The sequence below is a fragment of the Citrobacter amalonaticus genome (genome assembly GCF_018323885.1).
Lineage (GTDB): Bacteria > Pseudomonadota > Gammaproteobacteria > Enterobacterales > Enterobacteriaceae > Citrobacter_A > Citrobacter_A amalonaticus.
The window spans coordinates 1,728,172-1,958,857 of sequence record NZ_AP024585.1; the positions used below are offsets into that span (position 1 = coordinate 1,728,172).

At 53.5% G+C, this 230,686-nt stretch carries 214 protein-coding genes, 3 tRNA genes, 1 other RNA gene and 2 pseudogenes (2 of these 220 running past the window's edge); 123 read left to right on the forward strand and 97 right to left on the reverse strand.

Features of this window, described 5'->3' with window-relative positions; all coding sequences use genetic code 11:
• Both KI228_RS08060 and KI228_RS08065 read left to right on the forward strand, forming a co-directional pair.
• On the forward strand, nucleotides 1-135 hold the end of the coding sequence (locus KI228_RS08060) for a heavy metal-binding domain-containing protein (RefSeq protein WP_042320310.1). It extends 189 nt beyond the left edge of the window; the window shows 135 of its 324 coding nt (coding positions 190-324); the start codon falls outside the window, past its left edge; the stop codon is at nucleotides 133-135.
• Nucleotides 132-962 carry an N-acetylmuramoyl-L-alanine amidase gene (locus KI228_RS08065; RefSeq protein ID WP_044256372.1) on the forward strand — a complete coding sequence of 277 codons (831 nt, stop codon included), beginning with the start codon at nucleotides 132-134 and terminating at the stop codon, nucleotides 960-962. Before KI228_RS08060 ends, KI228_RS08065 begins: the two co-directional genes overlap by 4 nt.
• On the opposite strand, the gene KI228_RS08070 is transcribed toward KI228_RS08065, so the two are convergent.
• The 4 genes from KI228_RS08070 to poxB form a co-directional block, all read right to left on the reverse strand.
• Nucleotides 959-1,972, reverse strand: a complete 1,014-nt coding sequence (locus tag KI228_RS08070) for an NAD-dependent epimerase/dehydratase family protein (protein WP_061070331.1) — start codon at nucleotides 1,970-1,972, stop codon at nucleotides 959-961. The two genes, KI228_RS08065 and KI228_RS08070, sit on opposite strands and share 4 nt — an antisense overlap.
• A 92-nt stretch (nucleotides 1,973-2,064) precedes the next feature.
• Nucleotides 2,065-3,501 carry an SDR family oxidoreductase gene (locus tag KI228_RS08075; protein WP_044256370.1) on the reverse strand — a complete coding sequence of 479 codons (1,437 nt, stop codon included), beginning with the start codon at nucleotides 3,499-3,501 and terminating at the stop codon, nucleotides 2,065-2,067.
• A 10-nt stretch (nucleotides 3,502-3,511) separates the two neighbouring features.
• Nucleotides 3,512-4,513 (reverse strand): low-specificity L-threonine aldolase, encoded by a 1,002-nt coding sequence (ltaE, locus tag KI228_RS08080; protein ID WP_104010324.1) that lies wholly within the window; start codon nucleotides 4,511-4,513, stop codon nucleotides 3,512-3,514.
• Nucleotides 4,514-4,551: 38 nt separating this feature from the next.
• On the reverse strand, nucleotides 4,552-6,270 hold the full coding sequence (poxB, locus tag KI228_RS08085; protein WP_044256366.1) for a ubiquinone-dependent pyruvate dehydrogenase: 1,719 nt from the start codon (nucleotides 6,268-6,270) through the stop codon (nucleotides 4,552-4,554).
• Nucleotides 6,271-6,421: 151 nt separating this feature from the next.
• Here poxB and KI228_RS08090 point away from each other — a divergent pair, with 151 nt between their 5' ends.
• The gene (locus tag KI228_RS08090; protein ID WP_061070330.1) at nucleotides 6,422-6,856 is read left to right on the forward strand and encodes a DoxX family protein; all 435 of its coding nucleotides are present in this window, start codon (nucleotides 6,422-6,424) and stop codon (nucleotides 6,854-6,856) included.
• Nucleotides 6,857-6,888: 32 nt separating this feature from the next.
• On the opposite strand, the gene hcr is transcribed toward KI228_RS08090, so the two are convergent.
• The 4 genes from hcr to aqpZ all read right to left on the reverse strand — a co-directional run bounded on the left by hcr (nucleotide 6,889) and on the right by aqpZ (nucleotide 11,406).
• Nucleotides 6,889-7,857, reverse strand: a complete 969-nt coding sequence (hcr, locus tag KI228_RS08095) for an NADH oxidoreductase (RefSeq protein WP_044264207.1) — start codon at nucleotides 7,855-7,857, stop codon at nucleotides 6,889-6,891.
• 11 nt (nucleotides 7,858-7,868) lie between these two features.
• The gene (gene hcp, locus KI228_RS08100; RefSeq protein WP_044327097.1) at nucleotides 7,869-9,521 is read right to left on the reverse strand and encodes a hydroxylamine reductase; all 1,653 of its coding nucleotides are present in this window, start codon (nucleotides 9,519-9,521) and stop codon (nucleotides 7,869-7,871) included.
• Between the two features lie 143 nt (nucleotides 9,522-9,664).
• Nucleotides 9,665-10,564 (reverse strand): LysO family transporter, encoded by a 900-nt coding sequence (locus tag KI228_RS08105; RefSeq protein ID WP_061070329.1) that lies wholly within the window; start codon nucleotides 10,562-10,564, stop codon nucleotides 9,665-9,667.
• Between the two features lie 146 nt (nucleotides 10,565-10,710).
• The gene (aqpZ, locus tag KI228_RS08110) at nucleotides 10,711-11,406 is read right to left on the reverse strand and encodes an aquaporin Z (protein ID WP_141227488.1); all 696 of its coding nucleotides are present in this window, start codon (nucleotides 11,404-11,406) and stop codon (nucleotides 10,711-10,713) included.
• Between the two features lie 413 nt (nucleotides 11,407-11,819).
• Between aqpZ and KI228_RS08115 the strand changes: the two genes are divergently transcribed.
• Nucleotides 11,820-13,478: an ATP-dependent endonuclease gene (locus KI228_RS08115; RefSeq protein ID WP_043001216.1), complete on the forward strand. Its 1,659-nt coding sequence runs from the start codon at nucleotides 11,820-11,822 to the stop codon at nucleotides 13,476-13,478.
• Here the strand turns inward: KI228_RS08115 and KI228_RS08120 are convergent.
• Complete coding sequence (locus KI228_RS08120; RefSeq protein ID WP_043001215.1) at nucleotides 13,475-14,425, reverse strand: VirK/YbjX family protein; 951 nt, start codon at nucleotides 14,423-14,425, stop codon at nucleotides 13,475-13,477. The two genes, KI228_RS08115 and KI228_RS08120, sit on opposite strands and share 4 nt — an antisense overlap.
• Before the next feature lie 145 nt (nucleotides 14,426-14,570).
• Here KI228_RS08120 and macA point away from each other — a divergent pair, with 145 nt between their 5' ends.
• On the forward strand, nucleotides 14,571-15,689 hold the full coding sequence (gene macA / locus KI228_RS08125; RefSeq protein ID WP_043001214.1) for a macrolide transporter subunit MacA: 1,119 nt from the start codon (nucleotides 14,571-14,573) through the stop codon (nucleotides 15,687-15,689).
• Nucleotides 15,686-17,632, forward strand: coding sequence for a macrolide ABC transporter ATP-binding protein/permease MacB (gene macB / locus KI228_RS08130; protein ID WP_043001213.1), 1,947 nt, complete (start codon nucleotides 15,686-15,688; stop codon nucleotides 17,630-17,632). The genes macA and macB overlap by 4 nt, the downstream gene beginning before the upstream one ends.
• Nucleotides 17,633-17,707: 75 nt before the next feature.
• Here the strand turns inward: macB and cspD are convergent, their stop codons facing one another.
• Nucleotides 17,708-17,929 (reverse strand): cold shock-like protein CspD, encoded by a 222-nt coding sequence (gene cspD / locus KI228_RS08135; protein ID WP_042284847.1) that lies wholly within the window; start codon nucleotides 17,927-17,929, stop codon nucleotides 17,708-17,710.
• Between the two features lie 150 nt (nucleotides 17,930-18,079).
• On the opposite strand from cspD, the gene KI228_RS08140 reads away from it, so the two are divergent.
• From KI228_RS08140 to clpA, 3 genes are all read left to right on the forward strand, one after another.
• Nucleotides 18,080-18,154, forward strand: coding sequence for a hypothetical protein (locus KI228_RS08140; RefSeq protein ID WP_212807582.1), 75 nt, complete (start codon nucleotides 18,080-18,082; stop codon nucleotides 18,152-18,154).
• Nucleotides 18,155-18,252: 98 nt separating this feature from the next.
• Nucleotides 18,253-18,573 carry an ATP-dependent Clp protease adapter ClpS gene (clpS, locus tag KI228_RS08145; RefSeq protein ID WP_042320277.1) on the forward strand — a complete coding sequence of 107 codons (321 nt, stop codon included), beginning with the start codon at nucleotides 18,253-18,255 and terminating at the stop codon, nucleotides 18,571-18,573.
• Between the two features lie 31 nt (nucleotides 18,574-18,604).
• Complete coding sequence (gene clpA / locus KI228_RS08150; RefSeq protein WP_043001212.1) at nucleotides 18,605-20,881, forward strand: ATP-dependent Clp protease ATP-binding subunit ClpA; 2,277 nt, start codon at nucleotides 18,605-18,607, stop codon at nucleotides 20,879-20,881.
• Between the two features lie 96 nt (nucleotides 20,882-20,977).
• Here clpA and KI228_RS08155 read toward each other — a convergent pair.
• The 3 genes from KI228_RS08155 to KI228_RS08165 form a co-directional block, all read right to left on the reverse strand.
• A non-coding RNA gene (locus KI228_RS08155) (RtT sRNA) lies at nucleotides 20,978-21,109 on the reverse strand.
• Between the two features lie 220 nt (nucleotides 21,110-21,329).
• A tRNA-Ser gene (locus tag KI228_RS08160) sits at nucleotides 21,330-21,417 on the reverse strand.
• A 195-nt stretch (nucleotides 21,418-21,612) separates the two neighbouring features.
• Nucleotides 21,613-22,473: a pirin family protein gene (locus KI228_RS08165; RefSeq protein WP_212807584.1), complete on the reverse strand. Its 861-nt coding sequence runs from the start codon at nucleotides 22,471-22,473 to the stop codon at nucleotides 21,613-21,615.
• Nucleotides 22,474-22,579: 106 nt separating this feature from the next.
• On the opposite strand from KI228_RS08165, the gene KI228_RS08170 reads away from it, so the two are divergent.
• Nucleotides 22,580-23,491: a LysR family transcriptional regulator gene (locus tag KI228_RS08170; protein WP_061070327.1), complete on the forward strand. Its 912-nt coding sequence runs from the start codon at nucleotides 22,580-22,582 to the stop codon at nucleotides 23,489-23,491.
• A 75-nt stretch (nucleotides 23,492-23,566) separates the two neighbouring features.
• On the opposite strand, the gene infA is transcribed toward KI228_RS08170, so the two are convergent.
• The 5 genes from infA to trxB all read right to left on the reverse strand — a co-directional run bounded on the left by infA (nucleotide 23,567) and on the right by trxB (nucleotide 29,400).
• Nucleotides 23,567-23,785 carry a translation initiation factor IF-1 gene (gene infA, locus KI228_RS08175; RefSeq protein WP_001040187.1) on the reverse strand — a complete coding sequence of 73 codons (219 nt, stop codon included), beginning with the start codon at nucleotides 23,783-23,785 and terminating at the stop codon, nucleotides 23,567-23,569.
• A gap of 295 nt (nucleotides 23,786-24,080) precedes the next feature.
• Nucleotides 24,081-24,785, reverse strand: a complete 705-nt coding sequence (gene aat / locus KI228_RS08185) for a leucyl/phenylalanyl-tRNA--protein transferase (RefSeq protein ID WP_044256350.1) — start codon at nucleotides 24,783-24,785, stop codon at nucleotides 24,081-24,083.
• Nucleotides 24,786-24,829: 44 nt separating this feature from the next.
• Nucleotides 24,830-26,551: a heme ABC transporter ATP-binding protein/permease CydC gene (gene cydC, locus KI228_RS08190; RefSeq protein ID WP_061070326.1), complete on the reverse strand. Its 1,722-nt coding sequence runs from the start codon at nucleotides 26,549-26,551 to the stop codon at nucleotides 24,830-24,832.
• Complete coding sequence (cydD, locus tag KI228_RS08195; protein WP_061070325.1) at nucleotides 26,551-28,317, reverse strand: heme ABC transporter permease/ATP-binding protein CydD; 1,767 nt, start codon at nucleotides 28,315-28,317, stop codon at nucleotides 26,551-26,553. The genes cydC and cydD overlap by 1 nt, the downstream gene beginning before the upstream one ends.
• Nucleotides 28,318-28,431: 114 nt before the next feature.
• The gene (trxB, locus tag KI228_RS08200) at nucleotides 28,432-29,400 is read right to left on the reverse strand and encodes a thioredoxin-disulfide reductase (protein ID WP_054177103.1); all 969 of its coding nucleotides are present in this window, start codon (nucleotides 29,398-29,400) and stop codon (nucleotides 28,432-28,434) included.
• 546 nt (nucleotides 29,401-29,946) lie between these two features.
• Here trxB and lrp point away from each other — a divergent pair.
• The 8 genes from lrp (at nucleotide 29,947) to KI228_RS08240 (ending at nucleotide 42,189) form a co-directional block, all read left to right on the forward strand.
• A complete protein-coding gene (gene lrp, locus KI228_RS08205) occupies nucleotides 29,947-30,441 on the forward strand; it encodes a leucine-responsive transcriptional regulator Lrp (RefSeq protein ID WP_000228469.1) in 495 nt (164 codons plus the stop codon).
• A gap of 134 nt (nucleotides 30,442-30,575) precedes the next feature.
• Nucleotides 30,576-34,559, forward strand: coding sequence for a DNA translocase FtsK (gene ftsK, locus KI228_RS08210; RefSeq protein WP_212807562.1), 3,984 nt, complete (start codon nucleotides 30,576-30,578; stop codon nucleotides 34,557-34,559).
• Between the two features lie 111 nt (nucleotides 34,560-34,670).
• Complete coding sequence (gene lolA, locus KI228_RS08215) at nucleotides 34,671-35,282, forward strand: outer membrane lipoprotein periplasmic chaperone LolA (RefSeq protein ID WP_044256345.1); 612 nt, start codon at nucleotides 34,671-34,673, stop codon at nucleotides 35,280-35,282.
• An 8-nt stretch (nucleotides 35,283-35,290) separates the two neighbouring features.
• A complete protein-coding gene (gene rarA / locus KI228_RS08220) occupies nucleotides 35,291-36,634 on the forward strand; it encodes a replication-associated recombination protein RarA (RefSeq protein WP_043001204.1) in 1,344 nt (447 codons plus the stop codon).
• 92 nt (nucleotides 36,635-36,726) lie between these two features.
• Entirely contained in the window at nucleotides 36,727-38,019 is a 1,293-nt protein-coding gene (gene serS / locus KI228_RS08225; RefSeq protein ID WP_043001203.1) for a serine--tRNA ligase, read from the forward strand.
• 232 nt (nucleotides 38,020-38,251) lie between these two features.
• Nucleotides 38,252-40,696 carry a dimethylsulfoxide reductase subunit A gene (gene dmsA / locus KI228_RS08230; RefSeq protein ID WP_099433414.1) on the forward strand — a complete coding sequence of 815 codons (2,445 nt, stop codon included), beginning with the start codon at nucleotides 38,252-38,254 and terminating at the stop codon, nucleotides 40,694-40,696.
• Between the two features lie 10 nt (nucleotides 40,697-40,706).
• Entirely contained in the window at nucleotides 40,707-41,324 is a 618-nt protein-coding gene (dmsB, locus tag KI228_RS08235) for a dimethylsulfoxide reductase iron-sulfur subunit DmsB (RefSeq protein ID WP_043000749.1), read from the forward strand.
• 1 nt (nucleotide 41,325) lies between these two features.
• Nucleotides 41,326-42,189 carry a dimethyl sulfoxide reductase anchor subunit family protein gene (locus tag KI228_RS08240; RefSeq protein ID WP_043001202.1) on the forward strand — a complete coding sequence of 288 codons (864 nt, stop codon included), beginning with the start codon at nucleotides 41,326-41,328 and terminating at the stop codon, nucleotides 42,187-42,189.
• Nucleotides 42,190-42,381: 192 nt separating this feature from the next.
• On the opposite strand, the gene ycaC is transcribed toward KI228_RS08240, so the two are convergent.
• Nucleotides 42,382-43,008, reverse strand: a complete 627-nt coding sequence (gene ycaC, locus KI228_RS08245) for an isochorismate family cysteine hydrolase YcaC (protein ID WP_043001201.1) — start codon at nucleotides 43,006-43,008, stop codon at nucleotides 42,382-42,384.
• Between the two features lie 313 nt (nucleotides 43,009-43,321).
• On the opposite strand from ycaC, the gene KI228_RS08250 reads away from it, so the two are divergent.
• Nucleotides 43,322-44,470, forward strand: a complete 1,149-nt coding sequence (locus tag KI228_RS08250; protein ID WP_043001200.1) for an MFS transporter — start codon at nucleotides 43,322-43,324, stop codon at nucleotides 44,468-44,470.
• 115 nt (nucleotides 44,471-44,585) lie between these two features.
• Here the strand turns inward: KI228_RS08250 and pflA are convergent, their stop codons facing one another.
• From pflA to ycaO, 4 genes are all read right to left on the reverse strand, one after another.
• Nucleotides 44,586-45,326 carry a pyruvate formate lyase 1-activating protein gene (gene pflA / locus KI228_RS08255; protein ID WP_043001199.1) on the reverse strand — a complete coding sequence of 247 codons (741 nt, stop codon included), beginning with the start codon at nucleotides 45,324-45,326 and terminating at the stop codon, nucleotides 44,586-44,588.
• A 204-nt stretch (nucleotides 45,327-45,530) separates the two neighbouring features.
• The gene (gene pflB / locus KI228_RS08260; protein WP_043001198.1) at nucleotides 45,531-47,813 is read right to left on the reverse strand and encodes a formate C-acetyltransferase; all 2,283 of its coding nucleotides are present in this window, start codon (nucleotides 47,811-47,813) and stop codon (nucleotides 45,531-45,533) included.
• Nucleotides 47,814-47,869: 56 nt separating this feature from the next.
• On the reverse strand, nucleotides 47,870-48,727 hold the full coding sequence (focA, locus tag KI228_RS08265) for a formate transporter FocA (RefSeq protein WP_043001197.1): 858 nt from the start codon (nucleotides 48,725-48,727) through the stop codon (nucleotides 47,870-47,872).
• A 405-nt stretch (nucleotides 48,728-49,132) separates the two neighbouring features.
• On the reverse strand, nucleotides 49,133-50,893 hold the full coding sequence (gene ycaO, locus KI228_RS08270; protein ID WP_043001976.1) for a 30S ribosomal protein S12 methylthiotransferase accessory factor YcaO: 1,761 nt from the start codon (nucleotides 50,891-50,893) through the stop codon (nucleotides 49,133-49,135).
• A gap of 136 nt (nucleotides 50,894-51,029) precedes the next feature.
• Here ycaO and KI228_RS08275 point away from each other — a divergent pair, with 136 nt between their 5' ends.
• From KI228_RS08275 to KI228_RS08340, 14 genes are all read left to right on the forward strand, one after another.
• The gene (locus tag KI228_RS08275; RefSeq protein ID WP_043001196.1) at nucleotides 51,030-51,722 is read left to right on the forward strand and encodes a DUF421 domain-containing protein; all 693 of its coding nucleotides are present in this window, start codon (nucleotides 51,030-51,032) and stop codon (nucleotides 51,720-51,722) included.
• Nucleotides 51,723-51,925: 203 nt separating this feature from the next.
• Nucleotides 51,926-53,014 carry a 3-phosphoserine/phosphohydroxythreonine transaminase gene (gene serC / locus KI228_RS08280; RefSeq protein ID WP_043001195.1) on the forward strand — a complete coding sequence of 363 codons (1,089 nt, stop codon included), beginning with the start codon at nucleotides 51,926-51,928 and terminating at the stop codon, nucleotides 53,012-53,014.
• Between the two features lie 72 nt (nucleotides 53,015-53,086).
• Entirely contained in the window at nucleotides 53,087-54,370 is a 1,284-nt protein-coding gene (aroA, locus tag KI228_RS08285; RefSeq protein WP_044256343.1) for a 3-phosphoshikimate 1-carboxyvinyltransferase, read from the forward strand.
• Between the two features lie 143 nt (nucleotides 54,371-54,513).
• Nucleotides 54,514-55,275, forward strand: coding sequence for a metalloprotease LoiP (gene loiP, locus KI228_RS08290; protein ID WP_061070321.1), 762 nt, complete (start codon nucleotides 54,514-54,516; stop codon nucleotides 55,273-55,275).
• Nucleotides 55,276-55,447: 172 nt separating this feature from the next.
• Entirely contained in the window at nucleotides 55,448-56,131 is a 684-nt protein-coding gene (gene cmk, locus KI228_RS08295) for a (d)CMP kinase (RefSeq protein WP_042320210.1), read from the forward strand.
• A gap of 113 nt (nucleotides 56,132-56,244) precedes the next feature.
• Nucleotides 56,245-57,918: a 30S ribosomal protein S1 gene (gene rpsA / locus KI228_RS08300; RefSeq protein ID WP_042320207.1), complete on the forward strand. Its 1,674-nt coding sequence runs from the start codon at nucleotides 56,245-56,247 to the stop codon at nucleotides 57,916-57,918.
• A gap of 147 nt (nucleotides 57,919-58,065) precedes the next feature.
• Nucleotides 58,066-58,350, forward strand: a complete 285-nt coding sequence (ihfB, locus tag KI228_RS08305) for an integration host factor subunit beta (RefSeq protein WP_002463068.1) — start codon at nucleotides 58,066-58,068, stop codon at nucleotides 58,348-58,350.
• Between the two features lie 204 nt (nucleotides 58,351-58,554).
• A complete protein-coding gene (locus KI228_RS08310) occupies nucleotides 58,555-60,819 on the forward strand; it encodes a ComEC family protein (RefSeq protein ID WP_061070320.1) in 2,265 nt (754 codons plus the stop codon).
• Between the two features lie 36 nt (nucleotides 60,820-60,855).
• Entirely contained in the window at nucleotides 60,856-62,604 is a 1,749-nt protein-coding gene (msbA, locus tag KI228_RS08315; RefSeq protein WP_043001191.1) for a lipid A ABC transporter ATP-binding protein/permease MsbA, read from the forward strand.
• Complete coding sequence (gene lpxK / locus KI228_RS08320; RefSeq protein ID WP_061070319.1) at nucleotides 62,601-63,578, forward strand: tetraacyldisaccharide 4'-kinase; 978 nt, start codon at nucleotides 62,601-62,603, stop codon at nucleotides 63,576-63,578. Before msbA ends, lpxK begins: the two co-directional genes overlap by 4 nt.
• A gap of 41 nt (nucleotides 63,579-63,619) precedes the next feature.
• On the forward strand, nucleotides 63,620-64,852 hold the full coding sequence (locus tag KI228_RS08325) for a winged helix-turn-helix domain-containing protein (RefSeq protein WP_044265759.1): 1,233 nt from the start codon (nucleotides 63,620-63,622) through the stop codon (nucleotides 64,850-64,852).
• Nucleotides 64,853-64,903: 51 nt separating this feature from the next.
• Nucleotides 64,904-65,086 (forward strand): protein YcaR, encoded by a 183-nt coding sequence (gene ycaR, locus KI228_RS08330; RefSeq protein WP_042320194.1) that lies wholly within the window; start codon nucleotides 64,904-64,906, stop codon nucleotides 65,084-65,086.
• Complete coding sequence (gene kdsB, locus KI228_RS08335; protein WP_043001188.1) at nucleotides 65,083-65,829, forward strand: 3-deoxy-manno-octulosonate cytidylyltransferase; 747 nt, start codon at nucleotides 65,083-65,085, stop codon at nucleotides 65,827-65,829. The genes ycaR and kdsB overlap by 4 nt, the downstream gene beginning before the upstream one ends.
• 152 nt (nucleotides 65,830-65,981) lie before the next feature.
• Complete coding sequence (locus KI228_RS08340) at nucleotides 65,982-66,875, forward strand: YcbJ family phosphotransferase (protein WP_044256333.1); 894 nt, start codon at nucleotides 65,982-65,984, stop codon at nucleotides 66,873-66,875.
• On the opposite strand, the gene elyC is transcribed toward KI228_RS08340, so the two are convergent.
• A complete protein-coding gene (gene elyC, locus KI228_RS08345; protein ID WP_044256330.1) occupies nucleotides 66,852-67,631 on the reverse strand; it encodes an envelope biogenesis factor ElyC in 780 nt (259 codons plus the stop codon). The genes KI228_RS08340 and elyC overlap by 24 nt on opposite strands.
• 135 nt (nucleotides 67,632-67,766) lie before the next feature.
• Here elyC and cmoM point away from each other — a divergent pair, with 135 nt between their 5' ends.
• The 7 genes from cmoM (at nucleotide 67,767) to KI228_RS08380 (ending at nucleotide 78,432) form a co-directional block, all read left to right on the forward strand.
• A complete protein-coding gene (gene cmoM / locus KI228_RS08350; protein WP_054177197.1) occupies nucleotides 67,767-68,546 on the forward strand; it encodes a tRNA uridine 5-oxyacetic acid(34) methyltransferase CmoM in 780 nt (259 codons plus the stop codon).
• A gap of 3 nt (nucleotides 68,547-68,549) precedes the next feature.
• On the forward strand, nucleotides 68,550-69,872 hold the full coding sequence (gene mukF / locus KI228_RS08355) for a chromosome partition protein MukF (protein WP_042320184.1): 1,323 nt from the start codon (nucleotides 68,550-68,552) through the stop codon (nucleotides 69,870-69,872).
• Complete coding sequence (gene mukE, locus KI228_RS08360) at nucleotides 69,853-70,557, forward strand: chromosome partition protein MukE (RefSeq protein ID WP_043001183.1); 705 nt, start codon at nucleotides 69,853-69,855, stop codon at nucleotides 70,555-70,557. Before mukF ends, mukE begins: the two co-directional genes overlap by 20 nt.
• Nucleotides 70,557-75,017 (forward strand): chromosome partition protein MukB, encoded by a 4,461-nt coding sequence (gene mukB / locus KI228_RS08365; RefSeq protein ID WP_099433421.1) that lies wholly within the window; start codon nucleotides 70,557-70,559, stop codon nucleotides 75,015-75,017. The genes mukE and mukB overlap by 1 nt, the downstream gene beginning before the upstream one ends.
• A 172-nt stretch (nucleotides 75,018-75,189) precedes the next feature.
• Entirely contained in the window at nucleotides 75,190-77,040 is a 1,851-nt protein-coding gene (gene ldtD / locus KI228_RS08370) for a L,D-transpeptidase (RefSeq protein WP_141227492.1), read from the forward strand.
• 176 nt (nucleotides 77,041-77,216) lie between these two features.
• The gene (mepK, locus tag KI228_RS08375; protein WP_043001180.1) at nucleotides 77,217-77,765 is read left to right on the forward strand and encodes a peptidoglycan L,D-endopeptidase MepK; all 549 of its coding nucleotides are present in this window, start codon (nucleotides 77,217-77,219) and stop codon (nucleotides 77,763-77,765) included.
• Between the two features lie 19 nt (nucleotides 77,766-77,784).
• A complete protein-coding gene (locus KI228_RS08380; RefSeq protein ID WP_061070318.1) occupies nucleotides 77,785-78,432 on the forward strand; it encodes an MBL fold metallo-hydrolase in 648 nt (215 codons plus the stop codon).
• Nucleotides 78,433-78,481: 49 nt separating this feature from the next.
• Here the strand turns inward: KI228_RS08380 and aspC are convergent, their stop codons facing one another.
• From aspC to pncB, 4 genes are all read right to left on the reverse strand, one after another.
• Nucleotides 78,482-79,672 carry an aspartate transaminase gene (aspC, locus tag KI228_RS08385; RefSeq protein WP_061070317.1) on the reverse strand — a complete coding sequence of 397 codons (1,191 nt, stop codon included), beginning with the start codon at nucleotides 79,670-79,672 and terminating at the stop codon, nucleotides 78,482-78,484.
• A gap of 183 nt (nucleotides 79,673-79,855) precedes the next feature.
• On the reverse strand, nucleotides 79,856-80,965 hold the full coding sequence (gene ompF / locus KI228_RS08390) for a porin OmpF (RefSeq protein ID WP_044256321.1): 1,110 nt from the start codon (nucleotides 80,963-80,965) through the stop codon (nucleotides 79,856-79,858).
• A 601-nt stretch (nucleotides 80,966-81,566) separates the two neighbouring features.
• Complete coding sequence (gene asnS / locus KI228_RS08395; RefSeq protein ID WP_044256319.1) at nucleotides 81,567-82,976, reverse strand: asparagine--tRNA ligase; 1,410 nt, start codon at nucleotides 82,974-82,976, stop codon at nucleotides 81,567-81,569.
• A 162-nt stretch (nucleotides 82,977-83,138) separates the two neighbouring features.
• Nucleotides 83,139-84,341 (reverse strand): nicotinate phosphoribosyltransferase, encoded by a 1,203-nt coding sequence (gene pncB / locus KI228_RS08400; protein ID WP_141227493.1) that lies wholly within the window; start codon nucleotides 84,339-84,341, stop codon nucleotides 83,139-83,141.
• Nucleotides 84,342-84,607: 266 nt separating this feature from the next.
• Here pncB and pepN point away from each other — a divergent pair, with 266 nt between their 5' ends.
• On the forward strand, nucleotides 84,608-87,220 hold the full coding sequence (gene pepN / locus KI228_RS08405; RefSeq protein WP_061070315.1) for an aminopeptidase N: 2,613 nt from the start codon (nucleotides 84,608-84,610) through the stop codon (nucleotides 87,218-87,220).
• A gap of 105 nt (nucleotides 87,221-87,325) precedes the next feature.
• Here the strand turns inward: pepN and ssuB are convergent, their stop codons facing one another.
• Genes ssuB through ssuE form a run of 5 tightly spaced genes read right to left on the reverse strand, consistent with a single transcriptional unit; the run spans nucleotide 87,326 to nucleotide 91,577 of the window.
• Complete coding sequence (ssuB, locus tag KI228_RS08410; protein ID WP_061070314.1) at nucleotides 87,326-88,093, reverse strand: aliphatic sulfonates ABC transporter ATP-binding protein; 768 nt, start codon at nucleotides 88,091-88,093, stop codon at nucleotides 87,326-87,328.
• Nucleotides 88,090-88,881 (reverse strand): aliphatic sulfonate ABC transporter permease SsuC, encoded by a 792-nt coding sequence (gene ssuC / locus KI228_RS08415; protein WP_058587871.1) that lies wholly within the window; start codon nucleotides 88,879-88,881, stop codon nucleotides 88,090-88,092. Before ssuC ends, ssuB begins: the two co-directional genes overlap by 4 nt.
• A gap of 11 nt (nucleotides 88,882-88,892) precedes the next feature.
• Nucleotides 88,893-90,038 (reverse strand): FMNH2-dependent alkanesulfonate monooxygenase, encoded by a 1,146-nt coding sequence (ssuD, locus tag KI228_RS08420; protein WP_061070313.1) that lies wholly within the window; start codon nucleotides 90,036-90,038, stop codon nucleotides 88,893-88,895.
• Complete coding sequence (locus KI228_RS08425; RefSeq protein ID WP_061070312.1) at nucleotides 90,035-91,009, reverse strand: sulfonate ABC transporter substrate-binding protein; 975 nt, start codon at nucleotides 91,007-91,009, stop codon at nucleotides 90,035-90,037. Before KI228_RS08425 ends, ssuD begins: the two co-directional genes overlap by 4 nt.
• A complete protein-coding gene (gene ssuE, locus KI228_RS08430) occupies nucleotides 91,002-91,577 on the reverse strand; it encodes an NADPH-dependent FMN reductase (RefSeq protein ID WP_043001169.1) in 576 nt (191 codons plus the stop codon). Before ssuE ends, KI228_RS08425 begins: the two co-directional genes overlap by 8 nt.
• A gap of 243 nt (nucleotides 91,578-91,820) precedes the next feature.
• Between ssuE and pyrD the strand changes: the two genes are divergently transcribed.
• Nucleotides 91,821-92,831: a quinone-dependent dihydroorotate dehydrogenase gene (gene pyrD / locus KI228_RS08435; RefSeq protein ID WP_043001168.1), complete on the forward strand. Its 1,011-nt coding sequence runs from the start codon at nucleotides 91,821-91,823 to the stop codon at nucleotides 92,829-92,831.
• Between the two features lie 179 nt (nucleotides 92,832-93,010).
• Nucleotides 93,011-93,553 carry a cell division protein ZapC gene (gene zapC / locus KI228_RS08440; protein ID WP_043001167.1) on the forward strand — a complete coding sequence of 181 codons (543 nt, stop codon included), beginning with the start codon at nucleotides 93,011-93,013 and terminating at the stop codon, nucleotides 93,551-93,553.
• Here the strand turns inward: zapC and KI228_RS08445 are convergent.
• Nucleotides 93,550-94,659, reverse strand: coding sequence for a YcbX family protein (locus KI228_RS08445; RefSeq protein WP_054177190.1), 1,110 nt, complete (start codon nucleotides 94,657-94,659; stop codon nucleotides 93,550-93,552). The two genes, zapC and KI228_RS08445, sit on opposite strands and share 4 nt — an antisense overlap.
• 97 nt (nucleotides 94,660-94,756) lie before the next feature.
• On the opposite strand from KI228_RS08445, the gene rlmKL reads away from it, so the two are divergent.
• From rlmKL to rmf, 6 genes are all read left to right on the forward strand, one after another.
• A complete protein-coding gene (gene rlmKL / locus KI228_RS08450; RefSeq protein ID WP_061070311.1) occupies nucleotides 94,757-96,865 on the forward strand; it encodes a bifunctional 23S rRNA (guanine(2069)-N(7))-methyltransferase RlmK/23S rRNA (guanine(2445)-N(2))-methyltransferase RlmL in 2,109 nt (702 codons plus the stop codon).
• 12 nt (nucleotides 96,866-96,877) lie between these two features.
• Nucleotides 96,878-98,785, forward strand: a complete 1,908-nt coding sequence (locus tag KI228_RS08455) for an ABC transporter ATP-binding protein (protein WP_054177188.1) — start codon at nucleotides 96,878-96,880, stop codon at nucleotides 98,783-98,785.
• 14 nt (nucleotides 98,786-98,799) lie between these two features.
• Nucleotides 98,800-100,053 carry a membrane integrity-associated transporter subunit PqiA gene (gene pqiA, locus KI228_RS08460; protein WP_061070310.1) on the forward strand — a complete coding sequence of 418 codons (1,254 nt, stop codon included), beginning with the start codon at nucleotides 98,800-98,802 and terminating at the stop codon, nucleotides 100,051-100,053.
• Between the two features lie 4 nt (nucleotides 100,054-100,057).
• Complete coding sequence (pqiB, locus tag KI228_RS08465) at nucleotides 100,058-101,698, forward strand: intermembrane transport protein PqiB (protein WP_044256306.1); 1,641 nt, start codon at nucleotides 100,058-100,060, stop codon at nucleotides 101,696-101,698.
• Nucleotides 101,695-102,258, forward strand: coding sequence for a membrane integrity-associated transporter subunit PqiC (gene pqiC, locus KI228_RS08470; RefSeq protein ID WP_044256303.1), 564 nt, complete (start codon nucleotides 101,695-101,697; stop codon nucleotides 102,256-102,258). Before pqiB ends, pqiC begins: the two co-directional genes overlap by 4 nt.
• 257 nt (nucleotides 102,259-102,515) lie before the next feature.
• Complete coding sequence (gene rmf, locus KI228_RS08475; RefSeq protein ID WP_042320000.1) at nucleotides 102,516-102,683, forward strand: ribosome modulation factor; 168 nt, start codon at nucleotides 102,516-102,518, stop codon at nucleotides 102,681-102,683.
• A 95-nt stretch (nucleotides 102,684-102,778) separates the two neighbouring features.
• On the opposite strand, the gene fabA is transcribed toward rmf, so the two are convergent.
• Complete coding sequence (gene fabA, locus KI228_RS08480) at nucleotides 102,779-103,297, reverse strand: bifunctional 3-hydroxydecanoyl-ACP dehydratase/trans-2-decenoyl-ACP isomerase (RefSeq protein ID WP_013097260.1); 519 nt, start codon at nucleotides 103,295-103,297, stop codon at nucleotides 102,779-102,781.
• A 68-nt stretch (nucleotides 103,298-103,365) separates the two neighbouring features.
• On the reverse strand, nucleotides 103,366-105,126 hold the full coding sequence (locus KI228_RS08485; RefSeq protein WP_043001160.1) for an AAA family ATPase: 1,761 nt from the start codon (nucleotides 105,124-105,126) through the stop codon (nucleotides 103,366-103,368).
• Between the two features lie 185 nt (nucleotides 105,127-105,311).
• Between KI228_RS08485 and matP the strand changes: the two genes are divergently transcribed.
• Nucleotides 105,312-105,764, forward strand: a complete 453-nt coding sequence (gene matP / locus KI228_RS08490) for a macrodomain Ter protein MatP (protein ID WP_043001159.1) — start codon at nucleotides 105,312-105,314, stop codon at nucleotides 105,762-105,764.
• 76 nt (nucleotides 105,765-105,840) lie between these two features.
• On the opposite strand, the gene ompA is transcribed toward matP, so the two are convergent.
• Both ompA and sulA read right to left on the reverse strand, forming a co-directional pair.
• A complete protein-coding gene (gene ompA / locus KI228_RS08495) occupies nucleotides 105,841-106,896 on the reverse strand; it encodes a porin OmpA (protein WP_043001975.1) in 1,056 nt (351 codons plus the stop codon).
• A gap of 355 nt (nucleotides 106,897-107,251) precedes the next feature.
• Nucleotides 107,252-107,761, reverse strand: coding sequence for an SOS-induced cell division inhibitor SulA (gene sulA, locus KI228_RS08500; RefSeq protein ID WP_043001158.1), 510 nt, complete (start codon nucleotides 107,759-107,761; stop codon nucleotides 107,252-107,254).
• A 217-nt stretch (nucleotides 107,762-107,978) separates the two neighbouring features.
• Between sulA and KI228_RS08505 the strand changes: the two genes are divergently transcribed.
• Nucleotides 107,979-108,608: a TfoX/Sxy family DNA transformation protein gene (locus tag KI228_RS08505; protein WP_043001157.1), complete on the forward strand. Its 630-nt coding sequence runs from the start codon at nucleotides 107,979-107,981 to the stop codon at nucleotides 108,606-108,608.
• On the opposite strand, the gene yccS is transcribed toward KI228_RS08505, so the two are convergent.
• Together yccS and KI228_RS08515 are read right to left on the reverse strand one after the other, a co-directional pair.
• Nucleotides 108,562-110,724, reverse strand: a complete 2,163-nt coding sequence (gene yccS / locus KI228_RS08510; RefSeq protein ID WP_043001156.1) for a YccS family putative transporter — start codon at nucleotides 110,722-110,724, stop codon at nucleotides 108,562-108,564. The genes KI228_RS08505 and yccS overlap by 47 nt on opposite strands.
• Nucleotides 110,725-110,730: 6 nt before the next feature.
• Entirely contained in the window at nucleotides 110,731-111,189 is a 459-nt protein-coding gene (locus KI228_RS08515; RefSeq protein ID WP_043001155.1) for a YccF domain-containing protein, read from the reverse strand.
• A 123-nt stretch (nucleotides 111,190-111,312) separates the two neighbouring features.
• On the opposite strand from KI228_RS08515, the gene helD reads away from it, so the two are divergent.
• Nucleotides 111,313-113,367 (forward strand): DNA helicase IV, encoded by a 2,055-nt coding sequence (gene helD, locus KI228_RS08520; RefSeq protein ID WP_061070309.1) that lies wholly within the window; start codon nucleotides 111,313-111,315, stop codon nucleotides 113,365-113,367.
• A 31-nt stretch (nucleotides 113,368-113,398) separates the two neighbouring features.
• Here the strand turns inward: helD and mgsA are convergent, their stop codons facing one another.
• Nucleotides 113,399-113,857: a methylglyoxal synthase gene (gene mgsA, locus KI228_RS08525; protein WP_044256300.1), complete on the reverse strand. Its 459-nt coding sequence runs from the start codon at nucleotides 113,855-113,857 to the stop codon at nucleotides 113,399-113,401.
• 92 nt (nucleotides 113,858-113,949) lie between these two features.
• The gene (locus KI228_RS08530) at nucleotides 113,950-114,612 is read right to left on the reverse strand and encodes a DUF2057 family protein (protein ID WP_043001152.1); all 663 of its coding nucleotides are present in this window, start codon (nucleotides 114,610-114,612) and stop codon (nucleotides 113,950-113,952) included.
• A 172-nt stretch (nucleotides 114,613-114,784) separates the two neighbouring features.
• On the opposite strand from KI228_RS08530, the gene KI228_RS08535 reads away from it, so the two are divergent.
• Nucleotides 114,785-115,198 carry a CoA-binding protein gene (locus tag KI228_RS08535; protein ID WP_044256299.1) on the forward strand — a complete coding sequence of 138 codons (414 nt, stop codon included), beginning with the start codon at nucleotides 114,785-114,787 and terminating at the stop codon, nucleotides 115,196-115,198.
• 68 nt (nucleotides 115,199-115,266) lie between these two features.
• Here the strand turns inward: KI228_RS08535 and hspQ are convergent, their stop codons facing one another.
• Both hspQ and rlmI read right to left on the reverse strand, forming a co-directional pair.
• Nucleotides 115,267-115,584 (reverse strand): heat shock protein HspQ, encoded by a 318-nt coding sequence (gene hspQ / locus KI228_RS08540; RefSeq protein WP_042319966.1) that lies wholly within the window; start codon nucleotides 115,582-115,584, stop codon nucleotides 115,267-115,269.
• A 57-nt stretch (nucleotides 115,585-115,641) separates the two neighbouring features.
• Nucleotides 115,642-116,832: a 23S rRNA (cytosine(1962)-C(5))-methyltransferase RlmI gene (gene rlmI, locus KI228_RS08545; RefSeq protein ID WP_044256297.1), complete on the reverse strand. Its 1,191-nt coding sequence runs from the start codon at nucleotides 116,830-116,832 to the stop codon at nucleotides 115,642-115,644.
• Nucleotides 116,833-116,926: 94 nt separating this feature from the next.
• Here rlmI and yccX point away from each other — a divergent pair, with 94 nt between their 5' ends.
• A complete protein-coding gene (yccX, locus tag KI228_RS08550) occupies nucleotides 116,927-117,208 on the forward strand; it encodes an acylphosphatase (protein WP_061070308.1) in 282 nt (93 codons plus the stop codon).
• Here the strand turns inward: yccX and tusE are convergent.
• From tusE to yccA, 3 genes are all read right to left on the reverse strand, one after another.
• Nucleotides 117,205-117,534, reverse strand: coding sequence for a sulfurtransferase TusE (gene tusE, locus KI228_RS08555; protein ID WP_043001148.1), 330 nt, complete (start codon nucleotides 117,532-117,534; stop codon nucleotides 117,205-117,207). The genes yccX and tusE overlap by 4 nt on opposite strands.
• Before the next feature lie 105 nt (nucleotides 117,535-117,639).
• A protein-coding gene (locus KI228_RS08560) for an IS3 family transposase (protein ID WP_141227527.1) occupies nucleotides 117,640-119,003 on the reverse strand; the annotation gives its coding sequence in 2 pieces (ribosomal slippage) (nucleotides 117,640-118,535 and nucleotides 118,535-119,003; 1,365 coding nt in all).
• Nucleotides 119,004-119,234: 231 nt separating this feature from the next.
• Nucleotides 119,235-119,894, reverse strand: coding sequence for an FtsH protease modulator YccA (yccA, locus tag KI228_RS08565; RefSeq protein WP_012905355.1), 660 nt, complete (start codon nucleotides 119,892-119,894; stop codon nucleotides 119,235-119,237).
• Nucleotides 119,895-120,168: 274 nt separating this feature from the next.
• On the opposite strand from yccA, the gene KI228_RS08570 reads away from it, so the two are divergent.
• Nucleotides 120,169-120,256: transfer RNA gene (locus KI228_RS08570), tRNA-Ser, on the forward strand.
• A gap of 606 nt (nucleotides 120,257-120,862) precedes the next feature.
• Here the strand turns inward: KI228_RS08570 and KI228_RS08575 are convergent.
• The 7 genes from KI228_RS08575 to KI228_RS08595 form a co-directional block, all read right to left on the reverse strand.
• Entirely contained in the window at nucleotides 120,863-121,609 is a 747-nt protein-coding gene (locus KI228_RS08575) for an SDR family NAD(P)-dependent oxidoreductase (RefSeq protein WP_061070270.1), read from the reverse strand.
• A gap of 70 nt (nucleotides 121,610-121,679) precedes the next feature.
• On the reverse strand, nucleotides 121,680-122,369 hold the full coding sequence (locus KI228_RS08580; protein ID WP_044258130.1) for a helix-turn-helix transcriptional regulator: 690 nt from the start codon (nucleotides 122,367-122,369) through the stop codon (nucleotides 121,680-121,682).
• A 373-nt stretch (nucleotides 122,370-122,742) separates the two neighbouring features.
• The gene (locus tag KI228_RS08585; protein WP_044258129.1) at nucleotides 122,743-123,012 is read right to left on the reverse strand and encodes a hypothetical protein; all 270 of its coding nucleotides are present in this window, start codon (nucleotides 123,010-123,012) and stop codon (nucleotides 122,743-122,745) included.
• A 36-nt stretch (nucleotides 123,013-123,048) separates the two neighbouring features.
• Entirely contained in the window at nucleotides 123,049-123,177 is a 129-nt protein-coding gene (locus KI228_RS24475; protein ID WP_255347751.1) for a hypothetical protein, read from the reverse strand.
• A gap of 433 nt (nucleotides 123,178-123,610) precedes the next feature.
• Nucleotides 123,611-123,742 carry a CinA family protein gene (locus KI228_RS24480; protein WP_257791654.1) on the reverse strand — a complete coding sequence of 44 codons (132 nt, stop codon included), beginning with the start codon at nucleotides 123,740-123,742 and terminating at the stop codon, nucleotides 123,611-123,613.
• A gap of 11 nt (nucleotides 123,743-123,753) precedes the next feature.
• The gene (locus KI228_RS08590; RefSeq protein WP_043001087.1) at nucleotides 123,754-124,200 is read right to left on the reverse strand and encodes a DUF421 domain-containing protein; all 447 of its coding nucleotides are present in this window, start codon (nucleotides 124,198-124,200) and stop codon (nucleotides 123,754-123,756) included.
• 9 nt (nucleotides 124,201-124,209) lie between these two features.
• On the reverse strand, nucleotides 124,210-124,713 hold the full coding sequence (locus KI228_RS08595) for a hypothetical protein (protein WP_058587885.1): 504 nt from the start codon (nucleotides 124,711-124,713) through the stop codon (nucleotides 124,210-124,212).
• Nucleotides 124,714-124,853: 140 nt separating this feature from the next.
• On the opposite strand from KI228_RS08595, the gene KI228_RS08600 reads away from it, so the two are divergent.
• Nucleotides 124,854-125,246 (forward strand): YdeI family stress tolerance OB fold protein, encoded by a 393-nt coding sequence (locus KI228_RS08600; RefSeq protein WP_044264009.1) that lies wholly within the window; start codon nucleotides 124,854-124,856, stop codon nucleotides 125,244-125,246.
• Nucleotides 125,247-125,364: 118 nt separating this feature from the next.
• On the opposite strand, the gene KI228_RS08605 is transcribed toward KI228_RS08600, so the two are convergent.
• The 4 genes from KI228_RS08605 to KI228_RS08620 form a co-directional block, all read right to left on the reverse strand.
• A complete protein-coding gene (locus tag KI228_RS08605; RefSeq protein WP_043001084.1) occupies nucleotides 125,365-126,714 on the reverse strand; it encodes a GntP family permease in 1,350 nt (449 codons plus the stop codon).
• Nucleotides 126,715-126,808: 94 nt separating this feature from the next.
• Nucleotides 126,809-128,788, reverse strand: a complete 1,980-nt coding sequence (yjhG, locus tag KI228_RS08610) for a xylonate dehydratase YjhG (protein WP_141227494.1) — start codon at nucleotides 128,786-128,788, stop codon at nucleotides 126,809-126,811.
• 10 nt (nucleotides 128,789-128,798) lie between these two features.
• Entirely contained in the window at nucleotides 128,799-129,704 is a 906-nt protein-coding gene (locus tag KI228_RS08615; RefSeq protein ID WP_043001082.1) for a dihydrodipicolinate synthase family protein, read from the reverse strand.
• Between the two features lie 4 nt (nucleotides 129,705-129,708).
• The gene (locus tag KI228_RS08620; protein WP_043001081.1) at nucleotides 129,709-130,497 is read right to left on the reverse strand and encodes an IclR family transcriptional regulator; all 789 of its coding nucleotides are present in this window, start codon (nucleotides 130,495-130,497) and stop codon (nucleotides 129,709-129,711) included.
• A gap of 235 nt (nucleotides 130,498-130,732) precedes the next feature.
• Here KI228_RS08620 and KI228_RS08625 point away from each other — a divergent pair, with 235 nt between their 5' ends.
• The 7 genes and pseudogenes from KI228_RS08625 (at nucleotide 130,733) to KI228_RS08655 (ending at nucleotide 135,871) form a co-directional block, all read left to right on the forward strand.
• On the forward strand, nucleotides 130,733-131,524 hold the full coding sequence (locus tag KI228_RS08625; protein ID WP_061070268.1) for a PhzF family phenazine biosynthesis protein: 792 nt from the start codon (nucleotides 130,733-130,735) through the stop codon (nucleotides 131,522-131,524).
• A gap of 480 nt (nucleotides 131,525-132,004) precedes the next feature.
• On the forward strand, nucleotides 132,005-132,397 hold the full coding sequence (locus KI228_RS08630; protein WP_044328647.1) for a VOC family protein: 393 nt from the start codon (nucleotides 132,005-132,007) through the stop codon (nucleotides 132,395-132,397).
• Nucleotides 132,398-132,415: 18 nt separating this feature from the next.
• Nucleotides 132,416-132,612 (forward strand): annotated as a pseudogene (locus tag KI228_RS08635) (tryptophan synthase subunit alpha); the annotation flags it as partial.
• A gap of 380 nt (nucleotides 132,613-132,992) precedes the next feature.
• On the forward strand, nucleotides 132,993-133,250 hold the full coding sequence (locus KI228_RS08640; RefSeq protein ID WP_043001077.1) for a YjhX family toxin: 258 nt from the start codon (nucleotides 132,993-132,995) through the stop codon (nucleotides 133,248-133,250).
• 10 nt (nucleotides 133,251-133,260) lie between these two features.
• Nucleotides 133,261-133,808 (forward strand): annotated as a pseudogene (locus KI228_RS08645) (GNAT family N-acetyltransferase).
• Nucleotides 133,809-133,863: 55 nt separating this feature from the next.
• Nucleotides 133,864-134,610 carry an SAM-dependent methyltransferase gene (locus KI228_RS08650; protein ID WP_061070267.1) on the forward strand — a complete coding sequence of 249 codons (747 nt, stop codon included), beginning with the start codon at nucleotides 133,864-133,866 and terminating at the stop codon, nucleotides 134,608-134,610.
• A 676-nt stretch (nucleotides 134,611-135,286) separates the two neighbouring features.
• Nucleotides 135,287-135,871, forward strand: coding sequence for a hypothetical protein (locus tag KI228_RS08655; protein WP_044264020.1), 585 nt, complete (start codon nucleotides 135,287-135,289; stop codon nucleotides 135,869-135,871).
• Nucleotides 135,872-136,178: 307 nt separating this feature from the next.
• On the opposite strand, the gene KI228_RS08660 is transcribed toward KI228_RS08655, so the two are convergent.
• Nucleotides 136,179-137,303 (reverse strand): N-acetyltransferase, encoded by a 1,125-nt coding sequence (locus tag KI228_RS08660; RefSeq protein WP_141227495.1) that lies wholly within the window; start codon nucleotides 137,301-137,303, stop codon nucleotides 136,179-136,181.
• Nucleotides 137,304-137,686: 383 nt separating this feature from the next.
• Between KI228_RS08660 and KI228_RS08665 the strand changes: the two genes are divergently transcribed.
• The 4 genes from KI228_RS08665 to spt are packed head-to-tail and all read left to right on the forward strand — an operon-like array spanning nucleotide 137,687 to nucleotide 141,780.
• A complete protein-coding gene (locus KI228_RS08665; protein ID WP_212807564.1) occupies nucleotides 137,687-139,420 on the forward strand; it encodes a fatty acyl-AMP ligase in 1,734 nt (577 codons plus the stop codon).
• On the forward strand, nucleotides 139,417-140,331 hold the full coding sequence (locus tag KI228_RS08670; protein ID WP_141227496.1) for an NAD-dependent epimerase/dehydratase family protein: 915 nt from the start codon (nucleotides 139,417-139,419) through the stop codon (nucleotides 140,329-140,331). The genes KI228_RS08665 and KI228_RS08670 overlap by 4 nt, the downstream gene beginning before the upstream one ends.
• 29 nt (nucleotides 140,332-140,360) lie before the next feature.
• A complete protein-coding gene (locus KI228_RS08675) occupies nucleotides 140,361-140,621 on the forward strand; it encodes an acyl carrier protein (RefSeq protein WP_043001963.1) in 261 nt (86 codons plus the stop codon).
• Complete coding sequence (gene spt / locus KI228_RS08680; RefSeq protein ID WP_043001070.1) at nucleotides 140,608-141,780, forward strand: serine palmitoyltransferase; 1,173 nt, start codon at nucleotides 140,608-140,610, stop codon at nucleotides 141,778-141,780. The genes KI228_RS08675 and spt overlap by 14 nt, the downstream gene beginning before the upstream one ends.
• Nucleotides 141,781-141,869: 89 nt before the next feature.
• On the opposite strand, the gene lptG is transcribed toward spt, so the two are convergent.
• The 7 genes from lptG to KI228_RS08715 all read right to left on the reverse strand — a co-directional run bounded on the left by lptG (nucleotide 141,870) and on the right by KI228_RS08715 (nucleotide 148,444).
• Nucleotides 141,870-142,937, reverse strand: a complete 1,068-nt coding sequence (gene lptG, locus KI228_RS08685) for an LPS export ABC transporter permease LptG (RefSeq protein WP_061070265.1) — start codon at nucleotides 142,935-142,937, stop codon at nucleotides 141,870-141,872.
• Nucleotides 142,934-144,004 (reverse strand): LPS export ABC transporter permease LptF, encoded by a 1,071-nt coding sequence (gene lptF, locus KI228_RS08690; RefSeq protein ID WP_054177318.1) that lies wholly within the window; start codon nucleotides 144,002-144,004, stop codon nucleotides 142,934-142,936. Before lptF ends, lptG begins: the two co-directional genes overlap by 4 nt.
• Nucleotides 144,004-144,576, reverse strand: coding sequence for a YtfJ family protein (locus KI228_RS08695; RefSeq protein WP_043001067.1), 573 nt, complete (start codon nucleotides 144,574-144,576; stop codon nucleotides 144,004-144,006). Before KI228_RS08695 ends, lptF begins: the two co-directional genes overlap by 1 nt.
• Nucleotides 144,577-144,628: 52 nt before the next feature.
• A complete protein-coding gene (locus KI228_RS08700) occupies nucleotides 144,629-145,453 on the reverse strand; it encodes a hypothetical protein (RefSeq protein WP_043001066.1) in 825 nt (274 codons plus the stop codon).
• Nucleotides 145,450-146,805, reverse strand: a complete 1,356-nt coding sequence (locus tag KI228_RS08705; RefSeq protein ID WP_192575756.1) for a lipopolysaccharide biosynthesis protein — start codon at nucleotides 146,803-146,805, stop codon at nucleotides 145,450-145,452. Before KI228_RS08705 ends, KI228_RS08700 begins: the two co-directional genes overlap by 4 nt.
• Before the next feature lie 92 nt (nucleotides 146,806-146,897).
• Nucleotides 146,898-147,689, reverse strand: a complete 792-nt coding sequence (locus tag KI228_RS08710; protein WP_061070263.1) for a nucleoside/nucleotide kinase family protein — start codon at nucleotides 147,687-147,689, stop codon at nucleotides 146,898-146,900.
• An 11-nt stretch (nucleotides 147,690-147,700) separates the two neighbouring features.
• A complete protein-coding gene (locus KI228_RS08715; protein ID WP_044264040.1) occupies nucleotides 147,701-148,444 on the reverse strand; it encodes a nucleoside/nucleotide kinase family protein in 744 nt (247 codons plus the stop codon).
• A 171-nt stretch (nucleotides 148,445-148,615) separates the two neighbouring features.
• Between KI228_RS08715 and KI228_RS08720 the strand changes: the two genes are divergently transcribed.
• Nucleotides 148,616-149,350: a dTMP kinase gene (locus KI228_RS08720; protein ID WP_061070262.1), complete on the forward strand. Its 735-nt coding sequence runs from the start codon at nucleotides 148,616-148,618 to the stop codon at nucleotides 149,348-149,350.
• Between the two features lie 69 nt (nucleotides 149,351-149,419).
• On the opposite strand, the gene pitA is transcribed toward KI228_RS08720, so the two are convergent.
• Nucleotides 149,420-150,919 carry an inorganic phosphate transporter PitA gene (gene pitA, locus KI228_RS08725; protein ID WP_044264045.1) on the reverse strand — a complete coding sequence of 500 codons (1,500 nt, stop codon included), beginning with the start codon at nucleotides 150,917-150,919 and terminating at the stop codon, nucleotides 149,420-149,422.
• Between the two features lie 395 nt (nucleotides 150,920-151,314).
• Between pitA and KI228_RS08730 the strand changes: the two genes are divergently transcribed.
• Both KI228_RS08730 and KI228_RS08735 read left to right on the forward strand, forming a co-directional pair.
• Entirely contained in the window at nucleotides 151,315-152,097 is a 783-nt protein-coding gene (locus KI228_RS08730; protein WP_061070687.1) for a lipoprotein YafT, read from the forward strand.
• A 305-nt stretch (nucleotides 152,098-152,402) separates the two neighbouring features.
• Complete coding sequence (locus tag KI228_RS08735; protein WP_043001062.1) at nucleotides 152,403-153,518, forward strand: AI-2E family transporter; 1,116 nt, start codon at nucleotides 152,403-152,405, stop codon at nucleotides 153,516-153,518.
• A gap of 40 nt (nucleotides 153,519-153,558) precedes the next feature.
• Here KI228_RS08735 and KI228_RS08740 read toward each other — a convergent pair whose 3' ends face one another.
• From KI228_RS08740 to cbpA, 3 genes are all read right to left on the reverse strand, one after another.
• On the reverse strand, nucleotides 153,559-154,638 hold the full coding sequence (locus KI228_RS08740; RefSeq protein ID WP_061070261.1) for a 4Fe-4S binding protein: 1,080 nt from the start codon (nucleotides 154,636-154,638) through the stop codon (nucleotides 153,559-153,561).
• 117 nt (nucleotides 154,639-154,755) lie between these two features.
• Nucleotides 154,756-155,061 (reverse strand): chaperone modulator CbpM, encoded by a 306-nt coding sequence (gene cbpM / locus KI228_RS08745; RefSeq protein ID WP_061070260.1) that lies wholly within the window; start codon nucleotides 155,059-155,061, stop codon nucleotides 154,756-154,758.
• Nucleotides 155,061-155,981: a curved DNA-binding protein gene (gene cbpA, locus KI228_RS08750; RefSeq protein WP_044258080.1), complete on the reverse strand. Its 921-nt coding sequence runs from the start codon at nucleotides 155,979-155,981 to the stop codon at nucleotides 155,061-155,063. The genes cbpM and cbpA overlap by 1 nt, the downstream gene beginning before the upstream one ends.
• A 181-nt stretch (nucleotides 155,982-156,162) precedes the next feature.
• On the opposite strand from cbpA, the gene KI228_RS08755 reads away from it, so the two are divergent.
• The 16 genes from KI228_RS08755 (at nucleotide 156,163) to agp (ending at nucleotide 171,749) form a co-directional block, all read left to right on the forward strand.
• Nucleotides 156,163-156,525: a hypothetical protein gene (locus KI228_RS08755; protein WP_043001957.1), complete on the forward strand. Its 363-nt coding sequence runs from the start codon at nucleotides 156,163-156,165 to the stop codon at nucleotides 156,523-156,525.
• Between the two features lie 48 nt (nucleotides 156,526-156,573).
• Nucleotides 156,574-158,454: a cytochrome c biogenesis protein CcdA gene (locus KI228_RS08760; protein WP_061070259.1), complete on the forward strand. Its 1,881-nt coding sequence runs from the start codon at nucleotides 156,574-156,576 to the stop codon at nucleotides 158,452-158,454.
• Nucleotides 158,451-159,083 carry a DsbA family protein gene (locus KI228_RS08765; protein WP_061070258.1) on the forward strand — a complete coding sequence of 211 codons (633 nt, stop codon included), beginning with the start codon at nucleotides 158,451-158,453 and terminating at the stop codon, nucleotides 159,081-159,083. The genes KI228_RS08760 and KI228_RS08765 overlap by 4 nt, the downstream gene beginning before the upstream one ends.
• Nucleotides 159,073-159,579, forward strand: coding sequence for a protein disulfide oxidoreductase (locus KI228_RS08770; protein WP_044258074.1), 507 nt, complete (start codon nucleotides 159,073-159,075; stop codon nucleotides 159,577-159,579). The genes KI228_RS08765 and KI228_RS08770 overlap by 11 nt, the downstream gene beginning before the upstream one ends.
• 191 nt (nucleotides 159,580-159,770) lie before the next feature.
• A complete protein-coding gene (gene nqrC, locus KI228_RS08775; RefSeq protein WP_061070257.1) occupies nucleotides 159,771-160,523 on the forward strand; it encodes an NADH:ubiquinone reductase (Na(+)-transporting) subunit C in 753 nt (250 codons plus the stop codon).
• A 263-nt stretch (nucleotides 160,524-160,786) separates the two neighbouring features.
• Nucleotides 160,787-162,724, forward strand: a complete 1,938-nt coding sequence (locus tag KI228_RS08780) for an FTR1 family iron permease (RefSeq protein WP_054177336.1) — start codon at nucleotides 160,787-160,789, stop codon at nucleotides 162,722-162,724.
• A 29-nt stretch (nucleotides 162,725-162,753) separates the two neighbouring features.
• Nucleotides 162,754-163,281, forward strand: coding sequence for an iron transporter (locus KI228_RS08785; protein ID WP_042319779.1), 528 nt, complete (start codon nucleotides 162,754-162,756; stop codon nucleotides 163,279-163,281).
• Nucleotides 163,282-163,347: 66 nt separating this feature from the next.
• A complete protein-coding gene (locus KI228_RS08790; protein ID WP_044264180.1) occupies nucleotides 163,348-164,727 on the forward strand; it encodes a Fe-S-containing protein in 1,380 nt (459 codons plus the stop codon).
• Between the two features lie 2 nt (nucleotides 164,728-164,729).
• Nucleotides 164,730-166,013, forward strand: a complete 1,284-nt coding sequence (locus tag KI228_RS08795; protein ID WP_061070256.1) for an ABC transporter permease — start codon at nucleotides 164,730-164,732, stop codon at nucleotides 166,011-166,013.
• Nucleotides 166,003-167,133, forward strand: coding sequence for an ABC transporter permease (locus tag KI228_RS08800; protein ID WP_043001052.1), 1,131 nt, complete (start codon nucleotides 166,003-166,005; stop codon nucleotides 167,131-167,133). The genes KI228_RS08795 and KI228_RS08800 overlap by 11 nt, the downstream gene beginning before the upstream one ends.
• A gap of 4 nt (nucleotides 167,134-167,137) precedes the next feature.
• A complete protein-coding gene (locus tag KI228_RS08805) occupies nucleotides 167,138-167,833 on the forward strand; it encodes an ABC transporter ATP-binding protein (protein ID WP_043001051.1) in 696 nt (231 codons plus the stop codon).
• On the forward strand, nucleotides 167,820-168,305 hold the full coding sequence (locus KI228_RS08810) for a TlpA family protein disulfide reductase (protein ID WP_043001050.1): 486 nt from the start codon (nucleotides 167,820-167,822) through the stop codon (nucleotides 168,303-168,305). The genes KI228_RS08805 and KI228_RS08810 overlap by 14 nt, the downstream gene beginning before the upstream one ends.
• Nucleotides 168,306-168,329: 24 nt before the next feature.
• Nucleotides 168,330-168,818 carry a MarR family transcriptional regulator gene (locus tag KI228_RS08815; protein ID WP_044327672.1) on the forward strand — a complete coding sequence of 163 codons (489 nt, stop codon included), beginning with the start codon at nucleotides 168,330-168,332 and terminating at the stop codon, nucleotides 168,816-168,818.
• An 86-nt stretch (nucleotides 168,819-168,904) separates the two neighbouring features.
• Nucleotides 168,905-169,663, forward strand: a complete 759-nt coding sequence (locus KI228_RS08820) for a sulfite exporter TauE/SafE family protein (protein WP_043001048.1) — start codon at nucleotides 168,905-168,907, stop codon at nucleotides 169,661-169,663.
• Between the two features lie 49 nt (nucleotides 169,664-169,712).
• Nucleotides 169,713-170,420 carry an ArsR/SmtB family transcription factor gene (locus tag KI228_RS08825; RefSeq protein WP_044258062.1) on the forward strand — a complete coding sequence of 236 codons (708 nt, stop codon included), beginning with the start codon at nucleotides 169,713-169,715 and terminating at the stop codon, nucleotides 170,418-170,420.
• A gap of 87 nt (nucleotides 170,421-170,507) precedes the next feature.
• On the forward strand, nucleotides 170,508-171,749 hold the full coding sequence (gene agp, locus KI228_RS08830) for a bifunctional glucose-1-phosphatase/inositol phosphatase (RefSeq protein WP_104446370.1): 1,242 nt from the start codon (nucleotides 170,508-170,510) through the stop codon (nucleotides 171,747-171,749).
• A gap of 36 nt (nucleotides 171,750-171,785) precedes the next feature.
• Here agp and KI228_RS08835 read toward each other — a convergent pair whose 3' ends face one another.
• Together KI228_RS08835 and wrbA are read right to left on the reverse strand one after the other, a co-directional pair.
• The gene (locus KI228_RS08835; RefSeq protein WP_042319758.1) at nucleotides 171,786-172,013 is read right to left on the reverse strand and encodes a YccJ family protein; all 228 of its coding nucleotides are present in this window, start codon (nucleotides 172,011-172,013) and stop codon (nucleotides 171,786-171,788) included.
• A gap of 20 nt (nucleotides 172,014-172,033) precedes the next feature.
• Nucleotides 172,034-172,630, reverse strand: a complete 597-nt coding sequence (wrbA, locus tag KI228_RS08840) for an NAD(P)H:quinone oxidoreductase (protein ID WP_043001045.1) — start codon at nucleotides 172,628-172,630, stop codon at nucleotides 172,034-172,036.
• A 383-nt stretch (nucleotides 172,631-173,013) separates the two neighbouring features.
• On the opposite strand from wrbA, the gene KI228_RS08845 reads away from it, so the two are divergent.
• The gene (locus KI228_RS08845) at nucleotides 173,014-173,187 is read left to right on the forward strand and encodes a con-10 family general stress protein (RefSeq protein WP_043001044.1); all 174 of its coding nucleotides are present in this window, start codon (nucleotides 173,014-173,016) and stop codon (nucleotides 173,185-173,187) included.
• A gap of 163 nt (nucleotides 173,188-173,350) precedes the next feature.
• Nucleotides 173,351-173,989 (forward strand): HTH-type transcriptional regulator RutR, encoded by a 639-nt coding sequence (gene rutR / locus KI228_RS08850; protein WP_044258058.1) that lies wholly within the window; start codon nucleotides 173,351-173,353, stop codon nucleotides 173,987-173,989.
• Here rutR and KI228_RS08855 read toward each other — a convergent pair.
• Together KI228_RS08855 and putA are read right to left on the reverse strand one after the other, a co-directional pair.
• Nucleotides 173,986-174,381, reverse strand: a complete 396-nt coding sequence (locus KI228_RS08855; RefSeq protein WP_061070686.1) for a lysozyme inhibitor LprI family protein — start codon at nucleotides 174,379-174,381, stop codon at nucleotides 173,986-173,988. The two genes, rutR and KI228_RS08855, sit on opposite strands and share 4 nt — an antisense overlap.
• 59 nt (nucleotides 174,382-174,440) lie before the next feature.
• Entirely contained in the window at nucleotides 174,441-178,403 is a 3,963-nt protein-coding gene (gene putA / locus KI228_RS08860; protein WP_061070254.1) for a trifunctional transcriptional regulator/proline dehydrogenase/L-glutamate gamma-semialdehyde dehydrogenase, read from the reverse strand.
• A gap of 397 nt (nucleotides 178,404-178,800) precedes the next feature.
• Between putA and putP the strand changes: the two genes are divergently transcribed.
• The 5 genes from putP to phoH all read left to right on the forward strand — a co-directional run bounded on the left by putP (nucleotide 178,801) and on the right by phoH (nucleotide 185,146).
• Nucleotides 178,801-180,309, forward strand: coding sequence for a sodium/proline symporter PutP (gene putP, locus KI228_RS08865; RefSeq protein ID WP_043001041.1), 1,509 nt, complete (start codon nucleotides 178,801-178,803; stop codon nucleotides 180,307-180,309).
• A 223-nt stretch (nucleotides 180,310-180,532) separates the two neighbouring features.
• The gene (gene efeU / locus KI228_RS08870; protein WP_061070253.1) at nucleotides 180,533-181,366 is read left to right on the forward strand and encodes an iron uptake transporter permease EfeU; all 834 of its coding nucleotides are present in this window, start codon (nucleotides 180,533-180,535) and stop codon (nucleotides 181,364-181,366) included.
• A 56-nt stretch (nucleotides 181,367-181,422) separates the two neighbouring features.
• Entirely contained in the window at nucleotides 181,423-182,550 is a 1,128-nt protein-coding gene (gene efeO / locus KI228_RS08875; protein ID WP_061070252.1) for an iron uptake system protein EfeO, read from the forward strand.
• A gap of 5 nt (nucleotides 182,551-182,555) precedes the next feature.
• Nucleotides 182,556-183,839 carry an iron uptake transporter deferrochelatase/peroxidase subunit gene (efeB, locus tag KI228_RS08880; RefSeq protein WP_043001038.1) on the forward strand — a complete coding sequence of 428 codons (1,284 nt, stop codon included), beginning with the start codon at nucleotides 182,556-182,558 and terminating at the stop codon, nucleotides 183,837-183,839.
• A 518-nt stretch (nucleotides 183,840-184,357) separates the two neighbouring features.
• Complete coding sequence (gene phoH, locus KI228_RS08885; protein ID WP_043001036.1) at nucleotides 184,358-185,146, forward strand: phosphate starvation-inducible protein PhoH; 789 nt, start codon at nucleotides 184,358-184,360, stop codon at nucleotides 185,144-185,146.
• 317 nt (nucleotides 185,147-185,463) lie between these two features.
• On the opposite strand, the gene KI228_RS08890 is transcribed toward phoH, so the two are convergent.
• A tRNA-Ser gene (locus tag KI228_RS08890) sits at nucleotides 185,464-185,551 on the reverse strand.
• A 234-nt stretch (nucleotides 185,552-185,785) separates the two neighbouring features.
• Between KI228_RS08890 and ghrA the strand changes: the two genes are divergently transcribed.
• The 4 genes from ghrA to KI228_RS08910 all read left to right on the forward strand — a co-directional run bounded on the left by ghrA (nucleotide 185,786) and on the right by KI228_RS08910 (nucleotide 188,718).
• Nucleotides 185,786-186,724 carry a glyoxylate/hydroxypyruvate reductase GhrA gene (ghrA, locus tag KI228_RS08895; RefSeq protein WP_061070251.1) on the forward strand — a complete coding sequence of 313 codons (939 nt, stop codon included), beginning with the start codon at nucleotides 185,786-185,788 and terminating at the stop codon, nucleotides 186,722-186,724.
• An 86-nt stretch (nucleotides 186,725-186,810) separates the two neighbouring features.
• Nucleotides 186,811-187,548, forward strand: coding sequence for a phosphatase (locus KI228_RS08900; RefSeq protein WP_043001034.1), 738 nt, complete (start codon nucleotides 186,811-186,813; stop codon nucleotides 187,546-187,548).
• 23 nt (nucleotides 187,549-187,571) lie between these two features.
• Nucleotides 187,572-188,126, forward strand: a complete 555-nt coding sequence (locus tag KI228_RS08905; RefSeq protein WP_043001033.1) for a TorD/DmsD family molecular chaperone — start codon at nucleotides 187,572-187,574, stop codon at nucleotides 188,124-188,126.
• 100 nt (nucleotides 188,127-188,226) lie between these two features.
• Nucleotides 188,227-188,718 (forward strand): DUF1097 domain-containing protein, encoded by a 492-nt coding sequence (locus KI228_RS08910; protein WP_043001032.1) that lies wholly within the window; start codon nucleotides 188,227-188,229, stop codon nucleotides 188,716-188,718.
• 32 nt (nucleotides 188,719-188,750) lie between these two features.
• On the opposite strand, the gene csgG is transcribed toward KI228_RS08910, so the two are convergent.
• From csgG to csgD, 4 genes are read right to left on the reverse strand one after another with little or no spacing between them, the layout of a single operon-like run.
• Nucleotides 188,751-189,584 (reverse strand): curli production assembly/transport protein CsgG, encoded by an 834-nt coding sequence (csgG, locus tag KI228_RS08915; RefSeq protein WP_044258051.1) that lies wholly within the window; start codon nucleotides 189,582-189,584, stop codon nucleotides 188,751-188,753.
• A 25-nt stretch (nucleotides 189,585-189,609) separates the two neighbouring features.
• On the reverse strand, nucleotides 189,610-190,026 hold the full coding sequence (gene csgF / locus KI228_RS08920) for a curli production assembly/transport protein CsgF (protein WP_044258050.1): 417 nt from the start codon (nucleotides 190,024-190,026) through the stop codon (nucleotides 189,610-189,612).
• 26 nt (nucleotides 190,027-190,052) lie between these two features.
• On the reverse strand, nucleotides 190,053-190,442 hold the full coding sequence (gene csgE, locus KI228_RS08925; RefSeq protein ID WP_044268773.1) for a curli production assembly/transport protein CsgE: 390 nt from the start codon (nucleotides 190,440-190,442) through the stop codon (nucleotides 190,053-190,055).
• Nucleotides 190,443-190,446: 4 nt separating this feature from the next.
• A complete protein-coding gene (gene csgD, locus KI228_RS08930) occupies nucleotides 190,447-191,097 on the reverse strand; it encodes a biofilm master transcriptional regulator CsgD (RefSeq protein ID WP_043001028.1) in 651 nt (216 codons plus the stop codon).
• Nucleotides 191,098-191,859: 762 nt separating this feature from the next.
• Here csgD and csgB point away from each other — a divergent pair.
• The 6 genes from csgB to KI228_RS08960 all read left to right on the forward strand — a co-directional run bounded on the left by csgB (nucleotide 191,860) and on the right by KI228_RS08960 (nucleotide 195,716).
• A complete protein-coding gene (gene csgB / locus KI228_RS08935) occupies nucleotides 191,860-192,315 on the forward strand; it encodes a curli minor subunit CsgB (RefSeq protein ID WP_043001954.1) in 456 nt (151 codons plus the stop codon).
• A 40-nt stretch (nucleotides 192,316-192,355) separates the two neighbouring features.
• Complete coding sequence (gene csgA / locus KI228_RS08940; protein WP_044258048.1) at nucleotides 192,356-192,808, forward strand: curli major subunit CsgA; 453 nt, start codon at nucleotides 192,356-192,358, stop codon at nucleotides 192,806-192,808.
• Between the two features lie 60 nt (nucleotides 192,809-192,868).
• Nucleotides 192,869-193,201: a curli assembly chaperone CsgC gene (gene csgC, locus KI228_RS08945; RefSeq protein ID WP_043001026.1), complete on the forward strand. Its 333-nt coding sequence runs from the start codon at nucleotides 192,869-192,871 to the stop codon at nucleotides 193,199-193,201.
• Between the two features lie 145 nt (nucleotides 193,202-193,346).
• Nucleotides 193,347-193,670, forward strand: a complete 324-nt coding sequence (locus tag KI228_RS08950; RefSeq protein ID WP_044266059.1) for a type 1 fimbrial protein — start codon at nucleotides 193,347-193,349, stop codon at nucleotides 193,668-193,670.
• An 89-nt stretch (nucleotides 193,671-193,759) separates the two neighbouring features.
• Nucleotides 193,760-194,293 carry an O-acetyl-ADP-ribose deacetylase gene (gene ymdB, locus KI228_RS08955; protein WP_044266056.1) on the forward strand — a complete coding sequence of 178 codons (534 nt, stop codon included), beginning with the start codon at nucleotides 193,760-193,762 and terminating at the stop codon, nucleotides 194,291-194,293.
• Nucleotides 194,235-195,716: a phospholipase D family protein gene (locus KI228_RS08960; RefSeq protein WP_141227497.1), complete on the forward strand. Its 1,482-nt coding sequence runs from the start codon at nucleotides 194,235-194,237 to the stop codon at nucleotides 195,714-195,716. The genes ymdB and KI228_RS08960 overlap by 59 nt, the downstream gene beginning before the upstream one ends.
• Before the next feature lie 14 nt (nucleotides 195,717-195,730).
• Here the strand turns inward: KI228_RS08960 and mdoC are convergent, their stop codons facing one another.
• On the reverse strand, nucleotides 195,731-196,891 hold the full coding sequence (gene mdoC / locus KI228_RS08965; RefSeq protein WP_044266051.1) for a glucans biosynthesis protein MdoC: 1,161 nt from the start codon (nucleotides 196,889-196,891) through the stop codon (nucleotides 195,731-195,733).
• A gap of 280 nt (nucleotides 196,892-197,171) precedes the next feature.
• Between mdoC and mdoG the strand changes: the two genes are divergently transcribed.
• The 3 genes from mdoG to KI228_RS08980 all read left to right on the forward strand — a co-directional run bounded on the left by mdoG (nucleotide 197,172) and on the right by KI228_RS08980 (nucleotide 201,540).
• The gene (gene mdoG, locus KI228_RS08970) at nucleotides 197,172-198,707 is read left to right on the forward strand and encodes a glucans biosynthesis protein MdoG (protein ID WP_080343312.1); all 1,536 of its coding nucleotides are present in this window, start codon (nucleotides 197,172-197,174) and stop codon (nucleotides 198,705-198,707) included.
• Nucleotides 198,700-201,228, forward strand: coding sequence for a glucans biosynthesis glucosyltransferase MdoH (gene mdoH, locus KI228_RS08975; protein WP_061070249.1), 2,529 nt, complete (start codon nucleotides 198,700-198,702; stop codon nucleotides 201,226-201,228). The genes mdoG and mdoH overlap by 8 nt, the downstream gene beginning before the upstream one ends.
• 72 nt (nucleotides 201,229-201,300) lie before the next feature.
• Nucleotides 201,301-201,540 (forward strand): YceK/YidQ family lipoprotein, encoded by a 240-nt coding sequence (locus KI228_RS08980; RefSeq protein WP_394570992.1) that lies wholly within the window; start codon nucleotides 201,301-201,303, stop codon nucleotides 201,538-201,540.
• Here KI228_RS08980 and KI228_RS08985 read toward each other — a convergent pair whose 3' ends face one another.
• From KI228_RS08985 to KI228_RS08995, 3 genes are all read right to left on the reverse strand, one after another.
• Nucleotides 201,541-201,915, reverse strand: coding sequence for a MysB family protein (locus KI228_RS08985; protein WP_043001020.1), 375 nt, complete (start codon nucleotides 201,913-201,915; stop codon nucleotides 201,541-201,543). It abuts the gene before it with no gap.
• Nucleotides 201,916-201,996: 81 nt separating this feature from the next.
• Nucleotides 201,997-203,217, reverse strand: coding sequence for a multidrug efflux MFS transporter MdtG (gene mdtG / locus KI228_RS08990; protein WP_061070248.1), 1,221 nt, complete (start codon nucleotides 203,215-203,217; stop codon nucleotides 201,997-201,999).
• 159 nt (nucleotides 203,218-203,376) lie between these two features.
• Nucleotides 203,377-204,297 (reverse strand): Kdo(2)-lipid IV(A) acyltransferase, encoded by a 921-nt coding sequence (locus tag KI228_RS08995; protein WP_044258041.1) that lies wholly within the window; start codon nucleotides 204,295-204,297, stop codon nucleotides 203,377-203,379.
• Between the two features lie 224 nt (nucleotides 204,298-204,521).
• On the opposite strand from KI228_RS08995, the gene trhO reads away from it, so the two are divergent.
• Nucleotides 204,522-205,574 carry an oxygen-dependent tRNA uridine(34) hydroxylase TrhO gene (trhO, locus tag KI228_RS09000; RefSeq protein ID WP_061070247.1) on the forward strand — a complete coding sequence of 351 codons (1,053 nt, stop codon included), beginning with the start codon at nucleotides 204,522-204,524 and terminating at the stop codon, nucleotides 205,572-205,574.
• Between the two features lie 51 nt (nucleotides 205,575-205,625).
• Here trhO and KI228_RS09005 read toward each other — a convergent pair whose 3' ends face one another.
• The 10 genes from KI228_RS09005 to mdtH form a co-directional block, all read right to left on the reverse strand.
• Nucleotides 205,626-206,201, reverse strand: a complete 576-nt coding sequence (locus tag KI228_RS09005) for a YceI family protein (RefSeq protein WP_044258038.1) — start codon at nucleotides 206,199-206,201, stop codon at nucleotides 205,626-205,628.
• A complete protein-coding gene (locus tag KI228_RS09010; RefSeq protein WP_044258037.1) occupies nucleotides 206,198-206,770 on the reverse strand; it encodes a cytochrome b in 573 nt (190 codons plus the stop codon). Before KI228_RS09010 ends, KI228_RS09005 begins: the two co-directional genes overlap by 4 nt.
• Before the next feature lie 262 nt (nucleotides 206,771-207,032).
• Nucleotides 207,033-207,146: a YceO family protein gene (locus tag KI228_RS09015; RefSeq protein WP_043001014.1), complete on the reverse strand. Its 114-nt coding sequence runs from the start codon at nucleotides 207,144-207,146 to the stop codon at nucleotides 207,033-207,035.
• Nucleotides 207,147-207,192: 46 nt separating this feature from the next.
• Nucleotides 207,193-208,314, reverse strand: coding sequence for an N-methyl-L-tryptophan oxidase (solA, locus tag KI228_RS09020; RefSeq protein ID WP_061070246.1), 1,122 nt, complete (start codon nucleotides 208,312-208,314; stop codon nucleotides 207,193-207,195).
• A 115-nt stretch (nucleotides 208,315-208,429) separates the two neighbouring features.
• Nucleotides 208,430-208,684: a biofilm formation regulator BssS gene (gene bssS / locus KI228_RS09025; protein WP_043001951.1), complete on the reverse strand. Its 255-nt coding sequence runs from the start codon at nucleotides 208,682-208,684 to the stop codon at nucleotides 208,430-208,432.
• Nucleotides 208,685-209,017: 333 nt separating this feature from the next.
• Complete coding sequence (gene dinI, locus KI228_RS09030) at nucleotides 209,018-209,263, reverse strand: DNA damage-inducible protein I (RefSeq protein WP_042319691.1); 246 nt, start codon at nucleotides 209,261-209,263, stop codon at nucleotides 209,018-209,020.
• A 76-nt stretch (nucleotides 209,264-209,339) separates the two neighbouring features.
• Nucleotides 209,340-210,386: a dihydroorotase gene (gene pyrC / locus KI228_RS09035; RefSeq protein WP_061070245.1), complete on the reverse strand. Its 1,047-nt coding sequence runs from the start codon at nucleotides 210,384-210,386 to the stop codon at nucleotides 209,340-209,342.
• Nucleotides 210,387-210,488: 102 nt separating this feature from the next.
• Entirely contained in the window at nucleotides 210,489-211,049 is a 561-nt protein-coding gene (locus KI228_RS09040; protein WP_043001011.1) for a lipoprotein, read from the reverse strand.
• 130 nt (nucleotides 211,050-211,179) lie between these two features.
• Complete coding sequence (gene grxB, locus KI228_RS09045) at nucleotides 211,180-211,827, reverse strand: glutaredoxin 2 (protein ID WP_043001010.1); 648 nt, start codon at nucleotides 211,825-211,827, stop codon at nucleotides 211,180-211,182.
• 63 nt (nucleotides 211,828-211,890) lie between these two features.
• On the reverse strand, nucleotides 211,891-213,099 hold the full coding sequence (mdtH, locus tag KI228_RS09050) for a multidrug efflux MFS transporter MdtH (protein ID WP_044258032.1): 1,209 nt from the start codon (nucleotides 213,097-213,099) through the stop codon (nucleotides 211,891-211,893).
• Nucleotides 213,100-213,391: 292 nt separating this feature from the next.
• Here mdtH and rimJ point away from each other — a divergent pair, with 292 nt between their 5' ends.
• From rimJ to murJ, 4 genes are all read left to right on the forward strand, one after another.
• Entirely contained in the window at nucleotides 213,392-213,976 is a 585-nt protein-coding gene (rimJ, locus tag KI228_RS09055; RefSeq protein WP_043001008.1) for a ribosomal protein S5-alanine N-acetyltransferase, read from the forward strand.
• A 9-nt stretch (nucleotides 213,977-213,985) separates the two neighbouring features.
• The gene (locus tag KI228_RS09060) at nucleotides 213,986-214,633 is read left to right on the forward strand and encodes a YceH family protein (protein ID WP_044266033.1); all 648 of its coding nucleotides are present in this window, start codon (nucleotides 213,986-213,988) and stop codon (nucleotides 214,631-214,633) included.
• A gap of 1 nt (nucleotide 214,634) precedes the next feature.
• Nucleotides 214,635-215,558, forward strand: a complete 924-nt coding sequence (locus KI228_RS09065; RefSeq protein WP_061070244.1) for a Gfo/Idh/MocA family protein — start codon at nucleotides 214,635-214,637, stop codon at nucleotides 215,556-215,558.
• Nucleotides 215,559-215,668: 110 nt separating this feature from the next.
• Entirely contained in the window at nucleotides 215,669-217,204 is a 1,536-nt protein-coding gene (gene murJ / locus KI228_RS09070) for a murein biosynthesis integral membrane protein MurJ (RefSeq protein ID WP_044258023.1), read from the forward strand.
• 84 nt (nucleotides 217,205-217,288) lie between these two features.
• Here murJ and flgN read toward each other — a convergent pair whose 3' ends face one another.
• The 3 genes from flgN to flgA form a co-directional block, all read right to left on the reverse strand.
• Complete coding sequence (gene flgN, locus KI228_RS09075; RefSeq protein WP_044266030.1) at nucleotides 217,289-217,711, reverse strand: flagella biosynthesis chaperone FlgN; 423 nt, start codon at nucleotides 217,709-217,711, stop codon at nucleotides 217,289-217,291.
• Nucleotides 217,712-217,719: 8 nt separating this feature from the next.
• Entirely contained in the window at nucleotides 217,720-218,013 is a 294-nt protein-coding gene (flgM, locus tag KI228_RS09080) for a flagellar biosynthesis anti-sigma factor FlgM (RefSeq protein ID WP_043001003.1), read from the reverse strand.
• A gap of 93 nt (nucleotides 218,014-218,106) precedes the next feature.
• Nucleotides 218,107-218,763 (reverse strand): flagellar basal body P-ring formation chaperone FlgA, encoded by a 657-nt coding sequence (gene flgA / locus KI228_RS09085; protein WP_043001002.1) that lies wholly within the window; start codon nucleotides 218,761-218,763, stop codon nucleotides 218,107-218,109.
• A 156-nt stretch (nucleotides 218,764-218,919) separates the two neighbouring features.
• Between flgA and flgB the strand changes: the two genes are divergently transcribed.
• The 11 genes from flgB to flgL all read left to right on the forward strand — a co-directional run bounded on the left by flgB (nucleotide 218,920) and on the right by flgL (nucleotide 228,817).
• Nucleotides 218,920-219,336, forward strand: coding sequence for a flagellar basal body rod protein FlgB (gene flgB, locus KI228_RS09090; protein ID WP_042319669.1), 417 nt, complete (start codon nucleotides 218,920-218,922; stop codon nucleotides 219,334-219,336).
• Nucleotides 219,337-219,339: 3 nt separating this feature from the next.
• A complete protein-coding gene (gene flgC, locus KI228_RS09095) occupies nucleotides 219,340-219,744 on the forward strand; it encodes a flagellar basal body rod protein FlgC (protein WP_043001001.1) in 405 nt (134 codons plus the stop codon).
• A 12-nt stretch (nucleotides 219,745-219,756) separates the two neighbouring features.
• A complete protein-coding gene (gene flgD, locus KI228_RS09100) occupies nucleotides 219,757-220,455 on the forward strand; it encodes a flagellar hook assembly protein FlgD (protein ID WP_043001000.1) in 699 nt (232 codons plus the stop codon).
• Nucleotides 220,456-220,480: 25 nt separating this feature from the next.
• A complete protein-coding gene (gene flgE / locus KI228_RS09105; RefSeq protein WP_043000999.1) occupies nucleotides 220,481-221,761 on the forward strand; it encodes a flagellar hook protein FlgE in 1,281 nt (426 codons plus the stop codon).
• A 20-nt stretch (nucleotides 221,762-221,781) separates the two neighbouring features.
• On the forward strand, nucleotides 221,782-222,537 hold the full coding sequence (gene flgF, locus KI228_RS09110) for a flagellar basal-body rod protein FlgF (protein ID WP_044258017.1): 756 nt from the start codon (nucleotides 221,782-221,784) through the stop codon (nucleotides 222,535-222,537).
• 13 nt (nucleotides 222,538-222,550) lie between these two features.
• Nucleotides 222,551-223,333, forward strand: coding sequence for a flagellar basal-body rod protein FlgG (flgG, locus tag KI228_RS09115; protein ID WP_042319653.1), 783 nt, complete (start codon nucleotides 222,551-222,553; stop codon nucleotides 223,331-223,333).
• 57 nt (nucleotides 223,334-223,390) lie between these two features.
• Nucleotides 223,391-224,089 (forward strand): flagellar basal body L-ring protein FlgH, encoded by a 699-nt coding sequence (flgH, locus tag KI228_RS09120; protein ID WP_061070243.1) that lies wholly within the window; start codon nucleotides 223,391-223,393, stop codon nucleotides 224,087-224,089.
• 12 nt (nucleotides 224,090-224,101) lie between these two features.
• Nucleotides 224,102-225,199 carry a flagellar basal body P-ring protein FlgI gene (locus KI228_RS09125; RefSeq protein ID WP_043000997.1) on the forward strand — a complete coding sequence of 366 codons (1,098 nt, stop codon included), beginning with the start codon at nucleotides 224,102-224,104 and terminating at the stop codon, nucleotides 225,197-225,199.
• Nucleotides 225,199-226,149 carry a flagellar assembly peptidoglycan hydrolase FlgJ gene (flgJ, locus tag KI228_RS09130; protein ID WP_044258015.1) on the forward strand — a complete coding sequence of 317 codons (951 nt, stop codon included), beginning with the start codon at nucleotides 225,199-225,201 and terminating at the stop codon, nucleotides 226,147-226,149. The genes KI228_RS09125 and flgJ overlap by 1 nt, the downstream gene beginning before the upstream one ends.
• 65 nt (nucleotides 226,150-226,214) lie before the next feature.
• A complete protein-coding gene (gene flgK / locus KI228_RS09135; protein WP_061070242.1) occupies nucleotides 226,215-227,849 on the forward strand; it encodes a flagellar hook-associated protein FlgK in 1,635 nt (544 codons plus the stop codon).
• A 14-nt stretch (nucleotides 227,850-227,863) separates the two neighbouring features.
• Complete coding sequence (flgL, locus tag KI228_RS09140; protein WP_043000994.1) at nucleotides 227,864-228,817, forward strand: flagellar hook-associated protein FlgL; 954 nt, start codon at nucleotides 227,864-227,866, stop codon at nucleotides 228,815-228,817.
• An 83-nt stretch (nucleotides 228,818-228,900) separates the two neighbouring features.
• On the opposite strand, the gene KI228_RS09145 is transcribed toward flgL, so the two are convergent.
• Complete coding sequence (locus KI228_RS09145; RefSeq protein ID WP_104010320.1) at nucleotides 228,901-230,094, reverse strand: MFS transporter; 1,194 nt, start codon at nucleotides 230,092-230,094, stop codon at nucleotides 228,901-228,903.
• A gap of 110 nt (nucleotides 230,095-230,204) precedes the next feature.
• Between KI228_RS09145 and KI228_RS09150 the strand changes: the two genes are divergently transcribed.
• On the forward strand, nucleotides 230,205-230,686 hold the 5' portion of the coding sequence (locus KI228_RS09150) for a LysR family transcriptional regulator (protein WP_044258009.1). Its footprint extends 454 nt past the window's final position; only the first 482 of its 936 coding nucleotides appear in the window; it begins with the start codon at nucleotides 230,205-230,207; its stop codon lies beyond the right edge, outside the window.

A 230,686-nucleotide genomic window follows, 5' to 3' on the forward strand; every position in this document is an offset into this window, starting at 1 on the left:
GAGCTGGGCGAGCAGGCGAAAGCGCTGGGCGCTGACGCCGTCGTGGGCATTGATATCGATTATGAAACGGTCGGCAAAGACAGCAGCATGCTGATGGTCAGCGTCAGCGGGACGGCGGTGAAAACGCGTCGATGAGAAAGGGGTTATGGCTGGCGGCCTTTGCGTTACTGCTGACGGGATGCGCGGGCGAAAAAGGGATCGTTGATAAAGACGGTTATCAGCTTGATACCCGTCATCAGGCGCAGGCGGCATATCCGCGCATCAAAGTGTTGGTGATCCACTATACCGCGGATGACTTCGATAGCTCGCTGGCGACGCTGACGGATAAAAACGTCAGTTCGCATTATCTGATCCCGTCCGTGCCGCCGTTGCATCGTGGTAAACCGCGTATCTGGCAACTGGTGCCGGAACAGGATCTGGCGTGGCATGCCGGTATCAGTTTCTGGCGCGGCGCGACGCGCATCAACGACACCTCGATTGGCATTGAGCTGGAAAATCGCGGCTGGCAAAAATCGGCGGGTGATAAATATTTTGCCCCGTTTGAGCCTGCGCAGATTCAGGCGCTGATCCCGCTGGCAAAAGACATTATCGCCCGTTACGACATCAAGCCACAGAACGTGGTCGCGCATGCGGATATTGCCCCACAGCGAAAAGACGATCCCGGTCCGCTGTTTCCCTGGCGAGCGCTGGCAGCACAAGGCATTGGCGCCTGGCCCGATGCGCAGCGGGTAAATTTCTACCTCGCTGGGCGGGCGCCGCATACGCCCGTTGAGATGGCCTCACTGCTGGATCTGTTGTCGCGTTATGGGTATGAGGTGAAGCCTGAAATGACCGCGCGTGAACAGCAGCGCGTTGTGATGGCGTTTCAGATGCACTTCCGCCCGACGTTGTGGAACGGCGTTGCCGATGCCGAAACGCAGGCGATTGCTGAGGCGTTACTGGAAAAGTATGGGCAAGGTTAGCGATGCAGTTTTCCGTGGTCGCGCAACCACGCGGCCGTTTTCACAATACCTTCATCCAGCGTCACCACCGGCTTATACCCCAGTTCCGTTTCGGCACGGCTGATATCCAGCGTAAAATCGAAATTCAGCTTCGACACCCCGTAGTGGGTTAACGCCGGCTCTTTGGCAGACTTATTGCCAAAGTGCTCCAGGCTGCGGGCAATCATATCCAGCATCGGATAGGGCACGGAACGGATCCGGCAGTGAATATTCAGTTCATCAATCAGCTTTTGCACGATACTGCGCAGGGTTCTGGGTTCGCCGTTGGTGATGTTGTACACCCGACCGGACGGCAGGCTGTCGCACAGTTCCTGACTCGCCAGCCACATCGCGTGGATTGCGTTCTCATAGTAGGTCATATCGACCATCGCGCTGCCGCCGTGCGGCAACAGCACGCTGCCGTAGTGGTGCATCATGTGCGCCAGACGGGGAATAAACACTTTGTCGTGTGGGCCAAACAGGCTCTGTGGGCGCAACACCGTAAACCGGGTCTGCGGGTTGGCCTGGGCCAGCAGGCTGATGACCTCTTCGCCAGCGGCTTTGCTGCGGGCAAATTCGTTGGCAAAGCGGTGCGGGTGAAAATCTTCTTTGATATCGCGATGATGGTGATAATCGAAATAAAGCGATGGAGAGGAAATATGAACAAAGTTACGCACGCCCCATGCGACGGCCCATTCGCCAAGACGGCGGGTCGCACGTACGTTTGCCAGATCAAAGGCTTCCTGAGTTCCCCAGGGTGAGGTGAAACTTGAGCAGTGCCACAGCGTATCGATGCCCGCAAGCATAACCTTCGCCTGCGAAGAGACCAGCTCGGTCAGATCCGCATGCACAAACTCCGCGCCCATTTTTTCGAGCAGTTTACCCATCGCTTCGTTGCGACCGGTCGCTCTGACGCTGATGCCTTTGTTGCGCAAAAACTCAACCGCGTTTCGTCCTAAGCCGCTGGTTGCGCCGGTAACCAGTACCTTCATATCAGTCCACTGTGTTTAATAAAACGTCGTGCGCATTCTTCCGTGAATTACGTCGGTATGCAATGGGAAACGTGAAACAATACAGTAAGTTTTTACGATTTATCTGTGATTTGTTCTGCAAGTCTGGCAATTTTATTTGCCATCCCCCGGAAAATAAACAGGTGCGCCGGGATCATCAGCAGCCAGTAGAAAAGCCCTGGCATACCGTGCGGATGCCACCAGGCACGCACGTCAATTTCGCGATGATCGCCCTTATCGTCAAGGGTAAAGCTCAGCCGTCCCAGGCCTGGCGCTTTCATGCCAAACAGCAGCGTGAGCTGTTTTTCTGGCTCGACGATAATCACTTTCCAACTGTCTACAGTATCGCCCGGTTGAAGCAGTTCGTGTTCAGGGCGACCTTTTGCCAGCCGATGCCCGACTAGCAGATCCAGCGCGGCCCGGATCTTCCACAATCCATTGCCAAAGAAATAGCCCTCTTTGCCGCCAAGACGGTTCACTACCCGCCACAACGCCGGCAAACTGGCGGATGTCTTTACGGTAAACCCGGCCTGTTTGGCGAAAAAACCGTATTCCGGTCGCCAGCGGGCAAACGCCTGCGCGTCGTAACCCCAGTCGCTGGAGTTCACCAGTTTCTCCTCTTCCTTCAGCGTGCTGCGTACAGCATCGTCAAAGGCGATAAGCTTTTGGGGTATCAACGCCCGTAGTTCGCTGTCATCGGCCAGCAGATCGTGTCTGAGGCCCTGTATCAACGCTTTCGCGGTGGTAGGCGGCACCGAGGTGATGACATTCAGGAACCAGACGGAAATCCAACGGGTGGGAAAGGGGATGGGGATAAGCCAGCGATGCTTGCCGCTCACCGTCATGAAATGTTCGAACTGCTGCTGATAGCTAAGCACCTGTGGCCCGGCGGCTTCAAAGATCCGATGCTCACGGGACGGGTGATCCAGCAAGGCCACCAGATAATGCAGCAGGTTTTCCAGCGCGATGGGCGTGGTACGTGAGCGCACCCAGCGCGGCGGGGTCAGCACCGGCAGGTTGTAGACCATGTCGCGCATCACTTCAAAAGCGGCGGAACCGGCTCCGACGATGATCCCGGCGCGCAGTTCCGTTACCGGTACGCCAGACTCGCGCAGGGTATCGGCGGTGATCTGCCGCGCCCGCAGGTGGTCAGACTGCTCGTGTTCCGGTGCCTGCAAGGAACTGAGAAAAATCAGTTGCCCGACCGGCGTTTCACGCAGAGCATCACGCACGTTAAGCGCGACCTGACGCTCATGGGCAATGAAATCGCCGCCTTCTCCCATACCGTGTACCAGATAGTAGACGGTATCAACATTCGTCAACAGAGACGCAAGCTGCGTCGGCCAGTTCAGATCGACCTTATGACAGCTGACGTTGGGCAACTGCTGTTTGTCCAGTCGTTCAATGCGACGTGCCACCGCCAGTACCTGATGTCCTTGCTGGCTGAGCGCCTGCACCAGATGTTGACCAATGTAACCACTGGCGCCAAGAACCACTATGCGTTGCGGCACATCTCTCTCCTTAACGAGTCAGGAACGCGCGCCAGTGGGCGACGACATCAGCAAGCTGTTCCCGTGAAACATCCAGATGGGTCACCAGACGGGCAATCGGCGACGCGTTGATCAGCACGCCCTGTGCCTTCATGTACTCACCCAGCGCTACGGCGTTGGCCTCACCGACGCGGACAAACAGCATATTGGTGTCGTGACGCATCACGTCCGCCCCGGCTTCCCGTAGCTGCTCTGCAAGCCAGGCCGCGTTGTCGTGATCGTCCTGCAGGCGCGCAACGTTATTTTTCAGGGCATACAGTCCAGCTGCCGCCAGGATACCGGCCTGACGCATGCCGCCACCGGTCATTTTGCGCCAGCGGGTCGCACGCTTAATGTAATCGTGGCTGCCGACCAGTAGCGATCCGACCGGCGTCCCCAGCCCTTTGGACAGGCAGATGGTAAAGGAGTCGCAATACTGCACGACCTCTTTGAGTTCACAGCCGTACGTCACGACAGCGTTAAAAATACGTGCGCCATCGACATGCAGCGCCAGACCGCGCTCACGGGTAAATTCCCATGCCTCTTTCAGATACTCTCGTGGCAGGACTTTGCCGTTGTGGGTATTTTCGAGGCTTAACAGGCGGGTACGGGCAAAGTGGATGTCATCTGCCTTTATTTTGGCGGCGACTTTATCCAGCGGTAACGTTCCGTCTGGCGCAGCGTCAATCGGCTGCGGCTGAATGCTGCCGAGCACCGCCGCGCCGCCGGCTTCATACAGATAGTTATGTGCCCCCTGACCGGCGATATACTCTTCGCCACGCTCGCAGTGGCTCAGTAGCGCCACGAGGTTGGCCTGGGTGCCGGTGGGTAAAAATAACGCCGCTTCTTTACCTGAAAGGTCAGCGGCGTAGTGCTGGAGAGCGTTAACGGTAGGGTCATCCCCGTACACGTCGTCCCCCACCGGGGCGGCCATCATTTCTTCAAGCATGGCGCGACTCGGACGGGTGACGGTATCACTGCGTAGATCAATCATTGCACATCCCTATTGTTTGAAAGGCGATGTGCATTGTTTTACCTGAGCCAGTTGGTTTTTGCCAGTTCGATCACCTCATCGCCGCGACCGCTGATGATGGCGCGCAGCATATACAGGCTGAAGCCTTTGGCCTGCTCCAGTTTGATCTGCGGCGGAATGGCCAGTTCTTCTTTTGCAACAACTACATCCACCAGCACCGGGCCGTCGATTGACAGGGCGCGCTGTAGTGCTTCATCAACGTCTGCGGCTTTTTCCACCCGAATACCGGTGATGCCGCACGCTTCGGCAATGCGCGCAAAATTAGTGTCGTGCAACTCCGTACCGTCAGTGAGATAACCACCGGCCTTCATCTCCATCGCCACAAAGCCCAGCACGCTGTTGTTAAAGACCACGATTTTGACCGGGAGCTTCATCTGGACCACCGACAGGAAATCCCCCATCAGCATACTGAATCCGCCGTCGCCGCACATGGCAATGACCTGACGTCCCGGTGCGGTGGCCTGTGCGCCCAGCGCCTGCGGCATGGCGTTAGCCATCGAACCGTGGTTAAACGAGCCCAACAGACGGCGCTTGCCGTTCATTTTCAGGTAGCGGGCGGCCCACACCGTCGGCGTACCGACGTCGCAGGTAAAGATGGCGTCATCGGCGGCAAAATGGCTGATTTGTTGCGCCAGGTACTGCGGGTGAATTGCCTTTTCGCTGGGTTTGGCAAGATCGTCGAGGCCCTTACGCGCATCGCGATAATCGCTCAATGCCTTATCGAGGAATTTACGTTCGGTTTTCTCTTCCACCAGCGGCAGCAGTGCCGTCAGCGTGGCTTTGATATCGCCTACCAGCGCCATATCGACCTTACTGTGCGCGCCGATACTGGCGGGATTGATATCAATCTGAATAATTTTGGCGTCAGTTGGGTAGAACGCGCGGTAAGGGAACTGCGTACCGAGTAGCACCAGCGTATCGGCATTCATCATGGTATGGAAGCCGGATGAGAAGCCGATCAATCCGGTCATCCCCACATCATATGGGTTGTCGTATTCGACATGTTCTTTACCGCGCAGGGCGTGAACGATAGGTGCCTTAATTTTGGCGGCAAACTCGACCAGTTCTTTATGCGCACCCGCGCAGCCGCTGCCGCACATCAGGGCGATGTTGCTGGAGTAGCGTAACAGTTGGGCCAGCTTTCTTAACTCTTCTTCTGCGGGCGTGACGATCGGTAAGGGCGCGTGATACCAGTGGCTGCTGGCGCTTTCTGGCGCCGGTTTTAATGCCACATCGCCTGGTAATACCACCACCGAGACGCCGCGATTGAGCACCGCTTTGCGCATGGCAATCGCCAGGACCTGGGGGATCTGTTCCGGGCTGGAAACAAGCTCGCAATAGTGGCTACATTCGCGGAACAGTTCTTGTGGGTGCGTCTCCTGGAAATAGCCGCTGCCAATTTCGCTGGACGGAATGTGGGCGGCGATGGCCAGCACCGGGACGTGGTTACGATGACAATCAAACAGACCGTTGATCAGATGCAGGTTACCGGGTCCACAAGACCCTGCGCAAACCGCCAGTTCACCGGTCAGTTGCGCCTCCGCACCCGCCGCAAACGCGGCAACTTCTTCATGACGGGTCGACATCCACTCAATCGTTCCCATGCGATTGAGGCTGTCGCTCAGGCCGTTCAGCGAATCGCCCGTCACGCCCCAGATACGTTTCACACCTGCCTGTTCCAGTGTTTTAGCAATAAAAGCGGCAACCGTTTGTTTCATGGTTTTCCATCTCCTTAATTGTGATACCGGTTACAAGTTTAGATGAAGATAGTGATTACGCTGCGTGGCACCCCCTTATTTTCAGCGGCTTCCTTTCAGGGGGGATAACGCGTAGCGTGAAAAAATCAGAGTGAACCAGGGGTAAATTCAGATGCTTATCACATTGTTAAATGCAGTGAATCGGATGCTGACGCACGAGGATTTTGGCAAGTTTTTATTACGCCTGGCGGTTGGGGGATTGATGCTGTTTCACGGGCTGCATAAGCTGTTTGCCGGGATTGATGGCATTAGCGGAATGCTGATTGCCAAAGGGTTACCGGGCTTTATTGCGTACGGCGTACTGGTGGGGGAAGTGATTGCGCCTTGTCTGATTATTCTCGGGATCCTGACGCGTCCTGCGGCGCTGGTGCTGGCATTCACCATGATTGTGGCGTGGCTGATGGTCGGGATGAATGAAACCTGGGCGCTGGATAAAACTGGCGCCTGGGCAATTGAAAGTCTGATCTATTTCTTTATCGGCGCACTGGTGGTGGCGTTTCTCGGTGCGGGACGGTTTTCGGTTGCGGGTAATTCAGCCTGGCGGTAAAAAAAAGCCCGGACGAACCGGGCTTTGTTGACTCAGGCGAGCACTAAGTCGCCCTGCGGGTGACAGGAGCAGGCCAGTACGTAGCCTTCGGCGATTTCAGCATCGGTTAGCGTCATGGTGCTGCTGACCGTATAGTCGCCGGAAACCACTTTGGTTTTACAGCACCCGCAGACGCCCGCGCGGCAGGCAACGGTGACGGGCACCTTGTTGCTTTCCAGCGCATCCAGCAGCGTCGTACCGACCGGCGCGTAAAATTCTTTCGCTGGCTGCAGCTTAGTGAATTTCAGACCGCTGGTTACCGCTTCCGCTACCGGGGTGAAGAACTGTTCTTTAAAGAAGCGCGTGACACCCAGCGCTTTCACTTCCCGCTCGACCAGATCCATATACGGCGCCGGGCCACAGGTCATCACCGTGCGGGAGGCCAGATCCGGTACCTGTTGCAACAGCGCAGTGGTCAGGCGACCGGCGACAAAACCGGCCGTGGCGTTGTTTTCCGCCACCAGCGTGACCGGATACTGACGCCATTCTTCGGCAAAAATGACATCCTGCGGCGAGCGCACGTTGAAGATCACCTGTACGTCAGCATGCGGACGGTACTTCGCCAACCAGCGGCGCATCGACATGATCGGCGTGACGCCACAACCGGCTGCCAGCATCAGGAACTTATCATCGGCTTTGTCTTCGCAGATGAAATCGCCCATTGCATCGGACAGCCAGAGGTAGTCGCCGCGCTTCACGTCGCGGGTTAACCACTGTGAGCCCGCACCGTCGTCAATCCGGCGAACGGTCAGCGTAATGTACTCGCTGACGCCCGGCGTTGAAGAGAGCGTGTAAGCGCGCAGCGTTTCCGCCGAATTACGCACGCTGATCAGTGCATACTGCCCGGCGCGATACGGATAATAGTCGTGGCACAGCAACGAAATTGTCCATACATCCGGCGTTTCCTGATGGATGTGATGAACCTGCATCCGCCATGGGCACTGATGAGTTGGCATTGTCATTTTTTTACTCCTTACGCGCTCAGCAACTGCTTCATGTCTTCTTCAACGGTGGTCACGGAACGTAGACCAAATTTCTCGTTGAGTACCGCCAGCAGATCCGGCGTGAAGAAACCAGGCGCCGTCGGGCCAGTAACGATGTTTTTCACACCGAGAGACAGCAGGGTCAGCAGAATGACAATCGCTTTCTGTTCAAACCAGGAGAGTACCAGCGACAGCGGCAGGTCGTTTACGCCACAGCCCAGTTTCTCTGCCAGCGTCACTGCCAGAATGATAGCGGAGTACGCATCGTTACACTGACCGGCATCAACCAGACGCGGCAGGCCTTCGATATCGCCGAACTCCAGCTTGTTGAAGCGATATTTACCGCAGGCCAGGGTCAGGATCAGGCAATCATCCGGTACGCTGGTGGCGAAATCAGTGAAGTAGTTACGTTCGCCGCGCGCGCCGTCACAGCCGCCAACCAGGAAGATGTGACGCAGTTTTTCACGGCTCACCAGATCGATCAGGGTGTCCGCCGCGCCCAGCAGGGTCTGACGACCGAAACCGACGGTGATCAGGTGTGGAATTTCGCTGTACGGGAAGCCTGCCATTTGCTGGGCCTGCGCGATAACCGGACCGAAGTCATCGCCTTCCAGGTGGCTCACACCCGGCCAACCGACGATGCTGCGAGTCCAGATACGATCGTCGTAACTGCCAACGGTCGGGTCGATGATGCAGTTAGAGGTCATCACGATAGGGCCAGGGAAGCGGGCGAATTCGACCTGCTGGTTCTGCCAGCCGCTACCGTAGTTACCAATCAGATGTTTGAATTTACGCAGTTCCGGATAACCGTGCGCGGGCAGCATTTCACCGTGGGTGTAGACGTTAACGCCCGTACCTTCGGTTTGTTCCAGCAGGTTATACAGATCTTTCAGGTCATGACCTGAGATCAGGATGCACTTCCCTTCGGTCGCTTTCACGTTAACCTGGGTCGGCGTCGGGTGGCCGTATTTAGTGGTTTCACCGGCATCCAGAATGCTCATCACTTTGAAGTTCATCTGGCCGATTTCCATTGAGCACTCCAGCAGAGCGTTCATATCGGAAGGCCAGGTGCCCAGCCACGCCATGATTTTATGGTACTGCGCGTAGATATCGTTGTCGTACTTCCCGAGAACGTGCGCGTGCTCCATATAGGCCGCCGCCCCTTTCAGACCGTACAGGCACAACAGACGCAGGCCGAGAATGTTCTCGCCAATCGCGGCTTTGTCTTTGTTCGGGGTAAATTCGGCGGCCTGACGCTGCAGGTCGCCCAGATCGTCGCTAACCAGTTGCAGGTCAGCCATTGGGTTATCGCAGTGCGCATTGGCGTCAACGCTCAGGCATTGGGTTTTTAGCGCTTCACGCATCGCGATAGCGTCGCGTGCATAGCCAACGATACGTGGAGAATCGAAGTTAACGTTGGTCAGCGTGGAGAAGAAAGCACGCGGGGCAAAGTTATCAACGTCATGATTAATGATGCCATATTCACGAGCTTTAGTCGCCCATGCAGACAGACCTTGTAGGGAGGCGATCAGCAGATCCTGCAGATCAGAGGTTTCAGCCGTTTTACCGCACATACCCTGCGCGTAAGAGCAGCCGTTTCCTGCCGGAGTACGGATGGTTTGTTCACATTGCACACAAAACATGGTCACACCTTTAAAGTTATATTTGATATACATGTTTAAGATTATGCCTGTACGCAGAGGGATAAAAGGGATTTCTGATACAACTTACAGGGAGATTGATTTAGCGCAATTTTGGCGGCAGTGGCCTACCGCCAAAGAGGGCGTTAAGCGGAGAAAAAAGCCATCAAAATGGGCACCAGCAAACTGAGGACAAAGCCGTGAACAATCGCCGCTGGAACCATCTCCAGCCCACCGGTACGCTGTAAAACCGGCAGGGTAAAGTCCATTGACGTGGCACCACACAGTCCCAGTGCAGTAGAACGGCTGCGGCGTACCAGACCCGGGATCAGCATAATCGCGAGCAGTTCGCGCGCCAGATCGTTAAAGAACGCGGCGCTGCCGATCACCGGACCGTAGGATTCGGTCAGCAAAATACCAGAAAGGGAGTACCAGCCAAAACCCGACGCCATCGCCAGCGCGGTTTTCACTGGCAGACCGAGAATCAACGCGTTAATCAGGCCGCCAATCATGGAACTGGCGACGACCACGACCGCCACAATCATGCCTCGCCGGTTCAGGACAATCTGCTTTAACGTCATCCCGCTATTGCGTAACTGGATGCCGACCAACAACAGCAGCAGGATCAGCGTATATTCGCTTGCTTCTGTGGCGTGTTGCAAAATGGGCAGCGCGCTCAATCCCAGCAAAAAGCCAACCACCACCACGCCGCACAGTTTCAGCGACTCAAGCGCCATCGCGATACGGGAGGGCAGTTTCTCTTGTTGATGATGATGTCGCCAGGGTAATGCGCGTTCCAGCCACAGTAATGCGGCAATATTGCACAGCAAAATAACGGTAATGCTAACGGCGGAATAGTGAAATATCGCCAGCAAATTGCTCGCCAGATTATCCAGAAAGGCCAGGCTGATCCCCATAAAAAAGAGAATCAGATAAACCATCCAGCTCAATAGTCGATTGATCAGTTTTAATGCCGCGGAGTGCCGAAGCGGAATGAGATAACCTGCTATCAGCGGAAGCAGAATGATGAGAAGTCCTGAAAACATGAACAGCCGGGTCCTTTGAATTAGCGAGACAGCGCCATGACACTACCCAATTACGCGGGTTCAGTAAAGATGCAAAATAAAAGCCGGACAAGGTCCGGCTGAAGCGCGTTTGACCCGACGGGTATGCGCCGTCGGGTGTTCTGACATTAATCGCGTTTTTCGAGCAGCGTACGGTAAATAAGACCGCCGAGAATCCCGCCAATAATTGGCATCACCCAGAATAACCACAGTTGTTCTAACGCCCAACCGCCCTGGAAGATAGCGACCGCGGTACTCCGCGCCGGGTTCACAGACGTATTGGTCACCGGAATGCTGATCAAGTGGATAAGGGTTAATGCCAGACCGATAGCGATCGGCGCAAAACCTGCCGGTGCATGTTTGTCCGTTGCGCCGTGAATCACCAGCAAGAAGCCGGCAGTCAGCACGATTTCGATAATAATCGCGGACAGCATGGAGTAGCCACCCGAAGAGTGCTCGCCATAACCGTTGGAGGCGAAACCGCTGGCGGTTGCATCAAAACCAGCTTTACCGCTGGCAATTAAATACAGGACTGCCGCTGCAATAATACCGCCGACTACCTGGGCAATAATGTAGCCAATAACCTCTTTTGCCGGGAAACGGCCGCCAGCCCATAAGCCTAATGTCACCGCCGGATTAAAATGCCCGCCGGAAATATGGCCAACAGCAAAGGCCATGGTTAATACGGTCAGGCCGAAGGCCAGGGCAACACCCGCAAAACCAATACCTAATTCCGGAAACGCTGCTGCCAGAACGGCGCTGCCGCAGCCACCAAAAACAAGCCAAAATGTACCAAAACATTCGGCTGCTAATTTTCTCAACATATCCACCTCAATGTAAAAAATAACCACAAAAAAATAGTGGCAATCAATATTTATTGTCTGCCTGAATGACGACAAATAAATAGCTCGCTATTTTAAAAACGATCGTCATCCGTTCTCTAGTCAAATAAAACCCGTTAGTTTGATTTAGGGCAATGCGGCGTCATTCCTTCCATAGATTTCTCTTAAGGGAAGTGTAGTGCAAAGTCCTGTGAAAATGGATTGTCAAAAACGGATTTATTTTTTGCATCCTGCAAAACGTGCGTTTCTGTATTACGAATGAAAGAGTAAAGAATAAATCGTTCATCCTTCAGACAGTTAGCTTGCGTAATAATATGCCTGTCACGTCCCGCGCCGGGTTTTGCGGTTATACTGCGAGGAGAGTAAAGGGAAAGTGAAGATTTTCTGGAGGATACATGATTCTCGAACGCGTTGAGATAGTGGGATTTCGCGGTATCAATCGACTGTCGTTGATGCTCGAGCAGAATAACGTCCTGATCGGTGAGAACGCCTGGGGTAAATCAAGTTTACTGGATGCGTTAACACTCCTGCTGTCACCCGAATCTGAGTTGTATCATTTTGACCGCGATGATTTCTGGTTTCCTCCTGGTGATATGAAAGGCCGCGAACATCATCTGCATATCGTACTGACGTTTCGTGAATCTCAGCCTGGGCGCTACCGGGTTCGCCGCTATCGGCCGCTCGAGGCGTGCTGGGCACCGTGTCACGATGGTTTTCAACGCATCTTTTATCGACTTGAAGGCGAATGTGGCGAGGATGGCAGCGTGATGACGCTGCGCAGTTTTCTCGACGGTGACGGGCATCCGCTGGCGGTAGACGATATCAACGAACAGGCGCGGCATCTGGTGCGCCTGATGCCGGTGCTGCGTTTACGCGATGCGCGGTTTATGCGCCGTATTCGTAACGGCACGGTGCCGGAGGTTGCTGATGTCGAAGTCACCGCCCGCCAACTGGATTTTCTCGCCCGCGAACTGGCGATGCGTCCGCAGAATCTCACCGACGGACAGATTCGGCAGGGACTCTCGGCGATGGTGCAACTGCTTGAGCACTATTTTACCGAGCAGGGCACTTCGCAGTCCCGCCACCGCTTAATGCGCCGACGCTCCACCAACGAACAGCGAAGCTGGCGCTATCTCGATATTATCAACCGGATGATCGACAAACCGGGAGGACGTACTCACCGGGTGATTCTGTTGGGGCTGTTCTCCACGCTGTTGCAGGCGAAGGGCACGGTCAGGCTGCATAAAGACGCCAGACCACTGCTGTTGGTAGAAGATCCGGAAACGCGTCTGCATCCCATCATGCTGTCAGTGGCATGGCAGTTGCTGAATCTGCTACCGCTTCAGCGTATCACCACCACCAACTCGGGCGAGTTGCTCTCGCTGACCCCGGTGGAACATGTCTGCCGTCTGGTGCGTGAATCCTCACGCGTGGCGGCCTGGCGACTGGGACCGGGGGGGCTGAGCGCAGAGGATGGTCGACGCATTGCGTTCCACATTCGCTTTAACCGTGCTTCCTCGCTGTTTGCCCGCTGCTGGCTGCTGGTGGAAGGGGAAACAGAAACCTGGGTTATCAACGAACTGGCCCGTCAGTGCGGTCATCACTTTGATGCCGAAGGGATTAAGGTGATCGAATTCGCGCAGTCCGGTCTTAAACCGCTGGTGAAATTCGCCCGGCGGATGGGCATTGAGTGGCACGTGCTGGTGGATGGTGATGAAGCCGGGAAAAAATATGCCGCCACGGTGCGCAGCCTGCTGAATAACGACCGGGAAGAGGAGCGCGAACACCTGACGACGCTGCCAGCGCTGGATATGGAACACTTTATGTACCGGCAGGGGTTTGCCGATGTTTTTCACCGGGTGGCGCAAATCCCGGAAAATGTGCCAATGAATATGCGCAAAATCATTTCGAAGGCGATCCATCGCTCATCGAAGCCCGACTTAGCCATCGAAGTGGCGATGGAAGCCGGGCGGCGAGGTGTGGATGCGGTGCCGACGCTGCTGAGAAAAATGTTCTCCCGGGTGCTGTGGCTGGCGCGCGGCAGAGCGGACTAACCCTGTAAGCACTGCGGAACCTGCGTGACAACGCTGTCGAGCAGCGCATAGCGGCGGCGGTATTCAGCCCGTTTTTTGCTGGCGATATCCGCCTCGCTTTTTCGCGCAATGGTCAGCGGCAGCGAGAAGTAATCTCCTTGCGTTTTTTCACCGCCCAGGGACGCCCAGAAGGCGTCGTAGTCGGCATGCATTTGCGTTTTTTTGTCCATATAGCGCCAACTGCGATAAACATGCACCGCGTTGCTGACCGCCAGAATCTGCTCCGCCCTGGCGATGTGCGCGAACTGACACAGCGCTTCCATTACCACTCTTTTGGGGAACAGGCCGTAACAGGCTTTCGTGGCCTGCTGAATAACCTCATGTGGAACATCATTTGCCGCGCCCTGCAAGCCGCCAATAAACAGGGTGCGTTTTCCGTTTAGCGTGCAGAATGTGAAGGTAATTTCTGCCAGAATACGCATCTGCTCGTCGCGGATCACGACGGTACTTTCACCTTCTTTATCCAGTGAGACCAGGCTGACTAAATCAAGCTGGAATGACGCACCGTCTTTGGCCTCAAATTTTGCCAGATTGAGACCGTTCTGGCTTAAATAACGGGCCAGTTGTTCGCGGCTGAATAACTGACGCAGCAGGTCATAATGACTACAGAGCGCGGTCAGTGCGGTTTCGCGCTTAATATTCACCGCCATATACGGGCGATGCAGACGAATTGGCAACCGGGGTTGTCGGGCCAGCAGCGTATTCAGCTCAGGCCATTGGGTCAGGTTTTCCAGCAACTGACGGGTAGCCCTTGGCATCAGTAACGAGCGAATTAAAAACTTACGGCGAAAGCTGGCCTTCCGCCAGAATTTACCCGGCAGTAATTGACCCCTTGTCAGGCGCATAAATAATTGTAAAGGAGACGCAACGTCTGAAGTGTAAAAGGTATTATCAGTAATCTGTGACATGATCATAATCCGCAATGCGATGATTGTGGAAATTGAAACACGCTGAATCTTAACCAATCATCAATGCCTCGAGCGCTATCCTTTTCGCTTGCGGTTTGTTTAGATACTGTTGAATTTCAGCTGAAAACTTACCATCAGGATCGCTATGGGTATTAAGGGAAATAAAATTAAAAAGCGCTATCTGTTGCTTATTTTCATTCTCATCCTGGGGGCATTTGCCCTTTGGCGGACGCTTAATGCGCCGGTGCCAAATTATCAGACGCTGATTGTGCGGCCGGGAGATTTGCAGCAGAGCGTACTGGCAACCGGCAAACTCGACGCCTTACGTAAAGTTGACGTGGGCGCGCAGGTGAGTGGTCAGCTCAAAACGCTGTCGGTAGCGATTGGCGATAAGGTGAAGAAAGACCAGTTGCTGGGCGTTATCGACCCCGAACAGGCGGAAAACCAGATCAAAGAGGTGGAAGCGACGCTGATGGAGCTTCGCGCTCAACGCCAGCAGGCTGAAGCCGAGTGGAAGCTGGCGCGGGTGACGCTCGCCCGCCAGCAACAGCTGGCAAAAACTCAGGCTGTGTCGCAACAGGATCTGGACACCGCCGCGACAGAGATGGCGGTGAAACAGGCACAAATCGGCACCATTGATGCGCAGATCAAACGCAATCAGGCATCTCTGGATACCGCGAAGACCAACCTCGACTACACCCGCATCGTTGCGCCGATGGCTGGTGAAGTCACGCAGATCACCACCCTACAGGGGCAGACGGTGATTGCCGCGCAGCAGGCGCCGAACATTCTGACACTGGCGGACATGAGTACGATGTTGGTGAAAGCACAGGTTTCTGAAGCTGATGTGATTCACCTTAAACCGGGGCAGAAAGCCTGGTTCACCGTGCTGGGCGATCCGCAGACCCGCTACGAAGGGACGCTGAAAGATGTGCTGCCGACGCCGGAAAAAGTGAATGATGCCATTTTCTATTACGCCCGATTTGAAGTGCCCAACCCCAAAGGTATTCTGCGCCTGGAGATGACCGCACAGGTCCATATTCAGCTAACGGATGTGAAAAACGTTCTGACGATCCCGCTTTCCGCGCTGGGCGATCCGGTCGGGGACAATCGCTACAAGGTGACCTTACTGCGTAACGGTGAAACTCGTGAACGCGAAGTGTCAATTGGCGCGCGCAATGACACCGACGTAGAGATTGTAAAAGGGCTGGAAGCCGGTGATGAAGTGGTGACGGGCGAGGGCAAACCAGGAGTCGCGCAATGACGGCATTGCTTGAACTGAGCAATATTCGCCGCAGTTATCCCTCGGGAGAAGAGCAGGTGGAGGTGCTGAAAGGCATCACGCTACAGATCAATGCCGGGGAGATGGTCGCGATCGTCGGGGCGTCTGGCTCCGGCAAATCCACGCTGATGAACATTCTGGGATGTCTCGATAAACCCACCAGCGGCACCTACCGGGTCGCGGGACGCGATGTCTCAACGCTGGACCGCGATGCGCTGGCGCAACTGCGTCGGGAGCATTTCGGTTTTATTTTCCAGCGCTACCATTTGCTGTCACATCTGACGGCAGCACAAAACGTCGAAGTCCCTGCCGTTTACGCCGGTACGGAAAGGAAACAGCGTCTGGCGCGCGCGCAGGAGCTGCTCCAGCGGCTTGGTCTGGGCGATCGCGTTGATTATCAACCCTCGCAGCTTTCCGGCGGTCAGCAACAGCGCGTGAGTATTGCCCGCGCGCTGATGAACGGCGGACAGGTGATCCTCGCCGATGAACCCACCGGTGCGCTCGACAGCCGTTCCGGTGAAGAGGTGATGGCAATTCTGCACCAGCTGCGCGATCGCGGGCATACGGTCATTATCGTCACCCACGATCCCCAGGTTGCCGCCCAGGCAGAGCGGGTGATTGAGATCCATGACGGCGAAATTGTGCGCAATCCGCCCGCAAAGCACGCCGCGCAGGGGCAGGGCATTCAGGAACCGACGGTGAAAACGGCGTCCGGCTGGAGCCAGTTTGTCAGCGGGTTTCGCGAGGCGCTGACAATGGCGTGGCTGGCGATGGCGGCCAACAAAATGCGCACGCTGCTGACGATGCTCGGGATCATCATCGGTATCGCGTCGGTGGTGTCGATTGTGGTGGTTGGCGACGCAGCGAAACAGCTGGTGCTGGCGGACATCCGCGCCATCGGGACCAACACCATTGATATCTACCCCGGCAAAGATTTTGGCGACGACGATCCACAGTATCAGCAGGCGCTGAAATACGACGATCTTGCGGCGATCCAAAAACAACCCTGGGTGACTTCTGCGACGCCCGCGGTGTCGCAGAACCTGCGCTTACGCTATGGCAATATCGACGTCGCCGCCAGCGCGAACGGGGTCAGCGGCGACTATTTTAACGTTTATGGCATGACGTTCAGCGAAGGGACAACGTTCAACCGCGAACAGCTTAACGGCCGTGCGCAGGTGGTGGTGCTCGACAGCAACACCCGACGTCAGTTGTTCCCGCATAAGGCGAACGTGGTGGGCGAGGTGATCCTCGTGGGCAACATGCCTGCGACGGTCATTGGCGTGGCGGAAGAGAAGCAGTCGATGTTTGGCAGCAGCAAAATCCTGCGCGTCTGGTTACCATACAGCACGATGTCCGGGCGCGTTATGGGGCAGTCGTGGCTGAACTCGATCACCGTACGAGTGAAGGAAGGCTTCGACAGCGCACAGGCCGAACAGCAACTCACCCGACTGCTGACGCTACGTCATGGCAAAAAGGATTTCTTCACCTGGAATATGGACGGTGTCTTGAAAACCGCCGAAAAGACCACACGTACTCTTCAGTTATTCCTGACGCTGGTGGCGGTGATTTCGCTGGTAGTTGGCGGGATCGGCGTGATGAATATTATGCTGGTGTCGGTCACAGAGCGTACGCGGGAGATAGGCATCCGGATGGCGGTTGGCGCGCGCGCCAGTGATGTGCTGCAGCAGTTTCTGATTGAAGCGGTGCTGGTTTGTCTGGTGGGTGGCGCGCTGGGTATCAGCCTGTCGATGCTGATTGCCTTCACGCTGCAACTGTTCCTGCCCGGTTGGGAGATTGGTTTCTCGCCGGTCGCGCTGCTGACGGCATTTTTGTGCTCTACCTTTACAGGCGTCCTGTTTGGCTGGTTACCGGCGCGCAACGCGGCGCGACTGGATCCGGTCGATGCGTTAGCGCGAGAGTAACGTCCCGGGAAATAAAAATGCCAGCCGATCGGGCTGGCATTTTACCTGCGGGATGTACACAATGAGACAGAAGAGCTATGCAACAGCTTCTGCTTCGATAGGCACGATGACACTGGCGTGATTGCCTTTTGGCCCCTGGTGAACATCAAACTGGACAGACTGTCCGGCTTTTAGCGTTCTGTAACCATCCATCTGAATGGTGGAATAGTGAGCGAAAATATCTTCGCCGCCGCCTTCAGGGCAGATGAACCCAAACCCTTTGGCATTGTTGAACCACTTAACAGTACCCGTTTCCATGCTTCGACATCCTTCGTAAATCTTATATAAGTAAGATGGAATGAACCGGTGGTGGAGTGGGGGTTGTTCAAAACCTCGCCAACTCTCGAAATTACAATTTAGAGAAATCAGGCGGGGCGTCAAGCGTCTGACGGGGGTCGGTGGGTAAAAATGAATCAAAAATTTGAAGCAGTTAACGCTATTGGCGGGAATGTGACAGATGTCGCGGATGCCAGTGATAGATGATAGTTATCTATTAATTGAGGTAGATTGATTGTGCACATCCGCTCTTGTCAGCGGCAGACTGTTCTGCCGGTAACCGTAACTGAAGATGACGACTGACAATGGGTAAGACGAACGACTGGCTGGATTTCGACCAGCTGGCGGCTGATAAAGTGCGTGACGCGCTAAAACCGCCATCTATGTATAAAGTGATATTAGTCAATGATGATTACACTCCGATGGAGTTTGTTATTGACGTGTTACAAAAATTCTTTTCTTATGATGTAGAACGTGCAACGCAACTGATGCTTGCGGTTCACTATCACGGTAAAGCCATCTGCGGCGTTTTCACCGCAGAGGTCGCGGAGACCAAAGTGGCGATGGTGAACACGTATGCGAGGGAGAACGAGCACCCGTTGCTGTGTACGCTGGAAAAAGCCTGAATGCAGGCATAAAAATTGGGGGGAGGTGCCTATGCTCAATCAAGAACTGGAACTCAGTTTAAATATGGCTTTCGCCAGAGCGCGCGAGCACCGTCATGAGTTTATGACCGTCGAGCACTTGTTACTGGCGCTGCTCAGTAACCCATCGGCCCGCGAAGCGCTGGAAGCGTGTTCCGTGGACCTCGTGGCGCTCCGTCAGGAACTCGAAGCCTTCATTGAACAAACCACACCCGTATTGCCTGCCAGCGAAGAAGAACGCGACACGCAGCCGACGCTGAGCTTTCAGCGCGTACTGCAACGTGCGGTCTTCCACGTTCAGTCCTCCGGGCGCAGTGAAGTGACTGGCGCGAACGTGCTGGTCGCCATCTTTAGCGAACAGGAATCTCAGGCTGCTTACCTGCTGCGTAAACATGAGGTCAGCCGTCTTGATGTGGTCAACTTTATTTCTCACGGTACGCGCAAAGATGAGCCGAGTCAGTCGTCTGATCCTGGCAGTCAGCCCAATACCGACGAGCAAGCTGGCGGGGAGGAACGTATGGAGAACTTCACGACTAACCTTAACCAGCTTGCCCGGGTTGGCGGTATTGACCCGCTGATCGGCCGTGACAAAGAACTGGAGCGCGCCATTCAGGTACTGTGCCGTCGGCGTAAAAATAACCCATTGCTGGTGGGGGAATCTGGCGTCGGGAAGACGGCGATAGCCGAAGGCCTGGCCTGGCGTATCGTGCAGGGCGACGTGCCGGAAGTGATGGCCGATTGCACCATCTACTCGCTGGATATCGGTTCGCTGCTGGCGGGCACCAAATACCGCGGTGACTTTGAAAAACGCTTTAAAGCGCTGCTGAAACAGCTGGAGCAGGATAGCAACAGCATTCTGTTTATCGACGAGATCCACACTATCATCGGGGCCGGTGCGGCGTCGGGTGGTCAGGTGGATGCGGCAAACCTGATTAAACCGCTGCTTTCCGGCGGTAAGATCCGCGTGATCGGCTCCACAACCTATCAGGAGTTCAGCAATATTTTCGAGAAAGACCGTGCGTTAGCCCGTCGCTTCCAGAAAATTGATATTACTGAACCGTCGGTAGAAGAGACCGTACAGATCATCAACGGCCTGAAACCGAAGTATGAAGCGCACCATGATGTCCGTTACACCGCGAAAGCGGTACGTGCAGCGGTTGAACTGGCGGTGAAATACATCAACGACCGTCATCTGCCGGATAAAGCGATTGACGTCATTGATGAAGCGGGGGCGCGTGCGCGCCTGATGCCGGTCAGCAAGCGTAAGAAAACCGTCAACGTGGCGGATATCGAGTCCGTTGTGGCGCGTATTGCGCGTATCCCGGAGAAGAGCGTGTCGCAAAGCGATCGTGATACGCTGAAAAACCTTGGCGACCGTCTGAAAATGCTGGTCTTTGGGCAGGATAAAGCCATTGAGGCGCTGACCGAAGCCATCAAGATGAGCCGTGCGGGCCTGGGACACGAGCATAAGCCTGTCGGTTCCTTCCTGTTTGCCGGTCCGACCGGGGTCGGGAAAACCGAGGTAACAGTGCAGCTTTCCAAAGCGCTGGGAATTGAATTGCTGCGTTTTGACATGTCCGAGTATATGGAACGTCATACGGTCAGCCGCCTGATTGGCGCGCCTCCGGGATACGTTGGTTTCGATCAGGGCGGTTTGCTGACGGATGCGGTCATCAAGCATCCCCATGCGGTACTGCTGCTCGATGAAATTGAAAAAGCGCACCCGGATGTCTTTAACCTGCTGCTGCAGGTGATGGACAACGGCACGCTGACGGATAACAACGGGCGTAAAGCCGATTTCCGCAACGTGGTGCTGGTGATGACGACTAACGCCGGTGTCCGTGAAACGGAGCGTAAATCGATTGGCCTGATTCATCAGGACAACAGCACTGACGCGATGAGCGAAATCAAGAAAGTGTTCACGCCGGAGTTCCGTAACCGTCTCGACAATATTATCTGGTTCGAGCACCTGTCTACTGAGGTGATCCACCAGGTTGTCGATAAGTTCATCGTCGAGCTGCAGGTTCAACTGGATCAGAAAGGTGTCTCCCTGGAAGTCAGCCAGGAAGCGCGTAACTGGCTGGCTGAGAAAGGCTACGATCGGGCAATGGGCGCACGTCCAATGGCGCGCGTGATTCAGGATAACCTGAAAAAACCATTGGCGAACGAGCTGCTGTTTGGTTCTCTGGTGGATGGCGGGCAGGTGACCGTGGCACTGGATAAAGAGAAAAATGAGCTGACCTATGGTTTCCAGAGTGCCCAGAAGCACAAACCGGAAGCCGCGCATTAATCCACCTCTCTATAACTGGTTGATAAACCGGGCCGTGTGCCCGGTTTTTTTATGCAAAAAAAAGCGCGTACTTGCGTACGCGCTCATTCTCGAATATGGCGGTGAGGGGGGGATTGACTCGCTTCGCTCGCCCTGCGGGCGTCATGGCCTGCGGCCATTCCGTCCAACGGGCTGTGCCCGTTGTCGAACCCCGGTCGGGGATTCTCATCCCCCCTATTGGGGAACATAAAAGAAAAGAGCCGATACATAAGTACCGGCTCTTTTCTGAAATATGGCGGTGAGGGGGGGATTGACTCGCTTCGCTCGCCCTGCGGGCGTCATGGCCTGCGGCCATTCCGTCCAACGGGCTGTGCCCGTTGTCGACCCCCGGTCGGGGATTCTCATCCCCCCTATTGGGGAACATAAAAGAAAAGAGCCGATACATAAGTACCGGCTCTTTTCTGAAATATGGCGGTGAGGGGGGGATTCGAACCCCCGATACGTTGCCGTATACACACTTTCCAGGCGTGCTCCTTCAGCCACTCGGACACCTCACCATATTGTATTGCTGCCTGACCACTTGGGGGGCAACGGGGCGCTACTATAGGGAGTTGCACTAAAACGGTCAAGCAGTATTTACGCTTTACTTCTCGTTTGGTTACGCATTGTACATCTTCCCCAACGTAAGCCGTCGGGGAAGCGATTTAGCGTTGTGAATCCACTTTTCGCGGCTCTTCACGACCTTCTCACGCTCAGATTTGACCAAAGCGGCCCGTGTTAAAATCGCGAACGGCTTCTGCGATTTCATGTCTGGTATTCATGACAAACGGACCGTAGCCGACGATCGGTTCATTCAGCGGCACTCCCGACAGTAACAACACGCTGGCATCGTGGGTGGCTTCCAGATGCAGTGCGTCCCCTTGCTGGCTTAATACCACCAGTTGCGCATCGCTTGCTGTTGTCGATCCATTTACCGTGATTGAGCCTTTCAGGACGACCAGTGCGGTACTCCACCCTTCAGGCTGTGAAAGCGTCACCGGGCGCGCCTGTTGTAACCGCATATCCCAGACGTTCAGCGGCGAGAACGTGTGTGCCGGACCGGTCGTCTGCTGATACTGACCGGCAATAATTCGCGCTGTCCCGGCATCGTCCGGCAGCTCAACAGTCGGGATGAAATCCTGGGTGATGCTCTGATAACCCGGCGCCGTCATTTTGTCTTTTGCTGGCAGGTTCACCCACAGTTGCACCATCTCCAGTTCTCCTCCCTTGTGGGAGAAGGCTTCAGAATGAAATTCTTCATGCAGAATGCCCGCACCCGCGGTCATCCATTGCACGTCGCCGGGGCCGATAATGCCGCCGCGACCGGTTGAGTCGCGATGCTCAACCTCACCGCGGTACACAATTGTCACCGTTTCAAAACCACGGTGGGGATGTTCACCCACGCCGCGCTTTTCCGTTCCCGGCGCGAAGGTATGGGGACCGGCATAGTCAAGCAGCAAAAATGGGCTCAACTGTTCTGCATGGGACTGGTACGAAAACAGTGAACGAACCGGAAATCCATCGCCAACCCAGTGCGGACGAGGTGCGGTATAGACGCCTGTAACTTGTTTCATCATTCTCTCCTCAATGGCTTGTTTCGTTATGAATAAGCTTATATTCATGACAGCGAGGTGAGTAGTGGCTAAAATGGACCTCATCGTTCTGAAAATGGAACAATAAATGGTAAAGCCAGATCTCAATGATTTTGCGTGGTTTGTTCATGTCGTGGAGCAGGGCGGGTTTGCTGCTGCAGGTCGTGCACTCGATGAACCGAAATCAAAGCTCAGCCGGCGCATTGCACAACTGGAAGAGCAACTGGGGGTGCGGCTCATCCAGCGGACGACACGGCAGTTTAACGTCACGGAAGTGGGACATACGTTCTATGAGCACTGTAAAGCCATGCTGGTAGAAGCACAGGCAGCGCAGGATGCGATTGCCGCATTGCAGGTTGAGCCTCGGGGCGTGGTGAAGCTAACGTGTCCGGTGACGCTGCTTCATGTCCACGTGGGGCCAATGCTGGCGAAATTTATGGCGCGTTACTCCGACGTAACGTTGCAACTCGAAGCCACGAACCGTCGCGTTGATGTAGTAGGGGAAGGCGTTGATATTGCGATCAGAGTGCGTCCGCGCCCGATTGAGGACAGCGATCTGGTGATGCGGGTGCTTGCCGACCGCGCCCATCGGTTGTTTGCCAGCCCGGCGCTGATCGCACGCATGGGTACCCCTACGGCGCCGTCGGAATTAAGCCGTTGGCCCGGACTGAGTCTCTCGGCAGGCAAACATATTCATCGCTGGGAACTGTATGGTCCACAAGGGGCCAGAGCGGAAGTGCACTTTACCCCGCGATTTATCACGACCGACATGCTGGCATTGCGCGAGGCGGCCATCGCCGGCGTCGGTGCCGTGCAACTTCCCATCTTAATGGCGAAAGAACAGCTTGCGGCGGGGGAACTGGTTGCGTTACTGGAAGGTTGGGAACCACGAAGAGAGGTCATTCACGCGGTTTTTCCTTCACGCAGGGGATTGCTGCCATCAGTCAGAGCGCTGGTGGATTTTCTGACGGATGAGTATGCGCGAATGGCGGAGGAGTAAGGGATTTTCATGCAACAAAAAAGGCCGGCTTAACCGACCTTTTATCATCTGGACGCCATTCGGGCGTGAAAACAATCAGCGACTACGGAAGACAATGCGGCCTTTGCTCAGGTCGTACGGGGTCAGCTCAACAGTCACTTTGTCGCCCGTCAGGATGCGGATGTAGTTTTTACGCATTTTACCGGAGATGTGTGCAGTAACCACGTGACCGTTTTCTAACTCTACGCGGAACATGGTATTAGGTAACGTTTCGAGAACGGTACCCTGCATTTCAATATTGTCTTCTTTGGCCATCTAATCCTCTGGGGTATCACTACCGTAATTTGAACCGGCAAGATAATGCCGAAGTTCTTTTAATAAGTAAAGATTTGCACGTTTAAAACGCAGCAAACAAAATTTGGCGCATTACTCCGATTCGCTTCAAAAACACACGACAAAGCCGCACGTGAAGCGCAACGTATAAGGGAGCGATGAGATAAACGATGGCGTTACCTGACGCGAACGGATCCTTAACGGCAGCGGGGTAATGGGCTAAACCAACTCTGCGACCGCAATTATAACACCCTGATAAAAAATGTGCCGAAAACATTCACCCCTGGGGCAAAAATAACGTGCGAGGGACCCAAAAATCGCGAGGTAAACGTTGTTGGCGTAATGCATCGAGGTGTTCCAGATACACTCGACGCGGAATTTCGACCGCGCCTAACGATTCGGTATGACTATTGAGCACCTGACAATCCATTAATTTACCGCCTTGCCGAACAAATTCTGCGCAAAAAACCAGCAGTGCGGTTTTTGACGCATTCTCTTGTCGGCTGAACATCGATTCGCCGCAAAACAGCGCCCCCTGGGAAACGCCATACATCCCGCCAACCAGCGTATTTTCACGCCAGACCTCAATGGAATGCGCATGTCCCAGTTCGTGCAGTCGATGATAGGCCTCCACCACGCCCTGGGTGATCCATGTCCCTTCATCGCGATCGTTGGCGCACCCTTCGATGACCTGGCCAAACGCATAATTCAGTGTGACGCGATACGGAGAACGCTTATGAAAGCGCTTCATGCTGCGGCTGACATGAAACGCGTCAGGCCACAGAATGGCGCGGGGATCCGGTGACCACCAAAGAATAGGGTCGCCAGGCGAAAACCACGGAAAAATACCGCGTTGATAGGCCATCAGCAGGCGCGCAGGGCTGAGATCGCCTCCAAGCGCCAGCAGGCCGTTTGGCTCGCGTAAAGCGCCCTCCGGCGAAGGGAAGGCGATAGAGTGTCGGGAAAGCTGAACCAGGCGCATGACAGCAGAACTCCAGTACGCGAGTCGGATCGTTCAATAATAGCTTACAGACCTTGCTTAAACTGGTAATAACGACCCTGCTGCGCTAACAGATCTGCGTGATTACCTTGCTCAATAATTTGGCCGTTGTCCATCACTATTATTTGATCAAAACGCGCGAGCCCGCGCAGGCGATGCGTCACCATCAGTAACGTTTTATCGCGCATCACCTCTGCCAGCAATTCAAGCATTTGGCTTTCGGTCGTCGCATCCAGGCCTTCCGTCGGTTCATCAAGCAGCATCAGCGGCGCATCGTGCAAAAGCGCACGGGCGATCGCCAGACGACGCAGTTCGCCACCGGATAGCTGACGACCGCCTTCGCCCAGCCAACTGTTGAGGCCAGCATCGTCCAGGAGTTTCTCCAGCCCGACGCGGCGCAGCGTGTCTGTCAGCTGGTCGTCACTGGCGTCAGGCGCCGCAAGCAGCAGGTTGTCGCGCAGGGTGGCGCTGAATAAGTGCACGCGCTGCGGCACAACGCTGATGGTCTTGCGCAGCGTCGCTTCATTCAGGGTTGCAATCGAACAACCGTTGAGCAGGATCTCGCCCTGCTGCGGATCCCACGCGCGCGTGAGCAGTTGGAGTAATGTCGATTTACCGCACCCGGTGCGCCCAAGAATGGCGATATGCTCGCCTGGATTCACCTGCAGGGAGAGCGAATCCAGCGCCTTTTGCGCCTGTTCGGGGTAGCTGAATGAAACATCACGCAGCGTCAGAGTGACCTGATCCGGGACGTCGGATACGTCAGTCGGGAAAGTGACTTCCGGCTTCTGTTCGGTCAGTTCGGTGATCCGCATGGCGGAGGCGATGACCTGTCCCAGATGCTGGAATGCGCCGGTAACCGGAGCCAGCGCTTCAAATGCTGCCAGCGCGCAAAAGACAAACAGGGCAATCAGCGCGCCAGGCTGAGCGTTATCCCCTACGCCGCCTGCCGCCATCCACAACATCAGCAAAATGGCAATGGCACCGATGAGCAACATCAGCGCCTGTGACAGTGCCGTCAGTTCAGACTGGCGGCGCTGCGCTTCGTGCCACTGTAACTCGGTGGCCTCCATCTGTGCGCGGTAGCGGTCGCTGGCGCCGAAAATGGTCAGTTCAGCCTGACCCTGTAACCATGAGGTCAACTGCTGGCGATACTGTCCGCGCAGGTGCGTCAGGTTTTGTCCGGTGGTTTTCCCGGCGCGATAAAACACCGGCGGCATAATAAACAGCGTCAGCAGCATCACGCCGCCGAGGGTGCAGGCGAGGGTGACATCCAGCACGCTCAGACCGATCGTCACAACCATAATCACCACGAAGGCTCCCACCAGGGGGGAGATGACGCGCAGGTAGAGGTGATCCAGCGTATCCACATCCGCCACAATGCGGTTCAACAGTTCACCCTGACGATAACGAGCCAGCCCGGCAGGGGAGAGCGGCAGCAGCTTGCTGAAGGTGTGAATACGTAAATGTTGCAGCACGCGGAAGGTGGCATCATGGCTGACCAGCCGCTCAAAATAGCGTCCGGCAGTCCGGGTAATAGCCGCACCGCGCACGCCTGCGGCAGGCAGCATATAGTTAAAACTGTAGATACCGGCAAAGCCCGCGACGGCTGACGCAGAGAGGAACCAGCCGGACAGCGTCAGCAGGCCAATGCTGGCGAGCAGGGTGATGATCGCCAGCACGATGCCCAGCGTTAACATCCATTTGTGACGTTTATAGAGCGTCAGATAAGGCAGTAGCGCGCGCATTAGATTTCCTCCTGACGATGGGCCAACAGCGTCGCAAATGCGCCATTGGCGGTACTCAGTTCGGCCCAGGAGCCCTGTTCGATAATCTGTCCGTCCTGCATCACCCAAATCGTGTCCCAGTCAGCCAGATCTTCAAGCTGGTGCGTGACCATCAGGGTGGTCTGGCGTTTTGAGGCCGCTTTCAGCGCCTGCATGACCCGCTGTTCGCTATGGGCATCCAGGCTGGCAGCCGGCTCATCCAGCAGCAGCAACTTGCAGGGATTAAGGAGCGCACGGGCTACTGCCACGCGTTGCGCCTGACCAACGGACAGACGTCCGGCCTGATCGCCAACGGGCGTATTCACGCCCTGTGGTAACAGCGGCAGGAATTCACTGACCCAGGCGCTGTCGAGCGCGGCACGCAACTCTTGCTCACTGGCATTCGGGCGAGCCAGAAGAACGTTTTCCCGTATCGTCGCCGCGGGCAACTGCGGGTTTTGCCCCACCCAGGAGAGATGCTTACGCCAGGACTCTGGCGACAAATCGCGAAGTTCCACCCCGTTAATGCGCAGCGATCCCTGATAAGAGAGGAAGCCGGAAAGCGCATTCAGCAGAGAACTCTTACCCGAACCGCTGCGACCGACCAGCACGACACGCTGCCCGGCAGCGAGGGAGAAGTTCAGTGGTCCCGCCAGGGTCTTACCTTCTGGCGATGTAATGATGAGATCGACGGCGTCAATGGAAACAGGTTCTTGCGTGGATAGTTCCACATCACCTTGTTCAGGATGGGCGAGCGGCGTTTCCATAAAAGTCTTCAGGCTGTCTGCCGCGCCAACCGCCTGTGCTTTAGCGTGATAAAACGTCCCCAAATCGCGCAGCGGCTGGAAAAACTCAGGGGCCAGAATAAGGGCGAGGAAGCCTGCTGCCAGCGTGACGCCCGTGCCGTAGTGGCCGAAATTAAGTTCGCCGAGGTAGGAAAAACCAAAGTAAACCGCGACCAGCGCAATGGAAAGCGAGGTAAAAAACTCCAGTACGCCCGAGGATAAAAAGGCAAGGCGCAAGACTTCCATCGTACGCTGGCGGAAATCTTGCGAGGCGACGCGAATGCTTTCGGTTTCAGCTTCACCACGGCCAAAAATGCGCAGGGTCTCCATTCCGCGTAAGCGATCGAGGAAATGTCCGCTCAGACGCGCCAGGGCGAGGAAATTACGCCGGTTAGCATCAGCAGCGCCCATACCGACCATCGCCATGAACAGAGGGATCAGCGGCGCGGTGCCGAGAAGGATCAACGCGGCGGCCCAGTTTGACGGAAAAATAGCCGCGACAATCAGGATGGGCACACACACCGCCAGCGCCATCTGCGGCAGATAACGAGCGTAGTAGTCGTGCATATCGTCAATCTGTTCCAGCACCAGCGTGGCCCAGCTTCCTGCGGGTTTTCCCTGGATCCACGCCGGACCGGCCTGTTGCAGGCGGTCGAGCACCTGGCGGCGGATCTCAAACCGGATGTGTTGGCCCGCATGGAATCCGACGCGTTCGCGTAACCAGACGACCCAGGCACGGAGGATAAAGATCAGCACCAGCACGACAAATGGCAACAGCAACGCCTCGCGCGGGATATTCTCCATGATCATATGTTGCAGAATGCGAGCCATGATCCAGGCCTGAGCGACAATCAGTACTCCACTCACAAACCCCAGCAGACGGGAAATCATAAGCCAGCGTTGGGAAATGACACTTTGCTGTTTTAACCAGCGGGTTAGCTCTTGTTGACGAGTTTTATTCATTGCGCGCTTTGCAGGTGAGTTATCAGAATTTTTTGCCAGGGCAATGTTACAACGGGGCAAAAATAAAGGCGACTTATAGTCGCCTTATTTACTTTTGTTACTGATTTGTAAAAACTATTTGCACGCGTCGGCTAAACCGTCGAGGTAGCGTTCAGCATCCAGCGCAGCCATACAACCGGTGCCTGCGGAGGTGATAGCCTGACGGTAAATGTGGTCCATCACGTCGCCCGCAGCAAAGACGCCCGGGATGCTGGTCTGGGTCGCGTTACCGTGACTCCCGGACTGCACTTTAATGTAGCCGTTTTCCAGCTCAAGCTGTCCTTCGAAAATCGCCGTGTTCGGGCTGTGGCCGATGGCAACAAACAGCCCTGCGACATCCAGCGACTCAATGTTGTCCGCATTCTGCGTATCACGCAGGCGCAGACCCGTGACGCCCATCTGATCGCCAGTCACTTCTTCCAGCGTGCGGTGGGTGTGCAGCACGATGTTGCCGTTCTCCACTTTGTCCATCAGACGCTTAATCAGAATTTTTTCCGCGCGGAAACCGTCACGACGGTGAATCAGGTGAACTTCAGAGGCGATGTTTGCAAGATACAGCGCTTCTTCGACGGCTGTGTTACCGCCACCGATAACCGCGACTTTCTGGTTACGATAGAAAAAACCGTCGCAGGTAGCGCAGGCAGAAACGCCACGGCCTTTGAATGCCTCTTCTGACGGCAGACCGAGATAACGAGCGGACGCACCGGTAGCGATGATTAGCGCATCACAGGTGTACTCTGCACTGTCACCGGTCAGACGGAACGGACGGTTTTGCAGGTCCACTTTATTGATGTGATCGAAGATGATCTCGGTTTCAAACTTAGTCGCATGCTCGTGCATACGTTCCATCAGCAGTGGTCCGGTCAGATCATTCGGATCGCCCGGCCAGTTTTCCACTTCTGTGGTGGTGGTCAGTTGGCCGCCTTTTTCCATACCGGTAATCAGTACCGGCTGCAGGTTTGCGCGCGCAGCATAGACCGCTGCGGTATATCCCGCCGGGCCGGAACCCAGGATAAGCAGTTTACTGTGTTTGGTCGTGCCCATGAGATCCTCATTGTTGTTGGCAGGCAATGGGCTGGATTGTAGGGAATTTGACGGCGTAAAAAAAGGGTATAGCGATTTTGTTAACAATTTGTGGAATAGACGAGGCCAATGAGTGAACAAATCTGCAGTCACGCCATAACGAATTCTACTTAAAATCCCTCAGTTATAAGGTGATAAAATGATGAATCATCTTAACGCCTAATGAATAACTGGCATGTTGTACTAAAAATCGATGTTTTGCTTTGACAATCACCTGCTGTTTTGCGAAAACATTCGAGGAAGAAAAAAACAGTGTTGTGTGTGTGCCGCATAATCATGCATATAAATACCATGTTTACCGGGCTAGCGAAATCTACGCATGGTGTGGACAGACGCCATTCGTGATGTCGATAGCTGCCGTCAGGCAACGGTCTTCTCACTATAGACCCAGGCATTGCGCGCCGCTAATCCTCTTGGGTTCGGTCTATTGTGATGGGCATCGACTCTCGACAATGATGTTTGATGAGTCAGGCAGGAGTAGGGAAGGAATACAGAGAGACAATAATAATGGTAGATAGCAAGAAGCGCCCTGGCAAAGATCTCGACCGTATTGATCGTAACATTCTTAATGAGCTGCAAAAGGATGGGCGTATTTCTAACGTCGAGCTTTCTAAACGAGTGGGACTTTCCCCGACGCCCTGCCTTGAGCGTGTGCGTCGTCTGGAAAGACAGGGTTTCATTCAGGGCTATACAGCGCTGTTAAACCCGCATTATCTGGATGCATCACTTCTGGTATTTGTTGAGATTACTCTGAATCGTGGCGCTCCGGATGTGTTTGAACAATTCAACGCCGCAGTACAAAAACTTGAAGAAATTCAAGAGTGTCATTTGGTGTCTGGCGATTTCGACTACCTGTTGAAAACACGTGTGCCGGACATGTCAGCCTACCGTAAGCTGCTGGGGGAAACCCTGCTGCGTCTGCCTGGCGTCAATGACACCCGTACTTACGTGGTAATGGAAGAAGTCAAACAGAGTAATCGTCTGGTTATTAAGACGCGCTAATACGGAACAGGTGCAAAATCGGCGTATTTTGATTACACTCCTGTTAATCCATACAGCAACAGTGCCGGGGTAACCCGGTGCTGTTGTCCGTTTTAGCATCGGGCAGGAAAAGCCCGAAACCTGGAGAGCCTTTTTTGAGCCAGGAATACACTGAAGACAAAGAAGTCACATTGACAAAGTTAAGCAGCGGGCGCCGACTTCTGGAGGCGTTGCTGATTCTTATTGCCCTTTTTGCTGTCTGGCTGATGGCAGCCTTACTGAGCTTTAATCCTTCTGATCCCAGTTGGTCGCAAACGGCCTGGCATGAGCCTATCCATAATTTGGGCGGGGCGCCGGGGGCATGGCTGGCGGATACCCTGTTCTTTATCTTTGGGATAATGGCGTACACCATTCCTGTCATCATTGTGGGCGGCTGCTGGTTTGCCTGGCGTCACCAGGCGACCGATGACTATATCGACTATTTTGCCGTCTCGCTGCGCATCATTGGCGTGCTGGCGCTTATCCTTACCTCCTGTGGTCTGGCCGCTATTAATGCCGATGACATCTGGTACTTCGCCTCCGGCGGGGTGATTGGCAGTCTGTTGAGTACCACGCTACAACCGCTGCTGCACAGCAGTGGTGGCACCATTACGCTTCTGTGCGTGTGGGCGGCAGGGCTGACGCTCTTTACCGGCTGGTCCTGGGTTAGCATCGCCGAAAAACTTGGCGGCTGGCTGCTCAATATTCTGACCTTTGCCAGCAACCGTACCCGTCGTGATGATACCTGGGTAGAAGACGACGAATACGAAGACGATGAAGAGTATGAAGATGAAGTCGAGGGCGGGAAACGTGAATCCCGTCGGGCGCGTATTCTTCGCGGTGCGCTGGCGCGCCGTAAACGTCTGGCTGAAAAATTTATCAATCCGCATGGTCGTCAGACGGATGCGGCGCTCTTCTCCGGCAGACGCATGGATGATGACGATGAGATAGCCTACAGCGCGCGCGGCGTCGCGGCCGATCCTGGCGATGTGCTGTTCTCCGGGCATCGTGCGACACAGCCGGAATATGATGAATACGATCCGCTGTTAAACGGTCATTCGGTGACCGAACCCGTCGCCGCTGCGGCGGCAGCAACGGCTGCGACTCAGGCCTGGGCTGCGCCGGTCGATCCGATTATGCAAACGCCGCCCGTACCAGGCGCAGAAACCGTTCCTGTACAACCTGCGGTTGCATGGCAACCCGTACCAGGCCCGCAAACCGGCGAGCCGGTGATTGCTCCTGCGCCGGAAGGCTATCCGCCGCACAACCCGTACGCGCAGCCGCAACAGGCGCAGTATGAGACATGGCAACAGCCTGTTCCGACTGAACCGCAAAATGCTGCGTCTGTGGCTCCTGAAGCTGGTTATCCGCAGCCAGGCGTACCGCAACAACCGTGGCAGCAACCGCAAGCTACGGTAGAGCAACCCTGGCAGCCCGAGCCGGTTTATCAACCCGAGCCTGTACAGCAGCCGGTTTATCATCAGCCAGCGTATCAGCCGGAGCCTTTATCGCCACAGGAACCTGTGGTTCCGCAGGCTCCGATTACTGAGCCTGAGCCGGTAGTCGAAGAGACAAAACCTGCGCGCCCGCCGCTGTACTACTTTGAAGAAGTGGAAGAGAAGCGTGCGCGTGAACGTGAGCAACTGGCCGCGTGGTATCAGCCGATTCCTGAACCTGTTAACGCGCAGGAACCGGTGGTTCCTGCACCGTCAACTGCGCCTTCTATACCGCCTGTTGACACCGCTGCGACCATTGCGCCGATCGCTGCAAGCGTGAAGGATGCGACCTTATCAGCCGGTGCGACTGCGGCAGCTGCAGCGCCAGTCTTCAGACTCGCGAATGGCGGAGCGCCGCGTCCGCAGGTGAAAGAAGGGATTGGCCCGCAACTGCCTCGTCCCAATCGCGTACGTGTACCGACACGCCGTGAGCTGGCATCGTATGGTATTAAATTGCCTTCTCAGCGTATGGCTGAGGAGAGAGCGCGTGAAGCCGGTCAACACGATCCGCAGTATAGCGATGATGAAATCAACGCCATGCAACAGGACGAACTGGCTCGTCAGTTTGCTCAGTCACAGCAAAGTCGTTATGGCGACGAGTATCAGCATGAGGCGACGCAGGCCGACGATGAAGATGCCGCTGCGGAAGCTGAACTGGCGCGCCAGTTTGCCTCTTCACAGCAACAGCGCTACGCCGGTGAGCAACCTGCCGGAGCGAATCCATTCTCGCTGGATGATTTTGAGTTTTCACCCATGAAAACGCTGGTCGATAACGGCCCGCATGAGCCGCTGTTTACACCGGGCGTTATGCCGGAGTCTGCGCCTGTTCAGCCACCCACAACGCCGCAGTATCAGCAGCCGCAACAGCCGGTAGCGCCACAGCCGCAGTATCAGCAGCCGCAACAGCCGGTAGCGCCGCAGCCACAGTATCAACAGTCACAACAGCCGGTAGCGCCGCAGCCGCAGTATCAACAGCCACAACAGCCGGTAGCGCCGCAGCCACAGTATCAGCAACCGCATCAGCCGGTAGTGACGCAGCAACCTGCTGCACCTCAGCCGCAGGAAAGCCTGATTCACCCGCTGCTGATGCGCAATGGTGACAGCCGTCCGCTGCAAAAACCGACGACGCCACTGCCTTCGCTGGATCTGCTGACGCAGCCACCGAGTGAAGTGGAGCCGGTTGATACCTTCGCGCTGGAACAAATGGCGCGCCTGGTTGAAGCTCGCCTGGCTGATTTCCGCATCAAGGCCGATGTGGTGAATTACTCGCCAGGTCCGGTGATCACCCGTTTTGAACTGAATCTGGCGCCGGGTGTGAAAGCGGCGCGTATTTCCAACCTTTCTCGTGACCTGGCGCGTTCGTTGTCGACTGTCGCGGTGCGCGTGGTGGAAGTGATTCCGGGTAAACCATACGTAGGCCTGGAATTGCCGAACAAAAAACGGCAGACCGTTTACCTGCGTGAAGTGCTGGATAACGCGAAGTTCCGTGAAAACCCGTCGCCGCTGACCGTCGTGTTGGGTAAAGATATTGCCGGCGATCCGGTGGTAGCCGATCTGGCGAAAATGCCGCACCTGCTGGTGGCGGGAACAACCGGTTCGGGTAAATCGGTTGGGGTGAACGCCATGATCCTCAGCATGCTTTACAAGGCGCAGCCGGAAGACGTTCGTTTCATCATGATCGACCCGAAAATGCTGGAGCTGTCGGTTTACGAAGGCATTCCGCATCTGCTGACGGAAGTCGTCACGGATATGAAAGACGCCGCCAACGCCCTGCGCTGGAGCGTTAACGAGATGGAACGCCGTTACAAGCTGATGTCTGCGCTGGGCGTGCGTAATCTTGCGGGTTACAACGAGAAGATAGCCGAAGCCGCGCGGATGGGACGTCCAATTCCGGACCCGTACTGGAAACCGGGCGACAGTATGGATGCGCAGCATCCGGTACTGGAAAAACTGCCGTATATCGTTGTGCTGGTTGACGAATTTGCCGACCTGATGATGACCGTCGGTAAGAAAGTTGAAGAGCTGATTGCCCGACTGGCGCAAAAAGCCCGTGCGGCCGGGATCCACCTGGTGCTGGCGACACAGCGTCCATCGGTTGACGTCATTACCGGTCTTATTAAAGCCAACATACCGACACGTATTGCCTTCACCGTGTCCAGTAAGATTGACTCGCGTACTATCCTCGATCAGGGCGGTGCAGAATCGCTGCTGGGGATGGGGGATATGCTTTACTCCGGGCCAAACTCCACCATGCCGGTGCGTGTTCACGGCGCATTTGTCCGTGACCAGGAAGTGCATGCGGTGGTGCAGGACTGGAAGGCGCGTGGGCGTCCGCAGTATGTGGATGGCATCACCTCCGACAGCGAAAGCGAAGGCGGCGGCGGTGGCTTTGACGGTGGCGAAGAGCTGGATCCGTTATTCGATCAGGCTGTCAACTTTGTGACAGAGAAACGTAAAGCGTCCATCTCCGGCGTACAGCGCCAGTTCCGTATTGGCTACAACCGTGCGGCGCGCATTATCGAACAGATGGAAGCGCAGGGAATCGTCAGCGAACAAGGCCATAACGGCAATCGTGAAGTGCTGGCGCCACCACCGTTTGACTAAGTGCAAAGTTACGTAATTCAGTATTGTCTTCTTTCCTCACGCTGATTTTTGGCCTGGAATGGATAGCAGAGGGATCTCCCGGTCGGGAGTGACGTATTTTGAGGAATAACAATGAAAAAAATCGCAATCACCTGTGCATTACTCTCAGGATTCGTGGTAAGCAGCGTTTGGGCGGATGCTGCCAGCGATCTGAAAAGTCGTCTGGATAAAGTAAGCAGCTTCCACGCCAGCTTCACACAGAAAGTGACTGATGGCAGCGGCGCTGCTGTTCAGGAAGGTCAGGGTGATTTGTGGGTGAAGCGTCCGAACCTGTTTAACTGGCACATGACGCAGCCTGATGAAAGCATTCTGGTTTCTGATGGGAAAACGCTGTGGTTCTTCAACCCGTTTGTTGAGCAGGCCACCGCGACCTGGCTGAAAGACGCCACCGGCAACACGCCGTTTATGCTGATTGCCCGCAACCAGTCCAGCGACTGGCAACAGTACAATATCAAGCAGAACGGTGACGACTTCGTCCTGACGCCGAAAACCAGCAACGGTAACCTGAAACAGTTCACCATCAATGTGGGCCGTGACGGGACTATTCATCAGTTCAGCGCCGTGGAGCAGGATGACCAGCGCAGCAGCTATCAGCTGAAATCACAGCAGAATGGCGCCGTTGACGCATCGAAGTTCACCTTTACTCCACCGCAAGGCGTAACGGTAGACGACCAACGTAAGTAGAGGCCTGCGTGAGCAACCTGTCGCTCGATTTTTCTGATAATACCTTTCAGCCACTGGCCGCGCGGATGCGGCCAGAAAATTTAGCGCAGTATATTGGTCAGCAGCACCTGCTGGCTGCGGGTAAACCGTTGCCGCGTGCGATTGAAGCCGGACATCTGCACTCCATGATCTTGTGGGGACCGCCGGGAACCGGGAAAACGACACTCGCTGAAGTGATTGCCCGCTACGCCGATGCCGACGTTGAGCGGATATCGGCGGTCACCTCCGGCGTGAAAGAGATCCGCGAAGCCATCGAACGCGCCCGTCAGAATCGTCATGCCGGGCGTCGCACTATTCTGTTTGTTGACGAAGTTCATCGCTTTAATAAAAGCCAACAGGATGCGTTCTTACCGCATATTGAAGACGGCACGATCACCTTTATCGGGGCAACCACCGAAAACCCGTCGTTTGAACTGAATTCTGCGCTGTTGTCGCGGGCGCGCGTCTATTTGCTCAAATCGCTGACCACGGAAGATATCGAACAGGTTCTCCGTCAGGCGATGGAAGACAAGGCGCGGGGCTATGGTGGCCAGGATATCGTTCTGCCGGATGATACCCGCAAAGCTATCGCGGAACTGGTCAATGGTGATGCGCGCCGCGCATTGAACACCCTGGAAATGATGGCTGATATGGCCGAAGTGGATGATAGCGGCAAGCGAGTACTGCTTCCCGCGTTGTTGACCGAAATCGCCGGTGAGCGCAGCGCGCGTTTTGATAACAAAGGCGACCGCTTCTACGATCTCATTTCCGCATTGCATAAATCAGTTCGCGGCAGCGCGCCGGATGCGGCACTTTACTGGTATGCACGTATCATTACGGCCGGGGGGGATCCGCTGTATGTCGCGCGCCGTTGCCTGGCGATTGCTTCCGAAGATGTGGGCAATGCCGATCCGCGTGCGATGCAGGTGGCGATTTCCGCCTGGGACTGCTTCACGCGTGTGGGGCCTGCTGAAGGCGAGCGCGCCATCGCCCAGGCGATTGTTTATCTGGCCTGTGCACCGAAAAGCAATGCGGTGTATACCGCCTTTAAAGCGGCGCTCTCCGATGCCCGTGAACGTCCTGACTATGACGTACCTGTTCATCTGCGCAATGCGCCGACGAAGTTGATGAAAGAGATGGGTTACGGCCAGGAATATCGTTATGCACATGACGAACCGAATGCTTATGCCGCGGGCGAGGAATATTTCCCGCCGGAGATGGCACAAACACGCTATTATCACCCCACAAACAGAGGTCTTGAGGGCAAGATTGGCGAAAAGCTCGCCTGGCTCGCCGGACAGGATCAAAATAGCCCTATAAAACGCTACCGTTAGCGCAGGCGTTGCGGTAATGTTGGCACTGTATCCCTGTGACCGCAGGCTGTGGTCACATTTTCCCATTTCAATTCGATAAGCACAGGATAAGCATGCTCGATCCCAATCTGCTGCGTAATGAGCCAGACGCAGTCGCTGAAAAACTGGCACGCCGGGGCTTTAAGCTGGATGTAGATAAGCTGCGCGCTCTTGAAGAGCGTCGTAAAGTTTTGCAGGTCAATACTGAAAACCTGCAGGCAGAGCGTAACTCTCGATCGAAATCCATCGGCCAGGCGAAAGCGCGCGGGGAAGATATCGAGCCTTTACGTCTGGAAGTGAACAAACTGGGCGAAGAGCTGGATGCCGCAAAAGCGGAGCTGGATGTTTTACAGGCTGAGATCCGTGATATCGCGCTGGCCATTCCTAACCTGCCTGCAGACGAAGTGCCGGTCGGTAAAGACGAAAACGATAACGTTGAAGTCAGCCGCTGGGGTACCCCGCGCGAGTTCGACTTTGAGGTTCGCGATCACGTCACGCTGGGCGAAATGCATTCCGGTCTGGATTTCGCTGCTGCCGTTAAGCTGACGGGTTCCCGCTTCGTGGTGATGAAAGGGCAGATTGCCCGTATGCACCGTGCGCTCTCGCAATTTATGCTCGATCTGCATACCGAACAGCATGGCTACAGCGAAAACTATGTGCCGTATCTGGTCAACCATGACACCCTGTACGGCACGGGGCAGTTGCCGAAATTTGCTGGCGATCTGTTCCACACGCGTCCGCTGGAAGAAGAGGCTGACAGCAGCAACTACGCGTTGATTCCGACGGCAGAAGTGCCGCTGACCAACCTGGTGCGTGATGAGATCATCGACGAAGACCAACTGCCGATCAAAATGACGGCGCACACACCGTGCTTCCGCTCTGAAGCGGGTTCCTACGGTCGTGATACTCGTGGCCTGATCCGTATGCACCAGTTCGACAAAGTTGAAATGGTACAGATCGTTCGCCCGGAAGATTCAATGGCAGCGCTGGAAGAGATGACCGGTCATGCGGAAAAAGTGCTGCAACTGCTGGGTCTGCCCTATCGCAAAATCATTCTTTGCACCGGCGACATGGGCTTTGGCGCATGCAAAACCTACGATCTGGAAGTGTGGGTACCGGCGCAGAATACCTACCGCGAGATTTCATCCTGCTCTAACGTCTGGGATTTCCAGGCGCGCCGTATGCAGGCTCGCTGTCGCAGCAAGTCCGACAAAAAGACCCGTCTGGTGCATACTCTGAACGGTTCTGGTCTGGCGGTTGGTCGTACGCTGGTGGCGGTGATGGAAAACTACCAGCAGGCTGATGGCCGTATCGAAGTGCCGGAAGTGTTGCGTCCGTACATGAACGGACTGGAATATATCGGTTAATCCTCGCTTCACTCTTTCTAAAAAGCGCCTTTGGGCGCTTTTTTTATGCCTGTTTGACGCCGGACAATAATCATTACCCCCTTAGGGGTAATATTACTTTCGAATGAAATTCAGCATTTTGCACTGTTATCCTGTAAATACGTTGTATGTAGAACTATATAACGTTGCTTAACTACTCAAATAATAATATCAATTTCTGTTTTTTTACTGTAAGCAAGCAGAGTGAGCCTTTATGAAAACGAAGATCCCTGATGCCGTGATGGCGGCGGAGGTGAGTCGTCGCGGTTTGGTCAAAACGACGGCGATTGGCGGACTGGCGATGGCCAGCAGCGCGTTTACCCTGCCATTTACCCGTATCGCTAATGCTGCCGAAGCCCTGAGTCCGGCACAAGCCAGCGAAAAAGTCGTCTGGAGCGCCTGTACCGTAAACTGCGGGAGTCGTTGCCCGTTGCGCATGCATGTTGTGGATGGCGAAATCAAATACGTTGAAACCGACAACACCGGTGATGACAACTACGACGGTTTGCATCAGGTGCGTGCCTGTCTGCGTGGACGTTCCATGCGTCGTCGCGTCTATAACCCGGATCGTCTGAAATACCCGATGAAACGCGTCGGTAAACGCGGAGAAGGCAAATTCGAGCGCATCACCTGGGATGAGGCTTACGACATCATCGCCAGCAACATGCAGCGTCTGATTAAAGACTACGGTAACGAGTCTATCTATCTGAACTACGGCACCGGTACGCTGGGCGGTACGATGACCCGTTCCTGGCCGCCGGGAAATACCCTGGTGGCGCGTCTGATGAACTGCTGCGGCGGTTATTTGAACCACTACGGCGACTACTCTTCCGCACAAATCGCGGCGGGTCTGAACTACACCTATGGCGGTTGGGCGGATGGTAACAGCCCATCGGACATCGAAAACAGTAAGCTGGTAGTGCTGTTCGGTAACAACCCTGGCGAAACCCGTATGAGCGGCGGTGGGGTGACCTACTATCTGGAACAGGCGCGACAGAAATCGAATGCCCGGATGATTATTATCGATCCGCGCTATACCGATACCGGGGCCGGTCGTGAAGATGAATGGATCCCGATTCGTCCGGGTACCGATGCGGCGCTGGTGAATGCGCTGGCTTATGTGCTGATTACTGAGAATATGGTCGATCAGCCGTTCCTCGATAAGTACTGTGTGGGCTACGACGAGAAAACGTTGCCAGCCAGCGCGCCGAAGAATGGCCACTATAAGGCCTATATTCTCGGGCAGGGGACTGACGATACGCCAAAAACGCCTGAGTGGGCAGCGCAAATTACCGGCATTCCGGCAGACCGTATTATCAAACTGGCGCGAGAAATCGGCAGCGCAAAACCAGCCTATATCAGCCAGGGATGGGGACCGCAGCGCCATGCGAACGGTGAAATCGCCACCCGTGCCATTTCAATGCTGGCCATTTTAACCGGTAACGTCGGGATCAACGGCGGCAACAGCGGTGCACGTGAAGGCTCTTACGGTCTGCCGTTTGTACGGATGCCAACGCTGGAAAACCCGGTAGAAACCAGTATCTCAATGTTTATGTGGACCGACGCGATTGAACGTGGTCCGGAAATGACTGCGCTGCGTGATGGCGTGCGCGGCAAAGATAAACTCGACGTGCCGATTAAGATGATCTGGAACTACGCCGGTAACTGTCTTATCAACCAGCACTCAGAGATCAACCGCACGCACGACATCCTGCAGGATGACAAGAAGTGCGAAATGATTGTCGTCATCGACTGCCACATGACGTCGTCAGCGAAGTATGCCGATATCCTGCTGCCGGACTGCACGGCTTCTGAACAGATGGACTTCGCGCTGGATGCTTCCTGCGGGAATATGTCTTATGTGATTTTCGCCGATCAGGCCATTAAGCCGCGTTTTGAATGCAAAACCATCTATGAAATGACTAGCGAGCTGGCGAAGCGTCTGGGTGTCGAGCAGCAGTTTACCGAAGGACGCACTCAGGAAGAATGGATGCGTCATCTGTACGAACAGTCGCGTAAAGCTATTCCGGCGCTGCCGACCTTTGAGGAATTCCGTAAGCAGGGTCTGTTCAAGCAGCGCGATCCGGAAGGACATCACGTGGCCTATAAGGCGTTCCGTGACGATCCGCAGGCCAATCCGTTGACCACGCCGTCAGGTAAAATCGAGATCTACTCGCAGGAACTGGCTAAGATTGCCGCCACCTGGGAACTACCGGAAGGCGATGTCATCGATCCATTGCCGATCTACACGCCAGGTTTTGAGAACTACAACGATCCGTTGACCAAAGATTATCCATTGCAGCTCACGGGCTTCCACTATAAATCTCGCGTTCACTCCACCTATGGCAACGTGGATGTCCTGAAGGCGTCGTGCCGCCAGGAGATGTGGATCAACCCGCTGGACGCGCAAAAACGCGGTATCCGTAATGGCGACAAGGTCCGCATCTTCAATGGTCGCGGAGAGCTACATATTGAGGCGAAAGTGACGCCGCGGATGATGCCGGGTGTGGTTGCGCTAGGGGAAGGGGCCTGGTATGACCCGGATGCCAAACGCATTGACCAGGGGGGCTGTATCAATGTATTGACCACCCAGCGCCCGTCTCCTCTGGCGAAGGGGAACCCGTCACATACGAACCTTGTTCAGGTTGAGAAGGTGTAAGGAGTAACCGATGACAACCCAGTATGGATTTTTTATTGATTCCAGCCGTTGCACCGGTTGTAAAACCTGCGAACTGGCCTGTAAAGATTACAAAGACTTAACCCCGGATGTCAGCTTCCGCCGCATTTATGAATATGCGGGCGGAGACTGGCAGGAAGACAACGGCGTCTGGCACCAGAACGTGTTTGCCTATTATCTCTCTATTGCCTGTAACCACTGTGAAGATCCGGCCTGTACCAAGGTCTGTCCGAGCGGGGCGATGCACAAGCGGGAAGACGGCTTTGTGGTCGTTGATGAAGATGTCTGCATCGGCTGTCGTTATTGCCATATGGCCTGTCCGTACGGTGCGCCGCAGTACAACGCCGCCAAAGGCCACATGACCAAATGCGACGGCTGTCATGACCGGGTGGCGGAAGGCAAGAAACCGATCTGTGTCGAGTCTTGTCCGCTGCGTGCGCTGGATTTCGGTCCTGTCGACGAACTGCGTCAGAAACACGGCGATCTGGCGGCGGTTGCTCCGCTGCCTGGCGCACACTTTACGAAGCCGAGTATTGTGATCAAACCGAATGCCAACAGCCGCCCGACCGGGGATACCACCGGTTATCTGGCGAATCCGAAGGAGGTGTAAGATGGGAAGTGGATGGCATGAATGGCCGCTGATGATCTTCACGGTCTTCGGACAATGTGTGGTCGGTGGCTTCATTGTCCTGGCGCTGGCGCTAATGAAAGGCGACCTGCGGGCCGAAACGCAACAGCGCGTGATTACCTGCATGTTTGCGCTGTGGGTGCTGATGGGGATTGGCTTTATCGCATCTATGCTGCACCTTGGCTCGCCAATGCGGGCGTTTAACTCGCTTAACCGTGTCGGTTCATCGGCGCTGAGTAATGAAATTGCCAGCGGTTCGATTTTCTTTGCGGTTGGCGGGATCGGCTGGCTGCTGGCGGTGTTGAAAAAGCTCTCTCCGGCTCTGCGTAACCTGTGGTTGCTGCTGACGATGGTGCTGGGTGTACTGTTCGTCTGGATGATGGTGCGCGTCTATAACAGCATTGATACCGTACCGACCTGGTACAGCGTCTGGACGCCGCTGGGCTTCTTCCTGACTCTGCTGATGGGGGGGCCACTGCTGGGCTATCTGCTGCTGCGCGTGGCGGGAGTCGATGGCTGGGCGATGCGTCTGTTGCCTGCGGTTTCACTGCTGGCGCTGGTGGTCAGTGCCATCATGTCGGTGATGCAGGGCGCAGAACTGGCGACCATTCACAGCTCTATTCAGCAGGCTTCTGCGTTGGTACCTGACTACGGGGCGTTGATGGCCTGGCGGATTGGGGTGCTGGCGCTGGCCTTGTGCTGCTGGATTGTTCCGCAGTTGAAAGGGTATCAGCCTGCGGTTCCGCTGCTGTCAGTGGCCTTTATTCTGCTGCTGGTGGGAGAACTGATTGGTCGCGGCGTATTCTACGGTCTGCATATGACCGTCGGTATGGCGGTTGCCAGCTAAGTGAATAACCGGGGCTTTCGCCCCGGTCAGATTACTGACAAGGAAAGAAAAAGCGTGTTTTTTCCTTCCTTGTGGTTATCAGCCGAAAATCAATGAATTGATTTTCCTGGTTTTTAATGAGGTGATCTTTACTTTTCCGGTATCGGGATGAAGTTTGTCATCACTCTCACCGGGGCTTTCGCCCCGGTTTTACTATTTTTGTTTAGTCAACGTATCGTAGCTGGTCATCAGGTTGCGATAATCCGGAATGTGGTTGGAGAACAGCGTCGCCAACCCCTCAATATCATTACGCCAGTCACGGTGCAGTTCACAGGCCACACCAAACCATGTCATGAGCTGAGCACCGGCCTGCGACATTCTATCCCACGCCGAATGACGGGTAATTTCATTAAACGTACCCGACGCGTCGGTGACGACGAAGACATCAAAACCTTCTTCAATGGCTGACAGCGCCGGAAATGCCACACAAACTTCGGTCACTACACCCGCAATGATCAACTGCTTTTTCCCCGTGGCTTTGACGGCCTTCACGAAGTCTTCATTATCCCAGGCGTTGATATTCCCTGGCCTCGCAATGTACGGGGCATCAGGAAACTGGGCTTTTAATTCGGGGACCAGCGGGCCGTTTGGTCCGGTTTCGAAACTGGTGGTGAGGATGGTAGGCAGCTTGAAGTATTTGGCTAAATCACCCAGCGCGAGCACGTTGTTTTTGAATTTATCAGGGTCAATATCCCTGACCAGTGACAGCAATCCGGCCTGGTGATCCACCAGAAGAACCGCTGCGTCATTTTTATCGAGACGAACATAAGGCCTGGTCATTCTCTTCTCCTTGCTTAAGTCAACTCTGCGCCCGAATTCATTCAGGTGCGTATGGTTCATTCAAAGCATAGAACGGAAAAAAAAACCTGCCGGGACTATGAGATTTTTCAACTGATCGAAACGGAATACCTTTGCGTTAAATCAATAAAAACAGTCACCTGTAGTTGATTGGTTATCAGTAATACATAATCTTAATCAATAAATTCAATCGAAGACGGAAAAGGGCCGCCACACCACGGTTTCCGCCGATTGACAATGTTTTTGTTGGTGGCATGATGCGCGTGAAATTTGAACTTCCTCACGGTTTATACTCATGTCCACCTATACCCGACCTGTCTTGCTTTTGCTGGCTGGTCTACTTCTGCTGACCCTGGCGATTGCGGTGCTGAACACGCTCGTCCCGCTTTGGCTCGCCCAGGAAAACCTGCCGACGTGGCAGGTGGGTATGATCAGTTCGTCCTATTTCACCGGTAATCTGGTCGGGACGCTGTTGACAGGAGCTTTAATCAAACGCCTCGGGTTTAACCGTAGTTACTATCTTGCCTCGCTGATTTTTGCCGCCGGCTGTGTGGGCCTCGGGGTGATGGTCGGCTTCTGGAGCTGGCTGGCATGGCGCTTTGTCGCGGGCATTGGCTGCGCGATGATCTGGGTGGTTGTGGAGAGTGCGCTGATGTGCAGCGGGACATCACGTAACCGCGGTCGCCTGCTGGCGGCCTACATGATGGTCTATTATGTGGGGACCTTCCTCGGACAACTGCTGGTCAGCAAAGTCTCGACGGAACTGATGAATGTGCTGCCGTGGGCGACGGGACTGATTCTGGCAGGGATTTTACCGCTGCTCTTTACCCGCATCCTGAATCAACAGTCTGATGAACACAACGACACGCCAATTACCGCAATGCTGAAACTGCGTCAGGCGCGGCTGGGCGTTAACGGCTGCATCATTTCCGGGATTGTCCTGGGTTCGCTGTACGGCCTGATGCCGCTCTATCTCAATCATCAGGGCATGAGTAATGCCAGTATCGGTTTCTGGATGGCGGTGCTGGTTAGCGCGGGGATCCTCGGGCAGTGGCCAATCGGGAGACTGGCGGATAAGTTTGGTCGACTGCTGGTACTGCGCGTGCAGGTGTTTGTGGTCATCCTCGGAAGCATCGCGATGTTAAGCCAGGCAGCGATGGCACCTGCGCTCTTTATCCTGGGGGCGGCCGGTTTTACGCTCTATCCGGTCGCGATGGCCTGGGCCTGTGAAAAAGTGGAACATCATCAACTGGTGGCGATGAACCAGGCGCTGCTGCTAAGCTACACCGTTGGCAGCCTGTTAGGGCCTTCCTTCACCGCCATGTTGATGCAGAATTATTCCGATAATCTTCTGTTTATTATGATTGCCAGCGTGTCGTTTATTTATTTGCTGATGCTGCTGCGCAATGCCGGACATACTCCGAACCCGGTTGCTCACGTTTAATTCAGCGTCAACAGGAAGCAATGTGTGTTATTGCATCCTGTTTTGGTTAATGTTCTGTATTCCCCGACAGAAAGTAAAAAGGCTACCCGTCGGATAGCCTTTTTAAAAGACGCAATCAATACATCACTTTATGCCCGTACTGCTCAAGAATGCCTTTAACGCGTTCCATCGTTTCTTTCTTCGGTGGATGTACACCATCGAGTTTGTACTCTTCGCCCATCGCCACCCATTTATGTTTACCCAGTTCGTGATAGGGCAGGAGCTCGATTTTTTCAACGTTGCCCATATCGCGGGTAAATTCACCGAGTCGGTGCGCGGAGTCGTCATCGTCGGACCAGCCAGGTACCACGACGTAACGGATCCACACGTTGATATTTTTGTTTGCCAGATAGCGGGCGAACTCCAGCGTACGGTGGTTGGAAACGCCGACCAGGTTCTGGTGGATCTCATCATTCATCTGCTTGAGGTCGAGCATCACCAGGTCAGTGACTTCCAGCAGTTCATCAATCACCGGGTCGTAGCGGCGAACAAAACCATTGGTATCCAGACAGGTATGGATACCTTCTTGCTTACAGGCACGAAACCAGTCACGGACAAATTCCGCTTGCAGGATGGCTTCACCGCCTGACGCCGTTACGCCGCCGCCGGATGCGTTCATAAAGTGGCGATAGGTCACGACCTCTTTCATCAGTTCTTCAACGGTGACTTCTTTACCGCCATGCGTGTCCCACGTATCGCGGTTGTGGCAATACAGACAGCGCATCAGGCAGCCCTGGAAGAAAGTAATAAAGCGGATGCCTGGGCCGTCAACGGTACCACAGGATTCAAAGGAGTGAATGCGACCAATAACTGACATTGCGGTGTTTCTCCAGATGTGGCCCATCCGGGGCCGTGTTGGTGCACAGCTCATTGGCTGTGTCGAGTCTGTTTTGGCGGTTATCCATTGAGTATAGATAGCTGACAAAACAGGCTGCAGTCGGGAAACGACCTGTTAAAAAGGCCCCACTTACGTGGAGCCTTTATTGTACGCCTTTTACCGCGTGATTTCAGTCAAAACACATTACATGGTCTGAGTGAAGGTACGGGTAATAACGTCCTGCTGCTGTTCTTTCGTCAGGGAGTTAAAACGTACTGCATAACCAGATACACGGATGGTCAGCTGCGGATATTTTTCCGGATGTTCCATCGCGTCCAGCAGCATTTCACGGTTCATCACGTTCACGTTCAGGTGCTGACCACCTTCGATGGACGCTTCATGGTGGAAGTAACCATCCATCAGACCGGCCAGGTTAGTCTTACGAACTTCGTCGTCTTTACCCAGTGCGTTCGGAACGATAGAGAAGGTATAAGAGATACCATCTTTCGCGTAAGCAAACGGCAGTTTAGCAACAGAAGTCAGAGAGGCAACAGCACCTTTCTGGTCACGACCGTGCATCGGGTTAGCACCTGGTCCGAACGGCGCGCCAGCACGACGACCATCTGGGGTGTTACCGGTTTTCTTACCATACACAACGTTAGAGGTGATGGTCAGAACAGACTGCGTCGGGATAGCATCACGGTAGGTTTTCAGTTTCTGAATTTTCTTCATGAAACGTTCAACCAGGTCAACCGCCATGTCATCAACGCGCGCGTCGTTGTTACCAAACTGCGGGTATTCGCCTTCGATTTCGAAGTCGATAGCCAGACCGTCTTCATCACGAATCGGTTTAACTTTCGCATATTTGATAGCAGACAGGGAGTCAGCCGCAACGGACAGACCTGCGATACCACATGCCATGGTGCGAATAACATCACGATCGTGCAGCGCCATCAGAGAGGCTTCGTAGCTGTACTTGTCGTGCATGTAGTGGATAACGTTCAGCGCGGTGACATACTGCTTAGCCAGCCAGTCCATGAAGTGATCCATGCGCTCCATGACTTCGTCATAGTTCAGCACGTCGCCTTTGATTGGCTCAGATTTCGGGCCAACCTGCATTTTCAGTTTTTCATCAACGCCGCCGTTGATTGCGTACAGCATGGTTTTCGCCAGGTTTGCACGCGCACCGAAGAACTGCATTTGTTTACCAACAACCATTGGGCTTACGCAGCAAGCGATAGCGTAATCGTCGTTGTTGAAGTCCGGACGCATCAGGTCATCGTTCTCATACTGCAGAGAAGAGGTGTCGATGGACACTTTAGCGGCGAATTTCTTGAAGTTCAGAGGCAGTTTTTCAGACCACAGAACGGTGATGTTCGGCTCCGGAGACGGACCCATGGTGTACAGGGTGTTCAGGAAGCGGAAGCTGTTTTTGGTAACCAGAGTACGGCCATCAACGCCCATACCACCGATGGATTCCGTTGCCCAAATCGGGTCGCCGGAGAACAGTTCATCATATTCAGGCGTACGCAGGAAACGAACCATACGCAGTTTCATGACCAGGTGGTCAATCATTTCCTGAGCGTCTTGTTCAGTGATTTTGCCTGCTTTCAGGTCACGTTCGATGTATGCATCCAGGAAGGTGGAGACACGACCGAAGGACATTGCCGCGCCGTTCTGAGATTTAACCGCAGCCAGGTAGCCGAAGTAAGTCCACTGAATCGCTTCCTGAGCGTTGGTTGCCGGACCAGAGATATCGCAGCCATATTTCGCAGCCATCTCTTTGATCTGACCCAGCGCACGGTGCTGTTCAGCAATTTCTTCACGCAGACGGATAGTCGCTTCCAGGTTTACGCCGTTTTCCAGGTCAGACTGCAGGGAAACGAACTGAGCGTATTTGTCTTTCATCAGGAAGTCGATACCGTACAGCGCAACGCGACGGTAGTCACCGATGATACGGCCACGGCCATAGGCATCCGGCAGACCAGTCAGAACACCGGATTTACGGCAGTTCAGAATGTCTTTGGTGTAAACATCGAAAACGCCCTGGTTGTGGGTTTTACGATATTCAGTGAAGATTTTTTTCAGCATCGGGTCCAGTTCGCGGTTGTACGCTTTGCAGGAACCTTCAACCATTTTGATACCACCGAACGGGATGATCGCACGTTTCAGCGGAGCTTCAGTTTGCAGACCAACAATTTTCTCGAGCGCTTTATTGATGTAGCCAGCGTCGTGAGAAGTGATGGTGGAAGCAACAGAGGTGTCAAAGTCAACAGGCGCGTGAGTGCGGTTTTCCTGTTTAACGCCTTCCATTACGCTGTCCCACAGTGCAGTGGTCGCATCAGTCGCGCCAGCCAGGAAGGACTCGTCACCCTCGTACGGAGTGTAGTTTTTCTGAATGAAGTCACGGACGTTTACTTCATTCTGCCAGTCACCTTTGGTAAAACCTTCCCAGGCTGTGGCTAACTTTTCATTAAGCTCGGACATGTAACACCTACCTTCTTAAGTGGATTTTTTATTTACTGCGTGTATCGCGACATCAATTAATGATGATCGTTGTCACGCAGATAAATGACCCAGTATGTCAACCCAACCAACAAACCCCCGCCGATAATGTTACCGATCGTAACCGGAATCAGGTTATCAGTGATGAAGTTCATCGCGGTCAGGTGAGAAAAACTTTCCGGCGTCGAGCCAACTGCGCTCCAGAACTCCGGTGTTGCGAGATCACGGATTACAATACCCATCGGAATCATAAACATGTTTGCGATACTGTGCTCAAAACCGCTGGCAACAAACATCGCAACCGGTAATACCATGATAAACGCTTTATCCATCAGGCTACGGCCTGAGTAGCTCATCCATACAGCCAGGCATACCATCAGGTTTGCGAGGATACCGAGGCTGACGGCTTCAACAAAAGTATGGTGCATTTTGTGGTCGGCGGTTTGCAGGACGTTCAGTCCCCACTGGCCGTTGGCGACCATATATTCGCCGGAAAGCCACATCAATAGCACAAAGAGCAAGCAACCAATCAGGTTACCAAAATAGACGTTGAGCCAGTTTTTTGCCAACTGACCCCAGGTGATTCGGCCACTGGCTTTGGCAACGACAATCAACACGGTTGACGTAAAGAGGTCTGCACCGCAGATGACGCAAAGAATCAACCCCAGAGAGAAGCAGATACCGCCAATCAATTTCGCCATACCAAAGGGCATCGTACCTGTACCGGTCGTTGCAGTGATATAGAAAACAAAGGCGATGGAAATGAACACACCGGCAGTAATTGCCAGGAAGAAAGTCTTAAGCGGATGTTTCGTTGCTTTATAGACACCTGCCTCTTCGGCCACTTTGGCCATTGCTGCAGGGAGTAAAAGATCAAAAGGGTTGTCAGCTTTCACACTAACTCTCTCTTTATTAAGTCGGCGACGAGATACTAACAAAGCATTATAGATGAGAAATTGATGTAGATCATATCCCGCCTGGCTTATAGGCCCGTAATACGCATGGTTTTTATGCAATTACGGAGTAATTAATTGATTTTTATGATAAAAATAAATTTTAAATTTTAGCAAATGAGTTGAAAATTTTCCTTCCTACGTCTGTTAGCCAGTTAATTAATATGGAGTAATTGGCAGATAAAGTAACAACTATCCATTAAATTATGTAATATCAACTACCAACATTTAACCTTGTTATTACATTTGTTTTGGGATATTCAAAAATAAATAAAAAGGGGCGCTTAGCGCGCCCCGTAATATAGCCCAGACGATTATTTAAACCTACTCAGCGTAGGTTGATTGGCTTTATTTTGACCAAAATGAAGATTTTGCACGCTGCAACTTCTCATAGGCCTTCAACAGCGACTGGTGTGATGCGAATGCGTGCAGATCGCTGTCAACCGGCTGCAGACCATAAAAGGCGGCTTCACCGCTCAATGCTGCACTGGCGGCTTCGACGGCATTTGCGCCATACATACGGACAAACGCGTTCAGATATTGCAGCGGTTCACGTTCTTCTTCCTGCGACAGCAGTAACAGCGTTTGCAGGCAACGGTAATAATTCGCCCGCTCGGCGCTAAAGATCGACGTATTAAATTCCATCGTCCATTCGGTCCAGATCAGTGCCTGTTCCAGATCACCACCTGCCAGCGCCAGCATCGCTTTCAGTTCCCCAATACGCAGGGTGTACCAGCCGTTATCTGAACCGGTAGCCAGGCCTAACAGTTCACGAACGCGGGTGAAATCATCAAACCCTTCTTCATCGAGTTGCTCAATCAGGTTGAGATAGTCTTCTTTATCCCAGCGACTATTCGGCAGTGAGAGCAGGGTCTCGCGCAGATGGACGCCCATGGCGTTATTGGCTAACCACAGATCTTCAGCAGGATAAATATCAGACATCCCCGGAACGATGATCCGACAGGCGTAGACACCGAGATGTTCGTAATCGGCGATGTACACCTCTTTATCTTCCGCGTTGAAGATCGCCATCAGGGTGGCAAACTCTTCTTCTGTGGTACCGGAGAAACTCCAGTCAACGAACGGGTAGTCGGCATCCTGCTTGAACAGATCCCAGGAGATCAGACCGCTGGAGTCAATGAAGTGTGTTTCCAGGTTGGTATGCTCAGCCACTTCTTCATCGTCGAAGGTCGGCGGCGTGAAGACGTCGAGATCTTTCAGACCACGGCCCTGCAGCAGTTCCGTCACGGTACGTTCCAGTGCGACGCCAAAATCAGGATGTGCGCCGAAAGAGGCGAAGCAGGTGCCGTTAGCCGGATTGAACAGCACAACGCAGATCACCGGATACTGACCGCCCAGAGAACCGTCGTAAGCAAAGATGGGGAAACCTTCCGCTTCCAGCGTTGCAATAGATTCCACTACCGCCGGGTAGCGTGCCAGCACGTCGGCCGGAATTTCCGGCAGGCTGATGCTTTCGGCAATAATGCGATTCTTCACATAACGCTCAAAGACTTCAGATAACCCTTGCACGCGCGCTTCGTTACGGGTGTTACCGGCGGACATCCCGTTTGAGACGTACAGGTTGCCGATAATGTTCATTGGAATATAGACGGTCTGGTTATCCGACTGGCGGGTAAACGGCAGGCCGCAGATACCACGCTCTTCGTTGCCAGACTGCAGGTCGATCAGCATGCTGCCGGTCAGTTCGTTCTCGGGATCGTAGAAGGCACGCAGGCGGGCATCCAGCAGACCGTCCGGTACGTCATCATTTTCGGTCAGCGGGAACCATTTCTCGTTCGGATAATGCACGAACGGGCCATTGGCGATGGTTTCACCCAGCCAGAAATCGGCAAAGAAATAGTTGGTTGACAGACGCTCAAAATATTCGCCCAACGCCGAGGCCAGCGCGGCCTTTTTCGTCGCCCCTTTGCCGTTGGTAAAGCACAGCGCACACTCTTTATCGCGAATGTGTACGGACCAGACGTTCGGCACTGGATTCAGCCACGAGGCCTCTTCAATATGGAAACCGAGGTCGAGTAGTTTTTGCTGGAAGCGAGCGATGGAGTCTTCCAGTGCGGCGTCTTTGCCGGGAATAAATGTTTGCGTCATGAAAATCACTTTTGTCGTACGGAAAGCGCGCAATGATACGGGTTTTACATGACTGACGCTATCGCCGCCACTGACGCGGCGCAAATAAAAGTTTTGGCTATGCTTGTAGGCAGTGATCCACCATAAGAGCATAAAAATGAAAGCGTTTGATTTACAACGGATGGCACTCGATAAAGTGCCGATGGAATTCCTCGGTGAAGTGGCTTTACGCAGTCTGTATACCTTCGTACTGGTCTATCTGTTTCTCAAACTCACAGGACGACGCGGCGTGCGACAGATGTCGCTCTTCGAAGTGCTGATTATTTTAACGCTGGGGTCGGCGGCGGGTGACGTGGCCTTTTATGATGATGTCCCGATGTTGCCAGTACTGGTGGTCTTCATTACCCTCGCGCTGCTGTACCGTCTGGTGATGTGGCTGATGGCGCGCAGTGAAAAACTGGAAGATTTACTGGAAGGTAAGCCCGTCGTGATTATTGAAGATGGCGAGCTGGCGTGGGAAAAACTGAACCAGTCAAATATGACCGAGTTCGAGTTTTTCATGGAGCTGCGACTGAATGGCGTTGAGCAACTGGGACAGGTGCGCCTGGCGATCCTTGAAACGAATGGTCAGATCAGCGTTTATTTCTTTGAAGACAGTGAGGTAAAGCCTGGCTTAAGCATTTTGCCGAAGTATTGTACGCAACGTTATAAAGTCGTTCCTGAAGCGGGAGAGTATTCCTGTGTGCGATGCAGTGAAGTGATCACAATGAAAGCCGGCGATCGTCAGGCGTGCCCGCGGTGTAAAAATCCAGAATGGTCGAAGGCCAGTCGGGCAAAACGGGTCGTCTGACAGCAAAAATATCGGTCTTTTATCGTCAATCCCGAAGATTCTGTTGTGTGAGCGAACACTCATTTTTACTCGAGTTTGTTTTAGCCATTGCGGCGCGTGTCACTGAATGATAAAACCGATATCCACAGGAATAACTTATACCCAATCTCTGTTCATGTACGAAAAGAGATTGGGTTAATAACAACGCAACGTGGTGAGGGGAAATGGCTCAGGTCTTCAATTTTAGTTCAGGTCCGGCAATGTTACCGGCAGACGTGCTTAAACTGGCTCAAAAGGATCTTTGTGACTGGAACGGTCTTGGTACGTCCGTCATGGAAGTGAGCCACCGCGGCAAAGAATTCATCCAGGTCGCGCAAGAAGCGGAGCAGGATTTTCGCGATCTGTTGAATATCCCCTCCAACTACAAAGTGCTGTTTTGTCACGGCGGTGGTCGTGGCCAGTTTTCTGCCATTCCGCTGAACATTCTGGGCGACAAAACCACGGCAGACTACGTTGATGCAGGCTACTGGGCAGCCAGCGCCGTCAAAGAAGCGAAAAAATACTGCACGCCGAATGTGATTGACGCCAAAGTTTCGGTCGATGGCCTGCGCGGCGTGAAGCCGATGAGTGAGTGGCAGCCTTCTGCTGATGCAGCGTATCTGCATTACTGCCCGAACGAAACCATCGATGGCATCGCAATTAACGAAACGCCCAATTTTGGTTCCGATGTGGTGGTGACCGCTGATTTCTCCTCAACCATTCTCTCCGGACCGCTGGATGTTTCACGCTATGGCATCATTTATGCGGGCGCACAGAAGAACATTGGCCCGGCGGGTTTGACTATCGTCATCGTACGCGAAGATTTACTGGGTAAAGCGAATGTGGCGTGTCCGTCGATCCTCGATTATTCCGTTCTGAACGACAATGACTCGATGTTCAATACGCCGCCGACCTTCGCCTGGTATCTTTCCGGCCTGGTGTTCAAATGGCTGAAAGCCAATGGTGGCGTGGCGGCGATGGATAAAATCAATCAGCAAAAAGCAGAACTGCTGTACGGTGTGATTGATAACAGTGACTTCTATCGTAACGATGTCGCGAAAGCGAACCGTTCACGTATGAACGTGCCGTTCCAGTTAGCTGACAGCGCGCTGGATAAGCTCTTCCTGGAAGAGTCTTTTGCTGCGGGCCTGCACGCGCTGAAAGGCCACCGCGTTGTCGGCGGAATGCGTGCCTCCATTTATAACGCGATGCCGCTGGAAGGGGTAAAAGCGCTTGCCGATTTCATGACTGATTTCGAGCGCCGTCGCGGCTAATCAGGTGTCTCTTTTCATCCCCACAGCCTTGTCTGTGGGGTTTTTATTTCTGTCTTTTGAGAGTTGAGTTTCATGGAATCCCTGACGTTACAACCCATCGCACGGGTCGATGGCACGATTAATCTGCCAGGCTCGAAGAGCGTATCAAACCGCGCGCTGTTACTGGCGGCGTTAGCTCATGGCACCACAGAGCTGACCAACCTGTTAGACAGCGATGACGTTCGCCATATGCTCAATGCCCTGAGTGCGTTGGGGATTGATTACACCCTTTCTGCGGATCGCACCCGCTGTGAAATCACGGGTAACGCAGGCCCGCTGCACGCCGAAGGCGCATTAGAGCTGTTTCTGGGCAATGCCGGAACGGCAATGCGACCGCTGGCCGCCGCACTGTGCCTTGGCGCAAACGATATTGTGCTGACCGGTGAACCGCGTATGAAAGAGCGCCCGATTGGTCATCTGGTGGATGCGCTGCGTCAGGGCGGGGCGAACATTGAGTATCTGGAGCAGGAAAACTATCCGCCGCTTCGACTGCGTGGCGGATTTACCGGCGGACAGGTTGAGGTTGACGGCAGCGTCTCCAGCCAGTTTCTCACTGCGCTGCTGATGACCGCGCCTCTGGCACCCCAGGATACGGTGATAAGTATCAAAGGCGATCTGGTGTCGAAACCGTATATTGATATCACGCTGAACCTGATGAAAACCTTTGGCGTTGAGATAGAGAACCAGAGCTATCAGCGCTTTGTGGTCAAAGGCGGTCAGCAGTACCACTCTCCAGGTCATTATCTGGTTGAAGGAGATGCTTCATCGGCCTCCTATTTCCTCGCGGCAGGCGCCATTAAAGGTGGAACGGTGAAAGTGACCGGGATTGGCCGCAACAGCATGCAGGGCGATATCCGTTTTGCCGATGTGTTGGAGAAAATGGGCGCGACCGTCACCTGGGGTGACGACTTTATCGCCTGTACCCGTGGCGAACTGAATGCCATCGATATGGACATGAACCATATTCCGGATGCCGCCATGACTATCGCGACAGCCGCGTTGTTTGCCAAAGGTACGACAACGCTTCGCAACATTTACAACTGGCGGGTGAAAGAAACTGACCGTCTGTTTGCGATGGCGACCGAACTGCGCAAAGTCGGCGCGGAAGTGGAAGAGGGGCATGATTTTATTCGCATCACGCCGCCGGCACACCTGAAGTTTGCCGACATTAGCACCTATAACGATCACCGTATGGCGATGTGTTTCTCGCTGGTGGCGTTATCTGATACGCCGGTTACGATCCTTGACCCGAAATGTACCGCCAAAACCTTCCCTGACTATTTCGAACAGTTGGCGCGTATCAGTACCCCTGCCTGATTTCTCTCTTCGCGCCGGTCAACTGGCTGGCGCGATATCGTCTGTATCTGTACTTTTTTCCTGTTACTGCTAATGCTAACGTGTTGATGATTTAATATTTTGATTTATATGCGTTTTATTATAAATATCAACGGAAGATTAGCATGAAAAATAAATCACTCCTGATTACTATTGCAGTATCCGCAGCGCTGCTGGCGGGATGTAAAAATGGCGTTAATGGTGACATGCTCGCCAGTTCGGGCATGTCGGCCTATAAAGCAGCCACGCTTTCTGATACCGATGTCAAAACGTTGTCCAGCAACGCCTGCAAACAGATGGATAGCCAGAATCAACTTGCGGGAAAAAGCAGTAAATACACCAGGCGTCTGGGTAAGATTGCCAAAGCTCTGGGAAATAATATTGATGGTACTCCGGTCGATTATAAGGTCTACATCACTTCTGACGTCAATGCGTGGGCAATGGCGAACGGCTGTGTCCGCGTTTATTCCGGTTTGATGGATCTGATGACCGATAATGAAATCGAAGGGGTATTAGGTCACGAGTTAGGTCACGTCTCTTTAGGGCATTCCCGCAAAGCAATGCAGACGGCTTATGCTACCCTGGCCGCGCGTGATGCTATTTCTGCCACCAGCGGCGTGGCTTCACAACTCTCTCAGTCGCAGTTAGGCGATTTGGCTGAAGGGGTGATCAACTCGGCGTTCTCCCGCAGTCAGGAATCTGAGGCTGATGACTTCTCCTATGACCTGATGAAAAAACGTGGCATCAATACGCAGGGGTTAGTGAGCGCATTTGATAAGTTAGCCATAATGGATGCCGGCCACGCTAAATCCCTGATGGATTCCCACCCGGCGTCAGCCGACCGTGCTCAGCATATGCGTGACCGTATCGCTGAAGATAAAAAGTAAAACATTGTCATCTTTCGGGCTGGTTTCTCCCCGGCCCGCTATAATTGCGCAATTATTCTTCACCTGGTGACAGACTAAATCTGTTTTTGCACACAACGTTAACGATTGTGGGCGTTGGCGCGTATAATGCGCGGCGTTTACGTTAACAGAACGCCTGTTTAAGGAGATAAAGATGACGGCAATTGCCCCGGTAATTACCATTGATGGCCCAAGCGGTGCAGGAAAAGGCACCTTGTGCAAAGCGATGGCGGAAGCATTGCAATGGCATCTGTTGGACTCTGGCGCAATCTATCGCGTGCTGGCGCTGGCGGCATTACATCATCATGTTGATGTTGCATCGGAAGACGCGCTGGTTCCGCTGGCAACCCATCTCGATGTCCGCTTTGTTTCAACCGACGGAAATCTGGAAGTGATCCTTGAAGGGGAAGACGTCAGCGGTGAAATCCGCACGCAGGAAGTCGCCAATGCCGCCTCTCAGGTCGCCGCATTCCCTCGCGTACGTGAGGCACTGCTGCGTCGTCAACGTGCTTTCCGTGAAGCACCGGGACTGATCGCTGATGGACGTGATATGGGGACGGTGGTTTTCCCGGATGCGCCGGTCAAAATTTTCCTTGACGCCTCCTCGGAAGAACGTGCACATCGCCGTATGCTACAGTTGCAGGAGAAGGGCTTTAGTGTTAACTTTGAACGCCTTTTGGCCGAGATCAAAGAACGTGACGATCGCGACCGAAACCGTGCTGTAGCGCCGTTGGTTCCCGCTGCTGATGCTTTAGTTTTAGATTCCACACGATTAAGCATTGAGCAAGTGATTGAAAAAGCGCTACAATACGCGCGCCAAAAACTGGCACTCGCTTAAGAGCGACCGAATTTGCAGTACCCCCGTTGCAATGGAATGACAGCGGGTATGTTAAACAACCCCATCCGGCACGGAGCCAGGTGGACGTTAAATATGAAACCTGAAGATTAAACATGACTGAATCTTTTGCTCAACTGTTTGAAGAATCCTTAAAAGAAATCGAAACCCGTCCGGGTTCCATCGTTCGCGGTGTTGTTGTTGCTATCGACAAAGACGTTGTTCTGGTTGATGCAGGCCTGAAATCTGAATCTGCAATTCCTGCAGAACAGTTCAAAAACGCGGCTGGCGAACTGGAAATCCAGGTGGGCGACGAAGTTGATGTTGCTCTGGATGCAGTAGAAGACGGCTTCGGTGAAACACTGCTGTCTCGTGAAAAAGCGAAACGTCACGAAGCATGGATCACGCTGGAAAAAGCTTACGAAGATGCTGAAACTGTTACCGGTGTTATCAACGGCAAAGTTAAGGGCGGCTTCACTGTTGAGCTGAACGGTATTCGTGCGTTCCTGCCAGGTTCACTGGTAGACGTTCGTCCGGTGCGCGATACGCTGCACCTGGAAGGCAAAGAGCTTGAATTCAAAGTCATCAAGCTGGATCAGAAACGCAACAACGTTGTTGTTTCTCGTCGTGCCGTGATCGAATCCGAAAACAGCGCAGAGCGCGATCAGCTGCTGGAAAACCTGCAGGAAGGCATGGAAGTTAAAGGTATCGTTAAGAACCTCACTGACTACGGTGCATTCGTTGACCTGGGTGGCGTTGACGGCCTGCTGCACATCACCGATATGGCATGGAAACGCGTTAAGCATCCGAGCGAAATCGTAAACGTTGGCGACGAAATCACTGTTAAAGTGCTGAAGTTCGACCGCGAACGTACCCGTGTATCTCTGGGCCTGAAACAGCTGGGCGAAGATCCGTGGGTAGCTATCGCTAAGCGTTATCCGGAAGGTACTAAACTGACCGGTCGCGTAACCAACCTGACCGACTACGGCTGCTTCGTTGAAATCGAAGAAGGCGTTGAAGGGCTGGTTCACGTTTCCGAAATGGACTGGACCAACAAAAACATCCATCCGTCCAAAGTTGTTAACGTTGGCGACGTAGTGGAAGTTATGGTTCTGGATATCGACGAAGAACGTCGTCGTATCTCCCTGGGCCTGAAGCAGTGCAAATCTAACCCATGGCAGCAGTTCGCGGAAACCCACAACAAGGGCGACCGTGTTGAAGGTAAAATCAAGTCTATCACTGACTTCGGTATCTTCATCGGCCTGGACGGCGGCATCGACGGCCTGGTTCACCTGTCTGACATCTCCTGGAACGTTGCAGGCGAAGAAGCAGTTCGTGAATACAAAAAAGGCGACGAAATCGCAGCAGTTGTTCTGCAGGTTGACGCAGAGCGCGAGCGTATCTCTCTGGGCGTTAAACAGCTGGCAGAAGATCCGTTCAACAACTGGGTTGCACTGAACAAGAAAGGCGCAATCGTAAACGGTAAAGTGACTGCAGTTGACGCGAAAGGCGCAACCGTAGAACTGGCTGACGGCGTTGAAGGTTACCTGCGCGCTTCTGAAGCATCCCGTGACCGCGTTGAAGACGCTACCCTGGTTCTGAGCGTGGGTGACGACGTTGAAGCTAAATTCACCGGCGTTGACCGTAAGAACCGTGCAATCAGCCTGTCTGTTCGTGCTAAAGACGAAGCTGATGAGAAAGATGCCATCGCAACTGTTAACAAACAGGAAGATGCAAACTTCTCCAACAACGCAATGGCTGAAGCTTTCAAAGCAGCTAAAGGCGAGTAATTCTTTGATACTTTGGGAGGTTTCGTCCCGAAGTCAGATGAGAATACTTGACAGATTATAGAATTCGTTCTGTAATCAATGACAAAGGGCGGCTACGGCCGCCCTTAATCAATGCAACAGCAGCAGCTTATTGGAACCGGAGGAATCATGACCAAGTCAGAATTGATTGAAAGACTTGCCACTCAGCAATCTCATATTCCCGCGAAAGCGGTTGAAGATGCGGTCAAAGAGATGCTGGAGCATATGGCCTCGACTCTTGCACAGGGCGAGCGTATTGAAATCCGCGGTTTCGGCAGCTTTTCTTTGCACTACCGTGCACCACGTACCGGGCGTAACCCGAAGACTGGCGACAAAGTGGATCTGGAAGGGAAATACGTTCCGCACTTTAAGCCGGGTAAAGAACTGCGCGATCGCGCCAATATTTACGGTTAAGTTTTTCGCACAACGTAACCTCAGAAAAGCACCTTTACGGTGCTTTTTTCTTGCCTGCTTTTCAACCCTGGAATGCCGCTCGCATTTCATGTTGCACATTGCCGGGCGGCGATGAAAATCGCGGAATCATGGCCGTAAATCCTTCATTCTCCTCCTGACAATCCCGGCTCAGACCTGCACACTGCCGCCAACACGGAGGTGTGTATGAAATTAACGACGGTCAGTCTGTGTGCATTAGGGGGTATTTTCCCTTTATTTTTGCTACCTGCGCTGCCGGGGGAATGGCTTGTTAGCATCCTGTTTGTGCTGGCCTGTCTGCTCGGTCTGCTCCGCTGGAAAGTGGCACAGTACGCTGGGCTTCTCCTGCTGTTTTTTCTCTGGGGCGTCATGGCGGCGAAACAGTCGCTGTGGGCGGGAAATACGTTGCCCGCCGCCACGCAGGAGACCATCGTTGAGCTGACGGCCACGGATAGCATGATGACACATGCCGGGCTGATCACGCATCTTAATGGGCATCGGCTTTTCCCTGCCGTCGGTATTGTGCTTTATAACCAATATTTGCCAATCGCGCCGTGCGCGGGACAACGTTGGGCGATGACGCTGAAGGTCCGTGCCATGCACGGCGAGTTAAATGACGGCGGATTTGATAGTCAGCGTTATGCCCTGGCACAGCATCAGCCGCTCACTGGCCGATTTTTACAGGCAAAGATTGTCGATAGCAAATGCAGCTGGCGAGCGCGCTATCTCGCCTCGTTAACGGATTCTCTGGAAAACTATCCCTGGCAGCAGGTAATACTAGGTCTGGGGATGGGGGAGCGCCTGCTGGTGCCACAGGAAGTCAAAGCGATCATGCGCGATACCGGCACGGCGCATCTGATGGCAATTTCCGGCCTGCATATTGCTTTTGCGGCTTTACTGGCAGCTGCTCTGATTCGCGGCGTGCAGTTTCTGCTGCCGGTCGGTGCAATTCGCTGGCAACATCCTGTGATTGGCGGGCTAATTTGCGCAGCGTTTTACGCCTGGCTGACCGGGTTACAACCACCGGCGCTACGTACGGTGGTGGCGCTGCTGGTGTGGGGAGCACTGAAATTATGCGGGCGGCAATGGAGCGGATGGTCAGTCTGGTGCTGCTGTCTGGCGGCTATTCTGGTTGTTGATCCCGTCGCCGTGATCTCGCAAAGCCTGTGGCTTTCGGCCTTTGCCGTTGCGGCGCTGTTATTCTGGTACCAATGGTTTCCTTGCCCCGCCTGTCCCACATCACGTGCCTGGCGCTTGCTGGTTGAACTGGCACACCTGCAACTGGGGATTACCTTGCTGCTCATGCCGCTACAAATCGCACTGTTCCACGGTATCAGCCTGACGTCGTTTGCTGCGAATCTGTTTGCTGTCCCGCTGGTTACGTTTGTCAGCGTTCCGCTGATCCTCGCCGGAATGGTGGTCCATCTCACTGGTCCGCTGCTTCTTGAGGGCGGACTCTGGTATCTGGCCGATCGCTCACTGGCTGCACTATTCTGGGCGCTCAATCACTTGCCTGCGGGGTGGATCAACATTGATGCCCGTTGGCAGTGGCTGGTCTTTGTCCCCTGGTTGATGCTACCCGGTTGGCGATTTATCGCCTGGCGCGTTTTCCCCGGCCTGTGTCTGGCGACGCTGGCGTTGCTGAGCTGGCCGTTCTGGAGTCCGGTGCGCACTGACGCCTGGCAGGTGCACATGCTGGATGTCGGGCAGGGGTTAGCGATAGTTATCGCCCGTAATGGTAAAGCGTTACTCTACGATACCGGGCTGGCCTGGCCGGGAGGTGACAGCGCCCAGCAGATAATCATTCCGTGGCTGCGCTGGCACCACTTGCAACCAGAGGGGATTATTCTCAGCCATGAGCATCTCGACCATCGCGGTGGACTACACTCTTTGCAGACAACCTGGCCAGCGCTTTGGGTGCGCAGTCCGTTAGGCTGGCAGGGGCATCTGCCGTGTTACCGCGGTGAGACGTGGCAATGGCAGGGACTGCGTTTTAGCGTGCACTGGCCGTTGAAAGGAGACCCGACGCAGGGGAATAATCACTCTTGCGTCGTAAAGATTGATGATGGTACGCACAGTATTCTGCTGACGGGCGATATAGAGTCCCCCGCGGAACTGAAAATGCTCAGTCATTACTGGCAGCATCTTTTGGCGACGGCAATCCAGGTACCACACCATGGCAGCAATACCTCTTCTTCACTGGCGTTACTTCAGCGCGTTAGTGGCAACGTGGCGCTGGTCTCCGCCTCACGCTATAACGCCTGGCGATTGCCGTCATGGAAGGTGAAGCAACGCTATCTGCAACAGGGTTACCGGTGGTGTGATACCCCGCATCAGGGGCAAATTTCGCTGGATTTTTCAACACAGGGCTGGCAGGCGATCAGCCTGCGGGAGCAAATTTTACCTCGTTGGTATCATCAGTGGTTTGGCGTGTCAGACGATAACGGGTAGAATATGCGGCTATTTCAACAGATGCTGGTTTCTTGAATGCATAACGATAAAGATCTCTCTACGTGGCAGACGTTTCGCCGACTGTGGCCAACCATTGCGCCTTTCAAATCGGGTCTGATCGTGGCGGGTGTTGCGTTAATCCTCAACGCGGCCAGCGATACCTTCATGTTATCGCTCCTCAAACCATTACTGGACGATGGTTTTGGTAAAACAGATCGCTCAGTGTTGCTTTGGATGCCGCTGGTGGTTATTGGGCTGATGATTTTACGTGGTATTACCAGCTATATCTCCAGCTACTGTATTTCCTGGGTATCCGGCAAAGTGGTGATGACCATGCGTCGTCGCCTGTTCGGTCATATGATGGGAATGCCGGTTTCCTTCTTTGACAAACAGTCTACCGGGACGCTGCTGTCTCGTATTACTTATGATTCTGAACAGGTAGCCTCTTCGTCTTCCGGTGCGCTGATTACCGTTGTGCGTGAAGGTGCATCGATTATCGGCCTGTTCATCATGATGTTCTATTACAGCTGGCAATTGTCGATAATCCTGGTTGTGCTGGCGCCTATTGTGTCGATCGCGATTCGCGTAGTCTCCAAACGTTTTCGTGCTATCAGTAAGAATATGCAGAATACGATGGGGCAGGTGACAACCAGCGCGGAGCAGATGCTGAAAGGCCACAAAGAGGTACTGATCTTCGGTGGACAGGGAGTGGAAACGAAGCGCTTCGACAAAGTCAGTAACAAGATGCGTTTGCAGGGGATGAAGATGGTTTCTGCCTCTTCCATTTCCGATCCTGTCATCCAGTTGATCGCTTCACTGGCGCTGGCGTTTGTGCTGTACGCGGCTAGTTTCCCAAGCGTGATGGACAGCCTGACGGCAGGGACGATCACCGTGGTCTTCTCCTCAATGATCGCCCTGATGCGTCCGTTGAAGTCGTTGACTAACGTTAACGCCCAGTTCCAGCGTGGGATGGCCGCATGCCAGACTTTATTTGCCATCCTGGATAGCGAGCAGGAAAAAGACGAAGGTAAACGTGTGATTGAGCGTGCGACCGGCGATCTGGAATTCCGCAATGTCACCTTTACCTATCCGGGGCGCGAAGTACCGGCGCTGCGTAACATCAACCTGAAAATTCCGGCGGGCAAAACCGTTGCGCTGGTGGGGCGTTCAGGTTCCGGCAAATCAACCATTGCCAGTCTGATCACGCGTTTCTATGACATCAATGAAGGTGAAATCCTGATGGATGGTCACGATCTGCGGGAATACACCCTAGCCTCATTACGTAATCAGGTCGCGCTGGTGTCGCAGAACGTACATCTGTTCAACGACACGGTGGCGAATAACATCGCCTACGCGCGAACTGAGCAGTATAGCCGTGAGGAGATCGAAGAAGCGGCTCGTATGGCTTATGCCATGGACTTTATCAATAAGATGGATAACGGCCTTGATACGGTGATCGGTGAAAACGGCGTGCTGCTTTCCGGTGGTCAACGTCAACGTATCGCCATCGCGCGCGCCTTACTGCGTGACAGCCCGATTCTGATCCTTGATGAAGCCACGTCAGCGCTGGATACCGAATCTGAACGCGCCATTCAGGCGGCGCTGGACGAACTGCAGAAAAACCGCACCTCGCTGGTGATTGCGCACCGCCTTTCAACTATCGAACAGGCCGATGAAATTGTGGTCGTGGAAGATGGGCTGATTGTGGAGCGCGGTACGCACAACGAGCTGCTGGAACACCGTGGCGTTTACGCGCAACTGCACAAAATGCAATTTGGTCAATGATCGCACGCATCTGGTCCGGTGAGTCGCCCTTGTGGCGACTGTTACTCCCACTTTCCTGGCTATACGGCCTGGTGAGCGGGGCGATCCGTCTGTGCTACACGCTCGGGATCAAACGCGCCTGGCGCGCACCGGTGCCGGTGGTGGTGGTCGGTAATTTGACGGCAGGTGGCAATGGCAAAACGCCGGTAGTGATCTGGTTGGTGGAACAACTTCAGCAGCGCGGTCTTCGCGTTGGGGTAGTTTCTCGTGGATATGGCGGCAAAGCCGCGTCCTATCCCTTGCTGCTGAATGCCGAAACCACCACGGCGGAAGCGGGTGATGAGCCGGTGCTGATTTATCAGCGCACCGGCGCGCCAGTTGCCGTATCGCCCAACCGGGCTGACGCGGTAAAAGCGATTCTGGCGCATCACGATGTGCAGATTATCGTTACTGATGATGGTCTTCAGCACTACCGTCTGGCGCGCGATGTCGAGATTGTGGTGGTTGATGGCGTTCGTCGCTTCGGCAACGGCTGGTGGCTACCGGCAGGTCCGATGCGGGAGCGAGCAGGTCGCCTGAAAACGGTGGATGCGGTTATTGTTAATGGCGGTATTCCGCAGGCGGGCGAGATCCCGATGCATCTGGCGCCAGGACAGGCTGTGAACCTGCGTACCGGTGAGCGCCGTGATGTCGCACAATTGCAAAATGTCGTGGCAATGGCCGGTATTGGTCATCCGCCACGCTTTTTTGCCACGTTAGAATCCTGTGGCGTACAGCCGCAAAAATGTGTTCCTCTGGCGGATCATCAGGCATTGACTTCGCAGGATGTCAACGGCCTACTAAACGGGTCGCAAACGCTGGTCATGACGGAGAAGGACGCCGTGAAGTGCCGCGCCTTTGCCGAAGACAACTGGTGGTATCTTCCTGTCGATGCACATTTGTCGGGGACTGAACCTGAGACATTACTCGAAAAATTGATCTCGCTGACACGTTAGCGCACCACCATGACGGCAGCGTACAAATGAGGGAATCATGAATGTCGTTGCCGTACCTCTCACTTACGGATGCCCGTAACCTTCATCTCGCCGCCCAGGGATTGTTAAAAAAACCACGTCGTCGCGCGTTGGCAAGCGATATCCTGCCGACGATTACCCGTATGTCGCTACTACAAATCGATACCATCAATATTGTCGCCCGCAGTCCCTACCTTGTGTTGTTCAGTCGACTGGGCAATTACACCCCACAGTGGCTGGATGATGCGTTGGCGCAGGGTGAACTGATGGAGTACTGGGCCCATGAGGCCTGTTTCCTGCCGCGTAGTGATTTTACGCTGATACGCCACCGGATGCTGGCACCTGAAAAAATGGGCTGGAAGTACCAGGCGGCGTGGATGGAAGAGCATGCCGGCGAAATTGAGCAACTGTTGCAGCATATTCATCAAAATGGACCGGTACGCTCGGCTGACTTTGAGCATCCGCGTAAAGGCAACAGCGGCTGGTGGGACTGGAAGCCGCACAAGCTGCATCTGGAAGGGTTGTTTACGGCAGGAAAAGTGATGGTGATTGAGCGTCGCAATTTCCAGCGCGTGTACGATCTCACTCATCGCGTGATGCCACACTGGGATGATGAACGCGATTTGCTACCCCGGGCGCAAGCAGAATCTGTCATGCTGGACAACAGTGCGCGCAGCCTGGGTATTTTTCGTGAGCAGTGGCTGGCAGATTACTACCGCCTGAAACGTCCTGAGTTACAAAACTGGCGCGACGTGCGGGCTGAACAGCAGTACATCATTCCGGTAGAGGTCGAAAAACTTGGTCGGCTGTGGTTGCATGCGGATTTGCTGCCGCTACTTGAACAGGCACAGGCAGGCAAGCTGACAGCGACGCATAGCGCGGTACTGTCGCCGTTTGATCCGGTGGTTTGGGATCGCAAACGTGCGGAGCAACTGTTCGATTTCAGCTATCGGCTGGAGTGCTACACGCCAGCCCCAAAGCGCCAGTATGGTTATTTTGTCCTGCCTTTACTGCACCGGGGTCAGTTGGTGGGGCGGATGGACGCCAAAATGCACCGTAAGACGGGCGTACTGGAAGTGATTTCTCTCTATCTGCAAGAAGGCGTAAAGCCAGGAGTGACGCTGCAAAATGGGCTACAGCAGGCGATAACCGATTTTGCCCGCTGGCAGAATGCCGTTCGCGTGACGCTCGGCCGCTGTCCGGCAGGGATATTTACGCAATGTCGACAGGGGTGGGAAATAGACGCAGTCGCATGAGCGAGTATGATAAGATCTCTGCATTCATTACCCGGTCCATCTGGAGGAACTATGGATCATCGACTGCTTGAAATCGTTGCCTGCCCGGTCTGTAACGGCAAACTCTGGTACAACCAGGAAAAACAAGAACTGATCTGCAAACTGGATAACCTCGCTTTTCCACTGCGTGATGGCATTCCCGTTTTGCTGGAAACCGAGGCCCGTGTATTAGCGGCTGATGAGCGTAAATCATGAGTTTTGTCGTCATTATTCCTGCCCGCTACGCCTCCACGCGTCTGCCGGGTAAACCGTTGCAGGACATCAACGGTAAACCGATGATTGTGCATGTGCTGGAACGCGCCCGTGAATCCGGCGCTGAGCGTATTATTGTCGCGACCGATCATGAAGAGGTCGCACGCGCCGTTGAAGTGGCGGGTGGAGAAGTGTGCATGACCCGCGTCGATCACCAGTCCGGGACAGAACGTCTGGCTGAAGTGGTTGAGAAGTGTGGTTTCAGTGATGACACCGTGATTGTCAATGTGCAGGGTGATGAGCCGATGATCCCGGCCATCATTATTCGCCAGGTGGCAGAAAACCTGGCGCAGCGTCAGGTTGGAATGGCCACGCTCGCGGCACCGATTCATAGCGCGGAAGAGGCGTTCAATCCGAATGCAGTGAAGGTGGTACTGGATGCCGAAGGCTATGCGCTGTATTTCTCGCGTGCAACGATCCCCTGGGATCGCGATCGTTTTGCGAAAAGTCGCGAGACCGTCGGCGATAATTTCCTGCGACATCTCGGCATTTACGGCTACCGCGCCGGATTTATCCGCCGCTATGTGAGCTGGGAGCCCAGCCCGTTGGAAAACATCGAGATGCTAGAGCAACTCCGCGTGCTGTGGTACGGCGAAAAAATCCACGTGGCTGTGGCAAAAGAGGTGCCTGGCACCGGTGTTGATACCGCAGAAGACCTCGAGCGCGTTCGCGCTGAAATGCGTTAATTTTCTTTACGACACTCCGCTCTTTAGTGAGAGGAGTGTCGTACCGTTACGATTTTCCACGCTTTTTCTTTTCAACAATTGATCTCATCCGGGTGACATCCGTCGGTGTGGCGCTCATTATAAAAGCAGTAGCTTTTATGAGGGCAATCTGAATGGAACAGCTGCGCGCCGAATTAAGTCATTTACTGGGCGAAAAACTGAGCCGCATTGAATGCGTGAATGAAAAAGTCGACACAGCACTGTGGTCGCTCTATGACAGCCAGGGCAACCCAATGCCGCTGATGGCCCAAAGTTTCACCACGCCGGGGGTCGCGCAACAACTGGCCTGGAAAACCACCATGTTAGCGCGTAGCGGCACCGTGCGAATGCCGGTCATTTATGGGGTGATGACTCACGATGAACATCCCGGTCCGGATGTCTTACTGCTGGAACGTCTGCGTGGCGTCCCCGTTGAAGCGCCGGCCCGGACGCCGGAGCGTTGGGAGCAGCTCAAAGATCAGATTGTCGAAGGGTTACTGGCCTGGCACCGCCAGGATAGCCGGGGGTGTGTCGGTGCGGTGGACAATACGCAGGAGAATATCTGGCCTTCCTGGTATCGTCAGCGGGTTGAGGTGCTCTGGAGTACGCTCAGTCAGTTCAACAACACCGGGCTAACCATGCAGGATAAGCGCATTCTGTTTCGCACCCGCGAATGTCTGCCCGCGCTGTTTGACGGCTTTAACGACAACTGTGTGCTGGTGCATGGCAATTTTAGTCTGCGCAGCATGTTAAAAGACGCCCGGAGCGACCAGCTTCTGGCGATGGTGGGGCCTGGTATTATGCTCTGGGCACCACGGGAGTACGAACTGTTCCGGCTGGTAGATAACACGCTGGCGGAAGGACTACTCTGGCACTACCTGCAACGCGCGCCAGTGGCGGAATCGTTCATCTGGCGGCGTTGGTTATACGTGTTATGGGATGAAGTGGCGCAACTGGTCAATACCGGGCGCTTTAACCGATCTCATTTTGATCTCGCTGCGAAATCACTCCTGCCCTGGCTCGCCTGACGAGCCTTTCAACCGCTGCCAGACTCTCCCCAGCGTCTCGTAGCTTGCGCGATCGCTATGCATCAACCAGACGGGAGAGGGGATTGCCCGCTCCCACGGATTCAACGGGGAATCGATAGCCAGTTGATTCGCCGGAGCCGGCAGCGGATTTAACCCTGCCTGCTGAAAGAAAATCATTGCTCGCGGCAGATGAGAGGCTGAAGTGACCAGCAGGAATGGCGCGTCGCCGATAGCCTGCTTCACGGCAGCGGCTTCTTCCTCCGTATCCTTAGGCTTGTCGAGTGTGATGATATCCTCTTCCGGCACCCCCAGCGATTGCGCCACCCGTGCGCCAACTTCTGCCGTACTCACCGGATTGGTTTTGGCATTCGCGCCGGTAAAAATCAATTTCGAACCCGGGTTAGCCCGCCACAGACGTATTCCCTCATTTAGACGCGGCAAACTGTTGTTGATCAGGTTAGAACTGGGCGCCCACTGCGGGTTCCAGGTATAGCCGCCGCCTAACACGACGATGTATTCAACTTTCTGCGTATCCTGCCAGGTGGGGTAGCTATTTTCTATCGGGCGCAGCAGATGGTCTGCAACGGGTTGCAGGCTGAGCAGGAACAGTACCAGCCAACTGAGGCTGATAAATACCTTGCCGGTTTTCTGAAAACGGCTAAACCACAGCAGTGCCAGACCGATACCCATCATCAAGAGCAGAAAAGGGAGAGGCAACAGCATGCCGCCAATCACTTTCTTCAGCGTAAAAAGCATCCTTTTTGGTTCCTTTTTTGACCATACAGCAGAAGAATAATCGTGATATTACACCAGAGAGGTTCATTCTCCGCGCGGGTGTGACAAAATAGCGGTTTTATCAGAGAACAGCTAAGCCAGCCTGTGGAGAGCCCGATGCGGGATCGCAATTTTGATGACATTGCTGAGAAGTTTTCCCGTAATATTTACGGCACCACAAAAGGGCAGCTAAGGCAGGCTATCCTGTGGCAGGATCTCGACCTTATTCTGACAGACTTCGGCGCGCAACCACTTCGTGTGCTGGACGCTGGCGGCGGTGAAGGACAAACGGCCATTAAAATGGCAGAACGTGGTCATCACGTGACGTTGTGTGACGTCTCCGGTGAGATGATCGCCCGTGCGCAACGGGCGGCAGAAGCCAAAGGTGTGAGCCACAACATGCATTTTATACAATGCGCTGCTCAGGACGTCGCTTCGCATTTGGAAAGCTCCGTTGATCTGATATTGTTTCACGCTGTGCTGGAGTGGGTCGCCGATCCGGTCAGCGTGTTAGAGACCCTTTGGTCGGTATTGCGTCCCGGTGGCGTACTGTCATTAATGTTCTACAATGCCAACGGCCTGTTGATGCATAACATGGTGGCGGGGAACTTTGACTACGTGCAGATAGGGATGCCCAAACGTAAGAAGCGTACCCTTTCACCAGACTATCCGCGTGAGCCAGGAGAGGTTTACCAGTGGCTGGAACAGATGGGCTGGCAGATCACCGGGAAAACCGGGGTGCGCGTGTTTCATGATTATCTGCGTGAGAAACATCAGCAGCGTGACTGTTATGAGATATTGCTTGAATTAGAAACGCGTTACTGTCGCCTGGAGCCGTATGTCAGCCTGGGTCGTTACATTCACGTCACCGCGCGTAAACCGCAGATGCAAGGATAACCTATGAGTGAATTTTCCCAGACAGTCCCCGAACTGGTTGCCTGGGCCAGAAAAAATGACTTCTCTATCTCGCTGCCGGTAGACCGACTCTCGTTTCTGCTGGCGGTGGCCACGCTGAATGGCGAGCGCCTGGACGGTGAGATGAGTGAAGGCGAACTGGTGGATGCGTTCCGCCATGTAAGTGATGCGTTTGAGCAAACCAGCGAAACCATTGGCGTGCGCGCGAACAATGCGATCAACGATATGGTGCGTCAACGTCTGCTGAACCGCTTTACCAGTGAGCAGGCAGAAGGGAACGCGATTTATCGTTTGACGCCGCTCGGCATTGGCATTACCGATTACTATATTCGCCAACGTGAATTTTCCACGCTGCGTCTGTCAATGCAGTTGTCGATCGTGGCGGGTGAGCTCAAGCGCGCGGCGGATGCCGCCGATGAGGGCGGCGATGAGTTCCACTGGCATCGCAACGTCTATGCGCCACTCAAGTATTCGGTCGCTGAGATTTTCGACAGTATCGATCTGACTCAGCGCATCATGGATGAACAGCAGCAGCAGGTGAAAGATGATATCGCGCAACTGCTGAATAAAGACTGGCGCGCGGCGATTTCGAGCTGTGAACTGCTACTGTCAGAAACCTCCGGCACTCTGCGCGAGTTGCAGGATACGCTGGAAGCGGCAGGCGATAAATTGCAGGCCAATTTGCTGCGTATCCAGGATGCGACGCTGGCTCATGACGATCTGCATTTTGTTGATCGCCTGGTGTTTGACCTGCAAAGCAAGCTCGATCGTATTATCAGCTGGGGTCAGCAGTCGATCGATCTGTGGATTGGCTATGACCGCCACGTTCACAAATTTATCCGTACCGCCATCGATATGGATAAAAACCGCGTCTTTGCCCAGCGCTTACGTCAGTCGGTACAGACCTATTTTGACGAGCCGTGGGCGCTGACCTATGCCAACGCCGATCGTCTGCTGGATATGCGTGACGAAGAGATGGCGCTGCGTGATGAAGAGGTCACCGGGGAACTTCCGCCGGATTTAGAGTACGAAGAGTTTAACGAGATCCGCGAACAGCTGGCGGCGATTATCGAAGGCCAACTGGCTATCTATAAATCGAAAGAGACGCCGTTAGATCTCGGTCTGGTAGTGCGCGAGTATCTTGCGCAATACCCGCGTGCGCGTCACTTTGACGTCGCGCGCATTGTTATCGATCAGGCGGTACGTCTTGGCGTAGCGCAAGCAGACTTCACCGGACTGCCAGCCAAATGGCAGCCGATTAATGATTACGGAGCCAAGGTACAGGCGCATGTCATTGACAAATATTGAACAAGTGATGCCGGTTAAGCTGGCGCAGGCGCTGGCGAATCCGTTATTTCCGGCGCTGGATAGCGCATTACGTTCAGGCCGCCACATTGGTCTGGATGAACTGGATAATCATGCCTTTTTGATGGACTTTCAGGACTATCTGGAAGAGTTTTACAGCCGCTATAACGTGGAGCTGATCCGCGCGCCGGAAGGTTTCTTCTACCTGCGTCCGCGTTCAACGACCATTATCCCGCGTTCCGTGTTGTCTGAACTGGACATGATGGTCGGTAAAATTCTCTGCTACCTCTACCTCAGTCCGGAGCGGCTGGCGAACGAGGGGATTTTCACTCAGCAGGAGTTGTACGACGAGCTGCTGACGCTGGCTGACGAAGCCAAACTGTTGAAGCTGGTGAATAACCGCTCAACCGGCTCCGACGTCGACCGCCAGAAGTTACAGGAAAAAATGCGCTCGTCATTAAACCGTCTTCGCCGTTTAGGCATGGTGTGGTTTATGGGGCATGACAGCAGCAAATTCCGCATTACGGAATCGGTGTTCCGCTTTGGCGCGGATGTACGAACGGGTGACGACCCGCGCGAAGCGCAGCGTCGCCTGATCCGCGATGGCGAAGCGATGCCGGTCGAAAACCACCTGCAGCTCAATGATGAGACCGAAGAGAATCAGCCGGACAGTGGAGAAGAAGAATAATGATTGAACGCGGTAAATTTCGCTCACTAACGCTGATTAACTGGAACGGTTTCTTTGCCCGTACCTTTGACCTGGATGAACTGGTTACCACGCTTTCCGGGGGGAATGGCGCGGGGAAATCCACTACCATGGCGGCGTTCGTCACGGCGCTAATCCCGGATTTAACCCTGCTGCACTTCCGTAACACCACGGAAGCAGGCGCGACCAGCGGCTCACGCGACAAAGGTCTGCACGGTAAGCTGAAAGCGGGTGTCTGTTATTCGATGCTCGATACGATCAACTCGCGCCATCAGCGCGTGGTGGTGGGTGTGCGCTTGCAGCAGGTTGCCGGACGCGACCGTAAAGTCGATATCAAACCGTTTGCCATTCAGGGACTGCCGATGTCTGTGCAGCCTACGCAACTGGTGACGGAGACGCTGAACGAACGTCAGGCGCGCGTCCTGCCGTTAACGGAGCTGAAAGAAAAGCTCGACGCGATGGAAGGCGTGCAGTTTAAGCAGTTCAACTCGATCACCGATTACCATTCGCTGATGTTTGATCTGGGCCTCATCGCCCGTCGTCTGCGCTCTGCGTCTGACCGTAGTAAATTCTATCGCCTGATTGAAGCCTCGCTGTACGGTGGGATTTCCAGCGCGATCACCCGGTCTCTGCGCGACTACCTGTTGCCGGAAAACAGCGGGGTGCGTAAGGCGTTCCAGGATATGGAAGCTGCGCTGCGGGAAAACCGCCTGACGCTGGAAGCCATTCGCGTTACCCAGTCCGATCGCGATCTGTTTAAACACCTGATTAGCGAAGCCACCAACTATGTGGCGGCGGACTATATGCGTCACGCCAATGAGCGCCGGATCCACCTCGATAAAGCGCTGGAATTCCGTCGCGAATTGTACACGTCGCGCAAACAACTGGCGGCCGAGCAGTATAAACACGTCGACATGGCGCGTGAGTTGGGCGAGCACAACGGTGCGGAAGGCGATCTCGAAGCCGATTATCAGGCGGCAAGCGATCACCTGAACCTGGTGCAAACCGCGCTACGCCAGCAGGAAAAAATTGAACGTTATGAAGCGGATCTCGACGAGTTGCAGATCCGTCTCGAAGAACAAAATGAAGTGGTCGCAGAAGCTGCCGATCGTCAGGAAGAGAACGAAGCGCGCGCCGAAGCTGCCGAGCTGGAAGTGGATGAGTTGAAAAGCCAACTGGCGGACTACCAGCAGGCGCTGGACGTTCAACAGACCCGCGCCATCCAGTACAACCAGGCGATCTCGGCGCTGGAACGCGCCAGAGCGGTGTGCCATCTGCCGGATCTGACGGCCGATAGCGCCGCCGAGTGGCTGGAAACCTTCCAGGCGAAAGAGCAGGAAGCCACCGAAAAAATGCTCTCGCTGGAACAGAAAATGAGCGTGGCGCAAACCGCGCACAGTCAGTTCGAGCAGGCGTATCAGCTGGTGGTGGCGATCAATGGCCCGCTGGCGCGTAATGAAGCCTGGGACGTGGCGCGCGAACTGCTGCGCGAAGGCGTTGACCAGCGTCACCTGGCGGAACAGGCGCAGTCGCTGCGTATGCGACTGAGCGAACTGGAACAGCGTCTGCGCGAGCAGCAGGAAGCCGAACGTCTGTTGGCGGAATTCTGCAAACGTCAGGGGAAAAATTTCGACATTGACGAACTGGAAGCCCTGCATCAGGAGCTGGAAGCGCGTATCGCCTCGCTGTCTGACAACGTTTCCAGCGCGCATGAACAGCGTATGGCGCTGCGTCAGGAGCAGGAACAGCTACAGTCGCGCATTCAGCATCTCATGCAGCGTGCCCCCGTCTGGCTGGCGGCGCAGAACAGCCTGAGTCAGTTGAGTGAACAGTGCGGTGAAGAGTTTACGTCCAGCCAGGAAGTGACCGAATATCTGCAGCAATTGCTCGAGCGAGAGCGTGAAGCGATTGTGGAACGCGACGAAGTCGGCGCGCGCAAGAATGCCGTCGATGAAGAGATCGAACGCTTAAGCCAGCCTGGTGGCTCGGAAGATCAGCGTCTGAACGCGCTGGCGGAACGCTTTGGCGGCGTGCTGCTGTCAGAAATCTATGACGACGTCAGTCTTGAAGATGCGCCGTACTTCTCCGCGTTGTATGGTCCGTCGCGTCACGCCATTGTGGTGCCGGATCTGTCGCTGATCGCTGAACAACTGGAAGGGTTGACGGATTGCCCGGAAGATTTGTATCTGATCGAAGGGGATCCGCAGTCATTTGATGACAGCGTCTTCAGCGTCGACGAACTGGAAAAAGCGGTGGTGGTGAAGATTGCCGATCGCCAATGGCGCTACTCGCGCTTCCCGTCCGTACCGCTGTTTGGCCGTGCGGCGCGAGAAAACCGCATCGAAACGCTGCATGCCGAGCGTGAAGGATTATCCGAGCGTTTTGCCACGCTCTCTTTTGACGTTCAGAAAACGCAGCGTCTGCATCAGGCGTTCAGCCGCTTCATTGGCAGCCATCTTTCGGTGGCTTTTGAATCCGATCCGGAAGCCGAAATTCGCCAGCTCAACAGCCGTCGCGTTGAGCTGGAACGTGCGTTGACCGCCCACGAAAACGACAACCAGCAGCAGCGTCTGCAGTACGAACAGGCGAAAGAGGGCGTTGCCGCGCTTAACCGCCTGCTGCCGCGTCTGAATTTACTGGCTGACGACAGTCTGGCGGATCGCGTCGAAGAGATCCGCGAGCGTCTGGATGAAGCGCAAGAAGCCGCGCGCTTTGTACAGCAGCACGGCAACCAACTGGCGAAACTGGAACCGATGGTGTCGGTGTTGCAGAGCGACCCGGAACAGTTTGAACAACTGAAAGAAGATTACGCGTACTCCCAGCAGACGCAGCGCGATGCGCGTCAGCAGGCGTTTGCGCTGACCGAAGTGGTCCAGCGTCGTGCACACTTCGGCTATTCCGACTCAGCGGAAATGCTCAGCGGCAACAGCGATCTGAACGAAAAACTGCGTGAGCGCCTGGAACATGCGGAAGCTGAACGTACCCGCGCCCGTGAAGCCCTGCGTGGTCATGCGGCGCAACTGAGTCAGTACAATCAGGTTCTGGCTTCGCTGAAAAGCTCTTACGATACCAAGAAAGAGCTGCTTAACGATTTGCAGCGTGAATTGCAGGATATTGGCGTGCGTGCCGACAGCGGAGCGGAAGAGCGTGCGCGTATTCGTCGCGATGAACTGCATTCGCAGCTCAGCAACAACCGTGCGCGGCGTAACCAGCTCGAAAAAGCGCTTACCTTCTGTGAAGCGGAGATGGATAACCTGACCCGCAAACTGCGCAAACTGGAACGCGATTACCACGAAATGCGTGAGCAGGTGGTAACCGCGAAAGCAGGCTGGTGCGCCGTGATGCGACTGGTGAAAGACAGCGGCGTCGAGCGTCGTTTGCATCGTCGCGAGCTGGCCTATCTTTCCGGTGATGATCTGCGCTCCATGTCGGATAAGGCGCTGGGTGCGCTGCGTCTGGCGGTCGCTGATAACGAACATCTGCGTGATGTCCTGCGTCTGTCTGAAGATCCGAAACGTCCGGAACGTAAGATCCAGTTCTTTGTCGCAGTGTATCAGCATCTGCGCGAGCGTATCCGTCAGGATATCATTCGTACCGACGATCCAGTGGAAGCCATCGAACAGATGGAAATCGAGCTGGGCCGCCTGACCGAAGAACTGACCTCCCGTGAACAGAAACTGGCGATCAGCTCACGTAGCGTGGCGAACATTATTCGCAAGACCATCCAGCGCGAGCAGAACCGTATTCGTCAGCTCAACCAGGGGTTGCAGAGCGTGTCGTTCGGTCAGGTTCACAGCGTGCGTCTGAACGTGAATGTGCGTGAAACCCATGCCACGCTGCTGGAAGTGCTGTCTGAACAGCATGAGCAGCATCAGGATCTGTTCAACAGCAACCGCCTGACCTTCTCAGAAGCGCTGGCGAAACTTTATCAACGCCTGAACCCGCAAATCGACATGGGACAGCGTACGCCGCAAACCATTGGCGAGGAGTTACTGGATTACCGTAACTATCTCGAAATGGAAGTGGAAGTTAACCGTGGTTCTGACGGCTGGCTGCGTGCAGAGTCCGGTGCGCTATCGACCGGTGAAGCGATCGGGACCGGGATGTCGATCCTGGTGATGGTGGTTCAAAGCTGGGAAGATGAAGCGCGCCGTCTGCGCGGGAAAGATATCTCCCCGTGCCGTCTGCTGTTCCTCGATGAAGCCGCCCGTCTGGATGCGCGCTCCATCGCGACGTTGTTTGAGCTGTGTGAGCGTCTGCAGATGCAGCTCATCATCGCGGCGCCGGAAAACATCAGTCCGGAGAAGGGCACCACCTATAAGCTGGTGCGTAAAGTCTTCCAGAATACGGAACACGTTCATGTGGTTGGTCTGCGCGGGTTTGCGCCGCAGTTACCGGATCCTCTCCCCGGCGAGGCTGATGCCCCGTCAGAGGCCAGCTAAAACCTTAAAGACGGCTGAAAAGCCGTCTTTTTCATTTCTTAAACTATAGATTTCAGGTGCATTTTCTTTAAACTTCTTTACATTAGGTTAGGCAATCGCATATCAGCCTTTCTATAATGAAGGAAAGCTCCGGTAGATGTGAGCATGTCGTAATGTAACCAGAGGGCAAGGGATGTTGCTTAATAAAATTGGTGGTCGTCGGTTCTCGGCAATAAGTTTATGCCTGGCCGTAGTATTCGCTCCACTGTCCAGTGTTCAGGCTGATGAGCCTGAAGTGATACCTGGCGACAGCCCTGTCGTTGTCAGTGAACAGAGTCTCGCTCAGCCGCAGGCGCAATCTGGCGCAACGGCGGTGATGGCGGGTCTGCAGCCACTCCCTGAGGGGGCGGCGGAAAAGGCGCGAGCTGAGCTTCAGTCGCAACTTCCTTCAGGCTATACGCCTGTCTATATGAATCAACTTGAACTGCTTTATGCGGCGCGCGATATGAAACCCATGTGGGAAAATCGCGAAGCCGTCAAAGCGTTCCAGCAACAGCTGGCAGAGGTCGCTATTGCAGGCTTCCAGCCTCAGTTCACCACCTGGGTGGCGTTACTGACCGATCCTGCCGTTAACGGCATCGCGCGCGATCTGGTGTTGTCTGATGCGATGATGGGGTATCTCCATCTGATCGCCAATATTCCGGTCAAAGGCAACCGCTGGCTGTACAGCAGTAAACCGTATGCACTGGCGACGCCACCGCTGTCGGTCATCAATCAGTGGCAGGTTGCGCTGGATAATGGACAACTTCCGACGTTTATTGCCGGGCTGGCACCTCAGCACCCGCAGTATGCGTCAATGCACGCGTCGCTATTAGCGCTGGTGGGTGATTCACGTCCATGGCCGCAACTGACCGGCAAAGCAACGCTACGACCGGGTCAGTGGAGCAACTACGTGCCTGCGCTGCGGGAAATACTGCAACGTACCGGGATGCTGGAAGGCGGACCGAAAATTGCGCTGCCGGGAGATGAGACCCCGTCAGAAGCGGTGGTCAGCCCGTCAGCCGTTGCCGTTGAAACCCCGAGCGCTGACACGGCAAAACAGACTGCGCCGCGCAGTAAGCCAGCACCGGCTGTCCGTGCTGCGTATGATAAAGAGCTGGTTGAAGCGGTAAAACGCTTCCAGACGTGGCAAGGGTTGGGCGCAGATGGCGCTATTGGCCCGGCTACCCGCGACTGGCTGAACGTGACCCCCGCGCAGCGTGCAGGGGTACTGGCGCTCAATATCCAGCGTCTGCGTTTGCTTCCATCTGAACTGTCGACGGGTATTATGGTGAATATTCCGGCGTATTCGCTGGTTTATTATCAGAATGGTAATCAGGTGCTGGCGTCCAGGGTGATTGTCGGTCGTCCCGATCGTAAAACGCCGATGATGAGCAGCGCGCTGAATAACGTGGTGGTCAATCCGCCATGGAACGTCCCGCCGACGCTGGCGCGTAAGGATATTCTGCCCAAGCTGTGGAACGATCCTGGCTACCTTGAACGTCACGGCTATACCGTGATGCGGGGCTGGAACAGCAGAGAAGCGATTGATCCGTGGCAGGTTGACTGGTCAACCATCACGCCGTCAAATTTACCGTTCCGTTTCCAGCAGGCGCCGGGAGCGCGTAACTCGTTGGGCCGCTACAAGTTCAATATGCCAAGTTCCGATGCAATTTATCTGCACGACACGCCTAACCATAATTTGTTCCAGAAGGATTCCCGGGCGCTTAGTTCCGGTTGCGTGCGTGTGAACAAGGCTTCTGAACTGGCAAACATGCTGTTACAGGATGCGGGCTGGAACGATACGCGAATTTCCGATGCGCTGAAGCAGGGCGACACGCGCTACGTCAATATTCGTCAGACTATCCCGGTCAATCTGTATTACCTGACGGCGTTTGTTGGCGCGGACGGGCGTACCCAGTATCGTACAGATATTTACAATTATGATCTGACAGCGCGATCCAGCGCACAAATTGTGGCAAAAGCAGAACAATTAATCAGGTAAATGAAGAAGTTCTGGTTAATCTGTTGTCGTAATAATTGGCAGTGACAGGGGCATCGGCCCAGAAGCCCCGTCATTGCTGGGGTTGGGCCAACTTGACGGCGGCTTTGATGCCAGTTAAGGTGCCTATCGTGCGCTAAAGCATATAGACGATAACATTGACCTGTAGACCTTAAACCATGGACAAATTTGACGCTAATCGCCGCAAACTGCTGGCGTTAGGTGGCGCTGCCCTCGGAGCTGCCATCTTGCCTGTGCCTGCGTTTGCCACACTCTCTACCCCGCGTCCGCGTATTTTGACTCTGAGCAACCTCAACACCGGAGAGTCAATTAAAGCGGAATTTTTTGATGGCAGAGCTTATATTCAGGATGAATTAGCCAAACTTAACCATTTTTTCCGTGACTATCGCGCGAATAAGGTGAAGTCCATCGATCCCAGACTCTTCGATCAGCTTTTCCGCCTGCAAGGGCTGTTGGGAACACGTAAGCCCGTTCAACTGATTTCCGGTTATCGTTCACTGGATACCAACAATGAATTGCGTGCGCACAGCCGTGGGGTTGCGAAACAAAGCTATCACACCAAAGGCCAGGCCATGGATTTTCATATTGAAGGCATTTCGTTAAGTAATATTCGCAAAGCCGCGTTATCTATGCGCGCAGGTGGTGTAGGATACTACCCACGCAGTAACTTTGTGCATATTGACACCGGGCCGGCGCGGCACTGGTGATTAACGAAACAGGAGCAGTATGAACTATCGTATTATTCCGGTCACCGCGTTCTCCCAGAACTGTTCTTTGATCTGGTGTGAGCAAACGCGTCTGGCAGCGCTTGTCGATCCCGGCGGCGATGCTGAAAAAATCAAACAGGAAGTGGATGCCAGCGGCATCACGTTGACGCAGATCCTGCTCACTCACGGACACCTCGATCATGTGGGTGCCGCGGCGGAACTGGCGCAACACTACGGAGTACCGGTTATCGGTCCGGAAAAAGAAGATGAGTTCTGGCTGCAGGGTTTGCCTGCACAGAGTCGCATGTTTGGCCTCGGCGAATGTCAGCCACTGACGCCCGACCGTTGGCTTAACGAAGGAGATCGTGTCAGCGTAGGGAATGTGACTTTACAGGTGTTGCATTGCCCGGGCCATACGCCTGGACACGTTGTTTTCTTTGATGAGCAGTCGCAACTTCTTATCTCAGGCGACGTGATTTTTAAAGGTGGAGTCGGGCGCAGTGATTTCCCGCGCGGCGATCACAGCCAGTTGATTGACTCGATCAAACGTAAGCTGTTGCCGTTAGGCGATGACGTGACGTTTATTCCGGGTCATGGCCCGCTGTCGACGCTGGGCTATGAACGGTTGCACAATCCGTTCCTGCAGGATGAAATGCCTGCCTGGTAATTCCCGTTAAAAAGCCCGCTTATCGCGGGCTTTGCTTTTATCGCACGTCTTACAGCACGGCAACAATGGCTTCGCACAGCGGCGCCATGTTATCAGGCGTCATTCCGGCAACGTTGACGCGACCAGAAGCCACCGCATAAACGCCAAACTCTTCACGCAGACGCAGAACCTGCTCTTTGGTCAGGCCGCTGAATGAGAACATGCCGTTTTGTTTGATGATGAAGCTGAAATCGCGTTCAGCCCCTTTCTCTTGCAGGGTGTTCACAAACAGCAGACGCATACGCTGAATGCGCTGGCGCATGTCGGTCAGTTCCTGTTCCCAGATTGCGCGCAGCGCATCGTTGCTGAGGATTGTGGCAACCACTGATGCGCCGTGGGCTGGCGGGTTAGAGTAGTTCGCACGAATGGCGGATTTCATCTGGCTGAAGGCGCGGTCAACGGTTTCCGAATCTGCCGCAACCAACGTACAGGCACCCACACGTTCGTTGTACAGGCCAAAGTTCTTGGAGTAGGAGCTCGCGACAATCAGCTCTTTGTGCAGCGCGGCGAACGCGCGCAGTCCTTCCGCGTCTTCTTCCAGACCACGAGCGAAGCCCTGATACGCGAAGTCAAATAGCGGCAACCAGCCTTTCTCGACGGAAAGCTGTGCCAGGGTTTGCCACTGCTCAAGCGTAGGATCGATACCGGTTGGGTTATGGCAGCAACCGTGGAATAGCACCACATCGCCCGCCTGTGCTTCGCTCAGGCTGTTTAGCAGCGCATCGAAGTCGAGTGAATGGTTTTCTGCGTCGTAATAAGCGTACTCGCGTACTTCCAGCCCGGCGGAGTTAAACACGCTCTTATGGTTCGGCCAGCTTGGGTTGCTCACCCAGACGCGTTTTACTGCCGTATTTTTTGCCAGGAAGTCGGCAGCAACGCGTAGCGCGCCGGTGCCGCCCGGCGTTTGCGCCGTGCGTGCGCGTTTGTCATTGATAAGATGACTACCTTTGCCGAACAGCAGCTCCTGCGTGCAACGGCCAAATTCCGGAATACCGTCAATGCCGAGGTAGTTTTTTGTTGTTTCATTTTCGAGTAAGTATTGCTCGGCTTTTTTAACGCTGGTCAGCACTGGCGTTTTGCCAGTTTCATCTTTATAGACACCGATCCCAAGGTTAATTTTCGAAGGACGGTCATCAGCACGAAACAGATCGGCCAGACCCAGAATGGGGTCGGCAGGGGCGGCAGTAATGTTCTCAAACATGACGAGGTTCCATTGTGGTTACAGAAGGGAAATCCGTTATCAGGTTAACGGCAGATTTACAAAATGCCAACCGTTAGTGATGAAAAGCCTGAAGGTTTTTTGAAGTCGCAAGATTTTGCTGACAGGCATAAAAAAACAGGACCGAAGTCCTGTTTTTTAGGCATTTAGCAAAGGGGTCTGCTATTAGAACTGGTATACGATACCCAGAGCAACGGTGTCGTCAGAGTTCACGCCCAGTTTGTTGTCAGAATCAATCTGGTTGATCTGGTAGTCAACATAGGTGGACATGTTTTTGTTGAAGTAGTAGGTGGCACCCACTTCAATGTAGTTCACCAGATCTTCGCTACCTACACCTTCTACGTCTTTCGCTTTAGATTTGTTGTAGGAGATGGACGGACGCAGGCCGAAATCGAACTGGTACTGAGCGACCACGAAGAAGTCCTGAGTTTTGTTGGCGAAACCACCGCTGATCGGAGTAGCGTTACGGGTTTCACCGTAGTTGGTCGCCAGGTAGATGTTGTTCGCGTCATATTTCAGACCGGTCGCCCACTGCTCAGCTTTTTCGCCACTGCCACGCAGTGCCGGATCTTGCTGTGCATTAGTACGGTCAGCTGCACCGTAAGCACCTACAACAGCGAAGCCTTCGAACTCATAGCTGATGGAGCCGCCAACGCCGTCACCATTAGAACGACGAACATCGCTGAAGTTGGTGCTGGTCGGATCGGTAGCGTCAACTTCGTAGCTGCTTGCGCGCTCGTTTTTGCCCAGGTACTGAACACCGAAGTTCAGGCCATCAACCAGACCGAAGAAGTTAGCGTTACGGTAAGTTGCTACGCCACCAACACGGCCAACGAAGAAGTTATCGCTGTATGCAGTATCACCGCCGAATTCTGGCAGCATATCGGTGTAACCCAGTGCATCGTAAACGATACCGTAGTTACGACCATAGTCGAAGGAGCCCGCATCACCGAATTTCAGACCGGCGAACGCCAGACGGGTTTTGTTGTTGTTCTGTGCGTCAGAACCGCCTTCAGAGTTGTTACCGGCGAAGTTATATTCCCACTGGCCGTAACCGGTCAGTTGGTCATTGATCTGAGTTTCCCCTTTGAAACCAAGACGAGCATAAGTCTGGTCGCCGTCGTTGCCTTTGTTATCAGAAAAATAGTGCAGACCTACCGCTTTACCGTACAGGTCCAGTTTGTTGCCGTCTTTGTTGTAGATTTCTGCAGCGTTAGCTGCACCGGCTACCAGCAGGGCAGGGATAACCACTGCCAGAATATTGCGCTTCATCATTATTTATTACCCTCATGGTTTTTTTATGACACCTGCCACTGCCGTCAATAAATTACGTCAATAAAAATTTACGGAACTATTGATGAGAGTTTGGTGTCTTTATGTGTCTGACAGGCATCTTTCCATTCAAACTAACGTTTCGCTACCGTGAAAGTGCTACAAAGATAAAGAATTAGTTTCAGAAAGAAAAAATATGTAACTAATTATTTCATTTTTGGAACTTTGTGAACGATATCAAATTTCGAAACGATTTCAGCGCCAGAACACACCACTTATATCTATTTATATGATTTTCTTATCTTTAATTTGAATAAAAGAAAAACGACGTACAGAAAATAGACATTTCCAGTTTTGCTTATGGCATTATCTGGACGTCTGGAATGCTGTTGGATTGTTTAAAAAATGTGCTAATGGGTGAGTAAATACTAATCCGCAAGAAAACTACGGTTTATTTTTTGTGCAGAAATATTACAACGTAATACCCAGTAACAGGAGTGGAGGATTTCGGGGTTGATCTTAGAATTGCTTACTTATTACTCACAAAAACTGACATTTCAGGCAATAAAAAAGGCCAGCAACGCTGGCCTTTTTGTGAACGATCTTAGAACGTCGCATTACGCGGTGTACGCGGGAAGGCAATCACGTCACGAACGTTCTGTACGCCGGTGACGTAGGCGATCAGGCGCTCAAAGCCGAGACCGAAGCCGGAGTGCGGCACGGTACCGTAGCGGCGCAGATCGCGATACCACCAGTAATCTTCTTTATTGAGACCCATTTCCAGCATGCGCGCATCCAGCACATCCAGACGCTCTTCACGCTGAGAACCACCGATGATTTCACCGATACCCGGCGCCAGAACGTCCATCGCGGCAACGGTTTTTCCATCTTCGTTCAGGCGCATATAGAACGCTTTAATATCTTTCGGATAGTTTTTCACTACCACTGGTGCCTTAAAGTGTTCTTCTGCCAGATAACGTTCGTGCTCGGAGGAGAGATCGACACCCCAGTAAACCGGGTTCTCAAACTTTCTGCCTTTCTTAATGCACTCTTCCAGAATAACGATTGCATCGGTGTAATCTACCTGGGCGAAATCCGCTTCAATGAAACGTTCCAGCCGGCTAATCGCCTCTTTATCCACGCGCTCGGCAAAGAACTTCATGTCGTCAGCACGCTCGGTCAGTACGGCTTTGAAGGCATATTTCAGCATGCCTTCCGCCAGGCCGGCGATATCGCTCAGGTTGGCGAACGCCACTTCCGGTTCCAGCATCCAGAACTCCGCCAGGTGACGGCTGGTGTTGGAATTTTCCGCACGGAAAGTCGGGCCGAAGGTATAGATTTTCGACAGCGCACAGGCGTAAGTTTCACCGTTCAACTGGCCGGATACGGTCAGGAAGGACTCTTTACCAAAGAAGTCTTTGTCGAAATCCACTTTGCCCTGATCGTCACGCGGCAGGTTTTCCAGATCCAGCGTCGACACGCGGAACATCTCACCAGCACCTTCGGTATCGGATGCGGTGATCAGCGGAGTGGAAACCCAGAAGAAGCCCTGCTCATCAAAGAAACGGTGCAGCGCCTGGGCCAGCGTGTGGCGAACACGTGCAACGGCACCAATCATGTTGGTACGCGGACGCAGGTGCGCAACTTCACGCAGGTACTCGATGCTGTGACGTTTCGCCGCCATCGGGTAGGTGTCTGGATCTTCAACCCAACCGCTGACTTCAACCTCAGAGGCCTGGATCTCAAAACTCTGTCCTTGTCCCGGAGAGGCCACAACCTTGCCGGTGACGATAACGGAGCAGCCGGTGGTCAGACGCAGCACTTCTTCATTGTAATTGGGCAGAGAATTATTAATGACGGCCTGTACAGGATCAAAGCAGGAACCGTCATAAACGGCGAGGAAGGAGATGCCAGCTTTTGAATCTCGGCGGGTACGTACCCATCCGCGCACGGTGACTTCGCTGTCAACGGCTACGCGGCCCTGGAGTACGTCGGCTACAGGCACAACGCTCATAATATTCTCTCTGTTAATAGTCCGATATATAAACACATGTTCCCCGGAATGGGGATTTCCTATGTTACCTGGCATCTGCAATCAGACAAGTAGAATTAACAGGAAAAGAAAAGAATTCAGAAATAAATGCTAAAAGGGAGCCGAAGCGGCTCCCTGGCAGGATTAACTGGCTTTTTTGATAAGCGGTAAATCAAATGCTTTGCGCAATGCGCGAACAAAAGCTTTGTCGTGGCAAATGGTTTTGCCCGGACTATCAGACAGTTTGGCAACCGGTTTACCGTTGCACTCCACCAGTTTTATCACGATGTTAAGCGGCTTAACCTGCGGAATATCGCACGTCAGACGCGTGCCAATACCAAAACTCAACTGCACGCGGGATGAAAAATGCCGGTAAAGATCGACGGCTTTATTCAGATCCAGATTGTCGGAAAAGACCAGCGTTTTGCTGTGCGGGTCGATACCTAACTTTTCATAGTGAGCGATAGCTTTTTCACCCCATTCAACCGGATCGCCAGAGTCATGGCGCAGTCCCTGGTAACGGGTGGCAAATTCGCTGCCAAAATCGCGTAAGAACGCATCCATTGTGATGCAGTCGGTCAGCGCAATACCTAGCTGATCCGGATATTCATTCAGCCATGCGGCGAGAGCGGCGCGTTGACTGGTTGCCAGTTCAGGGCTTATCTGTTGATGCGCCTGGAACCACTCGTGCGCTTGTGTGCCCATCGGGGTTAGCGACAAACGACGCGCCAGATCGTAGTTACTGGTGCCAACAAACCACGACTCCTGCTGCAAACGCTTAACGATAGCCTGTTGCACTTCACGGGAAAAACGGCGACGAGTGCCGAAATCCATCAGGTGGAAGCGGGACATATCGAGACTTGACGTTAAAGCAGAGAAATCGACTAGTTTCGTCTCCAGCGTATCGAGGGCCTGCGCGACGCCCACTTCTGGTGAGCGATACCGGTGGACCAGCTCACTGATCACCGCCAGCAGTGGGACTTCCCACATGATGACTTCACTCCATGGGCCAGTTAAGCGGATATTCAGCTTCCCGTTGTCGTTGCTGATGGATACCTGTTGCGGGTTATAGCGAAAATCGCGCAGCCAGTTGAGGTAATCCGCTTTGAAGAAGGGCAGGCCGGAGAGCCACTGGTACTCTTCATCCTGCAGGCGCAGATGCTGCATAGCATTAACCTGCTCGCGAATGGTGTCGGCATAAATACCCAGCAGGTCGTCGCCTCGGCAACGAAATTCAGCCGCTACTTGCACATCATAGTAGTGGTGAAATACGGCTTGCTGCATATGCAACTTATAAGCATCTGTATCCAGCAACGAGTGCAGAACAGGAGAAGCGAATTGTGTCATAGGTGCGCAGTAGCATCCTCTCACGGGAGCGTTTAGTACAATAAACAACTAAGAAAACCGCTGGAGTATACCTTGTTTAGCGATTTATTGAACCCTGATCACACCATAAGCTGACGTTAGGGTCGAGTGCATTTCGTGCCTCGTGTTATAAAAATGTAGCGAAAAGAGTGTTTGTGCCTGAAAAGATAAACATTCTGCGTAGCGCGATTTCCGCAACAGGAATAGACTGGAGTCGAGACTCTTCAAAAGATGCTAAAGGTTTTTTTATGACACAACAGCCACAAGCCAAATACCGCCACGACTACCGTGCGCCTGATTACCAGATTACTGATATTGACTTGACCTTTGACCTGGATGCTGAAAAAACCGTGGTCACGGCAGTGAGCCAGGCTGTTCGTCATGGCGCATCGGATGCCCCGCTGAAACTGGATGGAGAAGATCTGACGCTGGTCTCTCTCCACGTCAACGATGAACCGTGGACCGCTTATAAAGAAGAAGCGGGTGCGCTGGTGATCAGCAATCTGCCCGAGCGTTTTACGCTGCGTATTGTGAATGAAATCAGCCCGGCCCGGAATACCGCGCTGGAAGGCCTGTATCAATCGGGCGATGCACTCTGCACCCAGTGCGAAGCGGAAGGCTTCCGCCATATTACCTGGTATCTCGACCGCCCTGACGTGCTGGCGCGTTTTACCACCAAAATTATTGCCGATAAGAGTCAATATCCGTTCCTGCTCTCCAACGGTAACCGCACCGGCGAGGGGGAACTGGAAAACGGTCGTCACTGGGTTCAGTGGCAGGATCCGTTCCCGAAGCCGTGCTATCTGTTTGCGCTGGTTGCCGGTGATTTCGACGTGCTGCGCGACACCTTTACGACCCGTTCCGGGCGCGAAGTCGCGCTGGAGCTGTACGTGGATCGCGGCAATCTCGACCGTGCGCCGTGGGCGATGACCTCGTTACAGAACTCAATGAAGTGGGACGAAGAGCGCTTCGGCCTGGAGTACGATCTCGACATCTATATGATCGTCGCTGTCGACTTCTTTAATATGGGCGCGATGGAGAATAAAGGGCTTAATATCTTTAACTCCAAATATGTGCTAGCGCGTACCGATACCGCCACCGACAAAGACTATCTCGATATTGAGCGCGTGATCGGCCATGAATATTTCCACAACTGGACCGGTAACCGCGTTACCTGCCGCGACTGGTTCCAGTTGAGCCTGAAAGAGGGCTTGACCGTTTTCCGCGATCAGGAGTTCAGTGCGGATCTCGGTTCCCGTGCCGTTAACCGGATTAGCAACGTGCGCACCATGCGCGGCCTGCAGTTTGCAGAAGATGCCAGTCCGATGGCGCATCCGATCCGCCCGGACATGGTCATTGAAATGAACAACTTCTACACCCTGACCGTGTATGAAAAGGGCGCAGAAGTGATTCGCATGATCCACACCCTGCTGGGTGAGGCAAATTTCCAGAAAGGGATGCAACTGTACTTTGAACGTCACGACGGCAGCGCGGCGACCTGCGATGACTTCGTTCAGGCCATGGAAGATGCGTCCAACGTTGATCTTTCCCACTTCCGCCGCTGGTACAGCCAGTCCGGCACGCCAATTGTCACCGTTAAAGATGACTACAACCCGGAAACCGAACAATACACGCTGACTCTCAGCCAGCGCACGCCGCCAACGCCGGATCAGGCGGAAAAACTGCCGCTGCATATTCCGTTTGCCATCGAACTGTATGACAACGAAGGTAAAGTGATCCCGCTGCAAAAAGGCGGTCACCCGGTGAATTCGGTACTGAATTTCACCCAGGCGGAGCAGACGTTTGTCTTTGATAACGTTTACTTCCAGCCGGTACCGGCGCTGTTGTGCGAGTTTTCAGCTCCGGTGAAACTGGAGTATAAGTGGAGCGATCAGCAGCTGACGTTCCTGATGCGTCATGCGCGCAATGACTTCTCCCGTTGGGACGCAGCGCAAAGCCTCCTGGCAACGTATATCAAGCTGAACGTGGCGCGCCATCAACAAGGACAACCGCTTTCTCTGCCGGTGCATGTGGCGGATGCGTTCCGCGCGGTGCTGCTGGATGAGAAGATCGATCCGGCGCTGGCGGCGGAGATCCTGACGCTGCCGACGGCAACAGAAATGGCTGAGCTGTTTGATATCATCGATCCGCTGGCGATCGCTGAAGTTCGCGAAGCGTTAACGCGTACGCTGGCGACCGAACTGGCGGATGAGTTCCTGGCGATCTACAACGCCAACCGGCTGGAGGAGTACCGTGTTGAGCATGCGGACATCGGTAAACGTACGCTGCGTAACGCCTGCCTGCGCTTCCTGGCCTTTGGTGAAACGACGCTGGCGGACACGCTGGTAAGTAAGCAGTATCGTGAAGCTAACAACATGACCGATGCGCTGGCGGCGCTGTCTGCGGCCGTAGCGGCGCAACTGCCGTGCCGTGATGCGCTGATGCAGGAGTATGACGACAATTGGCATCAGGACGGTCTGGTGATGGACAAATGGTTTATCCTGCAGGCCACCAGCCCGGCGGATAACGTGCTGGATACGGTACGTGGTCTGTTGAAACATCGTTCGTTCAGCCTGAGCAACCCGAACCGTATTCGTTCGCTAATTGGTGCGTTTGCCGGCAGTAACCCGGCGGCGTTCCATGCGGAAGATGGCAGCGGATATCAGTTCCTGGTTGAGATGTTGACCGAGCTTAACAGCCGTAACCCGCAGGTGGCGTCACGTCTGATCGAACCCTTGATCCGTCTGAAACGTTACGATGTGAAGCGTCAGCAAAAAATGCGTGCCGCGCTGGAACAATTGAAAGGGCTGGAGAATCTTTCCGGCGATCTGTACGAGAAGGTAACCAAAGCGTTAGCCTGAGACGTTGACCTGTCGTTTTTGTAGGCCGGATAAGGCGGTAACCCCGCTATCCGGCAAAATGCCCGGTGGCGCTCATGCTTACCGGGCCTACAACGTCCTGAATACTTATCCATGCCGACGGATCGGCTGTTCCGTTACCCCACGCTGCATCACCCGACTCAATACGTTGGCCTCCAGCTCCGCTAAACGCACCGATCCCAGGCGGCGGGGGCGTGCAATGTCGACCGTCAAATCCAGTCCAATCTTGCCATCCTCAATCAGCAACACCCGATCGGCCATCGCCACGGCTTCGCTGACGTCATGTGTCACCAGTAGCACGGTAAAACCATGCTCCTGCCACAGCGAAACAATGAGATCTTGCATCTCCAGACGTGTTAACGCATCCAGCGCGCCAAGCGGTTCGTCAAGCAACAGCAGGCCCGGCCGGTGGATTAGCGCCCGCGCAAGGGCAACTCGCTGCTTTTGTCCGCCGGAAAGCGCTGCTGGCCATTCGCTCGCCCGCTCTTCCAGCCCAACCGCCGCCAGCGCCTGACGCGCAGCGTCCCGCCAGTGGCCCTTCAGACCCAGTCCCACGTTGTCGATCACCGATTTCCACGGCAAAAGTCGGGCATCCTGAAACATCATGCGGGTGTCGTCCTGACTATCGCGAAGCGGCGTGGTCCCTGCCAGCAGTTCACCGGCGTTCGGCGATTCCAGCCCCGCCAGCAGGCGTAGCAGAGTGCTTTTTCCCCCACCGCTACGCCCGACGACGGCAACAAACTGTCCCGCCGGGATATGGAGATCAAGCTGATTCAGTACGATGTTACCCGCGTACTTTTTCGTTACCGCATTCAGCAGGAGCGGTGTACCCTGGTTCAGACGGGCGGTATTCATACGGTGGCCTCCTTCACATGATAAGCCGGGTTCCAGCGCAACCAGACGCGTTCCAGCAGTTGAGCGCTGACGTCGGCCAGTTTACCGAGCAGGGCGTAGAGAATAATGGCGACAACCACGATATCCGTTTGCAGGAATTCGCGAGCGTTCATCGCCAGATAACCGATTCCTGAATTGGCTGAAATGGTCTCCGCGACGATCAGCGTCAGCCACATCAGCCCCAGCGCAAAGCGCACGCCGACCATGATCGAGGGCAGGGCGCCGGGCAGGATCACATGGATAAACAGCGAAAAGCCGGATAATCCGTAGCTACGCGCCATCTCCACCAGGCCGCGATCGATGTTGCGGATCCCGTGCCAGGTATTGATATAGACAGGAAAGAGCGTCCCCAGCGCGACCAGAAAAATCTTCGCGGTTTCATCAATGCCAAACCACAAAATCACTAACGGGATGAGAGCCAGATGTGGAACGTTGCGCAGCATCTGAATGGAGGTATCCAGCAGGCGTTCTCCCCAGCGCGATAAGCCGCTGATCAGCCCCAGCGTCAGGCCAATCGAACCGCCGATCGAAAAGCCAATCAGCGCACGCCAGGAACTGATGGCCAGATGCTGCCAGAGTTCGCCGCTGGCGGAGAGCGTCCAGAAGGCGATGATCACCCCTTCCGGCGAGGGTAAAATACGCCCGGAGAGCCAGCCCATGGAGGAGGCCAGTTGCCAGACGGCGACGATGCCCACCGGTAAAAACCAGGGGGCAACGCGTAACAACCACTTTTTCGTTGGCGTTGCCATCATGGTTCTCCTCAGCTTTGCGCAACCTTACGCGGGATAAATTCATTCGCCACCGCTTCACCCTGCTGATGCTGGCGTTGCGGTTGTGGGACTTCCGGGATCGCGACGTCCAGATGCGGGAACAACAGTTCGCCGACCCGGTACGCCTCTTCCAGATGTGGGTAGCCGGAAAGGACAAAGCTGTCGATGCCCAGCGCGGCATACTCGTTGATGCGCGCCGCCACCGTCGGTCCGTCGCCGACCAGCGCGGTCCCGGCGCCACCGCGCACCAGACCCACACCGGCCCACAAATTCGGGCTGATCTCCAGTTGGTCGCGCTTGCCGTTATGCAGCGCCGCCATTCGGTGCTGACCGACAGAATCCGTCCGGGCAAACGCCGCTTGCGCCTTCGCGATCGTGTCGTCATCAAGGTGAGCGATCAGCCGGTCCGCGGCTCGCCATGCTTCTTCGTTGGTTTCACGGACAATGACGTGCAGGCGAATGCCAAAACGAATGTTACGCCCACGCGCCGCCGCTTTGGCTCGTACCTGGGCTATCTTCTCTTTCACCAGCTCAGGCGGTTCGCCCCAGGTGAGGTAAAGATCGACCTGTTTAGCGGCCAGATCCTGGGCGACATCGGAAGAGCCGCCGAAGTAAAGTGGGGGATAGGGTTGCTGGATGGGCGGGAAGAACAGTTTCGCTCCGCGAACGTGAATGTGCTTACCGTTGAAGTCGACGGTTTCACCCTGCAATAAACGACGCCAGACCTGGGTGAACTCCGAAGAGGCCTCGTAACGTTCACTGTGATCGAGAAACACACCGTCGCCCGCCAGTTCCTGTGGATCGCTGCCGGTGACCAGGTTAAACAGCGCGCGACCGTTGGAGAGGCGGTCAAGCGTAGCGGCCTGCCGTGCGGCGACTGTCGGTGAAGTGACGCTCGGGCGCAATGCGACCAGGAATTTGAGTCGCTGAGTTACCGGGATCATTGATGCCGCGACCAGCCACGCGTCTTCACAGGATCGCCCGGTGGGGATCAACACACCGGTGAATCCCAGACGATCCGCCGCCTGCGCAATCTGCTGTAAATAGCCATGATCCACCGGACGCGAGCCTTCCTCCGTCCCCAGATAGTGACCGTCACCGTGCGTCGGTAAAAACCAGAACATATTCAGACTCATAATGATTTTCCTTCCTGTTGAGTGGGGTGCCAGATGCGCTGGCGGATATCGATTTTTTTCGGTACCAGGCGGTTGTCGTAAAACAGATCTGCGGTTTGTTGTTGCAACGCGGCTACAGCGTCACTGACCGGTGAAATGCTGGTCGGCGGGCGATGATCGAGATATGACGCAATCACGGGCTCTGGCAGTCCCATTGTTTTCGCCAGCAGGGCAATGCTTTCCTGCCGCTGGCTGAGGGTTAACGCATCTGCCTGACTGAAGGTATCCAGCACGCCCTGAATGAACGCGCCGTTCTTCTCAGCGTACGGTCGCGCGGCGAGATAGAACGATCCCGTTTGTTTCAGATCGCTGCCGTCTTTCAGTACGCGCACACCGCCCTGCAATAATGCAGCGGAATAGTAAGGATCCCAGATGGCCCATGCATCAACGTTACCCTGCTGGAACGCCGCTCGGGCATCGGCAGGGGTAAGATACGTCGGCTGGATATCGGTAAATTTCAGCCCGGCCTGTTGCAGGGCGCGCAGCAGCAGGTTGTGCGAGCTGGATCCTTTCTGGAACGCCACTTTATGGCCTTTCAGTTCCGCCACCGTTTTGATGGGGCTGTTTTCCGGCACCAGAATCACTTCGGCTTTCGGTTTCGCCGGTTCTACGCCGACGTACACTAAATCTGCGCCAGCGGCCTGGGCGAAAATGGGCGGAATATCGCCGGTGCTGCCCAGATCAATACTGCCGACGTTCAGGGCTTCCAGCATTTGCGGTCCGGCGGGAAATTCAATCCAGGATATTTTGGTTCCGGGATAACGCGTTTCCAGCAGCTGGTGGCTTTTCGCCAGGACCATACTGATGCTGCCTTTCTGATAGCCTATACGCAGGGCATCAGGTGAGGGCTCCGCCGCCTGTGTCAGTCCGCAAAAGGCCAGCAGTCCGGCGAATGCCAGCCATGCCGTACGAGCTTTGAGAAGATTACGCATGGGCCGCACCTCGCACAGTATCAAAAGCAGGAACCTTAACGTCGCGGCGGTGCAGGGCGTGCCAGAACGTTTCCAGCGCTTTATCAAGACGCAGCTGTAAATTGGGCGTGAAATGCGGCTTATGCTGATAGTCGATCACCTGGGAGTCATCGGCAAAGACGCCGTGTAAAATCTCCTGCGCCTTCAGGGCGCTGAGCACCGGTTTCAGCGCGTAATCGACGGCAAGCAGATGTGCAACGGTGCCGCCTGTCGCCAGAGGCAGGACGACTTTACCTTCCAGCGCCCGTTCGGGGAGCAGATCGAGCAGCGTTTTTAGCGCCCCGGAATAGGCGGCTTTATAAACCGGCGTGGCAACGATCAGGCCGTCCGCCTCTTTCAGTTGCGCGACCAGTGTTTTCAGTGCCGGGCTGTCGAAACGGGCATACAGCAGATCTTCAGGCTCGAAGTTGTGCAGATTCCAGTGGTACACCTCAACGTCCTGACCGTTCAATTTTTCCCGGGCATATTCCAGTAAAGCACTGGATCGAGAGGGAAAGCGTGGGCTTCCCGCCAAAGTGATGACGCGCATAATTGCATTCTCCCCTTATAACCAATTGTTCGCTTTTATTTAACATTGATAACAATTTTTGCAGTCTGACAGAGGGGAATCGGGAATCGAAATGATTTATGCGGAATTGAAAAGCTGAAAATTGCATAAAAAGAAGCTGACAGGGAAAACGTTTGCTTTTTATTGCCGCAGGTCAATTCCCTTTTTGTTCGATATCACCCATAATACGCCCCCGGTTTGCACACCGGGAATCCAGGAGAGTTCATGTACTACCCCTTCGTTCGTAAAGCCCTTTTCCAGCTCGATCCAGAGCGCGCTCATGAATTAACTTTTCAGCAATTACGTCGTGTGACGGGAACGCCGCTAGAAGCGTTGATCCGCCAGAAGGTCCCGGCGAAACCGGTCACCTGTATGGGATTAACCTTTAAAAATCCGCTTGGTCTGGCTGCTGGTCTGGACAAGGACGGGGAGTGTATTGATGCCCTGGGCGCGATGGGATTTGGCTCGATCGAGATCGGCACCGTGACCCCGCGTCCACAGCCCGGCAACGATAAGCCAAGACTGTTCCGCCTGGTCGATGCCGAAGGTTTGATCAACCGTATGGGCTTTAATAACCACGGCGTTGATAACCTGGTCGAGAACGTTAAAAAGGCCCATTATGACGGGGTGCTCGGAATTAATATCGGCAAAAATAAAGATACGCCGGTTGAGCAGGGTAAAGATGACTATCTGATTTGTATGGAAAAAATCTATGCCTATGCCGGTTATATTGCCATTAATATCTCCTCGCCAAATACGCCGGGATTACGTTCATTACAATATGGCGACGCGCTGGATGATTTGCTTACGGCGATTAAAAATAAACAAAACGATCTGCAAAAGATCCACCAGAAATATGTTCCGATCGCTGTAAAGATCGCGCCGGATCTTTCTGAGGAAGAACTGATCCAGGTTGCCGATAGTTTAGTACGCCATAATATTGATGGTGTTATTGCCACCAATACAACACTCGATCGTTCTTTGGTTCAGGGAATGAAAAATTGCGATCAAATGGGTGGCTTAAGTGGTCGTCCGCTGCAATTAAAAAGTACAGAAATTATCCGCCGTCTGTCTCAGGAATTAAAAGGTCAGTTGCCTGTTATTGGCGTTGGCGGTATCGACTCAGTGATTGCCGCGCGCGAGAAGATGGCTGCCGGGGCGTCGCTGGTTCAGATTTATTCTGGTTTTATTTTTAAAGGTCCGCCACTGATTAAAGAAATCGTTACCCATATTTGATTTTTTCTCTCTCTTTATCAGAATATCAGACAACCAGGGGTTTATTTCCTCCCCTGGTTGTTTTATATTCTTTCACTGTTGCTTATTTAAACATTTTAAGCTTTGCTTATTAAGGTAATAAACGAAGCGGCGAAAAAGGACAATTTTGCAACGGGGCGATGGAGAGGGGAGAGAAAACAATGCGAATTAAACCTGACGATAACTGGCGCTGGTATTATGACGAAGAGCATGACCGAATGATGCTCGATTTAGCCAATGGCATGTTATTTCGCTCGCGTTTTGCCCGCAAAATGCTCACCCCGGATGCATTCTCACCGTCCGGTTTTTGCGTTGACGATGCCGCGCTGTACTTCTCCTTTGAAGAAAAGTGCCGCGACCTTGAGCTCTCTAAAGACCAGAAAGCTGAGCTGGTGCTCAATGCGCTGGTGGCCATTCGCTATCTGAAACCCCAAATGCCGAAAAGCTGGCACTTTGTGGCGCACGGCGAAAACTGGGTACCCGGCACTGGCGATGCGGCCTGTGTCTGGCTGAGTGATACCCAGGAACAAATCAATCTGTTAGTGGTAGAGCCTGGCGAAAATGCGGCGCTGTGCCTGCTGGCGCAACCCGGGGTGGTTGTGGCCGGGCGGACGATGCAGCTTGGTGATGCGATTAAAATAATGAATGACCGACTGAAGCCGTCGTTTCGTCCGCACAGCTTCAGCCTGGAACAGGCGGTTTAACGCGCCAGCTTCAGCGCGGTTTTTGGCACGCAGCTACAGCTGAGGATGGTGCCATCATCGCCAAGTGCCGATCTCTTCAGCGGGTTCACTTCGCCTTCCAGCAGTTTGATACGACAGCAGCCGCAAATTCCCGCCCGACACGAATAGGGTACCCGGATCCCCTGGTTTTCCAGTTGCTCAAGCAATACCTGTTGATTGTTCCCCTGAAACGCCTGTCCCTGCCAGTCGATGGTGACCGTCGCATTCGGTTGCTGCGCGACTTCAACCGTCTCCCCGGTGTCGGCGGCGCCATAAACGCGAGCCGGACCGGTCGATAAAACCTCCACTTCATCGCCCACGCGAATCACGCCGCTATTACGGGCGATCAGGTTCAGCCCAAAATCGACATCGCCATTGTCCGGCGCGGTACGGAAGGTTTGCAGCGTTGCCAGCGGCTCACCGGAGGGATGCTTTTGCCCTTTTTCCGGACTGACCGTGGTAAAAATACAGCGGCTGCACGGTTTCGCCACATCAAAGATAACCTCGCCAATGCGGATCACTTTCCAGTTGTCTTCTTCCCATGCCGTAGCACCAGAGACCACGATATTGGGGCGGAACTGTTCAACCTGAACACCCGCCGGGCAGCGCTGCTGCAGATCGCGCAACGAAGCGTCATTTACCAGCAGATACGGGAAACCATCGGCAAAAGAGAGCGGCACGCCCGCGTGGCGTTTAACCCGCCGGGTCAACTGTGGTCCCACCCAACGCAGTTGCACGCTGCGGGAGAAGAAGCCGCTAAGCCACTGATTAATCGCATCGGGGGCGACTCGCGCGGTAAAATGGTTGCCCCAGACTTCCGTCGGCGCATCCTGGGCGGCAAAATCAGCAAACCGCACCAGCGCGCTGCTGCCGTCAGGCGCGGTCAAATGCAGGCCATCGTGCAGGGGCGAGGGGGTAAAGCGCACCATTTGTGGAAACTGACGCGCTGTGATGAAGGTGCCATCGGCTTCGGTAACCATAAAAATACGATCAAAAGCCAGACCGCTGACGTCTGCCAGAGCGTGGGTCAGCCCAATGCCACGCATTGATTTGACGGGGTGGATGAAAAGTCTGGATAACGTCAACACGGTACAGTCCCTCGAAAGAAATAAGCCTTCAACTTTATGACATAGCGCCCATATTAGCTATAATGCGCAGCAATTTTCTTCGAGTATAAGTGACGCTATGAATTCTTTGTTTGCCAGTACGGCCCGTGGGCTGGAAGAGCTGTTAAAAACTGAACTGGAAAGCCTCGGCGCCGTGGAGTGTCAGGTGGTTCAGGGTGGGGTCCATTTCCAGGGCAACACCCGGCTTGTTTACCAGAGCCTGATGTGGAGTCGCCTGGCCTCGCGCATTATTTTACCTTTGGGTGAGTGCAAAGTTTACAGTGACTTAGACCTTTACCTTGGTGTGCAGGCCATCGACTGGACGGCAATGTTTAATCCGGGTGCGACCTTTGCTGTCCACTTCAGCGGGCTGAACGACACCATTCGCAATAGCCAGTACGGCGCGATGAAAGTCAAGGATGCGATTGTTGACGCCTTCACGCGTAAAAATCTGCCGCGTCCGAATGTCGATCGCGAATCGCCAGACATCCGCGTAAACGTCTGGCTGAATAAAGACACGGCCAGCATTGCGCTGGATTTAAGCGGTGACGGTCTGCATCTGCGCGGCTATCGCGATCGCACCGGTCTGGCACCGATCAAAGAGACGCTGGCGGCGGCGATTGTGATGCGCTCTGGCTGGCAGCCGGGAACTCCATTGCTCGACCCGATGTGCGGTTCGGGCACGCTATTGATTGAGGCGGCGATGTGGGCAACCGATCGCGCACCGGGCTTACACCGTGGGCGTTGGGGCTTTAGCGGCTGGGCGCAGCATGATGACGCTATCTGGCAGGACGTGAAGGCGGAAGCGCAAACCCGCGCCCGCAAAGGTCTGGCTGAATATACCTCGCGTTTTTACGCTTCTGACAGTGATGCCCGAGTGATCGAACGCGCGCGCAGCAACGCCCGTCGCGCAGGGATTGGCGAACTGATTACCTTCGAAGTCAAAGACGTGGCGAAGCTGAGCAATCCGCTGCCGAAAGGTCCTTACGGGACGGTGATCAGCAACCCGCCTTACGGCGAACGTCTGGACAGCGAGCCGGCGCTGATTGCGCTGCACAGCCTGCTGGGACGTACCATGAAGAACCAGTTCGGCGGCTGGAATCTCTCTTTGTTCAGCGCCTCACCGGATTTGCTAAGCAGCCTGCAACTGCGCGCGGACAAACAATTCAAAGCGAAAAACGGCCCGCTGGACTGTGTGCAGAAAAACTACCATGTAGCGGAAAGCACGCCGGACAGCAAACCGGCAACGGTGGCGGAAGACTATGCCAACCGTCTGCGTAAAAACATCAAGAAACTGGAAAAATGGGCGCGTCAGGAAGGGATTGAATGCTACCGCCTGTACGATGCCGATCTGCCTGAATACAACGTAGCGGTCGATCGCTACGCCGACTGGGTCGTGATTCAGGAGTACGCTCCGCCTAAAACTGTCGATGCGCAGAAAGCGCGTCAGCGACTGTTCGACATCATCGCCGCCACCTTGTCGGTGCTGGAGATTGCGCCGAACAAGCTGGTGCTGAAAACCCGTGAACGGCAGAAAGGGAAAAACCAGTATCAGAAGATGAACGAGAAGGGGGAATTCATCGAGGTAAGCGAATACAACGCTCGCCTGTGGGTGAACCTGACCGATTACCTGGATACCGGACTGTTCCTCGATCACCGTATTGCGCGACGGATGCTGGGGCAGATGAGCAACGGCAAAGACTTCCTTAACCTGTTTTCCTACACCGGCAGCGCCAGTGTGCACGCAGGTTTAGGTGGCGCGCGCAGCACCACGACGGTCGATATGTCGCGTACCTATCTTGAGTGGGCAGAGCGCAACCTGCGTCTGAATGGCTTGAGCGGACGCGCGCATCGCCTGATCCAGGCCGACTGTCTGGCCTGGCTGCGTGAAGCTAATGAACAGTTTGATCTGATTTTTATCGATCCCCCGACGTTCTCCAACTCGAAACGGATGGAGGATGCCTTTGACGTTCAGCGCGATCACCTGGCGCTGATGAAAGATCTGAAACGTCTGCTGCGTAAAGGCGGCACGATCATGTTCTCCAACAATAAACGCGGATTCCGTATGGATCTTGACGGACTGGCGGCGCTGGGGCTGAAAGCACAAGAAATCACCCAAAAAACGCTTTCCCAGGACTTTGCCCGTAACCGTCAAATCCACAACTGCTGGTTGATTACCGCGGCCTGAAAGGATAAGTAAATGTCATTAATCAGCATGCATGGCGCATGGCTGTCGTTCAGCGACGCGCCGCTTCTTGATAATGCAGAACTGCATATCGAAGATAACGAACGCGTCTGTCTGGTGGGCCGTAACGGCGCCGGCAAATCAACGTTAATGAAGATCCTCAATCGTGAGCAGGGTCTGGACGATGGGCGCATTATTTATGAGCAGGATCTGATCGTTGCCCGTTTGCAACAGGATCCTCCGCGCAATATTGAAGGCACCGTTTACGATTTTGTCGCGGAAGGCATCGAAGAACAGGCGGTCTACCTTAAGCGATATCACGAAATTTCGCGTCTGGTGATGACCGATCCGAGCGACAGAAACTTAAATGAGCTGGCAAAAGTGCAGGAGCAGCTCGATCACCACAATCTGTGGCAACTGGAAAACCGCATCAATGAGGTGCTGGCGCAGTTAGGACTGGATCCTAATGCCGCGTTGTCGTCGCTGTCCGGTGGTTGGCTGCGTAAAGCCGCGCTGGGTCGTGCACTGGTCAGTAATCCGCGCGTTCTGCTGCTGGATGAACCGACCAACCACCTCGATATTGAAACCATTGACTGGCTGGAAGGGTTCCTGAAGTCGTTCAATGGGACGATTATTTTTATCTCCCACGACCGTTCTTTTATTCGCAATATGGCGACCCGCATTGTCGATCTCGATCGTGGCAAGCTGGTGACCTACCCGGGGAATTACGATCAATACCTGGTGGAGAAAGAAGAGGCGCTGCGCGTCGAAGAACTCCAGAACGCCGAGTTCGATCGCAAGCTGGCGCAGGAAGAGGTGTGGATCCGCCAGGGCATTAAAGCCCGTCGTACCCGTAATGAAGGCCGCGTGAGGGCGCTGAAAGCGATGCGCCGCGAACGCAGCGAACGCCGCGAAGTGATGGGCACCGCGAAGATGCAGGTCGAAGAGGCGACCCGCTCCGGTAAGATCGTTTTCGAAATGGAGAACGTGGATTACCAGGTCGACGGCAAACAGCTGGTGAAAGACTTTTCAGCTCAGGTACAGCGCAGCGATAAAATTGCCCTGATCGGTCCTAACGGCTGCGGTAAGACCACGCTGCTGAAGCTGATGTTAGGCCAGTTGCCGCCGGACAGCGGTCGTATCCACGTCGGTACGAAACTGGAAGTCGCTTATTTCGACCAGCACCGCGCCGAACTGGATCCAGACAAGACGGTGATGGACAACCTCGCCGAAGGTAAGCAGGAAGTGATGGTTAACGGCAAACCGCGCCATGTGCTCGGCTATTTGCAGGACTTCTTGTTCCATCCGAAACGGGCGATGACCCCGGTACGCGCACTGTCTGGCGGTGAGCGAAATCGTCTGCTGTTGGCGCGTCTTTTTCTGAAACCCAGCAATCTGTTGATTCTCGATGAACCAACGAACGATCTCGACGTCGAAACGCTGGAGTTGCTGGAAGAGCTGATTGATGGTTATCAGGGCACCGTGTTACTGGTGAGCCACGATCGTCAGTTTGTCGACAATACGGTGACCGAGTGCTGGATTTTCGAAGGCAACGGGAAAATCGGCCGTTATGTCGGCGGCTATCATGATGCACGCAGTCAACAGGAACAGCATCTGGCGTTTAAACAGCCAGCGGCGAAAAAAACTGAGGAAGTGGTTGCCCCGAAAGCAGAAATTGTAAAACGCGCCAGTAGCAAACTAAGCTATAAACTGCAGCGCGAACTGGAACAGTTACCGCAACTGCTGGAAGAACTGGAAGCGAAGCTGGAAGCCCTGCAGGCACAGGTTGCCGACGCCGCGTTTTTCAGCCAGCCTCATGAGCAGACACAACAGGTTTTGGCCGATCTGGCAAATGCAGAGCAAGAACTTGAGCAGGCCTTTGAGCGCTGGGAGTATCTTGAAGCGTTAAAGAATGGTGCATAATTAAGGAGCACACCATGTGCGAACATCATCATGCCGCAAAGCACATTTTGTGCTCGCAGTGTGACATGCTGGTGGCATTGCCCCACCTTGAGCATGGGCAGAAAGCGGCATGCCCGAGATGTGGCACAACATTGACGGTGATGTGGGACGCGCCGAGACAGCGTCCCACTGCTTATGCGTTAGTTGCGCTGTTTATGTTGCTTTTATCGAATCTGTTCCCTTTTGTGAATATGAATGTCGCTGGGGTGAGCAGTGAAGTGACCCTGATGCAAATCCCTGGTGTCCTGTTTTCGGAAAATTACGCCAGTCTCGGTACGTTCTTTTTACTCTTCGTTCAACTGGTTCCCGCGTTTTGCCTGTTAACCATTCTGTTGTTGGTGAATCGGGTACAAATGCCCGCAAAGCTCAAAGCCCAACTGGCTCGCATTCTGTTTCAGCTAAAGAGCTGGGGAATGGCGGAAATTTTTCTCGCGGGCGTGCTGGTAAGTTTCGTCAAACTGATGGCATACGGCGATATCGGCGTCGGCAGCAGCTTTATCCCCTGGTGCTTCTTCTGCATTCTGCAACTCCGCGCGTTTCAGTGTGTTGACCGTCGCTGGCTGTGGGACGACATCGCCCCTATGCCCGTGATTAAACAGACGTTAACACCTGGCGTTCCCGGCATTCGTCAGGGATTACGCTCTTGTTCCTGCTGTACGGCGATCCTTCCGGCGGATGAGCATCTTTGCCCGCGCTGCGAAACGAAAGGGTATGTGCGCCGCAGAAACAGCCTGCAATGGACGCTGGCATTACTGTTCACGTCGATCATGCTGTATCTTCCAGCGAATATTTTGCCGATCATGATCACCGATTTACTGGGGTCGAAACTGCCTTCCACCATTCTTGAAGGGGTGGTTTTAATCTGGAGTGAAGGCTCTTATCCGGTCGCGGCGGTGATCTTTATCGCCAGTATTATGGTGCCGACGCTAAAAATGATCGCCATTGCCTGGCTGTGCTGGGACGCCAAAGGGCATGGCAAGCGTGACAGTGAACGCATGCACCTGATTTATGAAGTGGTGGAGTTTGTAGGTCGCTGGTCAATGATTGATGTGTTTGTTATCGCCGTGCTCTCTGCGCTGGTGCGCATGGGAGGTTTGATGAATATTTATCCAGCAATGGGTGCATTAATGTTTGCTTTAGTCGTCATTATGACAATGTTTTCTGCGATGACATTTGATCCGCGTCTGTCGTGGGATCGTGAACCAGAACCAGACCATGAGGAGTCCTGATAACATGGAATCTAAAAGTGGGGAAGCCAAAATCCAGAAGGTAAAAAACTGGTCTCCCGTGTGGATTTTTCCCATCGTCACTGCGCTGATTGGGGCATGGGTTCTGTTCTATCACTACAGCCATCAGGGACCGGTTGTGACCCTGATTACCACCAATGCCGAGGGCATCGAGGGCGGAAAAACCACTATCAAAAGCCGCAGCGTTGACGTGGGTGTTGTCGAAAGCGCCACGCTGACCGACGATCTGACGCATGTTGAAATCAAAGCGCGCCTGAACGCCGGTATGGAAAAACTGCTGCACAAAGACTCCGTGTTTTGGGTGGTGAAGCCACAGGTTGGACGTGAAGGGATCAGCGGCTTAGGGACGCTGCTTTCTGGCGCTTATATCGAACTGCAGCCGGGTAATAAAGGTAACAAACTGGAAAAGTATGATCTGCTGGATTCGCCGCCGCTGGCGCCGCCTGATGCCAAGGGGATCCGCGTGGTGCTCGACAGTAAAAAAGCCGGTCAGCTTAGTCCCGGCGATCCGGTTCTGTTCCGTGGCTATCGCGTCGGATCGGTGGAAACCAGTACTTTTGATCCACAAAAACGCAGCATCAGCTATCAGCTGTTTATCAATGCACCTAACGATCGCCTGGTCACCAGCAACGTCCGTTTCTGGAAAGACAGCGGGATTGCCGTGGATCTGACGTCCGCAGGCATGCGGGTAGAAATGGGCTCGCTGACGACGTTATTTGGCGGAGGTGTTAGTTTTGACGTACCTGAAGGGCTTGAGCAGGGTCAGCCGGTTGCCGAGAAGGCCGCCTTTAGCCTGTATGACGATCAGAAAAGCATCCAGGATTCGCTGTTCACCGAGCACATCGATTACCTGATGTTCTTCAAAGATTCGATCCGCGGTCTGCAACCGGGAGCGCCGCTGGAGTTCCGCGGTATTCGTCTGGGGACGGTGAGTAAAGTGCCGTTCTTTGCGCCAAATATGCGTCAGGTGTTTAACAACGATTACCGTATTCCTGTGCTGGTGCGCATTGAACCCGAGCGTCTGAAAGCGCAATTGGGCGAAGATACCGACGTGGGCGCTCATCTGGCCGACCTGCTGAAGCGGGGCTTACGCGGCTCGCTGAAAACCGGGAACCTGGTGACCGGGGCGTTGTATGTCGATCTGGACTTCTATCCAAAAGAGCCGCCGATTACCGGCATTCGCGAGTTTAACGGTTATCAGATCATCCCGACGGTGAGCGGCGGTCTGGCACAAATTCAGCAGCGGCTGATGGAAGCGCTGGATAAGATCAACAATCTGCCGCTGAACCCGATGATTGAGCAGGCCACCAATACGTTGAGTGAAAGCCAGCGCACGATGAAACATCTGCAAACGACACTGGATAACATGAACAAGATTACGTCCAGTCAGTCTATGCAACAACTGCCGGCAGATATGCAGAATACTCTGCGTGAACTGAATCGCAGCATGCAGGGCTTCCAGCCGGGTTCGGCAGCCTACAACAAGATGGTGGCCGATATGCAACGTCTTGATCAGGTGCTCCGCGAGCTACAGCCGGTGCTGAAAACGCTGAATGACAAGAGTAACGCGCTGGTGTTTGAAGCGAAGGACAAGAAAGATCCAGAGCCGAAGAGGGCGAAACAATGAAAAAGTGGCTAGTGGTGGCGATGGCGTTCTGGCTGACATCATGCAGTACCAGTGGAGATAACAAAAGCTATTACCAGCTTCCTGTTGCGCAAGGTGGCGTGCAGAGTACCGCAAGCCAGGGGAACCGTCTGCTGTGGGTCGAGCAAGTTGCAGTGCCGGATTATCTGGCCGGCAATGGCGTGGTCTATCAGACCAGCGATGTACAGTACGTGATCGCCAATAATAATCTGTGGGCCAGTCCGCTGGATCAACAGTTGCGCAATACGCTGGTTGCCAATCTGAGTACACAATTGCCGGGTTGGGTGGTGGCGTCTCAACCGTTAGGCAGCGTGCAGGACACGCTCAACGTGACGGTCACCGGCTTCCACGGTCGTTATGATGGCAAAGTGGTGGTCAGCGGTGAGTGGCTGCTAAACCATCAGGGACGTCTCATTAAGCGCCCGTTCCACATTGAAGCCATACAGACACAGGACGGTTACGATGAAATGGTGAAAGTGCTGGCGAACGTCTGGAGTCAGGAAGCGGCGGCGATCGCTCAGGAGCTGAAGCGCATCCCATAGTTTAAAATTTTGTAAATAAAACCGTCTCAGACCGTGCGTTTGAGGCGGTTTTTTTTGGCCATAAAGAGGGGCCAGGAACTTGTTCCGGTTCACATTTTTTGTACAACCGAGTTTTTCACTAGCTCACAAATATGACACCTGTGTGAATTTTGCGCATTGACGGAACCGGGGATTCGCGGTATTCGTTTAGTGTGATTGCACACTTCGTAATCACTGTTATCTTTTCCACCAGATATTAAGTATGAGGGAAACGAGGCATGAAGAGACAAAAACGAGATCGCCTGGAACGGGCACATCAACGTGGTTATCAGGCCGGTATTGCCGGACGCTCAAAAGAAATGTGTCCCTATCAGACGCTGAATCAGAGGTCGTACTGGCTAGGAGGCTGGCGAGAAGCCATGGCTGACAGGGTGGTAATGGCCTGATTCTGTCTCTTTAAAAAGAAACCTCCGCAGTGCGGAGGTTTCGCCTTTTATGACCTGTGATAAATGACGCTATCTGGTCATTCACCCGGTTGGCATCAGAACGCAGAGGTGTCCTGGAACAGCCCGACTTTCAGATCGTTTGCGGTATAAATCAGACGACCATCCACCAGCACTTCACCATCTGCCAGACCCATGATCAGGCGGCGATTTACGATGCGCTTGAAGTGGATACGGTAGGTCACTTTCTTCGCAGAAGGCAACACCTGACCGGTGAACTTCACTTCGCCTACGCCCAGCGCGCGGCCTTTGCCTTCACCGCCGAGCCAGCCGAGGTAGAATCCAACCAACTGCCACATGGCGTCCAGTCCCAGGCAACCCGGCATGACCGGATCACCGATGAAGTGGCATCCGAAGAACCAAAGATCCGGATTAATATCCAGCTCTGCCTCAACATAACCTTTGTCGAAGTTGCCGCCCGTTTCGGTCATTTTGACGACACGGTCCATCATCAGCATGTTAGGAGCAGGCAACTGCGGGCCTTTCGCACCAAACAGCTCACCGCGACCAGAGGCAAGAAGGTCTTCTTTTGTATAGGATTCGCGTTTATCTACCATGTTCTCTGTAAGCCTTATTTTATTGAAGCACGCAGGATAGCTAACACGTGTACGCTGAACAAGTCCGATCAGTTAGGAAAAAAACCGTTCAGCCAACGCAGCGGCCATGGAAAACGGTGACGTCCTTCCTGTTGCGTCGCCTGGGCGATACGCTCCTGGATAGTCTGCATCAGCGTCATCTGGCCTTCGCCATCCCACACCAGATTTAACAGCAGCGGTAATGCGTCGGTCACGTCATCTACCGCCCAGATAGTGAACTTCTCTTCTTCAACGGCCTGTAACAGTGCGGGTTGCAGGCTCAGGTGTCTGACGTTAGAAGAAGGGATAATCACCCCTTGCTTACCCGTCAGTTCACGCTGTTGGCAAATCGCGAAGAAGCCTTCAATTTTTTCATTTAAACCACCAACCGGCTGGGCTCGACCGAACTGATCGACCGACCCGGTAACAGCGATGTTCTGATTTACCGGCACATCTGACAGGGCGCTGATGAGTGCACACAGTTCCGCCATGGACGCGCTGTCGCCATCGACTTCACTGTAGGACTGTTCAAACGTGAGTGAAGCCGAGAAGGGGAGCTGTTGTTCGAGCTGGAGTTCCGACATCAGGAACGCCTGCATGATCATCATCCCCTTAGCATGAATATTACCGCCAAGTTCTGCTTTCCGCTCAATGTCCGTGAACTCGCCATCGCCGATGTGCACGACGCAACTAATGCGAGAAGGTTCACCGAAGGCGCGAGGGTGACCCGGAAACTCAATCACCGACAGGGCGTTGATCTGACCCACGCGCTCACCCTCGGTTTCGATCAGAATCTGTTCCTGGAGGATCTCATCCTGCATGCGTTCAGCCAGGAACCCTTCACGCCACGCTCTCTGAGCAAGCATCAGGCTAAGTTGTTCACCGCTGCAGGTTTCGCTTTCGCACAGCGGCGCGACTTCCGTGAACTGCCTGATGATCCACAGCGGATTGAGCGGTAACGTATCCTGTTCGCCGGTATAGCGCACCGCTTCGCGAACCAGCACTTCCCAGGCGTCGGGTGCCGGGTAAGGCAACTGATTATGTCTCGCGGTCCACGTTACCCACTGGCACCACTGCGTCATGGATTCTGCATCCACAATCTGCAGATTATCTTCGAATTCGCTATAAATCGCCTGCTCGGCCAGTTCGGGCTCCATCTCCTGGAAGTCCGCCAGCGATTCGCGCTCACCGACTAACAGCACCTTCAGTTTAAGCGGCATAGACGGCACAGAGACTGGTAGCGGACGTGATTCATCAAAGGCTACCCAGTCAAAGCGTTCGCGGCTGACAATCGCTTTCAGGCGCATCCACAGTAGCGGTTGTGCAAGCAGAGTGCGCAGCGAGATAACCAGCACGCCGCCATTGGCCTGGTGAACCAGTCCCGGTTGTAACGTGATGTCGCCATTGAATTGACGCAGGCAGCCAAACAGTTGCTCTGCCTCAACCCAGTCGGCAATCACCACCTGAGATAAGGTAGAAAAATTATCCTCTTCCCGCTCAGCGTCACGATAGCGAATCGTATGACCAGAGATCTCGTAATGACCTCCCGTCAGGTGACCGGCATTGTGCTGCAAGGCACGTGCGGCATCGGCAAGAAGATTAAGATACTCAAGCTCTTCGGGGGCTTTGGCCAGCATGAAAGGGGATGAGGCTCTGGGCTGTAACAATTGCTCCAGGGCAAATTGCAAACGTGGTTGAGTATCACTCAGTAATGTGTCGTTTTCTTCAGTGACATGTGGCTGTGCAAAAATCTCCTGATAGCTTTCGGTATCAGGGACAAGATCACGCCATGCAAGTTTCGTAATGGTCAAAGTTGATGTTTTTTAGTCTGTTGTAAAAGACGCGATTATAGCGTAACCGTCCGCGCTTCACACGTGGAATGCGATGGCAAACGCACAGGAGGCTGCAGAGTGGCTCACAGCCTGAAGATTCTTTTCTTCAGATGCTAAAAAAGCTGATATTCTGATAGGAGTGACACGGTAACATTGAGATCGCCATGAAATATCAACAACTTGAGAATCTTGAAAGCGGTTGGAAGTGGAAGTACCTGGTGAAGAAGCATCGCGAAGGGGAATTAATAACCCGTTATGTGGAGGCCAGTGCAGCCCAGGAGGCCGTGGATTTGTTGCTTACGCTGGAAAATGAACCGGTGCGGGTCAATCTCTGGATTGACGAACATATGAGTCCCGCGCTGCAAAACCGCATGAAACAGACGATACGCGCACGGCGTAAACGTCATTTCAATGCCGAGCATCAGCACACGCGAAAGAAATCTATCGATCTGGAATTTATTGTCTGGCAGAGACTGGCAGGGCTGGCACAGCGGCGAGGCAAAACGCTATCAGAGACCGTAGTGCAGCTGATTGAAGATGCAGAGAATAAAGAGAAGTACGCTAACAAGATGTCTTCGCTAAAGCAGGATCTGCAGGCGCTGTTAGGCAAAGAGTGACAGGTTTTCATCAAAGCTGTTTTGCTGACGGCCAAAAAAAACCCCGCAACGCGGGGTTTTTTCATAAGACGGAAACTTAAGCCTGCGGCTGAGTTACAACGTCTTTGATGCCTTTAACTTCGATCTCAACGCGACGATCCGGGGCCAGGCAGTCGATCAGTGCAGCGCGAGCTTTCACGTTGTCACAGGTGTTGCCAGTAACCGGGTTGGATTCGCCCATACCACGTGCGGAGATCTTGTCAGCCGGGATACCTTTAGAGATCAGGTAATCAACAACAGACTGAGCACGTTTCTCAGACAGACCCTGGTTGTAAGCGTCAGAACCGATGCGGTCCGTGAAGCCCAGAACCACTACGGAACCGTCTTTCGGATCCAGGTTGCTCAGCTGGCTGTACATCTGATCCAGAGCCTGCTGGCCTTCTGGTTTCAGAGTCGCTTTGTTGAAGTTGAACAGAACGTCAGACTTCAGAGTGAAGTGTTTGGTCTGTACTTCAGGAGCTGGAGCCGGAGCCGGCGCTACGATCGGAGCAGCTTGTTCCTGCTGACCGAAACGGTAAGAAACACCTACGCTCAGCAGACCGTTGTCTGGACGAGTACCGATGGTGTTAGCGTCACCGATGTTGTTGGTCCACTGGTATTCCAGACGGGTAGCGATTTCAGGAGTAATTGCGTACTCAACACCACCTGCGAATACTGGGGATACGCCAGTGTCGTGGTCTTTAAAGGAAGCGCCACCAGGTTCGTTAGCCTTGGTGTCTGCACGCCATACCATACCACCCAGACGAGTGTAGATGTCCAGATCGTCAGTGATTGGGTAACCCAGTTTAGCGGTCAGCTGAACGCCCTGAGCTTTGTAAGCGCCGTTGATGTTGTCGCCTTTGTACGGCATACGACCTAACCAGTCGTAACCCATTTCAAAGCCAACATACGGGTTAACCTGGTAACCACCGAACGCACCGGCACCCAGTTGGTTTTCGTGGGTCGGACCGTTGTTGTTGATGAAACCAGTGTCATGGTACTGGGACCAGCCCAGTTTAGCACCAGTGTACCAGGTGTTATCTTTCGGAGCGGCCTGCGCTACGGTAGCGAAACCAGCCAGTGCCACTGCAATCGCGATAGCTGTCTTTTTCATTTTTTGCGCCTCGTTATCATCCAAAATACGCCATGAATATCTCCAACGAGATAACACGGTTAAATCCTTCACCGGGGGAGTAGTTCAATAGTTACTCTACCGATATCTGCGGCTTACGCCGAGCACCCCTGGCGATGTAAAGTCTACAACGTAGTTGAAAACTTACAAGTGTGAACTCTGTCAGGCATATGAAAAAAAAAAACTTGTATACATAATATTTAACATTTGGCGCATCAGAATTTATCGCCAGATTTCACGGGAACCGCGTGCGCCAAGCGTTCACAGAAAAAAAACGTTAGTCCTCAATGTGAAGGTCGAGGAGGAAAAAAAATTCCAGGATAAATCCTAAATTTACTCAATGATACAAATTTGAGTGAATTTTTAGCCCGGTTTGCTGTCTCGTGGCATGGGTGTGTGCATTCACGGGACGCATGATAAATCCCATCGCATTTCCTTCATCTGCCGCCTTAACCAATTCAGCATGTTCTTCTTCTGTTAATTCTTCTGTTAGCCAGCCAATTACCACGCTGTAGTTGCCCGTGCGCAATGCACGAACCATTGATTCCAGCGTATGGCAGGGGGACAGTTGGTTAATTTGCATCACTTTAGTCAGCGGAAGCCCAGCAGACTGAACCCATTCACGGCTCAGCTTCTGCTGTGGCGTCAGCCAGAGCTGCCAGCGCGATTGCTGTCCTAGCTGCTGAAGAAGCGGTAACAGCAGTAACTGCGTCATCATGGGCTGGTCTTCGCGGTAGACCACTTCGCTGATAAGCCCGGTGGACACTTTCTCGGAAGAGACGCGCGCCATCGTGTTCGATGTGGAAGAGAATGACGGAGAACGATTTGCGTAGCCTGAAGTGTACATAATCAATCCAGCCCTGTGAGTTACTGTATGGATGTACAGTAACCCTGATGTCGTGAAAGATCAACTTTATTTTCGGAAAGAGACTCGCAATTTTTATTCATGGTAGCGGTAAAAACGAAATTCAGCTTGCCCCTTGAGAATAAGTTGCCTATTTTCGTCATTAACGGATTCGTGACGGCAAATCATTCTTTTAGTTTATGATTTAAAAGGGAATTTTATGAAAATTCACTCCTATGACAGGATCTATAAATCACAGGAATATTTATCTTCTCTGGGGACGATCCACTTCCGCTCACTGTTTGGCAGTTACAGTCTGACAATCAGGAATACCGTCTTTGCGATGGTTGCCAATGGGGAGCTCTATCTGCGTGCCTGTGAGCAAAGCGTACAGTATTGCGTGCAACATTCCCCGGTCTGGCTGACGTTTCTTAAACGCGGGCGTCCGGTCATGCTTAATTATTATCAGGTTGATGACACTCTTTGGCGCGACCAGCAACAGTTGATCCAGTTGTCGAAGTTTTCGCTGGATGCCGCGTTGCAGGAGAAGTTGTCCCGCAGTTCTCAGCAGCGGCTTAAGGATCTCCCCAATATGACCTTTCATCTGGAGAGTTTGCTGAATGAAGCGGGGATCTACGACGTCGCCACCCTGCGAATGCTGGGCGCTAAAATGTGCTGGTTGCGACTGCGACAAATGAACAAATCCATCACTGACAAGGTGCTGTTTAATCTTGAAGGGGCTATTTATGGTATCCATGAAGCGGCGCTCCCGGCGATACGCCGCCAGGAGCTTGCTCTGTGGGTTAAGTCGCTTTCACCGGTGCCGATGTCGGTGGAGAAGAGTGAGTGATTTGCCGCTGTAGCCGCCCCATTTCTGGCAGCAGGGCCACCAGTAAACCGACCTGCTGAATCACCAGTGGTTCTTTGCTGTCCGGACGTGGCTCAAGCTGCTGAATGCGCTGTTTCAGTTCGGCGAGAGCTTGCTGCACGCGCGCTTCGTCGGCCGGGAGATGATGCAGCGCATCATCGACATAACAGACCGCATCGTCCAGCAACGCCAGCACGTCGGGGTTGGTGAGTTGCTCACGATGCGCACCTAAAGCAGAAATATAACTGGTGAATGTATGATTGAGGCAGAGCAAACGGAACGCGGCCTCACGTGTTTGTGCCGTCACGTCGGGCTCGCTGGACATATTCGACACCACGGAGGCCAGCTCAGCATCGCGGTTATGGGCATCGCGACGGGCAATCCGATATGCCAGTCGATTATCGCGTCCCTGATGGTACTGCTCCAGGATAGCGTCAAGATAGCGACAGTTTGCATCGGTCGCTCTTTCCATCACTCGCGGGAGGTTTCGGAAACGCCAGTCCGGCCAGATAAAGCTCACTGCCGCCCAGGCGATGGCGCAGCCGATGAGCGTATCAATCACCCTGGGGAGGGCGACTTCAAACCCTTCGCCGAGCAAGTTGAAGCACAGCAGAACCAGCAGCGTGATAAACATAGTGGCGTGGGCATACTGGACGTTGCGAAAGGCAAAGAACAGAACGCCGGTGATCACCAGTAAAATAAGCTGACCTTCCAGCGACGGAACAAACCATAAAATCGGGATACCAATCGCCACCCCGACCAGGGTACCGATAATCCTCAGCGCCAGGCGGTGCCGCGTGGCGTTGTAGTTTGGCTGACAAACAAACAGGCTGGTCAGCAGGATCCAGTAACCGTGATGCATACCGGTTATCTGAATGATCGCGTAGCCGACGCACAGAACCAGAGACATCCTGACCGCATGGCGAAACAGCGCCGATTCGGGAGTAAAGTTACGACTCAGACGCAGCCAGATATCGCTGAACCCGTGCGGACTGTCATCGGCGAGCTGGCTCTCCGATTCGTTACGCGGCATAGCCTGCGCCTGTTCTGATTCAATTGTTGCCAGTTGTGCATCGATGGCGCGCAAATTAGCCAGTAAAAATCCCAGCGTTTTCAGCAGATCGGCGGAGGCGCCGTTTGCCCGCATTCGCTCAAGCGCGGCGTCGAGATGCGTGAAGGCGCGTTCAAAATGCGGATCGTGCTGATAGGGGACGCGCAACAAAATACAGCGCGACAGTTGCAGACAGGCCTGGCCCTGCATCGACATCAGGCGTTGAAAGCGAAACATCACGTCGCTGTGACGGAAATGGTCACGTAGCGTCTGGTATTGAATATGCGAGGAGCTGGCGCGCTCATGAATATCCTGCGCCACAAAGTAGTAATGCAGAGTTCGCCGTGTGCCGCGCTGCCCCCGGTCGCCGCGCAGGCGAGTCAACAGGGACACTTTCGTCTGATTCAGTGTCGCCATCAGTTGGCCGTTGGCCAGCGCTAAGTCATAAAGCGGTGCCTGGCTTTCATTTTCAATATCCGGGTCAAAAAGCCGTGACTTCAGCTCCAGATAGTGCGCCAGTTGCTCATAGCTGCGTGCCAGATTGTCCTGCAAGGGACGAATTGGGAACAGCAAATGACCGATAAGCGTCAGCCCGTTGTACCAGATAGCGCCCGCCAGCAGCAGAAGCGGTTGCTGATACCATTGGGCGTACAACGACGCCCCAAGCATGGTGTAAATGGCGATCAGCAATGCGCCAAAGGCAATCGTCGCATAACGCTGCCCTAAACCGCCGAGCAGGATAAAACCGCTGGTAGAGAGCGTCAGTCCGATGGCGAACAGCCATGGGTAAGGAAACAGTAGCTCGACTGACGCAGAGGCGATAAAAAAGCAGATTAGCGTAATGATCAGGTTGCGCAGACGACCCGCGAGACGATCGTCCAGATCGGTCAGCGCTGCTGCCACCATCCCCAGCGTCAGGGGGATGGTCAGTTTGACATCACCCAACCACCAGGGCAGCGCTGTTGTTCCGCAGAGGGCGATAAAAATACGCACGTAATACAGCCAGGTGCTGTTCCAGGTATAGCGGCGAAGCAGGGGACTTAACATACTGACTTAGCGTCCTGATGACTCAAAACGGCGACGGGCGTTCGCTTCGCGTGCTGCACGTGCAACTTCTACGGAGACAACGCGACGTCCCACTGGCCAGAGTGCAATCGCGGCAATCTTAAAGTTCGCAATGCCAACCGGAATACCAATGATCGTGATGCACTGGGTGATACCTGCGGCGATGTGCATCAGACACAGCCACCAGCCGAAGAAGATCAGCCAGAAAATATTCAGCAGCGTCCCGCCCGTATTCATCAGCACACTTTTACCCGCCGGATCCAGTTCATCAACATGAACCGCTTCGTTTCCGTAAGGCAGCAGCGACAACCTGGTGATTTCCCAGCATGAGCGGGTGAGCGGCAGGGTGAAGATCAGCACTATACTGACCAGCGTTGCCAGGAACCAGGACAGCGTGGTGGCAAAGCCCCCCAACACAAAATTCAAAATATTCAGAACGGTACGCATAAACCCTCGATTGATTCTGGTTTTCTGTGATTTCCGGCAATTGTAACGTTTTTTTGGGCTGGAGCACGTATTCTCTGGCGGTTACACTGAGAAGAAATACGCTTTGTCTGGATCGGCTGAGTCATGGAACTGAAAGCAACGTCTATTGGTAAACGTCTGGCGCAACACCCGTATGATCGGGCGGTGATCCTTAATGCCGGCATTAAGGTATCGGGCGATCGCCATGAATATCTCATTCCCTTCAATCAGTTACTGGCGATTCATTGTAAGCGCGGGCTGGTGTGGGGGGAGCTGGAATTTGTGCTGCCGGACGAAAAAGTGGTGCGACTGCATGGCACCGAGTGGGCAGAAACTCAGCGCTTCCATCACCATCTGAATAGCCGATGGCAGCAGTGGAGCCAGGAGATGAGTGAAGTTGCGGCTGGCGTACTGCAGGAGCAACTGGATTTGATTGCGGCCCGAACCGGGCAAAATGCCTGGCTGACGCGCGAGCAAACGACGGGATTACAGCAACAGATCCTGCGGGCGTTTGCCGCGCTGCCGTTACCGGTTAACCGGCTGGAAGAGTTTGAGAACTGTCGCGATGCGCTGCGACAGTGCCAGGCGTGGCTGAAAGATATCGAGGCATGTCGCCTGCAGCATAACCAGGCGTATACCGAAACGATGTTGACGGAATACGCCGATTTTTTCCAGCAGGTGGAATCGTCACCGCTCAATCCGGCTCAGGCCAGAGCGGTCGTCAATGGCGAACATTCTTTGCTGGTGCTGGCTGGGGCCGGTAGCGGTAAAACATCCGTGCTGGTGGCGCGGGCGGGCTGGCTGCTGGCGCGGGGCGAAGCGGCCGCAGAACAGATCCTGCTACTGGCTTTTGGTCGCAAAGCGGCGCAGGAGATGGATGAGCGTATTCGTGAGCGGCTGCATACCGAGGAGATAACGGCGCGGACGTTCCATGCCCTGGCGCTGCACATCATTCAGCAGGGCAGCAAAAAAGTACCGACCATCAGTAAGCTTGAAAATGACACCGCCGCGCGAAATAAACTATTCATCAGCACTTGGCGTCAACAATGCAGCGAGAAAAAAGCGCAGGCGAAGGGCTGGCGACAGTGGCTGGAAGAGGAAATGGCGTGGACGGTGCCGGAAGGCAATTTCTGGGACGATGAAAAACTACAGCGGCGTCTTGCCTCGCGTCTGGATCGCTGGGTGAGCCTGATGCGCATGCATGGCGGAGCCCAGGCGGAGATGATTGCCAGCGCACCGGAGGAGATTCGGGATCTGTTTGGAAAGCGTGTGAAGCTGATGGCGCCATTGCTGAAAGCCTGGAAAAGTGCGCTGAAAGCGGAAAACGCCGTCGATTTTTCAGGTCTGATTCATCAGGCCATTGTGATTCTGGAAAAAGGGCGTTTTGTCAGTCCGTGGAAGCATATTCTGGTGGATGAATTTCAGGATATCTCCCCGCAGCGTGCCGCGCTGCTGGCTGCATTGCGTAAGCAAAATAGCCATACCACGTTGTTCGCCGTCGGGGATGACTGGCAGGCTATTTACCGTTTTAGCGGCGCGCAGCTTTCCTTAACGACTGCGTTTCATCAGACCTTCGGCGACGGTGACCGTTGCGATCTCGACACCACTTACCGTTTCAACAATCGCATTGGCGAAATCGCTAACCGCTTTATTCAGCAGAACCCACATCAACTCAAGAAACCGCTTAATAGTCTGACGACGGGAGATAAGAAAGCCGTTACGTTGCTGGATGACACGCAGCTTGATGCGTTGTTGGATAAGCTTTCCGGTTATGCGCAAGCCGACGAGCGGATTCTGGTGCTGGCGCGTTATCACCATCTGAAACCGGCCAGTCTCGAAAAGGCGGCAACCCGTTGGCCTAAGCTGCAACTTGATTTCATGACCATCCACGCCAGCAAGGGGCAACAGGCGGATTACGTTATCATTGTCGGGCTACAGGAAGGGAGCGATGGGTTCCCGGCACCGGCGCGTGAATCCATCATGGAAGAGGCGTTGCTGCCGGTTGTGGAAGATTTTCCGGATGCGGAAGAGCGGCGGTTGCTTTACGTTGCCCTGACCCGCGCCCGCCATCGGGTCTGGCTGCTGTACAACAAAGCGACCCCCTCACGCTTCGTGGAGGATCTCAAAGACCTGGACGTGCCGGTGGTAAGAAAACCGTAAGCAACAGGCGACGCCCGTCGCCTGCGCGGGATTACTTGAGGCGTTCAGCCAGATAACGCGGATAGTCCGGAATGAGCACGTCAACGGCATCATTGAAGTGTGGCGACTGGATAATGAAATCCGCCGTGGCGACATTGGTGGCGACAGGGATATTCCAGACGGTCGCCAGGCGCAGCAACGCTTTCACATCCGGATCGTGCGGAACCGCGTTAAGCGGATCCCAAAAGAAAATCAGCACATCAATTTTCCCTTCAGAAATCAACGCGCCAACCTGCTGATCGCCGCCCATCGGACCGCTCAGCATGGCGTTAACGTCCATACCCGTCGCGCGTTGAATAAGATTTCCGGTCGTCCCGGTGGCGTAGAGCACATGTTTTTCCAGCAACGGCTGGTGGCGTTCTACCCAGCTCATCAACATCTTTTTGCAGTGATCGTGTGCAACCAGCGCAATGTGCTTACGCGCCGGCAAAGTGCGAGTCGTCAGTTCCATCATTCAGTTCCATTGTGGGTTTTGCTACAGAGTACTGAATGTGCCTGATGCTGCAAGAGAAAGACGAAAAAAAAGCCGGACGGAACAAAACATCAGGACGAGGGCTGTTTCTCCGCCCATTGCAGAAAGCTATTACGCGTTTGCGGGTCCGCCTGGCGAAACCAGTATTTCAGACGCTGTTCTGTGAGCGTCTGAGATTGCGGCGGGATAGTATCCAGTTCTGAGACCCCCGAAAGCAGAGTGCTGTCGTCGGCCATCATCGTCGCGAACTGGGGTAAGGAAGCACGTTTTGCCGATTTATTGTAGCGCTCCGTTTCTGCCTCAAAATCAATGGCTTTAGTTTTTGAGGTAATGGCGAGGATATCCAGTTGTACCGGGATCGGCATCGCATTGCCATCCAGTAATTCCAGCCGTGGCGCCACGTCAAAATGGCTGGCGTCGCGGTCGCTTTCCAGGCGCGGAAGGTGAAAATTAACCTGCTCCACGCGCTGAGTGTCAAAACTGATCACCAGCGGCGGGGAAATGTAGAGCTGTTCTGCATGGCTGGGGAGGCGGATTGTCTTCTCAACCCGAAAAACAAGTTGATGGGGCCCATTATCGAGCTCAATGCTGTCCGCGCCGCGCAGGAGTGAACTGGAGACTTTTTTGCCGTCCAGTACCAGCAGGTCAATGTCGGTTGAAAGACGAAGAGTGGTAGCGAAAACCGTGACCGGCAAGCAGAGGGCTATCATCAGGGTCACAGTGCCGGTTTTCATAGGGTTCTCCTGTCCAAGGACCGCCGGGTAAGAATGTATCAAAATTTTTCGATAATCACGTTTACTAACATATAGACATATTTTGGCGTTTTGCTCTCATACTTACGGGTGGGACGCATGGTTGGGTTGTCAGGATTGTCGTACACTTTGCAAAACAGCCTGGAGAATGATGATGAAAGAGACCGATATTGCTGGCATTTTAACCTCGACCCGAACCATTGCATTGGTTGGCGCAAGCGATAAGCCTGACCGTCCAAGCTACCGCGTGATGAAGTATTTACTCGATCAGGGCTATCACGTGATTCCGGTTTCCCCGAAGGTTGCCGGTAAAACCTTGTTAGGGCAGAAGGGCTACGCGACGCTGGCGGACGTGCCGGAAAAAGTGGATATGGTGGATGTGTTCCGTAATTCAGAAGCGGCATGGGGCGTCGCTCAGGAAGCGATTGCGATTGGCGCGAAAACGCTGTGGATGCAATTGGGCGTGATTAATGAGCAGGCTGCGGTGCTGGCGCGCGAAGCGGGATTGATGGTGGTGATGGATCGCTGCCCGGCGATTGAGATCCCACGACTGGGGTTAACGAAGTAAGTCGACGAGTCTGGCGGCCGAAAGAAGACAGGCCCGAGAAGCAATGCGCCATCGGGCCCTGGTAAGGATCAGTTACGCAGGCGAGGGGCCTGCAACTGTTTACGAATGGTCTGAGCAAGCTCATCCATCGAAGGCTGTTCAGGATGCTCGTCCTGCGTTTCGCTGCTTAGCTGCGCTTCGGCAAGATAGGTATGCACTGGACGACCGTCATCATCTTCCATCACCACGTGATACCACGGAGCGGCGCGAAGCTCGTCGTTGACCGCCAACTCATCAGGTGACGGCTCTGCAAGCGAATAGACCGGGTCGATATCCACGACCACTCCGAGATATCCTAACAGGGAATGGCGGACCTGCTGGCCGATACCGAATTTGCTGGCAATCATAGTCACCTCCCGGGAAATCATTACTCTCGATATGAGGGTAAAATTCCACTTTTCAAGTTACATGACGCGACAGGCAAACCCTTTCAGATACAGCCCTTCCGGGTAGGTAGCGATCACGGGATGATCGGCGGCCTGACGGAACTGCTCTATAAATTGTACATCACGCCCTGCATCAATTGCGGCATCGGCGATGATTTTCTGAAATAAATCTGTTGTCATCAGGCCGGAACAGGAGAACGTCAACAGCACGCCGCCCGGATTCAGCAACTGGATCGCCAGCATGTTGATATCCTTGTAACCCCGACATGCCCCCATCAACTGGCTTTTGTTTTCGACAAACTTCGGCGGATCCATCACGATGACATCAAACTTTTCACCACGATCGCGATAGGTTCGTAACAGTTTAAAGACATCGTCACGGACAAATTCTGCCTTGCTGAGATCGAGTTTGTTGAGTTCAACGTTCTGTTTCGCAATATCCAGCGCTTCCTGGGAGGTATCGACGCTGATCACCTGACGGCAACCGCCCATCAGCGCAGAAACAGCAAAACCTCCGGTGTAGGAGAAACAATTGAGCACCCGCTGGTTTTCGACATAACGGCGCGTCGCCAGACGGCTGTCACGCTGATCGAGGTAATAACCGGTTTTGTGACCGCCCTGGATATCCACCAGCAGCTTCATACCGTGCTCTTCAATTGGCAGCAGTGCAGGGGGGATCTCACCGGTGACCGGGCCTTGCGTCAGCTCCATCCCCTCTTTTTTACGTACCGCGACATCGCTACGGTCATAAATCGCACATTCCGGGTAGAGCGCTTGCAGCGCGCTAATCAATGCGGCACGCTGATATTCCGCGCCAGCGCTGAGCAGTTGCAGCACCAGGAAATGACCGAAGCGGTCGATGGTTATGCCCGGCAAGCCGTCGGATTCTCCGGCGATCAAACGATAGCTGTCCAGACCATCTTTTTTCGCCAGCCAGTCGCGCCATTGCTGCGCCTGTTGCAGACGGCGGGTGAAGAAGGCGATATCGACAGACTCGTTCTTGTCGAAGGTCCAGACGCGTGCGCGGATTTGCGACGCCGGGGAAAAGGCGCCACGGGCTAACCATTTACCCTGATGGTCAACAATGTCGATGGTTTCACCGAGGTTGGCTTTACCTTCCATACGGGCAACGGCACCAGAAAAGACCCACGGATGGCGGCGAAGTAATGATTTTTCGCGCCCTTTGGCTAACACTAAACGTACACTCATAATTAACGGTTCTGTCGAATCAAAGAAATGGGCGCCATTGTCCTGAGTTTTACCCGGATTTGCAACGCGCCCGAGGATGTGAAGGAGAATAACAATGTCGAGAGTCTGCATTATCGCGTGGGTTTATGGCCGGGTTCAGGGCGTGGGATTTCGCTATACCACGCAGCAGGAGGCACGGCGTCTGAGCTTAACCGGTTACGCCAGGAACAAGGATGATGGCAGCGTGGAGGTGGTTGCCAGCGGCGAAGCGGAGCAGGTCGACAAATTACTGAAATGGCTCAAGGACGGCGGCCCGCGTTCTGCCCGGGTAGACAGAGTCCTGAGTGAGCCGCACCGTCCTCGAGAGGCGTTTACCGGTTTTAGTATTCGTTATTAAATACACTTCACCGGTTTTGGCAGGCCAGCAATTTTAGTGGCCTGTTTTGCCGGGCCTTTTGGAAACAGACGATACAGATAACGGCTGTTGCCTTTCTCCTCGCCAAACTTATTCGCCATCGCTTTGACTAACATACGAATCGCAGGCGAGGTATTAAACTCCAGATAAAAGTCGCGCACAAAACGCACCACTTCCCAGTGTTCCGGGGAGAGGATAATTCCCTCGTTTTCAGCAATGACCACCGCCATCGGCTCGCTCCACTGCGCGCTATCTTTCAGATAGCCGTCAGCGTCGGTAGCGATTTCTTTACCTTCAAAGATCAACATAATTCTTCACTGCGTTAGACAACCTAGCGGCAGTTTACCAAAAAACAAAGCCCCGCATAAGCGGGGCCGAGAGTGGACTGACCCCATAAATCTGGACAGTTTATATTAAGCGGCCTTCAGAGCCTGGGCCCGGTGCTCTACCGGACTCAGGCCTTTTAGTTTCAGGCTTATCCGCTCGTTGTTGTAGTAACGGATATAATCCTCTATCGCCTTCCTCAGTTCGCTGATATTGCTGAACTGACTCAGGTAAAAACACTCCGATTTCAGCGTCCCGAAGAAGTTTTCCATCACGGCATTATCCAGACAGTTTCCTTTTCGGGACATACTTTGCGTCATGCCCTGCGCCTTTAACTTTGCCTGATAGCCTGCCATCCGATATTGCCAGCCCTGATCTGTGTGCAGCAAGGGGGCGTCGTCTGGTCCGAGCTTTAAGAACGCATCCCGCAGCATGGTATTAACCATCTCCATCACCGGCCTTTCCGACAGGCTGTAGGAGATTATTTCCCGGTTAAAAAGATCGAGTACCGGCGACAGGTACAGCTTTTTACCCTGCAGCGAGAACTCTGTAACATCCGTAACCCATTTTTCATTGGCTTTTGATGCACTGAAGTTCCTGCTCAGGATATTGGGGGCTGCCTTGCCTGTTTCCCCCTTCCATGAGCGGTATTTCTTCGCCCTTATCAGAGACCGGAGCGACAGCTCTGTCATCAGCCGCTGCACGGTTTTATGGTTCACCAGCAGACCCTGCTTTCTCAGCGAAAGCGTGATCCTGCGGTAGCCATAACGGCCTTTGTGCCAGGCGTATATCTCACGGATTTTATCTTTCAGCCCGGCATGCCTGTCCACCTGCTTCAGGGCATTCATATTGTAATACCATGTACTGCGGGACATGCCTGCCGCGCGCAGGAGGTCTCGCAGAGCGTGCTTATGCCTCAGTTCACTGATTATCAGGGCTTGCTGCCGTTTTTTTCGCTCTGAACCAAGGCCTTCAACTTTTTTAGATAGGCATTCTCTGCCCGCAGGTAACGGAGTTCAGCCCGGAGTTCTTCGGGGGAGAGTTTTTCCAGTTCTTTATCTGTAGGGGATGGGGGGATTTTTTGTTTTGTCATTTTTCCAGGCCGCCCGCGTTGAATGTTTAGCAGTCCTTCCGCTCCGGCATCGTTGTACACGCAGACCCAGTGTCGGACAAGCGTTTCTGCAGAGAGATTAAACCGGGCAGCTGCTTCACGCATCGTCAGGTGGTCACGGATAACCGCCCGGACGACGACGAGTTTAAATTCAGCTGAATGATGTTTATTTTTCCCTGACAGCCCTTCCATACCGTGGAGTTGCCACGCCCTGACCCAGCGACGGACGGAAGTTCTTTCAACACCAAAACGGTCGGCTGTACGCTCTTCTCCGTCTTTTCCGGACAAATAATGATTAACCACAGCCAGTTTTGTTTCAGGGGAATATTTTGGCTTTGCCATAAAAAACTGCACCTTACTCAGTTGAGTGTCCAACTTTTGGGGTGCAGTCCAGAGGGATGACAGGGCTCATCACAATACCGGACAAGCAGAGATCACCTTATTAAAAACCTGGAAAATCAATTCATGGATTTTCGGCTGATAACCACAAAGAAGTAAAAACCACGTTTTTTCCTTCTTTGTCAGTAGTCTCAGCCCCGCATAAGCGGGGCCGGGTGTCATGCCGGATTGCCGTTAATCGCGGCTGGCGAAGCCCAAAATGCTGAGCAGGCTGACAAAGATGTTGTACAGCGAAACGTAGAGGCTAACCGTTGCGCGGATGTAGTTGGTTTCACCGCCACGGATGATGTTGCTGGTTTCAAACAGGATTGCGCCTGAAGAAATCAGGATAAACACCGCGCTGATCGCCAGGTGCAGCGCTGGCAGTTGCAGGAAGATGTTAGCAACCATACCAATCAGTACCACCACAATACCGGCCATCAGCATGCCGCCGAGGAAGGACATGTCTTTGCGGGTGGTCAGCACGTAGGCGGAGCAGCAGAAAAACACCAGCGCGGTGCCGCCCAGCGCCATCCCGATCACGTCGCCCATTCCAGCGGACAGGTAAGCGTTCAGAATCGGCCCAAGGATGTAACCGAGGAAACCAGTGAAGGCAAACGCGGAAATAATACCGCTTGGCTTGTTCGCCGTTTTATAGGTCAGGAACATCAGCCCGTACATCCCCACCAGCGTCAGAATCAGACCCGGAGAAGGCAGCATCAGCACGGTGCTGGCGGTGGCGGTGATCGCCGAAAATGCCAGCGTCAGGCTCAGCAGAAAATAGGTATTACGCAGTACTTTGTGCGTGCTAAGTAGCGATGTACGGTCATGTGATGAACTAACAATACGATCCATGAGTCACTCTCTTATGACAGATGTAATTAATGATGGAGGATAATGAAAACACAGACGACGACACAGCGCTTTTACCCATCTTTACTCATTTGATCTAAATCAGGTTTCATCGTGGGTAACAGTGAATAGCTGATAAAGCATGAGTATTGTGCTGAATAAATGGTCAATCTGTTGTTATTTCAGGCTATTAACAACATTTTGACTGTTTTTCAGGCAAACGAACACATTCGGGCTTTACACAGCGCATCGGGATGTTTATAGTGCGCCTCATTCCGGAAGTGTGGCCGAGCGGTTGAAGGCACCGGTCTTGAAAACCGGCGACCCGAAAGGGTTCCAGAGTTCGAATCTCTGCGCTTCCGCCAGATTAAAAAAAGGGGTTACCGAAAGGTAACCCCTTTGTTTTTTTGGCTGTTGGTATAGTGTTGGTATATTCACTTGGTATATTTCCCCATACAGCCAATGAAATCAGTCATCTTTTCTTATCATTGTGCGATCCTGGTGCTCAGGCGAATAACGCTTGCCAACGATTTTTATCGTTTCAACCGCACATCGCTTCTATTTCTGTTTAAACGTCGAGGGTGCGGCCAGTCTGTCCGAATGGAACATGTCCACAGCATGGCGCGAATTTTTTGCCTGTAGAGTGTGTTTATCTCGTGCACGTTAAGCACAATAGCGCTATCAACGGTACCCTGCATCCAGCCTGCGCCGCTATAAACAATAGCCTTGCTCATTATTTCTGCTTCTTGCGCACAACAGACTTAATGATCTTTTATTCTGTTCGCGTTATGCCAGACGCAGATAGGGTTAATGGCACGATGTATGACCAATGGAGAGCAGACAATCCATGCGAATAATGTGTCTATTATTGGCCCTACAACGGAAGCGCGAACGACAGGTGTTCTGTCGCTCCCGTTTAGCCAACCACACAGGTGAGGTAATTATTATCATTTAAAAGGGTTAAGTGAATTTTACTCAGCTAAATAACCACCATCAATGGGATAAACGCCTCCGGTACAAAACGCTGAATTGTCTGATAGCAAAAACAATATGAAGTCTGCTATTTCTTGCATTCTTGCCATCCTTTTCATTGGGTGACTATTTGCGAAACTACGTACGATATTTTCAGGGAATTCACTCATTCGTGGGGTCTGGACATAGCCCGGCGCGACCGCATTGATTCGAATGCCTTGACATGCAAACTCAAGCGCTGCGGTTTGGGTTAAGCCGATTATACCATGCTTAGCCGCGGTATAAGATGCCAACCCAGGAATGCCAACCAGTCCATTTACTGCAGATAAATTAACAATAGAGCCACCAGACTTTATCATCTGAGGTATCTCGTATTTTAAGCAGTAAAAAATGCCGCTCAATGAGGTAGCAATGACCTTATCCCAGTTTTCAACTGTCTGCTCTGTAATATTTTTATCATGCTCTCCTGTTAAGCCTGCATTATTTACAGCATAATCAAGCCTGCCAAAATGTTTGATAACGTCATCTATCATTTTCCGTACTTGTTCAGGCTGCGACACATCACATCCGATCCCTATTGCTTGTTGTCCCTGTGAAGATAACCGTTTCGCTTTTTGTTTAGCCTGCTCTGATGAGCGGGATATAATGACGACCTTCGCACCCTGTTTGTGTAATTGCTCTGCGACGGCTTCACCTATACCTGTAGTACTTCCTGTTATCACAGCTACTTTATTCTGAAAATCCATAATTTCCCCTATGAAGTAGGATTGAGTCTTACTGCTGGGGTAGTATACAAACTCGCTGTGACAGTTTTTGTCAGTACTCTTTCCCCACGCAGATCCCTTCTTTAATTCTCCATTTTTTCAATAAAGTCGTTCTGCTTTCCCTGTACGTGGAATCCAGTTGCACAATCTCTTCGATTTGGTCAGTTCTGAAATGACGAAAATCATTTCTCATCTCACACCATGCAACCAAAAGCCAGCATGATTCCATATATATCAACGCGATGGGCCATATGACCCGAGAAGAGTAAACATCTTTCTTGTCACGATACGTTATGTTGATTCTTTTTTGATTTTTAATAGCACTACGAATGTCTTCGAAAAATAACTCATTCTTTTCTGAAGGGCCGGTCAGATAGGATTGACTCTCAATAAGATTTTTTAATTCACCGGGGATAACGGCATGTATTTTGGCAAGCGCATTCCTTGCGGTGTTTTTGAAATCATAATCCGTATTATGAGAAACCCAATTTAACCCAAGTATAATAGCATTGATTTCTTCATGTGAAAGATTTAAGGGAGGTAAATGAAAGTCAGACCTGATGATATATCCAATTCCTGCGCCTCCTTCAATGGACACGCCCTGGTGTTGTAGCGTTTTAATATCTCTGTAAAGGGAGCGTACACTTATGCCTAATCGATCTGAGAGAGCGGAAGCTGTGATCGGATATCGTTGTGCCCTTAATATCTGTAATAATTCGAGAAGCCTTTCTGTTCTGGTCATGTTGAAAAATCCATCTTGATCCTGGGACTTGATCTTAAAGCACCTGCCGGATAAGCATCTTAATACAAAACAAATGTACCTGCTTAAGTTGAGTGACTCCCCGTTGATTGATATACCCCATATGCTATGCGTCCTTCAGCGGTGATGATGGACATAAACATCTACTCTTTGTTCAAAGTTTTGCCAGCTTGTCCACGCTATGCCATGGGCAGACAGTGCGTACGTCACTACTGCGCCCAGGTTTTCCATTGAGGGGAATAGTGTGCATATCGGAACACCCGCTCCGGGGCAGATTTGTCCCTGGCTGGGGGAGCCCGGAATGCGATCCTCCCGAGAGGATATTCCGCTTATCCTCTGAGGAAGCTGTGGATTATTAAAGCTCGTGTTGGGTAGTCGAGAGTAAATTCAATATTCTCTCCGTAAGTTTATCCTCATAACCTTCCTCTACCGGGTGATTGAACTTTACAAGTGGAGCAGAACTTCTGGTTTGCTCATATGATCTCTCAAGTAAACCAGGTTCACCACTTAGGGTGTTTACCACCGTAGATAAAACGTTAATAGCAACCTTTGATGCGTGCAGATCGAGGCTCAGATCATTAAGGTTTTTCTCGAGGATTTCAATGCGTTCATTTACGTCAGCCATGTAATCTCCTGGGTATCTGGGAATAGAGGATTCAAACTAAATACGTATAACATCAAGGTTATATGAACCCTGGGTGGATAAATATTCAGCCAGAGCAACGATATCGTCCGCCGCGAGTGTATCGATGTTGACATGTTGAGAGCGCTGACAGGTCAGTACTTTCATCAGTCGTTCTCCTGTGGTTGGTCTCCACAACATTGTAAAACCGTCCAGTAACAGCATTTATCAGCGCCAGTCGCTTTGCCTGCGATTTTGTAAAAGCAACGATCGCCGCTTTGGTCATCCATAATATTGAGTAGACATGGGTCTTGAAGGTTGCTTTTTGCTGCCAAAAAGTCGACCACTATCCCGGATAGCTTTCTTCACTACGATCGGGGCAGCGGGACGTGGTTGCTTTTTTCCGACAAGCTCCACAAAGCGTTTTTGTGGGTGTGGACAAGGCGAGCAGGAAAACGCTCTGTCTTTGTCATAATAGCCACCTGTTTTTCATTATATTTATTAGCCATTCATTCACCTCAGTCTATCTTTCTGACAAGCATAAATAAGCGTAGAACAAATTTAATGAATTCGAAGCATCATAAATACAGCCATATCTGCCTCAGCGCAAAGTGCGGTAGCCAGATGTCGATTCAGCTGTGGTCGAGGATAAGCCCTTGGCAATAAACGTCTTCGCCATCTGTTTCGTTAACACGCCAGCGGTTTTCGCCTCGTTATATGCCGAATTTTTCATTGTCTTTTTCCTTAATCCTCATCAGGAATAATTGAAATATGCCCATTACGCTCCAGAATGGCGTATTTAATTTTACCCGGCTCCGTAATGCCCTGGCTCTGCCGGGCAGCCACTAAGATATCGTCGAGAGAGACATCTACCATTTTCATCTTTTCCATTAATGGTTCGCCGTGTTCCAGCAGAATAACCGGTGATCCATCGAGAGCAGATTCAGCCCCATGCATCTGTTTTTTAATGAATCCGAACAATATGTCGATTGTCACCAACGTGACAATGGTGAGCATTGCTCCGGTAACGGAGAAATCATTGCCTAACAATGCCTGCTGTGTGGCTTCGCTAATAATCAACAGCAAAATCAGGTCGAAACTGGTCATTTGTAATAACGCCCGGCGTCCAGCAATCTTAAACACGACCAGTAAAATAAGATATATGGCTAAGGCCCTCAGCACCATTTCCATACAGACCTCCTACGGATAAATAAATTGCCTGAAATCGATTTCAGGGCCGGAGTTTAATTGAATAACACTTTTTGCGCTGCCAGGCTTTACAGGGGTAACGAGTAACCAGATAGAGGTATCTTGCTGATTTTCATGTGTGTTATACACCAGGTACAGATCGTCTCCCTTGCTGTACATGCTGTCAGGTTGAGGCCAGATATTCGCTGTCTCATAAAAAGAATTGAAATCTCCACCAATGCGATAAATATTCTTCCCGGATCGTTGGTCTGTAGCAGAGATTTTTAATTTAAATTCTGTTTGCAATCGACCAAACCGTTCAAAATTTAATGTCACCTCCCCGGTAGTATTCGTTTTCATCGAATCACTGAAATAACCACCAGAAAAAACACCGACTATGGCCAGGGAAATAATACACAGTAAAACAACAAACCCAATCTTATGAAATCTCGCTTCAAAATTCAGAAAACGCTGACTCTCTTCAATGCCGGGGACTTTCATGTTTTCTCTGGGCATCTTTAACCTCACCGTTTCGCTTGTATCCCGTCAGTTATCTGATTCGTAACACTATTACCTTTTAAGACTCTTCCAGTTTGCCAGATTAAGGAATAGCAATCAGACTTAATAAGTCAAGTCGACAATGAGATGAGGGTGAAATGAAATTATCCGTGGCACCATTACTATGTTGTTTTTTAATCCCGACAGTGTTTGCTGACGATAATGGTGGGCTGAAAAAAGATACGGCACCGCCGCCGCCTCACGCCCTGGATGAGGGGTATCGTGGTGTTGAAGATGCGCGAACCATGACGGTTCAACAAGCTAAAACCATGCATGACGGCGCGACCATCTCTCTGCGTGGTAATCTGATTGACGATCTGGGCGATGATAAATTTGTTTTTCGCGATAAAACCGGCAGTATCCATACGCTGATTCCACTCTCTGTCTTTGATGGTCGCACGGTAAAACCCGATCAAATGATCAGTATTAACGGCAGTCTGGACACCAAAACGCAACCGCCTGTGGTTCGCGTTAACAGAATACAAAAGTAACAATACTGCTGCTCGGCCCATTGCTAACGTTTGTAAGCTGTTAACAGTTGTTTTCTGATACCACGTGAAGGGAGGGGCGCCAGTGAATCGACAACGCGATCCACTGGCGAGAGGAGAATTAAAGAACCATGCTGGCGAGCAGGATAAATATCAGTCCGCAGATGGATAACAGCGTTGACATCAGCGTCCAGGACAGCAGCGTCTCTTTGGTTGTCAGGCCGAAGAAGTCTTTAATCATCCAGAAGCTGGCATCGTTGACGTGGGAGCAGATACAGGAACCCGCTCCGGTGGCCAGCGTAATCAACGCCAGGTTAGTGTTGGGATGTACCGCCAGCAGCGGGATAACCAGTCCGGCAGTCGAGATCGCTGCTACGGTGGCAGAACCCAGGCAAATACGCAGGAACGCGGCAACGCCCCAGGCCATCAGAATCGGATTAATATCCATGCCTGAGACCAGAGTAGAAATGTACTGACCCACGCCAGAATCGATGAGCACCTGCTTGAATGCGCCACCACCGCCGATAATCAGCAACAGTCCTGCGATACCGGCAATGGCTTTGCCGCAGGAGTCCATCAGTTCAGGGATTGTCTTTCCGCGACCCAGACCCATGGTATATATCGCGAACAGCAACGAGATCAGCATTGCAATCGTCGAGTTACCTAAGAACAGTAATACGTTATAGAACGTGCCTGACTCCGAGGCGTTTTTAGCATGGGTCATCTGGATAATTGTCACTACCGCCATCAGGATCACCGGCAGCATCGCGGTGAGAAAGCTGATGCCAAAGCCGGGCATTTCGTTTTCGCTGAACCGGCGGGTCGCACCGAGGGAGGCAATATTCCCTTCTTTTTTAAACGCGTCAGGAATAATCCTCTGACAGAATTTGTTCAATATCGGCCCGCAAAGAATAAAGGTCGGAATGCCGACAATAATGCCGTAGATCAGTACCAGTCCCACATCTGCGCCATATTCACGGGCAATAACGGTTGGGCCGGGATGCGGAGGTAAAAAACCGTGCGCGACCAGCAAACCGGAAAGCATGGGCACACACATAAACATCGGCGATATTTTCGCTTCACGGGCGATGGCGAATAAAATAGGCACCAGAAGAATTAAGCCAACTTCGAAAAAGAGTGCGATACCGACGATAAAGGCTGAACAGACTACCGCCCAGTCAAGCCGCTTTTTACCGAAATAATTCAGCATGGTCAGGGCGATTCGCTGTGCGCCACCCGCGTCAGCCAGTAAGCGACCGAGCATCACGCCGAAGCCGAAGATTAAACCAATATGGCCCAGCGTACCGCCAAGGCCGGATTCGACCGACGTGACGACTTTATTCAGATCCATTCCACTGGCAATGGCGACAACAATCGAGACAATAATTAAGGAAACAAACGTATTGAGTTTAATTTTAATGGTTAAAAGCAGGAGTAAAGCAATCCCTGCCACAACGATAATTAGTGGCATAACGTCCTCTCATTGTAGGGTTGCGACCGGTCATAGTCCGACTACACAATGTTTTAATAATGTGTAGCCGGGTTATTTAGCGGTCTGGATATTATTATTTTTGCTTTAAGGTGTTATTCATATAATCGTTCAGGGCCGCACCGATTTTATTCACATCGTAAACACAGCCCGTCCATGTCCCGCCGCTCACTGCCTGAAGCATCGCCCAAAGCCGGGTATCGTCTGGCAGTTCCGGATCAGGAAGTAAATCCTGATGGCTGGGTCTGGCGTTCAATATTGCGGTAGCCTCCTCCCGTGAGGGTAATTTTTCATCGTTACGGGTTCCGAGGAAATTGACTTCGCCCTGAAGTTCGCGGCAATCAATTTTGATTTCAATAATATCCCCGGTGCGTAATTTACTGATTGGCCCTCCGGCGAGGGCTTCCGGTCCCACGTGACCAATGCACGCGCCAGTGGAAACGCCCGAGAAACGCGCATCCGTGATCAGGGAGACATGCTTACCATAAGACAGATGTTTCAGGGCGCTGGTAACCTGGTAGGTTTCTTCCATCCCGGTACCGGAAGGGCCAACGCCGATAATGACCAGAATATCGCCTGCTTTAATTTTGTCGTGCTTGATATCGTAAATTGCTGTTTTCTCGGACAGATAAACCTTCGCCACCCCTTTATGGTAATAGATGCCTTGATCATCAATTACCGAAGGGTCAATGGCGGTGGATTTGATCACCGATCCTTCCGGAGCAATATTGCCAACCGGGAAGGTGATCGTTGAAGTCAGGCCACGCTCCCGTGCGCGTTGCGGTGACATGATCACCTCGTCGGCGTCGATCTGTTCCTGGTCGCGCAGCAGCTGTTTGAATCGCTGCCGCCGCTCGGAGTGTTCCCACCAGTCGAGGTTCTCCTTCAGTGTGCTGCCGGTTACGGTCATCACGTCTTCATGCAGCAATCCAAGACTGCGAAGATGCAACATCACTTCCGGCACACCGCCTGCCATGAATGCATTCACTGTCGGGTGATAAACCGGACCATTCGGGAGCACGCTCACCAGTCGGGGCACACGCTTATTGATGCGGATCCAGTCGTCAACGGTCGGGACATGGCAGCCTGCCTGATGGGCAATCGCCGGGATGTGCAGCAGCAGGTTTGTTGAACCGCCGAACGCTGCATGAACCGTCATCGCATTCTCAATCGCTTTGTCGGTAAGGATTTCCCGGGTAGTGATACCTTTTTTACATAAGTTCAACGCTGCCCGCGCGGATGCTCTGGCGATCTCTTGCCATACCGGCTCACCGGAAGGGGCTAGCGCAGAGTGCGGGATCGCCAGCCCAAGACCTTCGGCCACCACCTGCGATGTCCCGGCGGTACCCAGAAATTGACAGCCGCCGCCAGAGGAGGCACAGGCCTTACAGCCAGCACGACGAGCGTCCTGTAGCGATAACTCGCCATTGGCGAAGCGTGCGCCGATGGTCTGCACTTTGCCGTTATCTTCTCCATCCTTCGCGGGCAGCGTCGCGCCACCAGGCACCAGCACTGTCGGTTTGTCATGCTGCGCGGCGAGGGCCATCATGGTGGCCGGGAGTCCCTTATCACAGCTCGCCACGCCAATAACGGCTTTCGCATCGGGCAAGGAGCGGATCAGGCGGCGCATTACCATTGAGGCGTCATTACGGTATGGCAGTGAATCAAACATGCCCGTTGTACCCTGTGTTCGTCCGTCGCAGGGATCGGAAACATACACGGCATAGGGTAGGGCGCGGTTCGCTTTGATCACCTCTGCTGCCGCTTTCATCTGGATATCCAGCTCGTAGTGACCCTGGTGCAGCGCCAGTGCGATGGGCTTACCGTCTTCCCCGCGTAACCCTCCCAGCGTGCTGAGCAGTAAAATGCCGTCGCGATCCAGCTCATCCGGAGACCAGCCCATTCCGGCATTCATCGTCATCCCGAACAGATCCCCGCTCGGGCGGTTGATGAGCATCTCCGCCGTCAGCGGCAGTTCACCGTCAGGCCCGTCGGCGTGCGTTCTGACGGTGTAGATATCGTGACTCTCGTCAGCAAAAATAGAGCGAACAGACATGATCTTCTCCTCAGAGCGATATAATTCCCTGCGCGACCAGCAGTGCATGGACTTTTTCTTTGGCTTCTTCTGACACATCGAGAATCGGCGGCAAGCAATACGTCTCCACCGGCAATCCCACGCACTGCATGCTGTATTTGATCAGTGAGACAAACGGCGTTTCCAGGGCGTAAATCGCCGGCAGTTGCAGCAGCTTTTGATTCAGGGTAGCGGCAGTTGCCAGATCGCCCTCGCGCCAGGCGTGATAGATACCGACAGAGAGCTCCGGAGCAAAGTTCGCGCTGGCGGATATTGCGCCATCGCCGCCCAGCAGCAGGGTGTTGAGTAAATGGTCGTCGTAGCCGCAGAAGACCGAAAATGACGGGCGCACTGACTTAACGGTGTTAATCATCGTGCGCAGATGGCCGACGCTGTCGATAGTGTCTTTGATTCCGACGATGTTCTCATTTTGCAGCGCCAGACGTTTCACGGTCTCTGGGGTTAAGTCCTGACCGGTCAGATCCGGAAAGTTGTACAGGATCACCGGCAGCGTGACGCTACGGGCGATCTGCTGGTAATAGTCGTCAAGATTGCGTGACGCGACTTTCCAGTAGTAGGGGTTAATCGCGACGACGCCGTCAGCGCCGCAGGCCTGGGCATGTTGTGCCAGTTTGACCGCTTCATCAGTAGAAGGCGAACCGACGCCAATCAGGACCGGAACCCGACCACCGACAACGGCAACGGCTTCTTCGGCGAACGCCATTCGCTGGGCGGTATTCATCTGGCTAAATTCACCCCCGGTGCCAAGGTAAAACAGCCCGTCGACTCCCTTATTGATCAGGAAGTCGGCAACCTGACGCATTGCTGTTTTATCAATGGTCCCGTCACGATGAAACGTGCTGGATACCGGTGGAATAATGCCGCTGAATTTTCTCATTACCTCAGTTTCCTTTTCGTAAATACTCATTTTCGTTTCTGTAGCCCAGCCCATAAGATATTTGCCCGGCACATTTGCGGAGCAGTTCCAGATAGCCGTCGATCTTATTTCCTGAATAAACCACAGGATCGCCTGACAGCGAGATCGCATAGTTGACCCGGTTATACATATTGAATACCGGCATACTTAAACATACCGCGCCATAGGTTGATTCTTCACTGTCTATGGCCCATCCCCGAAGTCGTGTTTTTTGCAACTCCTCCAGAAATAACTTTTTATCGGTTAACGTATTGCGCGTATGCGGCGTTAACGTGATCGCATCTAAAAAATAATCCAGTTCTTCCCGTGTTTTCCAGGCTAATAACGCTTTACCCAGCGCGGTAATGTGTAATTCCAGTTTTTTGCCAATCCAGCTTTTACTCGTTGGCACTGATTCCGGGCTTTCAACCTTGTCGAGATAGATAGCAGAATAGCGCTCCATTGCCCCCAGGTGACAAACCAGGCCGCTTTTCAGCGACAGCTCCTGCATAGGCCGTTTCGTCACCTCAAAGATATTTTGGCGGTGCAGTGCCTGACAACCCAGTTCGTAGTTTTTTATTCCCAGCGAATAATGGCCATTTTTGTTTTTAATTAAGAAGCCGCACTCCACCATCACATTTAATAAATTAAGCAGGCTGCTTTTGGGATACTGGAATTCTTTTAATAGCTCCATATAACTCGCCACGCCTACCCATGCAATATGAGTTAATATTTTTTCGGCACGGACTAATGAATTACACCCTTTGCGAACCATACTGGCTCCCTCCTGTGGTTAGAATAAATAATATCGGCATTGCACAGTTGAAAATATGCCTTGTTCAACATGCTGAACCGTAATGCGATGATTAAATGTGATCTTGTACGCAGTTTTAATAGCAGAATTATCGCACTGCCAGTACGCTGAATATGAATACCTGAAAATGAAAGACGACAGGTCGTCGTGGCATGATAAAGTGTAAATTACACAAAGAACATTCGAGGTTTGCGCGATGCAACAAATTGATTTTTACATGGTTGATGCCTTCAGTACCACGACGTTTGGCGGCAATGCCGCAGCAGTCTGTCCGCTAACCGAATGGTTGCCTGATGAGACGTTACTGAAGATGTCTAAACAACATAACCAGTCAGAAACGGCCTATTTTGTCCCCGCTGAAAACGGCTTTGAGCTGCGCTGGTTTACCACGCAAGGAGAAATCAATCTGTGTGGGCATGCCACGCTGGCGGCAGCTCATGTCATCTTTGAACATCTGGATTATCCGCGCGACAGTATCCATTTTACTACCCGATTTGTTGGCCCGCTGACTGTTGCACGTAGCGGTGAATGGTTGACGCTGGATTTTCCTGCCTGGGGAACTGAGTCCGTCACGCCGCCGTCTCTTCTGCTGGAGGCGTTGGGTATCACGGAATACAAAGACATGCGCGTCGGGCGGGATTATATGGTGGTGCTGGATAATCAGCAGCAGGTTGACGCGCTGCGCCCGAATATCCACGCGATGATCCCTTTCGGGAAAATGGTTTGTGTCACCGCACCGGGTGAAGGGAAATACGATTTTGTCAGCCGTTTCTTCTGTCCAGGAGAAGCCGTAGCGGAAGATCCCGTTACCGGTTCAGCGCATAGCATGCTCATTCCTTACTGGGCGGAAAAACTGAACAAAACGGAGATGCTGGCGTATCAGGGGGCCGAACGCGGTGGGGAGCTACGCTGTCAGAGTGCCGGGGAGCGTGTACATATCGGCGGACAGGCAACCACGTATCTGCTGGGTAAAGTTGTGTTGCGCTAGATAGCACTGATACCAGTCACTACAAAACTCACAAAGTCAGGATGAAGGCGCATCATGCTTAAACCGGAGTATGTCATCAGATTGAACGTCTGTCGGAAAATGACCGTAAAAAGCCAACAGCCGTAATAAATCCGATCGGCAAATACATACCCCGCTCATTGAGCAATGTCAGAACCGCATTCTCATCCATCTTATTTTATCCATACATACTGGATGGCGTACTGAGCGGAAAAGGGACATGAAAAAAAATTCCAGCGTTGCCATCCTGCTCACCGGCCAAGAGATACGTTGAGACCAGCAAAACGGCGATCGCCGGGGATATAAGTTCAATCAATTTTCATTACGGTATAGGTCTGTTCTATTGATCTGACGCGCTTAACGACTCGCTGCCGTTCGGTATGTTAGTCACACGTAACCTGACAGTGACGCCCGCAGGGGGATCAAGCGGATAATCCCTGCGACATCAAATGAGGAGGGAGTATGTTTTCTTACATCATGCTGGGTACGAATGATCTGCCACGTGCGATCGGTTTCTACGATCCGTTAATGGAGCTGCTTGGGCACCCGAAAGCAGGCCGCGGCGAAGAGGGCGCATCATGGGGGATGTTCAGTGAAAACCACACCACCGGATTGTGCGTTGGCAAACCCTTTGATGGCCAGGCCGCAGGTGTCGGAAATGGCACGATGGTGGCGCTGAATGCCCGATCCGTCGAACATATCCAACAACTTCACGCGCTCGCTCTTCGCCTGGGCGGCACGGATGAAGGCGCGCCGGGTCACAGACCACAGTATGGACAAGGCTTTCATAGCGCCTATGTCAGAGATCCCGACGGCAATAAGCTGGCGTTTGTCTACTATGCAGACGAATGCTGAACATATCTTATGCAACAGGCTCCACCGACACTGCAGGGGTTTGGGGTTTCCACGCCCGATCAGGTGGCGGATGCAATTAACGCTGGTGCGACGGGGGCCATTTCAGGCTCTGCCATCGTCAGGATTATTGAGAAAACAGAGATAATGAGGAAACGATGCTGGCTGAGTTAAAGGCATTTGTGATGAGCATGAAAGCGGCAACGCGTCAGCGGTAAGTACGTTTCTATTGCCTGTCGGTAGCGGCAGGCAATGGGGGGCGCGACCCTGAATCTGGCGCTCAATCTCGGTTATCCTCATCTTCGCAAATATGGCTTGCGATGGTAAATGAGGCAATGTCCGCGACGACGGGTGTGATTTCGACGGCGATCACATTTTTCCGACCTGTGCATATCCCTGCTGAAATTACGTGTTACCATTCACCTCGTAAATACCTTTCAACTCAACCCGAGGCTTTGATGCTGGAGAATGTAATCATCTGATAATCAGTTTCCCCGACCTTTTCAGGCCGGACTGATTATCAATGCGCCGAAATCGAATGCGGACACCGCTGTGTGTTTGCACGTTTTGCACATGATGATTAAACAGGTTTTCCAGTATGAATTTATCCCGTCAGGAACAACGTACCTTACACGTTCTCGCCAAAGGTGGACGTATTGCGCACGTCCGCGATGCGTCAGGCCGCGTCACCGCCGTTGAATGCTACAGTCGCGAAGGGCTGCTGCTCGCCGACTGTACACTTGCCGTCTTCAAAAAACTCAAAACCAAAAAGCTGATCAAATCCGTCAATGGTCAGCCGTACCGCATTAATACCACCGGGCTGAACAACGTGCGTGCTCAGCCAGATAACCGCTAAGGAGAGCGTTATGACAACACGCAACTTCACTATTCATATTACCGATGAAAGTGATACCAACGACATCCGGGAAGTCGAAACCCGCGCCTTTGGCTACAGTAAAGAGGCCTGCCTGGTGGCTTCTTTGCTCGAGGACGACACTGCGCGTCCAGCGTTATCGTTACTGGCCAGACAGGAAGGTAACGCTGTCGGGCATATCCTGTTTACCCGGGCGACATTCAAAGGAGAAATGGATTCCCCTCTGATGCATATCCTTGCTCCCCTGGCGGTCATCCCTGAATACCAGGGGAGGGGCGTGGGCGGATTATTGATTCGTACCGGTATAGAACACTTACGTTCGATGGGATGCCAGTGCGTTTTTGTTCTCGGTCATGCCACTTACTATCCGCGACATGGATTTGAACCCTGTGCAGGAGACAAAGGCTTTCCCGCGCCTTACCCCATTGCGGAGGAACATAAGGCCTGCTGGATGATGCAGTCCCTCTCCGCACAACCCTTTGATCGTGCCGGCGACATCCAATGTGCGCAGGCCTTAATGAAACCGGAGCACTGGCGTGAATAACAATCAGACTGAACGCTCTGTTACTCGTAACGCAATGAAAGGAATTAACTAATGGATATCCCACGTATTTTTACGATTAGCGAAAGCGAACATCGCATTCATAACCCGTTTACGCCGGAAAAGTATGCCACATTGGGCCGGGTGTTACGCATGAAGCCGGGAGCGCGCATTCTTGATCTCGGCAGTGGTTCTGGTGAGATGCTCTGCACCTGGGCGCGCGATCACGGCATTAACGGTACCGGTATCGACATGAGCCAGCTTTTTACTGCCCAGGCAAAACAGCGTGCTGAAGAGCTTGGCGTCAGCGAACGCGTCCATTTTATTCATAACGACGCGGCGGGTTACGTCACGGACGAAAAATGCGACGTGGCGGCCTGTGTTGGCGCGACCTGGATTGCCGGTGGCGTAGCCGGAAGCGTCGGGCTGTTGGCAAAAAGCCTCAAGCCAGGCGGAATGATACTGATCGGTGAACCTTACTGGCGTCAGGTTCCCGCAACGGAAGAGATCGCCCAGGCCTGTGGTGTTTCGTCGAAGGCTGATTTTATCACCCTTCCTGGGCTCGTCTCTTCTTTCAACGAACTCGGCTATGACGTTGTTGAAATGGTGCTGGCAGACCAGGAGGGCTGGGACCGATATGAAGCGGCGAAATGGCTGACAATGCGCCGTTGGTTAGAAGCTAATGCAGAGGATGATTTTGCCGATGAGGTTCGCGCGGAGTTGACGATAGCGCCTGAACGCCATGTCACCTACACCCGGGAATACTTCGGTTGGGGCGTATTTGCGTTAATCGCACGATAAAGTAAGTAATGCGGCATAGCCTGAGGGCTATGTCGTATTCTCTCCAGAAGAGAAGCGTCGTGGCGAAAGCAACGACCGTATTAAATAATTATCACACCTGAAACCTTCTTCCTTTCTGTCTCACAAAGACGTCCGGCCAGGTGCGTCCACAATTAATCGTTAAAAAAGCGAAAATGGATTGTTTCTGTGACGCGGTTATAATAATTATTTAATAATCCATAAAAGGTTAGGGCCTGTTTTTAAATACGTTAAATAATTTCTTGTTAATAATTAACATTCTCTTCTCTTGTGTTTGTAGGATAATTCAGTATTTTCAGAAGATTCTTAAAATGTATTTTTGATAATTCCTAAGATTGATGCTGATATTTATTTACTTTCCTGGATGGCGATTAAATAATCCTGGTTTTTTTATGATTTAACACGTTGTTGTGTTGATTTATTGTTTCTGTTTGTTTTCTGTATTGTTACACCATATGACTTTTTTGTTTTTTGTAACAAATTGATATTTATATAAATATGTTGGTTTTTGTTAATATTCCGATCTGGTGTGACGATAGAAATAAGAATAGTGATAGTTTTTTCCTATCATGATGTATTAGATTGAACAGTTATATCAATTGGCAGTTTTTTTTAAGTTAAGTGTATATTTGCGAATAGCGATACAAGGAGGGATAACGTGGTTGTCGATGATAAAATTTCTCCACTGATCGCTCTTGCGCTGAGTGAAATAAAAAATTGGGCAGCGAGGCCATCAGATCGGAAACCATTCTGCTTTCTTCCTGCAATGTGGGTACAAACACGATGCTGTTGCGCCATAGTCGCTGAATATACATTAGTGAGTATTTCAGATAAACAAGATAATTTGTTCCTGAAACAACATATAAACTATAGTGATTCTATTAGTCTGATTATTGAAAAACTTAAGGATGCGCAGGCTAACAGTGGGGAGCAGACGTGTGAGTTCTGCCAGTTTATGGCGAGGATGAATCGGGCGGATAAACACACGCTCAATGCGATTGTTTGTCTGGATACCTATGCTGACGCTTCGCAATATCTGGGGTTGAGCCAGAAGTCGATATACTCAAGGTTGTACAGTATTCTTGAACGTATTAACGTAAGGGATAAGCGGTTATTTTTTCGCTGGTATAAATATATGTTGATTCATTCAACAACATTCCGGCCTCAGGGCCTGAATATTGTCCTTTCTGTGGCGGATTTTCCACCAGGCTCAGAAGTGAATGAAACGATCAACGGGCACTGAAACGTAACAGAAAAGGGAATCCTTACGGATTCCTTTTTCGCGTGTCCTGTTCAGCACGTCTATGGCAAGGGAGATCCGGCAGGGGGCACCCCTTGCCGTATCAGACTGATATTCTATACAGATGATAAGCCCTTCCGGGTTACGTCAGGATTGACGTTCGTGAATTGAATGGCTTTGGCTACCTGATGTGCCATTAAAACCGAACATTTACTGCGACGCCTGTTAGCAGAAAAACATACGTTATGGGTTAAGACCTGCTTTAGAGAGGGAACTTACTGATACCCGCGTTTGCTTCTTCAGACCGCAGTCAGAGTTGTTTTTCGTACAGGCGATAGCGCTTATAGGCAACTCCGCCGATGCGTTCCAGGATTGTGCGCATCCCGCTATTAGACTCCAGAATCCAGGACATCTTCAGCGCGTCAATATGGTGTCTGGCAAACGGGTCGCGTAATGCCTCTATTAACAGCAGAGCCATGACCGGGCCAATGCGGCTGAACTGATATTCCTGACGAACGCCCATCAGAGGCACCCGCGCGGTGCGCACACCGCTCACTTTTAGTCGCCAGAGCAGTTTGGCCCAGCCGAAAGGCAACAGCCGACCGTTGAGATCGGCGATCGCCTCATTAATATTCGGCAGGCCAACGATAAAGGCGCAAGGCACCGAATCTATTTCAGCAATGTGAATCATATCGTCCGGAACAAGGAATTTGAGCTGCTCGCCCATGGAGGCGAATTCGTGTTCCGTGAAGGGGACAAATCCCCAGTTGTGCTGCCATCCGGAGTTGAAAATTTCACGCAGAATCTGCATTTCTTCACTAAACCGCTTACGGTTGATGCTGCGAATGGTGACCTTTTGACGCACCTGATCCATCAGTCGGACCAGCGACGGTGAGAAAGATAAATCTGTGCGCTGCATCCAATAGGCAAGCAGATCGATTCCTTTGGTGTATCCCAGTTGTTCCACGTGAGCGCCATAATAGGGTTTCCCGTGTGGCATCAGCGCGCAGGGCGGCGTCTCAAAGCCATCAACCAGCAGGCCGCTTTCCTGGTTAATGTTCAGGCTAAAAGGTCCGGTGATTTTTTGCGCCCCGGCGGATTTCAGCCATGATTCGGCGGCGGCAAACAGTGCGCTAAAGACCTCAGGGTCGTCGATGGCATCGAGCATGCCAAAATGACCCGTGTCGTTGCCATACCGTTTGCGATGCAGGGTGTCAATTTGTGCCGTGATGCGTCCGACGACCCGTCCTGCTTTTTTAGCGATCCATGCCTGCCAACGAATATGTTCAGAACCCGGATTTTTCGCGGACAGATGCTCTGCACGTTCAAGGTGCAAGGGGTCGATCCAGCTGTCGTCGGCGCAATAAAGTGAAGAAGGGAAAGAGATAAACGTGTTGAGGTCATGTTTATTCATGACTTTTTGTATCTGAATCATAAACAGCCTTAAATAAAAAGTGCAGAAATAAACATAATTACACTGACTGCCAACTGGTCAGTCGAAACGAAATAAATTACTGAATGTTTCTTTCTCTCTTTTACCACTTAATGCGGTTGGTGATAAAACAGGACGGTAAAACATAAGGCTGGAGTCGGACAGGGCGTTTAATGATAACTCTCCCTTCGGAGAATGAAATAAAATATTTAGCTGGGTAATATCATAATTATTGAAATTGAAATGCAGAAAAACATTTATTTTGCTGATGATCTTTTAGCCAAAAAAGAGATACTGTTTAATGACTATTTAATTTATATTATCACCCGCCGATTATTTGTTTTGTATATCCATCGATTTTAAATTCAAACATTTTCATGGTGTATATGTCCAATAGAATCTCAACTCATTCTCTTCCTATGCGTTATGCTGACTTTTCAACCCTGGTGGAAGCTCTGGACTATGCCGCTTTGGGAAATGCAGGAATGAATTTTTATGATCGACGCATTCAGCCTGAAGCGGTACTGGAATACCGAGAGCTAAAAATGCGGGCTAAAGCCGGAGCCAGACGGTTGCTTTCATTGAATCTCAACAAGGGCGATCGCGTCGCGCTGATTGCGGAAACCAGCGTCGGTTTTGTCGAAGCCTTTTTTGCGTGTCAGTATGCGGGGTTGGTGGCGGTACCGCTGGCCATTCCTATGGGGGTTGGACAACGCGATTCTTATTCCGCGAAATTGCAGGGCCTGCTCGCCAGTTGTCAGCCTGCGGCTATCATCAGCAGTGACCAATGGTTGTCGCTGATAAATGTGGTCAACGAGCATGGTGCGGCAATCCGCATTCTCAGCAATGCGCAATTTAATGCGCTGCCGGAAAAGGATATTGAGTTGCCATTACCGTCGCCAGACGATATTGCTTACCTTCAGTACACCTCAGGCAGCACGCGTTTTCCTCGTGGCGTCATTATTACTCACCGTGAAGTTATGGCGAATCTGCATGTGATTAGCCATGATGGAATCAAATTGCGAGACAGTGACCGTTGCGTATCCTGGCTGCCTTTTTATCATGATATGGGGCTGGTGGGCTTTCTGCTTACGCCTGTGGCGACTCAGCTATCCGTTGACTATCTGCGCACCCAGGATTTTGCTATGCGCCCGCTGCAGTGGTTGAAATTAATCAGTCAGAACCGCTGCACCGTCTCCGTTGCGCCGCCTTTCGGTTACGATTTATGCCTGCGTCGTATCAATGACAACGAACTTGCCGGGTTGGATCTCTCCTGCTGGCGCGTAGCCGGAGTGGGGGCAGAACCCATTTCCGCCGGACAACTGAATCAGTTTGGCGAATGTTTCAAGCGCGCGGGATTTGACAGCAAAGCATTCATGCCGTGCTATGGTTTGGCTGAAAATGCGCTGGCGGTGAGCTTTTCTGATGAAGCCTCCGGCTCACAGGTGAGCGATGTCGATCGCGACGTACTCGAATGCCAGGGTAAAGCGGTTGCGCCGACGAAAAGTACCCGGGCGATATCTACCTTCGTGAATTGCGGTAAAGCGCTTCCCGGCCACCGCATTGAAATTCGTAACGAAGTTGGGAGCCCATTGCCTGAAAGAGACGTTGGTCATATCTGCATTTCCGGTCCGAGTCTGATGAGTGGTTATTTTCAGGATCCGGTTTCGCAGAAGGATATCCAGTCAACGGGATGGTTGGATACCGGGGATCTGGGCTATCTTCTGGATGGCTACCTGTACGTGACGGGACGTATAAAAGATCTGATCATTATTCGCGGTCGGAATATCTGGCCACAGGATATTGAGTATATTGCAGAACAGGAACCGGAAATACATTCCGGCGATGCGATAGCATTTGTGACGTCTCAGGAACGGATTATTTTACAGATCCAGTGCCGGGTCAGTTGTGAAGAACGTCGGGCGCAGATCGTCCATAGCCTGACCGCACGGGTACAAAGCGAGTTTGGGGTTTCTGTCAGCATCGAACTCTTGCCGCCGCACAGTATTCCACGGACATCATCCGGGAAACCAGCGCGTGCGGAAGCAAAAAAACGCTACCTGAATCTCTTTGCTGAGTCGCTTAACTCACCGATCCCTATGCCGGGATACTTGCAATGAGCATCACGGTTGCGGTGACAGGTGGAACCGGCTTTATCGGGAAGCATATTATTGATGACCTGCTGTCCCGCGGTTTTGCCGTTCGGGTGTTAACCCGAACGATTCGCCACGACGTGCGCGATAATCTTGTCTGGATCAGAGGGGCGCTGGAAGACAGTGAGGCACTGGCGCAACTGGTCGCCGGGGCGGAACATGTCATCCACTGTGCAGGGCAGGTTCGCGGACACACAGAAGCGATCTTCACCCGCTGCAATGTTGAAGGCAGCCAACGGCTGATGCAGGCCGCGAAAGAGAGCGGCAGCTGTCGACGCTTTCTGTTTATCTCGTCGCTTGCAGCACGTCACCCGGAACTCTCATGGTATGCAAATTCCAAGTATGTCGCAGAACAACGGCTAACGACGATGGCCGCAGAAATTACGCTGGGGATTTTTCGACCTACGGCAGTGTATGGACCCGGTGACAAAGAGTTAACACCGCTGTTTCGCGCGATGCTGCGCGGTTACCTTCCGCGTTTTGGCGCTGCCGAGGCCCGTTTGTCATTTTTGCACGTGAGCGATTTAGCGCAGGCTGTCAGTCAATGGCTCATGGCCGACCAGACGCCGGTTTATCTGTATGAACTCTGCGATGGTGTTGCCGGTGGCTACAACTGGCAACGCATTCAGGAAATTGCGGCCGCAGTGCGCAACGGACCGGTTCACACCGTAACCATTCCGTTACCGTTACTCACATTGTTTGCCGACGCGAGTACGTTAATCAGTCGGTTTGCCGGAAAAGAACCGATGTTAACCCGGAGTAAAGTTTGTGAGTTAATCCACTCTGACTGGTCGGCAAATAATAAATCTCTGTGCGAGAAAATAAATTGGTTTCCCCGGGTTAGCCTGGAATATGCGTTACGGCAGGGGTTATTTTAATTATTTATATTACAGGTATGTTATTTTCTATGTTAAATCATGAAGAAGTAATGGATTACACCCTTGAGTGTTTACAGGGTATGGTCGAAAGCGGCGTAGATATCCATCCTGACAGCGATCTGGTTAATGATCTTGGGCTGGAATCGATTAAAGTTATGGATTTATTAATGTTGCTGGAAGATAAATTCGACATTTCCATCCCTATTAATATTTTGCTGGATGTCAGAACCCCGGCGCAATTAATGGAAGCGTTAATCCCTTATCTGGAGAGTATCAATGAGTCTCTATGATAAATTTTCGCGCCTGGCCTGCGAGCGAGAACAATTTAGCATGGCAGGAATTAACCCATTTGGCACCTGTATCGATGAGGTGTTTTCCGCAACGGAAGGACGGATTGGCAACCAAAAAATTATTCTGGCAGGTACGAATAACTATCTGGGGCTCACCTTTAATCCACAGGCGATTGCCGAGGGGCAGGCCGCTTTAGCCAGTCAGGGGACAGGCACGACCGGTTCACGAATGGCGAATGGCAGCTATGGACCACATTTAGCCTTAGAAAAGGAGATTGCCGAGTTTTTTGAGCGGCCATCAGCCATCGTATTCTCCACAGGCTATACCGCGAATTTGGGGATAATCAGCACGCTTGCCAGTCACAATGCCGTGGTATTGCTGGATGCTGACAGCCACGCCAGCATTTATGATGCCTGCGCGTTAGGTGGAGCTGAAATTATCCGCTTTCGCCATAATGACGCGAAAGATCTCGAGCGGCGCATGATGCGCCTTGGTGAGCGCGCCAAAGACGCGATCATCATTGTCGAAGGCATTTACAGCATGCTGGGCGACATTGCGCCACTGGTCGATATTGTCGAGATCAAAAAACGGTTGGGTGGCTTTTTAATTGTCGATGAAGCCCATTCCTTCGGCGTGATGGGCGCGAAGGGACGGGGACTGGCGGAAGCCGCCGGTGTGGAGCAGGATGTCGATATTATTGTGGGAACCTTCAGTAAGAGCCTGGCTTCTATTGGTGGTTTTGCCGTCGGCGATCAGGGCATGGATGTCCTGCGTTACGCCAGTCGTCCCTACATTTTTACCGCATCCCCATCGCCATCGAGCATTGCAACCGTCCGCTCTGCGTTGAAAACGATCGCAACACAACCGGAGCTGCGCCAAAAGCTGTGGGATAACGCAGCGCGACTGTATGAAGGGCTTGAGAAACTGGGCTATGAGCTGAGTTCGCACATCAGCCCTGTGGTGCCGGTGATTATTGGCGCAAAAGAAGAGGGACTGCGTATCTGGCGAGAACTGATCGCCGCTGGCGTTTATGTGAATCTCATTTTGCCACCGGCTGCCCCCGCCGGGATTACGTTGCTGCGTTGCAGTGTTAATGCCGCGCATACCTACGAGCAGATTGACGCGATTATTCAGGCATTTGCACAGCTGAAAAAATAATCTGCTCTGCGCAGCAGATATTGTTCCTGAGAATATCTGCTGCGATGTCTTACTCCTGTCCATCACGCCGTTTGATGAATGTTGCGATATCAGGGTTGGCGATCGAATCGATAAACCAGTATTAATGCCACCGCCAGGAGCAATATTGGCGGTGCCAGCGTTGTCATTTGCACGTTCAGGGAATAGAGCAGTCCCAGGTTGACGATGATCTGGTCACAGACGTAAGTAAGTAGACCAACGATCACACCGACGGCCAGTCGACTCCCGAGTCCGGGAGCGCGGGGGGTGCTAAAGGTGAAAGGGATCGCCAGTAAAATCATCGCCAGGATTAAAAGCGGATGTCCCAGCTTTAGCCACAACGCCAGCGTAAATTCGAGACTGGGTTGACCTGTACTCTTCAGGTAGGAAATATAATGGCTGAGTTGTTTAACTGAAAAACTGCTGCTGGGCAGGGTGAGTTCCTCAAGACTCATGTCCGCGAACAAAGATGACCACTCGACGTTCTCTTTCGTCTCGGTTGTCTCCTTACCGTTGGCCCACGCTTTTTGATTGACGCCCTCAAGCCGCCAGACGCCGTTATCTGAAATGGTGGCGGTCCGCGCATAGATATACCGTTGCAGAGAGTTGTCCGCCCGGTAGTAAAAGAGCTCAATGCCTTCTGGTTGGCGATGCGCATCCAGCGATTTTACCGTCACAAACACATTGCCGCGCCGGGCCCACAGAATGTTTCCTGCCGTATCGTGATTGCTGTAGCGCGTTTTAATCTGCAACGCCTGTTGTTGCATCGGCGAGGCAATCCATTCGTCAATGACGCCGAGGGCAACGATTAGCATCAGTCCCGCGCTTAGCGTCACTATGGCGATTTTGAAAATTGAGCATCCCGTGGTGCGTATGGCGGTTAATTCCCCGCTTTTCGACAACTGTCCCAATCCGATAATGCCACCGAGCAAAGCGATAAACGGACCAAGATCGATAAGGGTCCTCGGCAATGTCATCAACACGACCATCACCGCCTGCGTCCAGCGGTATCCGTCTGGACTCACATCATCGAGTTCGCCGATCAGATTAAAGGTGGTAAACAGGGGAAGCAGTAACCCTGCAGCCGCCGCAAATCCTAAAAAGAGATTGCGTATGATATAGCGACTGAAGATTTTCATTTATACGTTTTCCATCGCAGCGTGCCGTCGCGAATCAACAGAATCACCAGACCTGACAGCATGAGCAGGGGGACCAGCCATAGTCCCGGCGTGACGGGCAACGCACCGTTGGCAACCAGCGTACGGCATATATTACCGCCATAAAAAATGATGACGAATAAGAGCGTGAGCGGGAGCAGTGTGGAAAACCGTCCCTGGCGCGGCCTGACGCGGCTTAACGGGACTGCCAGCAGCCCCATGAACAACGCGCAGACTCCGCGACTTTCCCGCCATTGCAGTTCAGCGGTATCCGCCGGTGCAGAGGAACGAGCGAGCGTCTGTATGGATTTCGCCTTGCGTTTGACCTCGTCATTCTGGTCGAACGGTTTCATATTCAGTTTGAGATTGCGGAAAATTTGCTCGTTATCATCACTGCCCTGATGATCCAGGACATAGCCGGTACCGGAGTGCAACATCACTGAGGGCGTCGTGGAGGAGGGATCAACAACGTCCACGCTGTTGGCCCTGAAGATACTGGTTTTACTGGCAGAGGCGGTGTAAATCAGCGCATCATTCAAATGAGCTGCGTCGGGGTCAATCTGACGGGCGAGGATCATCCGTCCATTGTTGTTGACGTTAAACTTTCTTGCCTGTAGGTGACGGACATCCAGCTCTGACTGCGACTGTTGTTCTAACTGATAAATTTGCGCGTAAGCCCAGGGTCTGCCGTACAGAGACAGGAGCAACACCAGAATACTCAATGGAATGGCGAGGAACATCACGGCGCGATAAAGACGTGAAGGCGTGGCACCAGCGGCGGCTATCGCCGTCATTTCCGAATCGGTATACATCTGGCCAAGGGTGACGCCGACGGAAACATACAGACCGACCGGAAGCAACATCTCCAGCGCAATCAAAACTTTATAGAAGACAACATTCAGCACAACGCCGAGGGCTAATGTCCCGTTGGCCGCTTCGGTCAGGTAGCGCTGTGCGCAATAGCAGGCGAAAATAAAAATCAGAAAGCCCACAAGTGTCACCACCAGTCGACAAATGCCGGTCATGATGTAGTGTTCAATTAATTTCATCACAGGCCTGGCGATTCGTTAACCATCTTTTGTACCATCGCGATGACCTGATGCACCTCTTTCGGCGTCAGATCACCATCCTTAGCCCACGAGACGCGGCCCTCTTTATCCAGCACCAGAATGGTTGAACTCATCTCATTGAGTTGCCAGGTTTTGCGCCCCAGTCCGCTGCTGTCGATGATAAATTGTGCCCACGGGTAGCGACGTTTGTTTTTTTCTATCTTGCCAAGGACAAAGAAACCAGAACCAAAGATCACATCATCGGTATTCACGATGGTGGTCGGTTGAAAGCGGTCCAGAGGGAAATGGGCGGCCTTAACGGCTTTTATCAACATTGCGTTTTTCTTTTTTGCCGATTTTCGCCCGGCAATATACTGAACAATGCGCACCTTTCCTGCCAGTTCACCGCTATTCCAGGTTCGGTAGCTAAACGTATCGCGATTATCCAGCAGTAATTCGCCGCGATCCGTAATGACAATGGGCTTAACCGGCTGGCCACCGACAAAGTTATGTGCTGACGCCAGCCATGGCGAGAGCAGAAGTGAAATCATCAATAATCGACGTATCAGCATCGCAAATCCTTTATTTCGCTGAGTCGGGATGGAGAATCCTGTGTCGGGCAATCTACAGAGGATAACGGGCGAGCCATTGCTCTATACGGCCACGAATATCGCCATTCAGTGCGCAGGGCTCGTCGTACGGTGTTCGCATTTCCATTGCATCGGCCACCATCTCATCATGCCGGTCTCCCATCAGACCGTTAATAGCAGCCAGAAAGCGGGAGATGGCGCGAGCATCGTGATTGTCAGGTTCGAGAGAGCGTAACGTATCGAAATAAGAAACCTGCTGACTGATGATTTTTCGCATAGTGTGGAATTCACGTCCTGTCAGTTGCGGTTGGGCCAGCAGGTCCCGTAGCGTGCGCATTTGCGCCTGACAATAGGTGGTAAATCCGTTGGCCGTTTCTGGCTGACTGTGGTGCAAGGAATACTGGACAACCCACCAGACGGGAAGGCTCAGGAAAAGACGCAAGCGCTTTCCATAGGTGGCAATAATCGTTTTATTTCCGTTACGAAACCCGTCCTGGAAGTGGCCGAGAAAAACGGTGGTTTTGCTAAATAAACGGCCTGCCTGGTGGTTCTTGCGATAGAGACGCAGCGCGAAACGTAAATGCTTATAACGCGCGCGAATGTATTTGTACTGCATCCGTTCGTTATCTGACAGCTCGCCGCCGCGTAATTGTTTCAGTACCAAATGCAGTAAGTCCGTTCGGGTAAAACCCTCCTCCCAAAACTGCAGGCACAAATCATAACAGCGACGGATATTGTCCTCGGTGCAGTAGGTATGAATATGTTCCGGTAGAGTGGCATGGCGATCAACGATGTCGTCTTCTTCCACCGCTGCAAAGAGGCGTTGAAGAACGTCTGGCGAGAATTTTTCGTGTGTCATGAGTGAGTCTCTTTGCCTGCGGTAAATGGCAAGCGCTGACGATGGCGATAGGCGTGTAATGTCGGGATCAGGGAAAGCAGCACATCCAGGCATTGTCCGGCGAAATAAGCAAATGCCGCGCCGATTACGCCAAAGAGATGCGACAGCCCTGGTAGCAGGACTATGTAGGCGATAGAAGCCAGGGTCTGTGCGGTCAGAAAAGCCCGCTGTTTGCCGGACATAAGCAGCAGCGATTCCTGAGGAAACCCCAACATTGAGACGATAATTGCACCAAGCATAATCTGGATGAGGTCATACGCCTGGAGGTATTTGACGCCAAAAACCAGCGAAATAAGCGGCTTACCAACAATCACCACCGCAAGTGCTACGACGATTCCAATCCCGCCGGCCAGCAACGCGGATTTCATTCCCAGTTGCCACGGCTTTTTGCTGCGCGGATCTAAGCGCATCACTTCGGGATAAAAGCTCTTTGCAAGCAGCTGCGCTGGCGTTCCTGTCGCATCAAAGAAAGTCATCGCAATTTTAAACAGCCCGGCGGCGGCAGGGCCGAGAACGACACCCACCAATACCGTGCTGCAGGAGTTTCTCGCAGACCAGATCGTGTGGGCAAAGTTGGTTGCCCAGACAAAATTCCATGCGCCTTCAAGGCGGCGCGCCGACTCAAACAGTCGTGGGCGTAGCGCACCGTGAATATTCCGGCTACGCAGTTCGCGCGCGGCAAACCACCAGTACATTGTGCCGCCGACCAGGCTGGAGGCGTACCAGGTGATCACAAAACCGGCAAACCCAAAATCGCCGAAATACGCGATAACGCTGCCCAGCGCGCGCAGGAAAGGTTTGGTGGCCTGCTGTACGGCAATCAAATCAAAACGGTTTACCGCCCGCAAAATCCCCGTCGGGGTTGATGAGGCCATTGATGGGATCAGCGTGCAGTACAGCATTGCCAGCCAAAAGCTGTCTGCATTGAGGCCTAATGAATGCGAAAGAAACGGCAGTAACCCCATCCCGCAAAGGATCGCCGCAGCACCGCTGGCGATATCCAGGCTAAATGAAAAAGAGATCACATCGCGGAACTGCTGCTGATTATTATTTTCCAGCGCGGGTGTGCCGTACTGAACGACCAGTTGCCAGGTCTGGAATTTGGCAAAATCGCTAATGGCTTTGGTGTACGACTGAACAATGACCAGCACGCCGAACATCGCAGGCGTCATCCCTTTACCGGCGCAGGAAAGCGCCAGTAACCCCAGCAGGGCGCTCACCACATTGCTGGAGCCTAAATAGGCGCTGTTACGAATGATGGTGCGAAACGCGCCATCAGCAAACCACTTTTTCATCGGATAAAAACCCGCCAGACCTGTTAATGATCACTCAGCAGGAGCAAACCCGCCCAGCATAAAATCTCAGGCCAGTGACGCGTACGTGCCTGAGTTCAGAGATTCTTTTGCTATGAGTGCTCCCCGATTTCGGGCAGGACGCTGGCGTGTTGTGATAAAACGCGCCTGCGCTGAGAATCCCGGGCCGTAACGGAGGCGGCTGCCAGCGCTTTTTCCAGCACCTCGCGGTAGGGCGCTCTGGAATCCAGATCGAGAATTCTCGAGCCGTTGTAGGTGAGCTTCATCATGACGTCGATTTTGTCGCGCAACTCGTTGTAGTCGTGGTCGGGCTTACGGGAAAATGCGGTACCAATATCGATATCAAGACGAATGATGAGTTCAGGACGATATAACGCCATTTCCTGATACAGGCGGGATTCGCGCCTGGCCATGCGGGTTTTCACCCAGCCCGTTGCGCGTTCGACGCCAATCCCCGGTCCGTCATAATGAAAACCGGAAATTTCGGCCTGAGGGTAGCGATCGCTAATCACCAGCACGCCGCTTTGCACCAGTCGCCGGACCTTGCGTAAGTTAGCCATCCGGCGTAGCGAGAACCCGTACATAATTAACGCCGCCCAAAGTGCGGGAGCCCGGGTACTCATGCTCTGCGTTTTTGACGACTTGGTCGCCAGTCGTCGTTCAAGCCATGTCCCGATAAGCGGCAGACGTTTGATTTTGTCGCCATCTTCTCCGGAAACAAGTCCCAGATAGCGGCGTTCAGTTACCCACATTTTCTGCAGGTTTTTTACCAAATCCGCCGTCAGCGTGGATTTACCGGTGCCATCACAGCCCACCACGGCAATCAGTCCCGGAATATATTCCGGTAATGGCCCGTTCTGGGGGCTTAAGTTCTCTGTGTCCATGTCGTTCCGTCTTAAAAAGGACTCGCAAATCCGATCCGGTGATCGCGAAGAGAGGTCTGAATTGAGCGTAATGACTCAGTAAGAATTTTATCCGCCGGCTCCCGACCGTTCAGTTCGAGGATTGGTGCTCCGTTGAACGTCAGATGCGGCGTGACCGCGATCTTCTCGTGGAGCACGGCAAGGGGATGATCAGGCTTACGTGAGAAGGCGGTTTCTTCATCGATATCCAGCCGGATCAACAGCAGAGGCCGCCAGGAGGCCATCCACTGGTACAACTGGAGTTCACGGGCTTTCAGGAGTCGTACCCACCGATTACCGCCAGCCGTTTTGGCCAACTGCGGCCCGTCGAAGCGAAAACCGGGCACTTCCGCCTGGGGATAACGATCGACGATGAACAGCGTGCCTTGCCGACTCTGAATTAGCATGCTGCGGAATTTGTACGCTCTCCAGCAAGAGAGCAGGAAGATCACCAGCGCCGTGATGTTTCCTGGCGGCGCAGAAGGACTCTGGTGTACGTGTGCCGCTTTTTTTCGCAGATAACGCCCCAACAACGCCCCGACAACAGGCAAATGTTCAATCCATTCACCAATACGACCAGAGGACTGCCCGAGATAAAGCTGTTTTGTTGGCAACTGTAGGGCGAGATGCGACGTCAGGCTGGCTGCCAGGGTTGATTTACCTGAACCATCGCAACCGACTATAGCAATCACCCGTGCGAAAGGGGGAGGTATAGTGGGAATAGTATATTGACTCACGAAAGATCCAGTTTAAATAATTAATTGAGGGCGGCGGTTGTGTGCCAAGAATATCTGTTCAATAAAGTTGTGACAATGGGTAATTGTCGTTTTAGTATTAACAATTATATCCGGAAGGAGAGTCGGATAATAAATTATTCATGGTGGGTATTTTTGTTTAAGGGTGTATTTATGCAATCAATTAAACCTCCGCTAATAGCCGTTATTGGCAGCGATGGTTCGGGGAAAACAACGGTCTGCGAACATCTTGTTATCTGTTTGCAGAAATATGGCCCGACTGAAAAAGTTCATCTGGGTAAACAGGCAGGAAATGTAGGGCGCGCCGTGGTTAAATTACCGTTAATGGGTAATTCATTAGGTAACGTTATCGAACGTAATAAAGTTAAAACTGCAAAAAAATTACCTGGAGTGGTACCTGCATTAGTGATTATGTTTTTCGTTGCGCGTCGGTTATTGCGGTTTCGCCATATGCTGACGTGTCGTCGGCAGGGCCTCATTGTGTTAGCCGATCGCTACCCTCAGATACAAATCCCCGGCGCTTATGATGGTACCGTATTTCCCGTCAATACAGAGGGGAGTCGCTTCGTGAGTTGGTTGGCCGAACAAGAACGCTCGGCGTTTCACTGGATGGCCAGCCATAAGCCGGATTTAGTGATAAAACTGAATGTTGATCTCGACGTTGCTTGTGTACGTAAACCCGATCACCGTAGAGAAGCGCTGGCAAGAAAAATCGCGATAACACCACAACTGACCTTTGGCGGCGCGCCTCTGGTTGATATCGATGCTAATCAGCCGCTGGATGAAGTGCTGGCGGATGCGGAAAAAGCGATAACCGCGTTTATGGCTGCTCGTGGCTATCATCACACTGACGGTAATCAGCCCGCCGTTAGCTTTCATCCTCAGTAAGTATTGATGCCCAGTCTGGCGAACTGGGCATTCTCAGGTATATTCCGTTTCGCTAAGCCGGCAGTTGATTTAGATAAGTAGCAGGGAAGCCCAATACAGAAACCCGGACAGCAAAATCGCCGCTGGTAACGTGAATACCCAGGCCATCGCGATGCTGGTGACGGTTTTCCGCTGTAATCCGCCGCCGTCGACGATCATCGTTCCTGCGACGGCGGAAGAGAGCACATGCGTAGTAGAAACCGGCATCCCGATATAGCTGGCAAGACCAATGGAGATCGCCGCCGTGATCTGTGCGGACATTCCCTGGGCATAGGTCATCCCTTTTTTGCCAATCTTCTCGCCAATTGTGGTGGCCACGCGCCGCCAACCGATCATTGTTCCCATGCCCAACGCCAGCGCGACCGCCATGATTATCCAGATCGGCGCATATTCAATGGTGCTCAGCATGTCGGTTTTCAGTTTTTTCAACAGATGCACGTCGCTACGACTGATATCCGCTAGTTTTGCCACTTTATCTGCCGTATCGGAGATACACAGCATGATGCGTCGTAACTGACCGCGTTGCGGCACGCTTAATGTGTCGTAACTCTCCAGGTTTGCTGGTAACAGTGTTTTCACGCGACCCAGGGCATCCATCGTATTCGCCGGATGGCAATGAAATTCGGTGGTTGAGGAGGAATTCGCTGTCGGTACAGTAAGCGGTTGAGCCTTATCCACTACCTGTTTTATCACGTCAGGGTGCTGCTGAAAGTAGATTTCAAGATTGCTGACAGCATCACGCGTGCGGGTGATTTCGTAGCCTGAAGCGCTCATGTTCACCACGAAACCGGCAGGCGCAATCCCCACCAGTACCAGCATCACCAGGCCGATCCCTTTCTGACCATCGTTCGCGCCGTGAGAGAAGGCCACGCCCGCCGCTGAGGAGATGAGCGAAATACGCGTCCAGAATGGGGGTTTCTTTTTACCGCCTTTCTTTTTCCGTTCTTCAGGAAGACGGTGGATGCGATCGCGTTTTTTAGTGCCGCTCCAGTAGCGGCGTAGCAGGAAGATCAGGCCGCCTGCGATCACCATTCCGACGACGGGAGACGCAATCAACGACGCAAAGATATTGACCACCGCCGGGATGTTTAACGCATCGACTACCGAAGTCCCGTTCATCAGTGCGTTGGTGAGCCCAATCCCAATAATTGCGCCTATTAGGGTATGAGAACTGGAGGCCGGTAACCCGAAATACCAGGTTCCAAGGTTCCAGATAATCGCCGCCAGTAACAGGGAAAAAATCATCGCGAGGCCACGTGACGACCCCATATTGAGCAGTAAATCCGTGGGTAGCATATGCACAATGGCATAGGCAACGCTGAGTCCGCCCAGCAGGACGCCAAAGAAGTTGAAAACCGCCGCCATCATCACTGCCAGATGGGGTTGCATGGCTCGGGTATAAATGACGGTCGCGACCGCATTGGCGGTGTCGTGAAATCCGTTTATGGCTTCGTAAAACAGGACAAAGACCAGCGCAAGTAAAAGCATCAAGCCGGTATATAAATCCAGACCAGAAAATAAATGTAGCATAGGGGATATACCGCCATTTTGAAGAGACGAACGGGCGCATTATCAGTGACTTTCGTGATTCGGGCAAAGTGAAATATCACCTTTTTTTGATATGACATCCGTATCGCATTATTTTTTGGATGATTATTTTTATCTAATTCAACGGGGTAGGAGATAATTTAGAAAGGAGAGGCATGCTTTTCTGGTTTTAATAATGGAGTGAGTGTCGATTGAGTCATTAGGCGAATCTGCATATATTCTCAACAATATAAAAACGGAATCTATAAAAGATTTATAAATATTTATTTTATGAATGATTGAAAAAGGGTAAATCCTGTTTTGTGGTGAGCTCCTTCAGGTATATAATTATTTTTGCTATGCAGGAATATATCGGATTAGATAAGGAACCGGGTAAAATGGATTTCAGGTCAGTAATATTGTCATGTGTAACCCTCTCTATTTTGTTGGGTTGTGTCACGCATTCCCCCATTGATGCGAAGAAAACCACATCGCAGGTGGAGAGTTCTGGCCGAAATACGACGTCACCCTCCTGGCTGACGGACAAAGATATTTTTGGTAATGAAACCACGCTGGCGATCTCTGAAGACGATATTCAGGCGGCACTGGCAGAAGACAATTTTCGCGTACCGCTGAACTCACCCGTCATTCTGGTACAGTCTGGCAATCGGGCGCCAGAGACGGTCATGCAGCAGGAAATGAGCCGCTATTACACGGTTGCGACGTTTTCCGGCATTCCGGACAGGCAAAAAAAAGCGATCTGTAATAAAGACAAAATCAAAGACGAGAACCAGGACGCGGCGGTTGCTGAGAATACCAACTGGATGCAGGCGCTACGCTACATTGCGGCGAAAGGGCATCAGAAAGCGATTATCGTTTATCAGGAGACGTTGCAGTCCGGTAGATTTGATGCCGCGACCAAAAGCATGGTCTGGTCGGATTTTAAAGCAGGGAAACAGCCTGACAGCACATCGCTACGCTATCTGGTGCGTTTCACGCTGGTGGATGTCGCGAGTGGCGATTGGGCGACCTGGTCACCGTTTAATTATGAGACCAAAATACTAACCCCGCAGCCTGGACAGAAGGCATCCGTAGAGACGGTGACGGAACAGCAGATTGTGCAACTTAAGCAACAAACGTATGCCGCAATGGTTAAGGACCTGGTGGCGCGTTATCAGTAACGCGCGACGTCTGCCATAGGTCATCCTGCTGGCAGACGGTTGCAGACGCTTCCCTAAACTGACCTGGCGTCCGTCCAGAGAGGCGAAACAGGTGTATTCAAGAAAGACGGGGAGACAGCGGCACTCCCTTCGTGTGTGCCGCATTCAGCAACCCTTGAGCGAAATGCCAACCCTTTTGGTGAAACAATAAGCACTATCACATTTTGAATGTGAAGTATTGGCTGGCGGTTTTCGTCTTGTCGGCTTTGTAAAATCCGCAATCAGTCCTATAGTCCACAGAGTTTCTTTGTTTACAGGATCCTCTAATGCGTTTTAACGGACTGAATAAAGGGTTTTTCCTCTTTCTTCTCGCCATGGTGACATGGGCTTTCTTCGACGTGCTGTCGCCATACTTTTCCGCCATTTTATGGGCTGCGATTCTGACGGTTATCTTCTACCCGGTAAAAAATAGGCTGCGTTCGGCGTTAGGGGAGCGTAACGGGGTAGCGTCTCTGCTGACGCTGGGTATCATCTGCCTGATCGTATTCATCCCGTTAATGCTGATCCTCTCATCACTCGCCGTTGAACTGAATGTGGTGTACACCAAGCTGCAGCATAACGACGCTCAGTTCCCGGAAGTGGTGGCGAGCTTGTTTGCGCATATGCCGGAGTGGGCGCGTTCGTTTCTTGCCGATCACTCCCTTGATAACGCCGCAAAAATCCAGCAGAAGCTGTCGGATGTGGTGCTAAAGGGCGGGCAATATCTGGCCGGGAGCGCCTTCCTGATTGGCAAAGGCACCTTTGGTTTCGCGATCAGTTTCGGCATCATGCTCTACCTGCTCTTTTTCCTGCTCAAGGATGGCCCGTTTCTGGTTCGGCAGATCCTCGACTCGCTACCGTTGTCGAATTTCGTTAAGCAACATCTGTTTGCAAAGTTTGCGGCGGTCTCCCGGGCGACGGTAAAAGGCACGGTTGTGGTGGCGATCGTGCAGGGGACGTTGGGCGGAATTGCGTTTTACATTGTGGGGATTGATGGCAGCATTCTGTGGGGGGCGCTGATGGCGTTTCTGTCCCTGATCCCGGCAGTGGGTTCCGCGATCGTCTGGGTGCCAGCCGCCATTTATCTTTTTTCGACGCAGCAACTGTGGCAGGGCTTTTTCATCGTCGGTTTCTTCGTGGTGGTGGTAGGGCTGGTGGATAATATTCTGCGCCCCATTCTGGTCGGCAAAGATACCAAAATGCCTGATTACCTGATTCTTATCACCACGGTGGGCGGAATGGAGATTTATGGCATCAATGGTTTCGTCATTGGTCCACTCGTTGCCGCGCTGTTTATCGCCTGCTGGAACATTCTTTCCGGGCGCGATCACGCGGGGAATACCGAAGAACTCGATAAAGATTTTATTGAGGATGGCATCGCTGAGGATAATAAAGCCGAGTGATGCAAATCCGGATGGCGGCAGATGCCCCATCCGGTATCCATTAATGACCAATCATTCTCGCTTCCGGGATCAACCGGAAGTAGAGGTGATCCGGCACTGGGCTGTTCCAGACGTCCATTAGCATCGCGAATGCGATAAGGGCAAACATTATGCCGAGTACCAGCAGCGTCATCGCCATACCCGATAATGTTCCTCGCCGTATTTCAGCGTTTCCCGTTGGTGTCCGCAGGGAAAATGTCAGCGTTGAAGCCACCGGACAGGATTCCACACAGGTCATACAGCCAGTGCATTCAACCGTTCGCACCTGAATCAGCTTATCCACCGGGATTTGCGACGGGCAGTTTTTGGCACATTTCCCGCAATCAATACAGCTTTGCGCATTGCGGCGGATTTTGAATGGTGAGAGCAGGGAAAGCAGTCCGAGCAAGGCGCCATAGGGACACAGATAACGGCACCACGCGTTGCGAATGAACAAGCTTATGACCACCAGAAGGGCGATGCTCAGCAGGGTGATTGTGCCGATATTGCGAAAGAAATCGAGCATCTTCACATCGATAATAATCCCGTAGGCCGACATTAAAAAATACTGAATGCCCTGCGCTGGCATTGACAGCGAAATGTAGAGAAAAAAGGCCAGCAGCAGATATTTCAGGCTGCGCAGAGGGATATCCAGCCAACGGGGCAACGTAAAATTGCGACCAAACAATCTCTTACCCACATCGGCGATGAGTTCAGACAACGTACCTACCGGGCACAGCCACGAGCAGAACGACTTTTTGAGCAACAGACTTACCAGCATAAACGCGGCCAGCAGCAGCATGGCGGCGGCGTGAACAGGGGGAAGGATGCCGGTTTCCAGCGTATAGCGCAGGTTCATCAAGCCTGCGATGGGCAGCCAACCTTCAATGCCGCCAGGCCGGGAAACGTACAGACTGGTGCCGCCGGTTTCGTAATAACGCACCCAGTAGTAAAACGTCACGCCAATATAAATATTGATCGCCATCAGCAGCCACTGCGTAGCTTTGCGCCAGGTAGAGGCATTACGCCAGTCGTTCCATGGCAGTTTACCGCCCGTTGTTCCGGGGCGGCGTTGCCAGCGCTTTCTGCTTTTTTCGCTCATTGCCTTCTGACGTCCATAAAATGGCATTTTGAATGCTACTATCGTACGGCTATCCCGTTGAGCCAGCGTTGATTTATATCATTGCCTGATAATTAGGCAGCTTACGCTGCCCAATATTTATGGATGAGTCATAAAACGCGCGAGCCGCTGTCGTAGCAGGCGGTTTTCCTGTCGTAAACGTGCGTTCTCTTCCAGTAGCGTGAGCGCCACGGCGATCCCCGGCCAGTCAAGCGCCAGTTCTTCACGTAACCGCAGGGCGCGCTGTACCACAGTGGCGGCATGATCGTCGAACTGCCAGCTGTCCGCCGTTTCGGTGTAAGGTTCGATGACGCCCAGACCCACGATCTCGTTCAGGTCTTCCTCCGTCACGCCGGTGCGCAGGCAAAATTCGGTAACCGTAAAAGTGATGGTGACGTTAGCCATTATGCTTTCCCCCAATCTTTGCGCGGATCAAATCCTGACTGTGCCTCTGCCAGTTGCTGCCACAGCGCAGTCGCACGTTCATCCGGTTTAGGCGGCATCACGATCTTCAGCACGACATACAAATCACCGGTCTGTTTTTTACTGACCAGACCTTTACCTTTGATGCGTAAACGTTGTCCGGCCTGGCTGCCGGGGGGAATGGTGACCAGAATGCTCTCTTTCAGCGTGGGGACGGCAATCTTTGCGCCCAGCGCGGCTTCCCATGGGGCGAGCGGGACCACAATTTCCAGATCCTGGTTAACGATATCAAACAGGGGATGTGGCGCGATGTGGATTACCAGCCATAAATCGCCATTCGGTCCACCGTTTTCACCCGGCGTCCCCTGGCCTTTCAGACGAATACGCTGACCATTGCCGACACCCGCCGGAATTTTCACATTCAGGGTTTTTGGAATTTCACGTTCAATCATGCCAAACGCATTGTAGACCGGCAGGTTATAGCTAATGGTTCGGTTGTGTTCAGCGAGTGTTTCTTCAAGAAAAACCGCGACTTCAATTTCAATATCATGTCCACGGCTGGCATGGCGCTGGCGAGACTGACGCGCGTGCTGACCAAAAATAGAGGAGAAGATATCGTCGAAGTCTTCGGCGTTGTAACTCTGGTTCTCTCCCTGCTGGAACTGACGGTTGAATTGCGGGTCATTGCGGTGTTGCCAGAGCTGATCGTACTCCGCGCGTCGCTGCTCATCGCTCAGCACTTCCCAGGCTTCAGCGACCTCTTTAAAGCGGGCTTCAGCATCGGGTTCTTTACTGACATCGGGATGATATTTGCGGGCCAGTCGGCGGTAAGCGGTCTTGATAGTCTTGAGATCGTCCGTCGGTTTCACGCCCATGATGGCGTAATAATCCTTTAATTCCATAGCGTTCTCTCGGGTTAATCAATACAGGCTAAAGGGATCCCTTAAAAGGTGTCATCGATAAGTGTAGGGTAATCCTGTCGAGGATGAATGCCAACCAGCGAAACAACATATCTTTACAGCCCAGAGGTTGCGTAAAACACGCCAGCCGCTAAGATAACTCGCGTCAATGAGTGAGGGTGTGATGGCGAAACGTCAACGGATGGGATGGTGGTTCCTCTGCCTGGCATGTGTCGTGGTGATGGTCTGTACCGCGCAGCGCATGGCGGGCCTGCATGCGTTGCAGATGGAGACCACCGCGATCGCGGCGACGGCGTCGCCGACGTCCGTGACAGAGGAAGCATCTCCCGTGACCCCGTGCGAGCTCAGTGCGAAATCGCTGCTTGCCGCGCCACCGGTCGTTTTTGAAGGCGCGATCCTCGCGCTCTGTTTACTCCTTGCCTTGTTAACGCCGTTCAGGACGGTACGCTTACCGTTCTTCCCACAACGCGTTATTTCTCCCCCCAGACTTCGGGTCCATCTCAGATTCTGCGTTTTCCGCGAATGACAGACTGGCTGTTTCGTACAGTAAGTTAATCATTCATGGAGAAAAATTATGATGTATGCCTTCAGGCAGGGACTGATCTGCCTGTTATTACTCTGGCTGCCCGCATCGTGGGCGGCAGAGAGCGGCTGGCTGCGTTCCCCGCAGAACGATCATGCCAGCGTACGACTGCGCGCCGATACGTCAGCACAGGGAGAAACCCGTCTGCTGATCGACGTCAAACTGGAAAACGGCTGGAAGACGTACTGGCGTTCGCCGGGGGAAGGCGGCGTTGCGCCTGCCATTGCCTGGCAAGGAGAGATGCCCGTGGTGGACTGGTTCTGGCCGACACCGGACCGTTTTGACGTCGCCGGTATGACCACCCAGGGCTATCACCAACAGGTCACGTTTCCGCTGGCCGTCCGGGGACACACTCCCGACCGCATTGCCGGTGTGCTGACGCTCTCTACCTGTAGCAACGTGTGTCTGCTGACCGACTACCCGTTTTCGCTTACGGCCTCTCAACAGGATGCCGGATTTGCGCATGATTATGCTCAGGCGATGGGACGTGTGCCCTTGGCGCAGGGTCTGACTCAAACCCTGATCGCTGGTGCGCGTGACGGCGAGTTGGTGATCGAGGCGCAGCGCCGCGGTGGCTGGACCGCACCCGAGCTGTTCCTCGATAGCGTAGAGGACACGGATTTTGCTAAACCGCTGATCCGGGTCGATGGCGACAGACTGCACGCGACGGTGCCGGTTCACGATAGCTGGGGGGAAGGGGCGCCGAATTTACGCGGTAAATCGCTCACGCTGGTGCTGGCGGATAACGGTGTGGCGCAGGAGAGCCAGCTTATCGTGGGTGATGCGCCGGTGACAGAATCCGCCAGACTCTCGCTCTGGCAGGTGGTTCTTATGGCGCTGATGGGAGGCGTGATCCTTAATCTGATGCCTTGCGTATTGCCGGTGCTGGGGATGAAGCTGGGTTCGATTTTGCTCGTTGAGGAGAAAAACCGCCACCAGATACGACGGCAGTTCCTCGCGTCGGTCGGGGGGATTTTGATCTCCTTCATGGCGCTGGCATTACTGATGACTGTGCTACGACTGAGCAATCAGGCGCTCGGTTGGGGTATCCAGTTCCAGAATCCGTGGTTTATTGGCGCGATGGTGCTGGTGATGCTGACCTTCAGCGCCAGTCTGTTCGGCCTGTTTGAATTTCGCCTGCCGTCATCAATGACCACCCGACTCGCGACTTACGGTGGTAACGGCTTGGCGGGACATTTCTGGCAGGGCGCGTTTGCCACGCTGCTGGCGACACCGTGCAGCGCACCGTTTCTCGGTACAGCCGTGGCGGTGGCGCTGACGGCATCGCTGCCCGTGCTGTGGGGGCTTTTCTTCGCCCTCGGCGTTGGGATGAGTCTGCCGTGGTTGCTGGTCGCCCTGCGTCCGGGGCTGGCGCTTCGTCTGCCGCGACCGGGACGCTGGATGAACGGACTGCGACGCTTGCTCGGCTTAATGATGCTCGGTTCTGCACTCTGGCTGGCAACGCTACTTTTGCCTCATCTGGGTTTTACCTCCCAAAGTGCGGCGAAAGAGAGTGTCCGCTGGCAGCCGCTTAGCGAGCAGGCGATCACCGACGCGCTTGCGCAAAATAAGCGCGTATTTATCGATGTGACCGCCGACTGGTGCATTACCTGCAAGGTCAATAAATATAACGTGCTGAACACCGACGCGGTGCAGGCGGCGCTACAGCAACCGGATGTCGTGGCCCTGCGCGGCGACTGGACGCTGCCGTCTGATGACATTACGGCGTTTCTGAAATCACGCGGCCAGGTTGCCGTACCGTATAACCAAATCTATGGTCCCGGCTTACCGAAAGGTCAGGCGCTGCCGACGTTATTAACGCGCGACGGTCTGTTAGAAACACTGGCTAAAGCGAAAGGAGAAACGCCATGAAATCCCTGATCATCCTGTTATTAACCCTGTTCAGCGCGTTCAGCGCGTTCAGCCATGCCAAAGATGTCGCGCCGTTTACCCCGGAGCAAGAAAAACAGATCGAAGCCCTCATTCAGGAGGCGTTGTTTAACGATCCGGCCAGTCCGCGATTTGGCGCAAAACAGGCAAAACTGACGCTGGTGAATTTTACCGACTACAACTGTCCGTACTGCAAACAGCTTGATCCGCTGCTGGAAAAACTGGTGGCGAAATACCCTGACGTGGCGGTGATTATCAAACCGCTGCCGTTTAAAGGCGAAAGCTCGGTGCTCTCTGCGCGGACGGCGCTCACCACCTGGCGTGAGCATCCACAGCAGTTCCTCGCACTGCATGTAAAGCTGATGCAAAAGAAGGGATACCACACTGACGTCAGCATTAAACAGGCGCAGGAAAAATCGGCGGCCAGCCCGGTCATACTGGATGAAAAAAGCAATGAAACGCTACGTACCAATCTGCAACTGGCGCGACTCGTCGGCGTTCAGGGAACACCCGCGACGATCGTTGGTGATGAGCTGATCCCGGGGGCCGTCTCCTGGGAGGTGCTTGAAGAAGTTGTTAAAGAAAAACTGGCGGTGGCAAATGGTCAGTAAGTTGCGGAGATGGCTGCGCGAAGGTGTGTTTTTTTTGCTCCTGTTGGCTGGTGGAATGTGGCTAATGGATGCCTGGCGCGCGCCACAGGCACCAACGGCTTTCGACAGTACACCGCTTTACACGCTGGATGGCGAACGGGTAACGCTGGCGGCATTAAGTGAGGAAGAGCCGCTACTCATCTATTTTTGGGCCACCTGGTGTGGCGTTTGCCGCTATACCACACCGGACGTTGCCCGCTTGCAGGCACAAGGGGAGAAGGTGCTGACCATCGCGCTGCGTTCGGGAGATGAACAGACGATTGCGCGCTGGCTGGCGCGTAAAGGGATCTCTTTTCCCGTGGTCAACGATGCTAATGGCGCACTTTCCCGAAGTTGGGATATCAGCGTCACCCCCACGCTGATTGTGTTGTCAAAAGGGCAGGTGGTTTCTACGACCAGCGGCTGGACCAGCTACTGGGGGATGCGCCTGCGGCTAGGGTGGGCGAAAATCAGTTGAGTCAAAACCGGGGAAACCCGGTTTTTTTACACCATAAAATAGCCGTAACACTATGTGATTTAAATATTTAAGGCAGAAAGTAAACGGGTTGAATCTATATTTTCGCGGTTTTTATCATTGCAAATGACAAGGAGTAATGGCATATCATATAGCGATATAACGATGTTAATGCTTACAGGGATTATAAATAAATGCGCAAGGGTAAAGTTATTATTGCATCAATGATGGTGCTTTGTGTTCTTATTTTTCTAATTGCGATCGCCTGGTTTATGTTGTTTCAGGGGGAAATGACGGCGCCGACGGAAGAAGAAAAAAAAACTGCTGTTTTACAGGCTGCGGGCTTACTTAAGACGGATGCTCAGGATAAAAAACCGATTGAGAGTTTATATCAGCGTGCGATTATCGTGCGCACGGTGAATCTCGATTCCGGCGAGTGGGTGACGGATAAAACGGCCGCACAAGGATGTAAAAAACTCGCTCCGGAGCAGGACCCTGCACAGATTCGTCAACGCTGTTCGCTGGCGGAAGTTTATCTGGTAAAAGATAAGTATAATAAGATTCAGCAGGTTATCATTCCTGTTTCGGGCAAAGGAGCGAAATCGATGATGCATGCATTTCTCTCTTTGGGACTGGACGGTCGTACGGTGAACAATCTGTATTATTATCAGCAGCGGGAGACGCCATTTCTGGGGGCCAGAGTGAAAGATGAAAGCTGGCGTCAACAATGGCCGGGAAAAAAGGTGGCTGATGATAATGGAACGCCGGCGTTGAAAATAGTTCAGGAGAAATCAGGGAAGTATAATGAATATACCGTTGATGGTATTTCTGGTGCGACGCTGACGTCAACGGGCGTTGAAAAGAGTATTAACTACTGGATCAGTGAGCAGGGTTATGGCCCATTTTTGCAGCGACTGAAACAAGACCCGGAGATGTTGTATCGCTGAATTAAGTGTACCTGCGGATAATTTACTTTAAGCCTGTAGGCGCAGTATCACTCATTTTTTACGGATTTACGCAACGTAACATTTAATTCCTGACGGTCGGGGGCGTATATTACCCGCCGTCAGATTTCGCCCTCCATCACATATCAATGAAATAAATTTACATAACTTGTCACCCGTTGACATTTTTATGATCCAGGTCATGTACAACGCCAGCAAAAATCGATAATGATAATAATTATCATTTGTGTTATTTGGTGCGTATCGTGCGTAAGTTTTGCCTCTCACTGCTGGTAACTCTCTTCAGTCTGCTCATAAGCGTTAGCGTATGGGCCGCGACAAACTATGCTCCGTTTATTGAGGATATTGAGCAACGCCTTGATAAAACAGCAGAACTTTATTCTCAACAGCGCACCGATGAGGCGCGCCGCACGGTACAAATGGCCTACTTTGAGGTGTTTGAAAATCTCGAAGGCCCCATCCGCATCAACATCTCCGCCAGTAAAAGTTACGAAATGGAGAGCGCCTTCGGTGAAATCCGGCGGATGATTGGCGAGAAAAAACCGCTCGCTGATGTGCAGTCGAAAATCGACTGGCTGAAGGCATCGCTACGAGAAGTCGAACCGGTGCTGGACGGCGGACACCGACTGGTGGCGGAAGAGCAGCACAGCGCGCTCACCCGAACGGATATCGCTGTTCACTGGCAAGAGAGCGTCCGTATTATCGACGATCTGCTGGCCCAGGCGGTGAATGACTATCAGGCCGGGAACTACGCTACGGCCAGTCAGCATGTCCAGCAGGCGCACTATCAGGGATTCAAAAACTCTGAGATGGAAATGTCGGTCAGGCAGAATCGCTCAGCCAAAGATGCCGCAGCCATCAACCAACAGTTTTCCGCGCTGATTGCACTTGCCGCTCAACCCGATCGCCTCAACGACGTCTCTTATCAGGTCACCACGCTCTTACAGGATATTGAGGATATTCTGCCAGGCTTACCGACAACCCGCGACGATCAGCTGATTGCAGCCCCACAAACCGCAGACAACGGTCCGGCGGCGGAGGAGAGTACGCGGACAAACTGGGGTGAAGTGGCGGGCGGAATCAATCAGAGCATTCAGGACGCTATTGCGCGGTATCAACGCGGCGAGACGCAGAATGCCATTCTGGATGTTCAGGACAGCTATTTCGATCGCTTCGAAGCCAGCGGCATGGAAAACAAAATCGGCTCCCGTGATTCGGCGTTCAAAACCACGCTGGAAGCCTACTTCACCCGTCTGGTCAGCTTGATGAAGGCTGGTCAACCGGCAGAAAGACTCCAGTCAGAAGCGAGCGCGCTCGAGCAGGATCTGCAAAAAGCGGTGACGATGCTTGGCGAAGGAGAAGAGACGCAATGGAGTCTGCTGCTTTACAGCCTGATGATCATCGTCCGTGAAGGGTTGGAAGCCCTGCTGATCGTGGCGGCGATTGTCGCCTACATGGTGAAAAACAATCATCAGGATAAGCTGCCGCTGATTCGCCAGTCAGTGATCGTAGCCCTGGTCGCCAGCGTAATCACCGCAGTGATTTTCCAGTTGCTGTTCACCAACTCGGGCGCCAGTCGGGAACTGCTGGAAGGCATCACGATGTTGATTGCAGTCGTGATGCTGTTCTTCATGAGCTACTGGCTGCTGTCCAAAGTGGAAGCCCGACACTGGAAGGCCTGGCTGGAAGGCAAGCTGTCCCACTCGCTGACGACAGGGTCGCTGGTGGGGCTTTGGCTGACTAGTTTCCTCGCGGTCTATCGCGAAGGCGCCGAAACGGTTCTGTTCTACTACGCCCTGATCGGCGATGCCAAAGATGTCGCCGGACACATGGCGATTGGCGCGGGCTTTGTTATTGGCTGTGTCGTGTTACTGGCGGCGTGGCTGGTCATGCGTTATTCGGTGGTGCGTTTGCCGCTGAAACCCTTCTTTATGTTTACCGGCAGTTTCATGTACCTGATGGCCTTCGTGTTTGCGGGCAAAGGTGTACTGGAGCTGGTGGAAGGCAAACTGTTCCAGCCAACGTTGATTAACGGTTTCCCGGAAATCAGCTGGCTGGGGATTTATCCCTATGTGGAAACGCTGTTACCGCAGGCCGTATTGCTGCTCGCTGCGCTGGTTGCGCTGTGGGTTATGCGGCGAAAAAGCGCCGTTCCTGGGGAAACAATAAAAAACACTCTGTAGTTGTGATTTTAGACGAGAGGATATGTCTGATGACCATGAAGAAAACCCTGATTGCCAGCGCAGTGATGGCCGGAATTTTCACCGCACCGGCAGCGTTCGCCTTTAAAGAGTACCCGGCGGGCGAGCCTGTCGTGATGAATGAAATGGAGCTGGCCGCCGTTTATCTGCAGCCGATTGATATGGAGCCGCGCGGCATGGGCTTACCGGCAGCCAAAGCCGATATTCACCTTGAGGCGGATATTCACGCGGTCGAAGGCAGCAAAAACGGCTTTGGCGCAGGAGAGTGGATCCCTTATCTGACCATCAGCTACACCCTGGTCAACAGCGATACCGGTGAAAAACAGGAAGGAACGTTTATGCCGATGGTCGCCAGCGATGGCCCTCACTATGGCGCGAACGTCAAGATGATGGGCGTGGGCAACTACAAAGTGACTTACCACATTGAACCGCCGTCAAAAGCGGGGATGCACCGTCACACCGACAGTGACACTGGTGTCGGTCGCTGGTGGAAACCGTTTGATGTGAGCTACGAATTTAAATACGTCGGTCTGAACTAAGAAAACCGATGCGCCGGGATGCTAACTCATCCCGGCCGAGTCAATCCGCTGTTCTGAGTCGATGTCATGAGTTACTTTTTCGTCACCACGTTACAGGTCTTTTTCTGCATCGCGTTACTCTCCGGCGTTCTCTGGAGTCGAAACGATCCCCCTTCCTTACGCCCTCTGGGCTGGACGCTGCTTATTGGTCTGGCGGCCGGCGTGCTGGCAGGACTGACGCTGCGCGGTTCACAACCGGTACAGCTGTTACTGGTCGGAACGGAAGTGATGGTCACGTTGCTGTTTGTGCTCAGCTTCTGGTGGGCGGGAAACCGTGTGCGCTATTTGTGGCAAGGGATTCTGGTCTTTGGCGCAGCGCGTCACTGGGCGCTCGATCCGAATCTCGGTGGCTTAACCAGCACGCATGTCCTGAATACTGAACTGCTGCTGAATTTGACGGCAGTGGTGCTCGCCTTCGCGATCCTTTGTCTGGCTGGCGTGCTTTGCGCCATGCTGCTGCGCCGAATCCGCGTGCTGTACTGGCCATTCACCCTCATTCTGCTGGTCATGCTGTGGCTGCCGTTAAGCGGTAATTTGCTGTTGCTGTTGATGAAGCTACAGGTACTGCCGCTGGCGAAATCGCTGCTGAGCTTTGTGGCGAAAGTGACCAATAATGCGCCAGCCTATAACTGGATGGCGGTGGGATTACTGCTGCTCCTGGCGCTGTGCTGGCTGCCGTCGTTGCTGAGCGCCCATCGTCAGACGCGGGCAACAGAAGAACCGATTGCACATCGCCTGGCGCTGGCGCAGCGGCGTAATGCGCTACGGCTTTGGCTGGTCACCCTCGGCTGTGCCGTGGTAGTGATTGCCGGGCAACTGTGGTGGGACAACGTCGCGTCTCAGCCGCCGCAGCTTTCGCAAGCCATCCCGGTAACGCTCGCCAGCGACGGCAGTGTCCATCTGCCGGTTGAACAACTGCGGGACGGTAAGTTGCATCGCTTTGTCTGGGTGGCTGACGATGGCAAAGCCGTGCGCTTTTTCATCATCAACCGTTATCCCGACAAACTGCGCTTTGGCGTGGTGTTTGATGCCTGTCTATTGTGCGGCGATCAGGGCTATGTGATGGAAGGCAATCAGGTCATTTGCGTCGCCTGTGGGGTACATATTTTTATCCCTTCCATTGGCAAACCCGGCGGTTGCAATCCGGTACCGATTGAAAACTGGCACAACGATGAAAAAGAGTTAGTGATCCCCGGTAAAGAACTGGCCGCTGGCGTGAACTACTTCTCGACGGTGATGACCATTCAGGTGACCGATCCGGTTGATGGTTCAACGCTGACCAATACCTCGGCGGACTTCAAGTACAGCTACGGCGGTAAGACCTGGTTCTTTTCCTCCGAAGAGAACTATGACCGTTTTCGTCAAACGCCGGAACAGTTTGTTCCTGCTGAACTGAGGGAGGAGTAACGATGCTGTGGCGAATGTTACGACAATCCTGGGGACGCAACCTGCGGCGTAAAGGGCTGGCGATTATCACGGTCTTTCTTGCAGCCAGCCTGATCTCGGCGCTGCTGGCGGTGTCGATCGATATCGGTGACAAAATGTCGAGGGAGCTCAAATCCTACGGCGCAAACATCCTGATTGAGCCTGCCGGACAAGCGGCATTGCCTGCGCTGTTTAGCGAAAGCAGTAATCCGCTCTCTGGGCAGGATTTCCTTGATGAAGCTGAATTGCCGAATATCAAAGATATTTTCTGGCGCAATAACATTGTCGGTTTTGCGCCGATGCTGGGCGGTGAAGTCACCGTGAACGATAACACGGTGCGCATTCTCGGGACGTTCTTCAGCCAGCTGGCCGATATTCCGGATGAAGAGGGATATGAAACCGGACAGAAAACGGTTAGCCCGTTCTGGCAGGTGACCGGCGACTGGCCGCAGGAAGGCGAGAACAGTCCACCGCAAACGCTCGTGGGGCATGCGCTGGCGCGACAAACAGGATGGAAAGCGGGTGATACGCTGGTATTAAACAACGCGGATACAACAGTGCCTGTCACCGTCAGCGGGATCCTATCCAGCGGCGGCGAGGAAGATAACCAACTGGTGATGCCGCTCGCGATAGCGCAGACGCTATTGGGGTTGCCCGGCAAGGTGCAGGCCATTCGTGTTTCGGCGCTGACGGTACCGGAAAATGAGCTTTCACGTCGCGCGCGGGAAAATCTGGATGCGCTTAATGCGGAAGAGTACGACCTCTGGTACTGCACTGCTTATGTTTCTTCTATCGCCCACCAACTGGAGGAGGCGATCTCCGGGGCGGAGGTGCGCCCGGTCTGGCAAGTCGCCGCCTCTGAAGGGGTGGTGATTGACAAAATTCAGTTGCTGATGGCGGTGGTGACGATTGCCGCGCTGGCGGCATCGGCAATGGGGATCGCCTCGCTGATGACCAGCACCATTATGGAACGCGCCAAAGAGATCGGTCTGATGAAGGCGCTTGGCGCGCGTCAGTGGCAGATCATGCTGCTGTTCTACCTCGAAGCCGCTTCCAGTGGGCTGGCTGGCGGGGCGCTGGGATGCGTTGCCGGATGGGGGCTGGCGAAAGCGATTGGCGTGATGCTGTTCGACGCACCGCTTGAATTCGCGTGGATTGTGGTGCCGTGTGTACTGGTGGTTGCGATATTGATTGCCCTGATCGGAACCTGGTTCCCGGCGCGGCGCATTGCGCGACTGTATCCCGTGGAGGTGCTGTATGGCCGCTAAACGGACAATGCTCTGGCTGCTGGTGTGGCGGGCGCTGCGCCTGCGTTTTCAGCGGGTCAGCGTGGTTTTTGCCGCGCTGATGGTGGGGGCGACCATCGTGACGGCGCTGAGCGCGGTATGGTTCGACATCAATACTAAAATGAGTGAAGAGTTACGCACCTTCGGCGCCAACTTCTACATCGGGCCGGGGCACGGCGCGAGTATGCCACAGCGGGAGCTACAGACCCTTCTGGATGATGCGCCAGCGGGGCTGGTTCACGGTGCCAGTCCGTGGTTATACGGCATGGCGCGTACCGAACTGGAAAAAGTGGTGATCGTCGGCGTCTGGTTTGAATCGTTGCAAAAACTGGTGCCTTACTGGCAGGTTCAGGGGAGCTGGATTGGCGTCAGCTTCGACGATCGCAACGCGATGATTGGCGTCAAGCTGGCGGAGCGCCTCAACGTTCAGCCCGGCGATAACGTCACGCTGGTCGATCATAACCAGCGGAAAAACCTGCAGATTAAAGGCATTGTCGAAGCCGGTGACGCCACGGACAACATGCTGATCGTCAGCCTCGACGTGGCGCAAGCCTGGCTGCATCAGCCGGGGAAAATCAGCCACGGCCTGTTGAGCGTCAGTAATGATGTTGGCCAGGTTGATCGCTATGCCAGCCGGTTGCAAAGCCAGTATCCGGATCTGGAGATTCGCCCGGTGCGTAAAGTCTCCGCCTCAGAAGGACAGGTGCTGGATAAGATCAAAGGGCTGATGGGACTGGTATCGCTGGTGATTCTGGCGCTCTCTTCCCTGTGCGTGAATACCACCCTGATGGCGATAGTCGGCGAGCGTGCCCGCGAGTTCGCTCTGCAAAAAGCGCTGGGTGCCAGCAATGGCGACATCGTACGGCAAATCTTGCTGGAAACCTGCATTATCGCCCTTGCGGCCGTAGTGTGCGGCTGGTTGTTGGGGTATTTGCTGGCGCAACTGTTGGGACTGACGGTATTCAACGCGGCGATCTCGCTGCGTCTGCCGGTGCTGCCCATCACCCTCGTATTGTCTTTACTGGTCGCCATTCTGGCGGCGATTGTTCCGGTACGGCGTGCGGTCAGCGTCGAACCCGCTAACGTGCTGAAAGGAGAGTAGCGCCATGTCCGTGACGCAGATTCCACAGGTGGCGATCGAAACACGTCACCTCTATAAACGGTTTGGCGACGTTACCGCCCTGGATGATATTAACCTGCGAATTACGCAAGGGGAGTTTGTCGCCATCATGGGGGCCTCCGGCTCCGGGAAAACGACGCTGATGAACATCCTCACCTGTCTGGATACCGCAACGGAAGGTCAGGTGTTTCTTGAGGGTACGGACGCCGCCGCGCTGGATGAAGAGGGACGGCGTCGTTTTCGCGCCGAGAAGATTGGCCTGGTGTTCCAGCAATTCCATCTCATTCCCTTTTTAACCGCGCTGGAAAATATCATGCTGGCGCAGCACTACCACAGCGTGGTGGACGAGGCAGCAGCCAGAAAAGTACTGGAACAGGTCGGCCTTGGGCACCGCGTCACCCATTTACCCAGCCAGCTTTCCGGTGGGGAGCAGCAGCGTGTCTGTATTGCGCGGGCGCTGGTGAATGAGCCGCCGGTCATTTTCGCGGATGAACCGACAGGTAACCTCGATGAAGAGAATGAACAGCGGGTGTTGGATTTGCTTACCGATTTGCACCGCCAGGGGCGCACGATAGTCATGGTGACGCATAACCCGGCGCTTGGGCAGTTTGCCGATCGCATTTTGCGTCTGCAACACGGAAAGTATCTGGGAGAGGAGGCGATGCAACATGCGCTGGCTTAACGTTTTCATTCTCTCACTGGCGGTATTGCTCAGTGGCTGTAAAGAGGAAAAGCTGGCTGTCGGCGAAACGGCTCCGGCGCTGGCGGCCTTCGATTTACAAGGCCAGGAGTCCGGACTGGATCGCTGGCAGGGAAAATCCATCTACCTCAATTTCTGGTCGGCAGGCTGCGGTGGTTGTCTGGCGGAGATGGATTCGCTGGAAACGCTCAGCCAGAAATGGGGCGATAGCGTGGTAGTGGTGGCGGTGAATACCGATCCGGGTACGGTCAACCTGGATGCGCTACTGGCGAAGCACCAGGTGTCGTATCCGGTCCTTCGCGATCAGATGAAAATCACTCAGGAACGATACCAGGTCATCGGCACACCGACCTCGGTCCTGATTGATCCACAAGGCCGGGTGCTGGAGTGGCATCAGGGAATGCGTAAACCGGCGGAATTAGCCGCCACGTTCGCCCGTCTCGCGGGGCAATAAGTTTTCGGTGGAGGGATACCGCTGATGGCATTTATCTGGAACGACGAGAGCCTGGCTCTCCTGCGTGAAAACGCGGGCGTCCTCTCGACGCAACACATTGCGCAGATGCTGTGCACCAATGTGACGGTGGTGCGCAATATGGCTTACCGGCTGAAACTCAGTTTGCGTGTGTCGGCGTATAGCCAGAAGAGAATTCAACAGGTTCAGGCATTGTATGAATCCGATGAACCGCTGACCATGAAGGAGATTGCCGTGCGAACCGGGCTTACGTTCAGCACGGTGCAGTACATCGTCTATGTCAAACTGAAACATAAGCCCTATGCCACCCGCGAGTTTATCGCGTTCGAAACACAGGATGCGGTGCATTACCGCGTGCAAAAAGAGTTTGTCGATACCGAGCGTACGCGACTGCAACAACCGATGGATAACAGCCGTTTTCAGGAACTGTATCTCAAAGACGGGACAGCCTACTGCGCGCGTAACATCCGCCATGAAGTCATTATCTCTGAATAGCGGAAACCACATTTCGTTCGCTGACGAAGCAAGCATCGTCGCAAGCATTCAGGATAGGTCATCTTCTCCTTACAGGACGCTGAAGCATGACCCTTCTTTTTGCATTCGACCCCGACCAGGTTGTGATGATTGCCTTAACCTTTGTTCTTGCTGGGATGGTGAAAGGCGTCACCGGCATGGGGCTGCCTACTGTGGCAATGGGGATCCTCGGCTCGCTGATCTCTCCGGTTGCGGCGGCGGCTATGCTGTTGTTACCTTCGCTTATCAGCAATCTGTTTCAGTTTGGCGGCGGTGGAAATACCCGGATGTTGCTGAAGCGACTCTGGCCTATGCTGCTAACGGTGGTGATTGCCACACTGTTGGCCAGCGTCTGGATCACCGGTGGCGAGACTTCCCGCACACAGTTTGCGCTCGGGCTGGCGCTGATGGTGTATGCGCTCTGGACCCTGGCGGGAAAACGAATTGCGATCGCACCGCGGCGTGAAAAACCGCTCTCACTGGTTGTCGGATTCGCTACCGGCTTGTTGACCGGCGGAACGGGCGTCTTTGTGATGCCGGCGGTGCCGTGGATCCAGTCGCTGGGCTTTGAGAAGGATGAACTGGTTCAGGCGCTCGGTATCTCTTTTACCTTTTCCACGCTGGCGTTAGCACTGGGTCTGTGGTGGCACGACGCGCTCCCCGTGCAGTCGCTGAGCTTATCGGCATTCGCCATCGTTCCGGCGCTGCTCGGCCAGTGGGCAGGCACTCGTATCCGACGGGTCATCTCACCCGTTGTCTTTAAACGTTGCTTTCTGTTTTGTCTGCTGGGGCTAAGTATCGAAATGATGCTCCGTGCTGTGACTTAATGACAAAATCGTGCCATGGTTAACTCCTCCCCGAGGCTGAGAGGTCAGTATGACGTCAATAGTCGTAAATGAAGAAGACGGCGAACTCGAATCACGAATGGCGCTGACGGCGGCGGTGATGGCGGACAAATCGCGATCCCGGATGCTGTGTGCGCTGATGGATGGCCGGGCATGGACGGCGACGGAACTGAGCGCGGTGGCGGATATCTCGCCGTCTACCGCCAGTGCGCACCTGGCCCGTCTGTGCGAGCAGCGGTTCGTGGTTTCTCTCGCCCAGGGGCGGCACCGCTATTTTCGCCTTGCAAGCGCAGACATTGCGGAACTGCTGGAGCGTCTGATGGGCGTCGCCTGGACATCAACGGCATCGCGGAAAATCACTACGCCTTTGAGTTTGCGTCAGGCGCGGACCTGTTATGACCATCTGGCCGGAGAAGTGGCGGTGAGACTGTTTGATACGCTGGTTTCCCGACAGTGGCTGACGGCAGATGGCGAAACCCTGACGCCTCTGGGTGAGGAGAAACTGGCGGATCTGGGCATTGTGGTACAGGCCAGCGTGTCGCGACGCAAATTTAGCTGCGGCTGTCTGGACTGGAGCGAGCGACGTTATCATCTGGGGGGGGTACTTGGCGCGGCGCTACTGACCTGGCTTACCGGGCAGCGGTGGATCAAAACAGCACCGGGAAGCCGCCAGGTCACCTTCACGCCCTCCGGGATCCGCAAGCTGCAAATGATATTTGGCATCAATATGATGCGCTGAATCCCTGTTTTTGCGGTCTCGTTCCCAAAAATGTGTCATATATCTGTCACACTTATGAATGACGAATAACAACACGAGGTCGTAGGGATGAACAAATCGTTAATTGCCGCCGCTGTGGCAGGGGTTGTGATGGTGTCTTCTGCCGCGCAGGCACAAACGGTGCCGGAAGGCTATCAGCTACAGCAAGTATTGATGATGAGTCGACATAACTTACGTGCGCCGCTGGCGAACAATGGCAGCGTGCTGGAGCAGTCCACTCCGAATAAATGGCCTGAATGGGATGTGCCGGGCGGACAGCTCACCACCAAAGGTGGCGTGCTGGAAGTGTATATGGGCCATTACATGCGTGAATGGCTGGCAGAGCAGGGGATGGTGAAATCCGGCGAGTGCCCGGCACCGGATACGGTCTATACCTATGCCAACAGTCTGCAGCGTACGGTCGCGACCGCCCAGTTCTTTATCACCGGTGCGTTCCCTGGCTGCGATGTTCCGGTGCATCACCAGGAAAAAATGGGCACCATGGACCCCACCTTTAACCCGGTGATCACCGATGATTCGGCGGCTTTCCGCGAGAAAGCCGTACAGGCGATGGAAAAAGAGCGCGGCCAGATGCAACTTGATGACAGCTACAAGTTGCTGGAACAGATGATCAACTACAAAGACTCGCCATCATGCAAGGAAAAACAGCAGTGTTCGCTGACTGACGCTAAAGATACCTTTAGCGCGAACTATGAGCAGGAGCCCGGTGTCTCCGGACCGCTGAAAGTGGGGAACTCGCTGGTGGACGCCTTCACGCTGCAATACTACGAAGGATTCCCGATGGATCAGGTGGCCTGGGGCGAAATTAAATCCGATCAGCAATGGAAGGTGTTGTCGAAACTGAAAAATGGCTATCAGGACAGCCTGTTTACCTCTGCGGAGGTCGCACGTAACGTGGCGAAACCGCTGGTGAAATACATCGACAAAGCGCTGGTGACCGAACAGGCGAAAGCGCCGAAAATTACCGTGCTGGTGGGGCATGACTCAAACATCGCCTCACTGCTTACCGCACTGGAATTCAAACCCTATCAGTTACATGATCAAAACGAACGTACGCCGATTGGCGGCAAAATTGTCTTCCAGCGCTGGCATGACACGAAGGCCAACCGCGATCTGATGAAAATTGAGTATGTGTATCAGAGTTCAGAGCAGCTGCGTAATGCGGATGTGCTGACGCTGAAAGCCCCGGCGCAACGCGTGACTCTGGAGTTGAAAGGATGCCCGATTGATGCGAACGGTTTCTGTCCGATCGACAAGTTTGACGCGCTGCTGAATGAGGCGGCGAAATAAATGAGGTTCCCCCGCGCAAGCGGGGGATTTAACGGCTTAAACGTTTTTACGTTCGATGGTCTGTTCGCCCCAGAAGAGCGCGTCTTTATCTGTCTTATCAAAGGCTTTGATGAGCACTTCATCGCTGCCTTCTTCCCAAATTTTTTCTGCCAGCTTTTCGTCATATCCGGCAACTTCAAATATGGCTTCGGCTATTTCCGGCGATGTATTGCGCAGACTTGCCCACTCACCGACGTGATGAGCCTTCGCTTCTTGAGTTGGCATTCTTATCCTCCCGTTGAAGATTAGCCGTTGAGCTTCACTGCCAGACCGGCAACGTATTCGCCCTGATAACGTGCGATAGAGAGCTCTTCCTGACTGGGCTGGCGTGAACCGTCACCCCCGGCAATGGTCGTTGCGCCATAAGGCGTACCACCGCGAACTTGCGAAACATCGAACAGTTCCTGTGCGGCGTAGCCGATGGGCACAATCACCATCCCATGATGGGCAAGTGTAGTCCATGTAGACGTAATCGTTTGTTCCTGACCGCCGCCTGTCCCGGTAGAACTGAAAACGCTGGCGAGTTTGCCATACAGCGCGCCGGACGCCCACAATCCGCCCGTCTGATCGAGGAAGGTACGCATCTGGCCTGACATATTGCCAAAGCGCGTTGGCGTACCAAAAATAATGGCGTCGTAATCCGCCAGTTCTTGCGGGGTGGCGACGGGCGCGTTTTGCGTCTTGCCTCCGGCTTTGGCAAAAATTTCAGCTGGCATGGTTTCCGGTACACGCTTAATCACGACCTCTGCGCCGTCCACTTTGTTTGCCCCTTCCGCTACCGCGTGCGCCATCGTTTCGATGTGTCCGTACATGGAATAATAAAGCACCAGAACTTTAGCCATTTGTACTACTCCTCGTATTAACCGTGTCTGTAGCGATTCGCTACCCTCTTTAAAGATATGACGTGGCGCTGAGAGTGCAAATATCACGACCATTTCTTTGATTTATAACAAATTTTAGGACAGCCTGTTTTGTAGCAAAATGATACATTTTCTCGCCGCTAAATTTTGCTAATCATAAGAAAGGCTTATTGATAAACTGAGGCAATTATTTCTCAACACGGACTTAAGCTGTTGCAGGATATTACCAGCGGCGGGCCGAACGCTCTGTATTGCCTAAGCTTAGTTTCACGTCGCGAGGTGAATGGCATCCGCCATCCGTGGCGTGAGGAGTCACTCCTCAGTACCTATGCAATATGATGTCTAATCAATGACGGAGGTCAGTAATGGCAAACCATCGAGGCGGTTCCGGTAATTTTGCCGAAGACCGTGAAAGAGCATCAGAAGCAGGTAAGAAAGGTGGTCAGCACAGCGGGGGGAATTTTAAAAATGACCCGCAGCGTGCCTCTGAAGCAGGTAAAAAAGGGGGCAAGAGCAGTGGTGGTAGCCGTAACAGCTAGCATTGCCGCACTTGTCGATCATCATGTTCAGCCTCCCCTTACTGCGTGATGACGCCACCGCCGCCGGATACTCCGGCGGTTTTTTTTGCCCGTCAGGTTGAACTGAAAGGAAACGCCACGCAGACTATGCGCCACTGACAGATTCACCGAACAAGGAAAGGGCATGGCCGAACGTGCTGAGAAAAAAACAGGTAAACGCTCGCAGGCGGTCAGCGCGAAACGCGAAGCGATTCTGACAGCCGCATTAAATACGTTTTCACAATATGGTTTTCACGGCACCCGTATTGAACACATTGCCGAGCAGGCCGGCGTCTCCAAAACCAATCTTCTTTATTACTACCCGTCAAAAGAGGCGCTGTATGTCGCCGTGCTACGTCAAATTCTGGATATCTGGCTGGCGCCCTTAAAAGCGTTTAGGGAAGATTTTGCGCCATTGGCTGCCATTAAAGAGTACATCCGGCTGAAGCTGGAAGTGTCCCGTGATTACCCGCAGGCCTCGCGTCTTTTTTGCATGGAGATGCTGGCCGGTGCGCCGCTGTTGATGGATGAATTGACCGGCGATCTGAAAACGCTGATTGATGAAAAGTCCGCCCTGATTGCCGGTTGGGTGAAGAGCGGCAAACTGGCGCCGATCGACCCGCATCATCTGATCTTCATGATTTGGGCTTCAACACAGCATTACGCCGATTTTGCGCCTCAGGTTGAGGCGGTGACGGGCGCAACGCTGCGTGACGAAACCTTTTTTAATCAGACGGTTGAAAACGTTCAACGCATGATTATTGAGGGAATTCGCGTTCGTTAATTGGCAGGCGGCAGTGGGCAGCTCATATCGCCTTCTTCGCACTGTAGCAGCGAGGCGAGAAACGCTTCACGCTCGGCGGTTTTATCCGCCAGACACTGATTGGCGATCATCACCTGAGCACTTCCCCCCTCGGTGCCGGAGCTGATAAGCGCGCAGTCGGCATCGCGCATGGCGATCCACGCGGTCTGCGCCTTTTTCAGCAGTTCCTGCTGTGGCGGGGCTGCGCGTTTCAGCGCATTCTGATACGTTTCATTCAGTTCTTTGTCTGCCGTCTGATACTGGGTGACGGCACAGGTATTCATTTCCGCTTGCGTGCTGGCATTTGCGCAGTCATCGGCCAGCGCCTGACCGCTGAGCAGCAGCGTAGCGCAGGTGAGTAGTATTCGTTTCATCATTCCCTCTGGCTCCATAAAAAAAGGCCCCGTTTCCGGAGCCTTAATTAACCACAGCCTTAGCCAATTGTCATCAGGCTTGCGTTACCTCCGGCGGCTGCCGTGTTCACGCTTAACGAACGCTCGACGTACAGTCGCTCCAGCAGAATATTGCTTTCACCACGGGCGAAACCTTGTACCGAGACAATCGCGCCTTCACGGGCTGCTACCGCTTCACACAGGGCACGAAGCTGATCGGAATCGCCGTGGAAGATCACCGCATCAAAAGGCTGCGTTGTCAGGCTGTCGGTTTTCGCAAACGCAATGCGGGCAGCAACCGCTGCCGGCAGGCGTTTCGCCAGATCACGGTGGAAAGCATCGTCAGTCCACAAAATCTGACTCCCGACCGAAGTGACGGCGGCAAGTTGCACCAGCGCATCCTGTTCATCATCCGCGATACACAGTACGCGCTCACGCGGTAACAGTGTCCAGGTGTTACGCTCCCCGGTAGGGCCAGGCAGCAGACGCTGCGTACCGGCCTGCGCCAGTTCGCCAAACTGTTGGCAAAGTTGACGTAACACAGGGCGATCGGCCGCCCACTCGCTGAGCGCTTCCAGCGGCTGGATCAGCGCGGCTTTCAACTGGGCGTCTACCGGATAGTCCGCATCCTGACGCGCCAGAGTGATGGCCAGCGCATTTTCCGGACGATTTGCCAGCAGACGGTAGAGATAGAGCGGCCCACCGGCTTTTGGGCCGGTCCCCGAGAGTCCTTCGCCGCCGAACGGCTGTACGCCGACGACCGCCCCCACCATATTCCGGTTAACGTACAGGTTGCCTACGTGCGCCGAACCGGTGACCTGGGCAATGGTTTCATCAATACGGGTGTGGACGCCCAGCGTCAGACCGTAGCCGGAGGCGTTGATTTGGTCAATCAGCGCGTCCAGGTTGTTGCGGTTGTAGCGTACAACGTGCAGAACCGGACCAAAGACCTCTTTTTGCAGCTCGTCAATGCTTTCCAGTTCGATCAGCGTTGGCGCAACGAATGTACCGCTTTGCCATTCACGGACATCTTCACTGTTTTCACGCGCCGCCTGGAATACCGGACGACCTTTCGCCCGCATAGCCTGAATATGCTGTTCAATATTGGATTTGGCTTCACTGTCGATCACCGGACCGATATCGGTGGTCAGACGCCCCGGGTTGCCCATCCGGCATTCGGCCATCGCGCCGCGCAGCATTTTCAGCGTGTGGTCGGCGATATCATCCTGTAGACAGAGTATGCGCAGCGCGGAGCAGCGCTGTCCGGCGCTGTCAAATGCCGAGGACAGTACGTCGACCACCACCTGTTCGGTGAGGGCAGACGAGTCAACGATCATCGCGTTCATGCCGCCCGTTTCGGCGATCAGGGGAATCGGACGTCCCTGTGCATCCAGACGCGTCGCGATGTTACGTTGCAGCAGCGTCGCCACTTCGGTAGAACCGGTAAACATCACGCCGCGCACGCGGCTGTCGGCGGTCAATTGCGCGCCCACCGTTTCACCCCGGCCAGGCAGCAGTTGCACCACGCCCGGCGGTACGCCAGCTTCCAGCAAGATGGCAATGCCCTGGGCTGCGATAAGCGGCGTCTGTTCCGCGGGTTTTGCCAGTACGCTGTTGCCTGCAGCCAGCGCGGCGGCGATTTGTCCGCTGAAAATGGCCAGCGGGAAGTTCCACGGGCTGATGCAAACAACCGGACCGAGCGGGCGGTGGGTCTCATTATCAAAATCGTCACGCACCTGACCGGCGTAATAATGCAGGAAGTCTACTGCTTCACGCACTTCGGCAATGGCGTTGGCGAAGCTCTTACCGGCTTCACGCACCAGAATGCCGATCAGCTGTTGCATCTGGCCTTCCATCAACACGGCAGCGCGATGGAGGATGGCGGCACGTTCATGCGGCGGCGTCGCAAACCAGATAGGAGCATTGTTCACCGCGCTTTGCAGCGCCTGTTCGACTTCAGTTTCACTGGCTTCACGGACATAACCGACGATGTCTTTCGGTTCTGCCGGGTTGACCACCGGGCTCATTTCGCCCTCGGCAACCGGTGTCTCGAGCATCGGCAACGCTCGCCATTTTTGCAGCGCGCTGTTGAGCAGGGCAGAGGAGAGTGAGGCCAGACGATGTTCGTTGGAAAGATCCAGACCGGCAGAGTTTTCGCGCCCTTTGCCGTACAAATCGCGCGGCAGCGGAATTTTCGGATGCGGCAGACCGGTCTGACCTTCCTGCTGCGCCAGTTTTTCAACGGCCTCGACCGGATCGGCCACCAGTTCGTCCAGCGGCAGCGTGGTATCCGCGATACGGTTAACAAAGGAGGTGTTCGCCCCGTTTTCCAAGAGACGACGCACCAGGTACGCCAGCAGCGTTTCATGGGTGCCAACCGGTGCATAAATGCGGCACGGACGGTTAAGTTTGCCATCCGTCACTTTACCGGTGACCTGTTCGTACAGCGGCTCACCCATTCCGTGCAGGCACTGGAACTCATACTGACCTGGATAGTAGTTCTGCCCGGCCAGCTGATAAATGGCTGCCAGCGTATGGGCGTTGTGGGTCGCAAATTGTGGGTAGATCAAATTCGGTACGGCGAGCAGCTTTTTCGCGCAGGCGAGATAAGAGACATCGGTGTAGACCTTGCGCGTGTAAACCGGGTAGCCTTCCAGACCGTCCATCTGGGCGCGTTTGATCTCGCTATCCCAGTAGGCGCCTTTGACCAGGCGGATCATCAGGCGGCGACGGCTGCGGGTGGCTAGATCGATCAGGTAATCGATGACGAACGGGCAACGTTTCTGGTACGCCTGAATGACGAAACCAATACCGTTCCAGCCAGACAGTTCAGGTTCAAAACACAGTTTTTCCAGCAGATCGAGGGAGATCTCCAGACGGTCGGCCTCTTCGGCATCGATATTGATGCCGATATCATACTGGCGCGCCAGCAGCGTCAACGACTTCAGGCGCGGATAGAGCTCTTCCATCACACGATCGTACTGGGCACGGCTATAACGCGGATGCAGGGCGGAGAGCTTGATAGAGATCCCCGGACCTTCATAAATCCCGCGTCCGTTCGACGCTTTACCAATCGCATGAATCGCCTGCTGATAGGAGACCATATAGGCCTGCGCATCAGCTGCGGTCAACGCGGCTTCACCCAGCATATCGTAGGAGTAGCGGAAGCCTTTTTCTTCCAGCTTACGGGCATTCGCCAGCGCTTCGGCAATGGTTTCTCCGGTCACGAACTGTTCGCCCATCAGACGCATCGCCATATCGACGCCTTTACGGATCAGCGGCTCACCGCTCTTACCGATAATGCGGTTCAGGGAGCGAGAAAGGCTGGCTTCGTTATGGGTGGAGACCAGACGACCGGTGAACAGCAGACCCCAGGTCGCCGCGTTGACGAACAACGACGGACTACGACCAATGTGCGACTGCCAGTTACCGTTGCTGATTTTGTCGCGGATTAAGGCATCGCGCGTGGCTTTATCCGGAATACGCAGCAGCGCTTCCGCCAGACACATCAGCGCCACCCCTTCCTGCGAAGAGAGAGAAAACTCCTGCAGCAAGCCTTGCACCATACCGGCACGGCCGCTGGCTGTTTTCTGATTACGCAGTTTATCCGCCAGTTGGTAAGCCAGCTTATGGGCCTGTTCGGCTACCGGCTGCGGCAGACGCGCCTGTTCCATCAGCATCGAGACCGCGTCAGTTTCAGAGCGACGATACGCGGCGGTAATGGCGGAACGCGAGACCGACTGTGGGAGGATCTGCTCGGCAAATTCCAGGAAAGGTTGATGGATCTCTTCCTGCGGTGCCGTGGATTCATCGCCTTCGTTGGCGGCTCCGGCCAATAGCGCAGGAATTTCTGGCAGCGTGTCATCGTTTTCCAGTTTTTCCAGGTAATTAAAGATTGCCTGCTTAATCAACCAGTGCGGGGTGCGATCAATTCGCGTTGCCGCTGACTTAATGCGCTCGCGCGTTGCGTCATCCAGTTTAACCCCCATCGTGGTGGTTCCCATGCCATCTGCTCCTGTTGTTCGGTGAGGTACTGCTTATCGTTATCGAGAAATATCTACTATGTTGCAACTTTGTGCAACCACGTTAAATGTGACCTGTATAACAAGCTTAAAAATGAATGAAATGTTAATAAAAGAAAGATGTATGACGTTGGGAAAAATAATAACGCTATCTTTTTCTCTGCGGCAGTTAACACTTTTAAAAGGTGCAACCGCGAAAAATGTGAGAGAGTGCAACCTGCCAGAAAATAGTGTTCATCTGCATTTAAATTTGATGTAAATGATGTGTTAAATCGATTGTGAATAAATCGCGCTTCCGGCAGGATACGGTCGCCCGGGAAATACAACAGGCTTTGCCACGTTCCGGCAGAGCAATAAAACAGAAGAGTCTGGAGATTTTATGGCAATTAGCACACCGATGCTGGTGACGTTCTGTGTCTATATTTTTGGCATGATACTGATTGGTTTTATCGCCTGGCGTTCAACCAAGAACTTTGATGATTATATTTTGGGGGGCCGCAGTCTCGGGCCATTTGTCACCGCATTATCTGCGGGCGCGTCGGATATGAGCGGCTGGCTGCTGATGGGCTTACCGGGCGCGATTTTCATTTCCGGGATTTCAGAAAGCTGGATTGCCATCGGCCTGACGTTAGGGGCGTGGATCAACTGGAAGCTGGTGGCCGGGCGCCTTCGCGTGCACACCGAACATAATAATAACGCCCTGACGCTGCCGGACTACTTCACCGGGCGCTTTGAAGACAAGAGCCGGGTTCTGCGCATTATCTCCGCGCTGGTAATTCTGCTGTTCTTCACTATTTATTGTGCATCCGGCATCGTGGCAGGGGCGCGTCTGTTTGAAAGCACCTTTGGCATGAGCTACGAAACCGCACTGTGGGCAGGCGCGGCGGCCACCATCCTCTATACCTTTATTGGCGGATTCCTCGCGGTAAGCTGGACGGATACCGTACAAGCCAGTCTGATGATTTTTGCACTGATCCTGACGCCGGTGATTGTCATCATCAGCGTTGGGGGCTTTGGCGATTCGCTGGAAGTCATTAAACAGAAGAGCATTGAGAACGTTGATATGCTCAAAGGGCTAAATTTCGTCGCCATCATTTCCCTGATGGGCTGGGGCCTGGGCTACTTCGGTCAGCCACACATTCTGGCACGTTTTATGGCGGCGGATTCCCACCACAGCATCGTTCATGCCCGCCGTATCAGCATGGCCTGGATGATCCTCTGTCTGGCAGGTGCGGTCGCGGTCGGTTTCTTCGGCATCGCTTACTTCAACAACAATCCGGCGCTGGCGGGTTCGGTGAATCAGAACGCGGAGCGCGTGTTCATCGAACTGGCGCAAATCCTGTTTAACCCGTGGATTGCCGGTATCCTGCTGTCTGCGATTCTCGCGGCGGTAATGTCAACGCTGAGCTGTCAGTTGCTGGTATGTTCCAGCGCCATTACCGAAGATCTGTACAAAGCGTTCCTGCGCAAAGGTGCCAGCCAACAGGAGCTGGTTTGGGTAGGGCGCATTATGGTGCTGGTGGTCGCGCTGGTGGCGATCGCCCTGGCGGCGAACCCGGATAACCGGGTGCTGGGTCTGGTGAGCTACGCCTGGGCTGGTTTCGGCGCCGCGTTTGGTCCGGTGGTACTGTTCTCGGTGATGTGGTCGCGTATGACTCGCAACGGCGCACTGGCCGGGATGATTATCGGTGCCGTGACGGTGATCGTCTGGAAACATTTCGGTTGGCTGGATCTGTACGAAATCATTCCGGGCTTTATCTTCGGCAGCGTCGGTATCGTCGTCTTCAGTCTGTTGGGTAAAGCGCCATCATCGGCGATGCTCAAACGCTTTGCTGAGGCTGACGCGCACTATCATTCCGCACCGCCGTCGCGTTTGCAGGAAGGCTAACGTCTCAGTTCACTGACTAATCAGGCCCGCTTCGTGCGGGCTTTTTTGTCCTTTTCAGCTATCGCTTCCTGCCACAATCATTAACCCGCTAAGTGTTTACATTCTGACATCATTATCATTACATTCTGCTTGAGTTTTCTCTTGCCGTAATGATAATCACTATCACTGTAATTTACCTTTCTTTGCATCAGTTGACTAAGAATAACGTTTAAGGGTGTCTGGCATGTTTGTTCCGTTTCTAATTATGTTGCGTGAAGGGCTGGAAGCCGCGCTGATAGTCAGCCTGATAGCCAGTTATCTGAAGCGTACACAACGAGGCCGTTGGATTGGCGTGATGTGGATTGGTGTATTTCTGGCGGCGGCGCTGTGTCTGGGCCTTGGGAGCTTCATCAACGAGACCACCGGTGAGTTTCCGCAGAAGGAGCAGGAACTGTTTGAGGGTATCGTTGCGGTGATTGCTGTGGTGATCCTCACCTGGATGGTGTTTTGGATGCGTAAGGTTTCGCGCAACGTCAAAGTCCAACTGGAGCAGGCGGTCGACAGCGCATTACAGCGCGGTAATCACCACGGCTGGGCACTGATTATGATGGTCTTTTTCGCCGTGGCGCGTGAAGGGCTGGAATCCGTTTTTTTCCTGCTGGCGGCCTTTCAACAGGATGTTGGGATCTGGCCGCCAGTGGGGGCCATGCTGGGGCTGGCGACTGCGGTTGTTCTCGGTTTCTTACTCTACTGGGGCGGTATCCGTCTGAACCTGGGTGCTTTCTTTAAGTGGACCAGCCTGTTCATTTTGCTGGTGGCAGCCGGTCTTGCTGCAGGCGCGATTCGCGCCTTCCACGAAGCGGGATTGTGGAATCACTTCCAGGACGTGGCATTTGATATGAGCGCTATTCTTTCGACGCACTCGCTGTTTGGCACTTTGATGGAAGGCATTTTTGGCTACCAGGAAGCTCCGAGCGTCAGTGAAGTTGCGGTCTGGTTTATCTATCTGATACCGGCGCTGGTGGTGTTTGCATTGCCGCCGCGCACAGGCACAACCGCGTCCCGCGCAGCGCCTTGACGCTTCGCGACGCAAACTCTTATGTAGTTACAACATACTTATTTAAAGGGATGGTCATGACGAATCACTTTCGCCGTAGTGCGCTGCAGCTTGGCATGGCTGCACTGTTTGCTTCTGCTTTTACTGCCCATGCTGCGGATATTCCGCAGGTTAACGTCACGGTAACGGATAAACAATGTGAGCCGATGAGCATTACGGTTAATGCCGGCAAAACCCAGTTCATCATTCAAAACCACAGTCAGAAAGCGCTGGAATGGGAGATCCTGAAGGGGGTGATGGTGGTTGAAGAACGCGAAAACATCGCGCCGGGATTCAGCCAGAAGATGACTGCCAATCTGCAACCGGGCGAATATGACATGACCTGTGGCCTGCTGACGAACCCGAAAGGGAAGTTGATTGTTAAGGGCAGCGCGACGGCCGATGCCGCGCAGAGTGACGCTTTGCTGAGTCTGGGTGGCGCTATCACCAACTATAAAGCCTATGTGACCGAAGAGACCGCGCAGCTGGTGGCGGGAACTAAAGCCTTCACCGATGCCATTAAGGCGGGCGATCTGGAGAAAGCGAAGTCACTGTATGCGCCAACTCGTCAGCATTACGAACGTATCGAGCCGATTGCTGAGCTGTTCTCCGATCTTGACGGCAGCATCGATGCCCGTGAAGACGATTACGAACAAAAAGCCGCCGACCCGAAATTTACCGGCTTCCACCGTCTGGAAAAAGCGCTGTTTGGCGATAACTCGGTCAAAGGGATGGAGAACTACGCCGATCAGTTAAATACCGACGTTCTGGATCTGCAAAAACGCATCAGTGAATTGGCATTCCCACCGTCAAAAGTGGTTGGCGGTGCAGCAGGACTGATTGAAGAAGTGGCGGCCAGTAAAATCAGCGGCGAGGAAGATCGCTACAGCCATACCGATCTGTGGGATTTCCAGGCGAACGTTGACGGAGCGCAGAAGATCGTAAACCTGCTGCGTCCGCAACTGCAAAAAGAGAACCGCGAGCTGTTAGCAAAAGTGGATGCGAACTTCAAAAAAGTGGATACCATCCTCGCGAAATATCGCACCAAAGACGGTTTTGAGACTTACGATAAACTGACCGATGCAGATCGCAACGCGCTGAAAGGCCCGATTACGACGCTGGCGGAAGATCTCGCGCAATTACGCGGTGTACTGGGTCTGGATTAAGCACCATGCAGCATGATAATAAAAACGGCGTGAGCGAACCGTCACGCAGACGTTTGTTGAAAGGAATGGGCGCGCTCGGCGGCGCGCTGGCGTTGGCCGGCGGTTGTCCGGTCGCCCATGCGCAAAAGCCGCAAAGCGCGCCGGGAACCTTGTCGCCGGATGCTCGTAGCGAGACTCAGCCTTTTTACGGTCCCCATCAGGCGGGTATTTTGACGCCGCAGCAGGCTTCAATGATGCTGGTGGCATTTGACGTTCTGGCATCGGATAAAGGTGAGCTCGAACGATTGTTTCGCCTGCTGACGAAACGTATTGCTTTCCTGACCACTGGCGGCCCGGCACCGGAAACGCCGAACCCGCGAATGCCACCAATGGACTCCGGGATCCTCGGCGCCTTCATCGCGCCGGATAACCTGACCATGACGCTGTCGGTGGGGCATTCGCTGTTCGATACGCGCTTTGGCCTACAGGCGCAGATGCCAAAGACGTTGCAGAAAATGACCCGTTTCCCGAATGACTCTCTGGATGCGGCGTTATGCCATGGCGATGTGTTGCTACAGATTTGCGCTAACACCCAGGACACGGTGATCCATGCCCTGCGCGATATCATCAAACATACGCCGGATTTGCTCAGCGTTCGCTGGAAGCGAGAAGGGTTTATATCCGACCATGCGGCGCGCAGTAAGGGTAAAGAGACTCCGGTCAATTTACTGGGCTTTAAAGACGGTACGGCGAATCCGGACAGCAGCGATGTAAAGCTGATGCAGGACGTGGTGTGGGTGACGGCGGAGCAGGGGGAACCGGCGTGGGCCATTGGCGGATCTTATCAGGCTGTTCGTCTGATTCAGTTTCGCGTCGAATTCTGGGATCGCACGCCGCTCAAAGAGCAGCAAACCATTTTTGGCCGCGATAAGCACACCGGCGCTCCGTTGGGGATGCAGCACGAACATGATGTGCCGGATTACGCCAGCGACCCGGACGGCAACGTCATTGCGCTGGACAGCCACATTCGTCTGGCGAATCCACGCACGGCGCAGACGCAGTCGAGCCTGATGATGCGTCGTGGATACAGCTACTCCCTTGGCGTGACGCCATCCGGACAGCTTGATATGGGATTGCTGTTTGTCTGCTATCAACACGACCTGGAAAAAGGGTTCCTGACCGTGCAGAAGCGGCTAAACGGCGAAGCGCTGGAAGAGTACGTTAAGCCGATTGGCGGCGGCTATTTCTTCGCGCTACCGGGAATCAAGCAGGCCGATCGCTATCTGGGCCAGTCTCTGCTTGAAGCCTGACAGTGATACCCCGTCTGTGGGCGGGGTATGTTGCGTCTCACGCGGCTGAAAATATTCTTTTTTTATATGATCCGTTTTTTGAAATAATTTTGTAATATCTCCGTAAGAGACTGTTGCCAACAGAAATGAGAATTTAGTTAACGTCAGGTAAAAATATTGTTGCGTTATTGCTAAGTTCTGATGTAATTATACGTAATAGCGGTAGTTCCCGGCAGTGATGGTTATTCACTATGGAGATCGCGAATGGTAAAGTCCTCTCGTGGACACGTTTCTGACAGTTTTTGCAGCCTATTACGCGGAAGTCTCTCCTCCGGTAGCCATCTCGTCACCGCTAAATTTCTCTCATTTTCCCCTCTTCTTCGTGTTACTGACGCCATATTCGGTGCGCGTAGCCGTGTGTGGCGTCTATTCGAAAGGCAAGCAATGGCTTACAAGGAAGCCAACCCGCAGATGTTCGTGCGCATAATCGCGCTGCCAACGGCGCGTGTGATGAATACCAACAACTCAAGGTGCTATCCATGGGAAGACAAAAAGCAGTGATCAAAGCTCGTCGTGAAGCAAAACGTGTGCTGAGACGGGACTCACGCAGTCATAAACAGCGTGAAGAAGAATCGGTCACCTCGCTTGTGCAGATGAGTGGCGTAGAAGCGATTGGCATGGCGCGCGACAGTCGCGACGCCACGCCAATCATGGCGCGCAATGAGGCTCAATCGCACTACCTGAATGCTATCGAGAGTAAACAACTGATTTTCGCTACGGGCGAAGCCGGGTGTGGCAAAACCTGGATCAGTGCGGCAAAAGCAGCAGAGGCCCTGATACATAAAGATGTAGACAGGATCATTGTCACCCGTCCAGTTCTGCAGGCTGATGAAGATCTCGGCTTCTTACCTGGAGATGTATCGGAGAAGTTTGCTCCCTATTTCCGGCCGGTTTATGACGTGCTGGTTAAACGACTCGGGGCATCTTTTATGCAGTATTGCCTGCGACCTGAAATCGGTAAGGTGGAAATCGCGCCGTTCGCCTACATGCGCGGACGTACATTTGAAAATGCAGTGGTCATTCTTGACGAGGCTCAGAACGTCACTGCTGCGCAAATGAAGATGTTTTTAACGCGCCTCGGGGAGAATGTGACGGTAATCGTCAACGGGGACATTACCCAGTGCGATTTACCCCCTCATGTTCAGTCAGGGCTCAGTGACGCGCTGGCCCGCTTTAAAGAAGATGAAATGATAGGGATTGTTCGCTTCAATAAAGATGATTGCGTTCGCTCGGCGCTCTGCCAACGAACGCTGAATGCGTACAGTTAAGTTAGCAATCTTTGTGCTCAGAGCCCGGGAAAACCGGGCTTTGTTTTTTAGGCGAATGTCACATAGGGTGGTGAGGGAGATTGACTGGCTGCGCCCGTTGTCGACCCCCGGTCGGGGATTCTCATCCCCCCATTGGGGAATATAAAAGAAAAGAGCCGATACATAAGTACCGGCTCTTATCTGAAATATGGCGGTGAGGGGGGGATTGACTCGCTTCGCTCGCCCGTTGTCGACCCCCGGTCGGGGATTCTCATCCCCCCATTGAGGAATATAAAAGAAAAGAGCCGATACATAAGTACCGGCTCTCATCTGAAATATGGCGGTGAGGGGGGGATTCGAACCCCCGATACGTTGCCGTATACACACTTTCCAGGCGTGCTCCTTCAGCCACTCGGACACCTCACCATATTGTTGTTCCTCAACGACTGGAACGGGCGCTAATTTAGGGAAATACGCCGCCTGCGTCAATCAACTTTTCCAAAAAATCGTGCGTTTATACAAACTTCAAGCAACCTGTAGGTTAATTAGGCGAAAACTGCTTTTTTTGCCAGCGCCAGCGAATTTGCTATGCTGATGATCCCTTTGAAAACGATGATAATAAGTGCGAAAAATTCCGCACAACAACCCGCAGGAGTCAATATGGATATCATTTTCTATCACCCTACGTTTGATACCCCCTGGTGGATCGCTGCCCTGGAAAAGGCTATTCCGCGTGCCAGAGTCCGGGAGTGGAAGCAGGGCGATACCGATCCGGCAGATTATGCGCTGGTCTGGCATCCACCGGTAGAAATGTTGGAAGGGCGTAAACTTAAGGCGGTGTTCGCACTTGGGGCGGGTGTAGATTCGATCCTGAGCAAACTGAAAGCCCATCCCACGATGCTGGATCCTGCCATTCCTCTCTTTCGTCTCGAAGATACCGGTATGGGCTTGCAGATGCAGGAATACGCGGTCAGTCAGGTGCTGCACTGGTTCCGCCGTTTTGATGATTACCAGGCGCTAAAAAACGAGAGCCAATGGCGACCGCTGCCGGAATATACGCGCGAGGCGTTTACCGTGGGAATAATGGGGGCTGGCGTACTGGGCGCGAAAGTGGCTGAAAGTTTGCAGGCCTGGGGTTTCCCGCTGCGCTGCTGGAGTCGCAGTCGTAAAACCTGGCCAGGCGTTGAGAGTTTCGCTGGCACTGAAGAGTTAGGCGCATTCCTTAGCCAGACTCGTGTGTTGATAAATCTGCTGCCCAATACGGCGGAAACGGTCGGCATTATCAATGGCAAACTGCTTGACCAACTGCAGGATGGGGCGTATCTGCTGAATCTCGCGCGTGGCGTGCACGTTAATGAAGATGATCTGCTCGCCGCACTGAACAGTAATAAACTCAAAGGGGCGATGCTGGATGTCTTCAGCCGTGAACCGCTGCCAGCGGATAGTCCGCTGTGGAAACATCCGCGTGTGGCGATGACGCCGCATATTGCGGCAGTCACGCGTCCTGCTGAAGCCGTCGCCTATATTTCCCGCACGATTTCGCATCTGGAAAACGGCGAAGCGGTGACCGGGCAGGTCGACCGTCAGCGCGGTTACTAAGGGAAACCCGGCATCTGCCGGGTTTCGACTAATAAACGCAGGCGATTCCTGCTATCCTTGTCGAAAAATGACCACAGGAGAGAGACATGTATCCCGTTGACCTGCATATGCATACCGTCGCCAGCACCCATGCTTATAGTACTCTGAGCGATTACATCGCCCAGGCGAAGCGTCAGGGACTGAAACTGTTCGCAATTACCGATCACGGTCCGGACATGGCGGATGCTCCACACCACTGGCATTTCATCAATATGCGTATCTGGCCGCGCGTGGTGGATGGGGTCGGGATCCTGCGAGGCATTGAGGCAAATATCAAAAATATCGAAGGTGAAATCGACTGTACCGGGCCGATGCTCACCTCACTGGATCTGATCATCGCGGGCTTCCATGAGCCGGTTTTCGCCCCCCACGATGAAGCCACCAATACGCAGGCGATGATCGCCACCATGGCGAGCGGCGTTGTGCATATCATTAGCCACCCTGGAAACCCGAAGTATCCCGTTGATATCACGGCAATTGCTGAGGCTGCGGCAAAATACAATGTTGCACTGGAGATTAACAACTCTTCCTTCCTTCATTCACGCAAAGGCAGTGAAGCAAACTGTCGCGCGGTAGCGGCAGCGGTACGCGATGCTGGCGGCTGGGTGGCGTTGGGTTCAGATTCTCATACCGCCTTTACAATGGGCGATTTCGGTGAGTGTCTGAAAATTATCGAAGAAGTGAATTTCCCGGAAGATCGTATTTTGAACGTGACCCCGAAGCGATTACTCAATTTCCTGGAATCACGCGGAATGGCGCCGATTCCTGAATTTGCTGAACTTTAACTACCACGAGCTGGAATATTTTGATGAACGAGTTTTCAATCCTGTGCCGCGTACTGGGATCGCTGTATTACCGTCAACCGCAGGATCCTTTGCTGGTTCCGCTTTTTACCCTAATTCGCGAGGGTAAACTCCAGGCGAGCTGGCCGCTTGAGCAAGATGAACTGTTAGCGCGTCTGCAGAAAAGCTGTGATATGACCCCGTTGGCGGCGGATTACAACGCGCTGTTTGTCGGTGCGGAGTGCGCGGTGCCACCGTATCGCAGCGCGTGGGTGGAAGGGGCGACAGAATCAGAAGTGCGCTCCTTCCTTTCTGCACGGGGTATGCCGCTTGGCGAAACGCCAGCCGATCATATTGGTACGTTGCTGCTGGCCGCCTCCTGGCTGGAAGATCAGTCTGCGGAGGATGAAAGCGAGGCGCAGGAAACTCTGTTCGCGGACTACATCATTCCGTGGTGTGATACCTTCCTCGGTAAAGTGGAAGCGCACGCCGCAACCCCTTTCTGGCGAACGATGGCGCCGTTAACACGCGATGCCATTGGCGCGATGTGGGATGAACTGGAAGAAGAGACTGATGAATAATTGTGATACGCATCACTTTTGTATGCAACTTGATTCAATCATTGCATAAATTGTGTGCGTGATCTCATTCATATTGTCGTTTTCTGCTATCATGCGCGGCATGAACATACTTCTTTCCATTGCAATCACAACGGGCATTCTCTCCGGTATCTGGGGATGGGTGGCCGTGTCTCTTGGCTTACTCAGTTGGGCTGGCTTTTTAGGCTGTACCGCCTATTTCGCCTGTCCGCAGGGTGGGTTAAAGGGGTTGGCCATTTCGGCCTCCACGCTGTTGAGCGGCGTGGTGTGGGCGTTGGTCATTATTTACGGTAGCGCGTTGACGCCGCATCTCGAACTGGTGGGTTATGTGATTACCGGCGTGGTGGCCTTCCTGATGTGTATCCAGGCAAAGCAAGTTTTACTGTCATTTGTGCCAGGCACATTTATCGGTGCATGCGCCACGTTTGCCGGGCAGGGAGACTGGAAACTGGTCTTGCCTTCACTGGCGGTCGGTTTGCTCTTTGGCTATGCCATGAAAAATAGTGGACTGTGGCTGGCGGCCCGGCGAGAAAGACACAGTACGCGAACCGTTGCGGAAAATAAAAAAGCGTGAGGAAATCCTCACGCTTTTTTTTATCCTGATCATCAGGATTCCGGCGGTACCGACATATGACGATATTTCACCAGAATGTCGTTCTGGCGATCGGCTTTATTCTGCAAATCCCACAACCCACGATCGATACCATCGTTGATGAGGAAGATGACGCCCGTCTCAATGGCGGACATCAGGCACAACATCACCGGTTCGTTGGAAGTGTAGCCAATTTCACCTTCCAACAGTCTCTGATAATCGATAAAGCGGAACACCCCAGCCTGCACTTCATAAGACAGAATGGTTTTACTGGTGTTGACCGAGGAGAGGATCTCACCGGTGCTGACGTTGACTACGCGCAGGTTCACCGCAATCTGGTCAAGCTGGTATTGCGTGTCTGCGCCGATACCGAAGTAACGCGCACCGACGCCGCCGGATTTCACGTTACTTTCGTAGCCGATAATCGACCCTTCAACCATGATGTTTGCCGCCGTCAGCGACTGTAGCGGGATTCGGTTGTTGATGGCGACAGTCCCGTTTTCCTGAGCGGCACGAATGATCTTACGTTCATTCAGCAAGTTTTGCAGTCCCTGGCGCTCCAGTGGAACAAACCAGCGGGAATCTTTCAGTGCGGTGACCAGCATCGCAGTGGCGCTTTGTGGGACGGCTGTTGAGAAGTTACTGGCCGGGTAGGGTTTAAACTGCCCGGTTTCATCCTGAATGTTATACACCGAGACAAAAATTTTACCCGTTGGAATCGGTAAATGCGTTAAATCCTTATAACTTTGCGCACGGGGCATTAAGGTCGGTTTAGCGGCTTCTTTTGGCGGGGCGGTTAAGCATCCGCTCAGTAAAATGACGGCGACGAATACAAGTAAGCGCTGCATGATGATTGTCCTTACGTGGCGGTACTTAGAAATCGGTAGATTGCGACTGTAAACCCGACACTTCGATCGTCGATGTTTTGCCCGTTTTCCTGTCCGTGACGTTTAGCTGCAACTGACCATCCCGGTTAGCAATGTCCACAATGAAATCATTGGTCACCATCCTGCCGGGTTTCCCCGTGTTAATATTGGTCAACAGCCCACCTAATATTTGTGACTGAATGGCCTGAGTGAAGTTATCCAACGCGGAGGGAGTTTCAATTCCGTAATCGTCGTTATAACTGGGATCTTTATAAGAGTTTTGCGCCTGGGCGCTATTCAGTAAAAAAGAACCGTTATTGGGGTTTCCACCAAAGTTAGGGTTACGGAACTGGAAGGTCATATTTCCGGCCCAACTTAATGGCGAAATAAGCATGAGTACTACTACTGCATGTTTGACACGCATTACAGCCTCCGGACAAAAATCATTTTTTAGAATTCGTCATGCGTTAAATCGCCGGTGCTCAATAGCGTTTTATCTATTTGCCGTCGGTTTAAGGCATCCTCAGTTTGTGCCAGCGCGAAGACAACAGTTTTTTCGAAGTCTCTTTTCGTTGGAAATAAAAAAGTCTGGAATATAACGTCCTGATTAACCGTTATTGTGATCCAACTTCCCCAACGTGCACTGGGTCGCTCATTGATGGTCAAATTGCCTGGATAATCACTTTCCCATTTGTCGCTAAACGCACGATAAAAATCGTGGCCAATAGACGAAACCGTGTGGTCAGTTAAGAGCCCAGGAACTTCAACTTCTACAGCCAGCGTCGTGCTGGCAGCGAACAGCAACTGCGCCGCTGCAAGCCAGGTTAAATAGCGTTTCATGGCGTTATCGCCTGAGGTTATCATTTGCCCACGAAACCGCCTGGGTACGGTTTTTGACAGCTATCTTTTTGAAAAGATTATAAAGATGCGTTTTGACCGTGTTTTCACTGATAAACAGTGAACGTGCGATTTCGATATTAGAGGCGCCGATACGCAGCTTATTCAGGATCTCTTTTTCGCGATGAGTCAGGAGGGCTGACTCACTGCTGTTGTAGCGATAATTACCTGAGTGAGTGATCAGATAACTGGCCAGTTTCTGTGAGAAGTAACATTCTCCCCGCAGGATCCCTTGCAAACCGTTTACGACACGCTCTTCGTCATCCGCTACGTAAAAAACGCCATTGATATGCGGCCAGTTTTCAATATCCCGGTAGGGATAATCATCAGGCGTGTTCAACAATAACGTCTTTAAATTATTGTTTTTCCGACTTAAGTTATCCTGCCAGTAATGGATGAGCTTTTTATCCGCTTCCATCATATCGACTAAAACAATGCAGCTGGAGGAGATATCATCCAGAGAACGCTGAATATTATGCAGTTTTCCGGAGAGGGCCAGAGATTGTTTTAAATGCTGCAATAATGCTGTAGCTTGCAGGGATGGTTTGGTGATCAACAATAATGTATGACCATGAATACTATGGAATTCATTAAACATGATGAAACCCCACTTTTTTAGTCGCACATCTGACAGTTGCCTGCAGAAATGAGGCACCAGAAGTACTGACAGATGTTGCACTGCTGTGTGTAGTAAAATAAGAATCAGCCCGAACGGGGCAAATATTAATACAAATGAACTACAACTGATTTCAATCTAGCCATTACAAATCTTAAAGCAAGTGTTAAACATGTAACAGAATGTAAAAATATATATTAATTTATTATCTTAAGGCTTTTTTTAAGTTTAGATTTGATAGTAAAGTTGTACATCCAGCCTTTACTGCACAGATTTAAAAAATCATACAAATTATATTAATTAATTGAATTTAAAGTAATAAACACTATTCTCTCTGGTACTTCATCGGTGTGGGAATTGCTCAGTGATGACATTCGCCGGCGTCGTGCATTTTGATGACGAAAAAAACGAGCCTTGTCACGACTTGCTCATCTCTCTCTTCTTCGAGCGTACAACATAGCCTGGAAAGTCCACTTTACAGCCTGCTGACTGACGGCGAGAAAAAGCACGACCGATAATCATGAAGAAAATAAAATAAGCGCAAATAACAGGCTATTCCTGCCCTGTTTAGTACTTTGGTGTGAGCGAAAATATAAAAATACCACTGGCGGGTGAGTTATTTAAAATGTTTCCGCAGACATACTCTTCATCGTAACGCGACGTTAACAAATTACGTTTAGCGTTAACAGGCAAATTGATGAGAACGTTATTTTCTCGATGTGCGACCAGGTCCAGGGTGACAACATGAAAAACAAATTGTTATTTATGATGTTAACAGTACTGGGTGCGCCTGGAATTGCTTCCGCAACAAGTTATGATTTAGCGCATTCCGAATATAACTTTGCGGTAAATGAATTAAGTAAGTCTTCATTTAATCAGGCAGCCATTATTGGTCAAGTGGGCACGAATAATAGTGCAAAGATACGCCAGGAGGGCTCTAAACTTTTGTCGGTAGTTTCACAAGAAGGTGGAAGTAACCGGGCCAAAGTTGACCAATCAGGAGCTTATAATTTTGCGTATGTTGCTCAGTCGGGTCATTCCAATGATGCCAGTATATCGCAAAGTAATTACGGTAATACTGCGATGATTATCCAGAAAGGTTCTGGAAATAAAGCAAATATTACTCAGTATGGTACGCAAAAAACAGCAGTTGTAGTGCAGAGACAGTCGCAAATGGCAATTCGCGTTATTCAACGCTAATCCATTGACGACGCTTAAATCAATCCGATGGGGGTTTACCATGAAACTTTTACAAGTGGCAGCATTTGCAGCAATCGTGGTTTCTGGCAGTGCTCTGGCTGGTTCTGTTCCGCAATGGGGCGGCGGCGGCGGTGGCGGCGGCGGGAGCAGTTCCGGCCCGGAATCGACCCTGAGCATTTATCAGTCAGGGGTCAACAACGCCGCGCTTGCGCTGCAAAGCGACGCTCGTAAATCTGATACGACCATTCATCAGAATGGCTTTGGTAACGGCGCCGACGTGGGCCAGGGCTCAGATAACAGCACCATCGATCTGACTCAAAACGGCTTCAAAAACAACGCCACCATCGATCAGTGGAACGGCAAAAATTCGGACATTACTGTGAGCCAGTATGGTGGACATAACGCCGCGCTGGTGAACCAGACTGCGTCCGATTCCAGCGTTCTTGTGCATCAGGTTGGTTTTGGCAACAACGCCACCGCTAATCAGTACTAATTCAGTTTATGTGCTGACGATAAACAGGGCGAAAGCCCTGTTTTTTTTCGGGAGGACATCATGAACACCTTATTACTCCTTGCGGCGCTCTCTAATCAGATAACGTTTGCAACCACCCAGCAAGGCGACATTTACACGATTACGCCGCAGGTCACCCTGACACAACCCTGTGTGTGCCAGGTGCAGATTTTAGCCCTTCGTGACGGTGTGGCGGGGCAAAGTCAGTCACGACAGAAAAAGACCCTGTCTCTACCCGCTAATCAGGCCATTGATTTGACCAGACTCAGTTTAAATATCTCTGCACAAGACACCGTCAAAATCGTGGTTACGGTTTCTGACGGCCAGTCTCTGCATTTATCGCAACAGTGGCCGCCCTCTGTGAAATCGTCATAACTGACTGACAATTAATGCGTCGATGCTGGCAGAAGCGAGGTGGCTGAACTATGAATAGAGTGACGCGGAATGCGTGACTCCCGGGCCTGTCGCCGTCAGGGAATACATCACCCCTCAAGGATGAATACTCATTGAGGAAAGCATCATGCTGTTATCTGTCACGCGTAAAACAAGCCTTCCGCTGCTCGCGCTTCTTGCCCTGTTTTCTTTTACCGCAATGGCGGATGCGGGAGGACAGGGCGGGGTGATTCACTTCACCGGTCAAATCGTAGAACCGCCCTGCAATGTGAGTCTGGAGCAACAGCGCCTTGCAATGTCGTGCTATAACACGGGGCGCACGCAAACCCGCTATTACTCACCCCAGGAACTGCTAAAAGCACCACAGCACTTCAAACAGATCGCCGCAGTTAACTTGCACTATCTGGATGAGAAGAAAAAACTGGCGGTGATGAACATCAGCTACCGCTAAACAGGTCATTCAGACAAACAGACGAAAAAAGCGATTTCAGGGTATCCCCTGCTGTACACTTACAGAATAGAGTGACGCAAGGAGGTTCTATGGAATCGCGTATTCATGTTATCCAGGGGGATATCACCACAGTCGTGGTTGATGTCATCGTCAATGCCGCAAACGCCTCGCTGATGGGGGGCGGAGGTGTTGATGGGGCAATCCATCGCGCTGCGGGCCCCGCCTTACTGGAAGCCTGCATGAAAGTCAGACAGCAGCAGGGCGAGTGCCCGACGGGCCATGCGGTGATCACGCTTGCCGGAAACCTCCCCGCTAAAGCGGTCATTCATACCGTCGGCCCGGTCTGGCGTGGCGGCGAGCATAACGAAGCGCAACTGCTACAGGATGCGTACGTTAATAGCCTGAATCTGGCGCTGGCCAATGGCTACGCGTCCATTGCCTTTCCGGCAATCAGTACCGGAGTTTACGGCTATCCGCGAGCCGCCGCCGCAGAAATTGCGCTAAAAACCGTTTCGGAATTTATTACCCGCCGCGCTTTGCCTGAGCAGATATACTTTGTCTGTTATGATGACGAAACAACCCGACTCTACCAGCGTCTACTTACCCAACAAGGCGATGAATGAGCTGACTCGCCTCGCCCGCGCCACGCGTCCTCTGTGCGACAATCACCCCGGAGAGTGCGGCATTCTTGCGCTCGATAACAGTCTGGACGCCTTTGCCGCCCGTTACCGGCTGGCGGAAATGGCGGAGCGCACGCTGGATGTTCAGTACTATATCTGGGAAGACGACATGTCCGGGCGACTGCTGTTCGCTGTTCTTCTGGCGGCGGCGAAACGTGGTGTCCATGTGCGCCTGTTGCTTGATGACAACAACACGCCAGGGCTGGATGACACTCTGCAACTGCTCGATGCCCATCCCAACATTGAAGTTCGCCTGTTTAATCCTTTCTCTTTTCGCATGCTACGGATGCTGGGTTATCTGACCGATTTCGCCAGGCTAAACCGACGGATGCATAACAAAAGCTATACCGCAGACGGTGTTGTCACCCTGGTAGGCGGGCGAAACATTGGCGATGCCTATTTTGGCGCGGGCGAGGAGCCGCTGTTCTCCGATCTGGACGTGATGGCCATCGGACCCGTCGTCAGGGAGGTTGCTGAGGATTTTGAACGCTACTGGCATTGCGCGTCGGTTTCGACGTTGAAATCGGTACTGGCACTTTCCGAGCAAGAGATCACCGAACGCATTGAGCTACCCGACGCCTGGTACAACGATCCCATCACCCGTCGATATCAGCATAAACTGAAAACCAGCCCGTTTATGACCCATCTCGATCGCGGAACGCTACCGCTTATCTGGGCGAAGACCCGGCTGTTAAGTGACGATCCCTTAAAAGGCCAGGGGAAAGCGCAGCGCCACTCTATACTGCCACAACGACTGTTTGACGTGATGGGTTCGCCGACGGAGCGGATTGACATTATTTCTGCCTATTTTGTCCCGACCCGTGCAGGCGTCGCGCAGTTGCTGAAACTGGTGCGTAAAGGCGTCAAAATTGCGATTCTCACCAATTCATTAGCCGCCAATGATGTCGCGGTGGTACATGCCGGATATGCGCGCTGGCGGAAGAAACTACTGCGTTATGGTGTCGAGCTCTATGAACTGAAGCCGACGCGTGAACGTCAGGTGGTACTGCACGACAGGGGGCTTACGGGGAACTCCGGTTCCAGCCTGCATGCCAAAACGTTCAGTATTGACGGGCGTAAGGTGTTTATTGGTTCACTGAATTTTGATCCCCGTTCCACGTTGCTGAACACGGAAATGGGATTTGTGATTGAAAGCGAGACGCTGGCGACGCTTATCCATAACCGGTTCATTGAGAGTCAACGCGATGCGGCCTGGCAATTACGCCTCGATCGCTGGGGGCGAATTAACTGGGTGGATCGGCAGCAGGACGAAGAACTGGTGTTAAAAAAAGAACCCGCCACAGGATTCTGGAAGCGGGTTCTGGTGCGACTGGCGACGCTATTGCCTGTCGAGTGGCTGCTTTAACGTGGTCGCAGGCATTAGCCGGTCACTTTTTTGCTTTGTTCCTGTCTGACCGGCGGTTTGCCGGAGAACAGGAATTTAAGCAGCGGAATGCGCAAATGAATCTCATACAATACCAGTGCGATGCCAACCACAAAGATCAGCCCGCAGATAAAGCCCAACAGATTCGAGGTAATATGTGGCGTAATATAGGCGCCGAAAAACAGTGTTAACGGATGGTGTACCAGATAAATAAACAGTGACGCATTCACAAAATAGGTGACGCGGGCTGACTGGAAATTGAGTAAACGGTGGCCGAGAGAAAACACTACATTGACCATCCATAATCCTAGCACCATGGTGATGACATATTCCGTTTCGTACATCCATGCATCGCCACTGCCGTAGCGCTGATTCAGCAAATAGGCGATGAAAGCGAAAGCCGCCGCCAGCGTACATCCCCGGGAAGGGGTGGTGAAAAGCGCTTTAAGCTCAGGTGAGATAAAGGCCAGCGCACCCAACATAAAGAAAGGCACATAAAAGAGCGTTTGCATCACCACGAAATTAAACAAGCCGTCGCTAAGAATGGGTGGGTAAACAATGAACAGCGTCCGCCGTATCACCGCATAACCTATACCCAGTAAGAAAAAGATGAGCGTCAGTTTGCCCATCGACACGGCGGCCAGCCGTTTTTTTTCCGCTCTTTCCAGGTTTTTTCGCATCCGGGTAAATAACCACAGACTGACGGTTGTTAATACCACCAGAACCAGTAAAAACCACAGATGAGAAATTAATTCCCAGGCCAGCGTGTTGTATTTTTCATACAGTGAAAGCGTTTGCCAACTGTCGGCTTTTCCTTTGACGTATTGCAGCATAATAAATTGCGGCAATGTCAGCAGGGGAATAGCCGTAAGCATCGGAATGCCTACGCGCTCAACGCGTACTTTCCACCAGCGTTTCAATGGATAACGCAGGAATAACATGTACGAAAAATAACCGGAAATAACGAAAAAGACCTGCATCCGGAATGAATGGATAAAATCGTTAAACAGAGTCAGCCACCATGAGGGCTCGGCGCTGTTCACATGCCAGGTATGGCCGGAATAGATCAATGAGATATGGAAGGGAATACCCAACAACATCAGCCAGGCGCGGATGGAGTCAAGAAAATATTCACGCTGTGCGGGTACGGGATTCATAAAGGTTTTCGTATTCTCAGATTCTCAGACTAATCGTCTTATCGGTAAGGCGTTTACTCGTTACAGTCGGTGGCAACCCTACACCAAGTACAACGACCTGTCTCCAGGATAAGCACGCAAAGTGAAAAAGGGCCCGGCGAGGCGTCTAAACCATGAGCCAGCGTGCTGAACAATGCAGGGATTCAGTTGTCCTAATGCCTGATTATCCATTAAAATAGATCGGATCGATATAAGCACACAAAGGGGGAAGTGCTTACTAATTATGAAACATAAACCACAAATGATGAAAATGCGTTGGTTGGGTGCGGCAGTTATGTTAACGCTGTACACGTCGTCGGCCTGGGCCTTCTCCATCGATGATGTTGCAAAGCAAGCTCAATCCTTAGCCGGTAAAGGCTATGAGGCGCCAAAAAGTAACTTGCCCTCCGTTTTCCGCGACATGAAATATGCGGACTATCAGCAGATCCAGTTTAATCGCGACAAAGCATACTGGAGCAATCTCAAGACCCCATTCAAGCTCGAGTTCTACCACCAGGGTATGTACTTCGACACGCCGGTCAAAATCAATGAAGTCACGGCAACTACGGTTAAAAGAATCAAATACAGCCCGGACTACTTCAATTTCGGCGACGTTCAGCATGATAAAGACACGGTAAAAGATCTCGGCTTTGCGGGTTTCAAAGTGTTGTACCCGATCAACAGCAAAGACAAAAACGATGAAATCGTCAGCATGCTTGGCGCAAGCTACTTCCGCGTCCTGGGGGCCGGTCAGGTGTATGGCCTTTCTGCGCGCGGTCTGGCTATTGATACCGCGCTGCCTTCAGGTGAAGAATTTCCCCGCTTCCGTGAGTTCTGGATCGAACGTCCAAAACCAACTGACAAGCGCCTGACGATTTATGCCTTACTGGACTCTCCGCGTGCGACCGGGGCCTATCGTTTTGTGATAATTCCTGGGCGTGACACCGTTGTCGACGTGCAGTCGAAAGTCTACCTGCGTGATAAGGTCGGTAAACTGGGCGTGGCGCCGTTAACCAGTATGTTCCTGTATGGGCCAAACCAGCCTTCACCGGCGACGAACTATCGTCCGGAACTGCATGACTCCAACGGTTTGTCGATTCATGCCGGCAACGGTGAATGGATCTGGCGTCCGCTGAATAACCCGAAACACCTCGCGGTGAGCAGTTTTGCGATGGAAAACCCGCAAGGGTTTGGTCTGCTCCAGCGCGGCCGTCAGTTCTCTCGCTTTGAAGATCTCGACGACCGTTACGATCTGCGCCCAAGCGCCTGGATTACACCGAAAGGCGAGTGGGGCAAGGGTAAGATTGAACTGGTTGAAATCCCGACCAATGACGAAACCAACGATAACATCGTCGCTTACTGGACGCCGGATCAACTGCCTGAGCCTGGCAAAGAGATGAACTTTAAATACACCCTGACGTTCAGCCGCGATGAAGACAAACTTCATGCGCCGGATAACGCCTGGGTGCAGCAGACGCGTCGTTCAACCGGCGATGTCAAACAGTCTAATCTCATTCGCCAGCCTGACGGCACGATCGCCTTCGTGGTGGACTTCACCGGCACGGACATGAAAAAACTGCCGCAGGATACCCCGGTCACCGCGCAAACCAGCATTGGCGACAACGGCGAGATCGTGGAAACAACAGTCCGTTACAACCCGATCACCAAAGGTTGGCGTATGACGATGCGCGTGAAAGTGAAAGATGTGAAGAAAACCACTGAAATGCGTGCGGCATTAGTCAATGCCGATCAGACGTTGAGTGAAACCTGGAGCTACCAGTTACCTGCCAATGAATAAGACAACTGAGTACATTGACGCCATGCCGCTCTCGGAGATCGAGAAAGCGGCATTGCCGACAACTGACATCCGCGCAGTGCATGCAGCGCTGGATGCCGAGCATCGCCGTTACTCGCGAGAAGACGATTCACCGCAGGGTTCTGTCAAAGCGCGTCTGCAACAAGCCTGGCCAGACTCGCTGGGCGAAGGGCAGTTGATCAAAGATGACGAAGGGCGCGATCAGCTTCAGGCAATGCCTAAAGCCAAACGTTCTTCGATGTTTCCCGATCCCTGGCGCACCAACCCGGTTGGGCGTTTCTGGGATCGTCTGCGTGGACGTGACGTTACGCCGCGCTATCTCGCGCGTCTGACGAAAGAAGAACAGGAAAGCGAGCAGAAGTGGCGTACCGTTGGCACCCTTCGTCGCTATACGCTGCTGCTGCTGACGCTGGCGCAGACGGTCGTCGCGACCTGGTACATGAAGACGATTCTGCCGTATCAGGGCTGGGCGCTGATCAATCCGGCGGATATGGTTGGGCAGGACCTGTGGGTCTCCTTCATGCAGTTGCTGCCGTACATGCTGCAAACCGGTATTTTGATCCTCTTTGCGGTGCTGTTCTGCTGGGTTTCCGCCGGGTTCTGGACCGCGTTGATGGGCTTCCTGCAACTGCTGATTGGTCGCGATAAGTACAGTATTTCGGCGTCAACGGTCGGTGACGAACCGCTGAATCCGCAGCACCGTACCGCGCTGATTATGCCTATCTGTAACGAAGACGTTGATCGTGTTTTTGCTGGCCTGCGCGCGACATGGGAATCAGTAAAAGCGACCGGCAACGGCGAACATTTCGATGTCTATATTCTTAGCGACAGCTACAACCCCGATATCTGCGTTGCTGAACAAAAGGCGTGGATGGAGCTGATTGCTGAAGTGCAGGGCGAAGGACAGATTTTCTATCGCCGTCGTCGCCGTCGTGTGAAGCGTAAAAGCGGTAACATTGATGACTTCTGCCGTCGCTGGGGCAGCCAGTACAGTTACATGGTGGTGCTGGATGCTGACTCGGTGATGACCGGTGAGTGTCTGAGTGGTCTGGTGCGTCTGATGGAAGCGAACCCGAACGCCGGGATCATTCAGTCATCGCCGAAGGCGTCCGGCATGGACACCTTGTATGCGCGCTGTCAGCAGTTTGCGACGCGCGTATACGGGCCGCTGTTCACCGCCGGTTTACACTTCTGGCAGTTGGGTGAGTCCCATTACTGGGGGCACAACGCCATCATCCGCGTGAAGCCGTTCATTGAGCACTGTGCGCTGGCGCCGCTGCCGGGTGAAGGCTCTTTCGCCGGTTCCATCCTGTCGCACGACTTCGTGGAAGCGGCGTTGATGCGTCGAGCCGGGTGGGGCGTGTGGATTGCTTACGATCTGCCCGGTTCCTATGAAGAACTGCCGCCGAACCTGCTGGATGAGCTGAAGCGTGACCGTCGCTGGTGTCATGGCAACCTGATGAACTTCCGTCTGTTCCTTGTAAAAGGGATGCACCCGGTTCACCGCGCCGTGTTCCTGACCGGGGTGATGTCTTATCTCTCCGCGCCGTTGTGGTTTATGTTCCTCGCGCTGTCGACCGCATTGCAGGTAGTCCATGCGCTTACCGAGCCGCAATACTTCCTGCAACCGCGCCAGCTGTTTCCGGTCTGGCCGCAGTGGCGTCCTGAACTGGCGATAGCCCTGTTTGCCTCGACAATGGTGCTGCTGTTCCTGCCGAAGTTGCTGAGTATTCTGCTCATCTGGTGTAAAGGCACCAAAGAGTACGGTGGTTTTATTCGCGTAACGCTGTCGCTGCTGCTGGAGGTGTTGTTCTCCGTCTTGCTGGCGCCGGTGCGTATGTTGTTCCACACCGTCTTCGTGGTGAGCGCCTTCCTGGGCTGGGAAGTGGTGTGGAACTCGCCGCAGCGTGACGATGACTCTACGCCGTGGGGCGAAGCGTTTATGCGTCATGGTTCGCAACTGCTGCTGGGTCTGGTATGGGCGGTCGGTATGGCGTGGCTGGATCTGCGTTTCCTGTTCTGGCTGGCACCGATTGTCTTCTCGCTAATCCTGTCACCGTTTGTTTCGGTGATCTCCAGCCGTTCAACGGTCGGTTTGCGTACCAAACGCTGGAAGCTGTTCCTGATCCCGGAAGAATATTCGCCGCCGCAGGTGCTGGTGGATACCGACAAGTATCTGGTGATGAACCGCAACCGCTCGCTTGACGATGGCTTCATGCACGCGGTGTTTAACCCATCGTTTAACGCGCTGGCCACTGCGATGGCGACGGCACGTCACCGTGCAAGCCAGGTACTGGAGATTGCCCGCGATCGTCACGTTGAGCAGGCGCTGAACGAGACCCCGGAAAAACTGAATCGCGACCGTCGTCTGGTACTGCTAAGCGATCCGGTGACGATGGCGCGTTTGCACTATCGTGTCTGGAATTCGCCAGAGAAGTATTCATCGTGGGTGAGTTATTATCAGGGTATCACCCTGAACCCACAGACGCTGAAGACGCCGTAAGCGCCACCCGGCGAAATCATCTGAATAATACCGGCTTGCGCCGGTATTTTTTTATACTGAAGAAAACGATTAATGAGGTATCACGTGCGAATCGTAGCGTTGGGCATCATGGTGATGCTGTTAAGCGGGTGCGGCAGCATTATCAGCCGGACAATCCCCGGACAGGGGCATGGCAACCAGTACTATCCGGGAGTGCAGTGGGATGTCCGGGATTCAGCATGGCGTTATGTCACTATCCTCGATCTGCCGTTCTCGCTGGTGTTTGACACGCTGCTGTTGCCGCTGGACATGCATCACGGCCCTTACGAGTAATTACCGTTCATCCCATTCATCGGCTGCGGTTTGACCCTCTTCGGTATCCAGGGGGGGCTCAAGCTGAAATTCGCCTTCATCCCATTCATGCAGTGTATTCTCTTCCAGCCACTCCTGGCGGATCTCTATCTCATCATAGTCGCCGTCAAAGACACTTTGCGCGGCCTCGCCACTGAGCATCGGCAGGCACTCGCCTTCTTCGCCTTCATCGGCAAAAAACTCGACCTGCCACATGATGTCGCCATCCTGTAGCACGTACTTCTGCACGTTGAACTGCTGTACATTGGCTTCGTCCTGTTCAAGCTCAGGATGGTCCGCCATAAATTCTTCACGGGCTGAGTCAATGGCTTCTTCCAGCGTTGCATACATGGTCATCTGAGTCTCCCTTTGATTTGATGAGGTAATCAGGGAAAGAATAGCTGATTCTCCGGTTATGCAAGTATGAATGCTGAAAAATCATCCCGCTGTTCGCGTGAGAGCACGACGGCGCAGGCTGTTCCAGGAATAAATGGCGTTAAACAATACCACCCCGGCAGTGACCAGGAAGACGGCACGGAAGCCGTAACTAGCGGAAATCGCTGCTCCCATGAGCGGGCCGGTGACGTTGCCGATATCGCGGAACGACTGGTTATAACTAAAGATGCGCCCGGCGATTTGGTTTGTGGAGTTATAGACCAGCAGCGTTTGTACCGCCGGCAGCAGCGCGCCGTCGGCAGCGCCCAGTAAAAAGCGCAGTACCGCCAGTTGCCACGGGGTCTGCACAAAAGACATCGGGATCAGCAGCAGAACGGAGAAGATTAGCGCCACAATGAGGATTTTCTCCGGTCCGATACGGTCGCCCAGCTTGCCTAATCTTGGCGCACTGAGCAATGCGGCGACGCCAGGTACGGAGGCAATCATCCCGCTAATAAACGCAATATTGCTGACGTTACCCGCCAGCTCCCGCACATAGAGGGTCAAAATCGGTGCAATGGAACCGGTCGCGACCTGAATAATCAGCGTGGTGACGAACAGGCTCAGCACCAGTTTCGGGTTTTTAAGCGTAGCAACCACTTCCCGGACGCGCAGCATCTCTTTCTTGCTGATGGGTTTGAAGTTTTCGCGAATAAAAAACAGCGTCAGTAAGAAACAGATCAGCAGTACCGTCGCGGTGATGAAGAAAACCGGGCGCAGGCCGTACTGGTCGGCAAGCAGGCCGCCCGCTAACGGGCCGAGTAATGCACCGCTGACGCCGCCGGTAGAGAGCGTTCCCAGCGCCCAACCGCTTTTATTGCGTGGGACCTGGGTGGCGATGAGGGCGTTGGCGTTGGGAATGAATCCGCCCAGCAACCCGAGCAGCGCGCGCAGCACCAGAAACTGCCAGATATTCTGCGCAAGGCCCATTAGCAGCATCACTATTGCCATCCCCAGCGCAGAGCGCAGCAGCATAATCTTTCTGCCTTTACGGTCGGCAAGCCCGCCCCAGAAGGGAGAGGCGATCGCAGAGAAAAGAAACGTAATACTAAAGACCAGTCCGGACCACATGTTGAGCGCACTGTGGCCCGTTACGCCGAGTTGTTCGACATAAAGTGGTAAAAATGGCATCACCAGGCTAAATGCGGCGCCGGTTAAGAAACAGCCGAGCCAGGTGACAGTGAGATTACGTTTCCAGTTTATGGGAGTATCAGAGGGTGACATAGCGATCCGCGTGTGATGCGCTGTTGGCGCGATCGGGCAAAAAACGAATATAAATTAAGCATATTCATTATGCGCCTGGATGCAGAGGGTCGCAATGTGGGGAGCTTTTATCGCTAAAAACGGTGAGAAAGCAGCCCAAAAGGGGCTGCTATGCAGGATTTAATAACGGGAAGGTACGCCAGCAGGACGTGTTTTGAAGCGGCGATGTAGCCACATGTACTGTTCTGGCGCCATCATGATGCACTTCTCAACAATCTTGTTCATCCAGGCGGCGGTGGTCTCTGCGTCATCCAGCGGCGGTGAGCATTCTGGCGGTAACATAATCAGCTGGTAGCCTTTGCCATCGGGCTTGCGACGCGGTACAAACGGCACCAGGCAGGCATTAGACATTCGCGCCAACATCCAGGTGCCGGAGGTGGTGGCTGCTTGTTCAACGGCAAAAAGCGGGACGAACACGCTGGCGCGCGGGCCATAATCGTGGTCCGGCGCATACCAGACCACTTCGCCTTTCTTCAGCGCCTTAATCATCCCTTTCAGATCCTTGCGATCGAGCATGGATTTGTTTGAGCGCATACGACCCCAGGTCTGGAGCCAGTCGATCAAGGGATTATCATTCGGGCGATAAACGCCGATGCCGGGTTCCTGCAAACCGAACTGACGCGCACCGAGTTCCAGGGTTAAAAAGTGCAGCCCCACCAGCAAAATACCGCGCTGCTGAGCCTGAACGTCACGAATATGCTCCATGCCGATCACTTCGGTCCAGCGGGCAATGCGACGATCGGACCAGAACCAGGCCATCCCGGTTTCCAGCAGGCCCATACCGACGGATTCAAAATTTTTAACCACCATCGCATGGCGGTCACGCTCACTCATTTCAGGGAAACAGAGCTCGAGGTTACGATATGCAATTTTCGTCCGCCGCTTCATCAGACGATACGCCAGGTGACCGATCATATGACCAAGGCGATAGAGTATCGGATAGGGCAACTGCACGACCAACCAAAGTGCGCCAATACCGAGCCAGGTTAACCAATACCGTGGATGCAGTAGTGCTGCGGAGAACTTAGGTAAATTCGTCATGTCTTTCCTGTTGTATACCTTAAAACGGGCAATTATCTGTATTGTTGCATTTTTTCGCCGTCAGAAAAAATTTGTGGCTCCGGAATGGCGATAAATTCAGCAAATGTTGTTAATTTTTTAGTTTGAAGAAAGAAATGTAGCGCAAAATGTATGGATGTAAATTGGCGCGGATTGCTATATGATGCCGCCGATTCTGATTTCACCTGCCGCAGGACCCGTACACCATGCCAGTGTTACATAACCGTATTTCCAATGATGCCCTCAAAGCCCGGATGCTGGCTGAAACTGAGCCGCGCACGACCATTTCGTTCTACAAATATTTTACCATCGCAGACCCGCAGGCCACACGCGATGCGTTGTATCAAAAGTTAACCGCGCTGAATGTTTTCGGTCGCATCTATCTGGCGCATGAAGGGATTAACGCCCAAATCAGCGTACCGCAAAGTCAGGTGGAGACGTTCCGCCAGCAGCTGTACGCCTTTGATCCGGCACTTGACGGCGTGCGTCTGAACATTGCGCTGGAAGATGACGGGAAATCCTTCTGGGTGCTGCGAATGAAAGTGCGTGAGCGGATTGTGGCAGATGGCATTGAGGACCCGAGTTTTGATGCCAGCGATGTCGGCGACTATCTCAAGGCCGCGGAAGTGAACGCGATGCTCGACGACCCGGATGCGCTGTTCATTGATATGCGTAACCACTACGAATACGAAGTGGGCCATTTTGAGAACGCGCTGGAAATCCCGGCCGACACGTTCCGCGAGCAGTTACCCAAAGCGGTCGAAATGATGCAGGAACACAAAGATAAAAAGATTGTGATGTACTGTACCGGCGGTATTCGCTGCGAAAAAGCCAGCGCCTGGATGAAGCACAATGGCTTCAGTAAAGTGTGGCACATTGAAGGCGGTATCATTGAATATGCACGCAAGGCCCGCGAGCAGGGGTTACCGGTACGTTTCATCGGCAAAAACTTTGTGTTTGATGAGCGCATGGGTGAGCGTATTTCAGATGAGGTGATTGCGCATTGTCATCAATGTGGTGCGCCGTGCGACAGCCACACCAACTGTAATAATGACGGCTGCCATCTGCTGTTTATTCAGTGCCCGGCATGTGCGCAAAAGTACAACGGCTGCTGTAGCGAGATCTGTTGCGAAGAGAGCGCATTACCTGAAGAAGAGCAACGTCGCCTGCGCGCAGGACGCGAGAACGGCAATAAAATCTTCAACAAGTCGCGTGGACGACTGAATACGAAACTGGGTATTCCGGATCCTGCCGAGTAATGGTGTGGCCGGATGGCGGCGACAACATCGCCATCCGGCATCATTCCTCGTTTACTTCTGCTGTACGCCTTCAACTGAGATAATCAACTCCACTTCCTGCGAGGCAGGACCCAGATCGGTGGTGATGTTGAAATCCTTCAGCTTGATTTTACCTTCGGCTTCGAAGCCTGCGCGTTTACCCCCCCACGGATCGTCACCCTGACCGATCATCTTCGCTTCCAGCGTCACCGGCTTTGTTACGCCGTTTAGCGTCAGATTCCCGGTGATATCCAGTTCGTCACCGTCTTTTTTCACGTTGGTGGAGGTGAATGTCGCCTGCGGGAATTTCGCGACATTGAGGAAATCAGCGCTGCGAAGATGTTTATCACGCTCGGCGTGATTGGTATCCACGCTGTTGGTGTTGATCGTCACATTCACTTTATCGGCGGCGGGATCCTTTTCATCAAAGGTAAAGGTTCCGTCGAAGTCTTTGAACGTGCCGTACAACCAGCTGTATCCCAGGTGCTGAATACGGAAATTAACAAAGGCATGTTGTCCTTCTTTGTCAATTTTATAATCCGCCGCGATGGCAGAACCGGTGGTGAACAGCAGAGAGGCGAGAGTTAAACCCAGCAGGCTTTTTTTCATTTTTGAGCTCCATAGTCAGATGACGACTTACCCAACATGCGATTCAGGGTGTCGTCTTTATCGATAAAGTGGTGTTTAAAGGCCATCAGGCCATGCAGAATGGAAAGAATAACGACGGTCCAGGCCAGCCACAGGTGTACGCTTCCGGCGAGATCGGCCTGAACGCCAGCATCCGCGAAGGTGGCCGGGACATCAAACCAGCCGAAAACGCTGATCGGTTTACCGTCCGCCGTCGAGATCAGATAACCGCTGATGACAATGCTAAACAGCAGCAGATATAGCGCGAGGTGGCCCAACGCTGCGCCAGCACGGGTCAGGGCCGAATAGCTTTTCAGCGCTTTCGGCGGTGGCGAGATCAGACGCCAGATGACCCGAACGACCAGGCCCATCATCAGCAGGATCCCGATGCTTTTGTGCAATTCCGGTCCCTGGTGATACCAGCCGTCGTAATAGCTCAACGTCACCATCCAGAGACCGAGTGCAAACATCCCGTAGACCACCAACGCGGTTAGCCAGTGAAGCATGGCGGAAATAAAACCATACCGTTGAGGCGTATTTGAAAATTGCATAAAAATTCCATTTCATATTTCAGGATTGAATGAAAATGGCCTGACAGAGACATAAATGCAACTAAAAAATAACACCGGGAGAGAGATTTAACGGTGATTCAATAATTTTGTATTAAGTGTAGATTTTGATTCAACGGATTCGTCAGAAATGACCGATTTATGACAGTTTGTGGGGGGTAGGGGATGGGTTTTGTCATTCAAAAAAACAAAACAAAAATTAGATAATTTTCAGTTTTTGTCAGTATTTGTCAATGCTGATGGCTCAGTAAAACAGGATATAAATAACATCAAGAATCGCCAGCAGCGACCACAAAATAACGTAGAGCATAAAATGCTCGCGAATATTGTTGACCAGATAAAGAAACAGACGACGCATATTGTAATCACCATTAAAAAGGCCTCATTACGAGGCCATTTAACGATTATGCCGTAAATCGGGAGAGTCTGAACGGCGTCAGGTCAAAAGCGGATGGCTTTTCCTGGGCAAAGTCAGCGGCAATTTCACCCAATACGGAGGCAAATTTAAAGCCGTGACCACTCAGCCCGGTCACGATCAGCGTGTTGTCATGGCCGGGCAGCGTGTCGATGATAAAGTCTTCATCCGGCGAGTTGTCGTAGGTGCAGGCCGCACCGTGCAGACAGCAACCCACTCCCGGAAGGATATTGCGCAGGAACGGGAATGCTTCAGATCCATCGCTGGCGACGCTGGCAAACGGTTTGCGTTCAGCTTCGGCGTGGATAAGTTGCCCGCCGTTGTGCTTACCGATTTTCAGTTCGTCGTTCTCCGCCGGGAAGCCGTAGTATTGATCGCCGTTGGGCAACTCACCGGTGAAGGCAGGAAACTTATTCTTGATGCTATAGCGGCCATCGGCCTGGTACCAGGCAAACACTTTTCGTACCGGCTGGATGGGAAGCTCGGGGAGCAAAGCCTGAACCCAGGTACCGGCGCTCACCAGCGCTTTCTTCGCGCTGTAATCGCCGTCAGCGGTTTCCACAGTGACCCCGCCGTCATCATCATGGTGAATGGCTGTGACCGGGCAGTTGAAGAGTTGAGCGCATCCTGCTTCTTCTGCCAGACGGATCCAGGTTTTGATCGCCAGTTCACTGCGTAAAAAACCGGAATCAGCTTCGAACAGGCCGGTGTAGTCTGCAGGTACGCGGATTACGGGCCAGCGCGCCATGATGGCGGCGGCATCCAGTTGTTCAACGTTCAGTTGCCACTGTTTTGCGCTGTGCGCGACATTTGCCAGGAAGGGCGAACCGGCGGGGCCAAGATTGATAACGCCGGAGCGGACGAAAATCGGCTCTTCATTTTGCGTGGAGAGTTCGTCCCATAGCGCCTGCGCACGCAGCACCAGCGGAACGTATTTTTCACCTTCGCCATAGGCGTGGCGGATCAACCGGGTGTCGCCGTGATGACTACCCTGTTGATGCGGTGGCATATGCGCGTCGGTCATCAGAACGTTTAACCCGGCGCGAGTGGCATAATAACCTGCGGCTGCCCCAACGGACCCGCTGCCTATAATGATTAAGTCGTATTTCATCAGTTTCTCTCTGCTGTCGCGTTTGATGCAGAGTAAATAAGTGAAATGCGTAATACAACCCAGAAATAGCAAAGGCACCCCGAAGGTGCCTTTTTAAGTGAGAATGTCCGTCTCGTTAATGCCGACGGTATTCGTTGGCCTGGTAATCGCCGGATTCGATTTTGGCTATGCCGGCTTCTAATATCGAAATAAATTGTCTGGCAACATCGGTGGTTAACCAGAGCGTTTGACCGACCTCTGTACCATCGGTTTCGGGACGATTTGGAGTCTGGTAGTGCAAACGCAGCATCAGCGCGTCATAGCTATCTACGGTGCTGATGTCCCATCCCACAAGCGGATGAGTCTGAATGACTTCATTATTCTTTTCCATCATGCCCCCTAATTCGTGTTACAAGACAACGGTTTTCGAGGTTCAATGCGTTTTTATCTGAAGCAACTTCAGTATATCAATAAATAAGGGTATTCACTGAGATTTTAAAGAGGGGGGAGCATAAATTTCTGCAAATTAAGAATTTGTGAGTAATTAATCACCATCTTGTTCATTCTTTTTAAGTATGTTGTGCAATAATTTTGAGTGGCTGGTGAAAATATAATCAATTCCGAAGGCAACGGAGAATACTAAATGATGCCGCAAAAAAGATTGCTTTAAAGATGAGAGAAAAAAGCCGGGGCGACCCGGCAAAGAGACTACGGCATAGCATTTTTATTCTTTAATGAACCAGTCGTCAGCGCTTTCCCAGGTTTCCTGAAGAATTTCGCTGATCCGTTCTTTATCTTCTTTCGTCGCGCCAATCACGGACAAATTATTCGCAGCGGCATAACGAACGGTCACGTTACCGTCGTTATCGGGAAAGTGGTGAGTAATACGGCGGGAGAGTTCACCTGCCAGGGCGTCAATAGCACCGGCAGGTAAAGGTGAAGTTTTAGCAATGGTGACTTCAATACGCATAATGGCCCCCTGTTGAATATACTGGTTATTTATACAGTCATCCTGGCCAGGTTACAACAGGCGGCATCGATTTTTTTTACTTTTTAATCGTCCAGCGTACCGTTTCGCCCCCGAGGAACGGCACCAGCGTATCGTCGGTCAGCGCGATGCTCTCCGGTACCTGCTGCTCTTCACGCACCAGTTCAACGAAAGTGTCATTGACCGGCAGGCCGTAGAATCGCGGACCGTTCAGTGAACAAAACGCTTCAAAGTGCGTCAGGGCATTCATCTCTTCAAACACGCTCGCGTAACTCGCCAGTGCCGTTGGCGCGTTAAAACATCCCGCGCAGCCACAGCTCGATTCCTTACGATGACGGGCATGTGGGGCTGAATCGGTGCCGAGGAAGGCACGCTCAAAGCCACTGGCAACCAGCTCACGCAGAGCGTGCTGGTGGACATTGCGTTTCAGAATTGGCAGGCAGTAGAGGTGTGGGCGAATACCGCCAACCAGCATGTGGTTACGGTTAAACATCAGGTGCTGCGGTGTAATCGTCGCAGCCAATAATTCGTTACCGTCACGGACATACTCCGCCGCATCTTTGGTAGTGATGTGCTCAAAGACCACTTTCAGCCCAGGCAGGCGCTGGCGCAGAGGCTCCATCACCGTCTCAATAAAGCGCGCTTCACGGTCAAAAATATCGATATCGGCGTGGGTGACTTCGCCATGCACCAGCAGCGGCATCCCGAGTTTTTCCATGCGTTCAAGTACTGGCATGATCGCATCAATGGAGGTGACCCCGTGACTGGAGTTGGTGGTGGCGTTTGCCGGATAGAGTTTGGCTGCGGTGAACACGCCTTCGCGAAAGCCGCGTTCCAGTTCAGCGGGATCCAACGTGTCCGTTAAATAGCAGGTCATCAGCGGCGTGAAGGAATGTCCGGCAGGGACCGCATCAAGGATGCGCTGGCGGTAGGCAATTGCCGCATCTACCGTGGTGATCGGCGGCGCCAGGTTAGGCATCACAATCGCACGTGCATAAACATCGCTGGTATACGGCACGACCGTTTTTAACATTTCGCCGTCGCGAAGGTGAAGGTGCCAGTCATCTGGGCGGCGGATCTTTAAAACCTGGGAGGGTGCTGTCATCAATATGCTCCGGCTGGGGGATGTCATTTTTGCCGGAAACAAAGGATAAGGGGAAACGTTTTCGTTTGCACGTAAAAAAAGGCGCCGCAGCGCCTTTGTCGTTTAATCGGTGAACGGGATGATGATTTCGCCCGGCTTCACCTCAATGCCTTTGGCGTACTTTTTCGCCAGCGCTTCGCCTTTGCTGCTGTCTTCGCGCAGGACATACGCTGGCTGCTGGTTAAAGTAATTACGCAGTGACTGATTGAGATAAGGCATCAGGGTTTGCAGCACTGACTGCATTTTTTCCGGCGTCACGGTGGCATCCACCACTTCCATTTCCTGCAGGAAGATGGCCCCTTTTTCTTTATTAAAGACTGGCAGCGCTTTCAGTTTTAGCTTAATGGTTGCTTTCTGACTGCCAAACAGCGAATTCATATCCAGCTTTGCATCGCCGGTCAGCGTCACTTTGTTCGGCTCTTCACGACCGATCTGGCTGGAGAGGTTATTGAGGACGATATGCGCATCGGCAACGCCCGGAAGCCCGATATCTTTGGCAAAGTTGTTGCGTTTTTCGAGCGCCTGATTAATTTCTTGTTCGCTTACGGTGTACTGTGTGAGCTGATTACAGCCGGTCAACAGGCCGCCAACTATCAACGCGGCAGCAAAAAAAATCTTCTTCATGGGGTTCCTCTACACGATGCGATCGTCTTAATCCTGACATAACGCAGCATGTGTCACCAGCGCGAACTTCGCCAGTAGAAAAAACTGAAAAAAGCGGCAGCCTGTATGATTCAGCCACCGCCGGTAAACGTTAAATCGCCATTGATGATAACAGATTGATCTGCGTCTGTTTCGCCATATTGTCGCGATAGTCAGCAACCCGTGTCGGCCAGTTGATACCGGCCACCAGTGTCAGATTACGCAACAGGGGAAATAACTGGATGTCGTCTTCGGAAAGCTCACCGTTTACACCATTGGGTTGCACAATGCGCTTATCCAGTGTGCGCAAATCCTCACTGATTTTTTTGGTCAGGCCAGCGGAATGGGCAAGATGGTCGGCAAAACTGCCAATCATCGCCTCTTTTTTCTCAGTAAAGTATTTGCGTGCCGAAGGGGTGGAAAACTCATCAAACGCAGATTTTGCAAAACGCGGCAGCAGCAGGTGATTGGCGTAGCTGTTCACTTTGCGCAGCCACTCGTCAATAGCAGGATTTTTCTTGCCGGTGAGCAGCGGTTTGCCATCCAGTTGATCGACGTAATGGACGATGTCCATGCTTTCCGGTAGATAGCGGCTGTCGTCTTTTTGCAGAATGGGCACCATTTTCTGGCCAATCATTCGGGTTGGGGTTTCGTCATCGTCGTTGGCCAGGACAATCAGTTCGACGGGGATGTTTTTGAGGCCAAAAATCATGCGAGCTTTGATGCAGAAAGGGCAGTGATCGTAAATATAAAGCTTCACGTTTCTCCTCCATTTGACTGTCAGTTCCCTTTCAGTATGGAGGAGACACGCACAGGTATCAAATCAGGCGCCGGGTTCCAGCATGCCGCGCGGCGTGCGTTTATGGCTAAACTGCCAGCCCAGCGCCAGGAAAGTGATGAAGCCAATGATCCCCAGCATCATCCAGGGTAACTCGGGTTGCTGGAGCAGTTTCCCCATATCAAACAGCCAGCCGCCGCCGATATACCCGATGGCACCACCTATGGCTAACCCCAGACGGCTAAAGCCCATATAGCTACCGCGCGCACGGGCATCCGACAGCGAGGCGCTGAGCGTTTCACGGGCGGGTTCAGCAATAATCGAACCGATATAGAAAGTGCAAATCAGCGTGAACAACTGCTGCAAGTCACTCACCAACCCCACGGGTAACATGCTCAGTGACATCAGCAGCAGGCCCGCCATCAGGCGATGCTCAAGACGAAACCGTTTCTCACTCCAGCGCGCAATGGGGTAGAGCAGCGTCAGCGAAAGGCAGGCTTCAATGGCATACATCCATTTCACCGCGGAAGGTGAACCGGCGATGTCATTGACCATAATGGGTAGCATCAGCATGACCTGCACCGCCAGCATGTAATAGCCCGCCAGCGTCAGCACATAGGTGACGAAGCGTTTATCACTGAGCACCCGACTCATTCCTTCCCGTACCGGAATACGCACAGTAGAGAGTTTCCACGCGGGCAGCAGCCAGGCGTTAAAGGCGGCGCAGAGCACGAACAATATTGCCCCGGTCGCGCAAACCAGACGGAAGTCATACTGCAACAACCAACTGCCTAACAGCGCGCCGATAACCGCCCCTGCGCTGTCCTGCATCATCAATATTGAGAAGAAGCGACCCCGCTGATGCGGGCGAATCAGCTTCACCACCAATGCCGAGCGCGGCGGATCGAACAGCGTGCCGCCGAGACCGGACAGGAAACAGGAGAACCACAAAAGCCAGGGTTCATGGGCGATCCCCATGGTGGCAAACCCGGCGGCGCGCATCAGCATGCCGGTGACGATCATCGGTTTCGCGCCAAAACGGTCGGCAATCGCGCCGCCAAAAATGCCCAGTCCCTGTTGAATAAACTGACGCAGACCCAGCGCAATGCCGACCATCACGGCGGCCCAGCCCATTTGGTCGACGAAGCGAATTGAGATCAGCGGGAACACGACGAAAAAGCCCAACACGACCAGCATATTATCGATGAGCAGGAAAGTTTTACCCAGGTTCCTGGCCTGCGAGACACGCGACATTTCCCCTCCCGGGAAACACTCGTCATTCTTCGAGTTGCGCGGAATTTGCGGCATTCGAATGATTGAGAGTAGATAAAGCGAAGTATCTCCTATTCTGCGGCTTTGCTGCCTTTTTGCCCACCCTCGCCGGGACAATATTTTTTTATCAAAAGTCCATCTTGATAGAGAGCTTTCATCAAAATGGCGGAATAATTCAAAAAATGGCAAATTGCACTTTTCACAGGGTGGTTTTGCACAGGTATAGTAAGTCAATCAGGGTGTAACGGCGATTCAGGAAGGAGTAGGAATAAATATGTTTGGCTATCGCAGTAACGTGCCAAAAGTGCGCTTAACCACCGACCGCCTGGTCGTGCGTTTAGTGCATGAGCGTGATGCCTGGCGTCTGGCAGATTATTACGCGGAAAATCGTCATTTCTTAAAACCCTGGGAACCGATTCGTGATGAAAGCCACTGCTATCCCTCCGGCTGGCAGGCGCGGCTGAGCATGATTGCCGAATTTCATAAGCAAGGTTCCGCCTATTACTTTGCGCTGCTGGACCCGGATGAAAAAGAGGTCATTGGGGTAGCGAATTTTTCTAACGTGGTGCGGGGGTCTTTCCATGCCTGCTATCTGGGGTATTCCATTGCGCAGAAATGGCAGGGGCAGGGGCTGATGTTTGAAGCGCTGACCGCCGCGATTCGTTATATGCAACGCACGCAACATATTCATCGCATTATGGCGAATTACATGCCGCACAATAAACGCAGCGGTGATTTACTGGCGCGACTTGGCTTTGAAAAAGAAGGCTACGCAAAAGATTATCTGTTGATTGACGGGCAATGGCGCGACCACGTGCTGACGGCGTTAACGACATCAGAATGGACCGCAGGTCGGTGAGGACACCCTATGAAATATGAATTAACTGCCGCTGAAGCCCGTGTGATTGGCTGTCTGCTCGAAAAACAGGTCACGACGCCTGAGCAATATCCGCTCTCCGTAAATGGCGTGGTCACCGCCTGCAATCAGAAAACCAACCGTGAACCGGTGATGAATATGGCGGAGCACGAGGTGCAGGAGCACCTCGACAATCTGGTGAAGCGCCATTTTCTGCGCACGGTCAGCGGCTTTGGTAGCCGCGTCACCAAGTATGAGCAGCGTTTCTGTAACTCGGAGTTTGGCAACCTGAAATTGAGCTCCGCGGAGGTGGCGCTGGTGACGACACTGCTGCTACGCGGTGCGCAGACGCCGGGCGAATTGCGCAGTCGCGCCTCGCGAATGTATGAGTTCAGCGATATGGCGGAAGTCGAGGCAACGCTGGAACGCCTGGCAACGCGGGAAGACGGCCCTTATGTCGTCCGTCTGGCGCGCGAACCGGGTAAGCGTGAAAGCCGTTATATGCATCTGTTCTGTGGCGCCGTGCAGGAGCCGGTTGCCCTGGCCGATGAGCCACAGGCGGTGACGGGAGATCTACAGGCCCGCGTCGAGGTGCTGGAAAGCGAAGTCGCCGCGCTGAAACAGCGCCTCGAGTCGCTACTGGAACATCTGGGAGAATAACGTGACAACATTACGTATCGGGGTGGTGGGGCTTGGGGGCATCGCCCAGAAGGCCTGGTTACCCGTGCTTGGCGCCGCCAGCGACTGGACGCTACAGGCCGCCTGGTCGCCGTCGCGTGAAAAAGCGGAGAAAATCTGCGCAGCCTGGCGCATTCCGTATGCCGGTTCGCTGACCGATCTTGCCGCGGGCTGCGACGCGGTGTTTGTCCACTCCAGCACGGCAACCCATTACGCCGTCGTCAGTGAATTACTCAATGCCGGCGTTCATGTCTGCGTTGATAAGCCGCTGGCGGAAAATTTACGTGATGCTGAGCGGCTGGTGGCGTTAGCGGCGAAGAAAAATCTGACGCTGATGGTCGGTTTCAATCGTCGCTTTGCGCCACGGTATCGAGAGCTGAAGACGGAACTGGGGACGGCGGCGTCTCTGCGGATGGATAAACACCGTAGCGACAGCGTGGGGCCTCACGATCTGCGGTTCACGCTGCTGGATGATTATTTGCATGTCGTTGACACCGCACTGTGGCTGGCGGGCGGCAACGCCCAGCTCAGCAGCGGGACGCTACAAACCAACGACGCGGGCGAGATGCTGTATGCAGAGCACCATTTCGCGACCAGTCAGTTGCAAATCACCACCAGTATGCATCGCCGGGCGGGCAGTCAGCGAGAGAGCGTACAGGCGGTGACCGATGGCGGGCTGATTGACGTGACGGATATGCGCGAGTGGCGTGAAGAGCGCGGGCAGGGTGTCTTGCACAAACCGGTTCCTGGCTGGCAAACCACGCTTGAACAGCGTGGATTCGTGGGGTGCGCACGCCATTTTGTGGGATGCGTACAAAATCAGACGGTTCCGGAAACCGCGGGCGAGCAGGCGATCCTTGCCCAGCGCGTGGTGGAAAAGCTGTGGCGCGAGGCGATGAGCGAATAATCACCTGTAACATCTGGCGGTAGTAATTCACCATAATCCAGGTAGACTAAGCGCCTCTTCCAACGCCTGCACTGCAGGCGTTTTGCCGTAGGGTCTGGAATAAAAAAGCAATGAACCTATTAAAATCGCTGGCCGCCGTCAGCTCAATGACGATGTTTTCACGTGTGCTGGGTTTTGCACGTGATGCGATTGTCGCCAGAATCTTTGGTGCCGGGATGGCAACCGATGCCTTTTTTGTGGCATTCAAATTACCTAACCTGCTACGCCGCATATTTGCGGAGGGCGCTTTTTCTCAGGCCTTTGTCCCTATTCTGGCGGAATATAAAAGCAAGCAGGGCGAAGACGCCACTCGCGTGTTTGTCTCTTACGTGTCGGGACTGCTGACGCTGGCGCTTGCTGTGGTCACCGTTGCCGGGATGCTGGCCGCCCCATGGGTGATTATGGTGACGGCGCCGGGGTTTGCCGACACCGCCGATAAATTCGCGTTAACCACCAAACTGCTGCAAATCACCTTTCCATACATCTTACTGATCTCGCTGGCGTCGCTGGTCGGAGCGATCCTCAATACCTGGAACCGCTTCTCCATTCCGGCGTTTGCCCCCACGTTTTTGAACATCAGCATGATCGGTTTCGCGCTGTTCGCCGCGCCGTATTTTAATCCACCGGTGCTGGCGCTGGCATGGGCGGTAACCGTTGGCGGCGTGCTGCAACTGGTGTATCAGCTTCCGCATCTGAAGAAAATCGGCATGCTGGTGCTGCCGCGGATTAACTTCCGCGATGCGGGGGCGATGCGGGTTGTGAAGCAAATGGGCCCGGCGATACTCGGCGTCTCCGTCAGCCAGATCTCACTGATCATTAACACCATTTTCGCCTCTTTTCTCGCGTCTGGTTCCGTTTCGTGGATGTACTATGCGGACCGCCTGATGGAGTTTCCGTCGGGGGTACTGGGCGTGGCGCTGGGGACCATTCTGCTGCCTTCACTGTCGAAGAGCTTTGCAAAAGGCGACCATGACGAATATTGCCGCCTGATGGACTGGGGATTGCGTCTGTGCTTTTTGCTGGCGCTGCCGAGTGCGGTGGCGATTGGGATCCTGTCTGGCCCCTTGATTACGTCATTATTCCAGTACGGTAAATTCACGGCCTTCGATGCGCTGATGACGCAGCGTGCGTTGATTGCTTATTCCGTAGGGCTGATGGGGCTGATTGTGGTGAAAGTGCTGGCACCGGGCTTTTATTCGCGGCAGAACATCAAAACGCCGGTTAAGATCGCCATTGTGACGCTTATCATGACCCAGTTGATGAACCTTGCGTTTATTGGACCGTTGAAGCACGCCGGGCTGTCGCTGTCGATTGGTCTTGCCGCCTGTCTGAACGCGGGACTGCTGTACTGGCAACTGCGTAAGCAGAACATTTTCACCCCGCAACCGGGGTGGATGGGGTTTCTGATTCGCCTCGTTATCGCCGTACTGGTGATGTCAGCCGTGCTGGTTGGCATGTTGCATATTATGCCGGAGTGGTCGCTGGGGACTATGCCGTGGCGTCTGCTTCGCCTGATGGCGGTGGTTGTGGCCGGCATTGCCGCCTACTTTGCCGCACTGGCGGTGATGGGCTTTAAAGTGAAAGAGTTTGCGCGCCGGACGGTGTAATCACGATGCCTGATGGCGCTTTGCTTATTCGGCCTACAGAACGCTGTAGGCTGAAAAAGGCGAAACGCCGCCATCTGGTAATCATCAAATAGAAAATTTTTTCCCGCCGCGAGAGGCAGAAGAGGGTTGACCGTTCGCGCCGTACAGCGACGGTTCCTGATAGGGCTTTAAAACCTCAAGCGCCTGTTGATTGCGCTGAATCTGATCTTCCAGCAGCCAGCCGTTGTGTTGGTTCAGATCGCGTAAGTGCTGCGTTTTATCGGTAATCGCTTTCCAGCGCTCGGCGACGTCATTATTCGCGCTATGCTGCGGGTCTTGTTCCAGCCGTCGCTGCTGTTCCAGATAATCCAGGGTCGCCAGCAGAGAACTCTTTTCTTCTGTAATACGCTGCAGCTGGCTACCGTTAATGTGGCCAACGGAAAGTTGTTGCTGTTCGGCATCCATTACCGTTTTCAGGTCATTCAGGACAGCCGTCATCTGATCGAGTATTTCTGACAAGCGCGTCATACGGTCAGTTACTCACTCTGGAGATAGCTCTGCGTCTCGCGGATCAGCGAGTCGGCGATTTTCCCCGTGTCCATCTTCAGCTCACCGTTACGAATAGCGGTTTTCAGTGCTTCAACACGTTCCATATTGATATCGTTCACGCCGGGCTGCATCAGTTTTGCCTGAGCATCGCTTAACGTCACGCTGGTGCTGGTTGCCGTCGAGGTTTTTTCCTGACGCGCTTTGAGGACCGGTGTATCCGTATTTTCACGCGCCTGAACGGTGCTAACGGGTTTCAAAGGTGAGGTACGGTCAATGCTCATTTTTATCATCCTCATCGAGGGGTTATGCTGTAGCGGCCAGCTATCATCGAATGTGTAATCACTATCGGCAGCCGCAACAAAATCTTTAACTCATTATAGGTTAATAAGAATATTCCCATCAGGATCGACTATGCCACTGACAATCTGACCCGATAACATTCTCACTCGTGCGTTCTGCGCGACCGCCGCATTGTTCAGCGCTTTACCTTCCGCATTGACGCTAAATCCATCGCCATTGGCAACGACCTGCACGCGCTGTCCGGCTTTAATGCGCCACGCCTGGCGCAACATATTGAGCTGGATGGCCTGTCCCGGCGCGAGATCGCGCAGGCTCACCGCATCCTGAACCTGGCTGATATCCAGCACGGTACGGGGGGGGAGCTGATCAAGGCGTCCGCGTTTTAGTGTGACGCTGGCCGGGCCAAGCGTGCCGCCACGCGCAACGGACGCGGCTGCGACTACGTAGTTTCCCGTCGCCTGCACGTTGACCTGCAGATAACGTTTTTCATTGGCGCAACGTGCCAGCACATTCACGTTTCCCCACAGTTTTGCCCCGGTCATGCTGAACGCCGGTGTGTCGCAATGCGGCAACAGGTTGGGGGGCGTTCGCACGGTCACGACCACATCATCGCTGAATCCGGCCAGACGCTGTCCGAACCAGTCGTTCAACTGCGCATTCAAATCCTGGGCCAGCGTCAGGGGACTGAACAGCAGCGCCAGCATGGCTAATCCACGTTTTAACGTTTGCATCGTCACCTCCCGCCGTTTTCGCAATGACAGGATTCTACCCGTGTGACGCAACCATCAACGCAATAAATAGCGACCCATTTTGCGTTTATTCCAGCGATAACGCGCGCGTAATGGGATTTAAGCTGTCGGCTGAATTTTGTCATCTGCGGAGGAGATATGCTCGATAAGCTCGACGCCGCCTTACGTTTTCAACAGGAAGCGCTGAATCTGCGCGCCCAACGGCAAGAGGTGTTGGCCGCTAACATTGCGAACGCCGATACGCCGGGGTATCAGGCGCGCGACATGGATTTTGCCAGTGAGTTAAAAAAAGTCATGGTGCGCGGACGGCAAGAAACCAGCGGTGTGTCGCTGGCATTAACCTCCGCACAGCATATTCCCGCCCAGGCCATCACCGCACCGTCTACGGATTTGCTCTACCGCATTCCCGACCAGCCTTCACTCGACGGCAATACCGTCGATATGGACCGGGAGCGCACGCAGTTTGCGGATAACAGCCTGAAGTACCAGATGAGCCTGACTGCCTTGAGTGGGCAGATTAAAGGCATGATGAACGTGCTACAGGGGGGGAACTAATCCGTGGCGCTGCTGAATATTTTTGATATTGCCGGTTCGGCATTAACGGCGCAGTCCAAGCGCCTTAACGTGGCCGCCAGTAATCTGGCCAACGCCGACAGCGTCACGGGACCGGATGGTCAACCGTATCGCGCAAAGCAGGTTGTCTTCCAGGTGGATGCCGCTCCCGGTGCAGTAACGGGGGGCGTGAAAGTGTCGGACGTCATTGAGAGCCAGGCGCCGGACAAACTGGTCTATGAACCCGGTAACCCGCTGGCCGATGCCAATGGCTACGTGAAGATGCCTAACGTCGATGTGGTCGGTGAGATGGTTAATACCATGTCAGCTTCCCGCAGCTATCAGGCGAACGTCGAAGTCCTCAACACCGTTAAAAGCATGATGCTTAAGACGCTGACACTGGGCCAGTAAAAGGAGACAGCCATGTCAATTGCGGTAAACGTTAACGATCCGACCAACACCGGTGTGAAAAGCAGCAGCAACGGGAGTTCCCTGTCGGGCAGCAATGCCGCCGATCTGCAAAGCAGCTTTCTGACGCTGCTGGTGGCGCAACTGAAAAACCAGGACCCGACCAACCCGATGCAGAACAACGAGCTGACCACACAGCTCGCGCAGATCAGTACCGTCAGCGGTATTGAGAAACTGAATACGACCCTGGGGTCGATCTCCGGACAGATCGACAACAACCAGTCACTACAGGCCAGTACGCTGATTGGTCATGGTGTGATGATCCCGGGTACCACCGTTCTGGCGGGCAAAGGCACCGAAGAGGGAGCCACCACCACCACCACGCCGTTTGGCGTTGAGCTGCAACAGCCGGCTGACAAAGTCACCGCCACCATTACCGACAAAGACGGCAAAGTGGTGCGCACAATTGAGATTGGCGCGCTGAAGGCGGGTGTTCATACCTTTACCTGGGACGGCACTCTGACGGATGGCACCACGGCGGTGAACGGCTCGTATAACGTGGCGATTCACGCCAGCAACGGCTCGACGCAACTGGTGGCGCAGCCCTTGCAGTTTGCGCTGGTACAAGGGGTGATTCGCAGCAATGGCGGTAACACCCTGGATCTGGGCACTTACGGAACCACCACCCTCGACGAAGTACGGCAGATAATCTAAGCCTTTACACTAATCAGGAGTCATCATGGCTTTTTCACAAGCGGTTAGCGGCCTGAATGCCGCAGCCACCAACCTCGATGTCATTGGTAACAACATCGCCAACTCCGCGACCTATGGTTTTAAATCCGGTGCGGCGTCTTTTGCGGATATGTTTGCCGGTTCTAAAGTCGGTCTGGGCGTAAAAGTCGCTGGCATTACTCAGGACTTTACTGATGGTACGACCACCAACACCGGTCGCGGTCTGGATGTCGCTATCAGCCAGAACGGTTTTTTCCGTCTGGTCGACAGCAATGGCTCAGTTTTCTACAGCCGTAACGGCCAGTTCAAACTGGATGAAAACCGTAACCTGGTCAACATGCAGGGCATGCAACTGACCGGCTATCCGGCAACGGGTACGCCGCCGACCATTCAGCAAGGGGCAAACCCGGGTCCGATCACCATCCCGAATACCCTGATGGGGGCGAAAAGCACCGACACGGCGGCAATGCAGATCAACCTGAACTCGACGGACAAGATTCCGGCGAACACGCCTTTCAAACCAACCGATGCTGACAGCTACAACAAACGTGCACCCGTGACGGTGTTCGACAGCCAGGGTAATCAACATGACATCAACCTGTTTTACGTTAAAACGGGTGATAACACATGGGATATCTGGACGCAGGATTCCAGCGTCGCCAACTCGCCGTTGGTGAAGTCCGCGCAGATGACATTCGACAAGAACGGCGGTCTGGATAACGTAAAAGAATATACTGAAGTTGCGCCTGTTCCACCTGCCACTGAACCAACCTGGACGCTTGGCGCGGCAAATGCCACACCGTCATTCTCCATTACTACCGGTACAGTCAATGGCGCGGTTCCTGCGACCTTCACCCTCAGCCTGCAAAACTCCATGCAGCAGAACACCGGGACTAACGCCGTTATCGCCACCACGCAGAACGGCTACAAGCCGGGCGATTTGGTTAGCTATCAGATTAACGACGATGGCACCGTCGTCGGAAACTACTCCAACGAACAGAAGCAGGTGCTGGGGCAGATCGTGCTGGCGAACTTTGCCAATAACGAAGGTCTGGCCTCTCAGGGCGATAACGTCTGGGCCGCCACGCAGGCGTCCGGTGTGGAACTGCTGGGAACGGCGGGAACGGGTAACTTCGGTAAGCTGACCAACGGTGCGCTGGAGTCTTCGAACGTGGATCTGAGTAAAGAACTGGTGAACATGATCGTCGCCCAGCGTAACTATCAGTCGAACGCGCAGACCATCAAGACCCAGGACCAGATCCTCAACACGCTGGTTAACCTGCGCTAAGCGCCTGACGGGATAACGTAATGGATCACGCAATCTATACCGCGATGGGGGCGGCCAGTCAGACGCTGAACCAACAGGCGGTGACGGCCAGCAACCTGGCCAACGCCTCGACGCCGGGATTTCGTGCACAGCTCAATGCGCTGCGCGCCGTCCCCGTCGAAGGACTGTCATTGCCGACGCGTACGCTGGTCACGGCGTCCACGCCGGGGGCTGATATGACGCCTGGCCAGATGGATTACACCTCGCGTCCGCTGGACGTGGCGTTACAGCAGGATGGCTGGCTGGCGGTACAGACCGCGAACGGCAGCGAAGGCTATACCCGTAACGGCAGCATTCAGGTGGATCCGACCGGACAGTTGACCATTCAGGGTCACCCGGTGATTGGTGAAGCCGGGCCGATTGCGGTGCCGGAAGGGTCGGAAATCACCATCGCGGCGGACGGCACCATCTCAGCGCTGAATCCCGGCGATCCGGCAAACACCATCGCGCCGGTGGGACGTCTGAAACTGGTGAAGGCTGAGGGGAATGAAGTGCAGCGTGGCGACGACGGGATGTTCCGTCTGACCGCTGCCGCACAGGCAACCCGTGGCCCGGTGCTGCAGGCCGATCCGACCATTCGCGTGATGTCGGGAGTACTGGAGGGGAGCAACGTCAATGCGGTGTCAGCGATGAGCGACATGATTGCCAGCGCCCGCCGTTTTGAAATGCAGATGAAGGTTATCAGCAGCGTGGATGACAACGCTGGTCGCGCTAACCAACTGCTGTCGATGACTTAATACAGGACACTTTATGATCAGTTCATTATGGATCGCCAAAACCGGCCTGGACGCGCAGCAAACCAACATGGATGTGATTGCCAACAACCTGGCAAACGTCAGCACCAATGGTTTTAAGCGTCAGCGCGCGGTGTTTGAAGATCTGCTTTATCAGACCATTCGTCAGCCTGGCGCTCAGTCTTCTGAGCAGACCACGCTGCCGTCCGGTCTGCAAATCGGTACCGGTGTGCGTCCGGTGGCGACCGAGCGTCTGCACAGCCAGGGCAACCTGTCGCAAACCAACAACAGTAAAGATGTCGCCATCAAAGGTCAGGGGTTCTTTCAGGTTCTGCTGCCGGATGGTACTTCTGCATATACCCGCGATGGATCATTCCAGGTCGATCAAAATGGTCAACTGGTGACGGCTGGCGGCTTCCAGGTTCAGCCAGCGATTACCATTCCGGCTAACGCCCTGAGCATCACCATCGGGCGTGACGGCGTGGTGAGCGTGACCCAACAGGGACAGGCGGCGCCCGTGCAGGTGGGGCAGCTTAATCTGACCACGTTCATGAACGATACCGGTCTGGAGAGCATTGGTGAAAACCTGTATACCGAGACCCAGTCTTCCGGCGCGCCGAATGAAAGCACGCCGGGTCTGAACGGGGCGGGCCTGTTGTACCAGGGCTATGTCGAGACCTCAAACGTCAACGTCGCGGAAGAGCTGGTCAATATGATTCAGGTTCAACGCGCTTACGAAATCAACAGCAAAGCGGTCTCAACGACCGATCAGATGCTGCAAAAACTGACGCAACTCTAAGGTGTTGTCCGGTGAGGCATTTGTCTCACCGGCACCCTGATTCAGAAGATAAAGGCAATGCTAAAAAACGCTGCGCACGCTTACCCGATCATGGCCCTGCTGGTGGTTTCACTGTCAGGATGTGCCTGGATTCCTTCCACTCCGCTCGTCCAGGGCGCGACCACGGCGCAGCCTGTTCCTGGCCCGACGCCGGTGGCAAATGGTTCGATTTTTCAGTCCGCGCAGCCAATCAACTATGGCTATCAGCCACTGTTTGAAGACCGTCGTCCGCGCAACATCGGCGATACGCTGACTATTGTGCTGCAGGAAAACGTCAGCGCCAGTAAAAGCTCTTCTGCCAACGCCAGCCGTGACGGCAAAACCAACTTTGGCTTTGATACCGTACCGCGCTATCTGCAAGGATTATTCGGCAATGCGCGAGCGGACGTCGAGGCGTCCGGCGGTAATACCTTTAACGGTAAGGGCGGGGCCAACGCCAGCAATACCTTTAGCGGCACGCTGACCGTGACCGTCGATCAGGTGCTGGTTAACGGCAATTTACATGTCGTGGGTGAGAAACAGATCGCCATCAACCAGGGCACTGAGTTCATCCGCTTCTCCGGGGTTGTGAATCCGCGCACCATCAGCGGCAGCAACTCCGTTCCGTCAACTCAGGTGGCGGATGCACGTATTGAATATGTCGGAAACGGCTACATCAACGAAGCGCAAAATATGGGCTGGCTCCAGCGTTTCTTCCTTAACCTGTCGCCGATGTAAGCGAGGTCTCCCATGTTGAAATCTGTAGTTGGACTGGTTCTGGTCCTCGTCGCCACGCTGGCGCATGCCGATCGTATCCGCGATCTGACCAGCGTGCAGGGCGTGCGCGAAAACTCGCTCATTGGCTACGGCCTGGTGGTGGGGCTGGACGGGACCGGTGACCAGACCACCCAGACGCCATTTACCACCCAGACCCTGAACAACATGCTCTCGCAGTTGGGTATTACCGTACCGACCGGGACGAACATGCAGTTGAAAAACGTCGCGGCGGTCATGGTAACCGCCTCCTTCCCGGCCTTTGGTCGTCAGGGACAAACCATCGACGTGGTGGTGTCTTCGCTGGGGAACGCGAAAAGTCTGCGCGGGGGGACGCTGTTGATGACGCCGTTGAAAGGGGTCGACAGCCAGGTGTATGCGCTGGCGCAGGGCAACATTTTAGTTGGTGGTGCCGGGGCGTCTGCGGGCGGCAGCAGCGTGCAGGTGAACCAGCTTAACGGCGGACGGATCACCAACGGGGCGACAATCGAGCGCGAGTTGCCCAGCCAGTTCGGCGCGGGTAATACGCTAAACCTGCAACTGAATAATGAAGACTTCACCATGGCGCAGCAGATTGCTGACACCATCAACCGGTCACGCGGCTTTGGCAGCGCCACCGCACTGGATGCGCGCACGATTCAGGTCCGCGTACCGAGCGGCAACAGCTCTCAGGTGCGCTTCCTGGCGGATATTCAGAACATGGAAGTGAACGTGACGCCACAGGATGCAAAAGTGGTGATCAACTCACGTACCGGTTCGGTGGTGATGAACCGCGAAGTGACGCTGGATAGCTGTGCTGTAGCGCAGGGGAATCTCTCCGTGACCGTTAACCGTCAGGCTAATGTCAGTCAACCGGATACGCCGTTTGGCGGGGGGCAGACGGTAGTGACACCGCAAACGCAAATCGATCTGCGTCAGAGCGGCGGTTCGCTGCAAAGCGTTCGTTCCAGCGCCAATCTGAACAACGTGGTCCGTGCGCTGAATGCGCTGGGGGCGACGCCGATGGATCTGATGTCAATTCTGCAGTCGATGCAGAGCGCCGGTTGCTTACGCGCGAAACTGGAAATCATCTGATGATTAGCGACAGCAAACTGATGGCCAGCGCCGCCTGGGATGCGCAATCGCTGAATGAATTGAAGGCGAAAGCCGGTCAGGATCCGGCGGCGAATATCCGCCCGGTGGCCCGCCAGGTGGAAGGCATGTTCGTCCAGATGATGCTGAAAAGCATGCGAGAAGCGCTGCCAAAAGATGGCGTCTTCAGCAGCGATCAAACGCGTCTGTATACCAGCATGTATGACCAGCAGATTGCGCAGCAGATGACCGCCGGAAAAGGTCTGGGGCTGGCGGAAATGATGGTCAAACAGATGACGCAGGGGCAGGCGCAGCCTACGGAAGAAACGCCGCAGGTGCCGATGAAGTTCCCGCTGGAAACGGTGACCAGTTACCAGAACCAGGCGCTGACGCAACTGGTGCGTAAAGCGATGCCGAAAACACCGCAGAGCAATGACGAACCGCTCTCCGGCGACAGCAAAGACTTCCTGGCACAACTGTCGCTGCCGGCCCGTCTGGCCAGTGAGCAGAGCGGCGTGCCACATCACCTGATTCTGGCGCAGGCGGCGCTGGAGTCAGGCTGGGGGCAGCGGCAAATTCGCCGGGAAAACGGCGAGCCGAGTTTCAACCTGTTTGGCGTGAAGGCCTCGGGTAACTGGAAGGGGCCGGTGACGGAAATCACCACGACCGAATATGAAAACGGCGAAGCGAAAAAGGTGAAGGCCAAATTCCGCGTGTACAGCTCGTACCTTGAAGCGTTGTCAGATTACGTCGGTCTGCTGACCCGCAATCCACGCTATGCGGCGGTGACCACGGCGGTTACCGCGGAACAGGGCGCGCAGGCACTGCAAAGCGCCGGTTATGCCACCGACCCGAACTATGCGCGTAAATTGACCAGTATGATCCAACAGCTGAAGTCGATGAGCGAGAAGGTGAGCAACGCCTACAACACGAATCTCGACAATCTCTTCTAAATGGCTCAAGTCCTGTGACCTGCTGCCGATAATAATCTGTAACTGAAGGATTAAAAGGAACTTCCATGTCCAGCTTGATTAATAACGCCATGAGCGGGCTGAGCGCGGCTCAGGCGGCGCTGAATACTGCCAGTAACAACATTTCCAGCTATAACGTTGCGGGCTATACCCGTCAGACGACCATTATGGCGCAAGCCAATAGCACGCTGGGTGCCGGCGGTTGGGTGGGCAATGGTGTTTATGTTTCCGGTGTACAGCGCGAATATGATTCGTTCATCACCAATCAACTGCGCGCGGCGCAGAACCAGAGTAGCGGGTTGACGACCCGTTATGAGCAGATGTCCAAAATCGACAACCTGCTGGCCAGCAAAACCAGCTCTGTCTCCTCGTCCATGCAGGATTTTTTCACCAGCCTGCAAACGCTGGTGAGTAACGCCGAAGACCCGGCGGCGCGCCAGACGCTGATTGGCAAAGCCAATGGGCTGGTTAACCAGTTTAAAACGACCGACCAGTATCTGCGCGATCAGGACAAGCAGGTCAATATCGCGATTGGTTCCAGCGTCGATCAGATCAACAACTACAGTAAGCAGATTGCCAGCCTGAACGACCAGATCTCGCGTCTGACCGGTGTGGGTGCCGGGGCATCGCCGAATAACCTGCTTGATCAGCGCGACCAGTTGGTCAGTGAGCTGAACAAAATTGTCGGCGTGGAAGTCAGCGTTCAGGACGGCGGTACCTATAACATCACGATGGCGAACGGCTATTCACTGGTGCAGGGAAGTAATGCCCGTCAGTTAGCGGCGGTACAGTCGCAGTCCGACCCTTCACGAATCACCGTTGCCTATGTCGATTCCATCGCGGGCAACATCGAAATTCCGGAAAAACTGATCACGACCGGTTCGCTCGGTGGTCTGCTGACCTTCCGTTCCCAGGATCTGGATCAGACGCGCAACACGCTGGGACAACTGGCGCTGGCGTTCGCCGATGCGTTTAACCAGCAGCACCGGGAAGGGTATGATGCGAACGGCAATAATAATGTCGATTTCTTCAGCATCGGCGACCCGGCAGTGTATGGAAATAGCAAGAATACCGGCAGCATCAGCGCGACCGTTAAGACCGCCTCAGAGGTTCAGGCGACTGACTATAAAGTGGTTTATGACGGAGCGAAATGGCAGGTGACGCGTCTTGCGGATAACACCTCTTTTGAAGCGACCGAAAACGCGGGCAAACTGACCTTTGATGGCCTGGAGATCAACATCGATGTTGGCCCTGCTAAAAATGACAGCTTCATCGTCAAGCCGGTCAGCGACGCCATCATCAATATGGGCGTTCTGGTGACCAACGAATCGCAAATTGCGATGGCGAAGGACGCAACGGCCGGTGAAAGCGACAACCGTAATGGTCAGGCATTGCTGGATTTGCAAAAGGACAGCACAACGGTAGGTGGTTCAAAATCGTTTAACGACGCCTACGCTACGCTGGTCAGCAACGTGGGCAGCAAAACCGCAACGCTGAAAACCAGCAGCACCACCCAGGGCAACGTGGTGACGCAGTTGAGCAATCAGCAACAGTCCATTTCCGGCGTTAACCTTGACGAAGAGTACGGCAACCTGCAACGCTTCCAGCAGTATTATCTGGCCAATGCCCAGGTGTTGCAAACCGCCAACTCTCTGTTTGATGCACTGCTGAGTATTCGCTAAGGGAGCAGGAAACGATGCGTATCAGTACCCAAATGATGTACCAGCAGAACATGCGTGGTATCACCAATTCCCAGGCGGAGTGGATGAAATACGGTGAGCAGATGTCGACGGGGAAGCGGGTAATTAATCCGTCTGACGATCCTATCGCCGCATCCCAGGCCGTGGTGTTGTCACAGGCGCAGTCGGAGAACAGCCAGTTCGCCCTGGCGAGGACTTTCGCCACGCAGAAGGTTTCGCTGGAAGAGAACGTGTTAAACCAGGTGACGACGGCGATACAAAGCGCACAAGAAAAAATCGTCAGCGCCGGTAACGGAACGCTGAGTGATGATGACCGCGCCTCGCTGGCGACGGACTTACAGGGTATCCGCGATCAGTTGATGAACCTGGCAAACAGTACCGACGGTAACGGTCGCTATATTTTTGCCGGTTATAAAACGGAAACGGCTCCGTTTGCTCAGGCTGACGGTACCTACAACGGCGGTACGGAGAACATCACTCAGCAGGTGGATGCCTCCCGTTCGATGACCATCGGCCACACCGGCAACAAAATTTTCGACAAGATCACCAGTAATGCGGTTCCGGAACCGAACAACGGGACGTCCGAAACCAACCTGTTCAAAATGCTGGATTCGGCGATTGCCTCATTGAATTCCCCTGTGGGTGACGATGCGACGCTGAAAGAACAGGCAAAAGCGGTGATTGATAAAACCAACCGTGGTCTGAAAAACTCGCTTAATAATGTACTGAGCGTGCGTGCGGAACTGGGGACGCAACTGAAGGAACTGGAGAGTCTGGACTCGCTGGGCACCGATCGCGCACTAGGACAAACGCAGCAGATGAGTAATCTGGTGGATGTGGACTGGAACGCGGCCATTTCATCGTACGTCATGCAGCAGGCGGCGCTCCAGGCCTCTTATAAAGCCTTTACCGATATGCAGGGGATGTCGCTATTCCAGCTCAACCGCTAATACCGATTTGAAACATATCATGAAACTGGGTATGTTTTATCTGCCCGCTCCCTCTCACCCCGGAGCGGGCATTTTTTTGTCGGTTACACGCTAACCCTCAGAGGGGCAGAGGAACGCTTTCCCGCCAGTCTGATGATCAGCGCAAGGGTGCCACTGAGGGTGGCCAGCGTGACGACGCCTTGCCAGTTTGCCAGCGCATACACCTGACTGCCGAGCACCGAGCCCAGCGCCATGCCAATGAATATGACGCTGAACAGTAGTGCATTCAGACGCCCCCTGGCCTGCGGTTCGAGGCTATAGACCAGATTCTGGTGCGCCACCAGGCTCGATTGCAGTCCCAGGTCAAAGCCGACGGCGGAGAGCGCAATCAGCAACCACTGCGCGTGCACGGGCAACGCGGGTAACAGGAACATCAGCGCAAAAGAAACGGTCACCAGCAATGCCCCCAGTTGCGTCACTTTTTCTGCGCCTATCTTATCTGCCAGATGACCGGCCAACGGTGCAGCCAGCGCTCCGGCAGCCCCGGCGATACCAAATGCCCCCGCGGCGGCGCTGCCCATCTGATAGTTTTCTGCCAGCATCACGGCCAGCGTTGACCAGAACGCGCTGAACGCGACGGACAGAAAACCTTGCGCCAGGGCGGCACGACGTAGTGCCGGGTAGCGACACCATAACTGCGCCAGGCTCACCATCAGTGCGGGATAACTCAGCGTGGAATGGGCTGTAAATGCGGGCAGGACTTTCCACAGCAATACGCCGACAAGGGCAATACTGAGCGCGGCGAGTTGATACATTGCCCGCCAGCCAAAGGCTTCTCCGACCAGACCACTCACGGTGCGTGACAATAAAATGCCCAGCAGCAGGCCGGTCATCACTGTCCCGACCGTTTTTCCCTGTTTGCCCTCTGGGGCGAGAATCGCCGCCGCCGGGACGATATCCTGCGCCATCGTCGCGGCCATCCCCAGCAACAGGCTTACGGTCAGCAGAGAATGCACCTGGCCTGTGACGCTACAGGCCAGCAGCAACAGGGCGAGCGCGGCGCTTTTCATCAGAATGAGCCAGCGCCGATCGTAACGGTCGCCGAGCGGCAATAAAAACAGGATCCCTAACGCATAGCCGGCCTGCGTTAACGTGGGCACCAGTCCCATGCCGGTGATGCTGAGCGCCAAATCGGCCCCCATTAGCGGTAACAACGGTTGTGCATAGTAGATGGCGGCAACGCTGAAGCCTGCGCCCAGCGCCAGAACAAAGATCAGCCAACGAGACGGTGTGTGCATTTCAAAATCCTCAATCACAGGTGTGAGGCTATTTTTCTCTGAATGGCGGTGGTCTGGTAGTCAGCGAAGTGGTAAAACGATTATACGTAAAGCGTATGAGCATCGAATGAATGAAAAAGAATGAGCGTATAGACAGGGTGGAACTGATGCGAACGTTTGTGCGCATCGTGGAGGCCGGATCGTTGTCAGCTGCCGCTCGTCAGTTGAACACGACCCAGGCGACAATCAGTCGGCGGTTGCAGTCGCTGGAGGCGATGCTGGGGGTAAAACTGGTCTTACGTACCACGCACGCCATGAAGCTAACGGACGACGGCGAGCGCGGATACCAGCACGCCAAACATATCATTGACGCCTGGCTGGCACTGGAGGACGGACTCAACGTCACGGAAGATGAGCCCGTCGGGACATTGCGGGTGCGGGCTCCGCATGCTTTTGGTCAGCAGCAGCTTCTCACGCCGTTACTGCACTTTTTAGCGCGCTACCCCAATCTGTCGGTGGAGTGGATGCTCAACGATAAAACGGTCGATTTTCTCAGCGACAATATCGACTGCGCGATCCGCGTGGGCGCGGAGGTCGATCCGGCAACGGTTTC

Coding starts and splice junctions, on each gene's coding strand:
- KI228_RS08065 (WP_044256372.1), top strand. CDS start 132: ATGAGAAAGGGGTTATGGCTGGCGGCCTTTGCGTTACTGCTGACGGGA.
- KI228_RS08070 (WP_061070331.1), bottom strand. CDS start 1,972: ATGAAGGTACTGGTTACCGGCGCAACCAGCGGCTTAGGACGAAACGCG.
- ltaE (WP_104010324.1), bottom strand. CDS start 4,513: ATGATTGATCTACGCAGTGATACCGTCACCCGTCCGAGTCGCGCCATG.
- poxB (WP_044256366.1), bottom strand. CDS start 6,270: ATGAAACAAACGGTTGCCGCTTTTATTGCTAAAACACTGGAACAGGCA.
- KI228_RS08090 (WP_061070330.1), top strand. CDS start 6,422: ATGCTTATCACATTGTTAAATGCAGTGAATCGGATGCTGACGCACGAG.
- hcr (WP_044264207.1), bottom strand. CDS start 7,857: ATGACAATGCCAACTCATCAGTGCCCATGGCGGATGCAGGTTCATCAC.
- hcp (WP_044327097.1), bottom strand. CDS start 9,521: ATGTTTTGTGTGCAATGTGAACAAACCATCCGTACTCCGGCAGGAAAC.
- KI228_RS08105 (WP_061070329.1), bottom strand. CDS start 10,564: ATGTTTTCAGGACTTCTCATCATTCTGCTTCCGCTGATAGCAGGTTAT.
- aqpZ (WP_141227488.1), bottom strand. CDS start 11,406: ATGTTGAGAAAATTAGCAGCCGAATGTTTTGGTACATTTTGGCTTGTT.
- KI228_RS08115 (WP_043001216.1), top strand. CDS start 11,820: ATGATTCTCGAACGCGTTGAGATAGTGGGATTTCGCGGTATCAATCGA.
- KI228_RS08120 (WP_043001215.1), bottom strand. CDS start 14,425: ATGTCACAGATTACTGATAATACCTTTTACACTTCAGACGTTGCGTCT.
- macA (WP_043001214.1), top strand. CDS start 14,571: ATGGGTATTAAGGGAAATAAAATTAAAAAGCGCTATCTGTTGCTTATT.
- macB (WP_043001213.1), top strand. CDS start 15,686: ATGACGGCATTGCTTGAACTGAGCAATATTCGCCGCAGTTATCCCTCG.
- cspD (WP_042284847.1), bottom strand. CDS start 17,929: ATGGAAACGGGTACTGTTAAGTGGTTCAACAATGCCAAAGGGTTTGGG.
- clpS (WP_042320277.1), top strand. CDS start 18,253: ATGGGTAAGACGAACGACTGGCTGGATTTCGACCAGCTGGCGGCTGAT.
- clpA (WP_043001212.1), top strand. CDS start 18,605: ATGCTCAATCAAGAACTGGAACTCAGTTTAAATATGGCTTTCGCCAGA.
- KI228_RS08165 (WP_212807584.1), bottom strand. CDS start 22,473: ATGAAACAAGTTACAGGCGTCTATACCGCACCTCGTCCGCACTGGGTT.
- KI228_RS08170 (WP_061070327.1), top strand. CDS start 22,580: ATGGTAAAGCCAGATCTCAATGATTTTGCGTGGTTTGTTCATGTCGTG.
- infA (WP_001040187.1), bottom strand. CDS start 23,785: ATGGCCAAAGAAGACAATATTGAAATGCAGGGTACCGTTCTCGAAACG.
- aat (WP_044256350.1), bottom strand. CDS start 24,785: ATGCGCCTGGTTCAGCTTTCCCGACACTCTATCGCCTTCCCTTCGCCG.
- cydC (WP_061070326.1), bottom strand. CDS start 26,551: ATGCGCGCGCTACTGCCTTATCTGACGCTCTATAAACGTCACAAATGG.
- cydD (WP_061070325.1), bottom strand. CDS start 28,317: ATGAATAAAACTCGTCAACAAGAGCTAACCCGCTGGTTAAAACAGCAA.
- trxB (WP_054177103.1), bottom strand. CDS start 29,400: ATGGGCACGACCAAACACAGTAAACTGCTTATCCTGGGTTCCGGCCCG.
- lrp (WP_000228469.1), top strand. CDS start 29,947: ATGGTAGATAGCAAGAAGCGCCCTGGCAAAGATCTCGACCGTATTGAT.
- lolA (WP_044256345.1), top strand. CDS start 34,671: ATGAAAAAAATCGCAATCACCTGTGCATTACTCTCAGGATTCGTGGTA.
- serS (WP_043001203.1), top strand. CDS start 36,727: ATGCTCGATCCCAATCTGCTGCGTAATGAGCCAGACGCAGTCGCTGAA.
- dmsA (WP_099433414.1), top strand. CDS start 38,252: ATGAAAACGAAGATCCCTGATGCCGTGATGGCGGCGGAGGTGAGTCGT.
- dmsB (WP_043000749.1), top strand. CDS start 40,707: ATGACAACCCAGTATGGATTTTTTATTGATTCCAGCCGTTGCACCGGT.
- KI228_RS08240 (WP_043001202.1), top strand. CDS start 41,326: ATGGGAAGTGGATGGCATGAATGGCCGCTGATGATCTTCACGGTCTTC.
- ycaC (WP_043001201.1), bottom strand. CDS start 43,008: ATGACCAGGCCTTATGTTCGTCTCGATAAAAATGACGCAGCGGTTCTT.
- KI228_RS08250 (WP_043001200.1), top strand. CDS start 43,322: ATGTCCACCTATACCCGACCTGTCTTGCTTTTGCTGGCTGGTCTACTT.
- pflA (WP_043001199.1), bottom strand. CDS start 45,326: ATGTCAGTTATTGGTCGCATTCACTCCTTTGAATCCTGTGGTACCGTT.
- pflB (WP_043001198.1), bottom strand. CDS start 47,813: ATGTCCGAGCTTAATGAAAAGTTAGCCACAGCCTGGGAAGGTTTTACC.
- ycaO (WP_043001976.1), bottom strand. CDS start 50,893: ATGACGCAAACATTTATTCCCGGCAAAGACGCCGCACTGGAAGACTCC.
- KI228_RS08275 (WP_043001196.1), top strand. CDS start 51,030: ATGAAAGCGTTTGATTTACAACGGATGGCACTCGATAAAGTGCCGATG.
- serC (WP_043001195.1), top strand. CDS start 51,926: ATGGCTCAGGTCTTCAATTTTAGTTCAGGTCCGGCAATGTTACCGGCA.
- aroA (WP_044256343.1), top strand. CDS start 53,087: ATGGAATCCCTGACGTTACAACCCATCGCACGGGTCGATGGCACGATT.
- loiP (WP_061070321.1), top strand. CDS start 54,514: ATGAAAAATAAATCACTCCTGATTACTATTGCAGTATCCGCAGCGCTG.
- cmk (WP_042320210.1), top strand. CDS start 55,448: ATGACGGCAATTGCCCCGGTAATTACCATTGATGGCCCAAGCGGTGCA.
- rpsA (WP_042320207.1), top strand. CDS start 56,245: ATGACTGAATCTTTTGCTCAACTGTTTGAAGAATCCTTAAAAGAAATC.
- ihfB (WP_002463068.1), top strand. CDS start 58,066: ATGACCAAGTCAGAATTGATTGAAAGACTTGCCACTCAGCAATCTCAT.
- KI228_RS08310 (WP_061070320.1), top strand. CDS start 58,555: ATGAAATTAACGACGGTCAGTCTGTGTGCATTAGGGGGTATTTTCCCT.
- msbA (WP_043001191.1), top strand. CDS start 60,856: ATGCATAACGATAAAGATCTCTCTACGTGGCAGACGTTTCGCCGACTG.
- lpxK (WP_061070319.1), top strand. CDS start 62,601: ATGATCGCACGCATCTGGTCCGGTGAGTCGCCCTTGTGGCGACTGTTA.
- KI228_RS08325 (WP_044265759.1), top strand. CDS start 63,620: ATGTCGTTGCCGTACCTCTCACTTACGGATGCCCGTAACCTTCATCTC.
- ycaR (WP_042320194.1), top strand. CDS start 64,904: ATGGATCATCGACTGCTTGAAATCGTTGCCTGCCCGGTCTGTAACGGC.
- kdsB (WP_043001188.1), top strand. CDS start 65,083: ATGAGTTTTGTCGTCATTATTCCTGCCCGCTACGCCTCCACGCGTCTG.
- KI228_RS08340 (WP_044256333.1), top strand. CDS start 65,982: ATGGAACAGCTGCGCGCCGAATTAAGTCATTTACTGGGCGAAAAACTG.
- elyC (WP_044256330.1), bottom strand. CDS start 67,631: ATGCTTTTTACGCTGAAGAAAGTGATTGGCGGCATGCTGTTGCCTCTC.
- cmoM (WP_054177197.1), top strand. CDS start 67,767: ATGCGGGATCGCAATTTTGATGACATTGCTGAGAAGTTTTCCCGTAAT.
- mukF (WP_042320184.1), top strand. CDS start 68,550: ATGAGTGAATTTTCCCAGACAGTCCCCGAACTGGTTGCCTGGGCCAGA.
- mukE (WP_043001183.1), top strand. CDS start 69,853: ATGTCATTGACAAATATTGAACAAGTGATGCCGGTTAAGCTGGCGCAG.
- mukB (WP_099433421.1), top strand. CDS start 70,557: ATGATTGAACGCGGTAAATTTCGCTCACTAACGCTGATTAACTGGAAC.
- ldtD (WP_141227492.1), top strand. CDS start 75,190: ATGTTGCTTAATAAAATTGGTGGTCGTCGGTTCTCGGCAATAAGTTTA.
- mepK (WP_043001180.1), top strand. CDS start 77,217: ATGGACAAATTTGACGCTAATCGCCGCAAACTGCTGGCGTTAGGTGGC.
- KI228_RS08380 (WP_061070318.1), top strand. CDS start 77,785: ATGAACTATCGTATTATTCCGGTCACCGCGTTCTCCCAGAACTGTTCT.
- aspC (WP_061070317.1), bottom strand. CDS start 79,672: ATGTTTGAGAACATTACTGCCGCCCCTGCCGACCCCATTCTGGGTCTG.
- ompF (WP_044256321.1), bottom strand. CDS start 80,965: ATGATGAAGCGCAATATTCTGGCAGTGGTTATCCCTGCCCTGCTGGTA.
- asnS (WP_044256319.1), bottom strand. CDS start 82,976: ATGAGCGTTGTGCCTGTAGCCGACGTACTCCAGGGCCGCGTAGCCGTT.
- pncB (WP_141227493.1), bottom strand. CDS start 84,341: ATGACACAATTCGCTTCTCCTGTTCTGCACTCGTTGCTGGATACAGAT.
- pepN (WP_061070315.1), top strand. CDS start 84,608: ATGACACAACAGCCACAAGCCAAATACCGCCACGACTACCGTGCGCCT.
- ssuB (WP_061070314.1), bottom strand. CDS start 88,093: ATGAATACCGCCCGTCTGAACCAGGGTACACCGCTCCTGCTGAATGCG.
- ssuC (WP_058587871.1), bottom strand. CDS start 88,881: ATGGCAACGCCAACGAAAAAGTGGTTGTTACGCGTTGCCCCCTGGTTT.
- ssuD (WP_061070313.1), bottom strand. CDS start 90,038: ATGAGTCTGAATATGTTCTGGTTTTTACCGACGCACGGTGACGGTCAC.
- KI228_RS08425 (WP_061070312.1), bottom strand. CDS start 91,009: ATGCGTAATCTTCTCAAAGCTCGTACGGCATGGCTGGCATTCGCCGGA.
- ssuE (WP_043001169.1), bottom strand. CDS start 91,577: ATGCGCGTCATCACTTTGGCGGGAAGCCCACGCTTTCCCTCTCGATCC.
- pyrD (WP_043001168.1), top strand. CDS start 91,821: ATGTACTACCCCTTCGTTCGTAAAGCCCTTTTCCAGCTCGATCCAGAG.
- zapC (WP_043001167.1), top strand. CDS start 93,011: ATGCGAATTAAACCTGACGATAACTGGCGCTGGTATTATGACGAAGAG.
- rlmKL (WP_061070311.1), top strand. CDS start 94,757: ATGAATTCTTTGTTTGCCAGTACGGCCCGTGGGCTGGAAGAGCTGTTA.
- KI228_RS08455 (WP_054177188.1), top strand. CDS start 96,878: ATGTCATTAATCAGCATGCATGGCGCATGGCTGTCGTTCAGCGACGCG.
- pqiA (WP_061070310.1), top strand. CDS start 98,800: ATGTGCGAACATCATCATGCCGCAAAGCACATTTTGTGCTCGCAGTGT.
- pqiB (WP_044256306.1), top strand. CDS start 100,058: ATGGAATCTAAAAGTGGGGAAGCCAAAATCCAGAAGGTAAAAAACTGG.
- pqiC (WP_044256303.1), top strand. CDS start 101,695: ATGAAAAAGTGGCTAGTGGTGGCGATGGCGTTCTGGCTGACATCATGC.
- rmf (WP_042320000.1), top strand. CDS start 102,516: ATGAAGAGACAAAAACGAGATCGCCTGGAACGGGCACATCAACGTGGT.
- fabA (WP_013097260.1), bottom strand. CDS start 103,297: ATGGTAGATAAACGCGAATCCTATACAAAAGAAGACCTTCTTGCCTCT.
- matP (WP_043001159.1), top strand. CDS start 105,312: ATGAAATATCAACAACTTGAGAATCTTGAAAGCGGTTGGAAGTGGAAG.
- ompA (WP_043001975.1), bottom strand. CDS start 106,896: ATGAAAAAGACAGCTATCGCGATTGCAGTGGCACTGGCTGGTTTCGCT.
- sulA (WP_043001158.1), bottom strand. CDS start 107,761: ATGTACACTTCAGGCTACGCAAATCGTTCTCCGTCATTCTCTTCCACA.
- KI228_RS08505 (WP_043001157.1), top strand. CDS start 107,979: ATGAAAATTCACTCCTATGACAGGATCTATAAATCACAGGAATATTTA.
- yccS (WP_043001156.1), bottom strand. CDS start 110,724: ATGTTAAGTCCCCTGCTTCGCCGCTATACCTGGAACAGCACCTGGCTG.
- KI228_RS08515 (WP_043001155.1), bottom strand. CDS start 111,189: ATGCGTACCGTTCTGAATATTTTGAATTTTGTGTTGGGGGGCTTTGCC.
- helD (WP_061070309.1), top strand. CDS start 111,313: ATGGAACTGAAAGCAACGTCTATTGGTAAACGTCTGGCGCAACACCCG.
- mgsA (WP_044256300.1), bottom strand. CDS start 113,857: ATGGAACTGACGACTCGCACTTTGCCGGCGCGTAAGCACATTGCGCTG.
- KI228_RS08530 (WP_043001152.1), bottom strand. CDS start 114,612: ATGAAAACCGGCACTGTGACCCTGATGATAGCCCTCTGCTTGCCGGTC.
- KI228_RS08535 (WP_044256299.1), top strand. CDS start 114,785: ATGAAAGAGACCGATATTGCTGGCATTTTAACCTCGACCCGAACCATT.
- hspQ (WP_042319966.1), bottom strand. CDS start 115,584: ATGATTGCCAGCAAATTCGGTATCGGCCAGCAGGTCCGCCATTCCCTG.
- rlmI (WP_044256297.1), bottom strand. CDS start 116,832: ATGAGTGTACGTTTAGTGTTAGCCAAAGGGCGCGAAAAATCATTACTT.
- yccX (WP_061070308.1), top strand. CDS start 116,927: ATGTCGAGAGTCTGCATTATCGCGTGGGTTTATGGCCGGGTTCAGGGC.
- tusE (WP_043001148.1), bottom strand. CDS start 117,534: ATGTTGATCTTTGAAGGTAAAGAAATCGCTACCGACGCTGACGGCTAT.
- yccA (WP_012905355.1), bottom strand. CDS start 119,894: ATGGATCGTATTGTTAGTTCATCACATGACCGTACATCGCTACTTAGC.
- KI228_RS08575 (WP_061070270.1), bottom strand. CDS start 121,609: ATGGATTTTCAGAATAAAGTAGCTGTGATAACAGGAAGTACTACAGGT.
- KI228_RS08580 (WP_044258130.1), bottom strand. CDS start 122,369: ATGACCAGAACAGAAAGGCTTCTCGAATTATTACAGATATTAAGGGCA.
- KI228_RS08585 (WP_044258129.1), bottom strand. CDS start 123,012: ATGGCTGACGTAAATGAACGCATTGAAATCCTCGAGAAAAACCTTAAT.
- KI228_RS24475 (WP_255347751.1), bottom strand. CDS start 123,177: ATGAAAGTACTGACCTGTCAGCGCTCTCAACATGTCAACATCGATACA.
- KI228_RS24480 (WP_257791654.1), bottom strand. CDS start 123,742: ATGAAAAATTCGGCATATAACGAGGCGAAAACCGCTGGCGTGTTAACG.
- KI228_RS08590 (WP_043001087.1), bottom strand. CDS start 124,200: ATGGAAATGGTGCTGAGGGCCTTAGCCATATATCTTATTTTACTGGTC.
- KI228_RS08595 (WP_058587885.1), bottom strand. CDS start 124,713: ATGCCCAGAGAAAACATGAAAGTCCCCGGCATTGAAGAGAGTCAGCGT.
- KI228_RS08600 (WP_044264009.1), top strand. CDS start 124,854: ATGAAATTATCCGTGGCACCATTACTATGTTGTTTTTTAATCCCGACA.
- KI228_RS08605 (WP_043001084.1), bottom strand. CDS start 126,714: ATGCCACTAATTATCGTTGTGGCAGGGATTGCTTTACTCCTGCTTTTA.
- yjhG (WP_141227494.1), bottom strand. CDS start 128,788: ATGTCTGTTCGCTCTATTTTTGCTGACGAGAGTCACGATATCTACACC.
- KI228_RS08615 (WP_043001082.1), bottom strand. CDS start 129,704: ATGAGAAAATTCAGCGGCATTATTCCACCGGTATCCAGCACGTTTCAT.
- KI228_RS08620 (WP_043001081.1), bottom strand. CDS start 130,497: ATGGTTCGCAAAGGGTGTAATTCATTAGTCCGTGCCGAAAAAATATTA.
- KI228_RS08625 (WP_061070268.1), top strand. CDS start 130,733: ATGCAACAAATTGATTTTTACATGGTTGATGCCTTCAGTACCACGACG.
- KI228_RS08630 (WP_044328647.1), top strand. CDS start 132,005: ATGTTTTCTTACATCATGCTGGGTACGAATGATCTGCCACGTGCGATC.
- KI228_RS08640 (WP_043001077.1), top strand. CDS start 132,993: ATGAATTTATCCCGTCAGGAACAACGTACCTTACACGTTCTCGCCAAA.
- KI228_RS08650 (WP_061070267.1), top strand. CDS start 133,864: ATGGATATCCCACGTATTTTTACGATTAGCGAAAGCGAACATCGCATT.
- KI228_RS08660 (WP_141227495.1), bottom strand. CDS start 137,303: ATGATTCAGATACAAAAAGTCATGAATAAACATGACCTCAACACGTTT.
- KI228_RS08665 (WP_212807564.1), top strand. CDS start 137,687: ATGTCCAATAGAATCTCAACTCATTCTCTTCCTATGCGTTATGCTGAC.
- KI228_RS08670 (WP_141227496.1), top strand. CDS start 139,417: ATGAGCATCACGGTTGCGGTGACAGGTGGAACCGGCTTTATCGGGAAG.
- KI228_RS08675 (WP_043001963.1), top strand. CDS start 140,361: ATGTTAAATCATGAAGAAGTAATGGATTACACCCTTGAGTGTTTACAG.
- spt (WP_043001070.1), top strand. CDS start 140,608: ATGAGTCTCTATGATAAATTTTCGCGCCTGGCCTGCGAGCGAGAACAA.
- lptG (WP_061070265.1), bottom strand. CDS start 142,937: ATGAAAATCTTCAGTCGCTATATCATACGCAATCTCTTTTTAGGATTT.
- lptF (WP_054177318.1), bottom strand. CDS start 144,004: ATGAAATTAATTGAACACTACATCATGACCGGCATTTGTCGACTGGTG.
- KI228_RS08695 (WP_043001067.1), bottom strand. CDS start 144,576: ATGCTGATACGTCGATTATTGATGATTTCACTTCTGCTCTCGCCATGG.
- KI228_RS08700 (WP_043001066.1), bottom strand. CDS start 145,453: ATGACACACGAAAAATTCTCGCCAGACGTTCTTCAACGCCTCTTTGCA.
- KI228_RS08710 (WP_061070263.1), bottom strand. CDS start 147,689: ATGGACACAGAGAACTTAAGCCCCCAGAACGGGCCATTACCGGAATAT.
- KI228_RS08720 (WP_061070262.1), top strand. CDS start 148,616: ATGCAATCAATTAAACCTCCGCTAATAGCCGTTATTGGCAGCGATGGT.
- pitA (WP_044264045.1), bottom strand. CDS start 150,919: ATGCTACATTTATTTTCTGGTCTGGATTTATATACCGGCTTGATGCTT.
- KI228_RS08730 (WP_061070687.1), top strand. CDS start 151,315: ATGGATTTCAGGTCAGTAATATTGTCATGTGTAACCCTCTCTATTTTG.
- KI228_RS08735 (WP_043001062.1), top strand. CDS start 152,403: ATGCGTTTTAACGGACTGAATAAAGGGTTTTTCCTCTTTCTTCTCGCC.
- KI228_RS08740 (WP_061070261.1), bottom strand. CDS start 154,638: ATGAGCGAAAAAAGCAGAAAGCGCTGGCAACGCCGCCCCGGAACAACG.
- cbpM (WP_061070260.1), bottom strand. CDS start 155,061: ATGGCTAACGTCACCATCACTTTTACGGTTACCGAATTTTGCCTGCGC.
- cbpA (WP_044258080.1), bottom strand. CDS start 155,981: ATGGAATTAAAGGATTATTACGCCATCATGGGCGTGAAACCGACGGAC.
- KI228_RS08755 (WP_043001957.1), top strand. CDS start 156,163: ATGGCGAAACGTCAACGGATGGGATGGTGGTTCCTCTGCCTGGCATGT.
- KI228_RS08760 (WP_061070259.1), top strand. CDS start 156,574: ATGATGTATGCCTTCAGGCAGGGACTGATCTGCCTGTTATTACTCTGG.
- KI228_RS08765 (WP_061070258.1), top strand. CDS start 158,451: ATGAAATCCCTGATCATCCTGTTATTAACCCTGTTCAGCGCGTTCAGC.
- KI228_RS08770 (WP_044258074.1), top strand. CDS start 159,073: ATGGTCAGTAAGTTGCGGAGATGGCTGCGCGAAGGTGTGTTTTTTTTG.
- nqrC (WP_061070257.1), top strand. CDS start 159,771: ATGCGCAAGGGTAAAGTTATTATTGCATCAATGATGGTGCTTTGTGTT.
- KI228_RS08785 (WP_042319779.1), top strand. CDS start 162,754: ATGACCATGAAGAAAACCCTGATTGCCAGCGCAGTGATGGCCGGAATT.
- KI228_RS08790 (WP_044264180.1), top strand. CDS start 163,348: ATGAGTTACTTTTTCGTCACCACGTTACAGGTCTTTTTCTGCATCGCG.
- KI228_RS08795 (WP_061070256.1), top strand. CDS start 164,730: ATGCTGTGGCGAATGTTACGACAATCCTGGGGACGCAACCTGCGGCGT.
- KI228_RS08800 (WP_043001052.1), top strand. CDS start 166,003: ATGGCCGCTAAACGGACAATGCTCTGGCTGCTGGTGTGGCGGGCGCTG.
- KI228_RS08805 (WP_043001051.1), top strand. CDS start 167,138: ATGTCCGTGACGCAGATTCCACAGGTGGCGATCGAAACACGTCACCTC.
- KI228_RS08810 (WP_043001050.1), top strand. CDS start 167,820: ATGCGCTGGCTTAACGTTTTCATTCTCTCACTGGCGGTATTGCTCAGT.
- KI228_RS08815 (WP_044327672.1), top strand. CDS start 168,330: ATGGCATTTATCTGGAACGACGAGAGCCTGGCTCTCCTGCGTGAAAAC.
- KI228_RS08820 (WP_043001048.1), top strand. CDS start 168,905: ATGACCCTTCTTTTTGCATTCGACCCCGACCAGGTTGTGATGATTGCC.
- KI228_RS08825 (WP_044258062.1), top strand. CDS start 169,713: ATGACGTCAATAGTCGTAAATGAAGAAGACGGCGAACTCGAATCACGA.
- agp (WP_104446370.1), top strand. CDS start 170,508: ATGAACAAATCGTTAATTGCCGCCGCTGTGGCAGGGGTTGTGATGGTG.
- KI228_RS08835 (WP_042319758.1), bottom strand. CDS start 172,013: ATGCCAACTCAAGAAGCGAAGGCTCATCACGTCGGTGAGTGGGCAAGT.
- wrbA (WP_043001045.1), bottom strand. CDS start 172,630: ATGGCTAAAGTTCTGGTGCTTTATTATTCCATGTACGGACACATCGAA.
- KI228_RS08845 (WP_043001044.1), top strand. CDS start 173,014: ATGGCAAACCATCGAGGCGGTTCCGGTAATTTTGCCGAAGACCGTGAA.
- rutR (WP_044258058.1), top strand. CDS start 173,351: ATGGCCGAACGTGCTGAGAAAAAAACAGGTAAACGCTCGCAGGCGGTC.
- KI228_RS08855 (WP_061070686.1), bottom strand. CDS start 174,381: ATGAAACGAATACTACTCACCTGCGCTACGCTGCTGCTCAGCGGTCAG.
- putA (WP_061070254.1), bottom strand. CDS start 178,403: ATGGGAACCACCACGATGGGGGTTAAACTGGATGACGCAACGCGCGAG.
- putP (WP_043001041.1), top strand. CDS start 178,801: ATGGCAATTAGCACACCGATGCTGGTGACGTTCTGTGTCTATATTTTT.
- efeU (WP_061070253.1), top strand. CDS start 180,533: ATGTTTGTTCCGTTTCTAATTATGTTGCGTGAAGGGCTGGAAGCCGCG.
- efeO (WP_061070252.1), top strand. CDS start 181,423: ATGACGAATCACTTTCGCCGTAGTGCGCTGCAGCTTGGCATGGCTGCA.
- efeB (WP_043001038.1), top strand. CDS start 182,556: ATGCAGCATGATAATAAAAACGGCGTGAGCGAACCGTCACGCAGACGT.
- phoH (WP_043001036.1), top strand. CDS start 184,358: ATGGGAAGACAAAAAGCAGTGATCAAAGCTCGTCGTGAAGCAAAACGT.
- ghrA (WP_061070251.1), top strand. CDS start 185,786: ATGGATATCATTTTCTATCACCCTACGTTTGATACCCCCTGGTGGATC.
- KI228_RS08900 (WP_043001034.1), top strand. CDS start 186,811: ATGTATCCCGTTGACCTGCATATGCATACCGTCGCCAGCACCCATGCT.
- KI228_RS08905 (WP_043001033.1), top strand. CDS start 187,572: ATGAACGAGTTTTCAATCCTGTGCCGCGTACTGGGATCGCTGTATTAC.
- KI228_RS08910 (WP_043001032.1), top strand. CDS start 188,227: ATGAACATACTTCTTTCCATTGCAATCACAACGGGCATTCTCTCCGGT.
- csgG (WP_044258051.1), bottom strand. CDS start 189,584: ATGCAGCGCTTACTTGTATTCGTCGCCGTCATTTTACTGAGCGGATGC.
- csgF (WP_044258050.1), bottom strand. CDS start 190,026: ATGCGTGTCAAACATGCAGTAGTAGTACTCATGCTTATTTCGCCATTA.
- csgE (WP_044268773.1), bottom strand. CDS start 190,442: ATGAAACGCTATTTAACCTGGCTTGCAGCGGCGCAGTTGCTGTTCGCT.
- csgD (WP_043001028.1), bottom strand. CDS start 191,097: ATGTTTAATGAATTCCATAGTATTCATGGTCATACATTATTGTTGATC.
- csgB (WP_043001954.1), top strand. CDS start 191,860: ATGAAAAACAAATTGTTATTTATGATGTTAACAGTACTGGGTGCGCCT.
- csgA (WP_044258048.1), top strand. CDS start 192,356: ATGAAACTTTTACAAGTGGCAGCATTTGCAGCAATCGTGGTTTCTGGC.
- csgC (WP_043001026.1), top strand. CDS start 192,869: ATGAACACCTTATTACTCCTTGCGGCGCTCTCTAATCAGATAACGTTT.
- KI228_RS08950 (WP_044266059.1), top strand. CDS start 193,347: ATGCTGTTATCTGTCACGCGTAAAACAAGCCTTCCGCTGCTCGCGCTT.
- ymdB (WP_044266056.1), top strand. CDS start 193,760: ATGGAATCGCGTATTCATGTTATCCAGGGGGATATCACCACAGTCGTG.
- KI228_RS08960 (WP_141227497.1), top strand. CDS start 194,235: ATGATGACGAAACAACCCGACTCTACCAGCGTCTACTTACCCAACAAG.
- mdoC (WP_044266051.1), bottom strand. CDS start 196,891: ATGAATCCCGTACCCGCACAGCGTGAATATTTTCTTGACTCCATCCGC.
- mdoG (WP_080343312.1), top strand. CDS start 197,172: ATGATGAAAATGCGTTGGTTGGGTGCGGCAGTTATGTTAACGCTGTAC.
- mdoH (WP_061070249.1), top strand. CDS start 198,700: ATGAATAAGACAACTGAGTACATTGACGCCATGCCGCTCTCGGAGATC.
- KI228_RS08980 (WP_394570992.1), top strand. CDS start 201,301: ATGAGGTATCACGTGCGAATCGTAGCGTTGGGCATCATGGTGATGCTG.
- KI228_RS08985 (WP_043001020.1), bottom strand. CDS start 201,915: ATGACCATGTATGCAACGCTGGAAGAAGCCATTGACTCAGCCCGTGAA.
- mdtG (WP_061070248.1), bottom strand. CDS start 203,217: ATGTCACCCTCTGATACTCCCATAAACTGGAAACGTAATCTCACTGTC.
- KI228_RS08995 (WP_044258041.1), bottom strand. CDS start 204,297: ATGACGAATTTACCTAAGTTCTCCGCAGCACTACTGCATCCACGGTAT.
- trhO (WP_061070247.1), top strand. CDS start 204,522: ATGCCAGTGTTACATAACCGTATTTCCAATGATGCCCTCAAAGCCCGG.
- KI228_RS09005 (WP_044258038.1), bottom strand. CDS start 206,201: ATGAAAAAAAGCCTGCTGGGTTTAACTCTCGCCTCTCTGCTGTTCACC.
- KI228_RS09010 (WP_044258037.1), bottom strand. CDS start 206,770: ATGCAATTTTCAAATACGCCTCAACGGTATGGTTTTATTTCCGCCATG.
- KI228_RS09015 (WP_043001014.1), bottom strand. CDS start 207,146: ATGCGTCGTCTGTTTCTTTATCTGGTCAACAATATTCGCGAGCATTTT.
- solA (WP_061070246.1), bottom strand. CDS start 208,314: ATGAAATACGACTTAATCATTATAGGCAGCGGGTCCGTTGGGGCAGCC.
- bssS (WP_043001951.1), bottom strand. CDS start 208,684: ATGGAAAAGAATAATGAAGTCATTCAGACTCATCCGCTTGTGGGATGG.
- dinI (WP_042319691.1), bottom strand. CDS start 209,263: ATGCGTATTGAAGTCACCATTGCTAAAACTTCACCTTTACCTGCCGGT.
- pyrC (WP_061070245.1), bottom strand. CDS start 210,386: ATGACAGCACCCTCCCAGGTTTTAAAGATCCGCCGCCCAGATGACTGG.
- KI228_RS09040 (WP_043001011.1), bottom strand. CDS start 211,049: ATGAAGAAGATTTTTTTTGCTGCCGCGTTGATAGTTGGCGGCCTGTTG.
- mdtH (WP_044258032.1), bottom strand. CDS start 213,099: ATGTCGCGTGTCTCGCAGGCCAGGAACCTGGGTAAAACTTTCCTGCTC.
- rimJ (WP_043001008.1), top strand. CDS start 213,392: ATGTTTGGCTATCGCAGTAACGTGCCAAAAGTGCGCTTAACCACCGAC.
- KI228_RS09060 (WP_044266033.1), top strand. CDS start 213,986: ATGAAATATGAATTAACTGCCGCTGAAGCCCGTGTGATTGGCTGTCTG.
- murJ (WP_044258023.1), top strand. CDS start 215,669: ATGAACCTATTAAAATCGCTGGCCGCCGTCAGCTCAATGACGATGTTT.
- flgN (WP_044266030.1), bottom strand. CDS start 217,711: ATGACGCGCTTGTCAGAAATACTCGATCAGATGACGGCTGTCCTGAAT.
- flgM (WP_043001003.1), bottom strand. CDS start 218,013: ATGAGCATTGACCGTACCTCACCTTTGAAACCCGTTAGCACCGTTCAG.
- flgA (WP_043001002.1), bottom strand. CDS start 218,763: ATGCAAACGTTAAAACGTGGATTAGCCATGCTGGCGCTGCTGTTCAGT.
- flgB (WP_042319669.1), top strand. CDS start 218,920: ATGCTCGATAAGCTCGACGCCGCCTTACGTTTTCAACAGGAAGCGCTG.
- flgD (WP_043001000.1), top strand. CDS start 219,757: ATGTCAATTGCGGTAAACGTTAACGATCCGACCAACACCGGTGTGAAA.
- flgE (WP_043000999.1), top strand. CDS start 220,481: ATGGCTTTTTCACAAGCGGTTAGCGGCCTGAATGCCGCAGCCACCAAC.
- flgF (WP_044258017.1), top strand. CDS start 221,782: ATGGATCACGCAATCTATACCGCGATGGGGGCGGCCAGTCAGACGCTG.
- flgG (WP_042319653.1), top strand. CDS start 222,551: ATGATCAGTTCATTATGGATCGCCAAAACCGGCCTGGACGCGCAGCAA.
- flgH (WP_061070243.1), top strand. CDS start 223,391: ATGCTAAAAAACGCTGCGCACGCTTACCCGATCATGGCCCTGCTGGTG.
- KI228_RS09125 (WP_043000997.1), top strand. CDS start 224,102: ATGTTGAAATCTGTAGTTGGACTGGTTCTGGTCCTCGTCGCCACGCTG.
- flgJ (WP_044258015.1), top strand. CDS start 225,199: ATGATTAGCGACAGCAAACTGATGGCCAGCGCCGCCTGGGATGCGCAA.
- flgK (WP_061070242.1), top strand. CDS start 226,215: ATGTCCAGCTTGATTAATAACGCCATGAGCGGGCTGAGCGCGGCTCAG.
- flgL (WP_043000994.1), top strand. CDS start 227,864: ATGCGTATCAGTACCCAAATGATGTACCAGCAGAACATGCGTGGTATC.
- KI228_RS09145 (WP_104010320.1), bottom strand. CDS start 230,094: ATGCACACACCGTCTCGTTGGCTGATCTTTGTTCTGGCGCTGGGCGCA.